Raw genomic sequence first — 230,686 nt, 5'->3', positions numbered from 1 at the left:
CCCGCTTTGCGATCGGAGCTGGTGAAGGTGGACCAGTTCAAACCGATCATCGCCACGGTGCCCAGCGCGGTCACCACGAAACCCGCGCGATACCCCTTGCCGAGCACGATCCCGGCCAGTACCACCACCGCGAAATCGAGCCAGATGGAACGGGTGTGGGTGAGGTAGACCGAGTAGGCGCACGCCACCGCGATCACCACCAGCAGCAGTTGATGCCAGCGCGGTCGCTTCTCGGTGCCGAGCAGTACCAGTGCGAGCACGTATCCCACGATCAGGATCAGCCCATTGACCTCGGGCTGATTGGGCAGCCCCACCGCCCGCTCGGCCCAGGCCGGTGCCAGCACAATGTATTTCGGCCACACCAGCGCCTTCGGACCGTGGAACTGCGCGATGCTCACCCACGCCGAGTACGCGCTACAGCTCAGCAGCGTGGTGATGAGAAAGCCGATGGCGCGGCGATTGTCGAAGATCATCCGCGACACCAGGTAGATGGCGAACGGAATTCCGGTGCCGATGATCAGATATCGCCACAGGTCCAGCATGATGCCGGTGAGCGGATACAGAATCGGCTTGTACTCGTGTGGTTGCAGAATCGAATCGATATTCCACAGCAGGTACAGCCCCATGGCGCACTCCAGCGCGCCCAGGGAGACCCGCCGCTCCGGATGCCCGCGCACCCACGCCAGGGTGGCGATGAGGACACCGCCGAACGCCAGAATGAACGGGTCGGTGGTGGGCAGGATCTTCGGAATCGCCGGGCGCAGGAAGGTCGCCACCATCAGGAATACGAAGGCCCAGCGCGGATCTCGCAATCCGATGACCACGAGTACCGCGGCGACACCGCCGGCCGCCGCGACCGTGCCGATACCGCCCGGGGCCTGCGGCGAGACCGCCAGCATGGCCCCGAGCCCGACGATCAGCGCGGCGGCCAGCACCGCGAGCTGGGTCAGCCGGTCCAGCGCCGGCGACCGGAACGTCATGGGGCGGTCCGGGATTCGGCCGCGCGGCGCAGACGCTGCCAGATCGGCGGTTGCGGCTCCACGGTGTCGACGAAGAGTGCGCCCATCACCTGCGCGCCCACCTGATTCACCGCCCGCACCGCCTCCTGCACATCGCGCACCCGGCTGTGGCCGCGCTCGATAATGAGCAGCGTCTGATCCGCCAGATCGGCGACGATCTGCGATTCGGGAGCGGTGCTGATCGGCGGCACCGCGATGATCACCAGATCGGCTGCCACACCGGCGGTTCGGATCAGCTCGCGCACCCGGTCACGATCGAAGAGCGGATACGGATCGGCGGCCGTCTCGCCCGCGGCGATCTCGGCGAAGCCCTCGGAACCGGTGTTCTTCACCAGATCGCGCACATCGCCGACCAGACCGCGCAGATACTCCGCCACACCCCACTGGCGCGGCCCGTAATCGGCGGTGCGCAGATCGGCATTGACGAAGACAGTCCGCGAGCCCTGCGCCGCCCGCTGCTCGGCGATCGCGCGGGCGATCTGATCCGCACCGCGCCCCGTCGAAACCGGTACCACCGCAATCGAGGTGGGGGAGTGTGTGGCCGCGCGCGCCACCAGATTCGACACATGCCGCACCGCCACCTCGCGGCGAGCCTCGCGTGCGGGGGAACCGCCCGGCGGAATCACATCGAAGGGGTGTACACCGGTCTTCTCCACCACGTCGTAGTCGTTGTACAGCCGGCGCGTACCCGCGCCCGCCATCAGCGCCACCACGCAGCCGAGGATGAGACCGCCCACCATGCCGGTCGCCAGCGTGCGGGTCTTACCCGGCCCGATCCCCATGGCGCCCGCACCCGATTGCAGAATGGTCAGCCGATTGGCGTCATTGGCGTTGAGCTGATCGATCTGCTGCTGCAATTGGATCTGCGCGGTATAGGCGCTGGGATCACTGGCGGAGAGTCGATCACCCCACACCCGCAGCATCGCCGCGGTCATATCGGCGGCGGTGGCGCTGCGGCTGGCATCGAGGCGACCGTTGATGTCATCGATGTACAGCTGTGCGATCTGGGGTGCGGCGGTGATCGCGGCCGCGGGCGTGGCCGCGATGACCTGAATGTAGAAAAGCGGGCTGGCCGTGACGAATTCGGCCGAGAAGGCGTCGATATCGGCCGGGAAGCCCTGCTTCTGCCGCAGGCTGGATTGATAGGTCGGGTCGTTGAGGTAGTACGTATAGCCCTGCGCCAGAATGGCGTCCTGGGTCGGCGGGCGGGTCGAGGCCGCCGAGACCAGCACCCGGCTGGTGTAGGTGGTGGCGTGCCCGTGCGCGGTCAGATACGCGCCGAAGGTGGCGACCAGCGCGATGGCCGTCACCAGCCAGCGCCGCTGCCAGATCCGATCACGCAGCACCACCAGGGTATTGGGTGTGCGAGTGTTCGGTTCGACGGTCATTTGTGATCCACCTCCACCACAATCCGGGTCGGATCGGTCAGCGCGGTCACCCGGAAGGCGCGCTGTGGGGTCGCGAGGCCGATGAACGCCTGGGTCACCCCGCGCAGCGCACTGGCGTACCGGACTTCTCCGATGGTGCGCAGGTCGGGGTCGGTGACGATGGGCGGGCCGGAGTACGGCGGCACCCCGGATTCGAAGGGGTTGGCGGCCTCCCGGATCAGCACCTCGATAATCGACTGCCCGGTCACCGGAAACTCCGATTGTGTACTGGTATTGGAGACCGCCTGTTTGACGTAGTGCACCGCCCAGCCCGGCACGGCGGCGCCGGTGAACTGGAAGGTGACTCGATCGGCCTTATCGGTCGCGGACAGCGAGATGTTAGTCAGGCCGATGCCCACCGCGGCCGGATCGGGTGTGCGAGTTTTGGGTACGAACTCGTCGACCGGCGCCGCCGTAGTGGTGGGCCGGGGTCCGGGCGGCGCGGAGGTCCCGCCGCAGGCCGTCAGCAGCAGCGGAATCGCCACCAGCAGCACTGTTTTCGCCATTCGCACGGCGACTGCCCCTCTCATCATGGCTATAGGCGTTCGGCAGGCTCGACCACCGCGGTCTTGAGCTTGCCGCTGCGCGGCCGGGGTAGTCGGTCGAAGACCCGCAAACCCACCTCCTGACCCGGACCGAACTGCTGCGCCACATTGCGCCGCGCGTGCGCGATGGTCCGCGATTCGGAGAAGCCGGTGCCGGGTACCACTCTCAGTTCGAAGACCCCCGGCCGCAACTGGGCGATCTGCGCCTCACGCAATCCGGTCAGGTCGTCGACCACGCTGGAGGGCAGCGGAAGCGGTCTGCCATCGGTGGCGGTGAAGGTGTCCTCCACCCTGCCGTCCACGACGCCCAGCAGCGGGAAGGCCCGCCCGCACGGGCACGGACCCGGATCGGCGGGGCGCACCTCATCCCCGGTGCGATACCGGAAGAGCGGAAAACCGTTGTTCTGTAACGAGGTTCCGACGATCTCACAGCGCGAGTCCGTGCCCGTCACGGGTACCAGCTCGACGATCCCGTAGTGCGGGAAGACGTGATAGCCGCCCGCCTCGCAGGTGCCCGCCATGGCGACCCGCTCGGTCTGCCCGTAGTGGTCGACGATCGGCGCGTCGAACACCTCCTGCATGAGGATGCGCTGTCCGGGGGCCATCAACTCGGAGGAGGTGATGATGGCCCGCACCGGGATCGTGCTGTCGCGATCGCGCAGCAGTGCGGCCAGCAACGCGATACTCGACGGCCAGCCCTCGATGACATCCGGACGAAACCGGCGAATATTCCGCTCTATCAGTTCGATTCGATCCGGCGTCAGGTGATAGCTGGAGACCAGCAACTGCCGCGCCCCCGGCAGTACGAGCGTCGGCCCGTGTTTCCCATCGCTGGCGAACCCGCTACCGCGCAGCACCACCCGGCGTGCATCGCCGGGCAGCCCGAACCAACTCCACTGCCGCTCCTTCGCCGCCAATTCGAAGACCGAGGAGTTGACGGTCCGATAGCACTCGATGGGCACCCCCGAGGTGCCGCTGGAGCGCACCGACCACATGAATCGGCGCGGCAGCGTACGAAAGTCGTCGGCCCGTTCGGCCAGCTCATGCCGCGAAATCAGGGGCAGTAGGGGCAGATCCGCCAGGGTGCGGATCTGCGCCGGATCCACCCCGCTGGTCCGGAAGAACTCCCGATAGAACGGTGACCGGGTCGCGGCGATCCGCACCAGCCCGCGCAACCGCCGCTCCTGAAACTCCTGTATCCGCGCGGCATCGGCCCCCTCCAGCCCCGCCAGCATGCGCCCGATCGCCCCGCGGCGCGGATGAGCGCGCCGGAGCCGATACTTCATGCCCAAGCTCACGCTCGCCAAAATCATTGACTCAGCAACCCCCCAGCCGGGCCCCCGCGAAGGTTCCGGCCTCGACTTCCTCACCCCCGACCGCGACGTACACGGGGACCGTCGCGCGTTCCACCGCACGATGATAACGCGAACGAATCACGGAATACATTGGTATAAAGCTAAATAGCGGTAGCGACGATCCCTGATGGGGTGCAGATGGACGAGCTCGACCGACTGACAGCAAACGAGCAGGATCGGCGTACGGGGCGGGCGCTGGGGGTGAGTGTTTTCGGGCTCGGATACGTCGGGTGTGTGTCCGCGGCGTGCCTTGCGGCCAGGGGGAACTCGGTGATCGGGGTGGATGTGAATCCGCAGAAGACCGAGTTCATCCGGCAGGGCCGCACCCCCGTGGTCGAGGAGCGCATCGGGGAGGTGATTGCCGAGGTGGTGGCCTCGGGGCGGCTCACCGTCACCGAGAAGGTGGCCGAAGCCGTTGCGGGGAGCGATATTTCGATCGTCTGTGTGGGTACGCCGTCCGCGCCCGGTGGCGGGCTGTCCACGGAGTACCTGGAGCGGGTGAGCGCGGAGATCGGGGCGGCACTCGCCGTCAAGGGCGCCTGGCATGTGGTGGCGTATCGCAGCACCATGGTGCCGGGCACCTGCGCGGGCAAGCTCATCCCGATTCTGGAGCGCGCCTCCGGCAAACGCGCCGGGGTCGATTTCGGGGTGTGCGTGAATCCGGAGTTCCTGCGCGAGGGCAGTAGCGTGCGCGATTTCGAGAATCCGCCCAAAACGGTTGTCGGTGAGACCGATACCCGCACCGGTGCGGAGATGATGAGCCTCTACGACGAACTGCCGGGGCCGCGATTCCGGGTACCCATCGCGGTAGCCGAGATGACCAAGTACGTCGACAACAGTTTTCACGCGTTGAAGGTGACCTTCGGCAATGAGATCGGTGCGCTCTGCGCCGAGCTCGGACTGGACTCGCACGCGGTCATGGATATCTTCCTGGCCGACACCAAGCTCAATATCAGCCCCGCCTACCTGCGGCCCGGCTTCGCCTTCGGCGGCTCCTGTCTGCCCAAGGATGTGCGGGCGCTGACCCACACCGCGCGCCAGCACGATCTGGAGCTGCCGGTACTGCAGAATGTGCTGGCCTCCAACGAATCCCAGCTGCGGCGCGCGGTCGAGATGGTGATCGGGCTCGGTCGCCGCCGGGTCGGCATCTTCGGGCTGTCGTTCAAATCCGGCACCGACGATCTGCGCGAGAGTCCGATGGTGGAGTTCGCCGAGCGGCTCATCGGTAAGGGCTATGACGTGCGCATCTACGATGCCAATGTCGCTCTGTCCAGGCTCATGGGCGCGAACCGCGCCTTCATCGAGGAGCGGCTGCCACATATCGGCGAACTGCTGACCGATGATATTGCAACGGTTCTCGCGCACGGGGAGATATTCATCGCGGGAAGCGCAGAACCCGAGGTGGTCTCCGCCATCGACGGGCTCGGCCCGGAACACACCGTCATCGATCTGGTGCGGTTACCGGGTGCCGCGACGCGGCGGCAGCGCCCCGGGTATCACGGCATCGGGTGGTAGCGGCGAAGGGGTACTGATGGCGGCGTCCGAACCGGCGTTCAGCTTTCTGACTACGGCGTACAAGACCGAGGACTATCTCCGGGACACCATCGATTCGGTGGTGGGACAGACGCTTTCGGACTGGGAGCTGATCGTCGTCGACAATGGCATGTCCGATGCCATCGCGGCGATCGTGGACGGCTACGCCGATGACAAGCGAATTCGACTGGTGCGACAGGAGAACAAGGGGTACGACGGGGGAGTGATGGCCGCCGCACAGGTGGCGACCGGTCGGTTCTTCGTGGTGCTGGACAGTGACGATCAGGTCATGCCGACCTTCTGCGAGGTCGTGGGCGAGACCCTGGACGCCGACCCGAAGATCGACGCGGTCGGTTGCGACGCTTTCCGATTCGATGATTCGGGCGCGGACCTACCCGTCGGCTACTACCGGTCGACCAATGTGAAACAGCGTCCCGATCCGTCGAAGCGGCTCAAACTCACCGACCTGCTGGGCGGATTGGTGCCGTACTACACGGCCGCCATCCGCCGGGAGGCATGGGAGGCCGTCGGCGGCTACGACCGCGGTGGTGAGGAACTGCACGAATCGGTCGTCATCTGGATTCGCATGGTCGAGACCTACGATATTCGGGTACTGCCACAGCGCCTCGCGCGCTTTCGATTGCGTTCGGACTCGCTCACCCGCGATCCGGAGAAGGCCCTGGCGTTCATGGCCGAGCTGGAGCGCACCTTCTCCTGGGCCGCACCCACCGAACCCGAAGAGAAAGCCGCCCTGGACCGTACGCTGCGGACCTTCCGATACTGGGTGGCGCTGCACACCGCGCAGAAGGCGCTGCTGAACGGCGACGATCAGGCCGCGCGGACCGCGGCGCGGGAAGCGTTCGAACACCGCCGCACGGTGCGGGCCGCGGTGATCATCGTATCGGTCAACGTCTTTCCCGGTCTGCTGCGCCGGATCCACCCGCTCAAACAACAGGTGTCCGAGCGGGTCGCGCACGCGGCGGGCCGGATTGTCACCACCGTCAAGCGGTGACCGGCGAGGCGCCGGGCGGGTTGCTCGCGGTCCTCAAACGCGGGGCCGCGCTGTCGGCGGCGGGAGTCGCCGCGGTCCAGGTCATCGCGCTGGCGCAGACGCTGGTCCTGGCACATCTGCTCGCGCCCGGTGAAGTCGGCGTCTTCACCGCCGGAACCGTGCTGACCGCGTTCGTGGTGGTCTTCTCGCATAGTTCACTGAGCCATGCGCTGATCCAGCGCCGCGATCAGTTGGCCGATGCGGCCGAGACGGTCTTCTGGGCGACCCTGATCTCCGGTGCGCTGCTGGCGGGTGTGCTGCTGGCGACCGCGCCGGTGTTGTCGGCGGTCTTCCGGAGTTCCCAGGTCGGGCTCGTGGCCGCGGTCTCCTCGGGGACGGTACTGCTCACCTCGCTCATGGCGGTGCCGGATGCCTTGATGCAGCGCGACTTCCAATTCAAACGCCGCGTCGTCGTCGATCCCGCGAACGCCGCCACCTTCGCGGTCGTATCGATCGCGGGCGCGGCGGCGGGCTGGGGGGTCTGGGCGCTGGTGACCGGCTACTACGCCGCGCTCACGGTCTCGGTGATCGCCGCCTGGTGGCTCTCGGGCTGGCGTCCCGGGCGCGGGCGCTTCCGTCTCGGATTATGGCGGGAGATGGCGGTTTTCGCGTTGCCGCTGCTGATCGAGAGTGTGCTGGAGCGGGCCATCGAGGCGGTGGAGGTCGTGCTCGTCGGCCACCGGCTCGAGACCTCCGCCCTGGGCAACTACCGCAATGGCCGGCGGCTGGCCTTCCTGCCCGTCATGGCGATCATCCAAATCTGTTCGTATGTACTGTTTCCGGCCTTCGCGCGTATCGCCGGGGAGCGGGAACGGTTCGCGCGCGGTTACCTCACCGCGCTCGGCTGGATGTGGCTCGCGGTGGTCCCGGCGTCCACGCTGCTCGCGGCCGTCGGCGAACCGGTGGTTGTGCTGCTGCTCGGCGAACAGTGGCGTGGAGCGGGCGTGCTGGTCGAGGCCATGTGCGGGGTCGGCATCGGCTATGCGCTCATGTCCGTCTCCGCCGAGGCGCTCAAGGGCGCGGGGCGGCCGCGGCTGATCAATTGGATGAGCGGCGTCGGCGCACTCACGGCTATCCCGCTGCTGTTACTACTGCTGCCGCACGGATTGTTCGGTGTCGGTGTGGCACTGTCGATTTCGGCGTTGCTCACCGGACTCACCGGTCTGATCTTGTCGCGTAGGGTGGTTGGGGTGTCCCGTGGCGAACTCGCGCGCTGCCTCGTACCCACCACTCTCGCCGGGTTCTTCGCCGCCGTGGCGATCGGTCTGCTCGAGCATCGCGTCGTCCATGCGAGTACGCATGGGCTCGCGTCGGGGCTGAGTCTGCTGCTACTGGAGGCGCTCGGCTTCGCGATCATGTTCATCCTTGTGCTGCAGGCGATCTCACCCGCCACGCTGCGGCCCGTCTGGCGGGTGGTCCGTCGAACGTGACAGGGCATACGCGCACCCGGCGCCGGATCTCTGTGGCGGCAGTGGTGATCGCCCTGATGGCCGCGATCATCGCCGCCGGATATCCGGTCTATGTCCGCCCGCAGGTCGATCCGCTCCGGCACGCCGACGCGATTCTGGTCCTCGGGGGTGAAGGCGTCGACCGCTACGCCTACGGGCTGGACCTGGCGCGGCAGGGCTACGCCTCGACGGTGTTGTTCTCCAATCCCTACGGTGAGGACACCGATATCGACGAGGTGCGCGAACCGTGCCATACCCCGCAGCAGGGGTTCACCCTGGAATGCTTCGCACCGAACCCGCCGACCACCGTCGGTGAAGGCCGCCAACTGCGCACGCTGGCGAGCCAACGCGGCTGGCACACCGTCATCGTCATCACCATGCGCCCGCATCTGTCCCGGGCCCGGTACATCCTGGCGCAGTGCTTCCGAGGCGCACTGATCATGGAGCCCGCACCGGTCGATATCGACCCCTGGTACTGGGCGTGGTCCTACGCCTATCAAAGCGCCGGATACGTCCGGGCTTTCATCGATCCGGGGTGCTGAGCAGCGCGGCGCCATCGCGACGCGGATCGATGACGAGCGAATACGGTGCGGCACCGGTACGCCACCGCGCCCGAATCGCCTCATCGGTGTGTGAGACGAGCAATCCGTGGCTCGCCGTCGCGCCCAGCACCGTGACGATCACGAAAGGCGTTGCGCCCGAACACCTCGCACCGACCAGCCAGGCGGGTTCACGCGCCTCCAGGCGCTCGGACCACCAGCCGAGGTTCGTGTTCTCGTCACCGCGCGCCTGATCGATCGCGAAGGGCACCGTCGCGCCGTACGCCAGCGCCAGCACCGGATCACCCTCGCGATGAATCAGATGACCATTCCCGGCCGGATCCGCCGTCAGCGCGGGATGCAGCGGCCAGGAGACCCGTGCGGAGTGAACTCCACTGCCGGACAACAGATCCACCACCACGATCAGCTGGTGCTCCGGCGGCGCGATGAGCCACCGCCGATGCGTCACCGGAGCCTCGAGCCGGTGGTAGCCGTCATGCTCGGCATCGACGATGCCGAGCACCGGATCGACCGCACGCACCCGGACCCCCGCGTGCGCACTCCACATGAACGGCCCGCCGACCACCGATTGATCCTGCTCGTCGACGGTGACCGTCGGATGCGCACGGGTGCTGCGATGCGCGACCCGCCAATCGGGATGCCCGTAGTAACTCGCGGTCCCCGGATCCGCGATGAGCTCCGCACCATCCTCGGCCAGGGTCACCGACAGGGCATCGGCGTGCCCGTGCGCGGCGATCGAAAGATAGCCCAGCGGGCCGACATCCATGATCACCCGGCGCCGACCCGACCGCAGCACCACCAGACCACCGTCCGGCGCGTAACCGCTCCCGGCCGGATCCGCCGCGGCGACGGCGGCCGAACCCAGCGCATCGCGCAGCCAGGCGGCGGTAATGGAGGCCGTGCCCGCTCGCGCGGCCGCCGGATCGGGCACCACCGCATCGGCGATACCCAGATGATCCCGCACCGTGCGAATCTCCTCCGGCCCCAACCGCAGTGCGAATCCACCATCGTCATCACCGAAGCGCGGCTGTGGATCCGCATCACCGACCAACAGCGCCAGGAACCGGGAACTGCGCGCGATGGCCGCGCCGAGCCGCTGCGGCGGTTCGTATTTCAGCGCCAGCAGCGTGTAGACCAGCGCCAGCAGCTCCACCGTGAACAACTGATAGGCGATCGCCTGCTCGGCCCCCGCGCCATCGGGCAGCAGTTGCCGGTCGGCATGCTCGACGAGCAGCGCCAGCGCATCACGCTGCCAGTTCGCCGCACCGGGCAGTTCGGGGAACAGCATCGCCACCACGGCCAGCCCGGTCAGTTCACCGATCAAATGATTATTGGCCGAGCTGAACAGTGATCGCTCCACCCAGCACCGGTGCGCGCTCTCCCCGAGCATGATGACGTATCGGCCGTACCGTTCGGCGGTCAATCCGGGCGCGTCCCGCAACCCCTGCAATGCGAAACCGACTGATATGGACCGTATTCCGCATTCGAACGCGCCGCGCCAGGCGATGCCCGCACCGGGCGGCTGCTGCTCGATCCAACTGTCGAGGTGATCGAAGGCCGCCTCGGCGAAGCGCGCCTCACCGGTGAACAGCCAGGCCTGCGCCAGCCACGGCAGATGCTGTAGCCGATTGAGCTCCCAGATCCACTTCGGATCGCCCGTGGTGGTGCGATGGTCGATCCGTTCGGAACTCACGCTGGGCCAGCGTATTTCGGCCAGCGGATCGCGATTCCAGTCGATCAGCGGACCGAGCTCGGCCGGGGGATAGCCGAAGTACCGGACCTGCCCGGACAGCACCCGCTCCGCGGCGGCGATGACCGCGGCCACCTCGGCCGGAGCCGTATCGGCGATTCGCGCCGCGCGCGCCCGATCCAGGATCACCGGCCGCCCCGCGCCCGCGCGGAAATCCCGCAGCAGCGCAACCCAATCGGGCCGGGTCCGCCCGAACCGCGCCGTCCCGCTGAACTCCCAGGTCACGGGCTTGGCGACCAGCCGCTGTCGCAATCGGCCCGAGCGCCACAGCATCTCCTGTCCGCTCATGGCGCGCAGCCGGTGCAGATACCAGGTCAGATGGCTCGACACCCGCAGGACCATACCGCGAGAATCGGTTGTGGAGTGCCCGACCGGTGGGGGATCATTCACCCCGTGATCGATTCCAAGGAGAGCCTGCGACGTTATCTCGCAGAGGATTTGGCGGCACACGGCCTCACGAAATGGCGTCCGTACTACTGGCTCACCTATCGGCCCCTCTACTTCCAGCGACTACTGCGCAGGTCGGAGTACTGGCAGAACGTGCGCACCGATCCGTTCGGCCGCTGTGTCTTCCTGTGGTACCTGCTGCGCACCAAACTGCTCGGCGAACGACTCGGATACTCCATACCGCGCAATGTGTTCGGGCCCGGGCTGTCCATCGCGCACGTCGGCATGCTGCTGGTCAGTCCGAACGCCAGAATCGGCGCGCGCTGCCGCATCCATCAGGGGGTGTCCCTGGCCAGCGGTGCGCCGGGAAAGTACCCCGTGATCGGCGACGATGTCTTCATCGGCCCCAATGCCGTGGTGATCGGCTGCGCGATCGGTGATCGAGTGGAGGTGCGGCCGGGGGCGGTGGTCGTCAAGGACGTTCCCGCCGATGTGCATGTCGCCGGTGTGCCCGCGCGTATCATCCACGACTTCCGGGAAGAAACCGCCGCTTCACCGGAACCGGACCGACTGGGTACGAAACCATAAACGCCGCAGGCGCTTTCGTAGGTCCCCAACCTCGCCCGCGACACGGCTAGGCTGGCGGGTGCAGACTCGTACGCGACCTCCGCGACGACTGTGGGTGAAGGGGGAGTCGATGTGTGTGGCATAGTCGGCGTGCGCCGATTCGACGGTGGTCCGGTCAGCAAGGAACTGCTCAGCGATATGAGCGCCGCGCTGCACCATCGGGGCCCGGACGATCACGGCCTCTGGTGCGACGGACCGGTCGGTTTCGCGCATACCCGGCTCTCCATTATCGATCTCGCCGCCTCCGCGCAGCCCATGACCGGCGCGCGCGGCACCACCCACCTCACCTTCAACGGCGAGATCCTGAACTATCGCGAGCTACGGTCCGGCCTGGACTATCCGTTCACCACGCGCGGCGACACCGAGGTGCTGCTGGGTGTGTACGAGCGCTACGGAGCCGCCGGGGTGAGTCGGCTGCGCGGCCAATTCGCCTATGCCATACACGATTCCGAGACCGGTGAGACGCATCTGTTCCGGGATCGGCTCGGAATTCTGCCGCTGTACTACTACGCCACCGATACCCTCTTCGCCTTCGCCTCGGAGATCAAGGCGCTCTACCCGGTGATCGAACAACCCACCGTCGACACCGCGAGCCTGCACGACTTCCTGGCGCACCGGTCGGTGCCCGCGCCGTACACCTTCATCGAGGGTGTACGGAAGGTACCGCAGGGGCATCACCTGGTGGTGCGCGCCGACGGTAGCGTTCGCACCGAGGCGTACTGGCGATTGTCGCGAGATTCGGAGTCGCTGGATATCAGCCCCGCCGCCGCCGTCGAACTGCTCGACGAGGCGCTACGCGCCTCGGTGCGCGATGCCCTGGTCGCGGATGTGCCGGTGGGCGCGTACCTTTCGGGCGGGGTCGACAGCAGCCTCATCTGCGCGCTGGTCGCCGCCGAACGCGGTAGCGCCGGACTGCACACCTTCTCGGCCGGCTTCGGCGATGAGCGGGTCGACGAAACCCATTGGGCGCGAATGGCGGCCAAGATCGTCGGTAGTACCCACCACGAGACCGTGATCACCGCCAATGACTTCCAGGACAACTGGGCGCGGTTGAGCTGGCATCGGGACTCACCGCTGTCCGAGCCCGCCGATGTGGCGGTATACGGGTTGGCCCAGCTCGCCCGCGAACATGTGAAGGTGGTGCTCTCGGGCGAGGGCAGTGATGAATTGTTCGGCGGCTACCCGAAGTACCGATTCGCCCGTGCGACCCGGCTGGGCGGAGCGGTGCCGAAGCTGCCATTGCGACTGTTGGAGGAGCGGCTCCCGGCCAGCCAGGCCAGACTGAGCGTCGCCCTGCGGGCCATGTCCGAGCCCAGTTACGCCGAGCGTATGCGCGGCTGGTTCGCACCCTTCACCAGTCTGGAACGGGACCGGCTGCTCGGCGGTCCGGCCGTCCGCACGGTGCTGGACCCCTACCTCGACGGCCGCGGAGATTCCCTGCGCCGCATGCTCTACGCGGATGCGCAGACCTGGCTCGCCGACAATCTCCTGGAACGCGGCGACCGCATGTCCATGGCCGCCTCACTCGAACTTCGCCCGCCCTTCCTGGACCATCGAGTCGCCGAGCTCGCCTTCCGGCTGCCCAGCGCGGTGAAGGTGCGTGGCGGCACCACCAAATGGATTGTGAAAGAGCTGGCGCGCCATCACCTTCCGGTGAATCTGGTGGACCGTCCCAAGGTCGGCTTCAAAGTGCCCCTCGACGAATGGTTTCGCGGACATCTGCGCGAAATGGCCTTCGACCTGCTGGACGGACCCTCATCCTTCGTCGGCTCGCACTTCGACCGAACCGCGGTCCGAAAGCTGCTGGAGGGCCACACCTCCGGGGACCGCGATGAACAGCCCCGGATCTGGACGCTGCTATCGCTCGAGGTCTGGCATCGCGAACTCCAGCGCCGCCTGACCCTCTAGTACGCGCCGTCGCTGCGCGCCACCGCGAAGATGGTGCGCTTGATAATCATGAGATCCTGCACCATGGACCAGTTCTCGACATAGGAGAGATCCAGCCGGACCGACTCCTCCCAGGACAGATCCGAGCGGCCCGATACCTGCCACAGCCCCGTCACGCCGGGCTTGACCAGCAGGCGGCGGCGCACCTTACCGTCGTAGCGTTCGACCTCGCTGCGCATGGGCGGGCGGGGGCCGACCACACTCATCTCACCCTTGAGCACATTGATGAACTGCGGGAGCTCATCGAGGCTGAATTTGCGAAGAATTCGCCCGATGGGCGTCACGCGCGGATCGGCGCGCATTTTGAACAGCAGCCCCGCACCCTCGTTCTCGGCCTGGAGGTTGGTCAACTCCTTGTCCGCGTCCTCACACATACTGCGGAACTTGATCATTCGGAATGGTTCGCCGTTCAAGCCGATGCGCTCGGACCTGTAGAAGACCGGACCGGGGCTGGTGATCTTCACCGTCAGCGCGATGGCGATCATCATCGGTGAGATCATCAGTAACGCCAGCGCGGCGAAGAAGAAATCGAAGGCCGCCTTGCCGAAGGATTTGGCGCGGTCGTACTGCGGCTTCTCGATATGCAGCAGCGGTAGGTTGGCGACCGGTCGAATCGAGAGCCGCTGATCGGCCACATCCACCACACCGGGCGTCACCACCAGATCGATACCCAGCGGCGCCAGCTTCCAGGCCAGGTCGTTTATCCCCTGTGTGCCGAGGTGTTCGGTGGCGGCGATGGCCACGGTATCGGCGGCGACGGCGCGCACGGCCTCCAGTACCGAGGACTCCTGCAGGATCGGCAGATCGGCCTCGGCGATTACGGTCACATCGTCCTCGGGGTACGGAATGTAGACCCCGGCCACCGAATAGCCCACGGCCGCATCACGTTCGAAACAGCGCATGATCTCGCGGGCCGAATCCCGCCGTCCGACAACGAGAACCGAGGTGAGGTAGTCGCCGGAGCGTCGCCGCCGCGCCGCGTACTTGCGCCAGGCCATTCGATTCAGGATCAGGCCGATCAATCCGACCGGTAGCGCGATGCCGAGATAACCGCGCGCGAAATCCATGCGCAGCAGTAGCGAGATGATCGCTATGAGGCCGAACAGTCGCATGGTCGCGGCGATGATGAGGCGGTATTCCTCTGGGCCGGTACCGATTACGGGTGGCGACCAGGTATTGCCGACCGCCAGGAACGCCAGCCAGACGAGCGCCAGCAGCACCGAGATGACCGAATAGCCGATCCGGGCATCGCCCGCCCAGTCCAGCGGTGAGTCGTAGTTGAGGCCGCCGAAGCGGATGAGCTGGGCCAGGGCGACCGAGCCGCAGACGACCAGGGTGTCGGTAATGCGCAGGCGGCGGCCGTATTCGGCCTGCCATCGGCGCTTACCGGAGGGTAGTGGTCGTGGTGGTGGGTGGTGTACGGAGCGGTCGAGCGTTTGTTCCCCGTCGAGCTGGAAGGCCATCCTGGAGCTCCATCATGTGGACACTTGAGCCTCTGGCAGTCCCCCCGAATGGACGCCCGAGCTGATACTACTGGTTTCGTTCCCGGAGCGGCCAGCATTACCGGAACCGAATTGACTGGAACCCAAGGGATTTCGACATACCGGGCAGTTCGCGGCCGGACGAAGTGATACCTATTTACTAATAGGTGTTCACAAAGTGCCCGGTGATGTGGTTCACTTCGTGGAACGTGTTCCAAAGGAGGTACCGTGTCCGCGCCGTCCATCCCCTCCGGGTTCGACTTCACCGATCCCGACCTGCTCGCCCAGCGCCTGCCCGTCGAGGAGTTCGCCGAACTCCGCCGCACCACGCCCATCGCGTGGGTTCCGCAAGCCGGCAGTGGCTTCAAAGACGACGGCTATTGGGCCGTCACCAAGATGGAAGACATCAAGGAGATCTCCAAGACTCCGGAGGTGTACTCCTCCGAGGAGAACACCGCTGTCATCCGCTTCTACGACGACATCATGCGGGAGGAGATCGAGGTCCAGCGGTACCTGCTGCTGAACCAGGATCCGCCCCGGCACACCAAGCTGCGCCGCATCGTCTCCAAGGGCTTCACCCCCCGCGCCGTCGAATCGCTGCGCAACGCGCTGCGCGATCGCGCCGAGAAGATCGTGTACGAGGCCAAGAAGAAGGGCTCCGGCGACTTCGTCACCGAGGTCGCCTGCGAGCTCCCGCTACAGGCCATCGCCGAGCTCATCGGCATTCCGCAGGAAGATCGCGGCAAGATCTTCGACTGGACCAACCAGATGATCTCCTACGACGATCCCGACTTCGACGGAGACCACAAGGTCGCCACCGCCGAGGTCATGGGCTACTCGTGGAACCTGGCCGAAGAGAAGCGCAAGTGCCCGGTCGACCTCGGCGGCGCCGAGGACATCGTGCAGACGCTGCTCAACGCCGATGTCGACGGTGAGTCGCTGGCCTCGGACGAATTCGCCTGGTTCGTGATCCTGCTGGCCGTCGCCGGTAACGAGACCACCCGCAATGCCATCACCCACGGTATGAAGGCGTTCGTCGACAATCCGGAGCAGTGGGAGCTCTACCGCGAGCAGCGCCCGCGCACCGCTCCGGACGAGATCGTCCGCTGGGCCACCCCGGTCATCGCGTTCCAGCGCACCCTGCTCCAGGACACCGTGCTGTCCGGTGTGGAGATGAAGAAGGGCCAGCGCGTCGGAATGTTCTACTCCGCCGCCAACTTCGACGAAGAGGTCTTCGACAAGCCCTTCGAGTTCAATGTCCTCCGGAACCCGAATCCGCATGTAGGCTTCGGCGGCACCGGCACCCACTTCTGCGTGGGCGCCAACCTCGCCCGCCTGGAGATCGACCTCATGTTCAATGCCATCGCCGATGTCATGCCGAACCTGAGCCAGGTCTCGGACCCGGTCCGACTCCGTTCCGGCTGGCTGAACGGCATCAAGAGCTGGCAAGTCAAGTACGAGTGAGCAATACAGCATGAGTGAACCACGCCGACGCGGACGGACACCTGCGGTAAGCGACGCAGACATCCGCCGCGTCGCGCGGTCACTGCTGGTGGAGCAGGGGCCGGACGCGATCACCCTGCGCGCCATCGCGCGCGAGTTGGGTATCACCGCGCCCGCGCTCTACCGGTACTACGAATCCCGCGACCAATTGGTCGCGGAGGTTCGCACCGATGTCTGCAACGACCTCGCGCAGGCGCTCGCCGCCGCCTGCGATGGGCTACCGGACGATGCGGGCATCCGGTTCTTCGCCATCTGCCGCGGCTTCCGCCGGTGGGGGCTGGATCACGCCCGCGAGTTCACCCTGGTCTTCGCCTCACCGAGCGCGGCCGTATTGGGCAGTGCCATGCAGCAATTCGGCGAACCGGTCGGCCGCCTGTTCCTGGAGGCGGCCGGACGACTGCTCACCGACTACGCCGTGATCACCCCGCCCATGGAAGTCATCCCCGCCGAACTCCGCGACGATCTCATCGCCTTCCAAACCGAATTGCTGCGCGTACTAGCCGATTCGGGCCAGAAGTTCCCCGCCGAGAAACTCGACCTCGGCGTGAGCTACGTGATGATCCAGTTCTGGGCGCGCCTCTACGGCCACGTCACCCTCGAGGTCTTCGGCAACTACCCGATCCCCGTCACCAACCCGGACGTGCTCTTCGACGCCACCCTCGCCGATATCGGTCGCAGCATCGGCCTGGTCGGTTAGCCGCGCAGCTCGGTGTCCGGTTTGCTGCGCTCATACGCCTGGATGATTGCTCGAAAAGGGTTGTCCGTCTGACGATTCAGGCGTTCGATCGCGTAATAGAGGCTCGCGAAGAACACCAGCAGGATCGAGATGCCCACGCTCGGCTCGGCACATCCGAGCAGGATGAGCATCGTCCAGGCCAGCCGATCGCCCCGATCGCATCGATCGGCCAGAGTCGGTCCGCCGCAACGGCTCCGGCCAGCGCGGGCACCGCGACGAGCACCCCGCCGGTGAAGCCACCCAGCAGCCCCGGCAGGCCCTGGGTGATCGAATCCTCCTCCGCCACGATCGAAATGCCAGGGGTGAATCGCGGTCAGTGCCCGACTTCGCTGAGATCCGGGACCGTTGCCGGTGGGAGATCATCCTCGAGCACCGGTTCACTCAGTCCGATGCGACGCTGGATCCGTTGCATCCAGCCCGGAGCCCACCAGACGCGATCACCGAGCAGGCGCATGGTCGCGGGGACCAGGAACATGCGCAGCACGGTCGCGTCGATGAACAGGGCGGCGATCATGCCGTACGCGATGTACTGCATGAGAACCAGATCCGAGAACGCGAACGCGCCGGTGACCACCAACAGGATCAGCGCGGCGGCGGTGATGATCCCGCCGGTCTGCGCGGTGCCGGTGCGAATCGCCTCGACGGTGGTCGCGCCCCGCGAACGCGCTTCGACCATGCGCGACACCAGGAATACCTCATAGTCGGTGGAGAGGCCGTAGACGATGGCGATGATCAGGACCAGCATGTTCGCCTGGCCGGGTTGCGGAGTGAAGTTCAACAGGCTCGCGCCATGACCGTCGACGAAGATCCAGGTCACGATGCCCAAGGTCGAGCCCAGACCCAGACCGCTCATGAGCGCGGCCTTGATCGGCAGCACCAGCGAGCCGAAGGTCAGGAACATCAGCAGCGTGGTGATCAGCAGGACCAGGGCGATCATCCATGGAATGCGTTGCAGCAGTGCGTCGATACTGTCCTTCTGAAGTGCGGGCACGCCGCCGACCAGCAGCTGCATCCCGTCGGGCAGATTCAGCTCGCGTAGGTACTCGATGGTCGCCCCGGCATCATTGATATCCGGTACGGGAGCCTTGGCGCGATAGATCTCCGGATGTGAGCTCGAGCGCGTGGGAATGTCGAACTGTCCGGCCAGGCCCGGTGCCTGATTGGCCAGATTCCAGACCGGGCCCACCGCCGCCGAATTATTCGAGATGAACACGATCTCCAGCGGATCGGACTTGCGCAGCGGGAAGTAGTGGTCGATCTGCTCCTGCGCGACGCGGGTCGGATTGTCCGGGGGCAGATACTTCTCGCTGAAGCCGCCGAAGACCAGATTCCGCATCGGCAGAATCAACAGCACCAGGGCGAGCAGCAGCGGTACCGCCACCTTGCCCGGATGCTTCATCACCCAACCGGTGCTGCGACCCCAGAAACCGTCGTTGAGCGTAGCCGCGGACTTGGTACGCCGAAAACGCTCCAGCCCCAACATATCCACCCGCGGGCCGAGGATCGCCAGCATGGCGGGCAGCACCGTGAGCGCCGTCAGCGCCGCGATCGTCACCGTCGCGATCGCGCCATAGGCAATGGATTTCAGGAACCCCTGCGGGAACAGCAGCAGCCCACCGAGACTCGCCACGATCATGGTCGCGGAGAACACCACCGTGCGCCCCGCCGTCTCCACCGTCCGCCGCACCGCGGTCCGCGTGTCGTATCCGGCCGCCAACTCCTCCCGGAACCGGCTGACGATGAACAACCCGTAATCGATCGCCAGCCCGAGCCCGATCATCGAAACCACGGGCGATACGAAGGAATTCACCTCGGTGAAGTTGGTGACGAACCGCACCACCCCGAACGCCCCGAAAATGGTGAGCAGCCCGATGATCAGCGGCAGGGCGGCGGCGACCACACCGCCGAAGATGAAGAACAGCAGCAATCCGACCAGCGGAATCGCCATCAGCTCCATCCGGTGCAGGTCGACCGCGACAGTGTCGCTGAGGGTTCCGGCCACCGGCTGTAATCCGCCGACCTGGATGTTCAACCCCGGAATCTCGAAGTCGTCCTTCACCGCCCGGTAATTCTGGATCAACTCGGTATCGTTCTCCCCGCGCAGCGCGATCGCCGCCAGCGCCCGAGTCCGATCCTTGGTCACCAAAGCCGCTGAGACCGCGCCGGTCTCGGTGGGCCAGTAGCTGCCATTGATCCTGGCGATCTGCTTCGGATGATCGCGCGGGAGGCTGTTCAGATACGAGACCACCCGCTCGGTGAAGTCCGTGTCATCCACCGTCTGCCCCTCGGGCGCGGTGAACATCACCACCACATCCACATCGTGATTGCGCCCGAACGCCGCATCCGCCACACGCCCCGCCTCGGCGGACTCCGACGAATCATCGAACATCCCACCCGAACTCAGATGGTTGTCCAATCCGAGCCCGTACCCACCCAAAGCGAGCAACCCCGCCACCATCACACCGATAACGGCGAACCGCAATCGGCAGGCCAGATCACCCCATCGCCCGAACAGGTTCATACATCACGGTAGCAAGCAAGATCGCCGCCTTCACCCCCGCCACCCGCTGTTCACCTGTGCCCCAACTCTTTTCCATACACTCGCCCTGCTCAGGCCCCTTCGAATAGGCTGGGGACATGCCGCAGCCGCAGCTTCCCCGTCTCCTCGATCACACCGCCCTGGAGGGGTCGTCGGTGGTCGCGAACAACGCGATGAATCGCAATCGAGGGCTCGCCGGGGTCAATAGCTATGCCCGCGATCTGGGCTTCGACCCGTATGCGCGGTTGGCCGAAACCGTTCGGCGCCAACCGGATACCACCGTCTCCTGGATCGATATGTGTTGTGGGTCGGGGCGTGCGCTATTGGAGGCCGAGCGGTTGTTCGCCCGCGATTTCCCCGAGGCCGAGGTCCGCCTGGTGGGAGTCGATCTGATCGATTATTTCCAGACGACCGCTCGCAGTGTGCGATTGCGACTGATCACCGCCAGTGCGCATGACTGGCAACCGGATTGCGTCGCGGACCTGGTCACCTGCGTGCACGGACTGCACTACATCGGAGACAAGTTGGGGTTGCTGTCCGCGATGGCGGGCTGGACCGCGCCGGGCGGATCGTTCGCCGCGCAGTTCGATCCGCACTCGATCCGCACTGCCGACGGATCCTCCGCGGCCCGAAAAGTGCTGGCACGTCTGCGCGGCGCGGGCCTGGAGTACGACGGCCGTCGGCACCGGGTCAGCGCGCGCGGGCCACGCACACTGGAATTCGCCGCGACCTACCTCGGGGCGGATGACACCGCGGGCCCGGGATATACCGGTCAGCCCGCCGTCACCTCGTACTACAGCTGGCTGTAGAACGCCGAGTCACTACTGATTCTCCACAAATCGTTTGACGCGATTCAGGGTTTCGAGCATGCCGTTGCGATTGGTCTTACCGCGCGTCCAACCCGCCAGCAGCCAGTACAACCGCATCGGCAGAATCCGGGACAGCTCGAAGGATTCGGTCACATCGGTACCGTCTCCGGCCGGAACCAGCTGGTAGCGCCAGGTATTGAGCCCGAGATTGCCGGGCGCGTACACGGTGAAGGCGAATTCGCGTCCCGGTTCGCATGCGATGATCCGGCATTCGGTGGAGTACTTCAGCCCCCAGCCATTGCGATTCACATGCCCGCGAAACCTGACCCCGACCGCCGGACCGGTCGCCCCGTCGAGCCATTCGGCCCCGAATGTCTCCGGACTGAACCGGCCCACATCGGTGACATCGCTGACCACCGCCCAGATCGCCTCGGGTGAAGCCGCCATATGAACCGTCACCGAATCCCGCACCCCCCGACCCTAACCCGAGACGCCCGATCTCACCGCGCGAGCTCGGCCAGTCGATCCCAATCGAGCTTGACCGCGATCGGCAACTCCACATCGGTGACCCCGCCGGTGTGCACAAACTCCAGGTGCCGCCGGTACTGACTCGAAACATGTTCCAGCACATAGGTTTCGATCGCGACCACGGCATTGTCCGCGATATGCGCAATCCAGTACCAGGGAATCCCGGCGACGGCGTACTCCGCCAGCTTGTCTGCGGTGTCGATGCGCTCGGACTACCGCCCGATCCTATCGGCCGGACCCGCGGTCGACGGAACGGCTGATCCGGGGACGCCGGATTGTGTTGAGGCGGGTGATTATTCGGGGGCGGCGCAGGTCGCGGGCGAACCATTCGCCGAGTGTCACACCCGCCGCCAGCGCGCAACCGACCGCGAAGGCGCTGAACAACTGATTGAGGCCGACCAGTTGTTCGTTGTTGAGCAGTGCGTAGAGGCCGCGATAGACGCGCAGACCGGGGAGCAGGGGAGTGATACCGGCCAGGGTGACCACCAAAGGCGGGGTCAGAGCTCGGCGAGCCAGCAGACCACCGGCCAGACCCACGACCACCGCGGCGACGCCCGAGGAGATGACCGGGCCGAAACCGGCGTGTTGGACCAGCAGGTAGGCGACCGTGGCCGCCGCACCGCTGAACGCCGCGGCGGCCAGCGCCCGACGCTCGGCGTAGCAGGCCAGGGCGAAGGCCAGCGAGGTGATCGCACCCGCGACCAACTTGACCGGGAGATTGGTGAGGTCGCGGCCCGGGGACATATCGACCGTCGGCACGGTGAAGTTCAGCAGTTCGGACACGCGCAGGGTCAGCACGATGCCCGCGATGATGCCGCCGGTCATCATCACCACCTCGAGCATGCGCGCCGAGGCCGTGATCGGCGCGCCGGTGATCGCGTCCTCGACCGCGCCGACCAGCTGTAAACCGGCCAGCAGCACCGAGATTCCCGCGGCGATGATCAGCGCGGGGTCCATATGCAGATGGCTGGCGAAGGTGGAGACCAGCACAGCGGGTGCGGCCGCGATCGCACCGCCCACCATGTGCTGGAAGAAGAACGGCAGTCCCCGACGATTCAGCCGCCGGTTGGTGCGATCGATGAGGAAGGTGGTGGCGAAGCTGACCAGGGCGATCAGCAGCCCACCGTTCAACAGCAGCGCCACACCCGCCGCCATCAACGCCCACCCGAAGGTCGCGATCCACCGGTTATAAGGATGCGGCGCGGTGGTGATCTCATCGAGCGTGGCCAGCGCCTCCTCCGGCGAGACCAGTTCGCGGCGAATCCGCCGGGTGAACCGATCCACCGCCGCCAGCCGGGTGAAGTCCAGCGAGCGGTAATGCACGATTCGCATGGTGCTGGCCGGTGGCAATGTCGGCCCGCGATCGGCCGAGATGCGAATCGAGTTGTAGGTGACATCGATATCGCAATTCGACATCCCGTACGTCGAGGCGATGAACTCGATCTGCGTGGTGGTATCCATCACCGCGGTGCCGGAAGACAACACCACCTCCCCGACGCGCTCGGCCAGATCGAGCACCTGGGTCACGGTCGCGTCATCGGTGAGGTCGATCGGCTGTAGTGGCGCGGGCGCCTCGACCACGGCGTCGGCCATGGCGTTGCGGTCGGCGACCGCGCGATCCACGACGCTGGTCAGCAGGTGTCGCCACCGCCCGCGCAGGCCCGCCACGGCCCCGCCGGTCTCGGTAGCTAGATCATTGCTCACAGGAGAAAAGTACACGGGTGCGATAGATCACCGGGTTGACCAGGTCTATAGCAGTAGTGTTTTGGAGTATGGCTAACGGTGGCGATCAGATAGCGGAACATCTACGCGCAGCCCTCGACGGTCCGTGGCGGCACGTGCGCGAGAAGGCTCGGGAACACCTCGACGACGACCGCCTGTACGGCGACCCCTCCCTGGATTACAAGGCCGCGCGAGCGCGCGTGCTGGAGCAGATGCATCTGGTGTCCTCCTTCGGATGGGCCGAACTCGGCTTCGGTCGGGTCACCGGTGGTACCAGCGATCCGGGCGGGGCGGTGACCGCGCTCGAGATGCTCGCCTACACCGATTTGTCGCTGTGGGTGAAATGCGGTGTGCAGTGGGGACTCTTCGGCGGCGCGGTCGACAATCTCGGTACCGAACGGCATCGCGACATCATCGAAAAGCTGCTGCCCCTGGACCTTTTGGGCTGCTTCGCCATGACGGAGACCGGGCACGGCAGCGATGTGGCCAACCTCGAGACCACCGCGACCTACGATCCCGCGACCGAGGAATTCGTCGTCCATAGTCCAACTCCCTCCTCGCGCAAGGACTACATCGGCGGTGCGGCCGAACATGCCCGCATGGCAGCGGTTTTCGCGCAGCTCGTCACCGGCGGTGAGACCCAGGGCGTGCATTGCTTCCTGGTGCCGATCCGCGATGAGGCGGGCAATGATCTGCCCGGCGTCACCACCTCCGACGACGGTCTCAAAGGCGGTCTGCCCGGCGTCGACAATGGCCGAATCCTGTTCGACCAGGTGCGAATTCCGCGTGAGAATCTGCTGAATCGCTACGCCGACGTCGCACCCGACGGTACCTACAGTTCCGAGATCGTCAACCCCAGTCGACGCTTCTTCACCACGCTCGGCACCCTCGTTCGAGGTCGAGTCAGCGTCGGCGGAGCGGCCGCGGCGGCGGCCCGCGTGGCCCTGAGCATCGCGGTCCGCTACGGCGAACAGCGCCGCCAATTCCAGGATCCCGACACCGGCGTCGAGACCGTTCTGATGGACTACCGCAGTCATCAGCGCCGTCTGCTGCCCCTGGTCGCCCGCGCCTACGCCCTGCAATTCGCGCAGAACGATCTGGTGCGCCGCATGCACCTGGTGCAGACCGGACAGGATCTGGCCGAGGGCGCCCAGCGCGCGCTGGAGAAGCGCGCCGCCGGATTCAAGGTCGCGCAGACCCGGCATGCCACCCGCGCCATCCAGGAGTGCCGCGAAGCCTGTGGCGGCGCAGGGTATCTCACCGAGAACCGGCTCGTCACGCTCAAGGCCGATAGCGATGTGTTCACCACCTTCGAGGGCGACAATCTCGTCCTGACCCAGTTGGTCGCCAAGGATCTGCTCACCGCCTACTCCGATGAGGTGCGCGATCTGGACGCCCTGGGCTGGGTTCGCTTCGCCGCCACCATCGCCCGCGACGAGGTTCGCGAGCGCTCGGGTGTGCGCCAGCTCATCCAGCGCCTGCGCGACCGCGCCGGTGAGAGCGTCGACGACGCCGACCTCGCGCGCCGCTCGGTGCAGCTGCAACTCTTCGCCGACCGCGAGGACTATCTGGTGCGCACCGCCGGGCATCGACTGCGCGCCCGCGCCAAGGAGACCGGGCCGTTCGAGGCGTTCAACAATGCCCAGGACCACATTCTGGCCGCGGGGACGGCGCATATCGACCGGCTCGTGCTGGAGGCGTTCATCGAGGGCATTGCCGGAATCGAGGACGACGAGGCGCGTGAACTCGCCGAAACCGTCTGCGACCTCTACGTTTACACCCTGCTGGAGGAGAATCAGGCGTGGTACATCATGCACCGGTTCATGTCGGTGGAGCGCGCCAAGAATGTGCGCCGCGGGGTGAATGAACTGGTGGATCGCCTGCGCCCCAACGCGTTGACGCTCATCGACGGCCTGGGCGTACCCGAGAAGATGCTCCGGGCCGCGATGCTCGACACACCATAGAGCGAACCGGGCACCGTCAACCGGTGGGCGCCCGCCAGGTCTCGTGCACTCCTGGAGAAGGCGGCTCCGCGGGACTGACTATCGTGTCGGCGTGACCCGATCGACCGCGCATCCCGCCGACACCCTGGCCAGGCAAGCCGCGCTACCCGCGCTCATCCTCGCGGCCGTGATCGTCACCATCGTTGTGCCGCAATTCTTTCCGGCGGACGGCGGGCCGACGGGCTTCGACAGTTCCCTCGATGGGCACATCCACTCGTCCTTCGACGGACATCAGTGGCTGTACCGGGTGCTGGTCGCGCCGAGCAACAACTACATCGCCATCCCACTGCAGCTGGGATCGGCGGTGTGGTTCGCGTACCGGCGGCAGTGGTGGGCAACCGGATTCATGATCATCGGCCCGGAAGTCGCGATCCTGGTGAATACGTTCGCGCTCAAGCCATTCTGGGATCGGCAGTTGCACCACTACCTCGCCTACCCGAGCGGGCACACCGTGCAGCTGGTCGCCGTCGTCACCGCACTGGCGCTGGTGAGCGAATCGGCCCGAGCGCGAACCATCATCGTGGTCGGCATGGCCGTGACACTGCCCGCCGTACTGGTCGGCATGGTGGGCCTGGGCTATCACCATCCCACCGATGTCATCGGCGGTACCGCGGCCGCCATCGCCATGGTGACCGCGCTGTACCTACCGTGGCGCCACCTCGAGCTCACCCGTACGCCACAACCCCCGCGATAATCATCCAGAGCACCCACAGCAGCGCCACGATCATGCCCAGGGTCAACATGACCCGCATGAACCCGCGACCGAGATCGATATCCCCGTGCTCACGCGGATACAGCTTGGTCGGCGCGAACCACGGCGTCGGCACCCGGAAGGCGCTTCCGGCCGCCGCGGCCTCGGCCTCCAACCGCGCCTGCTCCTCCGCATACGCCTCGGCCTGCGCCTGCTGCGGTCCGCCATGCCACAGCGTGATATCCACCGGCCCCAGGAAGCCCTCGTTCATCAGATCCTGCGGCGCGGGCAGATACGGCAGAATCCCCAGCCCGCGGAAGGCCCACGCCACATCATTGGCGGACCACTGCGGCCGCCCGCGCGCCGAGAGGCCGGTGAAGTACTCGTGCAGCCGGCGCGGATCATCGCCGACCAGCACCTCGAAACTGGGATCGCTCCACAGCTGCGTCACCCGTAGATTCGAGCCCGGCGGCGGCACCACCAGCACCGCACCGTGCACCACCCGCTGACCCAGCCCGCGCTCGGCGAGCCAATTCTGTAGCGCGAAGGTGTGATCGCGGGATTTGTCCAGCGGTGTGCGCTTGTCATTGCCCTCGAAATTGATCAGCTTGTCGCTGATCCGCCAGGGCCCGTTGAGCGGTACCTCCAGCTCACCCTCCATGCGCTCCACCAGGGCCTCGGCCTCGATGACCACACAGCTGCTGGGCGTCCAGATGACCGCGTCGAACGGATAGAGCCGATCACCGTGGAAGAGACTGCAATTCACGGTGGCGACACCCTTGGGATCGCCGCTGCCCTTCCATGTGCGCAGCCAGTCGATCAGAACCTTCTCCGCATGCGTGCCAGCGGGATTCTGTACTCGAACGAGCATCGGCGCTGCACCTCTCTCGTCGAAATCGGTACTGCTGAAGGAAATGGTACGGACGGTTCAGACCCACCGCCCAGATTTACACCGCGTCGTGTGTCGGTGGCGTCACGCTGTTTCCGTGTACGTGGCTTCACTCTGTTTCGGCGGGCAGTCGGCCTTCCTTGACCGCGGTCACCAATTGCGCGTGATCGACCTCGGTCCGGTCGGCGTAGCGCACCGCGAAGCGCGCCACCGCCTCGTCGAAACCCTCCGCGCCGTCGAGGTAGCCCGCCACCAGTCGAGGATCCACCGATCGCGCGTGCGCCCGCGCCAGCAGCGCGCCCGCCAGCCGTCCGTAATCGTCGAGCAGGCCCGCGTCCAGGGCGGCGGGATCGATGCCGCCCTTGAGATTGCGGAACTGCCGCACGATGAACGGCAGCTGTTCACCGTTCAGGGTCAGCGTCGTCCAGCCCAGCAGGATATCGGTCTCGGCCTGAACGTGCCTGGCGCCCTGCACAATTCGCTCACCCTCATGCCTGGTCGGCGCGGGCGGCAGGTAGGGCGTCAGCGAGGAGGGTGACGCCTGTTTGATCTGCAACACCAGCACCTCGTCGTCATTGCCGTGCAGCAGTGCCAGATAGCTGTGCAGGCCGACGCTTCCGGTGCCGACGATGCGGAAGGCGATATCGGACACCGTGAACCGCGTGATGAGATTGCGCCGCGATTCGCGCAGCGTGCTCACGTACCCGGTCAAACCATCGATCACCGCCTCGGCCACACCGGCCGGAACGGGGGTCAGCAGGGGCGGATCGGATACGAACTTGCGTGTCCCATACCCGGTTTCATGATCCTCGAGATGTTCGGTCCACTTGCGCACCACCTTGGCGCTGGTGTTCTTGCGCGCCTTCTTGGCCGCCTTGCGGAAATGCTCGAGCAGCGCCTCGGCATTGACCCGATTGATCACCGACTCGTCCGGCAGCGCCGTCCACGAGGTCAGGAACGGCTGCCCCGCCAGCGCGGCCACCGCGAGCCGATACGACCGGGCCGCATCACGCGCCGCGTCCAGGCATTCGTCCTCGGACGCCCCGCCCTCGCGCCCGGCCAGTACCAGACTCGCTGCCAGCCGCTCCAGATCCCACTCCCACGGCCCCGGCGCGGTCTCGTCGAAATCATTGATATCCATCACGATCTCGCCGCGCGGGGTCCCGTAGAGACCGAAATTCGCCGCGTGCGCGTCACCGCACAACTGTGCCGCCAACCCACTGCTCGGACCGCCCGCAAGATCAGCCGCCATGAGCCCGGCGGACCCCCGGAAAAACGAATACGGCGACGCCGCCATGCGCCCGATCCGCAGTGGAATCAGGTGTGGCAAACGTCCGGCATTACTGGCGTCGATGAAGTCGAGCACTCCCGGGCGGGACGCGGAAACCGCGGCCCGATCCCGCGATTCGACCGGGGTGCGGTCCCGCAGCGCTCGACCGCGATCCCACACCTCCTGCGCCGACACGGGGGTACGGAAGTCGATCACGTTGGAGCACACAGCGATCGAACTTACCGTCAGTTGACGGGCACCGCCGGATCGACCGGGAAGATCGGCAGCCGCAGCGCACCCGAGGCCGACTCCGGCACCGTGGGCCGCGCGGGCCGCACCGGATTGATCCGCCGATACGGCGCACCCAGCTCCGGTCGTGGATCGGCCTCATTCCGGTTGGGCCAGAACGCCATTGCCCGCTCGGCCTGCGCGGTGATGGTCAGCGACGGATTCACACCCAGATTCGCCGTCACCGCCGAACCATCCGCGATATGCAGGCCGGGATACCCGAAGACCCGCTGATACGGGTCGACCACGCCGGCCTCGGGCCCCTCGCCGATCACGCAGCCGCCGATGTAGTGCGCGGTCGCCGGGATATTGAACACATCCATGATCAGGCTGTGCACATCCCCGTCGACCTTCTTCCCGAAGCGGCGGCCCACCTCGTGCGCCAGCGGAATCCAGGTCGGATTCGGTTTACCCGTGCCCTGTTTGGTCTTGAGCTGACCCCAGCGCCGATACGAGGTCAGCGAATTGTCCAGGGACTGCATGACCAGCAGGATCACCGATTTGTCCGAGGCATTGCGGGCATTGAGACTGCGCGCGAAAACGATCGGATGCAGCAGGATCGCCAGCAGGAACCGCAGGAACCGGAACGCCCCGCCGTCCACGATCGGCACCGACATGGGGAACAGGCCGTTCTGCCCGTGCCCGTAGTGGCACACCTCGATATGGGTGTTCGGCTCGGGATGAATCGAGGAGGTGATCGCTACGCCCTGCGCGAAATCGTCGCGGCCGTGGCTCACCACATTCAGGATCGCCTCGGAATTGGAGCGGGTCAGCTCACCCAGCCGCGGTGACAGCTCCGGCAGCACCTGCTCATCGCGCATCTTGTGCAGCAGCTTCTGCGTGCCCAGCGCCGCCGCGGCGAAGACCACCTGCTCGGCGGTGAAGGTCTTGCGGTCCTTACGAACCCAGCGATCCGAACGCACCGTCTCGAGGGCGTAGCCGCCGCCGGTCATGGGCCGCACCTTGGTCACCGTGGTCAGCGCGAAGACCGTCGCACCCGCCTGTTCGGCCAGGTAGAGGTAGTTCTTCGGGGTGGTGTTCTTGGCATTGTGCGGGCAGCCGGTGAAGCAGCGCGCGCAATGGATACAGCCGCTGCGCCGCGGTCCCGCGCCACCGAAGTAGGGGTCCTCGACCTCGGTCCCCGGATCGGCCTCATTGAAGAACACACCCACATTGGTGGCGTGGAAGGTGTCCGCGACCCCGAGGTCCTCGGCGACCGAGCGAATCACCTCGTCGGCGGGGGTCATGCGCGGATTCGGCGCGACACCCAGCATGCGCTGTGCCTGGTCGTAGTACGGCGCGAGCTCGGTCTTCCAGTCGGTGATGTGCGCCCACTGCTTATCGGTATAGAAGTCCGGCAGCGGTTCGTACAGCGTGTTCCCGTAGATCAGCGATCCGCCGCCGACCCCGGAGGCGGAGAACACCGCGCACTTGCCGAGCACGCTGATGCGCTGTGTGCCGGTCAAACCCAGGCGCGGGGCCCAGATCGCCTTGCGCACATTCCAGTTGGTCTTGGGAATATCCTGTGCTTCCCAGCGGCGGCCGGATTCCAGCACGGCCACCCGGTAGCCCTTTTCGGTCAGGCGCAGCGCGCTGACGCTCCCCCCGAACCCGGAGCCGATCACAACGACGTCGTAGTCGAAGTCGGGCATGGTTTTTCCTCTCGCATGCCTGCGTAACAGATGAGAAACTTCCCAACTCATTCTGTCATTTCCCTGCTATGGCCGAGACCATACAACAGAAGACTCGCTACCCACCCGCCTGGAGACTGCCGGGCGGATGGGGTAAGACGTGGGTTGTGACAACCGAGCGGAACGCCGAACCGGTGTACAGCGACCGCATCCTCACCGTCCCGAACGTGCTGAGCGCGATCCGGCTGATCGGCGTCCCGGTCTTCCTGTGGCTGCTGCTGGTGAAAGAGGCCGACGGCTGGGCCTTCGCACTACTGGTGGCCAGCGGTTTCACCGACTTCCTCGACGGCAAACTCGCACGGCTGCTTGACCAGTCGTCCAAGCTGGGCGCGATCCTGGACCCCCTGGTCGATCGCCTCTATCTGCTGGCGACTTTGGCGGGCTTCCTGATTCGCGGCATCCTGCCCTGGTGGGTGGTGCTCATCCTGGTCGCCCGCGACGGCATCCTGACCCTCACGCTCGGCATCTACAAGCGCCGGCAGCTGCCCCCGCCCGAGGTGATCTATCTCGGCAAGGCCGCCACCTTCGCGCTCATGTCCGCTTTGCCGTGGCTTCTCGCAGGTCGAATGGATTGGCCCCTGGCAGGTTTCGGCCGGGCCTTCGGCGGGGCATTCCTGGTCTGGGGTACGGCGGTCTACGTCTGGACCGGCATTCTCTACCTGGGCAAGGCCGTTGCGGTGTACCGCGCGATTCCGGCCGCCGCCGCACCACCCATACCGGCCCCGTCGAGCGAAGATCACTAGCCCATTAGGGTGTGTGGCGAACGGATCGGTGACGATCCCGAAAGGACCGCCCGTTGAAAGGACACCGCCAGTGAGCGACCTACCCGACGACCTGCGCTACACCGAAGAGCACGAATGGGTGCGCATCGCGGGACCCACCCGAGTCCGAGTGGGAATCACCGACTATGCCCAGTCGCAGCTCGGTGATGTGGTGTTCGTGCAGCTGCCCGACACCGATAAAGATGTCGCCACCGGCGACAGCATCGCCGAAGTGGAGTCCACCAAGAGTGTTTCGGACATCTACGCCCCGCTGGCCGGGAAAGTCGTTGCGGTGAACGAGATTCTGACGGCCGAGCCGGAGACTCTCAACACCGACCCGTACGGCGACGGATGGATCTTCGAACTCGAGTTGGACTCGGCCGAGACCCTCGATGCCGCATACGGTGACCTGCTCGATGCCGCAGGTTATCAAGGAGTTATCGGAGGCTGAAGCAGCCTTCACAGTTCTACCTGCACGGGTACGGCCCGGCAGGGTACGGTCAATGCCAACAGTTCCGCTGAAGGCATCAACTGCTTGCATGGATTATTCGGTTCGAGGAGGAGAGCAAGGGTGAGCGAGAACAAGGACCCGGGTTACCAGGAGACGGCAGCAGAGACCACTTCGGTGTTCCGCGCTGATTTCCTGAACGAGGTCGACACGTCGCGCCCTGAGCAGACCGGCGAACAGCCGGTGGGAGTCGAGGGTCTGCCCGCGGGTGCGGCTCTGCTGGTCGTCAAGCGCGGCCCGAACGCCGGTTCGCGGTTTCTGTTGGATCAGCCCACCACCTCCGCGGGACGCCACCCCGACAGCGACATCTTTCTCGATGATGTCACCGTGAGCCGTCGCCACGCGGAGTTCCGCCAGGACGACGACACCTTCCAGGTTGTCGATGTGGGCAGCCTCAACGGCACCTACGTCAACCGGGAACCGGTCGACTCCTCGGAGCTGCAGAACGGCGACGAGGTTCAGATCGGCAAGTTCCGTCTCGTATTCCTTACCGGTCCGCGGCCGCAGACAAGCGACGCGGGCGCACTATAGGACCGAGCGGAATGACTGGCGCAGCGCAGTGGACGCGCGGGGGCATGTCGATCGGCTCCGTGTTGGATTTGCTGCGTCCGGATTTCCCGGACATCACCATCTCGAAGATTCGATTCCTCGAATCGGAGGGATTGATCAGTCCGGAACGCACTCCTTCGGGATACCGCAGGTTCCACGTCGCCGACGTGGAACGCCTGCGGTTCGTGCTGACGGCGCAGCGGGATCAATACCTGCCGCTCAAGGTGATCAAGGAACAGCTCGAAGCGATCGACAGTGGGGCCGCGACGCTCGGGGTACGGGAAGCCCGTGCCCGAGCGGGCGTCGTCAGCGAGGGAGAGCTACATCCTATGGGCCCCAACGGGGATGGCCGCCTCCGGCGGCTAGGGGTCGTGTCCGGTGAGGTATCGCCCGAGGAGCTCCGGTTCGATCACGAGATCCGGATCCCGCGGGCGGATCTGTTGCAGCAGGCGGGAATCGACGAGAAGTTCCTCACCGAACTGATTCGCGCGAATCTCATCACGCCCGGTGCCGCAGGCTATTTCGACGCCGACGCGGTGACGCTCGCGCGCACCGCCAAGGCATTGAGCGAATTCGGTTTGGAGGCAAGGCATCTGCGTGCCTTCAAACTCGCCGCGGATCGCGAGGCGGCAATGGTCGCGCAGATCGCCGCGCCCATCGCCAAGAGCCGGGACGCCGACGCCCGCGCCCGCGCGGAGGAGACGGTGCGAGAGTTGGCGGCACTGTCGCTGACCCTGCACACAGCCCTGGTGAAGACCTCGGTGCGTGCTTCGCTCGGAGGCTGAAATCTTCGCCTAGACTCGGTGATACGACTCGCCCCGCTGTGTCGATGGCCGGGCGATCGGCGAGTTTATGGGAGGCAGTGCCATGAGTGAGCGAAGCGAGCGAATCATCAAACACAGCGCGCCTTTGCGCATGGTCGTGGCGAGCGCTAGCGAGGCACGGCCATGAGCGAAATGCGTGTGATCGGCATCCGTGTCGAACAGCCACAGAACCAGCCCGTGCTGTTGCTCCGCGAGGCTTCCGGTGACAGGTATCTACCCATTTGGATCGGGCAGGCCGAGGCCACCGCGATCGTACTCGAGCAAGAGGGTGTCACGCCGATTCGTCCGCTGACCCACGATCTGATCAAGATCCTCATCAAGGATCTCGGGCACACCTTGAAAGAGGTGCGGATCGTGGATCTGCAGGAGGGCACCTTCTACGCCGATCTGGTCTTCGAGAACGATCTGCGGATCTCCGCGCGCCCCTCCGACTCCGTCGCCATCGCCCTGCGGGTGGGTTGTCCGATCTACGCCGAGGAACCGGTGCTCGAGGAGGCCGGTCTCGTCATGCCGGACGAGCGCGAGGACGAGGTGGAGAAGTTCAAGGAGTTCTTGGAGTCGGTCTCGCCGGATGATTTCAAGGCCACCGACAGTTAAGTGGGGGGCGGCCGAATCGTTACCTCGACCTGTACTTAAGGTCTAGAAACACGCCGCTCGTCACGCTTGGTTCGACGCCGATGCTCCCGGGACAATCAGGAGAGTAGCCTCGACAGTTAGGCCACGCTCCAAACGTCGATGCAGTGTCCGATTTCAAGACACGAGCCCGGATAGGCCAGCAGTAAGGGAGTAGTCAGTGGGAGACCAACCGCACACCCATGATGTGGTGCAGCCAGGGCTGTTCCCCGATGACACGGTGCCTGACGAACTCGTCGGCTACCGGGTCCCGAGCGCCTGCCAGGTCGCGGGGATCACCTATCGGCAGCTGGATTACTGGGCCCGTACCGGGCTGGTCGTACCGTCCATCCGCAGCGCCACCGGATCGGGCAGTCAGCGGCTGTACTCGTTCAAGGACATTCTGGTCCTCAAGATCGTCAAGCGATTGCTGGACGCGGGGATCTCGCTGCAGAACATTCGCATCGCGGTGGATCATCTGCGCAGCCGCGGGGTCGAGGATCTGGCCGGCATCACCCTCTTCTCCGATGGGGCCACGGTGTACGAGTGCTCCTCACCCGAGGAGGTCGTCGATTTACTGCAGGGCGGGCAGGGTGTCTTCGGTATCGCGGTCAGCGGCGCCATGCGCGAGTTGACCGGGGCCATCGCCAATTTCCCGGCCGAGCGGGCCGAGGCCGGTACGGCCACCGAGCGTCCGGAGGATGAGCTGTCCTTCCGCCGCAAGGCCAGAATGAACCAGAAGACGGGTTAGTACCGCGAGCGCGTCACCTTCGGGGGGCGCGCTTATTTTTTTTGCGCGCCACGAGTGTGAAATCGACCCAGGCAACATTGCTGTAACTTGCCGACCTCTAGACTTGGCACTGCGTCGCAGCCGTGCGGGAGAGTCCCGGGGATGCAGGTCTTTTCGAAGGCAGGCAGAATCCGGGCGCCGAAGGAGCAGCACCTCCCCGTCAATCTCTCAGGCACAAGGGACCGTGCGGAGTTTCGGCGCCTCTGGAAAGCGGTGGTCGCGAGCCACCCGCCCATGGTGAAAGGGGTACCGCCACAACGGCTGTGCCCCGAATCTCTCAGGCGCCAACGACAGAGGGGGAGGGCAGACGACGCGTCGGCAACCGCGCCGACCCCCGCCCACCCCTTTGGAGAGCTGCCGTGACCTGGACTCGATCCTTCGCCGACCGCCATATCGGACCTGACAGCGGCGAACTCGAGCGCATCCTCGCCACCGTCGGTGTGGAATCGCTGGACGAACTCGCCGCCAAGGCCATTCCCGCGAGCATCCTCGACGGTGCCGGGAGCAATGGCCTCGACGCCCTGCCTGCCGCCGTCGGTGAACATGAGGCGCTGGCGGCGCTGGCCGCGCTGGCCGGGTCGAATACGGTGGCCACGACCATGATCGGCCTCGGCTACTACGACACGCTGACCCCGCCGGTGCTGGTCCGCAATCTGATCGAGAATCCGGCCTGGTACACCGCGTACACGCCGTATCAGCCCGAGATCAGCCAGGGACGGCTGGAGGCGCTGCTCAACTTCCAGACGATGGTGTCCGATCTGACCGGAATGGATGTCGCCAACGCGTCCATGCTGGACGAGGCCACCGCCGCCGCCGAGGCCATGACGCTGTTGCAGCGCGCGAACCGGGGCAGCAAGTCGCAGCGACTGCTCATCGACTCCGATCTGTTCCCGCAGACCCGGACCGTGCTGTTCACGCGCGCGGAGCCGCTCGGGATCGAGATCGTCGAGGCGGATCTGAGTGGCGGTGAGCTGCCCGAGGGTGACTTCTTCGGCGTGATCGTGCAGCAGCCGGGTGCCTCGGGCAAGATCGTCGACTGGACCTCGGTCATCGAAACCGCGCACGCGCGTAAGTCTTTGGTCGCGGTCGGCGCGGATCTGCTTGCGGCGACGCTGATTACGTCGCCGGGTGAGCAGGGCGCGGATGTCTGCTTCGGCACCAGCCAGCGGTTCGGTGTGCCGCTCGGATTCGGCGGGCCGCACGCGGGATATCTGGCGGTGCGTCAGGCGCATGCGCGGCAGCTGCCGGGGCGACTGGTCGGTGTTTCGGTGGACGCCGACGGCAATACCGCCTACCGGCTCGCCCTGCAGACCCGTGAGCAGCACATTCGCCGCGAGAAGGCGACCTCGAACATTTGCACCGCACAGGTACTGCTGGCCATTGTGGCCGCCATGTACGCCTCGTATCACGGTGCGGACGGGCTCAAGTCCATCGCGCGCCGGGTGCACGGGCACGCGCAGTGGCTGGCCGCGGGGCTGGGCGACGCGGTCGTGCATCAGAGCTTCTTCGACACCGTGCTGGTGAACGTGCCGGGCGGCGCGGAATCCATCGTCGCCAAGGCGAAGGGGGCGGGCATCAACCTGCGGCTCGTCGATGCCGATCATGTCGGCATCGCCTGCGATGAGGCGACCACCGACGCGCATGTGGTGGCGGTACTGGACTGCTTCGGCGCGGAGATCCCCGTCGGCCCCGAGGGCGCGCTCTTCCACGGCAAGCTGCGGCCGCACATCGAGAACCGCACCTCGGAGATCCTGACGCATCCGGCGTTCACCCGGTACCGCACCGAGACCGCCATGATGCGGTACCTGCGTTCGCTGTCCGACAAGGATATTGCCTTGGACCGCAGCATGATTCCGCTCGGATCGTGCACGATGAAGCTCAATGCGGCGGCGGAGATGGAATCCATCACGTGGCCGGGATTCAATCGGGTGCACCCGTACGCGCCGGTCGAAGACGCTCCGGGCCTGATCCGTTTGATAGAGGACCTGGAAGGCTGGCTGTGCGCCGTCACCGGGTACGACCGGGTTTCGTTGCAGCCCAACGCCGGTAGCCAGGGCGAGTACGCGGGACTGCTCGCGATTCGGCGGTACCACCTGGAACGCGGTGATACGCACCGGGATACGTGTTTGATTCCGTCCAGCGCGCACGGCACCAACGCGGCTTCGGCGGCGATGGTGGGAATGCGCGTCGAGGTCGTGAAAACCCGCGAGAACGGCGATGTCGATCTCGATGATCTGCGCGCCAAGATCGCCGATCACGCCGATCGCCTGGCCTGCATCATGATCACCTACCCGTCCACGCACGGCGTGTACGAGCATGAGGTCGCCGAGCTGTGCGCCATGGTGCACGACGCGGGCGGTCAGGTGTACGTCGACGGCGCGAACCTGAATGCCCTTGTCGGACTTGCCCGTCCGGGGCGGTTCGGCGGCGATGTCAGCCACCTGAACCTGCACAAGACCTTCTGCATTCCGCACGGTGGCGGTGGCCCGGGTGTCGGTCCGGTCGCGGTGCGCGAGCATCTGGCCAAGTACCTGCCGGGTGATCCGCTGGAGGCGGGATCGCATGCGGTGTCGGCCGCCAAGTACGGTTCGGCGTCGATTCTGCCGATCACCTGGTCGTACATTCGGATGATGGGTGCGGACGGGCTGCGGCGCGCCACGCTGACGGCTATCGCGTCGGCGAATTACATTGCGCGGCGGCTGGATCCGCATTTCCCGGTGTTGTTCACGGGTGACAACGGGATGGTCGCGCACGAGTGCATCCTGGATCTGCGGGAGATCACCAAGCGGACCGGTGTGACCGTGGATGATGTGGCAAAGCGGTTGGCGGACTATGGGTTCCATGCGCCTACGATGAGTTTCCCGGTGGCGGGGACTCTGATGGTGGAGCCTACCGAGAGTGAGAACCTCGAGGAGATCGATGCTTTCATCGACGCGATGATCGCTATCAAGGGTGAGATCGATCAGGTCGCGGCGGGTGTTTGGCCGGTTGAGGACAATCCGCTGCGGGGTGCGCCGCATACGGCTCAGTGCTTGGTGGGGGAGTGGGAGCACCCTTACAGTCGCGAAACTGCTGTTTACCCGCGGGGGTTGGGGAGTTCGCGGGCGAAGGTGTGGCCTTCGGTGCGGCGGATTGACGGTGCTTATGGCGACCGGAATTTGGTTTGCTCTTGCCCGCCGATTGACTCCTACACCAACTGAAGCCACTCGGGGCCCACGTAGCTGGGACAGGGACTTTCGCTCTGTCCCAGCGGGGTTCGGAGGATCGCCACGATTTTTCAGAGTGGGAACCTTGGGTGCCGTACCCGGCTTGAGCTTCCGGACTTTGGTCGGGAACTTACGTTCTCGACCGGAAGACCTGCTGTGGTTGCGTTTTCGAGAAAGAACAAAATCCCAAAAGACAAAAGCCTCAAAGACAAAAGATTAAAATACCTTTTGCTGATCATTTGCTCGGTGTGTTGTAATTCGACGCACGCGTGTTGCTTTGGTGCGCAGTAAGATCGAATGTATGGGCGAAAGTGCTGTTGCGGAGCTCACCAGCTATGAGTTGGTGGAGCGGTTGCAGGCGGTGCACTCGCGGATAGCTGCGGGGCAGGCCGAGGAGGCTGAGTTGATGACTCAGTTGTATCGGCTGCGTCGGGCGCAGCAGCTCGAACTCGGCGTGCGGGCGGTGCATGCGGGGGAGGATGCAGCCACCGAGATCGCTGTCGCGCTGAAGGTTTCTCAGCGGCAGGCTGATGTGATGATCGGGTTCGGGCTGGATTTGGATGCGCGTTTGCCGCGGGTGCGGGAGGCGTTCGCGGCGGGGCGGATCGATCTGCCACGGGCTCGCGTCATTCGAGATGTGCTCCTCAATGCCTCGGATGACCTTGTGGCACTGGTGGAACCGCGTATCGCCGCATACGCGGAGACCGCGGACCCCTCCCGGATCAAGCGCACCTTGCGCCGCTGGCTCCTCGAACTCGATCCGGCGGGGCAGGCCGAGCGCCGCAAAGCCGCGGAATCCGATCGCTACGTCACTGTGAGCGCGGCGGACAACGGCACCGCCATCCTCGACGGAGTACTGCCCGCCCCGGGTGCCCAGGCGCTTTACGAACGCCTGCGTGAAATGGCCTCAACCCAATGCTGTGGCAACGATCCTCGCACCACGAACCAGCGCCGCGCCGATGCCCTCATCGCCCTCGCCGATGGCAGCAACCGCCTGTCCTGCCAATGCGCCGACGAGAACTGCCCGCGCACAGCCGCACCGGACCAGTCCGCCAATCCCCGCAAAGCCCTTGTCCAAGTAGGTGTCTCCGCCGAAACCCTCGCGGGCCTGCGCGACAACCAGGCCCTCCTGGCCGGTTTCGGCGCGATCGACCCCGACCTGGCCCGCCAGATCGCGCGCCACGCCCACTTCGACATCATTACCGACACCGTCTCCGACGTGCCGGTCACGGATTCCCGACATGCCACCGGATCGGGTGCCACGGAATCCATTCCTGCCAAGTCGGAGACGCGCTACCGTCCAGCCGTGCGACTCGCGAGCAAGGTGCGTGCGCTCGACGGTGGCTGCCGCGCGCCCGGCTGCATGGTGCCCGCCGCAGCCACCGACCTCGACCACCAGGACCGTTTCAACCACCGCACCCCCGAAGTTGGCGGCCGCACAACGGAATCCAATCTCGGCTGCCGCTGCCGTCGCCACCACCGCCTCAAGACCCTGGCAGACAACGGAGCCAACGGCTGGCAGGTGATCCACCACCCGAACCGCCGAGTCGAATGGCGTTCTCCCACCGGAGAATCCATCACCACCACCCCCGAGGGAATGAAATTCCTCTTCCCCCGAGTCCACATCCCGCCCATCACCGCCCCGGGCGTCCCCACCCCCGAACCCGTAGAGCCCCTACTCAATCCGGGCCGAGTAATGAACGCACTCACCGAACTGGTGCACGTCTACTGCACCCCCACCCAACGCCGCCGCAAACCAGAACGCCCCCAACGGGAGCTTCCCGAGTACACCGACGCGCCCCCCTTCTAGGGCAGCCAAATTAGATGTGGGGTACATCCGGCACATGCGATTAATGTGTCCGTCTTGTCTTGTTCCTGAAAGGCAACCAGATCCCCCGGCCAGGCTGGAAGGCGAGAACGCGGCACCCAATGGGGGAGCGAATGCCGGGTACGTCACCCCAGGTTCCCACTCTGAAAAATCGTGGCCTTCCGCCGAACCCCGCTGGAACTGGAGCGTCCCCTCCCAAGCCTGCGACGAAGGCCCCGTGCCCAACCCTGTTACCCCGCAAGCCGGTACGCCCGTCAGCCCCCGTACCGAATTACCCCGACCGCGCCCCTTCTGATCGCTTCAAGATCGTCTTACACCGCGCCCGGCGCGATCGTGTGGCAGCATCCCCGACGTGCAAGAACCTGAAAAACAGTGGCGTCAGCTGGATCCCGCCACGCGCAAGTCCCTCCTGAACGGTGTACCGGCCACCGATCCTGACGTCGATCTGATCGCTCGGGCTTACGCTGAGTCGGCCTTGAGGATGTTCCGGACCCGGTTCACGGTCGGCGGCACTCTCGGTGCTGTGGTCGTGGTCGTCTTTCTGGGCATATTCGCCGAATCGATGAGCCCTACGGTCGCAGGCTTGGTGTTTTTGGTGGCCTGGTTTGGGCTCGCGTACTTCGCTGGCCGCCATCGGCTCACGTTGGTTCGCGTCCTGAATGCGAGCAGGTCGGGTCAGGAACCGATTGCGGCGGGAACTGCCGCACCCCTCGAAATCAGGGTCTCCGGCGGCGGCATTGTGAAAGCGCTGGTGGGGCCGCTGGTGATCGGTGCACTGTTCATATTCTTCGGCGTTCTGTTGGCCATGCCGGTGCTGCTCGGCTTCGGGATCGGACTGACCATCCTTGTGCTCGCCTACATGGGGTATTCACTGGTGGTTTGGGCACTCCCGGGCCGCCTGGCCTACGTTCTGGACCTCGACGGCATTCATACACCGACGCGCGGAGCGCGAGTCGGGTGGGAAGATGTGCGCGAGATCAGGATTGTGCCACTGCGACCCACGACTCGGGATCGTCGCAGGGTTATCGCCTTCGTCCTGCACGATGACGATCTGTACCTCCGCCAGCTTCCGCGCTGGGTCGCCTTCCTGAGCAGGCGGAAGAAGAAGACCTATTTGTCTCCGATGGTTTTCATAGACGGCCTGGCCGACAAGTCCGTCGCTGAGATCGCGGCCGCAGCAGCCGCCCTGTCTGGTCTTCCCACCTCGGCAAGCACGTTCTGAAGGCTTCTCGCTCTCCGGGTCTTTGCCTTTGAGGCTCCTGGCCGGGGCCCGGATGCGGGTCGGGGAGGTCCGCGACTTCCAAGACCTCGGGTCCGCCGAACCGGCTGAAACGCACTGCCTTCATGAATCGCTCCCATCTCCGCACCGGGTATCGCCGACTATGCGCAGTCTGTCAGCTTGTCGAAGTCGGCTGGTCGAGGCGTGGGAGCGGTTCTTCAGCGGCGGCGCAGAGCGGGATCGAGCAGAGCCGGTGGGGCGTCGTGCTTTTCGTCGGGGGACAGGTCGAGGCCGGGTGGGACGATGGCGTCGATCGCGTCCAGGAGGTCGGGGGACAGGACCGTATCGGCGGCGGCGAGTTGGGAATTCAGGTGGTCCAGGGTGCGGGGGCCGATGATGGCGCTGGTGACGGCGGGGTGTGCGGTGACGAAGGCCAGGGCCAGTTGGATCAGGGTGAGACCGGCGTCGTCCGCGATCTTGGCCAGCCGTTCGACGGCGTCGAGTTTGGCGCGGTTGGACGGGATGGACGTGTCGTACCAGCGGGGCCTGGTTTGTGAACGGCTGGTGGTGATTTCGCGGCCCGCCCGGATCGCTCCGGAGAGCCAGCCCGAGGCCAGCGGGCTCCAGACCAGGACGCCCATTCCGTATTCCTGGGTGACCGGCAGGACGTGGGATTCGATGCCGCGCTGGAGAATCGAGTAGCCGGGCTGTTCGGTGACGTAGCGGCTCAACCGGTTTTCCCTTGCCGCCCACTGGGCTTGGACGATCCGATAGGCGGGGAAGGTGGAGGAGCCGAAGTAGCGGATCTTGCCCGCGCGTTGTAGATCGGTCAGCGCGGAGAGGGTTTCCTCATCGCTGGTGGTCGGGTCCCAGCGGTGGACCTGGTACAGATCGACGTGGTCTACGCCGAGTCGGCGCAGGCTGTTGTCCAGCTGGGTTGTCAGCCAGCGGCGTGAACTGCCGCGATGATTGCGTTCCTCGTCCATGGGCAGGGTTGCCTTGGTGGCCAGCACGATATCGTCGCGGCGGCCCGAAATTGCTTGGCCGACCTGCTCTTCGGACTCGCCGATGCCGTAGACGTCGGCGGTGTCGATGAAATTGATCCCGGCCTCGAGTGCGGCGTCGACCATGGCGGTGGTCTCGGCCTGAGTGGTTCGTCCGAGGCTGCCGAAGTTCATCGCGCCGAGCGCGAGCGTGCTGACCTGTACGCCGGTGCGGCCGAGGGGGCGGTACTGCATGGCTGTTCTCCTCCGGAGACGCGCTATTGTGAGATAAGCGGAACGTTGTTCCGATAACCAACATACGGAACGTTGTTCCGTTTGCCAAGGGTGTTTCGAACAGGAGTGACACAGTGGCCGACACCGGATCAGCCGCACCGCGCAAACGAGCCGATGCCCGGCGCAATGCGGCGACGCTGCTGGATACGGCCGCCGCGGCGTTCATTTCCTCCGGTGTGCATGTGCCCGTGCGTGAGATCGCCGCCAAGGCCGGTGTCGGCGTCGGCACGATCTACCGGCACTTCCCGACCCGCGCCGATCTCATCGTCGGGGTCTACCGGCATCAGGTCGAGGCGTGCGCCGAGGCCGCGCCGGAACTATTGGCGAGCTGCGACACCGCGCATGAGGCGCTGGCGCGCTGGATCGACCTGTTCGTCGATTTCCTGGTCACCAAACATGGTCTCGCCGAGGCATTGCAGTCCGATGATGCCGCTTCGCAGACCCTGCACGCGTACTTCATCGACCGCCTGGTGCCCGCCTGCGCGCAACTACTCGATGCCGCGGTCGCCGCAGGTGAAATCCGTTCGGACATACGCGCTTTCGAGCTGATGCGCGGTGTCGGCAATCTGTGCATCGGCGCTGGCGGCAACCCGGACTATGACGCCCGCCGCTTGGTCGACCTGCTCATAGCGGGACTGCGGCGTTGAAGCCGAGCACGTTCGAGGCGATGAGCTTTCGATTGCCGTCCGCCGCAACCAGATAGAGGTCCCGGGTGGGCGCCGGATTCGGCTCGGTCTGCGCGCCCTGAGCGAGTTCGAGTCTACGACCGGCGTCGAGGGCGATGGCATCGAGTACATAGTCGGGGGTTGACTGCGTCCAGGTCGAGTTCTCGTACTTCCAACGGCTGTCCGGCAGCGGATTGATCTTGCCCGTACCGGCGGTGTAGCGCTTGATCGTGACGCTCAGGCCCTCGGTGGCATTCCAGCGCGGGGCGGATACGAACGAACAGAGCTTGTCGCCGGTCTCCACGTCGAAAGGCGTAATCGCCTGCGCGGTTCCCCTGTCGGTATCGATAGTGGCGACCCGGCCCTCCTTGCACGCATTGTTGACATGCTCATCGGAGTACAACGCGAAGGAGTGGCCATCCGGGCTCGGGATCGCGAAGATCACCGAATTGCTGAAGCTGCCGTACTGCTTGATCGTATTGTCGCCGTCGATGGAGTAGACGTATTCGGTGAGGGCATAGCCGCCGCTGTTTCTGCCCCGGTACAACAGGATTCGATCGGGGGACGCCGCCAGTATGGTGGGGCCGGACAAGCCTCCCCAGTTCTCCGTCCACGGTCCCTCCGCGGCGGGTGGTGGCAGATCGACGGTGCGCCAGACGGCCGGTGCCCGATCCGGTGCGGCGAGGTCGGCGCGCATGATCGTATTGGGTTCCTGCCACCAGACCACCGCACTGCCGTCGGCGGGGTAGGCCCGATAGCAGCCACATCGGATCGGTGCCGCGGGTGCGCCGGTTTTCGCGTTGTACGCGAAAACCGTTGCGGTTTCATAGGTTTTGCTGCTGGCGTCCGCCGCGGGGGTGGCTACGACGAATATGAAGCCCTTATCGGCGGTGGCCGCCAGCCCGGGGTATGTCACCGGGTGAGCGATGGCGATTCGGCCTACCTCGGTGTCGCCGCGCGCGGCGATGAAGGCGGTATCGGTCAGGTAGGTATAGAGCGCTCCCCGCGCGGGCTGCGCCGGGGTTGATGTCACAGGTGCTGAGCTCGCGGCCGATGCCGGGGCGTCACCGTGCGGGCTCTCCGACCGTCCGCAGCCGGTGACGATCAGCATGACCGCGGCCATGTAGATGAGTACTCGCACAGCTTGTTTCGTCCACGCCACAGCGCACCCCCCGTTGGTTCCCCACCCCTGAACAGTCCTACGAGATATAGCACGGCGATCCGAAGGCCCAGGTCGGCCGGGTTGGTCCAGCCCGGCCGACCTGCGCGCCGGGCTAGGACGTGGCCGGGGTGAAGACGCCGAAGTGGTTGCCCGAGGTGTCCCGCAATTCTGCGAAGATCAGGCCGTTGGGGGTGGTGGTCACCGGGACCTGGATTTTCGCGCCGAGGGTTTCCGCGGTGGCTACGGTGGCGGCGACATCGGTGACCAGGACATAGAAGATGGCGTGGTTGGCCTCGCTGTCGTGCATTCGGGCGACCCCGCCCTGTGGGACGGGATTGCCGGGGTAGGTGACCAGGTCGTAGTTGCCGTTGAAGTTCGGGTCCGAGAGGAAGGACCAGCCGAACAAGCCGTTGTAGAAGGTCTTCACCTGTTCCGGCTGGTCGCTGCCGATCTGGAACCAGGCGACGGTGTTGGGGACTGGGGCGGTCATGGTTCCTCCGAGGATGTGTTGAGCGGGTTGCCTGTTCACGATCTCCCGGGTCGGCGACAACCCCCTGTCGGTGTTTACGAAGCTATCCGAACGCGAAGATGCGAAGTTTGTGTTCGGGGAGGTCGAGATCGCATCCCGTCAGAGTGCGCGGCGGCATGGGGTCATCGGTGAGGGCGATATCGACCATGCGGTCGAGGCGGAAACAGCGGGAGGCATCGCGCAGGCGGCACCAAGTCACCAGACACCAGCCGTTCTTGCCATGCAGGAGTAACAGGGGTTCGACACGGCGGTGGGTGACTGCCCCGAAACGGTCCCGGTAACCGAATTCGAGCACCCGGCGTGCCTGCACAGCCTGCTCCACGAGCGGTGGAATACCTTGTGCGACAGTCGGATCGGTGTGCTCGATGAGGCCGACCCGGCCGACCAGTTCGCGCGCGGAAGCGGCATCGGACTCTGTCATGGCCGCGAGGATCTTGCGCAGTGCGCTGCGACCGGCGTGCGCGAACGGCGTATCGAGACTGCGGTCCAGGGCGACCGCGAGGGCCACCGATTCGGCCGCGGTGAAATTCAACGGCGGCAACGACATTCGCTTGTCGAGCGCATAACCGCCGCGCCGCCCGACATCGGCGTAGATCGGCACCCCGGACTGCTGTAGCGCACCGATATCGCGCTCGATGGTGCGAATACTGACCTCGTAGCGCTCGGCGAGTTCGCGCGCGGTACGGAGACGAGGTGCGATGGCGCGCAACTCCTCGACAATCGCGTAGAGCCGATCGGTGCGGTTCACCTGTCCACCGTAGATCGGAGCACCGACAGAAAGGCGCCCCGTCGGCGAACCGATGGGGCGCTGAACTTCGCGGAGGATCTAACTGGCGTTCGCGGGCTTCCACGTAGCCACGGCCCAGATGACCACCACATCGAGCGCGATGATCAGCAGCGACCAGGCCGGGTAGTACGGCAGCCACAGGAAGTTCTCCACGATCGAGACCGCGGCGATGATGATCGCCGCCACTCGGCCCCAGGTCGCACCCGTCATCAGGCCGATGGCGGTGAGCACCACGATGGCTCCGACGATGATGTGGATCCAGCCCCAGGCCGAGGTGTTGAACTTGTAGATGTAGTCATTGGTGCCGACGATCAGCAGATCATCCGAGGCAGCCGCGGAGATGCCCTGCAGAATCGACAGCACGCCGATGACCAGCAGCAATACCGCCGCCGCGATGGATGTGCCCGCTGCTACACCCTGCCGCACCGAATGATCGGTATCCGTAGTGTGCGCCATTGGAACCCCTTCGATGGTCGATGAAGCGGATAGAACCTGTTTCGAATCTTCCACGGGGTTGCTGCAACTTGGTGGCGACATGCCGAAAAAACTATTTCAAGGCGTGGTCAGGTCTTTCGATACCGCAGTACCGAATGCCAGGTCATTGCTGGATGCCACCTTGGTATATGTCCCTCCGGTGCGCTGGGTCAGGGTTTGCAGGGTCTGGGTGCCGGGGCCGTTGATCACGATGACATCGACCCGCACCGGATGTGCCGGATCGGCCGCGGCGGCGATATCGGCGAGCAGTTGATCGCCGGTGACGGGGGAGTCGTCCTCGGGTCCGTCGGTGATCAGCAGGATCGTATTGCTGCGCGCCGAGGCGTAATTGCTCACCGCATTGCGATACGCGGCCGCCACGCTCGGGTAGGTGCGATCGGGTTTGGAGGTCCCGGGCGTGATCGTGCCGAGTGACTGGGCGATCGCGCCGCGCTGTGCGTCGGTGAGCGGCGCGGTCGGCGTCACCATCTTGTACGGTGTCGCGCCGTCGAGATTCTTCGAGTACTCCCAGATGCCCAATCCGAACTCCGGCGGCATGACGCCCATGGTGGATTGCAGGGCCGCGACGGCATTGGCGAGGCGGGTCATCGCCCCGTCGAGGGTGCCCATGGAGGACGAGGTGTCCAGCAGCACAGTCGAACTCACCCCGAGCACCGGATGCGACAGTACCTGCTGCACCTGGTTGAGTACGGTCTTGTCCGGCACGGTGGCGGTATTGGGCGGTGCGGCCCCGAAACCGTTGTCGGTGAACAACTTCGATTGTTCGGGCGCGCGCAGGAAATCCGCGAACAGTCCGGCGACCGCGGCCTGCGTCTGATCGACCCAGGCCGCGGTGATCGCGGCGGCCGGGAAGTCGTCGACCGGGCCGTTCTCCGAGGGCCGGAAGACGGTGAGCCCATTGTGGGCTCGGATCTGCTGCTCATTGGCCGGGACCGCGTGTACGGGCGCGGCGACCGGATCGGTGGCGGCGGCGAGATCGGCGAGGGCGGTCGCGGTGTCCTTGACCGGCGGTGCGCCCGCGGCGAGCAGTGAGATCGCCGAGGTGACCTGTCCGGAGCGGACGGCGTTCTCGTCCAGCGGATCGGTGCCCGAGACGCCGGAGCCGACCGCGGTCGCCACAGCCAGCGCGGAATCACCGGCGGGCATGGCGAGTTTCAATCCGCCCCACGGCGCGAGCCCGATATCGCTCAGCGAACCCTGTTGCAGCTTGGCCAGATCCGCCCAGTGCACCTGCGCGGTCTCCATGGCCTGGCGCAGTTGGTCCGGTACGGCGAGCGCGATCGGACTCACCGCGATCGGTGCGGGCGTGCCGCCGATCAAACCGGGTACGCGCATGAGCTCCACCGAGCGCGTCGAGTCCGGAATCCACAGTCCCGGCTGCGGGCCGAGGGCCGGATCCCACGGATTGGTCGAGGTGAAGGCGGCGATCATGGCCGCCGAGGACTGCGGATTCACCGCCACCTGTGCGCAGTGGTCGCGCACATGCGGTGTGGTGTTGTTATAGCTTTCGGCCGCGGCTCGCACCGGTGCGACGATTCCGGGATCGACGGTGACATTCAGGGTGACGGTGCCCTCGACACATGAGGCCGCGGCCGCGCTGTCGCGTTCCTTGGCGCGCTCCTGGAACCAGGCCCAGCCGATGACGGCCAGGGCTAGCACTATCACCGCTACCACTGCGACAACCGGTCCCCTGCTGACACCTCGTGACCCGCCCGCGGCGCGATGAGTACCCACTCGCCCAGTCTATGTAGAACGGCGGTCACCCCCGCCCACCAGGGCAGGGGGTGACCGCCGCGGGATCGGCTCAGTCGCGGATCCGGTTGCCGCGGTCGTACTCGTGGCCGCCCCACACGCCGGACTGGCCGGTGTGGGTGGCGAACTCACCGCATTCGCGGCGGATGGGGCAGCCCGCGCAGATTCCGCGCGCGTAGTCGAAGTCCTGCGAGGGGAACGGGAACCAGGCCTCATGGTTCGGGTCGCCCTTGCAGGCCGCGTGCTGCCAGTAGTTGGCGGAGTCGGAGATGGGAAGCAGATCCGCCAGCGTCTGCTGCTCCTGAACTGCGGTATTCGTCATCGGATGTGCTCCTTTCATGTCCGATCACGCTTGACTACGACGCCGCCAGGTCCTTCCAGATCTGGCGCTGTCTCTTCTGCATCTCATTGGGGGCCTTGGGCTCCCACAGCAGCGGCATTCCGGCCTCTTCGGGAGTCCGGTCCGCCTTGGTGGTATTGCACGAACCGCACGCGGCAATCAGGTTGGCCCAGGTATTCGGGCCGCCCCGGGAGCGCGGGCGGATGTGGTCGACGGTGCGTGCCCAACCGCTGCAGTAGCCGCAGCGGTAGTTGTCGCGGCGCAGGATCGCGCCGAGGGTGGCCCGGCTGTCATCGTCATGCACCAGGATCCGGTGCTCGAGGTAGATGTAGCGGTTGAGCCGGATGGTCTCCGGCAGCACCAGCTCCATATGCTTCGAGCGAATCGGGAAGTGCGGCTGCCGGTCCTGGACCGATTCGGCGGCGCCGCTGAGCAGCAGCACCACCGCGCGGTCGGCGCGGATCTCGGTCAGCGCCTCGAACGAGGCGTTGAGCAGCAGCACACCGGTGTGTATCCAGTTGCCGGCGGTTATCTCCGGGTCTTCGGAATGACTGAGCAGCATGGGGGTCACCATGTTTCGTAGATGGAGCTGAACAGGAAGGAAGATGGTGGTGCTTACGCGAGCACCGGGAGGCGGTCGATCATCCGACTGGTATGCGCGTGATCGCCCGCGAGCAGAGCTCGCTCTCCCGCCAGATTCGAATACTGTTCGGGGAACACCGGATTCATTGCCGCCTCCTCCTCTCCTGCTGCTGATGGCCTGGTCGGCCGGGTGATCATCGTCGAAACTCATGGTGGCACAACGGGCAGACCGTTGTCGGGTCATTTTTTCCCGACCCGCACAGACCAACGGACGGCATAGCGATTTTGTTCCGGCGAGACGCGTATCACAGCGGCTCGGCCCGGCGCCGGAGATTCACTGGCAGGCAACCGAGTTGGTGGCCCCTGTGCGGCCGTGATTCATCGGTGGTTACCTGGCGAAGCTACCGTGACGAGTACTCGGAAGGAGCCGGCGTCATGGAGTTCCGACATCTACTTTCGTTCATCGCCATCGCCGAGGAGTTGCACTTCGGCCGCGCAGCACAGCGCCTTCACCTCACCCAGCCCAGCCTCAGCGCCCAGCTGCAGAAACTGGAGAAGTCACTGGGAGTACAACTGGTGGCTCGCAACTCACACGAGGTGCGGCTCACCCCGGCCGGACGGGAGTTCGAGCTACAGGCTCGGCAGATCGTGGCACAGCTCGACCGGGCCGCGCGCTCGGCGCGAGCCACCGCCGAGGGGCGGGCGGGCAGTCTCAATATCGGCTACAACCTGCCCGCGAGCAGGCATGTGTTACCGGACGCGCTGGTACGCATGACCGATCGGCATCCCGACATCGTGGTATCGCTCTGGGAGAAGCGGACGGGTCCGCAGTTGGCCTCCCTCTCGGACGGTTCCTTGGATGTGGCCCTGGTCTACGGGCACCCCAGTACCGCGGACTTCCGGTATCGGCGACTGCTGCACCGGGTGCCGCTGGTCGCGGTGGTGGGGCGGCGGCATCGCTGGGCCGATCGGCCCGGTGTGTCCTTCGCCGAACTACAGGATCAGGAGTGCGTGCTCTTCGCCCGGGAGCAGTGTCCCTCCATGTACGACGCCATCTTCCGCGCGGCCGCCCAGTCGCGGATCTCGCTGTCGGTGGCGCAGTACGCCGACGATCCGGGCGCCACCGCGCATATGGTGTCGGTGCGCCCGCTGGTCGGGTTCGCCTCACTGCCCCGGGCGATCTCGATGGGTATGGGCGCGCCGGGAAGTAAATCGGTCGCGGTGAAATTATTGGATCCGGTGCCCACCCTGGATTTGTATGCGGTGTGGCGGTCGTCGGAGACGAATCCGGCGGTGACGGCTTTTCTGGATTGTGTCGAATCGGAGGAGTCGGACGAGATCGATGATGCCCGTCCGGAAACAGTCGCGGCCATTCGATAGGAAATGACTTTCGCGCGGTAGGAACAGCGTTATGGGCGGCGACGAGAATCATTGTCGCCGCCCAGAATTCGAAGTGTGAACACAGTTTCTGCGACCGGGGACGGGTTCGATCCGCCCGAGACCGCGAGTTTGTACTCGATCGTTTCCGATGCGGCCCGCGACCATCCAGAGCGGGATTCGCTGGGTGGCGCACAGGGCGCGCCGCTGACCTGTGCCGAGCTGGACATCCGCGTGCGCGCGGTGGCCTCGGCACTGCTCGATCATGGTGTCGCGCATGGCGACCGGGTGGCCATTCTGGGCCGCACCGGGATGGCCTGGGCGCTGCTGGACTGCGCCGTGCTCGCCCTCGGAGCGGTCGTGGTGCCGGTGTATCCGACCTCCTCGCCCGCGCAGATCGAGCACATTCTGCGGGACAGCGGGAGTACGTATTTCGCCGCCGAGACACCCGAGGACGCGGCCCGGCTCAAGGCAGCGGGCGCGGATACGGTGTGGGGCTTCGACGAGATCGAGGTGTGGTCCGACGGAACGGCCGCGGCGGCGCTCGATGAGCGCATCGCGCGGGTTCGGGCGAGCGATCTCGCCATGATCGTCTACACCAGCGGTACCACCGGCCTGGCCAAGGGCTGCATGATCACTCACCGCAATATGTATGTGTCCTCGGCGAATACGGTCCGCCAGACCGGGCAGATGTTCGCGGGCACCACCGCGTTGGCGCTGCCGCTGTCGCATGTCTTCGGGCAGACCATGTTGTTCGCCAATCTGGCCGGGGGTGCGCGGACGCATCTGCTGCCGGGCATTCCCGAGCTGGTGCCCGCGTTGGCCGAGCTGCGCCCGACCTTCCTGGCACTGATTCCGTACGCGCTGGAGAAGATTCGCAAGTTCTGCCGGTCGATGCTCGATGAGCAGGCCGAGCGGGAGGCCGTGACGGCCGGGCTGCGGATGCTGGGTGAACGGGCGGTGGCAGCCTCGGACCATACCGTCGCGGCCGCGCTCGGCGGGCGGCTGCGGTATGTGATCTCCGGTGGTGCGTCCCTGGACGAATCGACGGCCGGGTTCTACGCGGGCTTCGGCGTGGAGATCCTGAACTGCTACGGCCTGACCGAGGCCGCGACCGCGGTGACGGTCAGTGCGCCGCAGACCAATCGGGTCGGCACGGTGGGCAAGCCGATTCCAGGTACGGAGGTCGGGATCGCTCCCGATGGTGAAGTGCTGGTCCGCGGTCCGCATGTCTCGCCCGGTTACTGGGGTGCGGCGGCGGACAACCGTCCGGTGGATGCCGAAGGTTGGCTGCACACCGGTGATATCGGTGAGCTCGAGGACGGCTACCTGCGAATCACCGGCCGTAAGAAGGAGATTCTGGTGACCTCGGGCGGTAAGAACGTCGCGCCGACGCCGCTGGAGGATCGCGTCCGGCTGCACCCGCTGGTGAGCAACTGCATGGTGGTCGGGGAGGCGCGGGCCTTCGTGACCGCGCTGGTGACCCTGGATGAGGAGAAGGCGGCACAGTGGCGTGCCGCGCATCCGGGCGTCGATCCGGCCACCGTGATCCAGGCCGCCGTGGACGAGGCGAATTCGCTGGTTTCACGCGCGGAATCCATTCGCGAGTTTCGCATTGTGACAGGCGATTTCACCGTCGCCAATGGATTGTTGACTTCCTCACTGAAATTGAAGCGGGCCGCCATCGCGGCGGCTTTCTCCGCGGATATCGATCAGCTCTACATGTCGCGCGGTTGAACATCCGCGAAAAATGGACACCCGTTCTGCGGCGATAGCCGGGACCGATCGGCCGATGAATTGCGGTGACTCACCGCGGTTTTCGGCCGTACTGGGCGACAGACTCGAATCAGAATTCGACCACCGAAAGTGATCACATCATGTACGACGTCATCGTTGTCGGTACTCGCGTGGCCGGTGCGCCGCTGGCCATGCTGTTGGCCCGCAAGGGGTATCGAGTGCTCGCCGTGGACCGTGCCACCTTCCCGAGCGACACCCCCTCCACGCACTACATCCACCAGGCCGGTCTGAGCCTGCTCAACACCTGGGGCCTGCTGGACGAGGTCATCGCCACCGGCTGCCCGCCGGTGCGGCAGCTGAACTTCACCTACACCGATATCGTCATCAAGGGCTTCGCCGATGTGTCCTCGGACGGGATCGACGCGGTGTACTGCCCGCGCCGGACCGTGCTGGACAAGATCCTGGTCGATGCCGCCGGTAAGGCCGGGGCCGAGGTGATCGAGGGCTTCACCGTCACCGGTCTGCTGACCGACGGCGATCGCGTCGCCGGTATTCGCGGCCGTGCGGGTGAGGGTCCCGAGCGGGAGTTCCGGGCCAAGCTGGTCATCGGGGCGGACGGGTCCGGCTCGACCGTCGCCAAGGCCGTGGGCGCCGAAGTCTATGAGGGTTCCCCGGCCGCGTGCTTCGTCTACTACTCGTACTACGAGGGCGTGGACTGGGGTATGAACCACCGCACCGGCTTCGGTGAACAGCAGTTCGCGGCCTGGCCGACCAATGACGACCAGTACCTGGTCGCGGTCATGCGCAAGCGGGATCGTTTCCGCGAGTTCCGCAATGATCCGGATGCCGGTGTGCAGGAGATCGTGGATCAGATCGATCCGGAAATCGGTGCGCGCCTGCGGGATACGGGTAAGCGCGTGGAGCCGTTCCGGCCCATGCTGTACCCGGACAACTACCGCCGCCGGTCCTTCGGACCGGGTTGGGCGCTGGTCGGCGATGCCGGTTACCACAAGGATCCGTTCACCGGCTGGGGTATCACCGACTCCTTCAAGTACTCCCAGCTGCTGGCCGATCTGGTGCACGAAAGTCTCTCGGGCGTACGGCCTTTCGAGGAGACTCTGCCCGAGTACCAGCGCGAGCGCGATGCCCAGAGCGCCAGCACCTATGAGCTGACCCAGAGCATCTCCGAGCTGACCCTGACCCCGTACTACGACTCGGTATTCCGCGCGGCGAGTATGGACGAGGACTACTCCAGGAAGTTCTTCGGCCTGATCGCCGGGCTGTACCAGCCGGAGAAGTTCTTCGGTGAGCAGGAGCTGGCCGAGCTGTACGAGAAGGTCGGATTCCCCGAGGCCGCCCGGCATGTGACCAAGAACATCGGAGCCTCGCAATGACCGGCCCGGGTTTGACCGCCCTGGGCGACAGTTTCGTGGAGGGGCGCGGCGACCCGGCCGCGTCCGGCGGTTACCGCGGCTGGGTGCCGCGGCTGGGCGGTCAGCTGGGTCTGCGGCCCGCCGCCATCCGCAACTTCGGCACGCACGGGGCCACCACCACCGATGTGGTGCGCGCCCAATTGCCTCGGACACCGCGCTCGGAGGTGTACGGCGTGGTGGTCGGGGTGAACGATCTCGTGAGCGCCTTCGATCCGAAGGCGTTCGAGGACAACCTCGATGCGCTCTTCGGTGAGCTGTGCTCCGGCGGCGCAACGGTTTTCACCGCCGACTACCCGGATATCCCCGCCCGGCTGCCGGTTCCGGAGAAGTTCCGCGGCCTGCTGCGCGAGCGTTTCGACTTCGCCAATACCGTGCTGGCCCGCATTACCGCCGAACACGGTGCGCTACTGCTGGATCTGGCCACCCGCCCCGAATGGGAGCGGCCGGAGATGTGGACCGAGGACGGTCTGCACCCGAGCCCACTGGGCCATCGACTGTTCGCCGCGGCCGCGGCCGAACTGATTTCGTCGACCACCGCCACCACCGTCGCCGCCTGAGCGCGCAACGGTCTCGGTTCGAGAGGAATTTTCGTGACGGACGACAGACGCCTGGCACGCGACCCGATCGCCATCGTCGGGATGTCGGGCTTGCTGCCCAAGGCACGCGATCATCGAGAGTACTGGCAGAACATCGTCGACGGCGTGGACTGCACCGAGGAGGTGCCGTCCTCGCGCTGGAGCCTGGACGACTACTACGACGCCGACCGTTCGGTGCCGGACAAAACCTATTCGCGCCGTGGGGCTTTCCTGCCCGATGTGGATTTCGATCCGCTCGAGTTCGGGCTGCCGCCCAATCAGCTCGAGGTCACCAGCACCATGCAGACGCTGAGCCTGGGCGTCGCACGGGATCTGCTGGTGGACGCGGGCGCGAACGATTCGCAGTGGTACGACCCCGCGCGGACCGGCGTGGTGCTGGGCACCACCGGTCCGGTGCCGCTCATGCATCCGCTCGCCGCCCGGCTCTCGACGCCGGTGCTCAAGGAGGCGGCGCGCTCGGTCGGCCTCTCCGAGGGTGATGCCGACGCGATCGCCGACCGGTTCGTGGCCGCGTTCGCGCCGTGGGAGGAGAACTCCTTCCCGGGTCTGCTGGCCAATGTCGTTGCGGGACGGGTCGCCAACCGGCTCGGCCTCGGCGGGATGAACTGCACCGTCGACGCCGCGTGCGCCGCTTCACTGGCGGCCATTCGCACGGCCATCGCCGAACTGCAAGACGGCCGCGCCGACATGATGATCACCGGTGGCGTGGACACCGAGAACACCATCTTCATCTACATGTGTTTCAGCAAGGTCGGCGCGCTCTCGCCGACCGATCGCATCAGCCCCTTCGCCGATGGCGCCGACGGGACCATGCTGGGCGAGGGCATCTCCATGCTGGCGCTGCGCCGGCTGGAAGACGCACGGCGCGACGGGAATCGGATCTACGCGGTGATCCGCGGTCTGGGTTCCTCCAGTGACGGGCGTTCCAAGAGCATCTACGCACCGCGCGCGGAGGGGCAGCGCATCGCGCTCGATCGCGCGTACGCCGATGCCGAATGCTCACCCGCCGATGTCGAGCTCATCGAGGCGCATGCCACCGGTACCGCGGTCGGTGACAAGACCGAGCTGACGGCGCTCAAAGGGCTGCTCTCCGATGCGACTTCGGAGACCCGGTTCGCGGCGCTGGGCAGTGTGAAGTCGCAGATCGGGCATACCAAGGGTGCGGCGGGTACGGCCAGTGTCATGAAGCTGGCGCTCGCACTGCATCAGAAGGTGCTGCCGGGCACCATCAATGTGGACGCGCCCAATGCCGAGATCGACTCCGATGCGGCGCCGTTCTATGTGAACACCCGTACGCGGCCCTGGATTCGCGACCCGAAGCGGCCGCTGCGCCGCGCGGCCGCCTCGGCAATGGGCTTCGGCGGCACCAACTTCCATCTGGTGCTGGAGGAGGCCGACTCCGATCGTGACGGGCTGCGGGTGCTGCATCGCACCCCGCGCGCGCATATCTGGCATGCCCCCGATGCGGCGGGCCTGGTGGCGGCCGTGCGCGATACCGAAGCGGGCGACGGCGGCGGTATCCCCGAGGAGCACGCGCGCATCGGGTTCGTCTCGCTCGATGACGAGACCGCGGCGGAGCTGCGCGGGCTCGCCGTGGACGAGCTGCTGCGCAATCCCGGTGCGGCGCACTGGGATCACCCCGAGGGCGTGTACTTCCGCGCCGCGGCCCTGTCCGATCGCAAGGCCGGTGCGCTCTTCGCCGGTCAGGGCAGTCAGTACGTCGATATGGGACTCGATGCGGCACTGAACAATCCGCCCGTGGGTGCGGCGTTCGATGCCGCCAATGCCGCCTTCGTCGATGCGGAGCGGCGACTGGGCGGAGTGGTGTTCCCGCCGCCCGCGTTCGATGACGATGCTCGTGCGGAGCAGGAAATCGCTTTGCGCCGTACCGAATTCGCGCAACCCGCGATCGGTGCGCTGTCGGCGGGTCAGTTCGAGGTGCTGCGGGACTTCGGATTCCGGCCCGAGGGCTACCTCGGGCACAGCTTCGGTGAGCTGACCGCGCTGTGGGCGTCCGGGGCGGTGACCACCGAGGGCTTCTTCGGGCTGGCGCGGGCGCGTGGTGCGGCCATGACGGTGCCCGAGGGTGTCGATGCCGGGACCATGGTCGCGGTCGGGGCCGGGCGCGCGGATATCGAGAAGGCGATCGCCGGTATCGAGGACGTCTGGGTCTGCAATGACAATGCTCCCGACCAGGTGGTCGTGGGCGGCGGGGCCGAGGGTATCGCCGCGGTGACCGATGTGTGCGCCCAAAAGGGTTGGGTCACTAGGCATCTGCCGGTGTCCGGCGCGTTCCATACGCCCTACGTGGGGCATGCGGTCGAGGCGTTCGGCCAGGCGGTGGCCGCGGTCGAGGTCGGTGCACCCGACGCACGGGTGTACGCCGACACCGAGGGCGCGTCCTACGGCGCGGATATCGAGAGCAATCGCGCCACCCTCACCGCGCAGCTGAGCAATCCGGTCGACTTCCACAGCGCGCTCACACAGATGCGCGCCGACGGCTGCACGGTCTTCGTCGAATTCGGTCCCAAGCAGGTGCTGACCTCACTGGTGCGGCGGACCTTCGGCAATGACGTGATCGCCATCGCCACCGATCCCGGACCCATCGGGAACGGTGACCTCGCCCTCAAGCGGGCGGCGGTACGGCTGGCGGTGCTCGGTTTCGAACTGAGCGAACTCAACCGCTATGCCGCACCCGAACGCGTCGCCCGGGCACGCAAACCCGCTATGACGGTGACCATTTCGGCCCCGGAGTACGTCCCGGCCAGCCGTCGTGAGTCCTATGCGGCCGCGCTGTCGGACGGGTACCGGGTCGTCACCGACGCACCGGCCGCTCCGGTCATGGCTGCTCCCACCCCTATTGCGGTGCCGGTCCCCCAGCCCGCACCCGTACCTGTTCTGTCCAATGGACATTCGGAGAACTCGGAGAATCACGTGACTGCTGATCCGCAGTACCGACTACCCGCACCGGGTGCGCTGGACAGTGCCCTGGTGCAGCATCTGCACACGCACCGGCACTACCTGGACGGTCAGCTGGAGCTGGCCCGCGATCTGGCGGGCGCGCTGCGCGACGGCGGACTCGACGAGCTGACCGTGCGCGCCATCGAAGCCGTGAAGGACCACGGCGTCGCGATCAGTGAAAGCCATTCCCGTGCGGGCGATGTGGTGGCACAGCTGGCCGAGCTCGAAGGCGGCGGTGCACCGGTCAGCCGGGTGCGCACCGTGCCGTCGTATGTCGAACCCGCGGCAATCGCTCCCGCTACGGCCCCGGCCTTGACCGGAAACGGTGCAGCGGCGCACAGCCTTGCCGCTCCCGCTCCAGCCCCGGCCGTGGCCGCTCCCGCCGATGGTGCTTTGGCTCCGGCCGCGTCGGCCCCTGCCGCGCCGCGGCAGGAAAGCGTCACTCCCGCCGCGTATTCGGTGCCGGTCGCGCAGGCCGCGGTCGTGACGGAACCGCCCGTGGAGATCTCGGCCGGTCTCTCGGGTGAGGTGCTGCGCCAGGCGCTGCGCGAAGTAGTCGCGGACAAGACCGGGTACCCGGTGGAAATGGTCGATCCGACCATGGATCTGGAAGCTGATCTCGGTGTGGACTCGATCAAGCGGGTTCAGGTGATCGGTGCGCTCCAGGAGCGATTCCCGGAGCTTCCGGTGCTCGGTCCGGAGCAGCTGGGCACGCTGCGCACCTTGGATCAGATCGTGAATGAGCTCGCTGCGGGCGAGGTTTCGCCCGCGGTCGTGACCGAGGCCGCCCCCGCCGCCGAGGTGCTACCCACTGCCAACGGCGTGCTCGACGGTGAGGTGCTGCGCCAGGCGCTGCGCGAAGTAGTCGCCGACAAAACCGGGTACCCGGTCGAGATGGTCGATCCGACCATGGATCTCGAGGCTGATCTCGGTGTGGACTCGATCAAGCGGGTTCAGGTGATCGGCGCGCTCCAGGAACGATTCCCGGAGCTACCGGTCCTCGGACCCGAACAACTCGGCACCTTGCGCACGCTCGATCAGATCGTGGGCGAGCTGGCCGGGGGTGATGTCCACCCAAAAGCTGAGGCCGCGGCGCAGACCCCGCGGCACGTCGTCGAACTCGTCGAACTTCCCCCGGTGGACCTGGCCGTGGAGCCCTACCGCCCGGCGGGCACCGCACTGCTGGTATGCCTGGATGGCACCGCCGAAACCGATTGCGAGGCAATCGAAGAGCAGCTCCGGGTGCGCAGCTGGACGGTGCTCCGGGCGCAGGGACCCGCGGCCGTGGCCGAGGCCGGACCGGTGGACGCCTGCGTGGTGGTCGCCGGTGTGGCCACGGAATGGGAACAGGCGCAGCGCATTCTCTCCGACGCCATCCTGACGGCCGGGCGGGCGCTGCCCCGGCTGCGGGCGGCGGCCGAGCGGGCGGGATTCGTCACCGTCACCCGGCTCGATGGTCACCTGGGCTTTCGCGGTGACGCGGAGCCGGTGGCCGCACTGCTCGGCGGTATCGGAGGAGTGGTGAAGAGCCTTGCGGCGGAACAACCTTCGCTGTTCTGCCGGGCCCTGGACATCGATCCCGCGGTGCTGCCGCAGCGACTGGCCGAACACGTGCTCGAGGAGCTGTGTGATGCCGCCGTGGACACTCCCGAGGTCGGCATCGACGGTTCGGGCGTGCGCCGCACACCGGTGCCCGGAGCGCACGGTCCGGCGTTGACGGCCGATATCGTCACCGCCGGAACCGAATTCGGTCCGGCGCTGCTGACCGAAGCCGATGTGCTGCTGGTGACCGGCGGTGCGCGCGGCGTCACCGCGACCTGCGTGCTGGAGCTGGCGCGGGTGACCGAGGCCCGATTCCTGCTGCTGGGCCGGACCACCCTGGATCCGGAACCGGAGTGGGCGCGAGACATCGCCGATGGCGAGTTGAAGCCCGCCGCCGTGCGGGCGCTGGCCGGGACCGGTGTCACGCCGCGCGATATCGACCGGGCCTGCGCACAGGTGCGGGCGGTACGCGAAATCGGTGTCACCCTGGCCCAACTCGGTGACCGCGCGGTGTATCTCGCCGTGGACGCCACCGATGCGGCCGCGCTCACCGAGGCGCTGACCCCGTGGCGCGGTGCCATCACCGGTGTCGTACACGGTGCCGGTGTACTGGCGGACTCGCTCATCCCGGACAAGACCGCCGAATCCATCGACCGGGTACTGCGGCCCAAGCTCGCCGGGCTCGGCGCGGTACTGGCGGCGGCCGGGGACCCCACCCATCTGGTGCTGTTCACCTCGGTGGCCGGATTGTTCGGCAATGCCGGGCAGGCCGATTACGCGGCCGCCAATGAGGCGCTGGGCCGGTTCGCCATGAGCTGGGGCCACCGGCATCCGGACCGCTATGTCACGGCTCTGGACTGGGGAGCGTGGGACGGCGGCATGGTGACTCCCGCACTGCGCGAGCACTTCTCGGCCCGCGGTATTCCACTGCTGGCCCCGGCGGCCGGTGCGGCGGCGTTCACCGCGCAGTTCACCGCATCGCGCCGGACCGAGCCGGTGCTGCTGATCGGCGCGGCGACCGCGCTGTCCACAGGTGCGGCCGAGCCCGCGACGGTGCGGGCTCGCCGCGATATCACCGGGCTCATCGACGAGCCGGTGATCGCGGCACACCGGGTGGGGGAGCACATCGTGCTGCCCGCCACGTTCGGACTGGGTGCCATGGCGCAGCTGGCCGAGCGCACCCGGCCGGGTCGAATCGTGGTGGGTGCGCGGGACCTCCAGGTGCTGCGCGGGGTGGTGTTCGACCATCCGGTGAACACCCTGGAGATCGAGCTGACACCGGCCGAGCCGGTGGACGGCCGGACGGCCGTGCGAGCCACCGTCTTCGGTGATTCGGCGGCGCGGTTCCGGGCCACCCTGCTCCTGGCCGACGCACCGGAAGCCGCTGCCCGGCAGCAGGTTCCGGATGGGCCGGGGGTGAGCGCGGAGTACATCTACCGGGACGGGATCCAGTTCCACGCTCCCGCCCTGCAAGGATTGCGCTCGGTGCGCGCACTGAGCGATGCGGCTCTCGTGCTGGAGTGCGAATTGCTCCCGGTGGCAGTGGCTTCCGGCGCGTACGCGAGCCGACTGCACAATCCGGTGCTCGCCGATCTGATCCTGCAGGCGCCGCCGGTCCTCGGTCATCGCCTGCTGGGAGCGGCCTGCCTGCCCCTGGGCGTCGGCCGGATCGACTATCACGCCCCGCTGCCCGCGGGCGAACCCTTCCTGGTGGTCGTGGACAATCCGCGCGCCACCCGCATGGAGGCCGTACTCGACGCGACGGCCCTGACCCTCGATGGCACAGTCCTGCAACGATTCTCGGATGTCACCGTATTGACGACACCCGATCTGACGGAGAAGTTCCGAACCTCGGTGAGGCGGTGGACAGCATGACAGTGCTGGAGTTCGACGGTATTCCCTTCAATGCCCTGGCCGCACCCGGCCCGGCGGGGCCGGACAGCCCGGCTCCCGAGGCGGGTGGGACCCAACCCGTGATCGGCGCGAACATCGCAGCTGGGTCCGCCGCGTCCGGTTCGGGCGCGGTCCCTCGGGTTGATCCGATCGCGGAGATCCGCGCGGGTGTGGTTGCCGCGCACCGGTCCGCGCTCTCGGCTCAGCTCGCCCTACAGCGGGAGATCTGGCGGCGGTCCATTCGGCGTGCGCCGGAATCGGTTCCGGTGACGGAGACCGCGGGTTCGGCCCGTGAGGGTGCGTTCAAAGCGCTGGCCAGGACCGGGCGCGTGCGGTTGGATCGGGCCGCGCTGGAGCAGTTGGCGCGCGGTGAGGCCGCCGCGGTGTTCGGCCCGGGTCATCAGCGGGCGGGCACGGTGTGGGCCGCGCGGGTGGCGGGTACCACCGCGCTGGCGCTGACCGAGGTGACCGGAATCGAGCTGTACGGCGGTGCCGGAAATGGCCGGGTGACAGCGCGATTCGAGGGTGATGCCCGGTCGGCGGCGCTCCAGGCCGCCGAGGTGTTCGCGCTGTTCACCGGGATGCCGCTGTGCATTTCGGGGAGCGTGATCACCGGCAGCGTGGGTGAGTCCGCGCTCGGGAGCTCCAGTGGCACCGTCGATCTCGTGGTTGACGGGCTCGATCTGGTGCCGCGCCCGTATGTCGAGGGGACCGTGAGTTTCGGCCCGGGTACCCAGCCGGTCGCGGTTCGGGTGAGCGTCACCGAACCGGCCGGGGTCGATGTAGGCCCCGGCGGTGCGGCGGGCGATCTGCTGCTCAACGAGTTCCATATGGCGCACCTGGCACGTGGCGATCAGGCCATTGCCATGGGGCCGGAGTTCGCCGAGTACACCGGTGTGCGGGCGACCCGGCTCCCCACCGGCGGACTGCTGCTGGTCGACCGGGTATGCGAGTTCGACGGTGCGCGCGGCAATCTCGAAAGCGCTTCGTACACCACCGAATACGATTCACCGGCGGATTCCTGGTACTACGCCGAGACCGCGAACGACTCCATGCCGCACTTCGTCTATATGGAGACCTCGCTCCAAGCGGCGCTGCTCATGGGCTATTACGCGGGCCCGACCCGCACCCAGCCCGGTACGACGCTGAGCCTGCGCAATCTCGGCGGCACCGCGACCGTGCTGCGGCAGATCGATCTGCGGGACGCCACCATCGAACAGGATTCGCGGCTGCTGTCGACGACCATCCTGCCGGGCTCCTCGCTTCAGACCTTCGATTACACGTTGAGCGTGGACGGTGAGCCGTTCTATCGGGGCGAGACCATGTTCGGCTACTTCAGTGATGAGGCGCTGGGCAACCAAACCGGTTTGGACGCAGGACGTTTCGTGCCGACCTGGCTGGCCGGACACCCCGAGGCCCGCACCCGGATCATCGACGTGGCGGCCCGCCGGGCGGATGCGAGCGCTCCAGCCTGCTCGCGCGGCAAGCTGGCGCTGATCGACAGCGTCGAGGTCGTCGATCAAGGCGGCAACTACAGCGCCGGTTATCTGCGCTCCCTGCGCGCCATCGATCCGGACGACTGGTTCTTCGCCCGGCACTTCCACCTGGACCCGGTAATCCCGGGATCGCTGGGTGTGGAGTCGGTCATTCACGCCGTACAGGAGTGGATGCTGGACGCCGGATTCGCCGAGAGCATGGCCGATCCGGTCTTCCGGATTCCCGCCGATATCGCCTTCAGTTGGCGCTATCGGGGACAGTTCCTGCCCACCGACGGCAGTGTCGAGCTCGAGGCGCACATCAAATCGGTGCGGCGCGGACCGCATGGGGTGACCGTCGTGGTGGACGGATCACTCTGGAAGCCGGGACTGCGCATCTACGAACTCGTGGATCTGGCAGTCCAACTCGCTGATCGGAAGGCCCAGTCATGACCACGTTCGGCACGCCGGGCCTGGCCCAGACCGCCGCGGATATCACCGGTCTGCTGCTTCGGCTGGATCGCCCGTGCTGGATTCTGCGGGATGAGAACGGCCGGGTGGCAGCCACCACCGACGACTGGGCCGCCGGAGCGCGCGGTCAGGTGCTGGCTGCGGTGCCACCGCTGTCGCCGGAGCGGCTGGGCGACAAAGCTTTCCGGACGGCGCACGGGGTGCGCGCGGCCTATGCGGCGGGTGCCATGGCCAATGGCATCGCCTCGCCGGATCTGGTCGTCGCCATGGCGGAGGCCGGATATCTGGCGAGCTACGGTGCGGCAGGTGTTCCCCCGGCCGCCGTGGATGCCGCGCTGGCGCAGCTGTCGGCGAAGCTGGCGGGAAAGCCGTTCGCCTGCAACCTGATTCACAGCCCGTCCGAGCTGGCACTGGAGCGTGCCATCGTGGATGCCTGCTTGCGGCATGAGGTGCGGTGTGTGGAGGCGTCGGCCTTCATGGACCTCACCCCGGAGGTGGTGCGCTACCGCGTCTCCGGGCTGGCCGTGAACCGGCAGGGTGTACTCGAGGTCTGGAATCGGCTGATCGCCAAGGTATCTCGGGTCGAGGTGGCTGAGCTGTTCCTGCGCCCGGCCCCCGAACGACTGCTGCGGCAGCTGGTCGAGACCGGCGCGATCACCGCCGAGCAGGCCCGGCTCGCCGAACAGCTTCCGATGGCCGATGACATTACGGCCGAAGCGGATTCGGGTGGGCACACCGACCGCCGACCACTGGTGGTGCTGCTACCCGAACTGGTGGCCGCCCGGGATCGGATCGCACGGACCGTTCCAGGTGCGGCGGCGGTGCGCATCGGTGCCGCGGGCGGAATCGGCACCCCCGACGCTGCGGCCGCCGCCTTCGCCCTGGGTGCGGCCTATATCGTGACCGGTTCGGTGAATCAGTCCGCGGTGGAGGCCAATCAATCCGAGGCGACCAAGAAGCTGCTCGCCACCGCGCAATTCGCCGACTGCACCATGGCCCCATCCTCGGATATGTTCGAACTCGGTGTGCAGGTGCAGGTACTGCGCCGGGGCACCATGTTCGCCTCGCGCGCACAGCGGCTGTACGACCTCTACCGGGCGTACGACGGTATCGACGCCCTGCCCGCCGAGATCCGGAAGGATCTGGAGGACAAGCTGTTCCGCCGTCCGCTCGCCGATATCTGGCAGGACTGCGTCACCTACTTCACCGAACGTGATCCGGCCCAGCTGGTTTCGGCCGAAGGCAACCCGAAAGCCGTTATGGCGCTGGTGTTCCGCTGGTACCTGGGCCTGTCCTCCGGCTGGAGTATTCGCGGTGAGGCCGATCGCCTGGCCGACTACCAGATCTGGTGCGGCCCGGCCATGGGCGGCTTCAACAGCTGGGTGACAGGCAGCCACCTGGCCGCGCCCGGCAATCGGCGGGTGGCCGATATCGCGGACCAGTTGATGACCGGGGCGGCCTACCTCACCCGGGTCGCGCAATTGCGTACGGCGGGTGTGCGACTGCCCGCCGAATGCTCGCGGTATGTGCCCCGTCCGACGGAGGAACCTTGACCATTCTCGAAACCGGAACGGCCGCGCGGACATCGTGGATGGTGTGCCCCGGCTGCGCGGCGATGATCTACGTCAAACGCTATGGGCGTTCGGACCGGGTCTGCCCGGAATGTGATCACCATGGCTTGCTGACCGCCCAGCAGCGGATCGATCTGCTGCTGGACGCGGATTCGGCGCAGACCATCGAATACGCTGAAACCCTTGCCGACCCATTGGGTTTCACCGATTCGAAGCCCTACCCGGAGCGCCTGGAGGCGGCCCGCGACAAGACCGGCATGTCAGATGCCGTGCACTGTGTACGCGGGACCATGGGCGGAACCCCGGTGGTGCTGGCCGTCATGGACTTCCGCTTCCTGGGCGGCAGCCTGGGCAGTGCCGTCGGTGAGGCCATCACCACCGCCGCCGAAGCGGCGCTCGCCGAACGCCGTCCGCTGCTCATCGTCACCGCTTCGGGCGGGGCGCGTATGCAGGAGGGCATAGTCGCGCTCATGCAGATGGCCAAGACCAGCCGGGCCCTGCGCCGCCTCGACGACGCCGGGGTGCTCACGGTCTCGGTCATCACCGATCCCACCTACGGCGGGGTGGCGGCGTCCTTCGCCACCTCCACCGATGTGATCGTGGTGGAACCCGGTGCGCGCCTGGGCTTCGCGGGACCGCGCGTCATCGCGCAGACCATCGGGCAGACCCTGCCACCGGGCTTCCAGACCGCGGAATTCCTGCTCGACAACGGCATCGTGGATATGATCTGCCATCGCTCGGCGCTGCGCGACCGGCTGATTCGCCTGGTGGGTATGACCACCCGCTCGGCTCGGCCGTTCACCAACGACAATGCGGCGGTGATCACCGATCCGGCGGCGCTGACCGCCGTCGATCCGTGGGATCGGGTGCGCAATGCCCGCAGGTTGGGCCGCCCGACCACCCTCGACCATCTGGCCGGTGCCTTCGAGGAATTCCTCGAAGTGCATGGCGACCGCATCGGCGCGGACTGCCCGGCGATGGTCGCGGGACTGGCGCGGCTGGACGGTGTTTCGGTCGCGGTGATCGGTACGCAGAAGGGCCATACCGCCGCCGAACTGAACCAGCGCAATTATGGGATGCCGACACCGTCGGGATACCGCAAGGCGATGCGGGTGCTGCGGCTGGCGGAGAAGCTGGGCCTGCCGGTCATCACGCTCGTCGACACCGCCGGGGCCTACCCGGGCATCACCGCCGAGCGGGAAGGGCAGGCGGTGGCCATCGCCGAATCCGTGAAACTGCTTGCCGGACTGGAAGTCCCGGTCGTCGCGGTCATCACCGGTGAAGGCGGCAGCGGCGGAGCGCTGGCCCTGGCGCTCGCGGACCGGGTACTGGTCTGCGAGAACGCGGTCTACTCGGTGATCAGTGCCGAGGGCTGCGCCTCCATCCTGTGGCAGGACGCGAGTGCCGCACCGCGCGCGGCCCGGGCGCTGCGCGTGGACGCGACCGCACTCCTGGAACTCGGCATCGCCGATGCGGTGGTGCCCGAACCCGAGGGCGGAGCCGACGCCGATCCCGCCGCCGCCACCGCACTGCTGCGCCGTGCGCTGCGACAGACCGTGCACGAATTGCGCGCCTGGTCCACTTCGGACCTGCTGGCGCATCGGCACGCCCGATTCCGTGCCTTCGGCGTTGCCCGACACGATGTTCAGGAGAACCGATGACCGACCCCCGTACCACCGAATCCGCCGGGCGCGCGGTCAGCGCCGCCGAGGCCGACCACAGCCTGACCGTACTCACCCGGCACGCGCTGACCGTGCGCACCGGCGCGGCGCCGACCTCCATCACCGTGGCCAATGGGCCTGTCGTGCTGCGCGTCAGCTGGGCGGGAGAGACAACGAGCGACACGAGCGCGGGTCACTCCGGCGATACTTCTGATGTGGGGCAGTTGATTTCGAGCGTGGCGCTGACTGCCGGGCCCTCTCATGGTGCTGTCGGAGGCCCGAATGGCTACCCTGCCAATGGAAATGACGGCTCCGCTATCGGGAACGGTGGCTCGGGCACCGGGACCAGTGGCCTCGGGGGCGCGAGCAGTGTCCTTGGCGGCGGGCAGGGTGCTAGGGGTGGCGGGCATGGGGACTCGTCCTTTGGAAACGGCCCTGCCGCAGCGACTTTCACCCTCACCGCCGAGACCGTCGGCGTCTTCTACCGCTCCTCCGAGCCCGGCGCGGCTCCTTTCGTCGCCGAAGGTGATCCGGTGCGCGCCGGTCAGCAGGTCGGCATTGTCGAGGCCATGAAGCTCATGATCCCCATTCAGGCCGGCAAGGAGGGCGTGGTCGCCGAATTCCTGGTGGCCGATGGTGAGGCCGTGGAGCACGGGCAGCCGCTCATCGTGTTCGAGGTGCTGCGGTGACCCTTCCCATCCGTAAGGTGCTCATCGCCAATCGCGGTGAGATCGCCGTCCGCATCCAGCGCACCTGCGCCGAACTCGGAATCGCCACCGTCGCGGTATATTCCGCCGCCGACAAGAACTCCGCGGTGGTACGACTGGCTGACGAGGCGATCCAGATCGGCCCCGGCCCCGCCAAGCGCAGCTACCTGTACATCCCCGCGATCATCGAGGCGGCCCGCGCCACCGGTGCGGACGCCATTCACCCCGGATACGGATTCCTATCGGAGAACCCGGATTTCGCCGAGGTCTGCGAGGCGGAGGGGTTCATCTTCGTTGGGGCACCGCCTGAAGTCCTGGCGCGCCTGGGCGATAAATCCACCGCCCGCGCGCTCATGTCCGATGCGGGCCTGCCGCTGCTGCCCGGCAGCCGCGATGCGGTGGAGACCGCGGACGAGGCGCGAAACCTGGCCGGGGACATCGGGTATCCGGTCATACTCAAAGCCGTAGCGGGTGGTGGCGGCCGGGGTATGCGCGTGGTGCGCGATCCCAGCGATTTCGCCGCCGCCTGGCAGCAGACCCGCGCCAACGCCACCGCCGTCTTCGGTGACGGCCGCCTGTACCTGGAGCGCTATCTCGAGGGCGCGCGGCACGTGGAGGCCCAGATCCTGGCCGACACCCACGGCAATGTCATACATCTGGGCCTGCGTGACTGCTCCCTGCAACGCCGCCATCAGAAGCTGGTCGAGGAGTCGCCCGCCCCCGGCCTGTCCCATGAACTGGCCGAGCGCATCGGCGAGGCAGCGGTCCGCGGTGCGGCCGCCGCGGGCTACGTCGGCGCGGGCACCGCCGAATTCCTCCTCGCCCCCGACGGCGAGTTCTACTTCATGGAAGTGAATTGCCGCCTCCAGGTGGAACATCCGGTCACCGAAATGGTCACCGGCGTGGACCTGGTGGCCGAACAATTGCGCATCGCCTCGGGCCTGCCGCTCACCGTCGACGCGGGCACCCGCCCCAATGGCGTGGCCATCGAATGCCGTCTCAACGCCGAGGACCCCGAACGCGAGTTCGCCCCGGCTCCGGGCACCCTGACCGAATGTGTTCTCCCCGGCGGCCAATTCGTCCGCGTCGACACCCACATCACCACCGGCTACGCCATCCCCCCGCACTACGATTCCCTCCTCGCGAAGGTCGTGGTCTGGGCCCCGGACCGCCCCACCGCCATAGCCCGCATGCGACGAGCATTGGCCGAGACCAGAATTCACGGCGCGGGCGTAGCCACTACGACCGATTTCCTGCACGACGTCCTGGACCACCCCCGCTTCCGCTCCGCCACCCATGACACCGCTCTGATCGGCTCATTAACCGAACCTGCCGCTGTCTCAGCGTGACTGCCCACGCCCCTTGCGACGGCATGTGTTACCAGCGAATTGGACAGTCTCTCGGCGCCACCAGACCGACTGAGCCCGCAAGCAGTTGCGGACGCTCCCGATGCGGCCGCCGCGCTCTCGGTGGGCGCCGCTGCCGTTCTCGGGGCACCGCCCGCCGCCGCCGACCCGGTCACTGGGGCGCCGTTTCCCTCAGCGTGTGGGGCAACGTCTATGCGTTTTCGGTCAACCACCCGACAGAAGCCGACGCCATTCGAGCCGCCGACCGAGCATGCAAGGGTCAAGGCATCATCGACTGCCGGATGATGGTGACGTTCGCGAACGGCCGCGGTGCAGTCGTGACGAGTCCGCTCGCGATCGTCGCAGGGTTCCCGATCGTGGGCTTCGGTAAGGGGGCGACCCCGGGGGAGGCATACGCAGACGCCACCCGCAACCTCCCCACCGGCACCGGAAGCGTCGGCTCGTTCAATCGCGAACACGCCTGCACCCAGCCTTGACCTAGTTCCAGCACGGTCCTCGGCATGTGCGTGCCTTCGGCTGGTTGCGGATAGCCACCGCCAGTTGATTTTCCGCCGCACCGCGCTGGCCGGTTCGATCAGCGCGGTATGCGGCGTGTCGGTGCGTTGCCGGAGTCGGCTGCGGCCACCTCGCTCTGAGCAATCGGCGAGGTCGCGACGCCGCACCTTGTACGGCCGGTGATCACTGGGAGGGAGTGGGGACTCCGGAGTCTGGCGCAACCGTCAATCTCATGAACGTGTGCCGCCCGAGTAGCGCCGGAACCCAACGCCGACCCGGTTGCTCGAACACGAGTCGAAACTTGCGCAGGACAACTCGCGGAGGAAGTGTCCACTTCGTCATAGGGCGGAATTCGTAGCGAGCGAAGTATTCGGGCTTTGCGGTGGCAAGCCACACAAAGGTGGCCCCCGAACGTGCTGCCTCGGTCAAGCACGCCCGCATGAGCAGCGCGCCCACGCCTCGGCTGTGCGCGACCGGCTCGACCGCGACCGCCAAAATCTCCGCATTCGCGCGTGTATGGCGGTGGAGCGCCGCGCACCCCACCGGACGCCCATCCTCCGTCGCGATCACGAAGTCGTCGAGATCGCGGCGAATCCGACGGGCGGATTGCTGAAACAGCGACGTGTCGGCGGCATTCGCGGCGAGCACTCGCCGAATCGCTCCGATATCCGCCTTGTTCGCCCATCGCACCGACACGGTGTCGAATCCATTCCCCACAAACCGGATTCAACCACGACACACACCGCCCAAAGGTACGAACATCGGCATTTCAGTGCATCGCGGATACCGAAATGGTCTCGGCCCGTTGACCTTCCGCGAAGCGGCGTGGCCGTTTCGAACCGAGCGTGACGTGGCACGAGGACGCCACCGGTCGCGATGCGGGATTCATCTGTCGCGGGTCACCGCCTATACGACCAGCCCAACCTGCCTCGGAATCACCCGCAGAAGTGAACTTTTCATGCAATCCTCGGGTGGATTTGCGGGAAGTCCGGCGGGGCGGGCAATGGATTGCACGATAGGTTCACCTCCCGTGCGTGCACGGTCATCGGCATTTCAGTGCGGCAGGCAGACCTCGGATCCATAGCGCCCGTTGATCTTCCGCTGAGTCGCACTGGCCGTTTCGGTCAGTGCGCCATGCGGCATTACCGGTCGTTCTGTTCGGCCTGGTCGACGGTGGGGACGACGCGGGGCGGCTCCTGATCGAGGTGGGCCAGGAACTCGATGGTGCGCTGCCAGGTCAGCTCGTTGGCGTGGGGGTCGAAATCGGGCAGGGTGTTGTCGGTGTAGAAGTGTCCCGCACCGGGGTATGTGTGAACCGTTGCCGCGGTCCCGTGGCGCAGGGCGGCGGCGCGCCAGGCGGCCAGCCGTTCTGCCGACACGAACACGTCGGGTTCGGCGATGTGCACCTGCACGCCTGCGTGGGTTTCGAGCGGAATGTCGGCGAGGGCGTGGATCAGCAACACGCCCGCGGCGGCCGGGCGCGATGGCAGGACGTCCTCAATGATGCCGCAGCCCATGGAAAAGCCTGCCAGCACCGTGGTGTCGGGAAGCCCGGCCAGCGCTTCGAGCGCACGCGCGACGATCGTGCCCCACCCAATGCGGTCCTTCAGCGCGAACCCCGCTTCCAGCGTCGAGGCGACCTGCCCGGCGTACAAATCCGGGACATGTACCTCATGCCCGAGATCCCGCAACCGTCCCCCGGCCTCCGTTTCGACGCTGCGCAAACCGTAGACCGAATGGAACAGCGCGATCGTCACCACCGCCCTATCATTGCCGATCACACTATCCGCCCGCGAGACAACCGATCATCGGCAATATGGTGCGTTCGACCGGCGCCCGGACACACACGGCCAGTTGATCTTCCCCCAGACCGCGCTGGCCCGGTTCGATCGGCGCGGGATGCGGCAGTTCCGGACGTTCTCGCCGACGGCCACGCCACGAGGTAGAGGCGCTACTTGTCGTCGGTTCTATCGCGCTGAATGCGCTGGAAACTCTCGGCGATCCGCCGGAGGTACTCGCCGTACTCGGGTGAATCCAGTTCGAAGCCTTGCTGATTCCAGCGATGAGCGCTCCATCGGTCATCGATTTCGGCGTGATGGATTGCCCGCAGCACCTCGGGTCGATAGATCAGCGCCACACGCCAATTGCCGAGGTATCGGGCCTGGATATGGGCGGTGACGTACCGGCGGCGGTGAGCCGTGCCGACAACGGTCACCACCTCATGACCCTTCCCTGCGAAACCGCCGATCACATGAAGCTTCGCGCCAGCCGGGAAGATCTTGTGGCTGCGCAGTTCAGCGTTGGGACCTGACTCCTTGTACGGGTACGGCAACAACGACGCGACCACGCACCACTCGGGTCGAACGGCATCATCGCTCACAGCCTCAAGATATCGGCCCACCTGGTGAAACTCAGGCATTGATCCCCGGCACCCAGCCGTGGCGCTGTCCGGCGTAAATGCCCTTGTAGCGGCAATATCGTGCGTTCGCCGACGGTTGCGGCAGCATCATTGAACAGCTTGATCAGCCACGTAGTAGCGGCTCCGGAATCGGCGTGTCACACACATGGGCGCATCCAGGTGTCAAAGAATCTGGGCTATGAGCACCTACGGGACAGCGGTCATTGCCGATACCGAAACGCAAGATCAGGCGCAGGCCGTCATCGCGAACCTCAAGAATCTGGCGGCGCTAACAATCGACCAGCACTCGCTCAAGCCAGTGGCTCAAGTCGGACAATGCTGGCGTGCAAGCGGATATGTCGGAATGTCGGTTGCCGAGATGGTCGGAACTGGTCTTTTCGCGGGAGTCACGACCGGTCGTGCCGTGGTCGCCGACGATATGGACGAGTTCGGCGGGTTGTGGACGGCATGGCGGGTAGATGGTGCCGAGCCAGCGATCATCTACCGCAAGTACCTCTCGTCACCCGATGGCAGCGTGGATCCGACCCTAGCCACCACCGATCGTGCGGGGATCGACGCGGCGCTGGAAATGGCCCGGCTATGGGACGCGGACCCGGCGGCGGTTACGGCCGTCGAGTCGCAATTCGACGAGATGTCGCAGTCCCTGGGACGGGTCGGCACACCGTTCATGCCTTGGCTCAATGCGTTGGGCCTTGAATGGCCGGTCTAATTCTCTCCCACACTCACGATGCTGCTGGCATGAACGAACGCTGTCGGCGACCGTGAGGCGCTCTGCCTGTTGACTTTCCGTCGCTCTGCGCTGGCCGCTATGGTCCGCTCGGCATACGGCAATATCGTGCGTTCGCCGGCCTCGGATGTCCACCGCCGGTTGATCTTCCGCCGTAGGGTGCTGGCCGGTTCAGCCCGAGCGGTCAGCGGCAAGAGAGTGTGTTCGCCCGGTGCGAGGGGTTACGTCGTCACGATCGGTTCGAGGAGCACGATCGGGATGATGCGGGGATGCGCGAGACGCTGGAAGAATTCGTAGCCGGGATAGGCCGACAAACAGATGGGCCACAACACATCTCGTTCCGAGCCGCTCGCCATATGCGCAACGACGCGGCGCGTCTGGGAACCGATCTGGATCGTAGTCTCCGGGTGGGCCAACAGATTGTGGAACCATGCCGGGTTGGTCGGCTGGCCGGCCTTCGAGGCCACGACCGCGATCGAGTCGCCGTCCTCGTAGTACATCACCGGCGATGTCCGACGCACTCCGGACTTCGCGCCGACGTGATCGAGCAGCAGAATCCGGGCATTCGGCCACCCCGGAAGGTGACCACCAACCCGACCGCCGAACCGGCGATACAACGCGACATGCAGTCTCGTGGAACGTCGACCCAGGTAGACCCCGCGACTATTGGCGAACCGCGAACCCAACTCCACCAGCCGCCCCATCGAAGTCGGAACTGTCTGTGCGGCAACGCCCGCTTTGTCGGTGTTGGCCATCGTGCCCCCCGTCTACAGCTACTACGGCCGATAGTAGAGCGTTTCCGGCTCGCCCGGAAGGCAATCAGCCGCAAAGGCGCCCGAACTGCATTCGGCATGTCCGTGCGTCGAGAAGCCGTGTAGACCAAGAGATCTGGATGGCTGTCCAACACGCGGGTCGCGGCAAGAGCGGACACTTCAGATTCTTCGATGCCCCCTGTCCGATTAATATCCAACGATCTAGGTGCAGTGTCGATCTCGGACGGAACAGAAGGTGCTTACATATGGCTAGCGCAACTACCATCGGCGAGCTGGTAACCCTCTACAACCAATTGGACGGCGAGAGCGCCTACCCAGAGGCCACCGCGCAGGCCCTATCCGCCGCGGCCGATGGGAATCCAGAGCTCCTGGACAACCTGGCGGCTCATCTCCCGCCGGATGTCCAGGCTGCCCTTACAGCTCTCACGAACAGCTGAGCCCGCAACGCGACGTTGACCTTCGGGCGTGAGGCGTGGCCGGTTCGAACCGCGCGCAACGCGGCATTCAGTGCGTTCGACCAACCTCGGATCGTCACGGTCGGTTGATCTTCCACCGCATCGAGTGACCGGTTCGGTCAGCACGCCACGCGGCATTTCCGGGTGTCGAGCTGGCACCGTCAAGCAAAGTCATCTGCCCTGGTAGCGTCCATTTTCATGCAGCTAGTCGATCTTGTTGCGCGGGCCTCGGCAATGGGCGCGACCCTCGGACTTCCCGCGTCGACAGCCGAACTCACGGCCGCCGAGACCCGGCTGGGAATTCGCTTCGACATCCAATACCGGCAACTGATGTCGATCTGCAGCGGCATCGAAGGGCTCGAAGCGTTCCTGTACCCGGCAGACGAACTCGGCACCTCATCGCGTTGGCTGGCCTCGACCTCACAGCTCGAGATCGAATACTTCCAATACCAACCGACCTTCGAGACCCGCGGCGGCGAAACGATCGAACCAATATTCAACCCAGCACCCGCAGGCCGCGCGCATGTCCTCATCGGCGAGACCGAGCTGAGCCCGAGCTCACTGGTGTGCAATTTCTCCGTCTCCGATCCCGATGCTCCCCCCGGCGATATCGCCGATTGCCGCTATGAGCCCGACATTCTCGGAGACCTCACCGCGACACTGGCGCGTCTGCTCGACCGGTACGAATACCTCCGGCGCGACGACTCGACTGATCCCGCCCAACATGATCGCGCCGACGTGCACTTCCAGGCGGCTCGCCTGCTCCGCGGTATCGCGGAGCAGAACCGCGCCACGATTCGGCACGCATTGTCGACCCGATGGCGCGCCGAGTTCGACCGGCGCCCTGGACAATCCGGTCTCAACATGTTGCGCAAGGCAGTGCTGTGGGGTGGTGCGGCGCAACCCACCCTCGAATCCCTGGAATACGACCTCTGGGACGACGCTCCCCACACCGTGTGTGCCACCGTCAACGCACCGTCCGGCTGGGTCGAAACTCAGCGTGAAGTCGTGATCGGAGTCGTCAAGGAGAACACGGTCTGGCGGATCGATTCCTGGGCATGGAGGGATATCGCCTGATTCACCCGAGATGACGGCTGACGTCCTTCTGGCCACCGCGCCTGACAGGAAACGGGCCCTCGAGAGCGAGCGAGCTGCCCACCCTCCGACCCGCAGAAGGTGGGCGGCTTCGTTGCGCGGTCCGGAAGTTTGCACGTTATACCGCTTTTGGGCCCGAACGCCCCAGAAGACTGCCGTTGGGCCCTGTCCGCCGGAGATCGCACGGAGTTTGCTGATCGCGTACGCATAGATCAACGAAAGGCCCGCCATGACTCTGCTACTGACAGTACTGGTCATCTATGCGGCGTGCTCGGTGCCGATCGCCCTGCTCCTGGCTCGCATGTTCCGGGCGCCGCGGGCGCTCGGACGATCGGCGGCACCTCGCACCCGCGCCGGCCAGGACCCGAACCGGTAACAGTGCGTGGGGCGATCCGGCGAGTTGGTTCGTTCTGCCGAACATCCGCCACGACCGCCGCGGATTCCGCCAGAACCAGCCGCTCCTGGCAACCGAGGAGGTTCACCGGCTGCCCAGTCGGCGTGGCGGCGACGCGCCCGACCGTGCATGCGATGGTCTACAGGTTTGACGGATGCCGTTGCCACAGAACAGCTCTCAAGTGCCCGTCGGCCCCCACGAGTGTGTCGAGACACGAACTCGGAGCCGAATGGCTTCAAAACGGACAACTCATTTCCGGGTAGTCCGAGAGAGATCGTCGGGCCGATCGGATTCGTCCGCGCGGGGTGCGGCATTTCCGTACGTTCTCACCGAGAGCTATGCCACGACCTATGGGGCGCTACGCGTCGTCGGTTCTGTCGTGCTGAGTGCGCTGGAAGCCCTCCGCGATCCGCCGGAGGTGCTCGCCGTACTCGGTTGAATCGAGTTCGAAGCCTTGCTGATTCCACCGGTGAGCGCTGCACCGATCATCGATCTCGGCTTGATGGATCGCCCGCAGCACCTCGGGCCGATAGATAAGAGCCACACGCCAATTGCCGAGATATCGAGTTTGGATGTGGGCGGTGACGTACCGGCGGCGGTGAGCCGTGCCGACAACGGTCACCACCTCATGACCCTTCCCTGCGAAACCGCCGATCACATGAAGCTTCGCGCCAGCCGGGAAGATCTTGTGGCTGCGCAGTTCAACGTTGGGACCCGACTCCTTGTACGGGTACGGCAACAACGACGCGACCACGCACCACTCGGCCCGAACAGCATCATCGTTCACGGCATCAAGTCGGCTCTGCCGGTTGACGTTCGGCCGACCCGCGCCGGCCGGTCCTGACGTGAACGCTTTGGTGGTGAGGAAAACCCCGCGCGCCGCGCCCACGCGAGCACTGCGACCGCCGCGCGCCGCAGTGCTCGCTTCTCACCAACGGGGTCTACCGCCGAAAGAGATTGTCAGTAGGAGGCATTGGCCCCGTACTCGGCCTGGGCGCGCGTAAAGCCTTCGTACACCAGCTGATCGATGAGTCCGGACCGAGAGAAGGAGGTGTACTCGAGGTACTGCTTGGCACTCTTCGCCGCCTGCTCGTTCCAGTCCACATTCAGGCTGTCCACTGCGAACGTAGCGTCTGCGGTGGAGAAGTCTTCGTACTCGAGTCGGTGAATCAGACCGCTGCGGGAGAAGGCAGAGTAGTCGAGGTACTGCTGGGCGGACCGGATGGCGTTGCGCTGGCTGGAGGGGATGTCCTGCTTGGCCGGGGAGAATTCCGAACGGCCGGTTGATCTTTCGCCGTGCGGCGCTGTCCGAACTGCGCAGCGCGCCGCGAGGCCGAGGCCGAGCTATGATCACGTGGTCGCGAAAAGCGATGTTCTGTGGGTTCCTCCCTAGGACATCGTTCGTACATCGATCCGGATGGTTCTGATCGTTGAGCGTCTCCTTGCCGAGACCGGGCATCCCGTCCGCTCCCGGCACTGACCATCCGCCGGCACGCGTCGGCGCGACACAGGAGCGCATCATGCAGAAGACCATTGCCATTGTCGGAGCCCTGCGTGTCAGGGTGAGGTGAGTCCACCGGCTCGGAGCCAATCGGGTAGATGCAGGGCGAGAGACGGATCGATATTTCATGACCAGGACAAGCACCACGGTGGCCGAAGGCCACAATGGGCGGATGGGTTCTCGAGGGCCGCGTGGTGACGAGCCGAAGCGGCGGCGTGCGTTCAGCGCGGCGGACAAGTTGGCGTATCTGCAGGCCTACGAGCAGGCGATCGAACACGGCGACGGTGGCGGGTATCTGCGGCGAGAAGGGCTGTATTCCTCGCAGATCAGCGAGTGGCGCAAGCAACGCGACGCGGGAGTCCTGTCCGGGAAGAAGCCGGGCGAGAAGGTCGGCAAACTCACCGCCGAGCAAGCCGAAATCGCTCGCCTGACAGCGGAATTGGCGCGTGCGAACAAACGCCTCGTTACCACCGAGGCCGCCCTGGACATCATGGGAAAAGCACACGCTCTCTTGGAATCTCTCTCCGAGAGAGCGGATTCGCAAGAGAAGCGCAGACAGCGCTGACCACCGCGTACACGTCGTTGACCGAGGTCGGAGCCGGAACTCGGCGTGCGGCGGTGTTGACCGGGCTGGTGCGTTCCACCGCGATCCGCCGCCGCAACGCGGCCGCGGGACCGAGTTCGGTTTTTCGGCAACCGGTTTCGGATCCGGTGAACAAGCTCTCCGAGTTCGAGCGCCGCAAGATCTTGGAGGTGCTGGGCAGTCCCGGGTTCGTCGATCTGGCGCCGTTGCAGGTCTTCGCTCAGCTCCTGGACGAGGGCACCTACCTGTGTTCGGTGTCCACGATGTATCGGGTGTTGCGGGAAAACAAGCAGGTCAAGGAGCGTCGAAGGTTGGCGCGCCATCCGAGCAAGGTGTGTCCGGAGTTGGTCGCCACCGCACCGAGGCAGGTGTATTCGTGGGACATCACCAAGCTCGCGGGCCCGGTCAAGGGACAATATTTCGATGCCTACGTGATGATCGACATCTACTCCCGCTATATCGTCGGGGTCCATGTCCACAATCATGAATCCGGTGTTCTGGCAACAGAATTGATGAAGGAGATCTTCGGAGTCCACGGGATCCCGCAGGTCGTGCACGCCGATCGGGGCACCTCGATGACCAGCAAAACCGTCGCCGCTCTACTGGCCGATCTCGAGGTCACCCGCTCGCATTCACGACCGCGGGTGTCCAATGACAACCCCTACTCCGAAGCACTGTTCAAGACCCTGAAATACGGGCCGGAGTTCCCCGAACGCTTCGGATCACTCACCACCGCAAGAGGATTCATGGATTCCTTCGCCGACTGGTACAACCACGAACACCGCCACACCGGCATCGGCCTACACACCCCCGCCGACGTCCACTACGGGCTGGCCACCGACAAGGCCGCCGAACGGGCAGCCGTGCTCGCCCAGGCCCGCGCGCGGCACCCACACCGCTTCGGCACCACAACGACACCGAAGATCCTCGACCTACCCGACACCGCCTGGATCAACCGACCAACCCAAGACACCACCCAGGAGACCGACACGACAGCCGCTTAACACCCGCTGGACTCATCCACCTTGAAAAATTCCGGAGCGGGACTGGGCGGGTTGACGCTCGCTCGGGTACTTCAGGCTCACGGCGTCGCCGCGACGATCTACGAGGGTGAGGCTTCGGCGACGACCCGGACACAGGGTGGCCTGCTCGACATCCATGAAGAGACCGGACAGGTCGCGCTGCGTGCAGCCGGTCTGTACGACGAGTTCCTCACTCTGATCCGCCCGGGCGAGGACGCCAAGCGGGTGGTCGACCGCCACGGCACGATTCTGTTCGATATGCCCGCGGACCGTGGTTCGGTGCGTCCCGAGGTGGACCGTGGCGAACTCAGGCGCCTGCTCATCGACTCACTGGCGCCCGGGACGATCAGGTGGGGTCACCAACTCGCCTCGATCCGGCACCGTGTGGAGGGCGGCTACGACCTCACCTTCGCGGAAGCTCCCGCCACACACACCGACATCGTCATCGGCGCGGACGGTGCCTGGTCGAAGGTGCGTCCGCTGCTCACCCCCGCCATGCCTCTCTATAGCGGAACCTGCTTTGTCGAGATCGCTCTCGGCGCAGGCGAACAGAACTGTCGGGCGAGCGTGGCCGCGATCGGCAGCGGCACTCTGATGGCGGTCGCGCCGGGCAAAGGCATCATCGCCCATCGCAACGCCGACGGGCGTGTGTCCGGATACGTGGCGTTGAACAAGCCCGAGGAGTGGATGAGGTCGATCGACTTCGGCGACCCGTCCGCGGGCCTGCGTCGACTTGCCGACGAGTTCGATGGCTGGTCGCCGCTGCTCACCGCCTTCGTGACCGAGAGCGATGCGCAACCGTGGCTCCGACCCATCTATGCCCTGCCCGTCGGGCTCGAATGGGGCAGGGTGCCCGGTGTGACACTGGTCGGCGACGCCGCGCATCTGATGTCGCCCTTCGCCGGCGAGGGCGCGAACCTCGCGATGTACGACGGTGCTGACCTGGCGCGCAAGCTGATTGAGCAGCCCGACATCGAAGGCGCGCTCACCGCCTACGAAGAGAGGCTGTTCGTGGGTAGTAGCGACGCCGCCGGCCGCGCGGCGGACAACCTGGAGATCTTCTTCGGCCCGCAAGCACCGCACAGCGTAGTCACTCTGTTCGACCACTTCTGACCCTTGAACCGCCTGCTCGCCGACGACGGGGCTACACAGTTGTGGAAGGCTGCTGCGCCCGAATCGTGAGCTGAGTCAGTCGGTCGAGAACGTCGGCTGCGTTGAGGCTCATTGAATGAAGCTCGTCAACGGGGATGGTGTCGATATCGCGCAGAAGCGCGAGGAACACATGCTCGGTGCCGGTCGGGAATGCGCCACCGGCGGTGGCGATCTCATCGGCCGACGCGAGCAGGCGGGCCAGATTCGGTGTGCAGGCGAAGGTGATTGGCACCTCGATTATTTCAAACCCCCTGTGGGTTTCGCCGGGGTGTCCCAGCGGGCGAATATCTGCTCGGGCGAGACCGTGATCACCGCGGCGACGGCCCGCAGTTCCTCGGGTACCTCGCTCGGTTCGAAGTGCCGAAGGCTCGGTGTGATGACCGCGTCGGTGTTCTGCCGGTCGAGGGCGACCCGCAATCGCTTCATAGGCTGATCTGTGGCTCCACCGAAAACGATGATCTTGCTCAGGTCGTAGCCGAATCGGACTGCTGTACGCCGGATTTGGTTCTCGTCCCATTGCTGCCGCGCACCGGAAACATCGCTACGCAGGTAGCCGATCGCCGAAGGCAGACGAGGCATTGTCACCAGCTCCCGGCTGGGACATGAGCGCGTTTCGCCTGGGCTGCGAGGCGTGCCTGAATCTTGCTGACAGTCAGATGATTTCGGCTGAACGACGCGCGACCCATGTGGTGGATTCCGGCCGTCGCGGCAACCGTTACCAGCGCAAACGCGGCTATAAGGACGATGATTTCCATGTCGGGTGCCTCCCGCTCCCTGGACGGTTCGTGGAGTGCACCCGACACGAAGGATGCGGAGATACGACCTGATGTCGGGTGCCCCTTCACACTCCCTCTCGGTTTGCTGCGAATGAAGTAGACGACGGTCTACGCTCGGTGAGGCTGCGGCGAAGATCGACCAAGCAATAGCCCTCCGGCGTCCAGATCGATGGCGCAGCAGTGCCCTCGACAAGCTCGGGCTTGCCGAGGCCCGTCTCATCGAGGGTGAATTCGACGAGGCCTATCGTGTCGGGGACCAGGCACTCACCGACGTCGAGAAGACCGGATCAGACCGGGTTCGGATCCAACTGCGCGAGATGTACACCAGGACCGAGAAACTCTCCAACGTGCGACCAGTGGCCGCTCTGCGCGACAGAATGCGCCCGTTGCTCGCTGGCACGGTATAGAAGTAGCCATGGCACGCATAGGCGTCACTGGGCACATGAACATCACCGACGACTCGATCCCGCTGGTCTACGCGGACATCGCCCGAATTCTCGCGGACGCAGGCGATCCGGCAGACCTCGTCGGTATCAGCTGCATCGCTCGCGGTGCCGACAGTGTCTTCGCGCAAGCCGTCCTCGACGCCGGTGGCCACCTCGAGGTTGTTCTGCCGTCACGGAACTACCGCGAGCGAAAGGTGAAACCGGACCACCTGGACGAGTTCGATGCGCTTATCGCTGAGGCGACGACCGTGCGAGTGATGGACTACGACGAGGCAGGCCGAGACGCGTACGAGGCGGCGAACGAGGCAGTGGTCGGCACCGCCGATTGCCTCATCGCAGTATGGGACAGCAAGCCCAGCGAAAAGGGCGGTACTGGAACGGTGGTCGAGCTGGCCCGAGTCAAAGGTGTTCCGGTCGAGATTGTTTGGCCGGACGGCGCTGCCCGCGGTTGATCAATATCGGTCGCTCTTTCGTCCTATCCGACTACTTCCACCTACTTGAGTCCCGAGCGGACGAAGGCGTTGACGATGTGGCGTTGCAGTGCCAGGTAGAGGAGCAGGACCGGCAGGCAGGCCAGGCCCGCGACGGCCATCATCGGGCCCCACTGTTCACCCTCGGTGCCCATGAAGCTGCGCAGGCCGAGTTGGAGGACGCCGTTGGATTTACGCAGAACCACCGCGGGCCAGAAGTATTCGTTCCATTCGTTGATGAACAGCAGGATGGCCAGGGCCGCGAGGGCGGAGCGGAGGTTGGGGACGACCACCGTCCAGAGGATGGACCAGGAGGAGCGGCCGTCGATCTTGGCGGCGGCTACGAGTTCCTTGGGGAAGGCGTTCATGTGCTGGCGCAGGAGCAGGATGCCCAGGGCTGAACACAGGGTGGGCAGGACTACGCCGATCAGGGAGTCGATCAGGCCCATGCGGGTGAGCAGGATGTAGTTGGGCAGCATGGTGACCTGGAAGGGGACCAGCCAGACGCCGACGAACGCCAGGTACAGCAGGCGCTGCAAGGGGAAGGTGTACATGGCGAAGGCGTAGGAGGCCAACAGGGCGATGAGCAGCTGGCCGACGGCCGAGAGTGTCGCCACCACAAAGGTATTGGCGATCAGCCTGGTGATGTCGACCTCGTGCGCCGCCGTGCTGAAATTCTCGAACGAGAGCGGCCAGGGCAGTGGTGATTGGGAGTTCACGTCCTGCGGGCGGCGCAGTGCGGTGGCGAAGAGCCAGTAGATGGGGAAGACGCAGACGACGGCGGTGACCGCCAGCAGCACATGGCTGCCGGCGGTCCGCAGTCGCTCGCCCGGTGATGTGTCAATCATCGTGGAAGGCAACCTTTTCCGAGATCCAGACCAGGACACCCGCCACCGCGCCGAAGCCGAGGAAGAGCAGAACGCCCGCGGCGGCGCTCAATCCGGCGTCGAAGGTGTGGAAGGCGTAATCCCACAGCAGGTAGTAGATATTGGTGGTGGCCTGCGACGGCCCGCCCTGGGTCATGGTGTCGATGAGCGGGAAAGTCAGTGTGGGACTGAGCAATACGGTGGTGAGCACCAGGAACATCAGGGTGGGGGAGAGCATCGGCAGGGTGATCCAGCGCCGGATCTGACTCGGGCTGGCGCCGTCCATCTGCGCGGCCTCGTCGTAATCGCCGCTGATACCGGCCAATCCGGCCCACACCACCAGTACGGCGAAGCCGATGAGCTGCCAGCCGGTGATGCCGAGGATCACCGCGTGCGCGGTGGCCGAGTCGTACACCCAGTTCCGATGACTGCCCAACAGCCGATCGACGAATCCGCTACCGGGATGCAGCAGCCACCGCCATACTGCCGCCGCGGCCACCGGCGCGACCAGGAAGGGTGTGAAAATCAGTGCGTGATACAGGGTTCGGGCCCGGCCGCGGACCTGCCGACTGGCCAGTGCGAGCAGCAGTGGCAGTGCGACCGTGAACGGCAGCAGGCCGACGATCATCACCCCGGTCCGGCGCAGCGACGCCCAGAACGACGGCAACTCCACCAGCCGCCGGTAATTGCCCGCCCCGACCGGCACCATGGGCGAGGTCGGGAGCAGATTCCAGGAGTAGGTGGACAATTCGAACGCCTGCACCAGCGGCCGATAGGTCCACACCACCAGTAGGAACACCGCCGGCGCCAGATACAGATAGGGCGCGGCGAAACGCAGTACGCGTCGCGACAGTACGCGGCGCGGACGCGCCGCCGGGGCCACAATGGCCGCCGGCGGCGCGTCCTGTTCGGTGACGACTACGAACACCGAATCACCCGGAGTGCGCCACGTAGGGCGCGAGCCGGTCGAGCTCCCCGGCTTCGTCGCGGTCGTAGATGACGGTGGCCGCGGCCACCTCCACCGCCGTGGCGATGACCGTCGCACCGACGACATCGATTCGGCTGTAACCGGATCCGGTGACCGCGCGCTGGCGTCCGGCCGGGGCCATGGCATCGAGGCGATAGGCCATGGCGGGCCCCACCCACACCGGAATCCCGGCCAGGGCGGCCGCGGCGGTCATATGGTTGTGCCCGCACAGGATCATGCGCACATCGGTGCCCGCCACCACGGCGGCCAACCGTTCGGCCTGCTGGAGCTTGAGCACCTCGGCCGCGGCGATGGCCGAGGGCAGCGGCGGATGGTGCAGTACCAGCACCGTGCCGCGCGGAGCCGGACGGCTCAGCTGGTCGGCCAGCCAGTCGAGCTGTTCGTCCTCGAGCTTGCCGTTGTGCAGACCGGGGGTGGTGCTGTCGAGTGCGATGATCCGCAGCCCGGACACCTCGATGGCCTGGTCGATCGGCTGCGCCGGATCCACCGTGCCCGGTTCGCGGCCGAGCAGTTCGATCGCGAACGCGGTGCGCTCGTCATGATTTCCCATGGCGTACAACACCTGTGCGCCCAGCTCCGCGGCGACCGGTTCGACGGCCGCGCGCAGCATCCGATACGCCTCGGGGGAACCGTGGTCGGCCAGATCGCCGGTGAGCAGCAGTGCTTCGATGGTCCGCCCACCGGTGCGCAGCTGATCCAGTACCCGGTTCAGGGTGGCGAAGGTGTCGACCTTGTCGAGCACCTGCTCACCGCCCGGCCGGATATGGGTGTCGGTGAGCTGGACGAGAGTGAGCCCGTTCATGAGGTCGGCAGCAGTTTGGCGCCCTGGTCACGGGCGGCGTTCAGCGTGGACTGCGGATCCTTGCCCTGGAACACGATCGACTCGACCGCGTCCATCATGCCGTCGCGAATCTGCAGATAGTTGTTGCCGGGCATGGAGACCCACGGCTCCATATTGGTCAACTGCGCCACGTTCGGAGTGAGCAGCGGATTCGCCGCGGCCCAGGCGCCGAGCATATTGGTGTTCTTCAGCATGTCCGGGCGCAGCGGCAGATAGCCGATGTTCTGCGAGATCTTCACGTAGGACTCCGCACTGGTGAGGAACTTGATCAGCTCCCAGGAGGCGCGCTGCTTGGCCGGATCGTTGGCCAGGATATGCAGTCCCGCACCGGAATTGGTGGGGACGGTGGACTTGTCGCCGAAGCGCGGCATGGTGGTGGCGCGCAGATCCCACTTGTCCTTGGCGCCGGAGACGAAGGTGCCCTGAATGGCGCTGGTCTCGAGGATCATGCCGATATCGCCGCGCGCGAACGCCTCATAGCCCTGCTTCTGGGCCAGCTTGGGCATACTGCCCGCGGTGACCAGATCCTGTGCCATCTTGGTGGCTTCCACCGCGGGGGCGTCGGCGAAGGTCAGGCTGCGCCGGTCCGGCGAGATGACCCGGCCGTCGTTGGAGCGCACCATGGCTTGGAAGCACCAGTCCTTGGCGGTCTTGGTCAGGCAGTCGATGTAGATGCCGTCCTTACCGGTCTTACCGGTGATCGCCTTGGCGGCGTCGGCGACCTGCGCCCAGGTGGCGGGCGGCTTGTTCGCATCGAGCCCGGCCTGGCCGAACAGCGAGGCGTTGTAATACAGCACGGGCGTGGAGAATACGAACGGGACGCCGTAGGTGTGCCCGTCCCAGTCGTCCAGGGTGCGGGCCTTCGGGGCGTACGGGTACTGGGCGCCGTCGAAGTTCTTCTGCACCGCGTCCTTGCCGAACAGCGAGTCCAGCGGTTTGGCCTGCAACTGGTGGATGGTGAAATCCAGGTCGCTGAAGCCCAATTGCACGACATCGGGCGGATTGCCCGCGACGATCTGGTTCTGCACGCTGGAGATGGTGTCGGTGGCCGGGTTGGGGCTGTTGCCCTGCGGCTTCTGCGCGGTGACCTTGATATTGGGGAACTTCTTGCCGAAATCGGAGATCAGGGCATTGAAGGTATCGGTCCACGCGCCGGCCAGGCCGTAGTTGTAGGACTCGAAGACGATCGAAACCTGCTGATCCGCCGTGAGTTCGGGGACCTGCGCGGTGGAGGACGTCTCGCTGGAGGTGGTACCGCCGAGCCCGCAGCTGGTGAGCGCGAGCGAGGCGGCGAACACCAAGCCCAACATGGGCAGGGTGCGTTTCACTGATCTCTCCTCATCGAAAGGTATGGCTGTAGCTCAGGCGACGGACACTGCCGCCGCATCGGGTAGGGACATCTCGATCGGCTCCGGTTCCTGCCACCGCAGTCGGAGTCCGGAGTCTTTGTCGAACAGGTGGATATCGCCGGGTGCGGCGCGCAGTCCCACCGCATCGCCCGCGCGCACCCCGGCGGGGCGGACGGCGCGCACGCACAGTTCGACCGCACCGGCGGTGATGTGCACGAGCTCCTCGCTGCCGAGGTTCTCCACCATGGTCACCGTGCCGCGCGCGGCGGTCGCCGAATCGTCGAGGTACAGACGTTCGGGGCGGACTCCGGCGATGACATCGGTGGGCTCGAAATCCTCGCCGGGGGACAGGTCCAGGGCCGCGTCGATGCCCTCGGTACGCACCCGCAGCGTGTCACCGTCCCGAATAACCTGTGCCGGAAAGAGATTCATCGGCGGCGCGCCCAGGAATCCGGCCACGAAGGTGGTGCGCGGCCGGTCGTACAGCTCCTCGGGGGTGCCGACCTGTTCGACCCGCCCGCTATTGAGCAGGGCGATACGGGTGGCCATGGTCATGGCCTCGACCTGATCGTGGGTGACGTACAGGAAGGTCGCGCCCAGGCGGCGGTGCAGTGCGATCAGCTCGGCCCGGGTGGCGCTGCGCAGTTTGGCGTCCAGATTGGAGAGCGGCTCGTCCATCAGGAATGCCCCGGGATCACGAACCATGGCGCGCGCCAGGGCAACTCGCTGCCGCTGACCACCCGAGAGCGCGGCGGGCCTGCGCTCGAGCAGTTCGGAGAGCTCCAGCGTCGCGGCCACCTCCGAGACCCGCTGCGCGATGGCCGCGCGCGGACGGCGGCGAGCGCGCAGCGGGAAGCCGATATTCTTGGCCACCGTCAGATGCGGGTACAGCGCATAGCTCTGGAATACCATCGCCAGATCTCGGCGCTGCGGCGCCTCGGTGGTGATGTCGTTGCCGTCCAACAGGATTCGCCCCGACGTCGGCTCCTCCAACCCGGCGATCATGCGCAGTAGCGTGGACTTGCCGCAGCCGCTGGGTCCGAGCAGGACCAGGAATTCACCGTCGGCGATGTCGAGGCTCACCTCGCGCACCGCATAGTCGGCGCCGAATTGTTTCGACACCGTGTCGATCTGCAGCCGTGCCACGTCTCTCCTTAGACCGGCTGAGCGCCGGTCGTGATCCATGCCGCCACACCGGCCGCGATGGCGGGGGCGTCCTTGACCCACATGAAGTGGTCGCGATGGGCGATCTCCGACTTCTCGTCGATATGCCACTGGGTCACCCGGGCCGCGGGCATGCGCGAAACCAGGAAGTCCACATTGGATTTCGGGCCGAGCACATCCTCGGACAGCGAAATGGCCAGCACCGGCAGGGGCATCGCGGCCAGCAGGCTGTTGTACTTGCGGGCGGTCCCGCGCGGACGGTAGTAGCTGGTGAGCGAGTGGATCGACCAGTCGATCATCACGCCGCCGGGCATGGGCGCGGGAATCAGCACACCGCCGGGCCAGAAGCCCTTGATGCGGGAGGTCAATCCGATCCACTGGATCTGGCTCAGCGCCTCGAACCAGCGGCGCGGGCCGAAGGCGTACCAGAACACCGTGCCGGTGCCGATGACGGTGACGCTCGCGACCTTGCCGGGTTCGGCGGCGGCGAACAGCAGAGCCAGCTGACCGCCGAGGCTGTGGCCGAACAGGTGCACGGGGGCGTCCGGAAAGCGCTGTTCGACCGCGGTGAGAATGGCGGGCAGATCGGTTTCGATCATTTCGCGGTAGCCGAAGTCCTTGTGCTCACCCAGGGCCGGGCGGGCTTCGCCGTGCGCCCGCAGATCGGTGGTGACCACCGAAAGTCCCTGGGCATTCAGGGCTTTGGCGAGTGCGTAGTAGTTCTTGGCCTTCATAGCCATGGCGGTCAGGATGAGAACGACCGGGGCGTCGGCCCGCTCGGCGGGCAACCAGCGTACGGTGAAGGTGACGCCGTCGGCCGTCTGCACCTGTGTGCCGTCGAGAGTGCTGAATTCCGAACGGGATTCGGGGGTCGCGGTGGTCACGCCTGCTCCGTTCCGGCGATGGTCACATCGCAGACGTAGTCGAAGGTGAACTTGGCGACCTGCACCTCGTTGTCGTCCAGCAGCACCGCCTTACCGGACAATTCGAAGCGGGCGGAGGTGGTCGCGGCCAGGATCTCCGCCAGCTCGCGCAGGTCGACGGTGGCGATGGCGCGGATACGGCCCTGTGCCGGTTTGCGATACGAGGCCGAGCCGCCGCGCAGCACCAGGCGCTCGATGGTGTACAGCCGCTCGGCGGCGGCGCCGACGAAGGCCGCCGCGCCCGCGATATCGGCCGCGGTGAACAGTGCCCCGGCGTGCACGGTGCCCATGTGATTGCGGACGGTGTCGTCCGCCGGAATCTCCACCACCGAGCGGTCCGGGCTGATCTCGGTGATCAGGGTGCCGACGTGGCGGCCGAACGGCACCATCTCCTGCGACACCGCGCGCAGGTATTCGTAATCGATTGCGGTGTAGTCGAGTTCGGGGTACGCGGCGGCGAATCCGGCGAGTGTTCTCGTGGTCATCGTTATGTCCTTCGATGGTCTGGAGTGCTTCAGCGCGGTCCGCGCAGGACGCGCCGGGCGATGGACCAGCGCAGTACCTCGGACGGACCCTCGTAGATGCGGAATGCCCTGGCCTCCACCAGGAATCGGGCCACCAGGTGGTCCTCGCACACGCCCAGGCCGCCGTGCAGCTGCACCGCGCGGTCCAATACCCGCCAGACCGCCTCGGAGACGAAGGTCTTCGCGATGGAGGTCTCGTGCCGGGCATTGGCGGAGGTGGGGCCCTGTAGGTCGATGGTCTCGGCGACCGCGCGGATCAGGCTGCGGGCGGCGGCGATATCGATCTCGTTATCGGCGATCAGGCCCTGTGCCAGACCGTGTTCGGCGATGGGGACGCCGAAGGAGGAGCGGTGCGTGATGTGGTCGATGGTGAGCTGTTGTGCGCGCACCGCCAGGCCCAGCCAGTTCATGCAGAAGGTGAGCCGGGACGGGGCCAGCCGCACCTGGGCCAGCTCCAGGCCGCGGCCCACCTGGCCGAGGACGGCCGAATCGGGGACCTCGCAGTCGACGAAGTCGACCTCGCAATGTCCGCCGGGGGCGCTGGTGTGATCCAGGGTCGGCATGCGCCGGCCCACGCGCAGCCCGGGATTGTCCTGATCGACCAGGAACATGGTGGGGCCGTCGGTGGTCATGGCGACGCAGATGACGAAGGCCGCGCCGTTCGCGCCGGTGGTGAAGTGCTTGGCGCCGTTGATGATCCAGCCGGTATCGGTCTCCTGCGCGGTGGTCTGCAACATGCGCGGGTCCGCGCCCGCACCCGGGGCCGGTTCGGTCAGCGCGATGGCCGAGCGCACCTCACCCGAGGCCAGCGGGGCCAGATAGCGCTCCTGCTGTTCGCTATCGGCCACATGCGCCAGTAGATGGATATTGCCGTCGTCGGGGGCCCAGGCGTTCACCGCCAGCGGGCCCAGCAGGCTCGCCCCGGCCGCCTCCAAAACCCTTGCCTGACCTCGGGTGTCGAGGCCCAGGCCGCCGTAGCGCGGATCCGAGAGCGGTCCGAAGACGCCCGCGGCCTTGGCCTTCTTCTGCAGGTCCAGTCGCAGTGCGTCATCGGTGACGCGACCGTCGACCACCACCTCCCGTTCGACCGGTATGACGTGATCTACAACGAACTGTCTGGTCTGCTCGACCAGCTCCGCCACAGCGCTCATGCGGCCAGTCTCACGCCGCCGCAGCGTGTGATGGTCGGACGATAGTCAATGCCGATCGGGCGAATCGACTCCCGCTACCGGCGCGCGATCAACGGTGTCCTTCGACCAGGGTGGGTCCCGACGCTGATTCCACCGAGGGGATGCGATGACCGACCTGATGGTCCGGGTGACCGATCGACGCAGCGAGGCCGAGGGAGTCTTCTCCCTCGGTGTGGCCGCAGTCGGCGGCGGACCGCTGCCGCACTGGACGCCGGGCGCTCACATAGACGTGAGCGTCGGCACCGCCGGTGTGCGGCAGTACTCGCTCTGCGGCGATCCCGCCGACGAGCGGCGCTGGCGCATCGCCATCCTGCACGAACCCGCCGGGCGCGGCGGATCGGACCACCTGTATCGCACCGCCCGGCCCGGGGCGGCGCTGCGGGTGTCGCTGCCACGCAACAACTTCGAACTGGTGCCCAGCGACGCGTACCTGTTCGTGGCGGGCGGGATCGGTATCACTCCGATCCTGCCCATGCTGGCCGCGGCGCATCGGGCCGGCGCGGAGTGGACCCTGTACTACGGGGCACGCAGCCGGGCGCATCTGGCCTTCACCGGCGAGCTGTCCTGGTACCGCCAGGTGCGGATGGTGCCGCAGGACGAATTCGGCCTGCTGCCACTGCCCGCCATCCTGAGCGACTGCGGCAGCGCGCGGGTGTACTGCTGCGGACCCGCGCCACTGCTCGACGCCATCGAAACCGAGGGCGCGCGACAGGGACTCGAGGTGCACACCGAACGCTTCGTGGCCCGGCAGGTCGATACCGACGCCGACCGCGAGTTCGAGGTCCGGCTCGCGAGTTCCGGTCGCACCCTGCGGGTTCCGGCCGATCGGCCGCTGGTCGATGTGCTCGAGGGTGCGGGTGTCCCGATGGTCACCTCGTGTCGGGAGGGCACCTGCGGCAGCTGTGAGACCACGGTGCTGGCCGGGGAGGTCGAGCATCGGGACTCCGTGCTCACCGCGCAGGAGCGAGCCGAGGGCAAGACCATGATGCCGTGCGTCTCGCGAGCCCGCTCGGAGCTGCTGGTGCTGGACCTGTGAGCGCGAAAGCGACTGTGCCCGAGGGAATCACGCGCGACACACGTGCACGTACCACAACGTGCCGATTCCCGATCCGGGGAATGATCAGAGAGAAGAAGCAATAGGATGAGGAAGACTGCTGCGGCGTCCGCGCTGCTCGCCGCCGCGCTGGCCATCACCGCCGGAGCCACCGGTTCGGCTCAGGCGGAGACCACCGATGTCGTGAACTACACGGCCACCAACACCGAGAAGGCGATGACCATTCGCACCGACGCCGGTTCGCTGGCCGTCGAGGATGGCGTCTTCAAGATCAAGGCCGCCGATGGCACCGTGCTCGGCGGCACCGAATTGTCCTTCCGGGTGGACGATTTCGTCTTCCCGATCGCGACCCAGATCAGCGATCACACCGCCACCCTGACCCCGCAGCTGGATCTCGAGCACGCCGTTTACAAGCCGGTCGCGCTGCCGTTCGAGAACCAGGCGCCCTGGAAGACCGATTACGAACGCGAGCAGGCGGCTTGGAGCCGCATGACCTCCACCATCTCCCTGGGCGCCAGCATCGGCACCCTGGTCGGTGGTATCGGCGGCGCGGCTGTCGGCTGTCTGTTGGGCGGCGCCTCCGGCGCGGTCCTGTCCGGCGCCTTGAGTGCGATGTTCGGCGCGCTGCCCGGCGCCATCGTCGGCTGCATCGCCGGTATGGGCGCCATCGGCTTCCTCGGCACCGTGGCAGGCCAGATCCTGGTCACCGCACCCGTAGCGGTTCTCGCTGCGGCACAGTACTTCACCACCATCAACCAGCCCTCTCGGGCTGTCAAGTAGGTGTGAAGACCCGGCGAATTCGCCGGGGGGACACGGCCCCGCTCGGCTCCTCATCCGAGCGGGGCTTTTCGCGTGCCGAAGGTGACGTTGGTCAACCGAGCCGGGTCCGCAGGACTCTGCCGGGGGACGGTGCGACGGCGCAGCCTTGCATCATGCCAGCGATGATCGCCATGCGAGACCTGACCAAGTTCTACGGTCATGCGCCCGCACTGCTCGATGTCAGTCTCGAGGTGCCGCCCGGGGTGATCTTCGGATACCTGGGACCGAACGGCGCGGGCAAGACCACGACCGTCCGGATGCTGGTCGGCCTGATGCGCCCGACCCGTGGTTCGGTCACCGTCGCGGGCAAGGACGTGGTCCGTGAGCGCTCGGCGGCGCAACGGCATATCGGTTATCTCCCGGGGCAATTCGTCGCCTATCCGGATTTGACGGCCGAACGCTATCTGAACTACCTGGCCGGGTTGCGCGGTGGCGTGGACCCCGCGGTGCTGGCTCGGCTGGTCGAACGTCTGGATCTGGATATCTCGGCGCGGATCGGCGCGATGTCACACGGCAACCGGCAGAAGGTCGGCCTGGTGCAGGCGTTCATGCACGAACCGGACCTGCTCGTGCTCGATGAGCCGACCCAGGGGCTGGATCCGCTGGTGCAGCGCGAATTCCTGACCATGCTGCGCGAAGCGCGCACCGCCGGCCGCACGGTGCTGCTGTCCTCGCATGTCCTGTCCGAGGTGCAGGCGGTGGCCGATACGGTCGCGATCCTGCGGCACGGACGGTTGGTGGAGGTGCGGTCGGTGGCCGAGTTGACCGCGCGATCGTTGCGGCGGCTCGATCTCACCTTCGCCGCGACGATCCCGGATCCGGCGCTGCTGCGGGCGGTCGGCGGTGTGCGGTCGGTTCGCGGTGACGGTCACGTGATCCATGTCGAGGTCGACGGTTCCACCGACGACCTGCTGAAATTCGTCGCGCCCTATGGGGTTCGCGACATCGTCAGTCATGAACCCGACCTCGAGGACGTATTCCTCACCTACTACGGACAGGACCACTGATGTTCGGCACGGTGTACCGCAAGTGCCTGCGCGATCAACGCCGCGGGCTGATCGGCTGGAGCATCGGCATCGTCATGCTGGTACTGCTGGAATCGGCGCTGTGGCCGTCGATGTCGCGGATCTCCGGCCTGCAGCAACTGCTCGACAGCTATCCCGAGGCGCTGCGCAAACTCTTCGCCATCGACGAGTTCTCCACCGGCACAGGCTTTCTCAATACCGAGCTGTACAGCATGATGCTACCCCTGCTGTTCCTGGTCTTCGCGATATCGCGCGGGGCGCGCGCGGTCGCCGGTGAGGAGGAGAGCGGTACCCTCGAGGTACTGCTGATGACCCGGGTGACCCCGATACGGCTGTTGCTGGCCCAGGGCGCGGTGCTGCTCACCGGTCTGACCCTGCTCGGCACCGTGCTCTTCGCCGCGGTGGTCGGCTGCTCGGCGCTATTCGCCATGCACGTGGGCATCGCCGCCGCCGCGACCGGCTCGGTGGCGATGATCGCGCTGGCCGCACCCTTCGGCGGACTGGCCTTGGCCGTCGGTGCCGCCACGGGCCGCCGCCTGATCGCCCTCACCGCCGCGAGTGTCGGCGCGGTCGCCTCCTATGTACTGTTCGCGGCCTCGAAAATGGTTGACGCAGTGCGCCCCTGGGGACCGTGGTCGCCCTTCCAACAGGCGCTGGGCACCGGCCCGATGGGCGCGGGGCTGCACTCGGGATATCTCTGGCTCGCAGTCGCGGCGGTCATCTTCCTCGCGGCGGCCCTGCCGGTGTTCGATCGCCGCGATATCCGTGGGGTGTAACCCGGGGACCGCGTTCATTCGAGGGGTGACAATGGGTACCGAGTGTCGTATTCGGGAGGCGGCTGTGCGGTGGTATGACGCGTATTTACGGCGGTTGTATCGGGGCGGGCGGCCGAATTGGTGGGCGCGCGTGCAGAATCGGGCGTCGGCGAAGGTGTTCGCGGCGGGTGCGGTGCCGCGCCGGGCGGCGGCGCTGGGGGTGCGAGGCCGCCGCAGTGGGCAGGTGATCTGGTTTCCGGTGGCGCTGACCGAGGTCGGCGGTGAGCGGTACATCGTGTCGATGCTGGGCCGCGACGTCAACTGGGTGCGCAACCTTGCCGCGGCGAAGGGACGCGCGACGCTGCGGCACGGGCGGCAGGAGAATGTGCGACTGGTCGAGGTCGATCCCGCCGTGCGCGGCCCGATTCTGCGGGAATTCCTGCGCGGCGCGCCCGGTGCTCGCGCCCACGTGCCGATCCGGCTCGACGCCCCCGCCGCGGAATACCAGCGCGTCGCCGTCGATTACCCGACCTTCCGGATCGATCGGATCGACCCGGAAGGCTCGCCGACCGGCCTATAGGGTCGAGCCGCGCCACGCCAGGTACAACTCGTTCGTGCCGGTGGTTGGGCGGAACGCGGATAGAGCTGGGGCGCAGGCGGTTTCGAAGGCGGCGGGGGAGGTGGGTGGTTGCCAGGTGGTGTCGCCGTCGAAGGCGGAGTACCAGATTTCCGTGCCGCTGGCCGATTTCCAGGCCAGGTGCAGGCGGCCGTCGTGATCGGCCAGCGCGGGGGCGAGGCCGGTGAAGGCGTTGGGTGGGTTGGCGCGGGAGGTCCAGGAGACGGCGTTGGCCGAGCTCCACAGGCGGATCAGCTTATCGTCGTCGAGGGGGACCTTGGCGCCGCGGTGGGCGAGGTAGAGGGTGTCGCGCAGGACCGCGACCGCGGGGCTGGCGTGCGATCCCATACCGGGCAGACTCATCGGCGCGCTCCAACCGGTCTGGCCGCGGGCCGCCAGGTAGAGATTCTGATCGGAGGTGAGCAGATGTTCACCGCCACGCCAAATGGCATGCAGCGCACCGCGGAACGCGACCAGGCGCGGGGAGCGGGAGGTCTCCGCGCCGGCCAGCAGCTGCTGATCCTCCCATTTGCGGCCGTCGGTCGAGGTGGACCAGTAGATGTTCTGGTCGTGCCCGGCACCCTTCCATGCCAGATACAGCGTGTCGTTCAGCGCGCACAGGGCCGGCTGTTCGGAGGTGCCGACATAGGGCAGGTTCCACACCGGTGCCCAGGTGTGGCCGTCGGAGGTGCTGGAGAACCAGATGCTGTTCGTATCGTCCTGCGCGCGCCAGGCCATGAGGAGTTCGTGCTGGAAGTCGGCGAGCGCCGGAGCCTCGGGGGAGGTGGCGCCCGGAACCGGGACCTGTTCGGCCCAGGCGCCACCCTGAGCCGCGCTGGAGGTCCAGAGCCTGGTATCGGCGTTATGTCGTACGAATGAAGGTGTCACGGCGCTCACTGCGGCTTTCTGCCCGGAAGCGGGAATTGCGGAGACCGGCGACAACACTGTGCGCCTCGATTCGTACAGTGTAGTTCTCCGGATCGAAGAGCAATCGAAATCGCTTCGGGCAAAACATAATTCGCGCTTGGGCAACCTCCCGGTCGGTTTCCTGGCTACGTCGATCGAATCGGTGTCCGAAGCCGGACGGGAAGCTCGAGCAGACCGCGAATCAGGGTGCTGGACTGCCATTCGACAGTGGCAGCCGGGGACAGGCACAGCTCCGGAAAGCGTTGCAGCAGTGCGGCAAACGCGATCTGGGCTTCGAGCCGGGCCAGGGGCGCGCCGAGGCAGAAGTGGATGCCGTGACCGAAGGCCAGGTGCGGAGCGGGGGCGCGAGTGGGGTCCAGCGATGCGGGATCGGGGTAGCGGGCCGGATCGTGATTGGCGGCGGCCACTGCGATGTAGACGAGTTCACCGGCGGGGATCTCGGTGTCCGCCACCGTGATCGGCTCGGCGGTGTAGCGGACGGTGGAGAGATTGACGGGGCCGTCGTAGCGCAGGAACTCCTCCACCGCGTCCGCGATGGCGGTGGGATCGGTGCGCAGTGCGGACAGGCGGTCCGGATTGCGCAGCAGGGCGAGGGTGCCGTTGGCGATGAGGTTGACGGTGGTTTCGTAACCCGCCACCAACAGCAGGAACGACATGGCCACCAATTCGGCTTCGGTGAGGGCATCGCCGTCCCGGCCCGCAACGATCAGCCCGGAGAGCAGATCATCCCGCGGTGCGGCCTGTTTGGTACGCACCAGGCGGGTGAGGTAGCCGGCCATGGCCAGCGACGCGCGGGTGCGTTCGGCTTCGAGCCCCACCACTCCGACCAGGTCACGCGTCCACTGCTGGAATTCGTCGCGCTCGGCGAGCGGTACGCCCAGCAGCTCGCAGATGACCGTAATCGGCAGCGGCACAGCGAATTCGCGGAGCAGATCCACCTCGTCACGGCCGTCGACGGCGTCCAGTAGGCCGCTGGTGATCTCCTCGATACGCGGGCGCAGTCCGGCGACCCGCTGGGCGGTGAACGCCTTGCCGACCAGCTTGCGCAGCCGGGTGTGGTCGGGCGGGTCGATATTGAGCATATGTGTGACCAGTGCCAACTGCCGCGGATCCGTTGGGGGAGTGGATCGTTTGACGCTCACGAGCGCATCGATATGCGCGATGTCCTTGCGCAGGCGCGGATCCGCCAGTGCCGCACGGCCTTCGGCGTAGCCGAGGATGATCCAGCGAATCACCCCGTCGGGGAAGCGAACCCGCCGCACGGTGCCATGCTCGCGCCAGCGTCGATAGTGTGCGTGCGGATCGGCGAAGAACTCCGCGCCGATGGTCTCGATCCGGTCCGTCGTTTCGGAATCCACCATGGCGCGACGCTATCGATTCCGAGGCCGTGTGGCAGCCCGGCGCACCGCTCTCGATCAGCCGATCGGATATTGAAATGGAATACCGCGCGGAGAGCGGGAATTCACCGCCGACTGCTCGAATGAGGAGCATCGTTCGGCAGGGAGGAAGAATTCATGACCACCATCGATAACCATGTGCAGGACAAGTCCGCCAAGCGCGTCGGCGAACTCACCGAGGTATTCCAGCGTGGACTCGATGAGAATCTCGGCGTCGGCGCCTCGCTCGGTATTCGCCTGGAGAGCGCGGGCGAGGGCTTCACCCGCTATTACCTGGACCCGAACGCGGCCACCATCAATGCCATGTTCACCGTGCACGGCGGTGTTATCGCCACCCTCATGGATACCGCCATGGGCAGCGCCGTCTTCACCAAACTCGGTGACGGCGTGGCGTATACGACGCTCGAGCTCAAGGTGAATTTCATTCGTTCGGTGACTCTGGACGGCTCCCGCCTCACCTGCGAGGCCACCGCGGTGCATGTGGGCCGCCGCACCGCCACCGCGGAGGGCCGGATCACCGATGCCGCGGGCAAACTGATCGCGCACGGCTCCACCACCATTCTGGTGCTGGGCGGCGATCGGTAGTCCGCACGCCGGAAAGGGCCCCGCCACCGAGGAATTCGGTAGCGGGGCCCTTTCCGTATGCTCAGGTCAGGCTGCGGCACTGGGCGATGAAATCGGCCAGCTCATCCACCCGATCGGTGCGCGCGTCCACCGCGCGATCGATCACCTTGATCAAATGATCGTAGGCGGCGGTGTGGTCGTAATCGGCCACATCCGCGATGCGCAACGCCCACCGCCAGTACCCGCGCAGCGTATCCGCCAGCGGCATACGGAATCCCGCGATCACCTCGCGAATGGGCTCCACCGCCGCATCGCCCTGCGCTCGCAGATACCGGCTCACCACATCGGCCATGAAGCTGAAATGCCGTGCCTCATCGCGGGACAATCGGGTGAGCACCGCCCCGAGCACCGGATCGTCCACCACATCGCGCAGCTGGTGGTAGTACATCTGCGTCGCCTTCTCCTGCACCAGCGCGTAGGCGAAGAACTGCACCGGATGGGTGTAGGTCAGCTCGAAAGGCTTGCGCCCCTCCACCGCCAGCTCATCGCGCAGCACATCGCGATCGCTCATCCCGGAGGCTTCCTGATAGCGGGTGAGCGCCCGGGAGTGCGTGTCCTCTTCCAGTGCCCAGCGCACGGTGAAGTGGTAGAGCTCGCGGTTGTGCGTGAAGGTGGGCAGGTCCACGCTGTCGTCCACCGGGAAGCTGCGCTGGTACACATCGAAATACCCGGGCAGGTGATCCTCGATGTAGGTCACGAACTGCACCGCCGAGCGCTGCCCCTCGGACAGGCGCCCGGCATCGGCGGCGCTCCAGTCGAACGCGGTCTCCACATCCCAGGAGCGGGCGGCGGGCGAGGCCGCCAGGAAGCCGTCCACGGCGCAGACCAGCTCCGGGATGGGCAGCAGTGCGGATTCGAAGGTCGTCATCGCTACCGGGCCTTGCGGCAGGTGAGCGCGTAATGCTTTGTGGTGTAACCCCATCCGGCATTGGCGACCTCCAGATAGTGCCGCAGTTCGGCGGCCAATCCGGGCTGATGCGCGTCGATCCGCTCTGCGGCGGCGTCGACATTGCCGATCCAGTCCTCGATGGTGCGCCGGTACTGATCGGTGAGATCGTCCACGGCGATGATCGAGAACCCGGCGTCCTCGGCGGCGGTGAGAAGATCCGACAGCGGCCGCAGATCGCCCCAGCCGAAGATATTCGAGCGCACGAACTCGGTACCGGCTCGCTCATCGAAAGCCTTGTGCGCGGCGGCATTACGGAAGCAGCTCTCCGAGACGTAGAGCGTGCCGTTGCGGCGCAGCACCGCGCGCGCCCGCCGGAACACCTCGTCCAGATCCGGCATATGCACGATGGAGCCGAGCATGGTGACCGCGTCCATACTGCCCGCGGCCAAGTCCATCTCCTCGAAATGGCCCACCTGGGTCCGCACCAGGCCCGCCACGCCGCGCACCGCGGCCTGTTCGGCGATGTACTCGTGCTGGCGCGGCGCCGGGCTCACCCCGAGGGTGTGGCAGCCGTACTCCTGCGCCATGAACAGGATGAGCGAACCCCAGCCGCAGCCGATGTCGAGCAGCCGCTCACCACCGCTCAGGCCGAGTCGCCGGGCCACGAACCGCAGTTTGTTGCGTTGCGCCGATTCCAAAGTGTCACTGTCGGATTCGTACAGTCCGGAGCTGTACTTGCGCAGCGGGTCCAGGAACTGGCCGAAGATATCGGGGTCCAGATCGTAATGCTGATTGGTGTCGGCGGTGACCGCCGCGCCATCGCCCGACATCAGGCGGCCTCGCGCAGCATCTTGTCCACCACACCGGCCACCTCGGCGAGGGTGGAGGTGCCGAAGACATCCTGGTCCTCGAGCTCGATATCGTAGCGGCGCTCGATACGGGCGATCATGCGCAGCACGCGCACCGAATCCACCCCCGCCATACCGCGCAGATCGGCGTCGGGCAGCAGGACGGATTCGGGCAGACCGGTCTCGGCGACGGCGATCTCGGTGACGGTACGCAGAATCTCAGTGGTGGACATGGCGAACTCCATTCGGGGGCAGGGCGTCAGCGGTGCTGAGGGCGTGGGAGAGCAGTGCGACCTCGTCGTCGCCGAGGGAGAGCTGGTGACGTGCGTCGGCCAGCGTGAACGGTTGATAGGTCGCGGTCGAGGAGGCACAGACCGCGCCATCGGCATCGATGATGTCCGCGGCCGCGCGGATGGGCTCCTCGCCGCCGTCGCCGGTGAGCGTTGCCACACAGCGGTATTCGCGGTCGATGAGCAGCGGGGTCAGGAATCGGGTGCGCTGGGAGACGGTGAAGGCGGGTACCTGCCGGGCCAGCACGATGAGATTGCCCATCACCTCATCGCAGATGACGCCGGTCAGGCCCCCGTGCACCACGCCCGGATAGGACTCGAAGGAGCGATCGAGGCGGAACCGGGCCTGCAGGCCGTCCTCGTGCGGTGTGAAGCTCAGCCGCAATCCGGACTCGTTGTGCGGGGAGCAGCCGAAGCAGTGGTAGTCCGGTATCACCGACCACGGCACCGCGACGACCGGTGGATCCGGCTGCCGCGCAGTGTGTTCCACCATCATGCGATCGCGTCGGCCAGTGCGCGCCGCACCTTGGCATTGCTGGACAGGTCGAGCCCGGTCAGGGCGGCGAAGGTGCGGCGCACCTTGTCGTGCAGCACATCGAGCTCACCCTCGGCGGCGACCTGCTCCAGGAACAGATCGAAGCCGGTGTCGATGGTCTCGTGATCGCCCAGTTCGGCGATCCCGGCCTTGAAGGTGCTCACCGGATGCTTGATCTTGGCCTCGGAGCTGTACACGTACAGCGTCTCCAGGACCGACGGCAACTCCTCGGGCCGCCGCTTCAGGCGCTCGGTGGCGTAGTGGATGAACTCGCGCGCGTGGCCGGCCTCATCGCGACTCGCGTTGAGCAGCAACGCCTTCAGCGCCGGCTCCTGCACCCAGGCCGAGACCGCGCGGTAGATGTGATTCACCGTGAGCTCGGAGATGATATTGGTGGCCAGCGTCGCCGACGGCGTACTGCCCGGCGCGTACGGCTCGCGCATGGCGTCCACCGCCCGGTCCTGCACATCCTCGCCGATGGCGCGCAGCCAGGTGCGAAACGCGTAGTGGTGCTGCACTTCCTGATAGCCCCACACCACCGCGAAGGTGGAGAAGTCGTAATCGTCCACGAATTCGGCGAGGAATCCGTGCACGGCGGCGATCACATTGGATTCGCCCATGGCCGAGCTCTTGGCCAGGGTGATGTACTCCGGCCGCACCAGATCGCGGTCGATCGCGTCGAAGTCGAGGTCGCTCAGTTTCCAGTGCAGGCGTTCGTAGTGGCGGAAGACGTCATAGCTGTGCACGCGGGACTCCGTTCGAAGGGGATGAATGCCGTTGACTTCACTGCCGCTGGGCGATGAGATCGCGGGCGGCGAGCCGCTGGAGCTTGCCGCTGGAGGTGCGGGGGATGCTGCGCGGTGCGACGAGATGGACCTCGACGGCGGCCAGGCCGAGCTCGGCGGCCACCTGCTTGCGGATGGTCTCGGCGAGGGCGGCGGCATCGTCACCGGTCAACTCGGTCTCGGCGATGAGGGCTATGACATCGGCGCCCTCGGGATCGACGGCCGCGGTGCAGCGGCGCTTGTAGATGCCCTCGACGCCGGTGACCGCCGCCTCCACATCCTGGGCGTAGTGGTTGACCCCGCGCACGGTGATCATGTCCTTACAGCGGCCGGTGACGAAAAGCTCACCGCCACGCAGATATCCGAGGTCGCCGGTGCGCAGCCAGCCGTCGATGAACCGATCCGCGACCGCGGCGGGATCGACCGCCAGATAGCCGTCGGTGACCGATGCGCCCTGAATCAGGATCTCGCCGACCCGCCCGTCCGGCAGCGGGGCGACGGTCTCCGGATCGACGATCCGGATCCGGAGCCCCCGGACCGCTCCGCCCACCCCCGCGATGGCGCGCGCACCGGGTTCGTCGGCGGAAACCGGCTGTGCGAGAAAGTCGTCCGCCAGCCCGCCGCGATCGACCCATTCGAAGATCGGGGCGCGGCCCAGCGGTGGGAAGGCCACGGCGAGGGTGGCCTCGGCCATGCCGTACACCCCGAACATGGTGCTCGGCGCGAAACCCGCCGGGACGAAGCGCTCAGTGAACGCGGACACCACCGCGTGCGAAATCGGTTCCGCCCCATTGAAAGCGATGCGCCAGCGGCTCAGGTCGTACTCCGCGACCTTTTCCGGCGGGATCGCCGCCAGCAGCGCCTCATAGCCGAAGTTCGGCATGGCGGTGATGGTGGTGCCGCTGGCGGCGAACTCGCGCAGCCAGCGCGCCGGATCCTTGACGAACGCCAGCGGTGACCACACATGCGCCGGAATACCGCGCAGAATGGCCGAGAGCGTGCCGAACAAGCCCATATCGTGGAACAGTGGCAGCCAGAAGCCACCTTGATCGTCGAGGTCCAGGGCGATGCCCTCGCGAATCGCCGCGAGTCCGCTCAGCACCTGGCGGTGGGTCAGGCGTACGCCCTTGGGGGTGGCGGTGCTGCCGGAGGTGAACTGCACCACGGCCAGATCATCCGGTCCGGGAGCGGCATGGTCCGGGAGCGGGCCGTCGGCGGACGGGCCGGAAAGCGTCGCGGTATCCACGAATTCGACATCCACGCCGTCCAGCAGCGGCACCAGCTCGGCGAAGGCGGGTGAGACCAGCACCGTGCGCATACCGGCGGCCGCGGTGATGGCGGCGAGCTGCTGCGGATATCCCGCGGCCCGGCGAATCCCGGCGGGCAGCGGCAGCGGTGTCGCCGCCGCGCCGGCCGCGGTGATGGCGAAGAAGCTCACGATGAACTCGGGGGCATTGGGGCACAGGATGCCGACCGGTTCCCCGCGCCGCACGCCCCGCGCCAGCAGCGCCGCCGCCGCGCTCTCGGCGGCGCGGTGCAGTTCGGCGTACTCGATATTCTCCGCCGTCGACCAGAAAGTCGCCGATACCCGCGGATGTGCGGCGGCAATGTCGGCGAGTCCGGTGGGCAGGGTGCCGAACGAATCCGAGGAATTCATGACCGTCACGACAACAGCGAATTGTGTCCGAGCGCTGAACGGATTATGAAACCCGCGCGCTGATAAGCAGTCTCGATCAGCCAATTGCGTTGGACGATAAAGAGATACGGTGATCGGCCGATAGCTTCCGGCGATTGCCGGGCGGCCCCGGTGCGCCGCGGTCCAGGATGAACCCGAAATTGTTTCCGTGAAATTCGCAGCCCAATTCTTCAGGAGTTGCCGGTGAGTTCGGATCAGGCCGCGGTGGCGCAAGTGACCCCGGTACAGCTGGCGGTCGTGGAGAGCATCGCCCCGCATATGCGCCACAATCCCTATGACAGTTACGAGACGCTGCGCGACGCGGGACCTTTCGTCCCGGGACCGCACGAGACCCAACTGGTCACCCGGCACGCCGAAGCCCAGACGATCCTGCTGGATCCGCGCTGGAGCCACGCCGAGGAACCCGAACTGCTGCACGGGGACAGCGATGTCGAACTGCCCGGCTCATTCCTGTGGATGGAGCCGCCGGACCACACCCGCCTGCGCGGCCTGGTCGGCAAGGCGTTCACCGCGCGCACCATCACCGGATTGCGCGATCGCGCCGAACAATTGGTGAGCGACCTGCTCGATGGCGTGCTCGCCGCCGGGGAGGTGGATCTGCTGGAGGCGCTGGCGTATCCGGTGCCGCTCACCCTGATCTGCGAACTGCTCGGCGTACCCGCCGAGGCGCATGAACACGTACGGCAGATGTCGGCGGGTATCGCGCGCGGGCTGGATCCGGATCTGCTGCTCAGCCCGCAGGAGCTGGCCGCGCGCACCGCGGCGGTGCACGAATTCACCGAATTCTTCGGCGATCTGGTCGAACAGCGCCGCCGCGCCCCGCGCGCGGATCTGATCACCGCACTGGTGCAGGCCGAGGAGGCCGGGGTGCGGCTCACACACACCGAACTGATCGGGACACTGCTCATTCTCGTGGTCGCCGGGCACGAGACGTCGGTGAATCTCATCGGCAACGGCGCACTGGCGCTCATTCGCAATCCCGGCGAGTTCGCGCGGTTGCGCGAACATCCCGACCTGGCCGGCGCGGCGGTCGACGAGGTGCTGCGCTACGACCCGCCCGTACACCTGACCACCCGCACCGCCCGCGCCGAAATCATGGTCGCCGGAAGGACATTCACGCCCGGTGACGCCGTGATCGTGCTGCTCGGCTCGGCCAATCGCGATCCGGCGGCCTTTCCCGAACCCACCGTCTTCGATATCGGCCGCTACGGGCCGGGCCGCCGCACCGAACGGCACCTGTCCTTCGGGCTCGGCCTGCACTACTGCCTGGGAGCGCCGCTGGCCCGCCTGGAGATGCGAGAGGTGCTGCACGCCTTCGCCCTTCGCGTCGGCAACCTGACCCTGCTCGAGGAACCCCCGTACCGGCCCAATGTGGTGGTGCGCGGCATGTCCGAACTTCGCGTCCGTGTGGAGGGCAAATGAGTACCGCTGTTCCCGAGATCACCTTCGACGCCTTCGAACCGAGTGAACGCGCCGATCCGTACCCGGCCTACCGGCGCGTGCGCGATGCGGCCGCGTTGTTCCCGTACGCGTTCGGCGATGTACCGGTCACGCTGATCACCCGATACGAGGAATGCTCGGCGGTGCTCACCGGTGCGGACTGGGGACACGGATACTCCGCGGGTATCAGCCCGTTTCGGGACAGTAGTGCCGCCATCCCCGGTTCGTTCGTACGCATGGATCCGCCCGAGCACGCTCGCTATCGCAAGTTGGTGGCCAAGGCGTTCACCCCGCGCATGGTCGGCGAACTCGCGCCGGTCGCGGGAGGGGTGGTGGACGAGCTCGTCGAAAAGGCTGTCCAGCGTGGCGAACTCGACATTCTCGAGGATCTGGCGGTACCGCTGGCCGTGGCCATGATCCCGGTGCGGTTGCTCGGTGCGGACCCGGCCGATGGGGCGCGCTTCCGGGAATGGCAGTTGGCCATCGCTCGCGGCAGTGATCCGGACTCGCTGCTCGGGGAGGCCGATGTGACCGCGCGTGGTGCGGCGGCGATCGGTTGTATGGGGTACTTCGCGGAGCTGATCGCCCGCAAGAAGCGCACTCCCACACCGGATCTGCTCAGCGAATTGGTCGCCGCCAGCGTCGAGGGCGACAAGCTCACCGAGCCCGAGGTGATCGGCATGTCGTTGCTGCTGCTGGTGGCGGGGATGGAGACCTCCATCAACCTCATCGGCAACGGCATGCTCGCCCTGCTGCGCCATCCCGAACAGCTGGCGCTACTGCGCGAACGCCCCGAGCTGATCGGGCCCGCCCTCGACGAGATGCTGCGCTATGACGCGCCCACCCAGTTCACCATTCGCGTCGCGCTCGCCGATACCGTCGTCGGCGGCCGCGAATTCAAGCGCGGGGACGGGGTGGTCGTGCTCACCGCGTCGGCGAGCCGCGATGATCGGGTCTTCCCGGACGCCGACGTCTTCGATATCACCCGCTACGCCGGAAACCGCACCGCGCGAAAGCATCTCGGATTCAGCCTCGGCATCCACTACTGTGTGGGCGCACCCTTGGCGCGCATCGAGGCCGAGGCCGCTGTGCGCACGCTCCTGGACCGCGCGCCGGAACTGCGGATCGCGACCGACACCGTCGAATATCGTCCCAGCCTGATTCATCGGGGCGTGCTGGCGCTGCCGGTGACGATGTGATGGGCGGGCGGCACGCGGTCGTCCTGGGCGCGGGCATCGCGGGGCTGCTCACCGCGCGGGTGCTCTCGGAATCCTTTGCGCGCGTGACGATTCTGGATCGCGACCGGGCCGACGGCGCGCATGTGCGGCGCGGCGTACCACAGGGGCGGCATCTACACGGGCTGCTGGACACCGGCCGCGCCGTCTTCGAGGAGCTGTTCCCCGGATGCACCGAGGAGCTGGTGCGACGGGGTGCGACGGCCGCCGAGGTGTTGGTGCGGACCCGCTGGTATGTGGGCGGTGCGCGATTGGCCCCCACCCCGACGGGCCTCACCTCGGTGATCGCGAGCCGCCCGCTGCTGGAGGACGTGCTGCGCGAGCGCACCCGCATGATCCCGAATGTTTCTCTGCGCGAGGGTATTACCGTGCACGGTCTGGTCGGTGACGTCGATCGGGTGACCGGTGTGACCGTCGCCGGGGAAGGCCCCGTCGAGAGCTTCGCCGCGGATCTGGTGGTGGACGCCACCGGCCGTGGTTCCCGAATCGAGTACTGGCTCAGCGATATCGGTGCGAAGGTACCCGAATGCGAGCGGCTCGAGGTCGATCTGGGCTACGCCTCCCGGCTGTTCCGGTATCGGGAGGGGCAGCTGGGCGGGGACGCGTCGGTGATCATCTCGACCGGGCCGAACGGGCACGGCGGGGGTGCGGTGCGGATCGAGGGCGATCGCTGGCTGATCACCCTCGCGGGCATGCTCGGTGATCATCCGCCCACCGATCCGGCCGGATTCCGGGAGTACGCCGCCACCCTCGCGGCGCCCGATATCCACGGGATCATCACCGATTCCGAACCATTGGATGATCCGGTGCCCTACCGATTCCGATCCTCGGTGCGGCGGCGCTTCGATCGCCTGGCCGCGATGCCCGCCGGCTTGCTGGTGGTCGGGGACGCGCTGTGCGCGTTCAATCCGCTGTACGCCCAGGGGATGACGGTTGCCGCGTTGCAGGCCATCGCGTTGCGCGAATGCCTGTACGCGGGCGGTCTGCCGGATGAGCTGGCCGCACGGTTCCACACCGCGTCCGCCGATGCGGTGAACACCGCGTGGCGACTCGCCGCCACCTCCGATCTGAGCAATCCGGGTGTCACCGGAACCCGCGATCTGCGCACCCGGCTCACCAATGTGTATGTGGCGCAGGCGCATCGTGCCGCACATCATGATCCGGTGGTCGCTCGGACGTTCATGCGCGTCGCGCACCTGGTCGAACCTCCCACCGCACTGACACATCCGCTCACCGCCGGTCGGATCATGCTGCGCGGCAACAGTTCCGCGCGCACCTGAGCAGATCCATCCGTCCACCCGTCCCCGCGGCAGCGTTGCCGCCGAAGTCACCGCACCGCGAATAACAGGAGGAAACGTATGGCCGCGCCACACGTGAACACCGCTGTCGCAGACCAGGATCCGGCCATTCTCACGGCAATGGCACAGCTCCTGGGTCCGGACGGCCGTTCCGACCCGTACACCCCGGCGCGCGTACTGCGCGAGGCCGGGCCGATCCACCTCACCCCGATCGGACATCATCTGCTCACCCGGTACGAGGACTGCGCCGCGGTGCTCTCCACTACCGCGTGGAGCCATGCCGAAGAGGCCGGGATGATGCATCCGACCGTCTCGCCGGAGAACGCCGCCGAGGAGCTGCCCACCTCGTTCCTGTGGATGGAGCCGCCGGACCACACCCGGCTGCGCAATCTGGTCACCAAGGGCTTCACCCCGCGCATGGTCACCCGGCTGCGTCCGCGCATCGAGGAGCTCACCGAACAGCTCGTCGACACCGCCTTGGCGGCAGGGGAATTCGACCTGGTGGAGCTGATCGCGTACCCGCTGCCGCTCATCATCGCCTGCGAGCTCATCGGCGTGCCGAAGGAGGCGTACGGGCAGGTGCACCAGTGGTCGCAGGATCTGGCGCGCGGCTTCGACCACGATTACACCCTGCCCGAGGAGTCGCTGAAGGCACGCAGCGCGGCCTCGCGCGGCTTCATGGGCTACTTCCGGGAACTGCTCAACGAGCGCCGCGCCGACCCGACCGATGACCTGCTCAGCGTGCTGTCGCTGGTCGAGGATCGCGGTGATGTGCTGACCGAGCAGGAGTTGCTCGCCACCTGCATCACCACCTTCGTCGCCGGACATGAGACCACCGCGAATCTGATCGGCACCGGCATGCTGCGGCTGCTGCGCAATCCCGAGCAACTCGACCTCATGCGCGCGCGGCCCGAACTCATCGCCGCCGCGCCCGATGAACTGCTGCGACTGGAGCCGTCGGTCCAGATCACCACCCGCGCCGCGACCCGGCCGATCACCGTGGCCGGGCATGACTTCGAACCGGGCGAAGGCGTTGTGGTGCTGATCAATTCGGCCAATCACGATCCGGCCGCCTTCCCGGATCCGGACCGCACCGACGTCACCCGCTACTCCGATCCGATGAACCCGGCCAAGAAGCACCTCGGGTTCAGCCTCGGCATCCATTACTGCCTCGGCGCGCCGCTGGCACTGCTCGAGATGGAGATCCTGATCGAGGTGCTGCTGCGCAAAGTCGGTGCCATGGAACTGCTTTCGGAGAATCCGCCGTTCAAGCCGAATGTCGTCATCCGGGGCCTGGAGTCGCTCCGGGTCGGGTTCAAGCCCGCCTAACCTGCGTCATGTAAAATATTCTTTACATCAAGTCTGGTTTTCTTTACTCTGAGCGCATGCCGTTCGAAGAGAAGCGCACCCGGATCCTCGGGGTCGCGGCCGTCGTCTCGTACACGATCTACCTGATCGTCGTGCTGACACGGGCGCGGCCCCACGGTCTTTCGCAGGTGGGGTATATCTCGCCGCTGCTGTGGGCGGTCGGGGGCTCGATCCTGGTGTCGATCGTGGCGACCATCGCCGTCGCCATCGCCGCGCGCGACGATCGCAAGGATCAGCGCGATCGTGAGATCGACCGAATGGGGACGCTGGTCGGCAATGCGTTCGTGGTGCTCGGCGCGGTCGGCGCACTGGTGCTCACCATGGCCGACGCCGAACGTTTCTGGATCGCCAATGTCATCTACCTGGGCTTCACCCTCTCGGCCGCGGTCGGCGCCAGCGCCAAGATCATCGCCTACCGGCGGGGGTACTGGCCGTGGTGAAGTCGACTCGGGTGACCAATAACATTCGCGCCCTGCGCTTTTCGAACGGTGAGATGACCCAGGCCGACCTGGCCGACCGGATCGGCGTCACCCGCCAAACCGTCAATGCCATTGAACAGGGCAAATATTCGCCATCCTTGGAGATGGCATTCCAGATCGCCAGGGTGTTCGGCGCGGCCCTGGACGATGTATTCGAATACCCGGAAGAAGAAGCATGATGAAGGCCATCACCCAGCACGCATACGGCACCACCGCGATGCTCTCCTACGACGAGATCCCCACGCCCGCACCGGGTCCGACGGAGGTGATGATCCGCGTGCACGCCGCGGGCGTCGACCCCAGCGTCTGGCACACCATGACCGGACGGCCATTGATCGCCCGCGCCGCCCTCGGCCTGCGCCGGCCCAAGGAACATATTCGCGGCTGGGATGTCTCGGGTGTGGTCGAGGCCGTCGGCGCGCAGGTCACCCGATTCAAGCGCGGCGATGAGGTCTTCGGCACCACCGGTGGTTCGTTCGCCGAATTCGCCTGCGCGGCAGAGGAGAAGTTCCAGCCCAAACCCGCGACCCTGAACTTCCTCCAGGCAGCCACCCTGCCGATCTCAGGCATGACCGCACTGACCGGACTGCGCGAGGTGGGCCGAGTGCAATCGGGCTGGAAGGTCCTGATCATCGGCGCGAGCGGCGGAGTCGGCCACCTGGCTGTTCAGCTCGCCCATCACCTGGGCGCACACGTGACCGGCGTATGCAGCGGGGCTTCGGCGGAGTTCGTCACCTCGCTCGGCGCGGATCGGGTTATCGACTACAAGAGTGAAGCCCTCACCGGCACTTACGATTACATCCTCGACATGGCAGGCAACCGCCCCCTTGCCGCCCTCCGCGCCCTCCTCACCCCCACCGGCACCTTGGTCATCGGCGGCGGCGAAGGCGGCGGCCCCTGGTTCGGCGGCCTCGGCCGCACCGCCCGCGCCCAACTCACCTCCCCCTTCGTGAAACACCGCCTGGCCGGACTGCTTTCGCTGCCGAAGCCCGAACTGCTCAGGGATGTAGTCGAACTGGCATCGGTCGGTGCCTGGGCACCCCGAATCGACCGCACCTTCACCCTCCCGGACGCACCCGCCGCCATCGACTACCTGGTCACCGGCCACCCCAAAGGCAAGATCGCCCTCACCATCGGTTAAGCGGCCAGGTCCAGAAAGCTCGCATAGCTGTACCAAGGTCCGTCGATATGCCGGTAGCGATCTCCGGCGCGCGCATTCGGAAGCGGCTGCGGCGGATCACCCTTCGGCACATAAGCGAACCCGTCGATCCCGAGCCCCGATCCCACCAGACTGAACGAACACCCCTGCGGAATAGCGGTAACCCGGTCGATCCGATACACCCCGAACCGCCGACTCCCCTCGAAATCCGTACAGGTCGCCGCGGCACTCTCCAGGCTCGGCCGAGACAACGCCCAACCGACACGCTGCGGCACTCCGGTAACGAGCAGCACCGCCGAGAGCGCGAACAATACCGGCGCGAGCACCGAAACCCGCCACACCCCATAGGCATTCACTCCGGCAACGGCCACCGCGAGCCATATGCCACCGGTGATGACCAGCGCCCAACCCCCGAGCAGCAGCGCGCCCAACTGATCCCCGCGCGAGGCGTACTCCCACAGCACCCACAGACAGCACGCAGCCACCATCGCGGTAACGGTCACCATGGAGACCGTCCAGAGCGGCGGAATGCGCTGCGGCACAGCCGGGGGATAGACACTCACCAACCCATCCTGCCCGATTCCGAAGTCGGCTCCCACATCGGCGGATACGCGAAACCCCCGATCGACTGTGCCGATCGGGGGTTTCGTTCACTCAGCCGAGCGAACTCAGCAGAACTTCTGTGCCTTCGCCTCGCGGCGACGGCGGTGCAGGATGGGCTCGGTGTAGCCGTTGGGCTGTTTGGTGCCTTCGAGCACGAGTTCCTTGGCCGCCTGAAAGGCGATGGAGGCGTCGAAGTTGGGGGACATGGCGTGGTAGGTGGAGTCGCCGGCGTTCTGGCGGTCCACGATCGGGGCCATGCGCTCCAGGCTGGCGAGCACATCCTTTTCGGTGACGATGCCGTGGCGCAGCCAGTTGGTCATGAGCTGGCTCGAGATGCGCAGGGTGGCACGGTCTTCCATGAGGCCGACGTCCTTGATGTCGGGGACCTTGGAGCAGCCGACGCCCTGATCGATCCAGCGCACCACGTAGCCGAGCATGCCCTGGGAGTTGTTGTCCAACTCCTGCTGGATCTCCTCGGCGGTCCAGTTGGTGTCCTGGGCGAGGGGGATCTCGAGGATCTCGTCGACGGTGGCGCGGGGGCCGCCCTTGGCGATCTCGGCTTGGCGCTTGAACACGTCCACCAGGTGGTAGTGGGTGGCGTGCAGGGTGGCGGCGGTGGGCGAGGGGACCCAGGCGGTGTTGGCGCCGGCCTTGGGGTGGCCGATCTTCTGCTCCAGCATGTCGGCCATCAGATCGGGCATGGCCCACATGCCCTTGCCGATCTGCGCCTTGCCGGGCAGACCCGCGGCGATGCCGGTGTCGACATTCCAGTCCTCATAGGACTTGATCCACTGCTGGGCCTTCATCTCGGCCTTGCGGACCATCGGCCCGGCCTCCATGGAGGTGTGGATCTCGTCGCCGGTGCGGTCCAGGAAGCCGGTGTTGATGAAGACCACGCGGTCCTTGGCGGCATTGATGGACGCCTTGAGGTTCACCGTGGTGCGGCGCTCCTCGTCCATGATGCCGACCTTGAGGGTGTTGCGCGGGACGTCAACGACATCCTCGACGGCCGCGAACAGGTCGTTGGTGAAGGCGACCTCGTCGGGACCGTGCATCTTCGGCTTCACGATGTAGACCGAACCGGTGCGGGTGTTCTTCAATGCGGTGTCGCCATTGAGGGCGTGCTTGGCGATCAGCGAGGTGAACAGACCGTCGAGAATGCCCTCGGGGACCTCGTTGCCGTCCTTGTCCAGGATGGCGTCCGAGGTCATCAGGTGACCCACATTGCGCACGAACAGCAGCGAACGACCGTGCAGCACAAGCTCACTGCCGTCGAGCGCGGTGTAGACGCGGTCCGGGTTCATGGTGCGGGTGAAGGTCTTGCCGCCCTTGGCGACGTTCTCGGAGAGATCGCCCTTCATCAGGCCCAGCCAGTTGTGGTAGCCGAGCACCTTGTCTTCGGCGTCCACGGCCGCGACCGAGTCCTCGAAGTCCATGATGGTGGTGATCGCGGACTCCAGCACGACGTCCTTGATACCGGCGTCGTCGGTGGACCCGACCGGGGATTCGCGATCGAACTGGATCTCGATGTGCAGACCGTTGTGCTTGAACAGCAGCGAGGTGGGGTCCTCGGGGGTGCCGAGGTAGCCGACCAGCGCGTCACCGTCGGCCAGGCCGATATCGGTGCCGTCCTCGAGGGTCACCTCGAGCTCGCCGTCCACGATCGCGTACTTGCTGGTGCCCAGGTGCGATCCGGTGATCAGCGGCAGCGCGTCGTCGAGGAAGTTGCGGGCCCACTCGATGACCTTGTCACCGCGAACCTTGTTGTAGCCCTTACCCTTTTCCGCGCCATTGGCCTCGGAGATGGCATCGGTGCCGTACAGCGCGTCATACAGCGAGCCCCAACGGGCGTTCGCGGCATTGATGGCGAAGCGGGCGTTCATCACCGGAACCACGAGCTGCGGGCCCGCGGTGGTGGCGATTTCGGCGTCCACGTTCTCGGTCCCGATCTGGAAATCGGCCGGTTCGGGACGCAGGTAGCCGATCTCGGTGAGGAACTGCTTGTAGGCAGCCTTGTCGTAGCCGGCGCCGGGGTTGGCGCGGTGCCACTCGTCGATCTTGGCCTGGATGTCGTCGCGTTCTGCCAGCAGAGCACGGTTACGGGGAGCGAGGTCGTTGATCACGGCCTCGGCGCCCGACCAGAACGCGGCGGAGTCTACGCCGGTACCGGGAAGAGCCTCGTTCTCCACGAAATCGTGAAGCACGCGCGCGACCTGGAGTCCGCCGACCTGAATCCGCTCTGTCATCTACTGCCTCGTTTCGAGATAGCCGGGGGGCTGTTGATGTTTGGAAAAAAGTACGCCCGTCATGTTACTCGCGGGTATGAGTGCCCGGTTCGCGGTACCGGTGTTTCGGGGTCCCGGGGCGGGTCTTGATTGTATCGGGCGGTACATTTAATGTACTGGGCGGAACATTTACCGATTCGGCGGACGAAGGCGTCATATATGGGAAACACGTTGTCCGGCAAGGTCGTTGTGGTCACCGGCGGCAGTCGCGGGCTCGGCCGTGAGATGGTGCTGGCCTTCGCCGAAGCCGGGGCCGACGTGGTGATCGCCAGTCGCAAGCTCGAATCATGTGACGCACTCGCCACCGTGGTGCGGGAGGAATACGGGCGACTGGCGCTGGCCGTGGCCTGCAATGTGGGGGACTGGGCGCAGTGCGAAGGGCTCGTGGACGCCGCGTACGCCGAATTCGGGCGGGTCGATGTGCTCGTCAACAACGCGGGCATGTCACTGCTGTACCCGAGTCTGGATCAGGTATCCGAGGCGATGTTCGACAAGGTGATCGCCACCAATCTGAAGGGGCCGTTCCGGTTGTCGGCATTGATCGGGGCGCGGATGGCGGCCGCCGGGTCCGGGTCGATCATCAATATCTCCTCCATCGAAGCCGCCAAGCCGGAGCCCTTGGCCGTGCCGTATGCCGCCGCCAAGGCCGGGCTCGAGGCGCTGTCGGGGGGCCTCGCGCAGACCTACGGCCCGGCGGTGCGGGTCAACACCATTCGCTGCGGGGCATTCGATACCGATATCGCGAAGGCGTGGCCGGATGAGATGCGCGACTATCTGGCACAGCACAATGCGCTCGGCCGCATCGGCGTACCGGGCGATATCGTCGGCGCGGCACTGTTCTTCGCCTCGGATGCCTCCGCGTTCTGTACCGGGGCGACACTTCAGTTGGACGGTGGCTGGCGATGACCGAGACGCCCGCGCGGCGGCGCGGCAGACCGCCCGCCTCGGAGTCCAATCCGGGGGAGACCCGTGAGCGGATCGTGCGCGCGGCCCTGGAGTTGTTCGCCGAGAAGGGGTTTCACGCCACCAGCGTCGGCGAGATCGGCGATCGGGCCGGGATCCAACGCGGTGCGCTGTACTACCACATCGGATCCAAGGAGGAACTGCTCTTTCAGATCCGGCGCAACTACACCCAGCTGATGCTCGACGCGGCCGCGCGGATCGCCGAGAGTTCCGATCCGCCGATGGACAAGCTGCGCGCCCTGATTCGCAGTCATGTGCGGCTGATTCTGGAACACCGGCACGAGGTCACCATCGCCCTGCGCGATGCCGGGGCGCTGACCGGTGAACGCGCACTCGACCTACAGGAACTGCGCGACGGCATTCAGCGCGGTTGGCAGCGGGTATTCGATGAAGGCTATGCGGCATCGGTCTTGCGCACCGCCGACCATATCGTCACCAACAGCGTGGTGGCCATGCTGAATATGGTCAGCGCCTGGTACCACCCCGAGGGCGCGCGAACGCCCGACGAGATCGCGGACATTCTCACCACCACCATTCTCGGCGGTGTTGCCACACCTGCCGGAAACACACTGAAAGGCTGACCATGGCTTGGGATTTCGACACCGATCCGGAGTACCAGCAGAAACTGGACTGGGTCGCGGAGTTCGTGCGCACCGAGGTGGAACCCCTGGATCTGCTCTACCCGGAGCCGTACGACCGCGAGAACCCGGAGATCCGGGCGCTCATGAAACCCTTGCAGGAGAAGGTCAAAGAGCAGGGACTGTGGGCCTGCCACCTCGGGCCGGAGCTCGGCGGTCCCGGCTACGGTCAGGTGAAACTGGCGCTGCTCAATGAGGTTATCGGCACCTCGAAGTGGGCTCCCCTCGTATTCGGTTGTCAGGCACCCGATTCCGGCAATGCCGAGATCCTCGCGCACTTCGGTACACCCGAGCAGCAGGCGAAGTACCTGCAGCCGCTGCTCGACGGCGAGATCGGCTCCTGCTACGTCATGACCGAGCCCACCGGCGGCTCCGATCCGACCTCGTTCCAGACTCTCGCTGTGCGCGATGGCGATTCGTGGGTCATCAATGGCGAGAAGTGGTTCAACTCGGCGGCCGAATTCGCCAGCTTCCATATCGTCATGGTCGTCACCGATCCCGAGGCGGAACCGCATAAGCGCCTGTCCATGTTCATCGTGCCCGCGGATACCCCGGGGCTGGAGATCGTGCGCAACTTCACGGTTCCCGGATTCAGTGAGAACGAGGGGCACCTGCGCTTCACCGATGTGCGCGTGCCCGCCGACGCCCTGCTCGGTGCGGAGGGGCTCGGATTCATCGTCGCGCAGACCCGGCTCGGCGGCGGCCGGGTGCATCACGCCATGCGCACGGTCGCCATGGTGCGCAAGGCCTTCGACATGATGTGCGAGCGCGCGGTTTCGCGGCCCATGCGCAAGGGAGTGCTCGGCGGCCTGCAGATGACACAGGAGAAGATCGCCGAATCCTGGATCGAGATGGAGCAGTTCCGGCTGCTCGTCCTGCGCACCGCCTGGCGTATCGACAAGGAGCAGGACTATCGCAAGGTGCGGCACGATATCGCCGCCATCAAGGTGGCAATGCCGAAGGTCATGCATGACATCGCCCAGCGCGCCATGCATCTGCACGGTGCGATCGGTGTCAGCACCGATCTGCCGTTCGTCGACATGATGAATTACGCGCAGGTCATGGCCATCGCCGACGGACCCACCGAGGTGCACAAGATCACCCTGGCCAAGGAGGTCCTCAAGACCTACCTGCCCGGAGATCCGGTGTACCCCAGCGGTTTCCGGCCCGCACTGCGCGAACAGGCGCGGGAACTGGTCGCCCGGCGGCTGGAACACACGGTCGGCAATCTCTGAACCAGTCGCCAGGCGGTGCGCCAACCGCACAGCCGCGGTGCACAAGATCACTCTGGCCGAGTACTGACCAGCGAGGACGGATTGTCGGCGGGTTCGGAAGCTGTGGAAAGGACTAGGCTGGGGATGTGTTCGGATGCCTGCCACGCGCGGCTGTCGCGCCGCGTACCTGTACGACACGGAGATGCCGACCGTGAGCACCGTCGACAAGTTCGCCGTGGTCGCCATCGCATCCTCTGCCGGGGGGATCGGCGCGCTGATGCGCGTGCTCGGTCAACTCCCCGCCACCCTGCCGGTTCCCGTTCTGATCGTCCAGCACCTGGATCCACGGCACAAGACCGTGATCGCCGAATTGCTCGCGCGGCGAACGAAACTGAGAGTCAAGCTCGCCGAGGCGGGTGAGAAGATCGGGCCGGGGACCGTGTACATCGCGCCGCCGAACTACCATCTGCTGGTCGAAGCGCACGGGGTGTTGTCCCTGTCCAGCAGCGAACTCGTACACTTCGTGCGGCCGTCCGCGGATCTGCTGTTCGAATCGGTGGCGGGTGCGTACGGGCCGACAGCCATCGCGTGTGTGCTCACCGGTACCGGTCGCGACGGTGCGATGGGCGTGAGTGCGGTGAAGTCTCGTGGCGGCACGGTGATCGTGCAGGATCCGGACGATGCGGAGTTCAACGGCATGCCTGTGGCGGCGGTGGCGACCGGTGCTGCGGATCTGGTGCTGCCGTTGGACGAGATCGCGGGCGTCATCCAGAGTTTGGTGGAGGCCGAGGTGGAGGATGAGTGACGGAGTCGAACGAGGAGACGGTGACGGAATCGAGTCAGGACACAGGTGCGACGGACGCGGAGCTCGAGGATCTGCTGCTGTTCATTCGCGATTCGCGTGGGTTCGACTTCACCGGTTATAAGCGCTCATCGCTGACCAGGCGGATCCGCAAGCGCATGCACGAGGTGGGGATCGCCCACTACGTCGCGTATCGGGACCTCTTGGAGAGCAACGCCGAAGAGTTCCGGCATCTCTTCAACACCATCCTGATCAATGTGACCGGATTCTTCCGTGATCCGGAGGCCTGGCAGTACCTGGAGCGCGACGTCCTGCCCGAGCTCATCAAGGGTACCGATCCGCGCAACGAGATCCGGATCTGGAGCGCGGGCTGTTCCAGCGGTGAGGAAACGTACTCGCTGGCCATCGCGTTCGCCGAGAAGCTCGGCATCGAGCAGGCCACGCAACGTATCAAGATCTACGGCACCGACGTCGACGAGGAGGCGCTGCGCGAGGCCCGTGCGGGTGTCTACTCGGCCAAGGCGCTGGAACCGCTGTCGCGCGAGCTGCGCGACAAGTATTTCGAGCCGATCGGCGACAAATTCGCCTTCCGATCCGACCTGCGGCGGCGGGTCATCTTCGGTCGTCACGACATCACCCGGGACGCTCCGATCTCCAACCTGGATCTGATGGTGTGCCGAAACACCCTGATGTACTTCAATGTCGAAGCGCAATCGCATATCTTGGACCGCTTCTCCTTCGCGGTGCGCGAGGGCGGATTCCTGTTCCTCGGCAAGGCCGAACTGCTGGTCTCGGACAGTCAGCGGTTCGAAGTCGCCAATATGCGCCAGCGCATGTTCCGGCGCCGGACCGGACGGACCGGGCGGCCGTATCTGTCCGCGCAACCCCGGCTCGAAATCGGTCTGGGGCAGGAGTTTCAGGGGCTGGTCAAGAAGCGTCAGCTCGGTGATCTGGCGCTGGAGACGGCGCCGTTCGGGATCCTGGGCATCGACGCCGAAGGCATTGTGACCATCGTCAACAATCAGATGCGCATCGAATTCGGGATGGCGTCCCATGATGTCGGCAGGCCGCTGAGTGATCTGGAGATCTCCTACCGGCCGGTCGAGTTGCGGTCACTGATCGAGAAGACCGTCGCGGAGCACCGCAGTCTCCGGGTCAACTCGGTGGAGCGGCGGAACGGCGCCGGTGAGGTGCAGTACTTCGAGGTGCACATTCAACCGCTGTGGGCGGCGGACGGAGCGAGCGTAGGTGTCGCGGTCAACTTCGTCGATACCACTGTCGCCACGCGGTTGTCGTCGGAGGTCAAGACCAAACGTGAGGAGTTGGAGACCGCATACGAGGAGTTGCAGTCCACCAACGAGGAGCTCGAGACCACCAACGAAGAACTCCAGTCCAGCATCGAGGAGCTCGAGACCACCAACGAGGAGTTGCAGTCCACCAACGAGGAGCTCGAGACCACCAACGAAGAACTCCAGTCGGGCAACGAGGAGCTCGAGACCATGAACGAGGAGATGCGCATCCGCACCGACGAACTCGACGAGGTCAGGACGTTTCTGGAGGGCGTGCTGTCGAGCATCGCGTCCGGGGTGGTGGTGCTCGACGGGGAACTGCGCGTGCGGAGCTGGAATCGAGGGGCCGAGGAGCTGTGGGGTCTGCGCGGCGACGAGGTCCAGAACCAGGCCTTCTTCACCTTGGAGTTCGGGCTGCCGACCGAGCGTCTGCACGAAAACCTGCAACGGTGTATGAAGACGGGCCGCCGGTTCGGTCCGGTGGCCATTCCGGCGATCAATCGGATCGGGCGGTCCATCAACTGCGCGGTGACCTGCTCGCCGCTCGATGGTAGCCATGACGGCGTCGTGCTGCTGATGGAGGAATCCCCCTCGACCGTCGAAGGCGTACAGCCTGATTGACCCCGACGGTGGAGGCCGCGGCGTATTCTTTTGAGGTGCCGCAGAATCCGGACATTCGCGCCGAGGTAGAGCGTGAATGGCAGGAGTACAGCGCCGAGCGAGAACGCGCCGCGCGGTCCGCGGCGATTGCCGCGAAATATGAAGTGCAGGAGCTGCATCCACCCGTGAGTATGCAGCCGTTCCGGCAGCGTATGGCGGAACTGCACCGTCGCATCGAGGCCCGCCACCTGGCATGCGCCCGTCTGCATCGGCTGCACGCCCGGCGTCTCGAGCGGTGGTCCGCCGAGGGCAGGTCCACACACCGCCCGGTCTTCATGGCCGCGGTCGCTCAGCAGTTGGGCGTGGACAGTGCCGTGATCACCCTGTTCGGCCCCGATGGACAAGAGTTGCTGGTGGCCGCGTCGGACAGCACGGCCAGGGCCGCGCACGACCTGGAAATGACGTTGGGGGAGGGGCCCGCCCGAGATGTGCTGGACGGTAACGAATTCGTCGTCGTCACCGCTCCCGGTCTGCTCGAACGCTGGCCGAGATTCGGTCCGGCCGTCAGCGAGCTCGGTGTTCGTGCCGTCATCGCGGTTCCGCTACCGTCCGTGAGTCTGATCGGCTCGATGTGCGTCTACGCCAATCGAACCGAACTGCGTGCGGCGCTCGCTCCGGCGACCGGTCGCATTGCCGACGCACTCGCCAACGCCATGTTGCTGGCCCCGGACCGCACCGATCCCGATGGCATGTCGCTGCGCGGAGCGCTGTTCGAGGATGCCGACTACCTCTCCGCCGTGCACCAGGCCGCCGGAAGGGTGGCGGTGCAGTGCGAATGCGATACCGGTGCGGCGCTCGCATTGCTGCGCGCGCGGGCGTTCGCCGAGGGGACGACGATCCAGGACATCGCCCGCCGGGTGCTCGAGGATGGATACAACCTACGTTGACAGCCACGGTGCCGCCGCGGCATTGACGGCGGTTTCGGAGCACACTCGTGCTGGGCGTCGGGGCGCGAAATGGCCGGGCCCGGGAACAGAAAATCGGGGGTTGCTGCACCACGGACCCGGCCACTATCGGGCTCGGCAGGTTCACCGGGTGACAATGTGCTCCAGATCGGGCTGTGCACGCACCACTGCCGAGGCTGGCGGCCAATTCACCGCCGTCTCAGGCATCACCCCTTCCCGCGAGTTCGGATAACAACCGAACCGCCGGGGTCTGGGGCGGCGCATGTTTTCGGCCCCACGATCTGTTACGACCGAGCGCAAGGGCGCGAGCTATACATGAGCATATCGCCAATGGCGCCGTGGATGACGTAAAACAATTGCGGGGCAAGCGGTCTCATTGAGGCGGTCTCATTGGGTAGGGCTTCGGGGTCCTAGAGTGTCATGGCGGAGCGGAAGCGTGCTCGGTACGTGGAGGGCGTAATGCCCATGGCGGGCAGGGAATGATCGGCGGCGGGGTCGGCGTGCGGGATCGGCGAGCGCTGTGACGGCGTCCAATAGTTCGACCGGGGCGGGCACCCGCGGCCGGACTTCAAACGCCGCGTCCGGGCCGCGTTCACCGAGGGCATCGCGGACCGTCCGGCCACCACCTTCGGCGATGTCAAAGCCGATGTGCTCGAACACTTCTCACCGGGCTTCCGGCGCACCGACTTCGTGGAGGTGATCGAGAACTCGGCGTGGGCGGAGTAGCGGCTCACTCGGAGAGCGGGTCAGCTGACGCGCGGCTCGATCCAGAGCGCCTCGGCGAGCGCGCACAGCTCGCCGCCGGGGGTCGAAAGCGCCACGCCGACAGTGTGTTTACGACCCTCGCGGCTGATCGGCCAGGCGTGCGAGATGTAATCCTCGCCCGCGTACATCGGGCTCAGTTGGGTGGCGGTGAGGGCGGCGGTGAAGGCGCCCCGGGCCATATCGGAGTGGATGAAGGCCGCCAGACCGCCGGGGCAATCCAGGGCCGACCAGACGGATTCGGTTGTGAGTTCCCCATTTTCGGCGGCCAGGCCCGGATCGGGGGTCCAGGCGGCGGTCATCATGCGTTGTCCCGGGCGGGTCCAGGAGAACAGGCGGATGCCGCGGCCCGGGGCGCAGGCCGTTCCGCAGCCGTAACAGGAGGTGATCGCGCGTCCTGGGGAGGACAGTGCCGTCTCGGTGGCGGCCTGCGCCTCCGACCAGGAGGGCGCGGGTGGGGCGGCCAGGGTCAGCACCGACGGGGCGGCCTCGACCAGCAGGGTGCCGTCGGGGGCGGACAGGGCGGCGTGGCCGTTATCGCCGGACAGCACCACCGGGGTGGATACCGCGATGGGACGGCGGAAGTCGATGCGGACGGTGCTCGCGGCACTGCGGTCCGCGAGCATGCCCGCGACAAAGCCGCCGAAGGCCAGCTCCGGGTAGCCCTGAATATGGTCGGGAATGGTGAGCGTATCCAGCGGAATCGTCATGCTGTCGAAGCCCTCCCGAATGCGTTGTCGATCAACACCTCGACGATAACGCCGGTCCCCGGGCGCGAGCACCCGGGTCCCACGGTGAGAAGTTCCACAGTGGCCGGCGATTGCGGATCAGCCGAACGCCGAGCCGCCACCGTTGACATTCAGCTTCTGGCCGCTGAGATACTCCGCCTGCGCGGAGACCAGGAAGCGCACGGTATTGGCGATATCGTCCGGGCGGCAGACGCGGCCGAAGGGTGAGCTCTCATCGAGTGTGCGGATATCGTCCGTACCGGTGAGGGCCTTGACCAGGCGACGGCCCATCTCGGTGTCGACCAGACCGGGCGCGACCACATTCACTCGAATGCCGTGCTGCTGCTCCTCTTTGGCGAGCGTGAACGCCAGCGCCTCCAGCGCGGCCTTGGCCATGGTGTACGGCGCACCACCGGGCGCGTACCCGGTGGAGGCGACGCTGGAGATCATGATGATGTCCCCGCGCGGGCGAGATCGCATGGAGGGCAACACCAGTCGCGATACATGGTGTGCGCCCAGCGCGTGCGTGGACATGACGCGCAGCAGTTCGGCGGGGTCGGTGTCGGCGACATATCTTCCGCGACTGGCGATTCCGGCATTGTTGACCAGCAGGTCGATATAGCCGAATTCGTCGATGATCTGATCGACCATATGCTCGTCGTCCTCGACCGAATCCACACTGGCCCGGACGGCAATCGCACGACGGCCCAATTCCTGGACGGCGGAGACGGTTTCGGCGGCGGCCTCGGCATCGGAGCGGTAGTTGATCGCCACATCCGCGCCGTCCTGCGCCAAGGCCAGGGCGATGGCACGGCCGATACCACGCCCGCTACCGGTGACCAGCGCCACGCGTCCTTCGAGATTCGTCATGACAGTGGTTGTACCCCACGCTGGGCCAGCAGCAGGGTCATGATTCCCGCCTCCTGGGACTGCTCGGTGATCATGGCGCGCGCCGACTCCTTCACCGCGCCGGATTTCACCAGCTTGTCGGCGGCCTGTGCCATGGCCACGCCGCCGCGGTGATGGCGCAGCATGAGCTGCAGGAAGTAGGTCTCCGCATCGGCGCCCTTGTCCGCGGAGAGGGCGTCCAGCTCCTGCATGGTGGCCATACCGGGCATGGTCGTAGTGCCGGTCATGGCCGAATGATCATGTCCGGCGGGCATATCGGTGGCGGGCATCCACGCCATGGGATGCGGATTGGTCGGCGAGGCATTGGCCAGGCGCAGCCAGCCGAGCAGGGTGCCGATCTCCAGGCGCTGGGTATCGGAGATCTGCTGCGCCAGTTGCCGAATGGTCGGATCGACGCCGGTGTCCAAGCGCTGCACCATGATCAGGGCCTGCTGATGATGCGCCAGCATGTCCTGGGCGAAGCCGATCTCGGTCGGATTCAGCACCGCCGGCTCGGACTGGTTGTCCGGAACGACGATCGGGCGCAACAACATCCCCGCCACACACAGCAGGACGGCCAGTACCGCGACCGCGGCGCCGCGCACCCAGCGGTTGGCCGTCACGAACCCACCACCGAGTGCTGGTCGGCGGGCGGGGTGTAGACGTCGTCGGCGAGCTGCAACACCATGAAACCGTTGTCATTGCACGTGGCCCACAGCTGATTTCCATGCCACTCCGGCGGGGAGAAGCACCAGTCGGTGGAGAGATCGCCGAAGGCCACCATCCCGGTGCGTGCCGAAAGCGCCTGTGTCGGATCGAATTTGCCCTCCAGCATGGCGCGCGCCGCCGACGGGAACTCCATGACAGGTAGGCCGATGATCGAGGCCAGGGCGTGTGGGGAGTTCCACAGCTCCAGATTGCGGCCCTTGCGTGCGGGTGGGTTGAAGTACGCGATCTCCTTGGCGTGGAAGGGATCCCGCACATCGAAGACGCGGATGCCCGACTCCTCCCAACCGCAGGCCAGCGCCGTCGGATTGTTCGGGCGGTCGGCGGCGCAGTAGTGCACGTCATAGGAGAAGACCGAGCCGCCCATGGCCGAGGCCATGGCCGCATCCTGGTTCTCCGGGAGGTTGATCTCCAGTTTGATCTTGGCCGCGACCTTCGGATTCGTGTCATCGGAGATATCGATGAGCTTCACCCCGCCGGCACCGCCCTCATCCGCGGTGAACAGGTACGGCTGACCGTCATAGGTGACCGGAATACTGTGCTGAGTCGCCCAGCCGTCCGTCCAGAACACCCGGCCGAGGTGGTTGACCTGCGGGTTGGGGTCGCGGCGCTGCACCGCGCTGATATCGAGGGTGGTGAATCCGCCCAGTGCGGACAGGTACATGCGATTACCGTCCGGGCTGATTCCGAAGCCATGCGCCTCGATACCGGTCAGGCCCTGCCAGATGACATGCGGATTGGTCGGATCGGTGAGGTCGACCGCGCTCACGAAACCGGGTGCGATACCCGAGGCCCAGTAGGTGCGCCCGTCGGGGGAGAAGCCACCCTCATGCGTCGTGATCGGCAGCGGCATCATCAGATTCGTGCCACTGCCCGGATTCAGCAGGCGCGGATGCGCGCAATCGGAGATGTCGTAGACCGACAGGAAGCCCGCGCCGATGCCGACCGGAACACCGGTGCCCACCAGCAGTTTTCGCTCGGCATTGACCTTGAGCGACTCCCAGGTGCCCGCCAGCATGGCGGGTTCGGTCAGGCTGGCGGTCTCTACCGGATTCGCCGGATCCGACACATCCAGCACATGCACGCCCTGGGCGGGTCCGAGAATATTGCCCGGGAACATCGAGCCGGTGTACGAGCAGTGGTCGAAAGTGGTGGAGGTGATTCCGGCGCCCTTGCCGACATATCCGCCCAGGAACGACATATTGCAGCGGTAGCCCTGGGTACTGCGACCGCTGTCGCGGTCGGCGGCCGGAACATCGCCCTGCATACCGGATTCCGGCAGCGAATCGGGTCCGCAGTTCGCGCGCGGCACCGAGGTGCGCCCCACATCGAAGAACTGCTGAACCGCGTTGGTGAGATCGTCCGTCAGATCCGCGGACGCTCCGCCGACCGGCAGCATGGCCGCACAGATCAGCGTCGTCGCGAAAAGACCTGCGGGCCTTGACCGTCGCATTCCCGAGAACCGCCCCATCGCGGTGCCCCCATTCCCTCAAGAGCTGCTGGCGTGACCCGAGGCACAGCACAGCCCCGAATGTGGTCACGGTTACGTCTCGGAACCGTAACCCATAAACTGACCGCTCGGTAGGGTCCGACACGAAATGGCGAGTCCGGCTGAACGGCCCCCGAACAGCGGTTATAACCGGCTACCCACCCACCGCATAAGGATCATCCGGACCGGACTCGACATACTTCGCCCACGTCTGCACGCCATCGGTGTGCTCTGGGCAAGTGTTGTACCCGGCCCGGAAGCCCCTGGCGATGCGTCCGGGCAGCGGCAGCGGGACAACCCGCCGCGGCCGCGGCTGTACGGCCCGCCAGGTATCGATGAGCTGTCCGAGCGTCAGCACCTCGGGCCCGCCGAAGTCCGGTGCCATCCCCACCGGCGGCCCCGCCGCCAACTCGGCCGCCCGCGCGGCGACATCGGCGGCGGCGACCGGTTGAAACCGAAACTCCAACGGCAACGGCGCGATCGGGAGCCGCCCCGCGGTATGCAGTACCGAGGCGATCAACTCGTGGAACTGGGTGGCCCGCAAAATCGTATGTGGCACACCACTATCGACAATCCGCCGCTCACACTCGAGCTTGTTCCGGTAGTACCGGAACGGAATTCGATCGATTCCCACGATCGATACGTAGACGAGGTTCCCGACCCCGGCCGCCGCGGCCGCGCGAACCACCGTATCGGTCTGCGCCACATCGGTGCTGCCGACCTTGCGGGCATTCGAGGCCGCGTGCACAACCCCATCCACCCCCGCCATGGCCTGCGCCACCCCCGCTCCCGTCTCGAGATCTCCGGTATGCGTGCCGGCCCCCGCCCGCCGCGAAAGCACCCGCGTCTCATGCCCCTGCTCTCCCAGCCGCTCGACGATGATCCGCCCCAACACCCCGGTCCCGCCGGTCACAAGAAACGTCCCCATGAACAACACTTACTCCCCGCCATTCCCGTCCGGCAAATCGCGAGGCGCGTCAGACGCCGGGGGTGACGAGGCCGGATTCGTAGGCCAGGACAACCAATTGGGTGCGGTCTCGGGCGGAGAGTTTGGTGAGCAGGCGGCCTATGTGGGTTTTCACGGTCGCGACGCTGACGTGCAGGGTGAGGGCGATTTCGGCGTTGGTGTGACCGGCGGCGACCTGGATGAGGACTTCGCGTTCGCGATCGGTGAGCGGGGCGAGGGTGTCCGGGAGCGGGGTGGGGGCCGGTGGGCGGCGGGCGAATTCGGTGATCATGCGGCGGGTGACGCTGGGGGTCAGCAGGGCCTCGCCGGCGGCCACCACCCGGATGGCGTGCAGGAGTTGTTCGGGCGGTGAGTCTTTGAGGAGGAAGCCGCTGGCACCGCTGCGGAGAGCCTGGAAGACGTGTTCGTCCTGGTCGAAGGTTGTCACTATCAGGACGCGCGCCTGATCCGCCGCGTCGGCGGCGATATGCCGCATGGCCTCCAGGCCGTCCATGATGGGCATGCGGATATCCATCAGGACCACGTCGGGGCGCAGGCGGCGGGTGAGTTGGACCGCTTCGGTGCCATTGCCCGCCTCACCGACCACCGTGAGATCGGGCGCGGAATCGACCAGAACCCGGAATCCCGCGCGCACCAGGGCTTCGTCATCGGCGATCAGGACTCGGATCGGGGCGGCGGTGATTTCAGGCATGGTCGGCATTATCGAGGGGGAAGGCGGCGCTCACCGTGAAGCCGCCGTCCGGGCGTGTACCGGCCTCGAAGTGGCCGCCGAACAGGGACACCCGCTCCCGCATGCCGATCAGGCCGAGGCCGGATCCGGTGCCGACCGGCGACTCCGCGGGATGCGCGGCTGGACCGCTGTCGGTGATGACAAGCGCCAATTCACCTGGGGTGTACCGAATCTCGACGGTGGCGTGGGTGGCGCGCGCATGTTTGACGATATTGGTGAGCGCCTCCTGCGCGATGCGGTACACGGTGGACTGCAGGAGCGGCGGATAGTCGGCGGGTTCGCCCATCACCCGATAGTCGACGCTCGGGCCGTCCCGGCGTAGCGCGTCGACCAGGTCGGTGATCTCGGCGAGCCCCGGCTCATCCGCTCCGGCGTACTGTCCGGGTTCGCGCAACTGCGCCAGCACCTGTCGCAACTCGGTCAGGCCGGAGCGGCTGGCCTTCTCGATCGCGCTCAGTGCGCGGCGGGCCTCATCGGGTTGTTCGTCCAGCAGCAGGCGAGCGACCCCGGCACGGACGGCGACCATGCTCAAGGTGTGCGAGATCAGATCGTGGACATCGCGCGATACCCGCAAACGCTCCTCGGCGCGGATCCGCTGCTCCGTGTCGATGGCCCGAAGCTGTTGCTGGGCAACGATATCGCGGCGATATTCGCGGCGGGTTCGGAGCGCGTCGCCGATCAGCCAGGCGGGGGCCGCGATCAGCAGCTGGACGAAATCCTGGTCCTGCTCGGGATACTGATGAAACGCGATCGGCGCGGAAACCGCGATCGCGATCAGCGCGACTCCGGTGACCAGCAGCGATTCCCGGCGCGAGCGACGGTCTGCGAGGGTGAGCACCGCGACGCCCAGGGCCGGGCCGGTATTGCTCACCCACGGGGTGAAGCGAACGCCCGCCACCGCGGCCAGGAACAGCACCGCCGCTACCGCGAACACGACCGCGACCGGCCATTTCCGGCGGACGATCAGGGGTGCGACGGCGGCCGCGCCGAACAGTGCGATAGCGCGATCGGAACCGATGCCGGTGCCGAGCACCAGTACCGGCAGCGTGAACACCACGAAACAGGCTGCGGCGATGGCGATATCGATCCCATCGGGCGTGCCACGCTCCGGTCGCCCGGCCGGGATGAGCCGCTGATGCCACGGAGCGGACAGCACGCTCCGTTCCGCGGCCGGGGAAGTGATCGCCATGCCGTCGACGGTAACCGGCGCGCGGTGGCGGCGGCATCGTCCCCGAGACGTCATCCGCGAGTCGGAGCCGTCACCGGAATCGGCCGCAGGTCGCGTGCCGATTCCGGGCCGCGGGAGGACGACAAGGCCCGGGGCGAACGACGACCGTGCAGGTATGAACACCTATCGCACCGAGCCCGCCCGCACCGGGAAGTCCGGCCGCGCGCGGCTGTCACGGCCGTCGGTCGTCATCGCCGTGATTTCCCTTGTCGCCGGAGTCATCTCCGGTGGTGTGGCCTATCTCGGCAGATCCCCGCGGCGCCAGGAGTACGTCGAGGGGACGGCCGCGATCTGGCAGCATATGGTGGTGTTCGGGCTGGCGGCCCTGGTGGCCGTCGTCGTGGTGCGTCGCACGCATGACAATCCGATGCGCCTGCTGCTGCGGCCGCTGGGAAGCGCCGCCGCTCGACGGCTCGGGCACACCGTGCGTTCGGTGCCGCGGCATCCGACGGCACTGCTGCGCCTGGTGCTCGCGCTGGTCCCGCTGGGAATGCTGGTCTTCCTCCCCTTCCGCTGCGGAGTGCAGATCCTGGGCGGACTGGATCCCAACTTCACCGTGAACGCCTGGGGCGGGCCGACGTATCTCGGCGCCATGCTCTTTCACTACCTCGACGCCGTGCTGCTGGTCGCGGCCGCGGCCGGTCTGCTGAACCTGCTGCTACTGCGAGATGAGAATTGATCCGGCTGTCAGCCCGCGAGCAGTGAGCGACAGGCGGCGGTGAGGCGGTCGCGCAACTGCTCCGCGCGAGTTGCGATATCGGCTTGCGCTCGGACGTATTCCGCACGGCCCGAGGGTGTTTCGATGCGAATCGGTTCGTAGGCGTACTCGGAGAGATCGTACGGACTCGCGCGCATATCGAGTTCACGTGCGGCGCACGCCAATTCGAAGCTGTCGAAGAGCAAGTCGGAGTCGATGAGCGGGGTGAGTTTGAAACCCCACTTGTAGATGTCCATATTCGCGTGTAGGCAGCCCGGCTGTTCGCGATGCTCCTGATCGGCCCGCGTCAACGGCTCGATATTGAGCGGGACCGCTTCGGGTGTGAAGAAGCGGAAGGCGTCATAGTGGGTGCAGCGCAGCTGCATTGATTCGACGACCGCATCGGTGCCCGCCGACCCCAGGCGCAGCGGGACCTGCTGGTGACGGACCTCGTCCGTGCGGTAGACCATGGCCCACTCGTGGAGGCCGAAGCAGGACAGCTGTGCGGGCCGGGCGGCTGTCGCCTCCAGTAGGCGGGTGACGAATTCGATGGTGTCGTGGCGCTTTTCGAGGAAGGCCGGATCCGCGGTGACGGTCTCGGTGTTCGGGAGTTGGTGGTAGCCGCGAGCCCCCACGTACTCGGGGGCCTGCGCCAGTGCTACCCCGAACCCGGGGTGCCAGCGCTTGAGCTGGGCGGGCTTGTGGCCGTAATAGGTGAACAGGAAATCGATTACGGGGTGTTTGGTGCCCACCGCCCGCTGGGCCAGGTACGGGCCGACGAGGGCGTCGACCCTGTCTCGATGCGCGGCGGCTCGCGCCCGCCAATCGGCGGGCGCGAGCACTGAAACATCCTGTCGCACAATCACTCCGCGATGCGGTGGGTGGCGTCGCGGACGGTGCCGACGAACTCCTCCACCAGATCCTCGAGCGCGACGATGCCGACGGTATTGCCGCGACTGTCCACCACCCGGCCCAGATGGGAGTTGGTGCGGCGCAGGCGGGCCAGGGCCTCGAAGAGGGTGGCTCCCGCGCTGACCGTGGGCAGCGGGCGGATATCGGTGCGGGGGATGGGCGTCGAGGGCCCGGCCTTGTCATCGGCCACCAGGTCCAGCACATCCTTGACGTGCAGGTAGCCGACCAGCGATCCGTCCGCGGCCCGCACCGGATAGCGGGAGAATCCCGTTTCGGTGACGGCGTTCTCGATATCGCCGAGGGTGGTGCCCTCACCGCGCAATGGCACCGACCGGGTCTTGACCAGCGGCACCATCACATCGGAGACAATGCTGTCGCTGGAGCCCAGCGCCTGGGTGAGGCGGCGATGCTCCTCCTCGTCCAGCAGCCCCTCCGAATGCGATTCACCGAACATCTCCGCCAACTCCACCGACGACACGGTGGAGTCCAGCTCATCCTTGGGTTCGATCCGCAGCGCCCGCAGCGACAGATTCGCCGCCAGGTTGTAGATCGAGATGAGCGGTTTGGCCAGCCGCAACCACATCAGATGCAGCGGAACCAGCAGCAGCGCACTGCGTTCCGGCCCGGCGAGGGCGATATTCTTCGGAATCATCTCGCCGAGCAGGATGTGCAGCACCACCACGATGGCCAGCGCCACCGCGAACGAGATCGGGTGCAACAGCGAATCCGGCATGCCGATCAGGTCGAAGACGCCCGAAAGCAGATGCGCCACAGCGGGTTCACCGACCCGGCCCAGCAGGATCGAGCAGATGGTGATGCCCAGCTGTGCGGCCGCCAGCATCATCGACAGGTTCTGCGCCGCCTCGATCACGGTATTGGCACTGCGCTTGCCCTGTGCGGCAAGCGCTTCGAGCCGGTCGCGGCGGGCGGAGATCAAGGCGAACTCCGCGCCGACGAAGAACGCGTTACCCAGCAGCAGACCCAAAGCCAGCAGTACCGCTGTCCAATCACCCATGGTTCAGCTCCCACTCCGCCAGGCCCTCGGCGTCGACGGGGCGCAGTAGCACCCGGTCGATCCGGCGGCCGTCCATCCGCTCCACCTTGGCGATCCAGCCGCCACCGGTATGCGGATCCATGGTGTGGTTGTTTCCGGGTTCGGGCAGCAGCACCTCATCGCCGGTGACCGGAATCCGGCCCAGTTGGGTCAGCACCAGACCGCCGAGGGTTTCGTATTCGCCCTCGGGCGCGTCGTAACCCGTTGTGCGCGAGACCTCGTCGATGCGCAGCAGACCGGAGCAGTCCCAGCCGTTGGAGGTGCGGCGCACATCGAGCTCCTCCTCGTCATGCTCATCGCGGACATCGCCGAGGATCTCCTCGATCAGGTCCTCCATGGTGACGATGCCCGCGGTGCCGCCGTATTCGTCGACGACCAGGGCCACCTGCATGCCGTCGGCGCGCACGCGCTCCAGGACCTCGTCACCGTCCAGGCTCGCGGGCACTATGGGCACGGGCTGGCAGATGGACTTGAGCCGGATAGTGCGGCGCTGGGTCGCCGGATGGGTGAACGCCTGCTTCACATGGACGACGCCGAGCGTGTTGTCCAGATCCCCGTCGATCACCGGGAAGCGCGAATAGCCGGTGCGACTTGCCGTTTCGATGAGATCGGCGATGGTGCAGTCCTGATCCAGCGATTCGATCTTCACGCGCGGGGTCATCAACTCCTCAGCGCTGCGCTCACCGAACTGCAGTGAGCGATCCACCACCTGTGCGGTGCGCTGATCCAGCGCGCCGTGCAGGGCCGAGGTGCGCACCAGCGAACCCAACTCCTGCGGTGAACGCGCCGAACGCAACTCCTCGGCCGGTTCGACCCCGAGCCGGCGCACGGCCCAGTTGGCCGTGCCGTTCAGGAAATTGATCAACCAGCGGAACGCGGTCGAGAACCACATCATGGGTCCCGCGGTCCAGCGTGCGGTCGCCAGCGGTGCGGCGATGGCGATATTCTTCGGCACCAGCTCGCCGTAGATCATGGACAGCGAGGTGGCCAGGATCAGCGCCAGCGCCAGCGAAATGCCGTGCGAGGCGCCCGAATCCAGGCCGAGGGCGTCGAAGAGGGGCTCCAGCAGTCGCGCCAGCACCGGTTCGGCGATATAACCGGTGATCAGCGTGGTGATGGTGATGCCCAACTGGGCCCCGGAGAGTTGGAACGACAGCGTGCGATGCGCTTTGCGCACCTGCCGGGCGCGGCGATCGCCCTCGCGGGCGTGCGCCTCCACGGTGCTGCGTTCCAGGGCGGTGAGTGAGAATTCCGCGGCGACGAACAATGCCGTACCGGCGGTCAGTGCGATGAAACCGATCAGGCTGAGAACGGTGAGCAGGGCTGACACGGTCAGCACCACCCGGCCGTCTGGGTGGCTGAGAGAGCGATGGCGCCGGGTTTGTCACCCGGCTCGGTAGAGGAGCCCTCCTGAACGGCGCCCTCGGACGCGGGTGACAACTGGTTCCTTTCGCATGGGGTAGACCGTGACGGGTCGTCACGGTCCGATATCGACATGCTACCGGCTGGTCCCTCGTGCTTCAGTGTGACCTGGCCGGACATGGCGAACCCGGCGGGTTCCCGCAGGTTCCCACCGGGTCGGACGGTACGTATTCGGGGTCTACCAGCCCGCGGGCAGCGGACGACCCTCGGCGAAACCGGCCGCCGACTGCACGCCCAGCACCGCCCTGTCATGGAATTCGGCAATGCTGCGCGCACCCGCGTAGGTGCAGGAGCTGCGCACACCGGAGGTGATGTGATCGATCAGATCCTCCACCCCCGGACGCTCGGGATCCAGGCGCATGCGTGAGGAGGAGATGCCCTCCTCGAACAGCGCCTTGCGCGCCCGATCGAAGGACGAATCGGTGGCGGTACGGGCGGCGACCGCGCGCTTGGAGGCCATGCCGAAGCTCTCCTTGTAGCGGTTGCCGTCCCGGTCGATCCGCATATCGCCGGGCGATTCGTAGGTACCGGCGAACCAGGAGCCGATCATGACGTTGGCGGCACCTGCCGCCAGGGCCAGCGCCACATCGCGTGGATGGCGCACGCCACCGTCGGCCCAGATGTGCTTGCCGAATTCCTTTGCCGCGGCGGCACACTCGGCCACGGCGGAGAACTGCGGGCGGCCGACACCGGTCATCATGCGGGTGGTGCACATGGCACCGGGTCCGACACCGACCTTGATGATGTCCGCGCCCGCCTCGATCAGATCGCGGGTACCCGCGGCCGAGACCACATTGCCCGCCACCAGCGGCACACCCAGATCCAGGGCGGCCACCGAGCGCAGCGCCTCGAGCATCTTCTGCTGATGGCCGTGCGCGGTATCCATCACCAGCACATCGGCGCCCGCGTCGACCAGGGCCTTGGCCTTGGACGGAATATCACCGTTGATACCGACCGCCGCGGCGATGCGCAGCTGACCATTGGCATCGACGGCGGGCTGGTAGATGCCCGCGCGAATGGTGCCGGTGCGGGTCATCACGCCCGCGAGGGTGCCGTCGGCGTTCACCAGCACGGCGAGCTTGGAGTGACCGGCCTCGAGCAGGTCGAAGACCTCACGCGGGGAGGCGTCGGCGGGGGCGCTGACGAAATTGGAGTCGGCGATCGTGCTCAGCCGGGCGAAGCGATCCACATCGGCGCATGCGCTCTCGGTGACCACGCCGACCGGCTTACCGCCCTCGACGATCACGACCGCACCGTGCGCGCGCTTGTGAATCAGCGCCAGCGCGTCGGAGACCGAATGCTCCGGATCCAGGGTGACCGGGGTGTCCGCGGTGAGCGAACGGCTCTTCACGAAGGCGATGGTGTCCGCGGCGGCCTGGATCGGAAGATCCTGCGGCAGCACCACGATGCCACCGCGGCGCGCCACCGTCTCGGCCATCCGGCGACCGGCGACAGCGGTCATATTCGCGACCACGAGGGGAATGGTGGTGCCGGTCCCGTCACTGGTGGACAGGTCGACGTCGAAACGCGAGGCGACATCGGTCCGATTCGGGACGAGGAAGACATCGTCGTAGGTCAGGTCGTAGGGCGGAGTCTGCCCGGGAAGGAACTGCACGGTGTTTGCCGCCTCATGGTTTGACGTCGGGGTTGTCGTATTTCCATGCTTCGATGGCAGGTGCCCTTCGCGCTACCTGGTGTCACGCATGCAGCCAGCCAGTGTAGTCGGCGACGGCCCCGGCCGTGGAAACCGGGTTGTCGCCCCGCCGAGCGTGCCCTAAGTTCGCCACCGTGACCGATCTTCAGGTACTGAGCGACCGACTGGAAATCAGCGAACTCATCACCAAACTCTTCGTCTACTGCGACCAGCTGCGCTGGGCCGATATGACCGAGGAGGTCCTCACCGAACAGGTGTACTTCGACAGCGGCTTCGGCGGCACCCCCGAAACCGTGCCCACCACCGATATCACCGCCGGCTGGGCCGAGGGCCTGGGCGCCCTCGACGCCGTCCACCATCAGGCGGGCAACCACCTCATCGAGATCACCGGCGACACCGCTCGCGCGCACGCCGACGCCATCGCCGTGCACCTGAAGAACGATGCCGCCAACGGTACGACCCGCTGGTTCGTCGGCAGCTACGTGCTGGGCTTCGAACGTACCGAGAAGGGTTGGCGCATCAACCATTTCGAGTACAAGCTCAAGGTCATCGACGGTAACGCCGACCTGACCTGACCCGCGCTGTTCACTCCGGTGCGGGATGAACAGCGCCTCGAACGGCGGCGGCCCCACCGCGACGGTGGTGTGGCCGTCGCCTCGGCATCCGGCGGAAGTCGCACCGGGACCGAGGTATTCGTTCGCTTTGCCGTTGCTCCGCGGGCAGACTGTGCCCATGGGAGAGGGAGTAAGGGGCGGGGCGGGATTCGTCCCGGCCGGGAGAAACGATGGGCGCGAATCGAAATCCCGCGCACCGGAGTTCGGGGCGGTCGGGTATCTGTCAGGGGTCGGCACCGCCTTCGCGATCGAATCATTCGCGGTACTGCGGTCGCCGCTCGCCGCGTATCTGATTCTGTTCCTGCCGCTGCTGCTGATCATGCTGCCGTGGTCGCGCGCGCAGGCCGTGGCGCTCGGTGCGCTGGCCGGATGGCTCACCGTGCCGCTGGGTGCGCTGACGGCGCTCGTCGTACTGGGCATCGTGGGTGTCGGCGCGATGCGATCCCGGTCGCGTCGAACCGTCGACGGGGGACCGGAGCCAGTGGACCCCTGGGTCGTCGGGGCGGTCGGCATGCCGGTCGCCGGGCTGGCCTGCCTGCTGCTCACCTGGTGGCTGAACGGGCCACTGACCCCGGCCGTGCGGGACCACGGCGGATTCGAGTTGAACGCGAAAGCGGTGCTGGTGGCCAGCGCGGCGGTGGTCCTCGCGCTGCTGGTCGGCTCGCTGTGCCTGGCGCCACGAGTGACCGGATCGACGGGTCCGTCGCGAGTTGTCCTGTGGCAGCGGGGGATTGCGCTGGCCGTACTCGCGGGAGCCTTGCTGACTCCGCTGGCCTGGCATATCGGTGCCAACCAGTTCTACGACCGATACCGGTACCCGCACCATCACCACTGTTGCGCGGGTGGATGATCCGCTGGGGTAAATCGCGGTTTGTGGGTATTGCCCGGATATGTTCGCAATCGCTGCCGCCGTGCTGTTCGCCATCGCACTTCTACTGCAACTGGTCAATCAGGCGACCACATTCGGGGCCGAGGTGTGCCTCACCATCGGCCTGCTGGCTCTCGCCCTGCAACTCGCGGGATTCAGCGAGCGGATTCCGGCGCGCGGTGGGTGGCGGTCCCGGTCGAGTTGGGGCCGCCGCCGTTGATCAGAGTGAACCGTTCTCGATATCGCGTTTGAGCGCCGCCTGATAGGCACGGTGCGAGGCCGCGCCGTTATCGGCGGTGAATTGGATCAGCGTCGGGTCGGCGAGGAAGGTGATGTGCTCGTTGACCGTGGTGCTGCCGTCACCGTTATCGGTGAAGGTGATCAGCTGGTGCGTGGTGATATTCGGGATGTCCCAGCTGTCTGAGGTGTAGAAGTGCTCCGCCGGGTGCAGGCGCTGTTCGGCCTGGGTGTGCCCGGGGAAGGTGACCGGTCCCATCGGAATGTCCTCCAGCGCGGTGAAATCCACCACTTGGCCGTCATCGCAGGTGCGGTGCGTGATGACATCCTTCAGAAAAGGATGCCGCCCGATATCGTTGCGCAGGTTCGAGTAGATCGACCACACCTTCGGCAGCGGGGCATTGATGGTGATCGGCAGATCCACCACCACCGAGGCGCGCGACTCCGCCGGATTGTTCTGTCCGGCTTGATAAGCCGCCCAGCTGGCCTGCCACTCCGCGGTATATCCGTTATTCGACTCGATGCAACCGCCGGCGGTATCCGCCTGCGCCACAGGCAATCCCACCGTCGTGCAGGCGGTGATGGCCAGGGCGCACCCCATAATGAACTTCACGCGGCGGACTCTACCGGGGTTGCGGGTTCCCCGGCGGGTCGTCCGCGATCAACCGTTGCGGGTGGGCTTGGGTTTGCGCTTCTTGGTGTGCTGACGACCACCGGTGCGCGGGTCGATCCGGTGCCGGGGGCGTTCGGGGGCCGGATCCGGTTTGGCGGCAGCGGCTTTCGCGTTGGCCGCGACCGTGGCCGGATCGGGGACGGGTCGGCCGAAGGGGCGACGGGCTCCGGTGATCTCGGCCAGTCGGCGGTCGCCGGGGCGGACCTCCAGATCGGTGACCGCGACTCCGGCGCGCCGGGCCAGATCGGCGGCCTCCTGGCGGTCGTCGGGGGTGACGACCGTGACCACGGTGCCGGACGCGCCCGCACGCGCGGTGCGACCGGTGCGGTGCAGATAGTCCTTCGGGTCGGCCGGGGGATCGACATGCACTACGAGAGAGACATCGTCGACGTGGATGCCACGCGCGGCGATATCGGTGGCGACCAGCACCGGCCAGGTGCCGTCGGCGAAGGCGGCCAGGGTGCGGGTGCGCTGGTTCTGGCCTTGACCGCCGTGCAGGGCGGCGGCGGAGATGCCGACCTCGCGGAGTTTGCGGGCCAGTTTGTCCGCACCGTGCTGGGTGCGCACGAACAGCAGTGTGCGGCCCTTGCGCGCGGCGATTTCGGTGACCACCGGGCGCTTTTCGATACGCCGCACGTGCAGGGCGTAGTGCGCGATATCGGGGAGGCCGTCCTCGGCGGTCTCGGGCTCGGCGGAATCCTGGCCGCCCACAGCGGGATTCGCGCTCGGCGCCGCGGTCACCGCGTGCGCGGTGGGGGAGTGCAGGTAGCGCTGGACCAGATTGTCGATGGCCGCGTCGAGAGTCGCGGAGAACAGCAGCTTCTGGGCGGTGTCGGGGACTCGATTGAGCACGGCCGTCAACTGCGGCAGGAAGCCGAGATCGGCCATATGGTCGGCCTCGTCGACGGTGATGACCTGTACATCCGACAGATCGACCGCGCGACGGCCGATCAGATCGGTCAGGCGGCCGGGCGTGGCGATGAGCAGATCCACACCGCGCCCGAGCTTCTCGTCCTGCGCTTTGATGGCCAGGCCACCCACCGCCGACGCCAGCCGCAGACCGACCGAGAGCGAGGGCTCATCGAGCGCGGTCTCGACCTGCAGGGCCAATTCACGGGTGGGCACCAGGATCAACCCGCGCGGCCGCCGCGGCGCGGTCGGGGCACCCGAGAGTCGCACCAGCATCGGCAGTCCGAACGCCAGGGTCTTGCCCGAACCCGTTGCGGCCCGGCCGAGTACATCGTGACCGGCGAGAATATCCGGAATCACCGCGGCCTGAATCGGGAACGGAGTGTCGATCCCATTGCGCCGCAGGGCCTGCACCAGCATGGGCGGCAGGCCGAGATCGGCGAATCGGCGCGCACCCTCGGCCGAGGAGGCGAAGCGCGGGGCCTCTGATGTCGTGTCCACGGGCTCAGGCACGGCTGAGCAATCGGCTCAGTTCCTGCAACCACGGAATGGCGACCGCGAGGGTCGGCACCACGAGGATGGCGGCGGCCGCGAGATAGGCGGCACCGGCGATCCGCAGATCACCGATGGGCCCGGCCAGCCGCTGAATACGAATCAGGGTCGTCGGCCCGCCCACCGCCATCGCGCCCTGCGGCGCGGGCGAATTCGAGCAGGCGACCAGTGCCCGAGCCAGCGGTGTCGGCCCGGTGACCTTCACCGCCGAGTCGTCGGCCAGCAATTCGATCAGCAATTTCACCGAATCCAGTGCGGATTTCGAGCGCACCACCCGTGGAAACGCCTCGTGGGCGGCGGTGAACGCCTCCAGCACCAGGTCGTGGCGGGCGCGCAGATGCGAGCGCTCATGGCTGACGATTGCGGTCAACTCCTCTTGGGAAAGATTGGTCACCGTGCCCTGGCTGAGCACGACGCGGCGGCGCAGCCCGGGCAGGCAGTAGGCGATGGGTTCGGTGGCGGCGAGCACCCGGATATCGGCGGAATTGCGGGCCACCCCGCTCTGATCGAGCAGATCGACCAGCATGCGGTGTTTGGCGCGCCGCCGACGTGTGTGCACGCCGACGCGGATGACCGAGAAGATCAGCCGCGCGCCGATGAGCAGGGTGAGCGCGAAGACCGTCACCAGGGCCAGCCAGAGAGGCAGGCCCAGGGCGTCGATCTCCTTGCTCGGGGTGGTGGTGGGCCGTCCGTCGCCGCCGGGCACCAGCAGTCTGCTGGCGATGGCGAGCCCGGAACCGAAGGCGGACAGGACGGCGGCGAGAGCGATGGCCTGCCAGAGCACCAGTGCCGCTCGGGGACTCCGGTACGGCCAGGTGGCTCGGCTGAGCAACGCCGGGACCGGTCCCGCCAGCACCAAGGCGAGACCGGCGAATACCGGCGCTGTTACGTCCATTCCTCAGCTCACTGCGTTGTGGGGGCCTGGGCCGAGGCTGGGGCTACTTGAAGTCTTTCGGCTCCTTGCGTGCCGCCTCGGTGGCTTCGAGCTTAGCGAGTGCATCCCGCAAAGCGGCAGCCTCGTCGGCTCCGACCTGTTCCACGAAGTGCACGAGTGCTGCTCGGCGCGAGCCTACTTCGTCCGCCTGCTGAAGTGCGTCCACCATGAGACTGGCGACGAGCTCGTCGCGAGTGTGTACGGGCGCGTACCGATGCGCGCGGTCATCACGCTGCTGGAGTACTAGGTTCTTCTTCGCGAGACGCTGCAGAACGGTCATTACCGTGGTGTAGGCGAGCTCGCGGCGTTCGGCGAGGGCCTCATGGACCTGCCGTACCGTTTGGGGTTCATCGGCCGACCACAACTGGTCCATGACCGCTTTCTCGAGTTCACCAAGACCTGCCATCCCACAAGTTTACGGAGACAACGACAGGAATGCGTACTACAAGTTGTCGTAACCGGTCGGTAGCTGTGTGGGATTGGTCATAGCGGCTGTCTTCCGAGCGTCCGCGGCGTGCACGTGCCGGGTGCCGATCGGCACGATCATGGGCCGCCCGGAGACCGGATCCTCGAGCACCTCGGCGCGCAGCCCGAAGACCTCCAGGAGCAGATCGGCTGTGACGATATCGCCCGGTGTGCCCTGCGTCACGATCCGGCCCGCGCACATGACGACGAGTTGATCGCTGTAGCGGATGGCCAGATTCAGATCGTGCAGCACCATGACGACGGTGCGGCCGAAATCGTCGTGCAGGCGGTCCACCAGATCGAGCACCTCGAGCGAATGCGCGAGATCCAGATAGGTCGTCGGTTCATCCAGGAGCAGAATGTCGGTGCCCTGGGCGAGGGCCATGGAGATCCAGGCGCGCTGGCGCTGGCCGCCGGAGAGTTCGTCCAGGGTGCGCTCGGCGAGATCGGCGATACCGGTCTGCGTGAGCGCGGTGGTCACCTCGGCTTCGTCATCGGCGGACCACTGGCGCAACCAGGATTGATGCGGATGCCGCCCGCGCGCGACGAGATCGGCGACGGTCAGGCCCTCGGGGGCGATCGGGGTTTGTGGGAGCATGCCGATCATGCGGGCGATATCGCGCGTCTTCATGGACGAAATGGCCTTGCCGTCCAAGACGATTCGGCCGTCGCGCGGCTTCAGCAGACGGCCCAGTGATCGCAGCAGTGTCGACTTGCCGCAGCCGTTCGGCCCGATGACCGTGGTAATCACACCCGGCTGGATATCGAGCGACAAACCGTCGACGATGATCCGGTCGCCGTATCCGAGCGTAATGTTCTCCGCGGCGAGAACTGTTGTGTCGCTTGCGTTGCCGACCGTTGTCACGGTATCGCTCCGAGTCGTCACAGGGTGGCCTTCCGATTGGCGCGAACCAGCAGATACAGCATGAACGGTCCGCCCACCGCGGCGGTCACCACGCCGACGGGCAGATCGACGGGAAGTACGGTGCGGGCGATCAGATCCGCGCCGACCACGGCGATCGCGCCGACCAGCGCCGAGGCGACGATCGGCTCACCGGGGGTGCGCAGCAGGCGGCGCGCGATCTGCGGTGCGGCCAGGCCGACGAAACCGATCGGCCCCGCGGCGGCGGTCGCGAGTGCGGCCGCGGTGACCGCCGCGCCGAGCAGTACCGCTTGCTCGGTTTGCATGCGCACACCGAGCACCCGCGTGGTGTCGGCGCCGAAGCGCAGCGCGGCCAGGGTGCGGCTGGAAGCCGCGGCGACGAGCAGTGTCAGGCCCAATCCGAACGCTGCGGGGACCAGAGTGGTCCAATCCGCGCGATCGAGCGAGCCGGTGAGCCACAGCTGTGCGTGCGCGGCGTCGGTGAGCGTTGCGCGGGTGAGCAGCCAGCTGACCACCGACAGCAGCGCGGCGTTCACGCCGATTCCTATGAGTACCAGGCGAAATCCCATAACGCCGCGATCGCCGGAGCTCGTGCGCCCCCATGCGAGCAGGTAGATGGTCACGGCCGTCAGCAGTCCGCCGCTCAGGGCGGCGAGCGGAACACCCAGTGTGGCAGCGATTCCGGTGGTCGCGCCGCCGGTCCCGGCCAGAATCAGGACGGCGCCGCAGCTCGCGCCCGAGGTGATTCCGAGAATGTCCGGACTGGCCAGCGGATTGTGCAGGATGGATTGGGCGATCGCGCCCGCCAGCCCCAGCGCCGCGCCGACGACGATCGCGGTGAACGCCCGGGGCAAACGCGAGTCGAATATCACGAACCGCTGTGCGCGAGTTCCGCCGCCGCCCAGCACATCCAGGACCCGTCCGAGTGGAATCCGGAAGTCGCCGGTGGCGATATCGAGTGCGAAGAGCGCGAGTAGGACCGCGAGGAGCACGGCGACGGTGAGTAGGGCACTCATCCGCAGCACCGTCGAGCACCTGCCGACGCGTAGTGCGGGCCGCACTCGCCGCACGGTACGGGGATGTGTGGCACCGCTCTTCGTCGCGATGCCGGAATCGGCTGCCGATTCGTGCTGCCCGGAAACGATATTCGCGGTACCGGCGGGATCAACCGTCGTTTCCGCTTGTCCGGGAGCGGGTTCGGCTGGTGTGCTGCGAAGATGGCTGGGAATGCTCACAGGCTCACCAGCTTTCGGCGACGGACCAACAGGATGAAGAACGGTGCGCCGAACGCGGCGAGCGTGATTCCGACCTGGATTTCGCCGGGCCGGGCGACGATTCGGCCCACGGTATCGGCGAGCAGCAGGGTGATCGCCCCGAGCAGCCCCGAATAGGGCAGCAGCCAGCGGTAATCCGGGCCGGTAATGGAGCGGGCGAGATGCGGCACGATCAGCCCGAGGAAGGCGATCGGGCCCACGGCGGCGGTGGCCGCGCCCGCGAGCAGTACGACCGCTGCCAGCCCCAGTGCCCGGCTGCGGCTGAGATTCACCCCGAGTCCGCGGGCCACATCATCGCCGAGTCCGAGCAGGTTGAGGCCGGGTGCGGCGGCCAATGCCAAGGCCGCGCCCAGCGCCAGGAAGGGCAGTATCTGCCAGCAGACCGTCGCATCGTGTCCGGCGACATCGCCGACCACCCAGTAGCGCACCGTGTTCAGCGCGTTCTGGTCCAGCAATACCACGACATTGGTCATGGCCTGCAGGAACGCGGTTACGGCGGCCCCGGCAAGCACGAGGCTCAGCGGGCTGGCCTTACCGCCGCCGATCGAGGAGACCCCGAAGACGACGATGCCCGCGATGAGCGCGCCCGCGAAGGCGAACCAGATGTACTGCGTCGTCGCGGTGAGCGCGAAGAGGTGGATGCTCAGTGCCGCCAGGAACGCGGCCCCGGCATTGATTCCGACCAAGCCCGCGTCAGCGAGTGGATTTCGGGTATAGCCCTGGATGAGTGCGCCTGCCATCCCGAGCGCCAGACCCGTGATCAGGGCGAGTCCGGTTCGGGGCAGGCGTAATTCGCGCACGATCCGCGCGGTCGATCCGTCGGCCGGGCAGGACAGTGGAAACCCGCCCGGACAGGTCAGTGCGTCGAATACCGCGGGGAGCGGTATCGCTCGTGAGCCGAACGCAATGCTCGCGAGCACGGCACAACCCAGGAGCGTGGTGAGTAGGAGGAGTCCGGACAGACGTCGCCGCCTGGTGGTGACTACGGCGGGCACGGTGACGAACTACTCCTGTGGTGTTGATTGCTCTCGTTAGCTTGGTAAGCCTAACCTATCTTCGTTCTCGTTGCGTTCACAGTGGCCGGAATACCGATGATTGAGGAGGTTCGATGCTCGAACCCGTAACAGTGTGCCCGCCTCGCGATTCCAGGATCGCCTTCGGCAGGGCCAGCGCCCGGCTGCGCGCGCTGCAACCCGAGCATCCGCGCGTATACGCCGTCGCCGCCATGCATGAACAGGGCAAACGACGCTGGTGGCGGCTGGCCGACGGTATTCGTGAGGGCCGCATCGAGATGATGTACCGCCGGCACGCCGCCGAGATGAGCAATCCGCAGATCGCCGCCGAGGTGGTGGCCACCGCGTTGATCCACGCGGTCGTGGGTCGCGTCATGGCCATGGTGGTCGCCGAGGGCCGCGCCTGGGATCCGGGCCTGGAGAACCTCTGGGTGCATACCGACAATGACGGCGGTATCGACTGGGCGGGCTTGGCGGACACCACGATTCGCGTGGTCGACGGCGACCGCCTGACCGGTGAACCCGGAATCGTCGCGCTGCCCTGCGAACCCGCGCTGTACGTCTGGCTGGCGCATCGCTGCGAACCGGCCCTGCTGCTGGTGCAGGAGGCCATGCTGCGCTGCGCCGGATTGGATGTGCGCCGCTTCTGGTCCCTGGTCGCCGAATCGATAGTCGGTGCGGCGACCTATGTTCCGGCCTTGGCGGGTACCTCGTCGACGGTCGGCGCACAGCGGGGGCAGGCCATGCTCGCCGCACTGGCCGACCGTGGTCTCCCGGTGCGCCGGGGGTGCGTTGTCCGATAGGTCCTGACGGCGCGGCGAATTCGGTGGCGGCCGGACGACCAAGCTGTCGAAAGGGTTGTCCGGCGGCCGCAGGGGCGTTACCGCTGTTCCGTCGCCGCGGTGGATTGCCGGAAGGCGCCGAGGTTTTCGGTCAGGAACGACTCCAGCGTGCGCGGGGGTCGGCCGAGGATGCGGGCGACGGTGTCGGTGGGCCGCTCCGGATGTTCGACGGCCAGCCGCTGGATCTCGGTGAGGTGATCGGCCAGCCAGTGCGGCAGGTGTGATCGCTCGATCAGGTATTCGCGGAAGGCGGTGGGCGGCAGGTCGATGTACTCGATCGGAGTATTCAACAGCTCGCTCAGCAGGACGGCCAGCTCCGGATAGCCGAATGTCCTGGACCCGGTGAGAGTGTATGTGCCCCCGGCGATGTCGGGCCGGGTGAGCGCCGCCGCCGCGACATCGGCGATATCGCGGCAGTCGATGTAGTTGCAGGCGGCCGACCCCATGGTGCCCACGATCGCGCCGCGCGTGGCCACCTCGCGACCGAGAAGCGCCAGCTTCTGCATGAACGCGTACGGGCGCAGTACGGTATGCGCGATCCCGGAGGCTCGCAGTACCTGTTCGATCTCGCAATGCCAGCGTGCGATCGCCACCGGTGAATCCGGCGCGGCCGTCGGCGCGGAGAGTTTGACGATGTGCTCGATACCGCGATCCGCGGCGGCTTCGATCACCCGGGTTTCGAGCGCGACCTGATCCGGACTGTTGGGCATGGTGAGGAAGAGCTGGGTCGCCCCGTCGAAGACCGCCCGCAGCGAATCGGAATCCGCGGCGTCGGCATAGTGGATCTCGACATCGGGAGTCCGGGATATGTCGGTGCGCAACCGGTCCGGATGACGGCTCAATGCCCGGCACGGCACTCCGAGGTCGATCAGGCGGGTCAGCAGCGCACCACCGGTCGCGCCGGTGGCTCCCATGATGACGATCATGCGAGGGCCTTTCGCTGGGTTGTGCGCCACCGCCAGGTGAGGATGGTCGCGGCCAGTGCGGCCGCGATCGGCAGGTCGAGGCGCAGACGGTCGGGCAATGTCGTTGTGGCGGTGAGAAGTTGGGCGGTCACCGCGGCGAGGGTGCCCGCGGTGAGGCCGAAGCCCGCCGCGAGCGTGACCGGTCCGAAGCGAAGCAGTCGATCGTGGTGGGATCCGTTGTGCCGCAGCCACGCTCCGAGCAGGAGGGCGACCAGGGCGGAGGTCCCGGCGATCGAGGTCGCCGCCGCGAGCAGCAGGCTCGGCTGGGCCGTGACCAGGCCGCCCGCGCCCGCGCAGACCGCCGGGGCGAGGTAGGCGAACAGGACCTCTCGCCACAGTACGAATCGGTTCGGAGTGGTTGGCGCGCTCATCTGATCTGATTAGGTGCCTAACTATATGGGCAAAATGAATCGCGGGATGCGATCTGTCGGTCAGTCCGCGGTGAGTGCGCGCATACCTTGGCGGATGCGTTCGAGTAGATCGAGGAAGGTGGTGCGCTCCGCGGGGGTCAGCGGGGCGACCATGGACTGCAGGCGGCCGAAGTGTTCGGGCGCCATATCGCGCAGTTGCCGGGCGCCGCGCGCGGTGAGTACCACCACCACGGCGCGACCGTCCTGCGCCGATGCGCGCCGGCAGACCAGCCCCTGTTGTTCCAGACCGTCGATCAGCCCGGTTACCGTTGCGCGCGTTACCCCGAGGCCCGCCGCGAGTTGGGACGGTGACTTCTCGCCCCCGGCATCCTCCAGATCCGCCAGCAGTCGATAGCGTCCGGTGGAGAGCCCGAACCGGGCGAAGTGTGCCTCGGTCGCCTGGCCGAGTTCGGTCCCGGCGGCCAGCAGCCGCACCGCGACCAGCACCGCCCGGGGGTCGATCTCCGACTCCAGTCCGTAGCGGCGCAGCTGCGTCCGCGCCTGTGTCGGCGTGGGGGCCGCCTGCGGGTCCGGATCCGGTGCCATGAAGGTAATATGGCACCTAACTACATTGGCCGTCAAGCTAGGTCGAGATGTGCTTGACGTCGCTGATGAGCCAGCGGCCATCGGGCTGCTCCTCGGCGGTGACCACCGAGGCGAAGAGGGAGACCGCCGGGTCGGGGGTGAGGTCGTTGGCGGTGGATTTCTTGACGTAGCCGACGCCGAGCGCGGTGGTGCCGGTTATCGCCCGCAGTCCGCAATTGAATTCGATGACCTGGCTGCTGCTATTGGTGGCGAGCAGGTATTCGCGGGTCGCGTTATGGGTGTCGAGGAGTTGTTGCCGGCACGCGCCCGTGGTCGATTCGGCCGCCCCGGCGAAATAGCTGTCGAGTGATTGTGGATCGTAGGTCGATATGTGATTCAAATAGTTGTGAATGGCGTGCAATGCGGCGATATGGCGGGAGCCGATCCGGGATATCTCGGGTGCGAGTCCGGCCGGGGGTTCGGTCATGGTCGGTATGGTGCTCGCGGTCGGCGCGGCGCCGACTTTGGTGCCGGTGGTGCTGGTCTGAGCGGCGGCGGGGTGGGGATCGTCGTCGTTTCGAGTCAGGAGTGTGGAGCCGACGGCGACCGCGCTCAGGGGCAGGATGCCGGCGATGGCGGCTAATTTGCGTCGGGAGAGCCGCTGCTTCGGTGGCTGCTCGTCGGGAAATGGTGGCGGCTCGGCTGGCGGAAAGGAAAGCGGCATTTCGTCGGATTGAGTCAAGGCGTCCCTCGTATTTTGCGACATTTGTCGGAATCAGGAGAAATGCGGTACTTGCTCCGACCGGCCAGATATCGGCGCCGGACGATTTCGTGGAGCGATATTACACAAACGATGCGCATTCGATTCAATATTGCCGATAAGCGGATCGGACGCCACGCCCGGGCGGACCCGAAGTCGCCGCGGGGCGGAGTGCGTTAGCGCGCGGTGTGCCAGGCAGAATGGGCAAATGACCGCGCGCTCCGAATCCACCGCCGACACCGGGCAGGGCTATCCGGTGCGTGTCGTGGCCGAACGCCTCGGCATTCCGGCGGCCACCCTCCGGAGTTGGAATCAGCGCTATGGAATCGGTCCGGCGGCGCATCAGCCGGGCCGGCATCGCCTCTACTCCGAGGCCGATATCGCACTGCTCGAGCGTATGCACGCGTTGATCAAGGCGGGTGCGACCCCGGCGGGCGCGGCCGGACTCATTCGGGCGGGCAGTGTGATTCGCGGCGAGTACCGGCCCTTGCTGGAGGCCGCCTTCGCGCTCGATACGGCGGCGACCTCACGCCTGCTGATCGCGCATCTGCGCGACTTCGGCGTCATCGGCACCTGGGATGAGTTGTGCCGCCCGGCTTTCGCGGAGATTGTGGCGCGCCAGGGCGCGGGTGAGGGCTGTATCGATGTCGAGCACTTTCTGTCCTGGTGTGTGATGTCGGCGCTGCATCGCACGAATCCGCCGCCGCCGAGCGAGGTTTCACCGCGCGTGGTGCTGGCCTGCACCCGCGGTGAAGCGCATTCGCTGCCATTGGAGGCCTTGCGGGCGGCCCTGGCCGAGCGCGGCGTCGGCGCGCACACCCTGGGACCGGATGTGCCGACCGACGCGCTGGCGGACACCCTGCGGCGATTCGAGGAACCGGTGGCGGTGGTGCTGTGGTCACAGCAGGAGTCCACGGCGCTGACCTCGGTGGTGCGGGTCGGGCTGGCGGGCGGTGCCCGGGTCCATGTCGGCGGCCCGGGCTGGGCCGAGGTGATCCTGCCCGAGGCGGCGATTCGGGTGACCAGTCTGCTGGACGCCGTTCGGCGGTTGACCTAGATCCCGGCGCGGGAGTCCGTGCGGCCCAGCACATGTCGCAGCGCCGATGCCAAATCGGGAGTCCGGAATTCATGACCGGCCGCGTGCAGGCGGGCCGGAACGACCCGCTGGCTGGCCAGGGCGAGTTCGCGTGCGCCCTGCCTGCCCAGCAGGAGCGCGGGTCCGATGCCCGGCACGGGCAGCACGGCGGGGCGATGCAGTATCGCTGCGAGCATCCGGGTGTATTCGCTGTTGCGCACCGGTGCGGGCGCCACGGCGTTGAGCGCCCCGGAGAGCGAATCGTCCCAGAGCGCACGGTGATACACGTCGATGAGATCATCGATTCCGATCCAGGACAGCCACTGCCTGCCATTGCCGATCCGCCCGCCCAGCCCCAGGGCGAACAGCGGTCGCAGCAGGCGCAGCGTGCCGCCGGCGGGGGACTGCACGATCCCGGTCCGCACCCGGACCACCCGGCCTCCGGCGAGATCCGCGGCCTGTTCCCAATCCGCGACGACATCGGCGAGGAATCCGTCGCCGCGGTCGCTCTCCTCGGTCAGCGTCTCATCGCCGCGGTCATCGCCGTAGTAGCCGATGGCCGAGGCGCTGACGAAGGTGGAAATGCCTGTGCGCGCGGCGAGTTGGGCCAGCGCCCGGGTGGGTTCGATCCGGGAGTCGGCGATCTGGCGTTTATGCCGCTCGGTGAACCGGCCCGCGATCGAGGCGCCCGCGAGATGAACGACGGCATCGACGCCGGTGAGCAGGTCCGGTGCCGGGTCGGCCGGATTCCATTGGCGTTCACCGGGATCGCGGGGTGGGTGCCGCACCAGGCGGATCACGGTGTGCCCGCCGGTACTCAGGAACGCGGTCAGCGCGGTGCCCACCAAACCGGTGGCGCCGGTCACCGCGATGGTCGAGCGCGGAAAACCATGGCGCGCCGCGGTCCGATGCGCGGCCAGGTCCGCGGCGAGTTGGCGATAGCGGTAGTCGAAGGTGGAGCGCAGAACTCGCGCGGGCACCGGCGTCTCCACCCGGTCGCGGACCCGGGTGTGCGTATCGTCGACCGCCTCGAATTCGTGGGTGTGCCGCCAGCGGATCGCGAGTGCGGCCGGTAGTGAGGCGGGACCGTCGGCATCGATCCGGTCGACGAATCGATGCGGGGGATCGAAGGCGTCCGGATCGTGCCGGGCGACCCAGCGCAGTCCGGCGGGCAGCCCCAGCACGGCGCGGCCATCGGCGAGTGAATCGGATTCGCGGACCAGGGTCATGGGTTGCCACGGCGGGGAGAGGCGGGTGAAGGCGCCCGGCCGGGTGAACCAGTCGAAGACCTCGGTCAGCGGTGCGGAGACGACGCTCGAACACTCGATGCCCATGTCCCGACTGTAGTCGACTTCGGCATGAACGCATTGTTGATGCATCGATCAGCGGTCGTGTATGTGCCGCTTGACTGTTCATTCCCGAGATTCTGCATTGAATATGCATCGATAAGGCTACGATGGCTTTCGCTCGTCGCTGTGAGTGTGGCCCGGTGGCGCCGGAGGCTGCGTCGATCGTGGTGTGGCAGAGCCGCCCTTCCCCACATCGATGCAGCCCCCCGCACCACTGGCGGACGCGTCCGGCGGCGAATCGAGCGGTGGTGATCACCCCGCGACGGGCCGCATTCTCGACATCACGGTTTCATAACAGGCGCAGGTGGGTAGTCGAAGGTTATGACCTTGATGCGGGAGATCTCCGTCAACAGCTCGACCGAGCGAGTCGGTGTGAATCGGCGGCCCTACGTCGGCACGCAGTTCTTCCTAGGGGTACTCGCGAGTGGCTGCGGCGCTGCGGCGGTCGCGCTGCTGACGCTGGTCATGCAGTACCGCTAGCCGATATCGACCGCACCGCAGGGGCTTTCGACGGGAGTGTGACATGCAATCCGATGAGATAGTGCTACCGGTTTCCGGGCTGCGGGTGGAGTGGCGGCCCGATGACGAACGTTTCCGGATCCGCCCGTCCAGGCACACCGGTTCGGGTACCCGCGGCCAGCCGTGGCGGGAATGGCAGGGGCACAGCGATATGGCGGTCGGGGCGTGTGGTCCCATCCCGCAGGATCCGGAGGCCACCTGGTGGGCGGTGTGGGGTGAGTACGTCGGCGATGATGTCCAGGTCACCCTGGATGATCAGAGTCGGCCGGAGGTGCTGGTCTTCGGCAAACTCTGGATCTGCGAGGGGCGGGGCCGCGAACGCGAGGCCACCGTGGTCACCGCCGGACGGCAGGCGGAGGTCCGGTTCGCGCCACCGGCGGCGGTGCGGTCGGGGCAGGCGAGCCGGGACGGTTCCCGGGGTGTGAGTCATATCGAGACACCGACGGGGTTCCACGAAATGTCCGCCGGGGCATAGCGATTCGATCAGGTCGCCGGGAGTGTCCGCTGGAACCAGGTGAGGATCTGCGGCAGCGCCGCGCGGACGGACCCGTTGTGATCGATATCGCCGAGGTTCGTAGCTGACCACCCGAAGACGCCGAGAATCGGTGCGCGGCAGCACGACCAGACCACTGGCCGTGGTCCTCGAGCCGTCGGGTGCGATGGTCCGGTACACGAGGCGATAACCGTCCACGCCATTTCGCACCGGTGTGTCGATGTTTCCCCCGGTGAGATAGTCGGTGACCTCCTGCGCCGACATCCGCGCGATCGGGGTCGTGGAGACGATCTCGCCTCGGCTCTCGGGTGGAGTGCCGTCGTCATGTGCCGAACAGGCGCTCGAGCCGAGCAGCGCCACCAGCACCGCCACAGCGAAACGTTTTGCGCTACGCATGAATTCGCCGATCCTCTCGGAGTGAAAACGATAGCCGCGGCCGGACCCGGGCCGCCGGTGCCGTCGATATCGGCCACGGCGTGCGAAGCCGCGGCGGGCTGGACGCTCCCGGTCGACACTCGAAGATATCCGGCGAAGACGCTGGCCGCGGTCAAGTCGTCGGGCCTGCGTAGCGGAGCCGTGTGAAGAGGGTGGTGGGTTCCATCGACACGCAATGGAACCCACCACCGGCAGCGGATCGGGGGCCGCCGCAGCCCTCGGGGCCTCGCTCGATCCTGACGCCGAGTTCAGCATAGGGCAGCCTTACCTAATGTGCAAGCCTGTGCCCTGCGCGGTGCCCGCGATGTCCGCAAAGGAATTGCCCGCGCCCGCCCGTGGCGCTACTGTCCCGGCGGCGTGTCCTCGGGCACGCGTTTCGATTCGGGGTTCGCACAGGGGGATTCGACTTTGTCGATGCCGCAGCGACAATCAGCACAATGGGGGACCGCCAACGGGGTCTACTGCCGCTACTGCGGTTCGACACCCGCGGCGGAGGTCGACATCCGTGGACACCGCGGCTTCATCTTCTTCATGCAGTTCCTGAAATATCCGGCCCCTTCTGCCGGGACTGCGGGATGGCGACCTACCGCAAGATGACCCAGGAAAGCCTATGGATCGGCTGGTGGGGCTTCCTCTCCGCCGTCATCAACCCGATCACCATGCTGATCAACCTCGGCCCCCGCTCGGTCCTGGTCGCCCTGCCCCCGCCGATTCCGGGCGGCCCACGACCACCCATGGATCCCGGTCGCCCGCTCTATGAGCGCCCCGCGGTCATAGTCGCCTTCGCCCTACCGCCGATCCTGGCCCTGGTGCTGTTCGTGGTCTCCCTCACGTCCTGACAGATCGCGGGGATCTCGGTTTTCCCGCGCTTCAAGAGCCTTGACGATAAGGGCGCGGGCAGCGTCCCCGGTGACGGCGAGTCCTGACAGCTCGGCGAACAGTCGGCTGTACAAGGCAACCTCTCTGGGCTGGGTAACGCTCAGCTCAGCTGTCACCGCCTCCACGAGCACCATCCGCTGATCGAACATCACGAAATTGGTGACCTGCATCGGCAGTTCCGCCTTGGCTGGCACCACACCCAAAAGCACACGCGGTAGGCCGATCACCGCTAACAACCGGTCGAGCTGGCCGGTCATCACGGCGTCGCCACCGACGCCGGTGTGCAGAGCTTGCTCCGTCACCAGGATATGGAACCTTCGGGTGCCCCTGTATAGGAGTTGTTGCCGTTCAATCCGTTTCGCTACACCTTCGTCCAAATCGTCCGGCACTCGGTAAAAGTCGATATACCGCCGCAACACCTCGGCCGCGTACTCCGCCGTCTGGAGAATCCCCGGAATGATGGTGGGCTGGAATATCCGCATCAGCTGCGATTCTTCGGCAAGCTTCGCCACCTGGTGTTGCCGGCGCTTCGTGCCGGTGCCCAGTACTCGCCGCCACTCCAGATACGCCGCCTGGACGTTGCGGAGGGTGGCTATGAGGTCCGGCAATTGAGCTTGGTTGCCGGTGTGAACGCAGTAGGCCCGTAGGTGCGCCTCGGTCGGGCTCCGATCTCCTGTTTCGATCTTCGAGACCACCGACTCATGCCAACCGGCCAGAATTGCCAGCTGACGGCCGGAAAGCCCGGCATCGCGACGAAGCCCCCGTAGCGTTGCTCCGAGGGCTCGCCGCGCATCTTGAGCCGACCCCGTCACCGTTGGGAGTACTCCCCGAAGGGGATCGCGAACTTCCAGAGCCGTTCGCGTACCTCGTGGCAGTACGCCACGATTCCGGGGTCTGTGGTGACTGCAAGACCAGCCGGGGCACCGGTCGAGTCGGTGAGGTTGTAGACAACCCGCGCCCCGTCCATCAGCCACCAGTCATCCGATGGCACCTCACCGGCGAGATGTCTTGGGATATAACGAATGTCCTCACCGGCATCTTCGTTGTAGCCGGTGACCGACAGCAGCCACCGCTGGTAACCCGAGTGCGGTTCGGTGACGACCCGGACCCGGGAGACGGAGACTCCTCGGCCGGTGGTTTCCCGCATCAGGTCTTGCCACGGCGTGAAGGTGTACGGGGCTGGTTCGCCGGCGAGGAACGCGCGTACCCGGGTGTCCTCATCGGCTACGTGGTATTCGTCCCTGACTTCCAGGTGGAAAGCATCCTGGTTCAGCTCCCGGAACAGCTGCTGCCACAGGTCCGGTTCATCGCTGGGCCGCAGCAGCATTGCCGTAGAACGTCCTCTCCAGCTTCGGTACCTCGATAGCCGTCTCATTGTCGGCCAAGGTCAACAACTCGAGCACATCCGGATCTATGACCGGCCGACCGGACACGCTGAACGTACCCCGACCGGTGTCGGTCAGGGTGGAACCGAGAAACGTTCCCGGCTCCGCGAATCCGGTGAGCAGGTGCGGAATCTCCACTGTCCCAGGCCGGTCGGTCTCCCAGCCTTGGACGAGGTAGGTGTCGTGGTCGGTCGCGTACAGGCTGGGACAACCTCCCGAGTCCGATCCGCCTCTGCCCAGGAACCTCAGGTTCATCGCGGTCACTCCCGTCCAGCGACTTGGCATACTTTGACGTGTGCGTGTCCAATCATCCCGCAGCACGGCCACTTTCACTGCCGGTAATGGCTATTTTCGTCAAGTTCCGCCAAGTCGATAGACCGCGCTCACGCACGATTCGTAGCGTCGGATGTACGGCGTCCGGTGCCGGTGCGGTCATCTCAGTCCCGGACCGCCGCACCATCGAGGGACAGGGGCCGATCTGAGCAACAACCAACGGCGAGACAGGGCAGTCATCTACATCAACCGTGGCGTGCTGACGAGCAAGGCTGATCTTGACTGGGCGACGTTCTACGCACGTCAGCGCGCCCAGGAACTGAATCTGAGAGTTGCCGAGATTCTGGTACTGGACAGCGCGGACGCGGCGCATATGTGGGCGCTCTACACCGCGGTCCGGCGGGTCGATTCGGCGTGTGTGATCACTCCCGATCTCGGGCACGTCGGCGGGCGTTCGGATCGGGTCACCGCGTTCGCGGAGCTTTACACCGTCGCCCCGGTGAGGCGGTACCGCTGGCGGCTCGGGCTGTCGTCGGCGGAGCTCGCCGACGCGTTGCACCCCTCGTGGCCCGATTCTGAGGCTGGCTAAGCTCCAGGGCATGACCTCTGATGACCAAGCGACCACGGGGACGGACGAGTTCGCCTCGATCAAGTCCATGGCGGATTTGACACCGGAGCTGATGAACAAGTTCAGCGCGGGCACATTCGTCGATACCTTCGGGCTGAAGATGACCGAGATGGGCCCGGATCGGGTTGCGGCCGAATGGGTGGTGACGCCGACTCAGCATCAGCCCGCCGGAATCGTGAACGGCGGGGTGTACTGCACCGTCATCGAGACCCTCGCCAGTGTCGCGGGCAGTGTGTGGCTGGGGGAGCGCGGCTCGGTGGTCGGGGTCAATAACAACACCGACTTCTTGCGGGCGGTGCGCGAGGGCGTGCTGCGCGGGGTGGCGACGCCGGTGCACCGCGGGCGGTCGCAGCAGCTGTGGGTTGTCGAGATCACCGATGAGCAGGATCGGACGGTCGCGCGCGGGCAGGTGCGGTTGCAGAACCTGAGTCCGCGGGGCTGAGAATTCGGCGCGACGGGGCTGATCTCGGACGAAACATCCGGGTAACGCGGGGCGTGTCAGAATGGCCGACGACCCGCCCCGTCCCTCGCCGAGGAGCCCGAATGCGACTGTCGCCGCACGAGCAGGAACGCCTGCTGCTGAGTTATGCGGCCGAGCTGGCCCGGCGACGGCAGGCTCGCGGACTGAGGCTGAACCATCCGGAGGCGGTGGCGCTCATCGTCGATCACGTCCTGGAGGGGGCGCGGGACGGTCGCAGCGTCGCCGAGCTCATGAGCACCGGGCGCGGTGTGTTGACGCGCGCGGATGTCATGGACGGGGTACCGGAGATGATTCACGACGTGCAGGTCGAGGCGACCTTTCCGGACGGCACCAAGCTCGTCACCGTCCACAACCCGATCGGCTGACGCCCATGTCTGATCCAATGCGAGCTCCGCGGGCTCCGCTCGTGCCCGGTGAATACCTCTGTGCCGAAGGCACTATCGAGCTCAATGCCGGAGCCGACCGCATCGAGGTCGATGTGGTCAACACCGGTGACCGGCCGGTTCAGGTCGGCAGCCATGTGCACTTCCCGCAGGCCAATTCGGCCCTGGAATTCGATCGCGAGGCCGCGCACGGCCGCCGCCTCGATATTCCCGCCGGTACCGCGGTGCGCTTCGAACCCGGTCTGGGGCAGCGGGTCTCGCTGGTCCCACTGGGCGGCAATCGCGAAGTGCACGGAATCAGCCTGACCCCTCCCGGAAAGCTGGACGCCTGATGGCCGAACTCTCCCGCGCCCGCTACGCCCAGCTGTTCGGGCCCACCACCGGCGATCGAATTCGCCTGGCGGACACCGATCTACTGATCGAGATCACCGAAGACCGCAGCGGCGGACCGGGACTCGCCGGTGACGAGGCCGTCTTCGGCGGCGGCAAGGTACTGCGCGAATCCATGGGCCAGGCCCGGGCGACCCGAGCCGAGGGCACCCCCGATACCGTCATCACCGGTGTGGTGATCGTCGATCACTGGGGAATCATCAAGGCCGACATCGGTATTCGTGACGGCCGCATCAGCGCCATCGGTAAGGCCGGTAATCCTGACACCATGACCGGGGTGCATCCGGATCTGGTGGTCGGCCCCTCGACGGAGATCATCGCGGGCAACGGCCGCATCGTCACCGCCGGGGCCATCGACTGCCACGTGCACTTCATCTGCCCGCAGATCCTCGATGAGGCCATCGGCAGCGGAATCACCACCCTCGTCGGCGGCGGCACCGGACCGGCCGAGGGCTCCAAGGCCACCACGGTCACCCCGGGCGCGTGGCATCTGGGCCGCATGCTCGAGGCCACCGACGGCTGGCCGGTCAATATCGTGCTGCTCGGCAAGGGCAATACGGTCCGGCCCGAGGCCATGTGGGAGCAATTGCGCGGCGGCGCGGCCGGTTTCAAACTGCACGAGGATTGGGGCACCACCCCGGCCGCCATCGACGCGTGCCTGACCGTGGCCGATGCGTCGGGCGTCCAGGTGGCATTGCATTCGGACACGTTGAACGAGGCGGGATTCGTCGAGGACACCCTCGCCGCGATCCGCGGCCGGGCCATCCACTCGTACCACACCGAGGGTGCGGGCGGAGGTCACGCGCCCGACATCATCACCGTCGCCGCGTATTCGAATGTGCTGCCGAGCTCGACCAATCCGACCCGGCCGCACACAGTCAACACGCTCGACGAGCATCTCGACATGCTCATGGTCTGCCATCATCTGAGCCCCTCGATTCCCGAGGATCTGGCCTTCGCGGAGAGCCGGATCCGGCCCTCCACCATTGCCGCCGAGGATCTGCTGCACGATATGGGCGCGATCTCCATGATCGGCAGCGACGCCCAGGCCATGGGCCGCATCGGCGAGGTCGTCATGCGCACCTGGCAGACCGCGCACGTGATGAAGAAGCGGCGCGGCTCGCTCGCGGGAGATGGTGCGGCGGATAACAATCGGGTGCGGCGCTATGTCGCCAAGTACACGATCTGCCCGGCCGTGGCACACGGTCTCGACCATGAGATCGGCTCGGTGGAGGTCGGCAAACTCGCCGATCTGGTGCTGTGGGAACCGGCCTTCTTCGGCGTCCGCCCGCACGCGGTGCTCAAGGGCGGCACCATCGCCTGGGCCGCCATGGGTGATGCCAATGCCTCCATTCCGACACCGCAGCCGGTGCTGCCGCGACCCATGTTCGGTGCGGCTCCGGCCGTGGCGGCGGGCAATTCACTGCATTTCGTCTCCGAGGCGGCTATCGAGGACGGGCTCGCCGATCGCCTGCGGGTGAATCGGAAGCTGGTGCCGGTGGCCAACGTGCGCAGGCGTACCAAGGCCGATATGCCGCGCAATGACGCCATGCCCCGCATCGAGGTGGATCCCGATACCTTCACCGTCCGTATCGACGGTGAGGTGTGGGCGGAGCAGCCCGCCACCGAATTGCCGATGGCACAGCGGTACTTCCTGTTCTGATCACCGTTTACCGACAGCTGGCAGACTGGCCGGTATGACGACATCCGACTGGGCCGAAGTTGATCGTTATCTCGTGGATACCCTGGTGGGAGACGGGGATTCGCCGACCTTGGCGGCCAATGCCGCGGCGGGCCTGACCGCCATCGACGTATCCCCGCCGCAGGGCAAGTTCCTCTACCTGATCGCGAAATCCGCGCGGGCGCGGCGGGTGCTGGAGATCGGCACGCTCGGCGGTTACAGCACCACCTGGCTGGCCCGGGCGGTCGGTAAGAGCGGTCAGGTGATAACCCTCGAATACGAGCCCAAGCATGCCGAGGTGGCGCGCGCGAACCTCGACCGCGCGCAAGTCGGTGACCGCGTGGAGATTCGGGTCGGCGCGGCCCTGGACAGCCTGCCGGTCCTGGCGGGGGAGAACCCGGAACCGTTCGACCTCGTCTTCATCGATGCCGACAAGGTCAACAACGCCAACTATGTGCGGTGGGCGTTGCGGCTGACCCAGCCGGGCTCGGTGATCATCGTCGACAATGTGGTGCGCAATGGCGGTATCGCGCACGCCGATTCGAGTGATGCCGCGGTGCGCGCCAGCCGCGAGGTCATCGAATTGATCGCCGCCGAACCGAGACTCGACGGCACCGTGCTGCAGACCGTCGGCGGTAAGGGCTGGGACGGTTTCATCTACGCCATCGTGAGCGATCAGGACTGACTACTTCCGCGCACCGTCCGGATGCGCGGCCAGATCCTCCCAGAATTCGACATACGCCCGCTCGTGCTTGATGCCGAGCTGCAGAATGCGCTCCCGCGACACCGCCCGCCGACTGTCCGCCGGATCTATCTCCGCCTGGAGTTTGCGGTAGAGGTCCAGCCAGCGGCGGTGTTCGGCGGCCTGTGCGCGCGCCAGGCCCACCACATCCTCCGGCTGTCCGAGATCGGCGAAGAAGAGTTTCACCTGCGCGGGGTCCCGCGTCTCCGGCGGGGGCGCGATGGGATCGCCCAGCCACCTGGTCAATTCGGCCTGACCCGCCGCGGTGAGATGGAAGACCCGCCGACGGCGTCCGCCGCTCTCGGCCTCCTCGCGTAGTAGCCCCTGTTCCGCGAGGCGCGGCGGAATCCGATACAGCTGCGCGTGCGGGATGGGCCAGAAGTAGTCGATGCTCTCTTCGACCCTGGCCTTGAGCTCATAGGGCGTGAGTGGTCCGTGCCTGGCGATCAATCCCAGCACGATGTGGTCCTGCTGGCCTGGTTCGGCCATGCCGCAACTCCTTTCGATCTCGGGTTGACACCGTATCAATGAGACTATAGTTTAGTTCCAGCGAGACCGTATCAGAGATACTATTGAGGAGCTTGACCATGCGTGACTTCGCCATCGAACTGTTCAACCGCTGGACCGCCATGTGGAACGGTGACCTGGAGCTGGCCGAGGAGATCATGGCCCCGGAATTCACCCTGCGCTACGCCCAGCCCGGCGCTGTGGAGTACGACCACATCCATGACCCGAAGACGTTCGCCGCCCAGATCGAGGTCTTCCGCGCCGCCGCCCCGGGGCTGCTGTCATTCGAGGTGCAGGGCCTGCCGATCGTCGAAATGGACGCCAGCCGAACGGGATTGATCGCGCGCCCGTATGGGGCTCGGATCGACCTGCCGGACGGCACCTCCGTCGCGGTGAGCGGCAATGACATTCTGCGCGCGGAGAACGGGTTGATCGTGGAGGTGTGGTCGGCCTCCGGTGGTCTCGGGGGCCGCAGCTTCTACTGACAGAATGGCCGCATGTCGAAGCGTCGCAAAGTCCGCCCGGTCCCGGTGGAGTGTCCGTGCGGGCTGCCCGCGAATTACGCGGACTGCTGCGGGCGACTGCATCGGGGTGAGGCGGCGGCGACCACCGCCGAGCAATTGATGCGCTCGCGCTTCAGCGCCTTCGCGGTCGAGGATGAGGCATATCTCCTGCGCAGCTGGGATCCCGCGACCCGGCCCGCCGAGATCGACTTCGATCGCGGAATGCGGTGGGAGCGGCTCGAAATCCTCTCCGCGACCGGAGGCGGGCCATTCCACTCCGAGGCCACCGTGGAGTTCCGCGCGCACTATCGGGTCGGCGGCGCGGCGGGGGATATGCATGAGAACAGCCGCTTCCGCCGCGACAGCGGCAACTGGGTCTACCTCGACGGGATAATCGAGAACTGACCTGCCGAATCACGACCGGCGGTTGATGTGCGGTCGCATGCGATGTGCACTGGCATTGCGTGCAAATACGCACGCCGAGAACTACTTTCGGGCTCTGGCTTCGAATCCGTCGCAGAGTGCGGTGAGTCCCGAGTCGAGCAGATGCTCCGGATCGAGCAGATCCGACTCGCCCGAACCGATCAGATCGGTGAGGGCGGGCGGGGTGCTCCAGCGCGGCGCGCCCTCGAGCAACGCGGTGAGTCCGGAGCGCTCCTCGCTATCGCTGTCCCGATCGATGAGCAGCCGTGCGCTCACGTGTTGCAGGGCCACGCCCGCGATATAGCTCCACACCGCGAGTGACATGCGGGTCGCCTCGCGGGTGCTCACGCCGAGCTCGGTGAATCCCTCGACCAGCCAGCTCAAGACGACCAGGCTGTTCTCGCCGAAGTTGTAGCGCGGGACCGCGAAGGTGAACAGCACCCACGGATGTTCCTGGTAGAGCCGCCAATCCACCTCGGCGGCGATGCGCACGCGATCGCGCCAGGTCCAGCCCTGGCCCTCGGGTGAGGGATAGGGATTGCGGCGCGAGACCTCATCGGTCATGGCGGCGAGCAGGGTGTCCTTGTTCGGTACGTGCCGGTACAGCGACATCGCGCCGGCGCCCATTCGTTCGGCAATGCGGCGCATGGAGAGGGCGTCGATTCCGGACTCGTCGGCCAGGGCGATGGCGGCGTCGACAATGGCGGCGCGAGTGAGCTTGGCCTCGGTCATCGGACGAATTGTTTCCTTCTTGTCGCGGGTGTGCGTACACTGTACTCCGGCCGCGCGTACGACGTACGCGCGCTGCTGTGTAACCCGTATGCGTCAACCCCTTGATCAGCTCGGAGGATAGGTGATGACCAGCATTCTCGCGCGTCCCGTCGCGCGGACTCCGCGCCGCGCCTGGGCCGGCCTGGCGGTCCTGCTGCTGCCGGTATTGCTGGTGTCGATGGACATGTCGGTGCTGTACCTGGCCATGCCCACCCTGACCGAGCATCTGGACCCGTCGGCCACCCAGCAGCTCTGGATTCTCGATATCTACGGCTTCATGATCGCCGGCCTGCTCATCACCATGGGCAATCTCGGTGACCGTATCGGACGCCGCAATATTCTGCTCGCCGGCGCCACCATCTTCGGATTGGCCTCGGTACTGGCCGCTTTCGCGCCGAGCGCCTCGGTGCTGATCGCCGCGCGAGCGCTCATGGGCGTCGGCGGTGCGACGCTGCTGCCGTCGAGCCTGGCCTTGATCTCGACCATGTTCCCCGAGGCGCGGGCGCGCGCCACCGCCATCGGCGTCTGGACCGCGTTCTTCGCGGGCGGATCGGCGGTCGGGCCGATTATCGGCGGCGTACTGCTGCACCACTTCTGGTGGGGTTCGGTCTTCCTGATCAATACGCCGGTGCTGGTGGTGCTGCTCGTCTTCGGGCCGCTACTGCTGCCCGAGCATCGTTCGGCGGGGCTCGCACCCCTGGATCTGCCGAGTGTGGCGCTGTCCATCGGCGGCATTCTGCCGATCGTGTACGCGGTCAAGCATTTCGCGGCCGAGGGCTTCGACCTGCCGGTCATCGGTATCGGAGTCATCGGCGTACTCCTGCTCGTCGCGTTCGTGCGACGGCAGCGGCATCTGACCGAACCGCTGCTGGATCTGAGCCTGTTCCGCAATGGATTGTTCTCGGTGGCAATCGGTTCCAGCACCGTCGGCATGTTGGCCCTGGCCGGTATGAGCTACCTGACCAGCGTGTACCTGCAATCGGTGACCGGTCGCGACGCGCTCGGCGCGGCACTGCTCGGCATTCCGATGGCCGTGGTCGTCTTCGTCTGCTCGGTGAGCGGTGCGCGGATCGGCCGCAAGCTCGGCACCCGGACCGCCTTCGTGGTCGCGTTGAGCATGGCCGCGGCGGGCAACCTCATGCTGCTCGGTATCGGTGTCGACGGCGGGATCGGCTGGTACATCGCCGGAACCGTGGTGGCCGGCGCCGGATTCGGTATGGCCTTCACCCTCGTCTCGGAGGTGGCGGTGGCCTCGGTACCGCCCGAGCGGGCCGGTTCCGCGGTCGGCATCTCCGAGACCAGCTTCGAGCTCGGCAATGGTCTGGGCCTGGCGCTGCTGGGCTCGCTGGCCGCACTGGTCTTCCGCTCCGGCGGCGACTTCGGATCGACGCTGGGGGAGACCCTCACCCGTGCCGGGGGCGATACCGCGCTGATCGACTCCGCGCGCGAGTCATTCGTACACGGTATGCACGTGGCCACCACCGCGGGCGCGATCCTGCTCGCCGTCATGGCGGTCATCGCCGTGCTCAGCGGCCGAAAAGCGCGGTCATGACCTCGGCCGCGGCCCTGTTCATGGGCGTGACCACGCGTAGGTAGACGAATCGGACCGGGCGGACCACGGTGGCCCGCCATACGGTCGCGATCACCGCGAAGAGTGGTTGCAGCGCAATGCGATACAGCCAGCGGCAGGGCGTCACCACCAGCACTCGAACAATGGTGGTGGCGACCCGCCAGCCGAAGAGCAGGGTAGCGCCGATCGCCGTGCGGATCGGCCGCAGCACCCAGCGCCATAGCTGATCCAGCGGCCACAGGATCAGCCATCGGATGAGGAAGTGCAGCGCGTACAGGACCGCCTTGGCGATCGGTTCGATGATCGCCTCGCCGAACCAGATCAGGCCCGGCCGCAAGATCCGCCGCCACAGCCACTCCTCGACCGCGCGTTTGATCGGACGCAGCAGAAAGTCGAGCAGGAATGCTCCGATCGGGGTCAGGATCATGCCCCAGAGCAATTGCTGGATCAGCAGCCCCCAGAGGAAATCTTTGCAGAATGCCCAGGCGGGGCGAATGATCCAGTACCAGAACAGCTTCGCGATCGGTTCGATCAGTGTGTCGAAGAGATATCCGAGCGCCGCGGCGATTCCGCGCCCGAGCAGCTTGCACCCCTCCCACAGCAGCCGCAGCGGTATGAAGATCACCACCGCGATGGCGCGTGCGATCCAGCCCGCGATCGATACTCGTTCCGGTGGTCCCTGTTCGGTCATCTTCCCCGCCCTCTCCCCGTTATTCCCTTCATCCTGGTACGGCAATGTGTCTCGCGCACTGGGTATTTCCACTCATCGCCCATGACGGACCGGTCAGGCGGTTAGAGTCGAGGAGTGGGTGAGAACTCGACTCCGGACCCCGAAAACCAGGTCATATCCAATGGCCGTCCCCTTGCGGAACGCGTCGCGACCCGGCTGTTCTATCCGACGAGCCGACCCCGGGAGAAATCGCTGCGCGAGGCCGTCGATGGTCAGGTCGTCCTGGTCACCGGTGCCTCGCATGGAATCGGCAAGGCCGCCGCCAAGAAGCTCGCGGCCGCGGGCGCGATCGTACTGCTGGTCGCCCGCACCCTGGACGATCTGGAGAAGGTGGCCGCCGAGATTCGCGCGGACGGCGGTACCGCCCACGTCTATCAGGCCGATCTCACCGAAATGGACGCCACCGCCGAACTCGGCGCGACCCTGCTCGCCGAACACGGGCATGTGGATGTGGTGATCAACAACGCGGGCAAGTCGATTCGCCGCCCCATCGACGAATCCTATGATCGCTTCCGCGATTTCACCCGCACCATCGATATCAACTACCTCGGTCCGGTACGCCTGCTGCTGGCGCTGCTACCCAGCATGCGCGAGCGTCGCCACGGCCATATCGTGAATATCTCCACCTGGGGTCTGCGCGTGCCTCCCGCACCGCGCTGGGCGGCCTACGGTGCGTCGAAAGCGGCCTTCGATGTCTGGTTGCGCACGGTCGCCACCGAAATCGCCGCCGACAATGTCACCACCACCTCCATCTATATGCCGCTCGTGCATACCAGGATGAGCGCACCCACCGACTTCACCGGCATTCCGGGTCTCACCGCCGAGGAAGCGGCGGATCTGATCTGCCACGCCGTGGTCTCGCGGCCGCGCGAAATATCGCCCTGGTGGACCGGGCCGGTCCAGGCCTGGACCGATCTGCGGCGCGGCGCCACCCAACGTTTGATGGAGCGCGGTTTCCTGCGCTGACGATCAGGGCCTGTTCACCGCAGTTCGGCGGACAGCGCGCGGCTCACCTCGGTGAGCAGCGGTACCGCGCGGTCCACGAGATCCTGCGACATGCGGCCGACCGGGCCGGAGATGGAGATCGCCAGCGGGGCCGGTGCATTCGGCACGCTGACCGCGACACAGCGCACCCCGAGTTCCTGTTCGCCGTCGTCCATGGCGAAACCGGTGCGGGCCGCGGCCTCGAGTTGGCGGGTGAACTCGGCCGGACCGAAGGCGCGTTCGATGGATTGGACGCCACCCGTACGTCCCTTGGCTGCCTCCGCTGCGGTCACCGCTGGTCTCCTCCATGTTTCCGGATGGCGGAAGTCTACCGGCGGGTCGAGTCGGCGGATGCGATGTCGTGCCGCTCCGGCGGAACGGCGCGTAAGATCGTTGCCCTGCTCGATGCGTGAGTCGATCCGTTGACCTCCTCGGTCAGGGGATCAGCACGACTTTGCCTGTGGTGGCGCGGTTTTCGAGGGCGCGATGGGCGGCGGCGGCCTGGGCGAGGGGGAAGCGGTGCAGGTCCGGGCGCAGGTGACCGGTCGCCGCCTGCGCCAGGGCGCTGTCCTCGAGCGCGCGCATACCGCCCGGGAGTGCGAACATGCGCGGGCCGAGCACCGATTCGGAGGTGATCTTGCGTTCGGCGAGGTCGGCCTCGTTGATTCGCGCGGGTCCGGCGGCGAACCCGTAGGTCAGGTGCTGTGCGCCCGCCGCGAGCAGATCCACTGCGGCGGGGGTGATTTCGCCGCCCACACCGTCGAAGAGCAGCGTGGCCGGGCGGTCGCCGTATACGGCGCGAATGCGATCCGCCCAATCCGGGAGCCGGTAGTCCACCGCCAGATCCGCGCCGTTGCGCGCCACCAGATCCACCTTCTCCGGACCGCCCGCCAGGCCGATAACGGCGGCTCCGGCATTCTTCAGATACTGCACGAGCAGGGTGCCTATGCCGCCCGCCGCCGCCAGCACGATGGCGACGGTGTCGGTGGAGATATCGGCGAATCGCAGTATGCCCAGGGCGGTTCGGCCGGTGCCGATCATGGCGACCGCCTGCGCCGGGTCCAGGGTCTCCGGAATCCGCTGTAGCCGTTCGGCTTCGGTGACCACGAGTTCGGCATAGCCGCCGGGCACCTGGCCGATATGCGCGACAACCTTTTTCCCGAGCCAGCTTTCGTCGACGCCCTCGCCTACTCGGTCGATGACGCCCGCGATCTCCCGGCCCGGAATGGTGGGCAGCTCCGGCAGCGGGATGGGACCCATCACCCGGCCGGAGCGGATGGTGGCGTCGATGAAATGCACCCCCGAGGCCGCGACGACGATGCGCACCTGACCCGGACCGGGCTCGGGATCGGGCACCACCTCGTACTCGAGATTCTCGGCCGGGCCGAAGGCGTGCAGGCGGACGGCGTGCATACAGACTCCTGGAGCTCGAAACTGACCGTACGGTCCAGCTTGCAACCTTGACAGCGGTTCAGGTCAAGCGCTCGATCGAGCTCCGCTTAGGATCGAGCGATGCGATACCAGCAGGTGCGGCGATGAGTCTGGCCACGCTCTTGACCCTGGCCGACTCCCGGCTGCCCATCGGCGGGCATGTGCACTCCGGTGGGGTGGAGGAGGCGGTGTCCTCCGGATTGCTGCGCGATGTGGCCTCGGTGGAGCTGTATCTGCGCCGCCGGATCCGGACCTCCGGTGCGGTGGCGTCCGCGCTGGCGGCGGCGGTCTGCGCGGGAGCGATCGAGCCCGCGCGCGCCGAGCTCGAGGCCGATGCCCGCACACCCTCGCCGTCGGCGCGTACGGCGTCGCGCGCACAGGGGCGTGGACTCTTACGGCTGGCGAAACAGGTGTGGCCGCAGGCGAATTGGCAGGCCCTGGGCGCACGCCCGCATCTCTCGACCGTCTTCGGTGTCGTCGGTGCGGCCTCGGGTGCGTCCCCGGAGGAGATCGCGGGGGTGGTGGTCTATACGACCATGACCGGTGCGGCCACGGCTGCCCAGCGATTGCTGGCCCTGGATCCCGCCGCCGTGGCGGCCTGCACCATCCGGCTGGCCGAGGTCTGTGATCGCACCGCGCGCGAGGCGGCCGAGGGCCTCGTAGCACTCTCGGATCCGCTGCAGGATGTGCTCGCCGAGCGTCATCTGGTCCGGGATATGCCACTCTTCGCGTCCTGACCTGCGTGGACGGACCGGGTAACAAGCGCTTTACGTGCGTCGGCCAGGATAGGCGAGGAAAGGAGCACACTCATATGCCACCTCATTTCATCGACGGGGAACCGCACGATCACCACGACCGGCCCAAGCGCGAGCGCACGCCCGGCGAACCGGTGCGCATCGGTGTCGGCGGACCGGTCGGTTCGGGTAAGACCGCGCTCGTGGCGGCACTCTGCCGAGAGCTGCGCGATGAGCTGTCCCTGGCCGTGCTGACCAATGACATCTACACCACCGAGGACGCCGACTTCCTGCGTCGCAATGCGGTGCTGGCCGATGAGCGGATCACCGCGGTACAGACCGGCGGCTGCCCGCACACCGCGATTCGCGATGACATCACCGCGAATCTGGACGCCATCGACGACCTGATCGAGGCGAACCCGCCCCTGGACCTGATCCTGGTGGAGTCCGGCGGCGACAATCTCACCGCCACCTTCTCCTCGGGTCTGATCGACGCGCAGATCTTCGTGGTCGACGTCGCCGGCGGCGACAAGGTGCCGCGCAAGGGCGGACCGGGTGTGACCTGGTCCGATCTACTGGTCATCAACAAGACCGATCTGGCCCCGATGGTGGGCGCGGATCTCGGTGTGATGGACCGGGATTCGACCAAGGTGCGTGAGGGCCGTCCCTTCGTCTTCACCTCGCTGACGCAGGATCCGGCCGCGACACCGGTCCTGAACTGGGTGCGCGAACAGCTGCGCCTGGCCGCGGAGCAGGATGCGACGGCCGGTGCGGCACACGCGCATTGATGGGCTGGGCGGCGTGAATCCGCCCCGTCATCCTGGCGCGCTTTACAGGTTGCGATGGATCCCGGCCGCGGGCCGACATCGCTCACCGCGGTTCACCGAGGTTCGCGGTGCGTACTGAGCTGCGCATCGATGCGACGGCCGGGGCGCTGCCACGAATCCACGCGGTGGGTGGCCTGGCCGCGCGTCGTACCGGGCTCGATACCGTGCACCTGATCGGTACGGCCGCAACGCCTTTGGGCGGTGATGAGCTGGATATTCGGGTCACGGTGGGCGCGGGCGCGCGATTGCTGGTGCGCTCGGTGGCCGCCACCATCGCGCTGCCCGGTCGGCAGACGTCGAAGTCGTTCGCGCACTGGCATTTCGAGGTGGCCGCCGGTGGCGAGCTGGATTTCGATCCGGAGCCGACCGTGGTGGCCGGTGGCGCCGAACATGAGACGCTCACCACGGTGCGGCTGGAAGCCGGTGCGCTGCTGCGGCTTCGGGAGCGCGTGCAGGTCGGGCGCATCGGCGAGGATCACGGCTACTGGTCGGGCGAGCTGACCGCCGATATCGGCGAGCTGCCACTGCTGCGACACCGCCTGGATCTGGGCGCGGACACACCCACCGATGATGCGCTCTCGGGACCCCGTGCGCTGGAAAGCATTCTGACGTATCCGGATGCGAGGGCGGTCGAGACCATCGGTCTCGACGCGGCGCTGCTACCCCTCGCAGCGGGCGGGACGCTCTTCACCCGCACCGCGAATCTCTTGCGCGTCTAGCGATTTCCGCGTGGAACTGCGCGGCGGGAACCGGACCTCACCCCCGGTTCCCGCCGCGTTACGCGCTGTACCAGCCGCGTGAACGCTTATCGCCGAATCGAACTCAGTTGGCGACGACGCGCGGTGGAGCATTGAACGCGTTGACCGCGCCGACCATCGCGCCCACCGCGGCACCGGCCGCGGCCGCGGGCAGGGCGATCACCGCGGCACCGGCCGCGGCGCCCGCGGCGGGACCGGCGACCAAACCGACCGGGAACAGCGGCAGTCCGACCACGAGGCCCAGGGCCGCGCCGACGGTTGCCGAGGTGAGTGCGATCGGCATGGCGGCGCTTGCGCCCGCCACCGCTCCCATGGCCGCGGTGCCGACGGTCTGTCCGGCAATGCGGTCGGAACGGCTGCGCTCCAACCCGATCGAGTCGAGGAACGTCGCGAGATTCGCCTCGGTCTGAGCGGATTGGTCATTGATCTGGATCGCCTGTTCGTTATCGATCCAGTTCGGCGCGTCGACCACCACATCGCCGAACCGGAACTTCCCGGCGGGCGGGGCGATCGGCGGTACCGCGGGCACCGGAATCGGCGCGTGCAGTGCGCCGACGGGGGCCAGATAGCTCTTGTCCGGGGCCTGACGCGACCACTGGATGGAGCTCTTGGTGTCACCGGGGATTTGCAGGCCCTCGTACGGCATGACATTGGGCGCATCGGCGGCGGGCCACTGAGGTGCCGCGCCATCGTGCTGCGCGACCGGATCAGATTGCACCGGTGCGGCATTGGCCGCTCCGGTTCCGACGATCGCCATGACTAGCGGAACCGCACCCGCCGCCACTACATTGCCGACCTTGTTTCGATGTGGGTTGAGGGCTCTGTGCTTGCCTGCGGCCATCACGACCTTTCGTCCGGGGAACATCGACGCCCGACATTCGGACCCGTCGGTCAACCGGATTGGTCGAAAACCGTAGTCGCGTGGTTCGTCCGCATTGCCGAAAGTTAGCCACTGGCTTGGGTATTCACGAGAACGGGGCCGGAATCCCAGTTGCTGGATTCCGGCCCCGACAAATCGACTATCACTCGGCGATAGCTGCTCCGGCGTCGCTCGTGCCGACGGCAGGCTCGTCGATCGAGGCGGCCGGACCGGTCGCCGGTGCGAGCACACCGTTCACCGCGCCCACCGCCGCGCCGATGCCCGCGCCGATGGTGGCCGCGGGCACCGCGATGATGGTGGCGGCGGCGGTCGCGCCGATGGTCGGGCCGACGACCCAGCCCGCGGGTGCGAACGGCGTGCCCGCCATCGCCCCGACGAACCCGCCCAGCACCGCTCCGGCGACCTCGACGGGCGCGGCCACACCGACACCCACCGCGGCGCCGACGGCGGCGGTGCCGACGGTTGAGGCGGCGATGCGATCCGAGCGGCTCGGCTCGAATCCGGCCGAGTCGAGGGTGCGCGCGAGGTTGGCCTCGACACCCGCGGACACCTCATTGACCTGAGCGGCCTGCTCGGGAGTGAGGAAGGTCGGGATTCCGATCTGGGTGTCACCGAAGCGCAGCATGCCCTCGGGTGCCGCGATGGGCGCGACATCGGCGGCCTGCGACGGATCCGGCATATGCAGACCCTGCACATCCACCGCGGCGACGGGGCCGCGGGGGATATCGCGTACCCCGGTGGCGGAGTTGCGCCCGACCCGGACCACCGGGGCGGGTGCGGCGACCACCGGCTCCACACTGTCGGAGGTGGTATCGGCGGTGTCGATGACCGGTGCGGCCTCGGCGGCGGGGTCCGATTCGGCTGCGATGGGCGCGGTTTCGCCGCGCAGCCCATCGGCGGCCATCGGCGGCACCGGCACCGAGAGCTGCCCGAAGGGGGAGTCGAGGACCAGGCCGGGCTGTGTGTCCGGCCCGGGCTGGTTCTCCACCACCGTGGACTGGTTGTCCTCGGTGGTCACCGGTGCCGCCGCGGCGGTTCCGGTGTTTGCCAGGGCGGCTACCAGTGGCAGCGCTCCGGCGATGGCGAGAGAGCCGATGCGGAGGCGGCGTGGCGAAATCTGATCAGCCGGTTGGCGTTTGCCCATGGATGACCTTTCTCAACGAATGTCGACAGATGTCGAACATTCGGATCCGGTTGGTGCGCCGGATTGGTCCCACTGCCGCCCGGTCAGGGCATTCCCGCGTGGCGTGCCGCCATCGCGGCACGCCTGCGTGTCGTTACGAGGCTTCTGCGGCCTTGGTGTTCGCTACGGATTTGCCGTTCTCCGAAGCGGATTCGCCGCCGATCTGTTTGGCGAGTTCGCGTGCGCCGTCGGGCTTGTCGAGCGCCTCGAGTGCGAGTCGCGCGAACACCCACTGTTCGGTGGCGGCCATCTGACCGCGGTGGCGGCCCAGGAACGAGGTGAACCACTCCAATACGGTGACGAACCGGCTGCGGAAACCGACCAGGTAGTACAGGTGCAGGGCGAGCCAGGCCAGCCAGGCGAAGAAGCCGCTGAACTCCAGCTTGCCGATCTGGCACACCGCGTAGAACCGCGACACGGTGGCCATCGACCCCTTGTCGAAGTACTTGAAGGGCTTGCGCTCCTGCGGCTGCTGTTTACCCTCGACCTCGGCCTTGATGGCCTTGGCCGCATAGGTGCCGCCCTGGATGGCGCCCTGCGCCTGTCCGGGTACACCCGGCACCGACATGAGGTCGCCGACCACGAAGACGTTCGGGTAGCCCTTGATGGTCAGATCGGGTTCGACGATGACGCGTCCGGCCCGGTCCACCTCGGTGCCCTTGGAGTGCTCGGCCAGGATCTTGCCGAGCCCGCTGGCCTGCACACCGGCCGACCACACCTTGCAGGCGGATTCGATGCGCCGGGTGCCGTCGCCGTCCTTGATGGTGACCCCGCGCGCGTCCACATCGGTGACGATGGCGTTGAGCTGGATCTCCACGCCCATCTTCTCCAGCCGCTGATACGCCTTGCCGCCGAGCTTGGGGCCCATCGGCGCGAGCACCGCGCCCGCGCCCTCGACCAGGATGACGCGCGCGTCGCGGGTGTCGATATTGCGGAAGGTGCCATCGAGGGTGCGATCGGCGAGTTCGGCGATCTGCCCGGCCAATTCGACGCCGGTCGGACCCGCGCCCACGACCACGAAGGTCATGAACCGCTCGCGGGTCTCCTGATCGGTGGCGAGTTCGGCCTCCTCGAAGGAGCCCAGAATGCGCGCGCGCAGCTCGAGGGCGTCGTCGATGGTCTTCATACCGGGCGCGTAGGTGGCGAAGTGATCGTTGCCGAAGTAGGACTGCTGCGCACCGGCGGCGACGATGAGGCTGTCGAACGGGGTGATGGTGTCCTGGTTCAGCAGGCGCGAGGTGACGGTGCCGCCCTCGACGTCGATATCGTCGACCTCACCCATGATCACCCGCACGTTCCGCTGTTTGCGCAGCACGATGCGGGTGGCCGGGGCGATCTCACCGACCGAGAGGATGCCGGTCGCCACCTGGTACAGCAGCGGCTGGAACAGGTGGGTGGAGGTTTTGGAGATGAGCGTGATGTCTACGTCGGCCTTCCGCAGGTGCTTGCAAGCGAAGAGGCCGCCGAACCCGGAACCGATCACCACCACGCGGTGGCGCTGTGCGACGGAATTATCGGCGTTCATCTAGTCCCTGCTCCTAGCCAGACGGTGAAACTACGACACTTCTCACGTCAAGGGTAGTGGGATGGTCGCCGGTTCAGCTCATCGACCCGCGAAGAGCATCTGTGCCACGCGCGTGGTGGTCTCCGAGCCGTCGGTGTAGCTGCCGTTCGGTCCCTGTTCGGTCATGATCGACAGGGTGTAGCGCTCACCGGGTCCGGCGAAGCCGACCGAATTGACCACCCAGCCGCCCTGCTCATCGGACCAGCCGTTCTTCAGGCCGGGCTGCATGGCCGCGCCCGCGCCCCAGACGCCCCAGTGCTGATTGGTGTCGACCCGGCGCATGCGGTCCACCAGATAGGCGCGGTCGTCCGGATGCATGTGGGTGAGCACGTTGTCCATCAGCCGGTCCAGGTCATTGGGGGTGCACTGCTGGAAGCCCCAGTCCGGGAAGAGCTTGATCTGCTCGAGCGAGGTGGTGGGCTGCAGCGGGATCAGGCCGTCCATACCGTTGGCGCGGAAGGCGTTGTTGAACGCCATGCGGTCCACGCCCGCGAACTTGTTCCACAGAATGTCGGCGGCATTGTCGTTCGAGGTTGCCAGCATGGACTCCATCAGGGCGCGGTCGCCCGGGTCCAGCACGATGGCCCCGACCCGCGCGCGGTTCAGCAGATCCTCCGCGATCGCCAGTTTGATGGTGGAGGCGGTCCAGAACATGTTGTCCGAGTTGGCATTCCGGTAGATGCCACCGGAGACGCGGTCGCGCACCACATATCCGGTGATACCGGGGCGGCCGGCCAGATAGTTGTCGACCGCGGCGATTCTGTTGCTCAGATCGCAGTCGAATCCCGGCAGGCAGCCCTGCGCGAGCACCGGCCGGGCACCGGCGGTGGGGATGAATACCGTCGCGGCGGGAATCACGGCAGCGGCGACGAGAACGCAAGCGGAGGCGGCCACGCGGGAGCGCCGGGCCATGGGAGAACGCACGATGAGACACAATAGACAGGACAATGCCCGATGTGCACGTCTTGAGGGTATTTGCGGCGTGTGCTATGTAAACGCCGCTGTCACAGCGTTTTTCGCGTTTCGCACCGGCGCGGCGGATTGTCCGTTCAGCCGATAGCAGTGTGCGAAGGCCTCGGAGTGCCGATCGCGGGGCCAGGACGCCAGCACGACGGTGCGGCCGTAGCAGCGGGAATTCACCAGCTCCCAGCGCTCGCCGACCCGCCGGACCGTGAATCCACGCCTGGGGATCAGGGGAATCACCGACGCAGCCATCGACGCAACCAGCCTTTCCATCACCGAACGAACGACCTCCCCGAAATGCACTGTCGCATACCACACTCGAATTTCGCCGGGACGCGCCCTAGCTAATATCGGGCGTGTGGCGGGTGTCACCCGGCGAGCCGAGGTGCCCGGTGATTGCATGTCGTTCGCTGACTGTATAAACACAGGTCGTGCACATTCATCGTGCCGAGCGTGCGGACACGCTCGCCGACGCGCTCGCCGAGTTGCTCACCGATCCACTCGGCGATCCGTTCACCCCGGAAGTGGTCGCGGTCCCGGCCAAGGGCATCGAGCGCTGGCTGCAACAGCGGCTGGGCACGGTGCTCGGCAGTGCCGCGCACCGTGACGGTGTGGCGGCCAATATCGACTTCGCCGATCCGGCGGGGCTGGTCGCGCGGGTGCTGGCGGAGGCGACGGGCTGGGTGCCCGAGGAGGATCCGTGGGCGGGTGAGCGCGTGGTGTGGACGCTGCTGCCGGTGCTCGACGCGGCCCTGCACGAGCCCTGGAGCGCGGTGCTGGCACGGCATCTGGGCAATGGTGAGGCGAGCGGGCACAAGGTCGGGCGGCGGTACGCGACCGCGGCGCGGATCGCGGAGCTGTTCGCCGGATACGCCATGCAGCGACCCGGCATGATCACGGACTGGGCGGCCGGTTCGGACACCGACGGCGCTGGGCGCCCGCTGCCCGAGGATCTGCTCTGGCAGCCGCGACTGTGGCGGCTGCTGCGCGCGGCGATCGGGGAACCCTCTCCGGCCGAGCGACTTTCGAATGCCTGTGCGCGGCTGCGGGCCGAACCGGGCGCGGTGTCACTGCCGGAACGGATTTCGCTGTTCGGGGTGACGCGACTGACCACCGATCAGCTCGAGGTGCTCTCGGCGCTGTCCGTCGGACGGCAGGCGCACCTGTGGCTGGTGCATCCGAGCCCCGCGCTGTGGACCAAACTCGCCGATGCCGAGGTGATTCCGAATTCCGGTGTGCGCGTGCGGCATCCGCTGCTCGCGGCGCTCGGGCGGGATGTGCGGGAGTTGCAGGAGCGGCTCGCCGGTTACGACCATATCGACACCTACCATCCGCGCCCCGAGACGGCCGGCGCGCGCACCCTGCTCACCGAATTGCAGGCCGCGATCCGGCAGGACCGCTGGTCGCTCATGCCCGAACCGGCCCTCGCGGACGGCAGCGTCACGGTGCACTCCTGCCACGGCCCGGCCCGGCAGGTCGAGGTGCTGCGCGACGCACTGCTCGGATTGTTCAGCGCGGACCCGACTTTGGAACCCCGTGAAGTCATCGTCATGTGCCCGGACGTGGAGAGCTACGCGCCGCTGGTGCGCGCCGCGTTCGGACAGTGGTCCCTGGACGGGGCCGCGCCCGGACATCCGGCGCACGGGCTGCGGGTGCGATTGGCCGATCGCGCGCAGCGGGCGGTGAACCCGCTGCTGGATGTGATCGCCACCCTGCTCGAGCTCGCCGACGGCCGGGTGACCGTGACCGAGGTGCTGGATCTGGCTGCTGCGGAACCGGTTCGGCTGCGCTGCGGCTTCGACGAGGACGATATCGAGCGGCTGCGGGATTGGGCCGCCGAGACCGGGGCGCGCTGGGGGATCGGGCAGCGGCAGCGGCAGGCGTTCGGGCTGGGCGACTTCGCGCAGAACACGCTGAACGCCGCGGTGGATCGCATTCTGCTGGGCGTGGCCGCCGGTGAATCCAGTGAGGACTGGCTGGATCTGGTGCTGCCCCTGGATGATGTCGACAGCAATGACATCGATCTGGCCGGGCGGTTCGCCGAATTCGTGGACCGGCTCGCGGTCTGCCTGCGCGATCTGCGCGGACCGACCCTGGCGGAACCGGCCGGATCGGCGCGACCCGCCTCGGAGTGGGCCGCGGTACTGGGGCGTGCGCTGGATCTGCTCACCGACGTCCCGCGCACCCAGGGCTGGCAGGGTGTGCAGGCGCGACGCGAACTCGCCGCCGCCACCGAGCATGCCGGGCAGATTCCCTTGCGGCTCACCGATATCGCCGCGCTGCTGGCGGCGCGACTGGCGGGGCGGCCCTCGCGGGCCAACTTCCGCACCGGTGAGTTGACCGTCTGCACCATGGTGCCCATGCGGTCGGTACCGCATCGGGTGGTGGTGCTGCTCGGACTCGATGACGAGGTGTTCCCGCGCGCCGGTGGGGTGGACGGTGACGATGTGCTGGCCCGGCACCGCTGCCCGGGTGATCGCGATCCGCGCAGTGAGGACCGGCAACTGCTGCTGGACGCGATCATGGCGGCGGGGGAGCGACTTGTGCTGCTGCACACCGGATCCGATCCGGTGACGGGGGCGCATCGCCCGCCCGCCATACCCGTGGCCGAGTTGCTCGATACCGTGCGCGCGCATATCGGGCCCGCGGCCATCGACGATGTGGTCATGCGACATCCGTTGCAGCCCTTCGATCGCCGCAACTTCACTGCCGAAAAGCCGTTCAGCTTCGACCGCGTCGCGCTCGCGGGCGCCCTCGCCGCCCAGCGTGCGCCCGCACCGCGCCCGCCGTTCCTGGCCGCGGCCTTGCCCGGCACCGAGCGCGGGGATGTGGAGCTGGCCGATCTGGTGTCCTTCGTGGAGCATCCGATTCGCGCGTTCCTGTGGCAGCGCTTGGGGATTCGCGTGCCCGAGAGCGAGGAGGAGATAGCCGACCGGCTGCCCATCGAGCTGGACGGGCTCACCAAATGGGGGATGGGCGAGCGCATGTTGAACGCGCGGCTCACCGGCGTCGATCCCGGTGCGCTGCGCGCGGCCGAGTGGCGGCGCGGGTCGCTGCCGCCGTTCGCGCTCGGCGCGGCGGTCCTCGACGATGTGGAGAACACCGTCGACCGGCTGGTCCGGGTGGCGCAACCGCTGCATGAGATCCCCTCCCGCACCGTCGATATCGCGGTGGATCTGGGTGACGGGCGACGGCTCACCGGCACCGTCCCGGATGTGCACGATGACGCGTTGCTGCGCACCACCTTCTCCCGGCTGGCGCCCAAGCATCGGATGGCCGCGTGGGTGCGGCTGCTCGCTCTGGCCGCCACCGGCAATCATCAGAGCTGGCGGGCCATCACCATCGGACGCGGCAAAATGTCGCGGCCCGCTTGGCAATCCACGCTCACCGCACCCAACGCGCACGCCGCCCGGCTGCTGCTGCGCGATCTGGTGGCCCTGCGTGACGAGGGGCTCGCCGAGGCACTCCCCATCGCTCCCGCCGCGTCGGCCGCCTACGCCGAACGCCGCTGCCAGGGCTCCTCGCCCGAGGACGCGCTGCTGGCGGCGGAGCACGAATTCGACGGCGGCAAGGACGGTCCCGGCCGCTACGGCGAACACACCGACCGCTACCTGCGGTATGTGCTCGGACCCACCCCGCGCTTCCATCAGCTCACCGAAGCCCGCACCACCACCCCGACGGTGCTGGAGGCCGAGCCGACCCGCTTCGGTGAACTGGCGCGTCGGCTGTGGAATCCCTTGCTCAGCAACGAGAATCAGGGCCAGCCATGATCAACCCGCCCCCGACCGGCCCCGAAAGTGAAAGGCGCGGATGACCGACGACCTGTTCTCGCTCACCGACGCGGACCTCACCGTCCGCCCGGCCGCCACCCGCTCCCGTCGCAGCGGCGACTCGGCGGGCGGCGAATCGCACCGCGATGCGGTAGGTGACGACGGCGGGGAACTGTTCGGGCTGGACGGGGATATCGCCCCGGAGCGCGGAACCGAGCGCGACGATACCGAGTCCGGCACGGGCGACCGGGCAGCCACGGCCGAGAGCGGCGGTAGTTCCGGCGAAATGACCGGACCCACCCCGGCGGCGACCGAGCCGGTCCCGGACCTGTTCAGCGTCGATGGCGATGCGACCCCTGAGCGCGATGCCATACGGAAGGCCGAGAAGAACCGCCACGCCGGCGACATGACCGGGTCCGTATCGGCGGCCGCGGAGGACATCGCGGACCCGTACGGGACGCCGCTGGGTGTGGCGGCGGACAATGGCGAGTCCACGGGATTGGACGCGGTCCGCCCGCAGGGCGAAGGTCTTTGGGCTGAGGACGGGCGGCCCGCCGGTGTCTCGGGCGCGGCTGAGACTGTTCAGAATACTGCTGGTGGGCAGGGTGATTCGGGGAGTGGATTTCAACTGACCGGGCCCTTGCCGGTCGGGACCACCGTGCTGGAGGCCAGTGCGGGTACCGGCAAGACATATGCCATCGTCGGTTTGGCGGTGCGTTTCGTCGCCGAGGCCGGGGTGGATATCTCGGAACTGCTGCTGGTGACCTTCAGCCGGGCGGCCACCCAGGAATTGCGGGAGCGCACCCGGGATCGATTCGTCTCGGTGGCGGCTGCGCTGGCCGATCCGGAGCGCGCACAGGCCACCGGGGATGAGCTGATTCGGCATCTGGCGCAGGCGAATCCGGGGGAGGTGGCGGCGCGGCGGGAGCGGCTGCTGGCCGCGCTGTCGGATTTCGACGCCGGGACCATCGCCACCACGCACAGCTTCTGCCAGCGCATGCTCGATGAGCTGGGGCTGGCGGGAGAGCAGGATCCGGGCGTGCGGCTGGTCGAGAGTATCGACGATGTGGTCTCGACCGTCGCCGATGATCTGTACCTGAGCCGGTACGCGCGTGAGATTCCGCCGTTCGGTCCGGCCGACGCGCGGCGTCTGGCCGCGGCGGCCGTGGGCGACGGCGCCGCCATACTGGTGCCCGAGGTCGAATCCGAGGATGACCCGGCGGGGGAGCGGGTCGCCTTCGCGGCGGCGGCGCGGGCGGAAACCGCACGGCGCAAACAGCTTTCGGGGCTGCGCGACTTCGACGATCTGCTGGTGCTGCTGCACGATGTGCTGGCCGATGACGAGCACGGCCCGCGCGCCTGCCAGCGGATTCGGGACCGGTTCCGGGTGGCGCTGGTGGATGAGTTCCAGGACACCGATCCGCTGCAGTGGGACATTCTGCGCCGGGCCTTCCACGGGCACACCACCCTGGTGCTGGTCGGCGACCCCAAACAGGCCATCTACGCCTTCCGCGGCGCGGAGGTGCTCAGCTATCTGGACGCGGTGGCGCACGCGGACTCCCGGCGCGAACTCACCACCAACCGGCGCAGTGATGCCGGACTGCTGGCCGCGCTGGAGCATATCCACGGCGGAGCGGCCTTGGGGCACAAGGAGATCACCGTGCATACGGTGGCCGCCACCCGGCCGTTCTCCCGGCTCACCGGCGCGCCCGAGATGGTGATCCCGTTCCGGCTCAGGTGTTTACCGCGCACCGGTGCGGGACCGTTGAATCGCTCCGGCTATCCGACCGTCGGGCGCCAGCGCGAACGCGTCGCCACCGATGTGGCCGCCGATATCGTGCGACTGCTCGAATCCGGTACGACCATCGACGCGGGCGGTGAAAGGCCGCTGGGCCCCGGTGATATCGCGGTGCTGGTGCGCAATCGCAATCAGCTCGACATGGTGCGTAAAGAGCTCGAGCTCGCCGGGGTGGCCTCGGTGCTCGCCGGTGGCGCCAGCGTCTTCGGTACGCCCTCGGCGACCCAATGGCTGTGGGTACTGCACGCTTTGGAGCAGCCGCATCGCGCCGACCGGGTGCGCCTGGCCGCCGGGACGGCACTGCTGGGTCTGGCGGCCGAGGAGATCGATTCCGGCGGTGCGGATCTGGTGGGACGGCTCAGTGCCGAACTGCGTGATTCCGCTCGGCTGTTCGCGCGCGCCGGTTTCGCCGCCGTCTTCGAGAAGATGAGCGCCGAAACCGAACTTGCGCCGCGCCTGCTCGCCCTGGAGCGCGGCGAACGTCAGCTCACCGACCTGCGTCAGATCGCACAGCTGCTCGATGATGCCGCGCTGCGTGAGGGTTTGGGTTTGAGCGCCCTGACCCGCTGGCTCGCCGATCGCGTCCGTGATCCGGCCTCGGGCAGTGTGGCCGGTCGTAGTCGCCGTCTGGACCGGGATGCGGCGGCCGTGCAGATCGCCACCGTGCACGCCAGTAAGGGGCTCGAATTCCCGGTCGTGTACCTGCCTTTCGCATGGGATGCCGCCAAGATTCGCAATCCGCAGACCCTGCTCTTCCATGATGAGCAGGGCCGTCGCGTACTGGATGTGGGTGGTCCGGAGGCGTCGGAGTACAGCACCCGCAAGCCCCGCGCCGAATCCGAGGAGGCGGCCGAGGAGCTGCGGCTGTTGTACGTGGCGCTGACCCGCGCGGGCGCACAGGTGGTGGCCTGGTGGGCACCGGCCTTCGATACCCAGACCGCGCCGCTGCATCGGATGATCCTGGGTCGCGAGCCGGGCAGTCCGGCCGTGGCCGACAAGGTCGCCGTACCCGCCGATTCGGTTGTGCTCAACCGTATCTCGGAGTGGGCGTCGACGGCCGAGCCCGGCGTTATCGCGATCGAGCCGGTGCATGAGATCCGCCGCGCGCGGCTGCCCCGCGATCACACCGCCGCGGCCGCCGAATCGCTCGCCGTGGCGCGTTTCGACCGCCGTCTGGATCAGGATTGGCGGCGCACGTCCTACTCGGCGCTCACCGCCGGGGCGCACGACGCCATGCCCGGCGGTGACCAGCCCGATGGCGGCGGTGTGGCCGATGAACCCACCGAGCCCAGTGTGCTCGGTGACGAACTCGACGTATTCGCCACGGCCGCACCGTCACTCATGAATACGCTGCCCTACGGCGCGGAGTTCGGCACCCTGGTGCACGAGATCCTGGAGTACGTCGATACCGACGCCCCGGATCTGGCCGCCGAAATGCGCGCCCGCTGTACGCACGCGGTCGCCGAGCAGATGTTCGACGCCGATCCCGAGGTGCTCGCGCACGCACTCATGGCGGTCATGCGCACCCCGATCGGATTCGGTTCCCTCGCCGATATCTCGGCGCGTGACCGGCTCAGCGAACTCGACTTCGATATGCCGCTGGCCGGTGGCGACACCCCGACCGATACCCGGGTGAGCGTGCCACAGATCGCCGGACTGCTACGCCGCCACCTCCCCGCCGACGATGTGTTCCTGCCCTATGCCGATCAGATCGCGCACCTGGACGACACGCCGCTACGCGGTTTCCTCACCGGCAGCATCGACGCCGTACTGCGCACCGCCGGACCACGATTCGTGGTGGTCGACTACAAGACCAACCGGCTCGGCACCGGTGATCTGACCGTCGCGCACTACACGCACGAGCGTATGGCCGCGGAGATGATGCGCTCGCACTATCCACTTCAAGCCATCCTGTATTCGGTTGCCCTGCACCGGTATCTGCGCTGGCGGTTGCCCGGCTACGACCCGGCCCGGCACCTCGGCGGTATCCGCTACCTGTTCGTGCGCGGCATGATCGGACCCGACACCCCGGACGGCTGCGGCGTCTTCGACTGGATGCCACCGCCCGCGCTGGTGACGGACCTGTCGTTACTGCTGGCGGGCGAACTCACCGATACGGAGGCACCCGCATGAGGCACCGCACCGATCACATGTGGGCGGGCGATGGGCTCGCCCCGCCAGCCGTGGGCACGGCGCAGGCGGAGTGCGCGTGGGCGGTGGCCGCATGACCTCCATTCAGTTGGCGCAGCGTGGGACCGGGGCGTTGCAGATCTTCAACGAGGCGGGCGTGCTGTCCGCGGCGGATGTGCATGTGGCGGTGCGGCTCGGGCGGCTCGGCCAGGAGAGCTCACCCCTGGTGCTCTTCGCGACCGCGCTCGCCGTGCGCGCGGTCCGGTCCGGCTCGGTCTGCCTGGAAGTGCGGCGCATGCACGAGATCGGCGTGGATGCCGAAGGGACGGAAGAGTCTTCGATCGATCCGTCCACCCTGCCCTGGCCCGATGTGGACGAGGTGATCGCCGCCCTGCGCAAGAGTCCGCTGGTGTGCGGTAGCCCAGCCGGGCCGCTGCGCCCGTTGCGGCTGATCGATCCACCCGGATCCGAGGCCGGACCACTGCTCTACCTGGACCGGTACTACCGGCAGGAGGAGACCATCCGGGCCGCGCTCACCGAACGCTCGACCACCCAGCCCATGGTGGACGCCGAACTCGTTCGGCGAGAACTGGATCGGCTGTTCCCGGGTGAGGGCGGACCGGGCGAACCACCGGATCGGCAGCGGCTGGCGGTGGCATTGGCGGCCACCCAGTGGACCACCGTGGTCGCGGGTGGACCGGGTACGGGTAAGACGCACACCATCGCGCGCGTGCTGGCGCTGCTGGTCGCACATCAGCAAGCCATTCCCGGCGCGCCCGCCCTGCGCATCGCGCTCGCCGCACCCACCGGCAAAGCCGCCGCGCGACTGCAGGAATCGGTGCGCGAGCAGGCCGGGGACATCGGACTGCCCGAACTCACCGCCGCCACCCTGCACCGGCTGCTGGGCTGGCAGCGCGGTGGCGCGAGCCGGTTCAAGCATCACGAATTCAATCGGCTGCCCTATGACGTGATCGTGGTGGACGAGACCTCCATGGTGTCGCTGACCATGATGAGCCGCCTGCTCCCGGCGGTTCGCCCGGACGCGCGACTGGTGCTGGTCGGCGACCCGGACCAGCTGGCCTCCGTGGACGCGGGCGCGGTCCTGGCCGACCTGGTGGCGGGACCGATTGCCGGACAGGCGAATCCGGCCCTGGACCTGATCCTCGGCGCCGAATTGCGGGATAGCGCGGCACATCCGGACGCGCTCTCCGCCCGTGAGCGAGAACGCATGCGCGGCGGTATTGTTCGCCTCACCCGGGGCCGCCGCTTCGGTGGCCGCATTGCCGAACTCGCGGTGGCGGTGCGCGCGGGTGATGCCGATACCGCCCTGGACCTCTTGCGCGCGGGCGGTACGGAGCTGTCCCTGCACACCCCGGAGGACATCGGTGCGGTGCGCGCGGATGTCCTGCGCGCGGCGCAATCCGCCACCGACGCGGCCCTGGCCGGTGATGCCACCGCCGCGCTCACCGCACTCGAATCGCATCGCCTGCTCTGCGCGCATCGGCAGGGGCCGTACGGCGTCGAACGCTGGGATCGGATGGCCGCGGGCTGGGTCGCGGCCGCGGGGATCAGCACCGAACCCGGTCCGGGACACTGGTATCCGGGTCAGCCGCTGCTGGTCACCGCCAATGATCACGAGGCGCGCATCTACAACGGCGATACCGGTGTCATAGTGCGCATGCCGGACGGCACCCTGCGCGCGGCCCTGCAGCGCGGCACCGAGCCGTATCTGGTGCACCCCACCCAATTCCCGGGTGTCACCACGGTGTACGCCATGACGATTCATCGCAGTCAGGGCAGTCAGTACGACACCGTGACGACGGTGCTGCCCGGTCCGGAATCCACCCTGCTCACCCGGGAGTTGCTGTACACGGCCATTACTCGCGCGCGTAAGCATGTCCGGGTACTCGGCACCGAGGATTCGATCCGCGCGGCGATCGGCCGTCGGGTCCTGCGCGCGAGCGGTCTGCGCGTGTAACTTGGTGGCCCGGAGGGGTTTTCATGGCTACAGCCGATGCCGAGTTCGAACAGTCCACCGATACCGTCCGGTCAGCGGATGGCACAACTATCGCGTACCTGACGGTCGGCGCGGGTCCGGCGGTGATCGTAGTGCCCGGTGCGCTGTCGGTGGCGCGTGGTTACGCCCGCTTCGCCGCGGCCCTGAGCGGTCGCGGATTCACCCTGCACACCATCGAACGGCGTGGACGCGGCGAGAGTGGTCCGCAGGGGCCGGAGTATCGGATCACCGAGGACTGCGCGGACATTCGCGCCGTGCGGGACAAAACCGGCGCGGGATTGATTGTCGGGCACAGTTACGGCGGACTGGTCGCACTGGAGGCGGCCCGTGACAATCCGGATATCCGCAAACTCGCCCTCTACGAACCCGGAGTGTCCATCGCGGGGTCGGTGCCATCGGAGTGGATGCCCGCCTACGCGAAGTACCTGGAACAGGGCAAACCCTTCGACGCCTTCGTCGAATTCGTGCGCGCCATGGGGCCGGAGAATGTTCGCAGAATCCCGCGCTGGATGTTCCGCCGCATGATGCCCATGTTCATGAAGGCCCCGGAACGCGATCTGGTCGTCGGCCAACTCGCCGAGAATCTGCGCGAACACCGGGAAGTCGTCCGACTGAACGACACCTACCCGAATTACGCCGCCGTCACCGCCGAGGTCCTGCTCATGGACGGCGATAAGGACCGCCGACCGCACACCGACGCGGACCACGACCAATTGGCGAAGACACTGCCGCACTGTGAACGCCGCACCCTCACCGGCCTCGATCATTTCGGCATCGACAAGCAGGCCCCCGAACTCGTCGCCCGATTCATCGGCGAATTCTTCTCGCGTTCGTAGTCCGCTTCGGCCCTGCGCGTGTTCCTCGATGGATACGCTGGGCCTACATCTTGCGAATCGAAGGAGTGTCGATGAGCAGCACGCCCGAGCACGTCGATGTGCTCATTATCGGCGCGGGTCTGTCCGGTATCGGGGCCGCCCACCATCTACAGACCGCGTTTCCGTGGCGCACGTACGCGATCCTGGAGATGCGCGAGGGGATCGGCGGGACCTGGGATCTGTTCCGGTACCCGGGTATTCGCTCCGACTCCGACATGTTCACCCTCGGCTACCGGTTCCGGCCGTGGCTGGGGGACAAGGCGATCGCCGACGGGGATTCGATCCTGAACTATGTACGCGACACCGCCGCGGACGCCGGAATCGACAAGCACATTCGCTATCGGCATCGGGTGCTGCGGGCGGAATGGTCGACCGCCGACGAACAGTGGACGGTGACCGCCGAACATGACGGCGCTACGGTGACCATCACCGCCGGATTCCTGTTCAGCTGTTCGGGGTATTACCGCTACGACGAGGGTTACACGCCGGAATTCGCTGGGATGGAACGCTTCTCGGGCCCGGTCGTGCACCCGCAACACTGGCCCGAACAGCTCGAGGTCGAAGGTAAGCGGGTCGTGATCATCGGCTCCGGCGCGACCGCGGTGACTCTCGGCCCGGCGCTCGCCGATCAGGGCGCGCACGTGGTCATGCTGCAGCGCTCACCCTCGTACATCATCTCCATGCCCGCCCGCGATGCCTTCGCGGACCGGGTGCGGCGCGTACTGCCCGCCAAAGCCGCGTACGCGCTGGCCCGCGCCAAGAACGTCGGGTTGAGCACCGCCATGTACCAGATCTCGCAGCGCTACCCCAAGCGCATGCGGTCCTGGATCTTCGGGCTCCAGAAACGCTGGCTTCCAGCGGGTTACGATATCCAGACGCATTTCAATCCCAGCTACAAGCCCTGGGATCAGCGGCTGTGCCTGGTGCCGAATGGTGATCTGTTCCGCGCCATCCGCCAGGACAAACTGGAGATGGTCACCGACCGCATCGAAACCTTCACCGAAACCGGTCTGAAACTCGAGTCCGGTCGTGAGCTCGACGCCGATATCATCATCACCGCAACGGGTTTGAACCTCATCGCCTTCGGCGGCTTGGAGCTGACCGTGGACGGTGCGAAGGTCGAACTCCCGAATGCCATGGCGTACAAGGCCATGATGCTCTCGGAGGTCCCCAACTTCGCCTTCATCATCGGCTACACCAACGCCTCCTGGACCTTGAAGGCGGATCTGGTGTGCGAGTACGTGGTTCGCCTGCTGAAGCATATGGATTCGCACGGCTACGCCAAGGCCACGCCGGTCCGTGATCCCTCGGTCGGCACCGCACCGTTCCTGGACTTCCAGCCCGGCTATGTGCTGCGGGCCCTGGATCGCCTCCCCAAACAGGGCGATCGCGCACCGTGGCGGCTGCGCCAGAACTATCTGCGGGATCTGCCGATGCTGCGCTACGGCAAGGTCGTCGATCCGGCCATGCGGTTCGAGAAGGCCGGTGAATCAGCGCCGATCGCCAGCGGGCAGTAGGGTTTTCAGCGCCCGAAGACACCTTCGAGGCGATTGCGTGAGCCCGGATGCACCAGCCGGGCCACGCTCACCAGTCCGTGCTCGGACCAGGTGCGGCGGCGAATGAGCAGGCACGGTTCGGTGCGCTCGATACCGAGCAGCCGGCACTCCTCGGCACTGCCGAGCACCGCCTCCACCACATGCTCGCCGCGCACCAGTGGTGCGACCCGGCTCAAATAGTCGTTGGGCGTGGTGGTGGCGAAGTTCTGTTCCAGATATCCGGGCGCTTCAGCGGGATTCACATACCGGTCCTCGACCTGGATCGGGGTGTCGTCTTCGAAGTGCACCAGCACCGAGTGAAAAGCCTTGGTGCCGATGGAATCCCGCAGGAACGGCTGGGTCCCGTCGATCTTCTCGTCGCGCACCAGAATCACCTCGGTGCGATGTCGATGTCCGCGCTGCTGGATCTCATCGGCGATATTGCGCACCTCGAACAGCGGTGAGGAGCCCTTGGTGGCGGCCACGAAGGTGCCCACACCCATCATGCGCACGATCAAACCCTCGGCGGTGAGCTCACGCAGCGCCCGATTGATGGTCATACGGGAGAGCCCCAGCGCCGCCACGAACTGATGCTCGGACGGTAGTTGATCGCCCTCCGTCCAGCGCCCTGAACGCACCTGGGTGATCACCAACTGTTTGACCCGTTCGTAGGCGGGTACCGAATCGCCCCCCGCCTCGGCGAACAGTGCGGCCAGGGAGGTCTCGCCCGAGCTGTTCGATCCCGCGACCGTTGCCATCCCCGCCGTACTCCTCGTCAGTCCATCGTTCCGAGCCGCCAGCCTACCGGCCCGGATGCCGTCATTTTGACAGTTGTATAGACAGGACTATACAACTGTTGCAGAATGCGATCCAGCACACATTCACCGCTGAGCGCGAACGGAGTCACGGAGGTACCCATGGACATCACTTCACCCGGGCACGAGGCCCGACCGGTGCGCGCGCCGCGCGGTCCCGAGCTCACCACGCTCGGCTGGCAGCAGGAGGGTGCGCTGCGCATGCTCATGAACAATCTCGATCCCGAGGTGGCCGAGCATCCCGACGCCCTGGTCGTCTACGGCGGCACCGGCCGCGCCGCGCGCTCCTGGGCCGCCTTCGACGCCATGGTCGCGACCCTGAAGACCTTGAAGAACGACGAGACCATGCTGGTGCAGTCCGGTAAGCCGGTCGGCGTCTTCCGCACCAACGAATGGGCTCCGCGCGTTCTGATCGCCAACTCCAATCTCGTTGGCGACTGGGCGAATTGGGAGGAGTTCCGCCGCCTGGAGGAGCTCGGGCTCACCATGTACGGGCAGATGACCGCCGGATCGTGGATCTATATCGGCACCCAGGGCATTCTGCAGGGCACCTATGAGACCTTCGGCGCGGTGGCGCGCAAGCGATTCGGCGGTACCCTCGCCGGAACCATCACCCTCACAGCGGGTCTCGGCGGTATGGGTGGTGCGCAGCCGCTGGCCGTCACCATGAACGAGGGCGTGGCCATCTGCGTCGACTGCGATGTCACGCGTATCGATCGGCGCATCAAGCACCGGTACCTGGATGTGAAGGCCGACAACCTCGAGCACGCCCTGGAATTGGCGATCGAGGCCCGCGATGCGCGGCGGCCGCTGTCCATCGGCGTGGAAGGCAATGCGGCCGAGGTGTTTCCGGCGCTGCTCGAGCGCGAAGCGCCCATCGATATCGTCACCGATCAGACCTCCGCGCACGATCCCCTCGCGTACCTGCCCATCGGGGTCGACTTCGGCGATATGAAGACCATGTCCGAGAAGGATCCGGGGTGGTTCACCGAGCAGGCCCAGCTCTCCATGGCCGCGCATGTGAAGGCCATGGTCGGCTTCCTCGATCGTGGCGTCGAGGTCTTCGACTACGGCAACTCCATTCGCGATGAGGCCCGCAAGGGCGGTTACGACCGCGCCTTCGACTTCCCCGGCTTCGTGCCCGCCTACATTCGCCCGCTCTTCGAGGAGGGCCTGGGCCCGTTCCGCTGGGCCGCGCTCTCGGGTGATCCGGCCGATATCGCCGCCACCGATAAGGCGATCCTCGAATTGTTCCCGGACAACGAGCATTTGAAGCGCTGGATCACGATGGCGGGGGAGAAGGTCGCCTTCGAGGGCCTGCCCGCGCGCATCTGCTGGCTCGGCTACGGCGAACGCCATCTGGCCGGACTCAAGTTCAATGAGATGGTCGCCAGCGGTGAACTCTCCGCGCCGGTCGCCATCGGCCGTGACCACCTGGACTCCGGTTCGGTGGCCTCGCCCTACCGCGAGACCGAGGCCATGCGCGACGGCTCCGATGCCATCGCCGACTGGCCGCTGCTGAACGCCCTGGTCAATACCGCCTCCGGCGCGTCCTGGGTATCGCTGCACCACGGTGGCGGCGTCGGTATGGGCCGCTCCATCCACGCCGGTCAGGTCGTCATCGCCGATGGCACCGAACTCGCCGCTCGCAAGATCGAGGCCGTGCTCACCAACGATCCGGGCATGGGTGTCATCCGGCACGCCGACGCCGGATACGAACACGCCATCGAGACGGCTCGCACCCGCGGCGTCCGCGTTCCCATGTCCGAGAATCAGTAATCGATCCACCGCGGTCTACAAGCAGGAAGGCAGCGACCATGACGCACGACGGTCCCGCCGAGGTAGTACTCACCCCCGAACGCCACACCATCGATGTCATTCCCGACTCGGAACGGCACGGCAGCCCGCGTAGCCAGTTCACGCTGTGGTTCGGCGCGAATATGCAGATCACCGCGATTGTGGACGGTGCGCTGGCGGTCATTTTCGGAGCCGATGCGCTGTGGGCCATTATCGGCCTGCTCATCGGCAATGTGGCCGGTGGCGCGGTAATGGCGCTGCATTCGGCGCAGGGCCCGAAACTGGGTCTGCCGCAGATGATCTCCAGCCGCGCGCAATTCGGTGTGCGTGGTGCGGTACTGCCGCTACTGCTCGCGATTCTCATGTATCTGGGATTCGCCGCCACCGGAACAGTTCTGGCCGGGCAGGCCGTGGCCAAGGTGCTGCATATCGACAGCCCGAAACTCGGCATGGTCATTTTCGGGGTGCTGACCGCGTTCATCGCGATCACCGGATACAAACTCATTCATATCGTGGGCCGGATCGCGACCGTGGTCGGCATTATCGGATTCAGCTATCTGGCAATCCGGTTGTTCGCCGAATACGACGTGACCGCGCAACTCGGGGTGAAGGGTTTCGAGACCGCGACCTTCCTGCTGGCGATCGGCCTCGGCGCGGGCTGGCAGTTGACCTTCGGACCGTATGTGGCCGACTACTCGCGGTATCTGCCGCGCTCGACCAGCGATCGGGCGACCTTCTGGTCCACCTTCGCCGGCACGGTGATCGGCTCGCAGTGGTCGATGACCTTCGGCGCGCTCATCGCGGCCGTGGCGAGCAAATCATTCATGAAGGATCAGGTCGGATTCATCGGTGATCTCGCCGGACCGGCCGCGGTCGCGGTACTGATCTACCTGGTGATCGTGACCGGCAAGCTGACCGTCAATGTGCTCAACGCCTACGGCGGCTTCATGTCGATTCTGACCACGGTGACGGCTTTCGAAGGGCGGTCGCGCATTTCGACGATGGCACGCGGTGTCTACATCGTGGGCTTCACCACCGTCGCGACCCTGATCGCCATCGCGGCCAGCGCCGACTTCCTGGCGAATTTCAAGAATTTCGTCCTGGCGTTGCTGATGGTGTTCACGCCGTGGAGCGCGATCAACCTGATCGACTACTACCTGATCTCCAAGGAGCGCATCGACATTCCCGCGCTCTACGACCCCGCCGGACGCTACGGGGCGTGGAATGTGCCAGCCCTGGCCTGCTACTTCGTCGGTGTGGCGGTGCAGATTCCGTTCCTGGCGACCAAGCTCTACACCGGTCCCATCACGGACATGCTCGGCGGAGCGGATATTTCGTGGATCGTCGGAATCGTGGTGACCGCATCGCTGTACTACCCGGTGGGCAGGCGCACCGCCAATCCGCCCGCGACCATGATCTATCCGCCGGACGCCGAAATGGCCCGAGTCTGAAAGGAATTCGATCGTGACCAGCCTGGTCGTCACGAATATCGGAACGCTCGTCACCAATGATCCGGGGCTCGGCGAAGGGCGGCTGGGGGTGCGTCGAGACGCCGCCATCGCCTTCACCGATGGGCAGGTGGCATGGGTCGGCGACAGCGCGACCGCACCCGCCGCCGACCACGGCATCGACCTCGGCGGCCGGGCGCTGCTGCCCGGATTCGTGGAGAGCCACTCACACCTGGTGTTCGCGGGGGAACGGGCCGAGGAGTTCGCGGCCCGCATGACCGGAACCCCCTACACCGCGGGCGGAATCCGCACGACGATCGAGGCCACCCGAGCCGCCGATGAGGGGCAGCTCGAAGGCAATGTGCGGCGGCTGCTGAACGAGGCGCTGCGATCGGGCAGCACCACGGTGGAGTGCAAGACCGGGTACGGGCAGACCACCCGCGACGAGTTGCGCAGTGCGCAGGTCGCGGGCCGGTTCACCGATGAGGTGACGCTGCTGGCGGCGCATGTGCCGCCGCCCGAGTACGCCGGACGCGCGGACGACTATGTGGCCATGGTCTGCGACGAGATGATCGAAGCCTGTGCGCCGCATGCCAAATGGATCGACGTGTTCTGTGAACGCGGGGCGTTCGATGAGGAGCAGTCCCGCGCGGTACTGAAAGCCGGTGTGGCGCACGGGCTCATCCCGCGCGTACACGGCAATCAGCTCGGGCAGGGGCCGGGCGTGCGACTGGCCGTGGAGATGGGCGCGGCCTCGGTGGATCACGTCACGTACGTGAACTCCGGCGATATCGACGCCCTCGCAGGCAGTTCCACGGTGGCGACGCTGCTGCCCGGTGCGGATTTCTGTACCCGGAACGCGTACCCCGATGCCCGGGCACTGCTGGATGCCGGAGTCACCGTGGCTTTGGGAGCCGACTGCAATCCCGGTACCTGCTACACCACCAGCCTGCCGTTCTGTATCGCGCTCGCCGTTCGCGAAATGCGCATGACACCCGCGGAAGCCGTGTGGTCGGCGACCCTGGGCGGAGCGAAGGCATTGCGGCGCGATGACATCGGCTGGCTGGGCATCGGTGCGCGCGCCGATGCCATTGCCCTGGACGCACCCTCTTACCTGCATCTGGCCTACCGGCCCGGCGTGGCTCTGGTGCGCGAGGTGTGGAAGGACGGCGTACTCGTCACCCCCGGAGTCGCGGCATGAGCGCGGAGATCCGGGTCGATATCCCGCCCGCGGCGTGGACCGGCCGCAATGACGGCGACGCACCCGAACACCTGAGATGGCATCAGGCCATCCGGCCGTACGACCCCGAGGCATCGGAGAGTCGTTGTGTGCTCATAGGTTTCGCCAGTGACGAGGGCGTGCGACGCAATAGGGGCCGCCAGGGCGCGGCGGCCGGTCCGGCGGCACTGCGGGCCGCGCTGTCCTCCATGGCGCTGTCGGATCCGGTGCTGCTGGAGGATGCGGGAACCATCGCGGTCACCGATACGAATCTGGAGGGCGGCCAGCAGCGGCTCGGGAATGCCGTTGCGGCGGCGATCGATTCGGGACGACTGCCCGTGGTGCTCGGCGGCGGCCACGAAGTGGCGTACGGAACTTACCTGGGAGTGGCGGCCGCGCAGGGGCGTGCGGCGCGTCCGCGACTCGGAATCCTCAATCTGGACGCACATTTCGACCTGCGCGATGAGGTGGTGCCGAGCTCCGGTACCCCCTTCCGGCAGATTCTGGCGGCCGAGCGGGTGGCGGGCACCTCGGTGCGATACGACGTGCTCGGAATCAGTCAGCCGAGCAATACGCGGGCGCTGTTCGACACCGCGGATCGTCTGGACGTGCACTATCTACTCGACGATCGTTGCGGGCCAACCGATTACGCGATGGTGGACGCGTTCGTCGCGGACCTCCTGGATGCGGTCGACATGCTGTACCTGACCATCGATCTCGATGTGCTCCCGGCCGCGGTCGCGCCGGGTGTCAGTGCGCCCGCCGCGTATGGCGTTCCGCTGGAAACCATTCAGCGCGTATGCGATCGTGTGGCGGCCAGCGGGAAGCTGGTCGCGGTCGATGTCGCCGAGCTGAATCCCGGCCTGGACGTCGACAATCGGACGGCGCGCACGGCTGCTCGGCTCATACACCGACTCGTTTGCGCTCGCGGGGTGCCAGGACGCACAGCAGAGCGACGATGAGGCCGCCGCCTACCAGGTAGAGACCCCAGCTGCCGCTGAGGAGGTCGCTGTAGTCGTGGCGGAGTTGGTCGTCGAAGTTCTGGTCGAGTCGCCAGGTGAGTACGCCCAGTCCGGCGAGGCCGACCAGGACGCCGAGCGCGGCCAGGGTACGAGCGCCGACCAGGGCGGCGATCAGAATGACGGCGGCTACGGCCAGTAGGCCGATGGCCAGGGAGGTCCAGAGGCTGACGGACTGGTGGCCCAGCTGTTCCATGGATTGGCCGTCCGGGAAGCCGTTTCTGAGGTTGTCGAAGCTGATGTGCTGGGGTTTGAGGGAGTCCAGGAGGGGGCCGAAGGTGCCTACCGCTATCGCTATCGCGCTGGCGAAGAGTAGTAGGTGTACCGAGGTTCTCATATGTCCACGGTAGGTGGTTTCGGGCGTTTGTGGGGGTAAAGATCAAGAGAAGAAATGAACGAAAAGATAAAGACGCCCGGACGAGAAGAAAAGAAAACGATAAAAGTTAAAATATGAAAAGAAGGAGAGTCTGAATAGCCTTGTATCACAACGTAATTCGGCTCGTGAATGGATGTTTATCACGGTAGAATAAAGGCATGGAATCCAGGGAAGACTCCGCTCTCGCAGTCGCTGTTTCGGCGCTGCGTGCCGCGGTGGATGCCCTGCTCGAAGCGTCGCCGATTCCGTTGTCCGATGACGAGTTCACCGCCCTCATGCGCGAGACCGAAAAGGTCGGCAGGCAATTGGAGGCGGTCAAAATCGGGTTCGTGGACGAAACCCGCCGTCGTGATCTGCATGGCAGGGCGGGAGTGAAGTCCCCCGCCCTGTATTTGGAGCAGTCGCTGCGTCTTTCGCGTGCGGACGCGGGGCGGCGGGTGCGGTTCGCGGACAAGCTCGCGGTGCGTCGCCTGCCCGGTCAAGTCCTCGAGGCGGAGTTGCCCGCAGTCGCCGAGGCGCAGCGAGCAGGGGATATTTCCGCCGATCACGTGACCCGGATCCTGCAAGCGATGGACCGTCTGCCCGGCAGCCTCGATATCGAGAAGCGCGAGGCCGCTGAGGTGTGTCTGGCTGAGTATGCGAGCACCGGTTGGCCCGATGACGTGCGCAAACTGGGCGATGACATCCTGCGCCGGGTTGATCCCGACGGCAAGCTCTGTGGTGACAGCGACCGCCAGCGCATGCGCGGCCTCACCCTCGGCACCCAACGGGTGGATGGGATGTCGGCGTTGGTCGGGGAGATCACCCCGGAGTTGCGTGCGGTGTTCGAGCCGGTGCTGGCCAAGCTGGCGCGTCCGGGCATGTGCAATCCGGAGGATCCTGAAAGCCCTCGTACCACAGTCGAATCCGTCGATCGTGAACGTCTCGAGGCCGCCGCCAAGCGTGATACCCGCACCGCTGCCCAGCGCGCGCATGATGCGCTGCTGGGGTTCCTGCGCTTCGAGGCCGATCCGGCCGTGCTGGGCACCCATCGTGGTCTGCCGGTGGGGACCGTGGTGACCATGAGCTTGACCGATTTGGAGAACCGTTCCGGGGTGGCCACCACCGCCACCGGCGGCACCTTGTCCATCGGCGAGGCCGTGCGACTGGCCGCTGAGGCCGGGGACTCCACCCGGTACCTGGCCGTATTCGATGATGCCGGGATGCCGCTGCATTTGGGGCGTGGCAACAACCGGTTGGCCAACAAGGCACAGCGGTTGGCGTTGATCGCCGCCGAAAAGGGTTGCACCCGCCCCAACTGCACCGCTCCCGCCAGTCTGGCCGCGGTGCATCACGCCACCGATTGGTCCAAGGGCGGGCGCACCGATATCGAGAACCTCACCCTGGCGTGCGACAGCTGCCACGCTCTCGTGCATGACGGTCCGGGTGGGTGGAGGACGGTGAAACTCGGTGCGGACAGCCCGTTTCCGGGTCGTACCGGCTGGATCGCTCCACCTCATATCAATCCCTCGGGAGTACCGGAGGTGAATCACCGTCACCATCCGGGGGAGGTGATGGCTGCCACCGTGTCGCGGATTCAATCCCGCAATGAGCCCGAGCGACAACGCCTGAAGGAGTGGTTGAACCGCCGCCGCTCCACCCCACCCCCCTCAACCGAATAGGCCAAGCCCCGCCGTCGCCCGTGACACCGCAGGTTCTGCCCTGCCGGTGTCACGGGTGTTTGTCGTTGAGGCCCTTGCCTTTTCGGGCTCTGTCCTTTGGGTTTTGTTCTTTTGGGTTTGTCCCGAAACGGGACCACGGCCAGTCTCCCCGCCGCTACTGCCACCTATGCACCTGATGGGGGAGCGACAGCCGGGTACGGCAGGCGAGGTGACCACACCTCTTCTTTTCCGCATGCACTTCCTCTACCGACCAGCAGCCCGCAAAGCACCCGCGCCACAAACCCCACCCGGCGAGGGAAACCGGCTATCAACCAGGGAAGAGCCCCGGAATAGTCAACGCGTATTCAACGTCCTCACGAGTACCCAACGTCACGAGACAACTGCGAATCATCGTGAGCCGAGCCGCCGCAATCGTCTCATCGCTGGGCTCCCCACCCGCAGAGATCCGATACACCACGAACTCACACGTTTGCAGACAGGTATCCAGGTCGAGATCCGCCGGAACCGTCCGCCCGAGCTTCGCGAACTTGGCACGAATCAGTTCCCGGATATCGTCCATGGCGCGCTCGCGATACGGCGACACCGGCGAGCCCGGATCGTGCAGCTCCGCGAACAACGGCGAGAGCATCGGCCCGTGCCCGCTGGCCCAGTACAGATAAGCCTCGATCATGTTGATGCCCAGCTGAACCGGCTCCTCGGTGCGCTCGAGCGCGGAGCGGATCCCGCCGACCAGATCGTCATTCGACACCGTCAGCACCGCGTGCAGCGGTTCGGTGGCATTGGCGAAGTACCGGTAGAAGGTGGGCCGTGCCAGCCCCGCCGTCTCGATGATGCGGGCGACGCTGAGCCCGCGCGAACCGTGTTCGGCGAAGACCTCCGCGGTGGCCAGGATGATGCGGGCGCGCACCTGATCGGCCTGTTTGGCCGTCTGTGGTGGGCGACCCCGGCGCGCGGTCGGGGTACCCGCGGTCATCGACCGCTCCGGGTGCTTGACATGGGGTGTGGCACGCCTATTAATCTAACACTAGTGTTCACCTAACAACGGTGTTCAGATAATTAGCGGGATCGGCCCGCGCAGACCTATCGAGAGGGCGACCAATGTCGACTGCCCCGCAGCTCGCTGCCGCTGATGCACTGCCGTTCGACCTGGTGCAGCGGCTGCTCGCGCACGCTGTCGCCGGTGGCGCGCCCTCGGTCGAGGTGTTCGCACCCGCCACCGGACGCAAGATCGCCGATCTGCCGCAGTCCTCCACCGCCGATGTCGAGACCGCCTTCGCCACCGCCCGCGCCGCGCAGGCCGAATGGGCCAAGGTGCCGGTCGGCGAGCGTGCCGCACTGCTGCGCCGCATTCACGATCTGGTCCTGAACGAGCAGGACACCATCCTCGATATCGTGCAGACCGAGACCGGCAAGTCCCGCGTGCACGCCTTCGACGAGGTCTCCGATGTCGCGGTGAACACCCGCTACTACGCCGCCGAGGGCAAACGCCTTCTCACACACCGCAAGCCGCGCGGTGTGATGCCGGTGCTCACCCAGGTGGAGGTGCGCAATCGCCCCAAGGGCGTGGTCGCGGTCATCTCACCGTGGAACTACCCCCTGGCTTTGGGTGCTTCCGATGCGCTGCCCGCCCTGCTCGCGGGCAACGCCGTCATCGGCCGCCCCGACAATCAGACCGCGCTGACCCTGCTGTGGGCCATCGATATCGCCGAGCGCGCGGGCCTGCCCAAGGGCCTGTGGCAGGCCGTCCTGGGCCGTGGCGCCAAGCTCGGCCCCGAGGTGATCGCCCGCGCCGACTACGTCGACTACACCGGCTCCAGCGCCACCGGCCGCACCATCGCCCAGCAGGCGGGCGAGCGGCTCATCGGCTACTCGCTCGAATTGGGCGGTAAGAACCCGCTGCTGGTGCTCGCGGACGCCGATGTCTCCAAGGCCGCCAAGATCGCGGTGCGCGCCTGCTTCGCCTCGGCCGGGCAGCTGTGCGAATCGATCGAGCGAATCTACGTGCACGACAAGGTGTATGACCAGTTCGTCACCGAATTCGTCGCCAACACCAAGGAATTGAGCCTGGGCAAGACCCTGGACTTCGATTACGAGATCGGCTCGCTCACCTTCCCGCGCCAGATCGACACCGTCAGCAAGCATGTCGACGATGCGGTGAGCAAGGGCGCGAAGGTCCTCGCCGGCGGTAAGGCCCGGCCGGATCTGGGCCCGTACTTCTACGAGCCCACCATCCTCGCCGACGTCCGCGAGGGCATGACCGTGTTCCGTGAGGAGACCTTCGGCCCGGTCGTCTCGGTCTACCGCGTCACCAGCGACGATGAAGCCGTGACCCAGGCCAATGACACCGCCTACGGGCTCAATGCCAGTGTGTGGAGCAAGGATACGACCCGGGGCCGCGAGGTCGCCGCCCGCGTCAATGCCGGATCGGTGAATGTCAACGAGGGCTTCATCGCCGCCTGGGGTTCGGTCGCCGCACCGTCGGGCGGGCTCGGCATCTCCGGCACCGGCCGCCGTCACGGTCCGGAGGGGCTGCTCAAGTACGTCGACACCCAGACCATCGCGGTCCAGCGTGGTCTGCCCATCGCCCCGCTGCCCGGGATGTCCGAGCAGGTGTGGGCCAAGACCATGACGCTGTTCCTGGGCGTGATGAAGACGTTGCGGCAGAAGTGATCTGCCGAAATCGAGACAGGGGTATACCGGGCTGATGAAGAACGTCGCGGATAAGAAGGTCCTGGTCACCGGAGCTGCCATGGGTCTGGGCAAATCGTTCGCCGAGCGCGCGGTGCGTGAGCGCGCGGCCGATGTGGTGCTCTGGGATATCAATGAAGAGGCGCTGAAGGAGACCGCGGCGGAGCTCGCGGCCCTGGGCAGCAGCCGAATTCACCACTATGTAGTCGATGTCTCGGACCGCGACGCCATTGCCGAGGCGGGCGCGGCGGTGCGCGCCGAGGTCGGCGATATCGATGTCCTGATCAACAACGCGGGCATCGTGCGCGGCAACGGGTACTTCTGGGAGACCGCGAACCGGTCCGATATCGAGAAGACCATGGCGATCAATTCCCTTGCGCCCATGTACATCACGCTTGAATTCCTGCCCGCCATGGTGGCGGGCACGGGCGAGGCGCGGGTCATGACCATCGCCTCCTCGGCGGGCCTGGTCGCCAATCCGCGCATGAGCGTGTACGCGGGCTCCAAGTGGGCGGCGCTGGGCTGGTCGGATTCGGTGCGGCTGGAGCTGGAGCAGTCCGGTAACTCGCACGTCAAAGTGACCACGGTCTGCCCCACCTACATCAATACCGGCATGTTCGACGGGGCCAAGGGCTTCCTGTTCACCCCGATCCTGGAGCAGGACGATGTGGTGAACACCTCCTGGGAGGAGATGAAGAAGGGCTCCGCGCTGGTCGTCCTGCCCTGGACCTCCCGCCTGAACCGCGCCATCTCCGGGCTACTACCGCTCAAGGTGCGCGACTTCTACCTCAATACCGTCGGCGTCTATCACTCCATGGACGAATTCACCGGCCGGAAGAAGTAGCGGCCCACCGAATCGCGATGAACCGCAAGGACTTTCACCCGGCTCAGGCCAGGTCGAAATTGCCGAAGGTGGTGGCGCTGAGCTCGGCGAGTGAGGGAATCACGGTGATGCCGTCGCGATGCGCGACACCGCGTGCCGTGCGATCGAGCCAGTAGGCCCGCAATCCGGCATCGCGCGCGCCGATCCCATCGGTATCGAAGCGATCGCCGACGTACGCGACCTGATCCGGAGGCAACCCGATCATGGCGCAGCCCGCCAGGAAGATGCTCGGATCCGGCTTGGCCGCCCCGAATTCGTCCGAGCACAAGACTGTTTCGCTGAAATGCTCGAGCAGCCCCACCGCCGCCAGCTTGCCCCGCTGATGCGCCAGCGAGGAGTTCGAGACCACACCCAGTGCCACCTGGCCGGTGAGCCCGCGCAGCGTCGGCGGCACATCCGGGAACGCGGCCCAGACGGTATCGCGGCGCGCGGCATAGCGGGCGAACCACGCCTCGGGATCCTTGACCTTCACCCCGATATGGGAGAGGAACCTCCGGGTGCGCGCCTGCTGCTGACCGGTGAAGGTGAGCTCACCGGTCAGGAAGCGCGGATACTCCTGCTCTTCCAGCGCCCGCCAGAGGTCGACCGCCTCCTCGGGGGACAGGAAGTAGTCCAGCAGGTTCTCCGCGGTCAGATGCCGCAGCAGCCCGACCCGCGCCGTCGCGGAGTAGTCGATGAGCGTGTCATCGATATCGAACAGAATCCCGTGAATCGTCATACGCCCACATCCCGGGTGCCGATAACCACCGTCGCACCCAACTCGTCATCCTCGGCGATCCGCGCGCTCAACCCGTGATCTCGCATCACCTGAGCGGCCGATGCCGCCTGCTCCGCACTCTCCTCGACCAGTAGATGCCCGCCCGGCGCGAGCCAGTCCCCGGCCACCGCCGCGATCCGGCGCAGCACATCCAATCCGTCCGCGCCCCCGTCGAGCGCGACCCGCGGCTCATGGTCGCGTGCCTCCGGCGGCATGGAAGCGATTGCGGCAGAAGGCACGTAGGGCGTATTCGCCAGCAGAATCCGCACCCGCCCCGCCAACTCGGCGGGCACCGGAGCGAACAGATCCCCCTGAAACACCCGAGCCTCGAGGCCCGCGAGGTTCCGCCGAGCACAGGCCACGGCCGCCGGTTCGATATCCGCCGCGGTCAATTCCACCGCAATCCCCTCCGCACCGGCCTCGATGGCGAACGCCATCCCCAAAGCCCCACTCCCACAGCACATATCGAGCACGATGAACGGCCGCGAGTGGGCCATCGCCGCTGTCGATTCCGATGCGCGAAGCGTGGCCGCCTCCGCCTGGATCGCGATGGCGGCGTCGGCCGGAGTCGTGGTCGGTGTGCCGAGGGAAGCCGCTGCGGCGCTATGCAGCTCGGAGCGAATCATCTGCCGCGCCAACGCGATTGCCTGCTCGACCAGAAATCCGGTGCGCTGCCGGGGAACGAACACATCCGGCGCGACCGCCACCCGCAACCCTCGAAACTCCGCCCACCCCAGCAGATGCTCCAGCGGAAATCCGGCGATCCGCCGAACCGCCAGCGATTCCAGCTGCTCAGCGCTGTCCGCGGCCTCGATCAGCAGGGCCGCCTCATCCTCCGCGAACACACACCCGGCCGTCCGGAGACGAGCGATGAGGGTATCGGTTACGGAAGTACTCACTGCGCCATTGTGCCCGCCCCGACCTGCGTACTTACCACGCGGGTCGAGACGGGCATCGTTTATCGGCGGACTACCGCTCCACCGGCAACAGCATCGTGCGTGTCGCGTCCAGGTAGATCCCGCGCTGGTTATTGCGCGCGGGCGGTGGCAGCTGCGAAACCAGCTGCTCCAACGAGGTCGTCGCCCCGACCACCGGAATGCCCGCGACGATGAAATCGGCCACCGCGCGCCGCACATGGTTCGGCGAGGTCACCACGATCGCGCTGGTCGCGCCCGCCCGCTTCAACATATCCGCGCCGAAGAGCGCGTTCTGTACGGTCGAGCCCGCCCGATGATCGGCCACAATGCGATTCGCCGGAATGCCGTGCCCGATCAACCAGCCCTGCATGGCCGCGGCCTCGGTGATCCCGTTCTGCGGGTTGCCGCCGGTCACCAGAATCGGCGACATCGGCGAGGCGATGGCCTGCAACCAGGCCGCCTGCAACCGGTTCACCAGCTCGGGGCGCATACTGCCGTCGGGCAGCAGACCGTATCCGAGCACCGCGATACCGGTGGACGGTCCCGCGATCGCCGGAATCGGGTTGGGCAGTGTGCCCACGGCCGCGCCGATGGCGCGGAAGGTGGTGCGCGTGCTGTCCGCCAGCTCCCGGTCGATACCGTTGAGCCGCATCAGCGCCGCCTCACGGGTGATCAGATCACCGGTGTAATCCGACCAAATCGCTTGCAGTGCAAGCGCTTGCGCGTCATCGGGGGATTCGGCGAGCAGTTGCCGCAGGTCGGCGAGTCCGGCGGCGGCATCACCGTCGGTGAAGTTGTCCTGCGCGGAGTTGTAGAGCGGGCCGGGGTCGGCGTGGGCGATGCCCGGGCCGAACAGGGTCAAGGCGGCTGCCGCCGCCGCGAGGACCGTGGGGAAACGCCTGGCGATCTGCACTGCTGTCGACCTTTCCGAGAGAGGGTCACGCATGCTTGCTTGGGTTCCGACTGGCTTTGCTGGCTGATGGCTCGGGAACAACTGGAGACACGATACGACTGACCACAGCCTTTGTCGGGTATTTGCCGAAGTGATTTCGGAGGTTTGACAGCAGTGGTGGCCGGGGACACCCGCGCGTCGCGATAGGGTGTGTTCCCGTGGATACGACTTCGCTGATCGGCAAGGAACTCGCCGCCGCCATCAATGCCGACACCAAGGCCCGCGCCGCCGCGCTCGCCGAATCCGGTGCCGCCCCGCGCCTGGCACTGGTGATCGCCAATGACGATCCGGCCAGCGCCTGGTACGTGAAGTCGCTGAACCGCGCCGCCGAGCGCAATGGAATAACTTGTGAGAACGTCGATCTCGGGGTCGACGCGACCGCGGATCAGATTCGCGCCAAGCTCACCGAACTGTCCGCCGATCCGGCCGTGGACGCGATCATGCTGCAGACCCCGCTGCCCAAGGGTGTCGGCCTCGATGATGTGAGCCTGGCGATCGCCTCGGCCAAGGATGTGGACGGTGTCAGCCCGCTGTCCCTGGGCCTGCTCGCCTCGGGTCTTCCCGGATTCCCACCCGCCACCTCGGAGGCGGTGGTGGAGCTGGCCAAGTTCCACGGCATTGCGCTGGAGGGCCGCCTGGTCGCGGTGGTCGGGCGCTCGAATGTGGTCGGCAAGCCGCTGGCTCAGCTGCTACTGGCCGAGAATGCCACCGTTACCGTCGCGCACTCCCGAACCCGCGATCTTCCCGCCGTGACCTCGGCCGCCGATGTGGTCGTCGCCGCCGTCGGGCGCGCCGGGCTGATCACGGGTGATCATGTCCGCGAGGGTGCCGTGGTCATCGATGTCGGCACCAATGAGGACGAGAACGGAAACATTACCGGCGATGTGAATGCCGAATCCGTCACCGGTAAGGCCGGTGCCCTGAGCCCGGTACCCGGCGGGGTAGGACCGGTCACCACCGCACTGCTCATGCGCCACGTAGTTCAGGCCGCCGAGACTTCTCGCTGACGAAAGAACCGGGGGTGTGGGGGTTCGTCCCCACACCCGAATCCCTCTACCAGTGAACGGTAACCGGATCGCCCAGCGAGACATTGTCGTAGTACCACTCGGCGTCGCCCGGTGCGAGATTGATGCATCCGTGGCTGACATTGGCATTGCCCTGTGAATCCACCGACCACGGTGCGGAGTGCACGTAAACGCCTCCCCACGTGAGCCTTTCGGCGAACTCACCCTGGATCAGATACCCCTGCGGGTCACTGAGCGGAATCCCGATCGTCCGCGAATCGAAGGTCACCGAGCGGTCGCGCGACAGCACCGGGAACGTGCCCGTCGGTGTCTCCCACCCGGGCTTACCCATCGAGGCGGGCATGGTCCGCACCGGCACCCCACCGATGAATACGGTGAAGGTGTGCGCCGACATATCGGCGTCCGCGGTTGTCCCGCCATTGGTTTCGAATTGGGTGTGCAGGCGACCCACCGACACCGTGATAGGTGCAGAGGTGGGCAGGTAAGCGGCCGGAGTCCATGTCAACTGACGGTCGTCTACCCAGGAGAAGTGCCCGGCAAGGGTGGCGTCGGCGCGCACGCTCATGGCCTGTTCGGCGAGAGCGCGGTTCGCGACGGGTTCGGTGAAGCGCACCCTGACCGGTGCCGCTATTCCGACCGTTTCACCGGGCCCCGGCGTAATCGCCTGCACCGCCGGGAGATCGGGTGCCGTGCGCACCGCCCCCGCCGCTCCGGAGCCGAATGCGGCTGCCGCCGCGAGTGTTGATGCGACGAACAGAAGGCGTATCGCGTTCCGCATGGGTCCATCCCTTCGAAAGGGTGTGGTCTGGAGGCTCAGCCTATGACCAGATCATCCCATTCTTCCGGAAATGTTCCCGCTTCGTGACCTAGGTTCCGGCGTGGAGAATTGGAATCGCCGCAGTCACCGGGTAATAGCCGAGCTATTTCGTGATCGCGACGACCACATCGTTGTGCAGCGCCTCGGCGCGCGCGATGACCTCGTCGATCTGAGTGAGCACCGGAGCGAACTCCGCACCCGCGCCGGGACCGAGCGAGGCCACATTGATGGCGATATTGAGCTGTGAGCTGGCCGCGGCGGCCCGGGCGGCATCGGCGGCGGCACCGATATCGGTGACCACGTTCGGATTGCCGATGGGCAGCAATTCGCTTGCGAGCGAGACGACTTCGTCGGCGGCGGCGACCACCGCGGCGGGCACCCGGGCCGCACCGAGCAGTGCGCCGGTGATCGCCGCGGTGCGCGCGGTCTGCTGCTCCTCGGTCTCCTTGGCCATCTTGTAGGCATTGCCGACGGCGGTGAAGGCGGCGGCATCGGCATCGGCCAGGGCCAGCGCGCGATCACGTGCGGTATCGGCGGCCAGGATGATGCGGTCCACGACCGGACGGTTCTCGGCGTCCTTGGCCCGGGTGGTGTACCGCGCGACCATGGCGACCAATGCCGCACCCTGCGCGGCGTGCAGCGCGGCAACGGCCCCGCCACCCGGCGCGGGCACCTTGGCGGCCAGCTCATCCAGGTAGCCCTGCAGTGTCGAGTCACCGAAGCTGGTGCTTGCCTGCGCGGCGTCCTGAGTCATGAGGAATGGCCTCCTTGAGAGTGCGTGGGATCGAGCGAGATTCGCCGATAACCGTACCGGGGAGCCGAGCCGCTGGTAGTGCGCGGGTGCGGTGTCGGTAAGGTCCGGGTCATGCGTATCGGATTGTCGATCAATTACACCGACGGCTTCAAAGAGGTAGCCGCCGAGGTCGCCGACCTCGAACGGGCGGGCCTGGATATCGTCTTCGTGCCGGAGGCGTACTCGTTCGACGCCGTGAGCGCGCTCGGCTACATCGCCGCCAAGACCGAACGGGTACAGCTGGCCTCGGGCATCATGCAGCTCTACACCCGCACGCCCACGCTGACGGCCATGACCGCCGCCGGTCTGGACTACGTCTCGGACGGCCGGTTCATCCTGGGTCTGGGCGCGTCCGGCCCGCAGGTGATCGAGGGCTTCCACGGTGTGCCCTATGACGCGCCGATCGGCCGCACCCGCGAGGTCCTGGAGATCTGCCGCAAGGTGTGGAAGCGCGAGCGGCTCGAGTACAACGGCAAGTACTACACGATCCCGCTGCCCGAGGGGCGGGGCACCGGCCTGGGCAAGCCGCTCAAGCTCATCAATCATCCTGTGCGCGAGAACATTCCGGTGCTGCTCGCCGCGCTCGGCCCGAAGAATGTGGAGCTCGCCGCCGAGCTCGCCGAGGGCTGGCAGCCGATCTTCTTCCTGCCGGAGAAGGCCGACGACATCTGGGGCGATGCGATCGAAGCCGGTCTGGCCAAGCGTGATCCGGCGCTGGGCGACCTGGATGTGTTCGCCGGTCCGGCCCTGGCCATCGGTGACAATGTGGAGCCGCTGCGCGAATTCGTGAAGCCGCATCTGGCGCTGTACATCGGCGGTATGGGCGCCAAGGGCAAGAACTTCTATCACACCCTGGCCACCAAGTACGGCTACGGCGCCGAGGCCGACCGCATCCAGGAGCTGTACCTCGAGGGTAAGAAGGACGAGGCCGCCAAGGTGGTCCCGGACGATCTGGTGCGCGATATCTGCCTGATCGGTTCGGCCGGGTTCGTCAAGGAGCGCGTGGCCGCGTTCCGTGAGGCCGGGGTGACCGCGCTCAATGTGGTGCCGCTGGCCGCCACGCCCGCCGACCGGGTGAAGCTGGTCGAGCAGCTGCGCGCGATCTGCGACTGAATCTTCCCGCGTAAAGCAACGAGCCCCGCCGCGATTACTCGCGTGCGGGGCTCGTGTTCGTATGCGGGTCGGGATCAGTTCTCGTTCAGCGCCGTGAGCGCCTGTGCCAGCGTGGCGTGCAGCGCGAACACCTGATCGAGATTGGTCATTTTCAATTGGCGGCTGGTGGCGGGTCCGTCGGCGACGACGGCAATGCGGGTGGACCCTGCGCGTTGATGGGCGGCGACCAGCGCCGCCATCCCCGCAGAGGCCAGAAAGCTCACCTCGGACAGATCGATCACGAGTGCGCCCGGCTTACCGGACAGCGTGGAATCGATCGCGTTCTCGAGTGCGGGCGCAGTCGCCAGGTCGACCTCACCGACCACCGCGAGTACCGTCGCGCCGTCGTGCACGCTGACCGTCGTGGTCATCGTCTCGCCGAGGGGATACGCGTCTCCGGAAGTATTGGTCACGTTGGAACAATCTGCCATGATCCGTCCGTTCGTGCTGCATCGTCTGCGACATCGGTTTCGTTACGGGTTGCCGGGAAATCGCGAAAAGCCCAGTTACCGCACCGTTTTCTGCTAGTTCAGGAAGGCAATGGCGCATATGTGCCTTCCATGTTCACACGCGACTGGCCGCCGAGAAAGAGACTGCGGGCAATCTTGTGGTCATCTTGACCCGAGTGCCCGGTCCCACATGATCGATCTCCAGTTCGTCGGTGAGGGCCCGCATCATCGCGATACCGCGGCCTCGATGTCCAGGATCCTCGGGTAGTGGCCGCCAGATGCCGGAATCGGTCACGACGAGAGTGACTGTGTCCAGCCCGCATTCGGCGGTGAGCTCGACGCGGCCGGATTCGCCGTTCAGATACGCGTGTTCGATGCTGTTGCTGAGCGCCTCATTCGCGGCCGCGGTGAGATCGGCCGAGAGGTCGTGCGGTATGGCGGCGGCGGCCAGCCAGGATTTGAGTTCATAGCGCATACGGGACAATTCGCTCGGGGTTGCCGGGATGTCCAGATGCAGCGGTTCGGGCGGCTGCCGATAGACCACGAGGGCGACATCATCGTCGTAACCCGCCGCGGGCCGCAAGCGCGACAACACCGCATCGGCCACCTCGCGCGGCAATTGCCCGGCCGCACCGGTCAATTCGTCGGCGAGTTCGACGAAGCGGTCGTCGATATCGATACCGCGCTGTTCGACCAGCCCGTCGGTGAACAGCACCAAGGTCGAGCCCGGAGCCATGGCGGTGGTGGCCTCGGGGCGGCGCGGGAGTTCGAAGGTGGCCAGCGGGACCGCCCGGCCGCCCTCCAAAAGCCTGCCGCGCGTACCGGGTTCGGCGAGGACCGGCGGCATATGCCCGGCGCTGGAGTAGCGCACCAGATTCCGCACCGGATCCAGGATGGCGGCGCAGACGGTGGTGCACATGGCCCCGGGAATGCGCGCGGCCACGGCATCGAGTTCGGCCAGCAGCTGTGCCGGACCCGCACCGCGCAGCAGCAATGCCCGTGCGGCGGTGCGCAATTGGCCCATGACCACGGCGGCGGAGAGGCCACGGCCCACGCAGTCGCCGACCACGACACCGATGGTGTCGTCCTCCAGGCGCACCACGTCGTACCAGTCGCCGCCGATCTCCAGCGGCGGCAAGGCGGGCTCGTAGTGCACCGAGAAGCGCGGCGGCAGTTCGATCGGCCCGAGCATGGCACGCTGCAGGGTGAGCGAGGTGGAGCGCGCCTGATCGAAGTTGCGGGCGCGCTGTACCGCCAGGCTCAAATGCCCGACCAGCAGTGAGAACAGCGCCCAGTCATCGGGTGTGATGGCCCGGGGCGCGGCGAAGCGCAGCCACAGTGCGGAATCACCGGCCTCGCCGAGCGGGGCCACAATGCCCTCGGAGCTGGACGCGCCCTCGGGTATCGCGAACATGGTGCGACCCGGGCGCAGTCGCGCGCGATCCAGGAGCGCGCGGGCCCGTGCGTCCAGGACCTGGCGAGATTCCCTGCCGTCCTGGACTGTTCCGGTCTGCGGCGCCGTCGAACGCAGCGCGATGCCGCCGGCCGCGACGGTCTGCAATTGCGGATTGTCCTCGGAGACATAGAGTTCGGGCCCGGTATGTCGATTGGGCCAGACCGAGACCACCGCGGACTCCGCGCCGACGGCGCGGCGCAGCTCCTCCAAACCGACGGCGAGCACCTCGACCACGCTGGTGGCCGCGCCGACCGCCGTCGCCAATCGCGAGACCGCCTGATCGCGCGCCTGGGCATCATGTTCGGCGGTCACATCGCGAATCGTGCCGACGAAAATCCGTTCACCGTTCTCGGGTTTCACCAGGGAACTGGTGGAGACGGCCAGCCACAGCCGTCGCCCGTCCCGATGCAGGATGGGCGTGACGAAGCGCGCGGCATCGGTCCCGAGATCGGGATAGCGGGGTGCCTCGGCTACCGACCAGGGGTGGGGGAGCGGATAGGGCACGCCGTCCGGGCCGTACCCGGTGAGCGCGCCGAACGCCGAATTGACCTCCACGAGTGTGCCTTCGGCGTCCACGACGAAGAAGCCGTCCTGCAGCGACTCCACCAGTGCGGTGCGGAAGGCGTCGCGCCCGGCGAGATCGTCGGCGCGGGAACGCTGTTGCTCATACCGCCGGGTGCCGTCCAGGAAGCCGCGGGTGGCCACGTCCAGGGCCGCCATGGTCTGCAACAGGAATTCCAGTGCGGCCTCGGCATGTTCGTCATCGGCGACCGGCAGCCCCTCCTGTTCGAGGATCCGGAAGTGATGTTCGGTGAGGTCGAGAATGCTCACGCCCTCCACCAGCGCGCGCCGCCCCAGTTCATAGCCCTCGGCGAGGGTGTTCTGATTCGGAGCGCGCAGATGCAGCCGTAGCGCGCTGGTATACGCGTCACGGAAGGCCGCCAGCACCGAACTCATGCGGGGGGCTCCGGGTGCAGCCCCAGCGGCCGCACGGTGTGTCCGCGATGCCGGGCCGCGAGCACCAGCGCGTCGTCGGTGTCCTTGGCGTGCTTGGTCAGAATCTCGGCGGTGATCTCGGAGGTCGGCTTGGCCAGGTCGATTCCGTCGGAGTAGTCGCTGGTGATGCCGTCGGTGGACATCAGCAGCAGATCGCCCGGCCGAATGGGTACGGTCTGCGATTGCAGGTTCGGCGGCAGCAGATAACCGACGATTCCGGCCGACAGCAGCGCCGCCGAGCGAATGGCCGGTTTGCCGGGCGCCGCGGCGACAATGCGGGATTCGACATTTCCGACACCGAGCCAGTGCAGTCGATCCCCGGCATCGAAGAGCGCCAGTGAGACCGCCGCGCCGCGCGTATCGGACATGGCGCGATGGCACAGCAGGATCAGCACATCCAAAGGCTCGGCGCGGTTCTCGGACAACACCTGTGCGGCGCGATCCGAGGCGTCGGCGGCCGCGGCGCCGTGGCCGAGTCCGTCCAGCACCGCGAAGAGCACCGAGCCACCACCGGCGTCCAGGACGACCGACCGGTCTCCTGAAACCCGTTGCCCGGGTAGCGCGCGACCGGCCACGGCCCATTCGACCGTGCCGATGAACCCGTCCTCACGCATCGCGGGGTACCCACTTCCACATCTCCACCAGCGTGCCCTGGCCGGGCTGGGAGGTGATGCTCAAACCGTCCATGAGGCGGCGTGCGCCCGGAAGGCCAAGTCCCAGACCGCGTCCGGTGGAGTACCCGTCCTCCAGCGCGCGATCGATATCGATGATTCCGGGGCCCTGATCCTGGGCCTGCACCACCATGGCGCGCCGGCCCTCCCGCTCGCCGACCGAGAGCCGGATCTCGCCGGTCCCCGCGTAACTGGTGATATTGCGCGCGACCTCCGAGATCGCCGTCGCAATCATGGTGCGATCGGATAGCGAGAAGCCGAGAGTGCTTGCCAACTCCAGCCCCGCCTGCCGGGCGGTCACGATGTCGTTGGACACCTTCACCGCGATCACCATGACTTCAGCGGCCACGATCACGACCGTCTCGTTGACCCCGGGCATTGATCTTGCGGTTGAGCCAGGACAGCCCTTCCTCCAGATCCAGTGCGGTGTGCATATCTTCGAAGGTGAGTCCGAGTTGCACCATCGCGAAAGCGACCTCGGGTTGCAGACCGACAATGACCGTCTCCGCACCGCGCAGCTTGGTCATGTGGGCGATGGTACGCAGGGATCTCGCCGCGAAGGAGTCCATTACGTCGATCGCGGTGACGTCGACGATGATGCCCTGGGCGCGATACTTGCTGACGTACTTCATCAGATCGTCTTGCAAGCGCTCGGTATCGGCATCGGTCAGCGCGGATTGCACGGACGCGATGAGATAGGTGCCCTGCTTCAGAATGGGTACCGGCATTGGCCCTGTCCCGGATTACCGTCCGTCGCGATCGGCGGGGACACGCGACACCTCGTAACCGAGGAGCCGCTCCGCCTCTTCGATACCGCCCTGGAGATCGCCGACCGCGTTCATCTTCGACAAGTCCAAGCCGATGGTTACCAGTGTGAGCGCAATCTCCGACGACAGGCCGGTAATGATCACATTCGCACCCATCAAACCCGACGCGTCGACGGTTTGGACCAGGTGGTTCGCGACCGTGGAGTCGATCGCCGGCACACCGGTGATATCGATGACGACGACCTTGGCGCGATTCGCACGGATCGCGCGCAGCAGCTGTTCGGTGAGCTGACGCGCGCGCTGCGAATCCAGCACGCCGATGATGGGCAGGATGAGCAACTGCTCACGCACCTGCAGCACGGGCGTCGACAGCTCGCGAATCGCCTCCTGCTGCTGGCGGATAACGCGCTCGCGCTCCTGCACGAAGGAGACCGCCACGGTATTGGCGATGCGGTTGGCGGCCGGTTCGTAGGCGTCCAGCACCAGCTTCAGTAACTCGAAGTCGGTCTGGTACTTCTCGAAGAGGCTGCGGGCCAGCACATCTCGCAGCAACAGCACGATGCCGACGACCTCGTCGGTCTCGACGCCTCGCGGAATGATGCGTTCGGATAGGTCGCGGGCGTACGCCTGCAGCGCCTCGACGCTACCGGTCTCGAGTACCTCGACGTAATTGTCGTAGACCGAGGTCGCTTCGGAGAAGATCTCCTCCGGGGTCATGGCGGTCAGCAGCTGGGCATCGGTAATACGACGCGCCCACTCCTCGCGCAGTTCGGTGCGGTTCTGCCGCAGGTGTTCGACGAGCTGCGGGAGCAGGTTGTCGACTGAACCCGCGGGCAGCGAATCCGCCGAGAGGCCGATGGACACGTCGGACATGGAAACTCCTGCCCCTTTCGCTAAGGCCAGGTTGGGATACTCGATCGGTTCGGCCGGCTGGTTTGCCGCCCGTGCGCTCGGTGCCGACCGCCGTCGGTAGCCGGTGCCGAGCCTAGTCTTACCCAGTACCCCCCGTGTGCCAAACCAAACGCCGGTCGGTAGGTATTTTGCCCGGCATTCGACGATCTTGCCGAGCGGGGTGGGGGAATCTTGTCCGGCTGCCATCAGGCGGGGTTGCGGGTATCGGGTCTTCGATGATGCGCCAATAAGGTGTCGTAGATATCGGCGAGCGCGGTGAGCTGGCCGCTGTCCAGTACGTCGATCATGTGCCTGCGCACGCTCTCCACATGCGCCGGGGCGGCTCCGGCCAGCACCTGCTCGCCCTTGGCGGTCAGCACCGCGGCCGTGCGGCGGGCGTCGTCCGGAATGGATTCGCGAGCGACCAAGCCGCGCTTCTCCATTCGCGTGATCTGATGCGAGAGTCGGCTCTGGCTCCACTCCAGGACGGCGGCGAGTTCGGCGAAACTGCGCCGGTGATCGGGCGCGTCGGCGAGCCGGGCGAGCACCGTGTACTCGACATAGGTGAGGTTGGATTCACGCAGCGAATCACGTCCGACCGCGGCGGCGATGAGGTCGCGGGTGAACACGAATCCGAGCCACGCGCGCGTCTCGACATCGTCGAGCCAACGGGTTTCGGTCACGGTTCCACTCCCGGGTTCTGCTGCCATGCTAATTCCCCTCCGCCGCCGACAAGCGCATCATCACAGGTAACACCCCCCGACTTGAAGGTGCAACCTGTGCCGATTCGCAGAATCCGCACAGGAATTCATACCGATCCGCAAAGCCCCGGTTCGGTCAGCCGCGCCGCATTCGCGACCATCCGCGCATACCGCCCGCGATGAGACCGCCTGCCGCGGTGAGGACGGCGGTGCCCGCGTTGCCGACGACGACCAGCGTCACCACCGTGGTCACGATGATCGCCAGTGCGGCGAGGTCGAGCCACGGATTGTGTTGCTGCGTCATGGAATCGCTCTCCTGTCATAGATTCGGGGGATTTGTCCGCAAGACGTGAGGTGTATTGCGTCAAGTCCTTCGTGCGGTGTGCCCGATCACGGGCGGACTGCTGTGAGGAACTGGGCCGTCTGGTTCGAGCGCGCCGCTTTCGATGCCAAGAACTCGTGGAACAGCCGGTAGCGCTCGGTGTCGTGCGGTAGGTGGAGATACTTGGTTCCGGCCAAATCCGGCAGGCAGATCAGGTCTGCCACGGCCTTCTCCTCGAATCGAAGGCAGGTGAAGGGGTGCCGTACGAAAGCCGGCCCGCATTCGTGATCGGCGATTACCTGCAGCGTGACGTTGGGATGTTCGCGGATCTCCAGCAGATGGTCGACTTGCTTCCGCCAGATGGCGCTACCACCGAGCGGCCGGTACAGGATTACGTTCTCGATCAACGTCCATAGGTGCGGTGGGTCGGCGGTGTCGAGAATGCGTTGCGCGCAGAGCCGTTCGTCCAGCATCTGGTCGATCTCGTCCTCCGTGTAGTCGATATGCCCGGAACTGAGTGCGGCACGGGCATATTCGGGGATTTGCAACACGTCAGGGATGAGCGACTGCTCGTATTGAAGGATCTGGGTCAGCGGCTCCAAACCCGTCAGTATGTCGAGCCGCAGGGTGTGATCGGGTCCATTCTGATTTGGGTAACCCCAGGTCAGATACTTTTCGTGTTCGATTTCCGACACCCCGTACAGCCGGAGTAGTGCGCGAACCGTCTCCTCCTGTCGGTTGGTGCGGTACCACCCCGTTTCGAGTCTGCTGATCGTCGATTGTTCGGTGTGGACGGCGTCGGCCACCTCATGCTGGGTCTTCCCGTGCTCGTCCCGCATGCGCCGCAACCAAAGGCCGAGCAATGTCGGCAAAGCCTCTGCGGGAGTGGCGTTTTGGGGTGTATGTCGGGTCTGGTTGTGGCTGGGCACCGCCAGAGTCTGGCATGTGCGCTGTATCACCTCCAGTGGTTTCGTTCATGCATCTGCAATTGCAGACGCACTTGCGGAATGTGTTCGGTGTCTCTTTGGAGTGTCCGTTACGGCGCACTCCGGGTATCGGGATTGCTTCCGATTCCGGTGCGAGGCTTGAGGAGTCGTGGCCGTCGTCGGGTGCGGGCAGCTGGAGTTTCGCCGGTGGAACCGCTGGGTGTGCGCGGGGACTGCCTGCCGGGCGCGGGAGAGCGAGTGAGTGTGGGCGGGAGTTCCCGGGCGCCAGACAATATGCCTCCGACCGGCCGAGTCCGTCGGGTCCGGCGGTACCCCGGGGCGATTAGGTTCGCCTGCTTGCCGGGGTTGTCCGGGTGCTGGATAGAGTCACTCTGCTTGAACCGTCGGCTGCACAGCCCCCAGCCCTGCTCGAGGAGTACGAACCGTGACCGCGCCTGATTTCCTGTACTCGGATCTGCTGCCCACCGGTGCCGATGACACGCCGTACCGGCTGCTCACCACCGAGGGTGTCAGCACGTTCGAGGCGAACGGGCGCAGCTTCCTGCAGGTGGAGCCCGAGGTGCTGCGGATGCTCACCGCGGAGGCGATGCACGACATCAGCCATTACCTGCGGCCCGCGCACCTCGCACAGCTTCGCAAGATCATCGATGATCCGGAGTCGAGCGGGAACGACCGGTTCGTCGCGCTGGATCTGCTCAAGAACGTCAATATCTCCGCGGGTGGCATTCTGCCCATGTGCCAGGACACCGGCACCGCCATCGTGATGGGTAAGAAGTCCGAGGGTGTGCTCACCGGGGTCGATGACGGGGAGTGGATCTCGCGCGGTGTGTTCGACGCCTACACCAAGCTGAATCTGCGCTACTCCCAGCTCGCGCCCATCAATATGTGGGATGAGAAGAACACCGGGTCGAATCTGCCCGCGCAGGTCGAGTTGTACTCGGACGCGGGCGATCCCACGCATCCGGCGTACAAGTTCCTGTTCATGGCCAAAGGTGGCGGTTCGGCCAACAAGTCCTTCCTGTTCCAGGAGACCAAGGCGATCCTGAATCCCGATCGCATGCTGGAGTTCCTGGACGAGAAGATCCGCTCGCTCGGCACCGCGGCCTGCCCGCCGTACCACCTGGCGGTCGTCATCGGTGGTACCAGCGCCGAATTCGCTTTGAAGACAGCGAAATACGCCTCCGCGCATTATCTGGACAATATGCCGACCGAGGGTTCGATGTCGGCGCACGGCTTCCGTGATCTGGAGTTGGAGGAGCAGGTCTTCAAGCTCACCCAGTCGTTCGGGATCGGCGCGCAGTTCGGTGGCAAGTACTTCTGCCATGACGTGCGCGTGATCCGCCTGCCGCGCCACGGTGCGTCGCTGCCGGTCGCCATCGCGGTCTCCTGCTCGGCGGATCGCCAGGCGCGGGCCAAGATCACCGCCGAGGGCGTCTTCCTGGAGCAGCTCGAACGGGAACCGGCGCAGTACCTGCCGGAGCAGACCGATGCCATTCTCGGCGGTGACGTGGTCAAGATCGACCTGAACCGGCCGATGTCCGAGATCCGCGACGAGCTCTCGAAATACCCTGTGAAGACCCGTCTTTCGCTGACCGGGCCGCTGGTGGTGGCGCGCGATATCGCGCACGCCAAGATCAAGGAGCGCCTCGACGCGGGCGAGCCCATGCCGCAGTACATGCGCGATATGGCCGTGTACTACGCCGGTCCGGCCAAGACCCCCGACGGTTACGCCTCGGGTTCGTTCGGCCCCACCACCGCGGGCCGCATGGACTCCTATGTCGATCAGTTCCAGGCCGCCGGTGGCTCGCATGTCATGCTGGCCAAGGGCAATCGCTCGGCGCAGGTCACCAAGGCGTGCAAGGAGCACGGCGGCTTCTACCTCGGCTCGATCGGCGGACCCGCCGCGCGACTCGCCCTGGACTGCATCAAATCCGTCGAAGTTCTCGAATACCCTGAGCTCGGCATGGAAGCGGTCTGGAAGATCGAGGTCGAGGACTTCCCCGCCTTCATTGTCGTGGACGACAAGGGCAATGACTTCTTCGCCGAAACATCCAAGCCGATCGCCCTGCGCGTCCGCGAACGGTCCAGGGAACGAGTCTGAGCAAGGGAGAGCACCGCATGCGCGCCGAGCGCCGAGTTGAACTGCCGAGCAAGTCGAGAATGCTTGCCGCACAGGGGAACCCGATGGTCGACGCAGCAGTGGTGAGATTCGATGTCCCCGCCGCGGAGCAGGAGCGCGGTGCGGGGCTGCTCGCCGATGTGCCGGTTGCTCGGCGCGGTCGAGCGGTCCATGGTGCGTCCCGGGCGGCCGCTGTCGCGGTGATCGCGGGCGCCGGGCTGTTCGCCACCGGTCTCCCGGCGGCGTCGCCGCTCGCCCATGCGGACAGTGCCGTCGCGGTGCCCGGATCCGCTTTATCGGAGTCGGCGGTCGGCGGTGCGGCCGGCAAACTCCCGTCCGCGTCGGCGATCGCGGGGGAGACCGACGGGCTCGATCCGCTGCTGGCCGCCGCGTATTCGCACGCCGCGGACGCCGCGCGCGAGGAGGGCGTGACCATCCGGATCACCTCCGGCTATCGCTCGCCCGCCGAGCAGCAGGCCATGTGGGAGGACGGGATTCGCCAGTACGGCAGTCCCGAGGCCGCGCGGCAATGGGTGCTGCCGCCGGAGGAGTCCACCCATGTCTCGGGTCAGGCCATCGACGTGGGTCCGCGCGCGGGCGCACAGTGGTTGGAGGACAACGGAAATCGCTGGGGCCTGTGCCGCACCTTCGACAATGAATGGTGGCACTTCGAGCTGGTGACCGTCCCCGGAGCGTCGTGCCCCGCACGACTACCCGATGCGAGCGTGCGCTGAAAAATGGACCGGACACCCTGTTGTCCGCTCGTTAACCGCTGTGCGCACGCCGCATCTTCGGCATCCTGGGTTTCGGCACATTTCTAGCTACGGAGGCAATGGGTGGTCCGGCAACAACAGCATTCGAGGCATAACAGCATCGGCAGGCAGCGCCCGCCCATCCGCGCACACCGCCTCACCCACCCCGCCCGCACCCCCCGCACCGCCCGTGAATCCGTCCTGACCCCCGGCTGGCTCGCCGTGGAACTCCCCACCGCCGTCCTACTGGCCATCTTCGTAGGCACCGGCTGGCTCGGCTACGCACAACCCTCCGGCACCCCCGCCCAACCCCGCCCCGCGGTCGTCGTCCCCGCCGACCACCCCATCCCCGGCCGCTGAACGCCCGCCGGGACGCGCGATCTCACCCGCACAGCCGGGGAAGTGCCTGTGCGGGAAAGTGATCGGCGAGATCGGCGTTGATCCGCGTGCCGAGCAGCCCGCACAGCCGGGTGACGGCGTGCCGCGGGTCCAGATCCCAGACCCGCAGCGCGCCATTGTCGCCGCCGCCGAACAGGTAGTTCGCTTTCGGATGGAAGACGACCTGCCACGGCGTGGCGGTGGGCGGGGTCAGCGATTGGCCGTAGGGCACCGGATGCGCCGGATCGGCGAAATTCCAGAGGCGGACAGTGGAATCGGTCCCGCCGGTCGCGAGCAGACGTCCGTCCGCGCTGAGATCCAGGGCGGTGACCGTGACCTCGCTGGCCCGGAAGGGCTCGCCGAGTGGTTCGATCCGGGTCGGATCACTGATGTCCCAGCGCCGCACCAACCCGAAATCGCTTGCCGCTATGGCGGTTCGATGATCGGGGGTGACGGCGATTCCCAGACCGCCGCCGGACCAGTCGGCCGCGACCGAGCCCCCGGGCGGTCCCAGCTTCCGGATATCGGCGTCCCAGACCATGAGTTTGTCGGTCAGGACCGCGATCAGTTCGCCGTCCCGGGTGGTCGTGACCTGCACCCCGGTTGCCGCGACCTTCGGCGAGATCTGGACTTGGACAGGTAGTCCCAGCGGTACCGGGTGCGCGGCGTCGGCGTAGTTCCACGCCTGGAAACTCGGCGGTGACGCGGAGATGGTGATCAGCAGCGGTCGGCCGATGGCGAATCCCAGCCCGATCGCGTTGGGAAAGCGGTATCCCGCAACCGGTTTCGCGGGATCGGAGATATCGATGAGCGTCATCGCGCCGTCCAGGACCAGACCTGCGAATGCGCCGTCGGAGCTGATCGAGGGCAGGGTGGTCACCGCCAGACCGGGCAGCCGGTCCTGGGGCGCGGGGACGGTTCCGGCCAAGCGCACGGCCGCCGGATCGTGGGTGTCCCAGATATGCGCGTCCGCGCCGGGCGCGAAGGTGAGCATGCGGGAGCCGTCGGCGCTGATCACCGGCCGCACCTGCCCGGCTTGGCCGCCGAGTACGGCGGGCGGCACCAGCCACTGCTGGACCGTGCCGTCCTCGAATCCGACGGCCAGGGTCTGTCCGCCACGACTGAATCGCAGGCTCAGCGGTATCGCGGTGCAGCGATGCTCGGCCGGTGCCCGCGGACAGGCGGCCGCGTTGCCGGTGAGCAGTGGGCCGAGCGCGACCGGGCGGGACGGATCGGTGAGATTCCACAGGCTGGTGCCGAAGGCGGTCAACGTGGCCAGGGTGCGGCCGTCCGGGCCGAAGGCCATGCCGAGCAGGAAGTACGCCGACGAGGCGGCGAAGGACGAGCCGATCGGCACCGTGTGGTCGGCGCCGTCGACGCGGACGAGCCGCACCTCACTGTCGACCGCGGCGGTCGAGCTGCCGGGCCGATCGTCGGCGATGGCGACGAGATTGCCAGCCGGACTCGTCACCATCCGGATATCGGCGGACTGTCCGAGTACGGTGCCGTGCGGATCGTCCTGTGTCGGAACGGTATTCCACGCCCGCAGGGTGCGCGTCTGTGCGGCGGCGTTGGGCGTCACCCGGTCGATGGTCAGCAGGGTGCGGTCATCGCTGGTGAATCCGAGTGTGACCAGCTGACCGTCGACGGGGAATCGGGTCGGCCGGTGCACGGGGTGAGCGGGATCGGTGAGGTCGTACAGCTCGACCCCGTGCGGATCGGCGACCGCGAGCGTTCGGCCGTCGTGTGCCAGCGCGAGGGCCGCGAGCGGACTGCCGGTATCGATCACGGCCGATTCCCGTGGGCGCGCCGGATCGGAGATATCGCGGATACGCACGGTGCGGTCGTCACCGCCCGAGATCAGCAGTGTCCCGAAGGCGGTCAGCGCGGTCACGGTTCCGGTGTGGTCGGTGATTGCCGGTCCGGCCGGGACCACCGCGCCCGGATTCGAGGTATTCCAGAGCCGGATGGACCGGTCCGCCCCCGCGGTCGCGAGTATGTCCCCGTCGGCGTACGCCAGCATCGACACCATGCCGGTGTCGGCGGCGAACGCGGCCACCGCGGGCAGGCTCTGGGTACCGATCAGCCTGGAAGCGACATCGAGGTCGTCCGGTCGCAGTGTGGCGGCGAGGATATCCAACTCGGCCGAGAGCGTGGGGTCGCTGCTCTGCACCCGGCTCGCCTCGCTGAGCACGTTCGCGAAGAATCCGGCGTCCTTCTCTCGGTTGGCGATTCGCGTGTTCACATAGCCGGTCAACGCGGCGACCAGCAGCAGTACCAGCGTGCCCGCGAGACCCGCCTGCATCCAGGTGCGCTGCCGCCGGGCCCGCAGCGCCGCGGTGAGGAACTCGCGGGTCTGCCCGGCCACGGCCCGGCCGTGCGTGCGCGCCTGGGCCAGCCGATCGCCGTGATAGAGCAGCGCGCGGCTGCGCCCGGACGAAACCCATTCCGCCGCATCGGTTTCGGCGCGCTGCCGGATGAGATGCCCGGCCCGGTCGGCGTCGATCCAACCGCGTAGTTCCGGCCAGGCATCGATGACGATCTCATGGGTGAGCGCGGTGGTGTCGGTGTCCAAGGTGATCAGCCGGGCGCTGGCCAACTGTTCGAGCGCGTCGGCCGCGGCATCGGGATTGTCGGTGCGGGTGAGCAGTTCGGTGATCGGGAGATGCCGACGGGTGTCGCGGGTGTCGCTCCCGACGGTGACCAGACTGAGCAGGATGGATCTGGCGGCGTCCTGTCCGGTCGAATCGAGCCGGGCCCAGGCCTGCTGCGCGGTTCGGGCGACCGATCCGGTGACGCCGCCCGCAGCCCGGTAAGCGTCCAGGGTGAGCCGATTGCCGTCACCACGTTCCCAGGTGACGGCCATGACGTGGGACAGCAGCGGCAGAGTGCCCGAGCCGTCGGTGCGGCCGCCGAGTCCGAGCAATTCGGCGCTGATCAGTTCGACCAGACCGCTTTCCAGCTTGAGGCCGTGCGCGCGGGCGGGCCGGGTGATCGCTTCGGTGAGTTCGGCCGCCAGCATCGGGGTCAGCACATAGGCGCGTCGGCCGACGGCCTCGGCCAGCGCCGGGTGATCCAGACAGCGGGCGAAGAAGTCCGCGCGCAGGCCGAGCACCACGGTCGCGCCGGAATCCGCGTGGCGGGTGAGGGTTTCGATGAAGTCGAGCTGATCGGCCGCGGCGGCGGAGTTGGTGAAGAGTTCCTCGAACTGATCGATGACCAGCGCACTGTTGTCCGCCGGGATATCTTCCATGCTTGGCGGGGTGCTCGGGGTTCCGGCGCGGACCGTCCATTCGGGTCCGAGTCCGGGGATGAGCCCGGCGGCGAGCAACGATGACTTACCCGTGCCGGACGCGCCGACCAGGACGACGATCCCACCGCCCGCCCCACCCGTTTTCCGAACCAGCGCGACCAGTTCGGCGGTGGCCCGTTCCCGGCCGAAGAACAGCGCGGCGTTCTCGGTGCGGTAGGACTCGAGACCGCGGTAGGGGCAGTCCGAAGTGGGCGTCCAGGACACCGCGCTCACCCACAATTGCCGCCAGTGGGTCGGGTCCAGCAGCGCGGGCGGCACCTGCTCCGATTTCCTGGCCAGCTCGAACAGCACGAACAGCACCGGCCGCACCGATTCGAAGTTCGCGGGCAGATTCCGGCCCTTGCGCCAATCGCTGATGCGCTGCACCGTGAGGCGTTTGGCGTGCTCGCCCCGGCTGGATCGGATGACCCGGTTCGCGGCGTCGGCGACGGCCTGCAATGTCGGACCGCCCGCGAGCCGCCAGAGACTGGTCAATTGCTGGGCGAATACCTCGCGCGGTAGTTCGTCGCCGAATACCGATTCGGTGTCATCGGTCATTCGCCGCGTACTCCCTGTTGTGCTGTGCCATGGGCGTTTTCCCACCGCGAGGAGTATGGCCTGCGCCATGGTGGGGTGCGCGGCACGGTGCCCTTACAAGATCGAATCCACCTCCAGCGGCAGCAATCCGGAGCCGGTGGGAACGGTGAGCACCGCAGCGTCGCCGTCACCGGACGCACATGTCAGGGCGATGCTCGCGGCGATGGCGTCCAGGATGTTCCCGGTGGCGACGACCGGATCACGGTCCCGCGCGAAGAAGGCGAAGCCGGTGGAGACCGCGCTGATGGCCTGCCGGTCGGCCGCGCCCATGCCGAAGCTCACCACCTCGGCGCCGTGCGGGTCCGCCGGATCGGTCAATCGCTCCCAGACGGGCAGCCAATCGGGGCCGGTATCGCCGCCGTCACTGAGGAAGTACACCACCGGCCGATGCGCGCGAATCCCGGTGTCCCGGGCGCGAACACCCGCGGCGATGGTCGTGCGCGCCTGACCGAACGCGGCCCGGAAATTGGTCGCGCCGCCCGCCTGGAGCACTGGGATTCGCGCCCGCGGCAGTTCGGTCAGCGGCAGCACGGTATGCGCCTCGGAGGCGAAGGCGACCACGGACAGCCGGACCCGCGCGCCCGCCACGGGATCGGCGAGCAGGATGCCGCGCAATTGGGGCAACATGCGATTCACCGCGTCGACGGGCGGGCCGTACATCGATCCCGAGACGTCGATCACGAGGCAGACCGGCAGCACCGGATCGCGTTCGACCGCCGCGTCGGGAGTGGACTCGCGCACCATGGGGCATCAACCTTCGGCCGTGTGAAACCGCGGGTGCGGCAACGCATCTCGATTGCCGTCGACGGTAGGTGCGCCGACGTGGCGCCGACCAGGTGCGTGACCGGGCGAAGAGGTGTCGGTGCAGGTCAGGGCTGTGTGGCGAATTTCCGGACCGGAAGGATCAGCGGTCCGTGCACCGCCGGAGCGACTGCGAGAGAAATGTCCCGATACCGAAGCTGAGCTGTCATGTTCGCGGACACCGGCGTTCAATCCGTGAACGTACCGTTGGGTAATAGCAGTTGGCGGCGGACGGAGATTGTCATGCTGGATCCGCGACTTCGGACATTATGGCTGGCCAATGCGGCTACGGGGGCCGCCGCGGTGGCCGTGCGGGCGCAGCGGCCGGTGTTCGCGAGCTATGGGGCTCGGGTGCAACGGCATTCGCTGACGGTCTCGGATTTGGAGGTTGTCACCGTCACCGATACCTCGGTGATTCTGACCTGGACCTCGCGGAGTCGGAATCGGGCGGGGCGGTCGCAGCCGGCGGTGGCCGATACCGAGGTGCGGATCGGGCCCGCGGACAGCCTTGGGCCGCTGCCGGTGCGGTTCCTCGAAACTCTGCCCACCGCTTTCCATTACGCGGAGATCACCGGTCTGGAGCCGGGACGGGCCTATCGGTTCGAGGCGTATTCGCAGGGGTGCCGGGCCATGCCCGCGCGGACGCTAGTGACGCGGCGGTCGGGGGCGCCGGAGTCCACCGGGATCGTCACCACGCTGGTGCCGCCGCCGGGGCGGTTGCTGCGAACCATCGCGCTGGCGAACGATCTGCATCATGGCGAGGAGTACAGCGGACTGCTGCCGGGGGGATTCGTCGAGGGGCTGCGGGACGATACCGAGCGGTATCCGGAGTTCATGCTGGGCGCGCTGCTGGAGGATCTGCGCGAATCCGGCAGGGGCGCGGACCATCTCATCGCCGCGGGGGATTTGACCGACTCGGGAACGCTGGCGCAGTCGCGGGGTGTGCGGGCGCAATTGGACACCTGGGGCGAGCTCGGGCGCGATTACTTCGTCTGCCGGGGCAATCACGATATGTCGCCGCGCGATGAGGCCGACCACTGGGGCGAGGTGTTCTACCCGTATCAGCGGCTCGGCGAATTCGCCGTGGGTGGGATGCGTCTGGTGGGACTGGACACCACTCGACTGCGCGGGGGCGGCGGGACGCTGAATTTCCCGCAGCTGGCGCACTTCCGGGATCTGCTGCACGCGGATCCGGAGCGCCCGACCCTCGTATTCGGTCACCACCCGGTCACGACGCACGCGGCGATCAGCAACCCGGGCGGACCGGGTTTCGTGCTCGACAGGGCGAATGCGGCCGCATTACACGCCCTCTACCGATCGGCCCCGGGCGTATTCCTGCATCACAGCGGTCATACGCACCGAAATCGCGTCACCCGAGCCGATTCCGGCATTCCGGTCGAATTCCTGGAAGTGGCGGCGGTCAAGGAGTATCCGGGCGGGTACATGCTGCTGCGCCTCTACGAGGGCGGGTACATGGCGAACTTCTACAAGACGCGATCCGAGCGGGCGCGGCGGTGGAGCACCCGCACCCGTCGGCAGTATCTGGGAATGCATCCGGATCATTCGCTGGGCAGCTGCGCCCATCGCAATCATGTTGTGCTGCGCGACTTCTCAGGATTGACCGGCGTGATCTGACCCCGGCAAAACCGCCGAAACCGCCCGTAGCCGAGGCTGCGGGCGGTGGTGGGTGCCGGGAGTGGGATCAGTCGACGTCGGTTCCCCCATTGCGGGCACGGGCCGCGGCGCGAGCGCGGCGACGGGCGGCCTGGAGTTCGGCGAGTTCCTGTTCCAGGGTCTCGGCGATGCGGAACTGACCGGTGTCGTACACATTCAGCGGCGGCGTACCGTCATTGGGCTCCGAATGATTCTCCGGCTCGGCGGTTTTGGCCGATTTGGTGGCCGAAGTCCGCTCTTCCTTCTTCGGCGCGGGCTTGGGCGACGGTTTGACCGGCACCGGATCCGGGGTGCTCTCCACCACCTGCGCGGCCTCGGCCTCGGGTGCGGCGGTGAGCGCCGGGGTGGGCGCGGCCATGGTCGGCGCGGGTCCGGTCGGTCGGGTCGGCCAGGTGACCATGCTCGGCAGCGTGCGGCGGATCGTCTCGGCCGGATCCGGCAGATCGCGGATCTGATCGGTGGCGCGGACGATGGCCAGGCCGTACCGCGCGCTCGCGGCATTGTGGATCAACAGCGCCACACCGATCATCACCGGAGCGATGGCGTGCACCGAGACGTCGTACCAGCTACCGATTTTCAGGTACGGGTAGGTGTTCAGCGTGACCGTCAGGCCCAGCAGCGCCATCTCGGCCGCGACGACCTGCTTGGTGCTGTCGATGACACCCCACTCGGCGACCTTGTTGGTGCCGATCATGATGATCACGAGGCAGACGCTGATCATGCCTTCGAGCAGATAGCTGAACCAGAACAGCGGATCCGAGGCGCCACCGGGGGCGATATTGTGCTGGACATTGACCGCGGACCAGAGCATGCCGGCCGCGACGACACCCGCCAGCGCGCGCAGCGACCACGCGCGATGCTTGTAGAGCGAAGCCAGCTTGGCGTGCGGGCTGGATTCGCGCCGCTGCGCGGCAATCGCCTTGCGGGCCATCAGCAAGTCCCGAATGTCGGCCTTCTCGATTTCTTCGGTGGTCTGCCGGGCGCGGTCAGCCGTGGCGGCCGCGGCCTCGACTTGCTTCAGGCGCTGAGCGCGATCCTCATCGCGAATACGCTCGGCTAGCTCGCGCTCGGCCTGGAGTTCGTTCTCCGAGAGCGCTTCGGTGAGGGCGGGGTCGAACTGATAGGCCAGGCGTCCGCGGGCCTTCTCGACCCGCCGGGCGAGGACGGAGACCTCGTCCTCGAGCGGATGTTCGATCGTCATCGGGTCCCCCGTCCGGGGAGTTGCGATGGCTGACAGGTGAACTCGATAGGGATCGGCACGGAAAACATTTCTAGTCGATACACCGCCATTGGCGAAACTGTTGATTTGCCGATGTACCAATCCTTACGGCGTGGCGCGCCGCGACACGCGTAATCCGGTCGAGCGCGCGGTGTTTACCAGGGCTGTTTCGGACCGACTGTCAAGCAGGCATGCCGTAGCCGCGTTCAGGTGGCTGGACGCCGCGAGAACGTGATTCAGGTGATGATCAAGACAAGTCGCATGAAACCGGCCATCACGGACCAACTTCGCGTCACGTGATGACCGGTTCGCTTCTACAGCAGGGCAACCGCGCCTTCCACACCGTGCGGGAGGCGACGGCGATTGGGCGAGCCGAGGGCGGCGGCGAGGTCGGTGCCGTCGTGTTCGGCGAGCAGATCGTCGGCGTCCCAGACCAGCAGGGTGGCGCTGACGGTGTTCTCGGCGGCGGAGTGCGCGAGATCGTAATGGGCGCAGCCGGGGACGTGGGTGTAGGTGATCCAGAGGTCGTAGCCGGTCATGAAGAGGTCGAGATCGAATTGCACGGACAGGCCCAGCAGTTCGCTCTTACCGTTGTCGTCGACGCCAGCGAACGCCTCGTCCAGGGCGAGTAGCCGCGGGGCCTGCGGGTCCGCCGAGTCCAGCATGACGTGCGCGGCCGCGAAGAGCGGCAGATGCAGTGAGACCGACTGCTCACCACCCGACAGCGCGCTGTGCCGGGCCACGGTGAGCCGGTCCTCGGTGCCATCGGAGGTGATGATGGTGAACGAGAATGCCCGCCAGGTGCGGTAATCCAGGGTGGCGGCCAGGATCTCCGGGAACGAGCGCTCGGGATGCGAGGCACGCGCGGAGCGGATCTCGGACGCGAAATGCGAACGGATGGTGGCCAGATCGTCCGGGGTGAGCTCGGAGGAGTCCCGGTCCAGGAGTTTGCAGACCGCGCGGGCGGGCTCCGACAGCGCATCGGCCAGTACCCAGTGCACGCCGATGGTATTGCCCGAGGACATCCGCCGCTGCTTCATCTCCATACCCATGCGATTGATCAGATCGCGTGCGTCACTGGTGCGTTCGTGAATCTGCTGGGCCAGGCCGGTGAGCAGGGCGTCCTCCAGGATGCGCCGCTCGGAGTCGGTGAGCAGCAGCTCCTGATCGCGGCGTGCGCCGCCGATGCGCTCGGCGAAATCGGCGAGCGAGGAGAGGCCGTGATCATCGTGCACCTGCACCACGGTGAGACCGTCCGCGGCGTCCCAGTGCAGGCGGTAATCCTGCCGGGCGGCGGTGAGCGCGGCATCGAACTCCTGTAGCGCGGTGGTGACCGCACTGCGGGTGGTCTTGCGGGTGGCCTCTCCGGCGCGGACGGAAGCCGTTGCGGCGGCCAGGTTCTCGAAGAGTTCGGCCACCTCGTCCGGCAGGACCTTGGGCTCCTGTTCGGGATCACCGTTCTCGATCCGGTACAGCAGCTGTTCGGGAGTGGACCAGGCGGCATCGCTACTGGGCCAGCGGCTTTCGACCGGCGCACCGAGCAGGCTCAGCAGGTCCGGTCGCGCGTACGGGGCCAGCTGCCGCACATCGGCGAGCAATTCGGTGAGGGCGGTCCCGAGCGCGGCATGCGCCGCCCGATGCGCACCCTCGGCGGTGCCGACGGCCTCGATGGCGTCGTGCGCGGCCTTGCGCGCCGCCTTCTGCTCCGCCCGTGCGGCATCGATGCGTTCGCGGGCGAGCTCCAGCTCGCGGTCGATATCGGCGGCGCCGGCGCCCAGCGCCTCCCGGAGCGTCTCGAGCTTGCGCTGCTGCTCCTCGTATCCGCTGCGTGCGGCCTCGGCCTCTTCGGCGAACGCCTCCGCGAGATCGGTGGCCTCGTCGAGGCGGTCCCCGGATTCGCGAGACCGTTCATGCTCGCGCTGATGATCACCGCGCAACCGCAGTAGCGCGGTTCCGGCATTCTCGAAGTGCCGCACCGCCGCCGCGAGGGCATCGAGTTCGGCGGGATCGCGCGGAGCCTTGTGCTCGGTGGCGATGGCCCGGACCTTCTTATCGGCGGTCGAATACTCGCCGACCGCCTGATCGAGGTCCCGCTCCGCCTGCGCTGCCGCCTCCGACCGCGACCGCAACATACCCGCGGCCTCCGAAACAGCCCGCAGCGCGGCGGTTACCGCCGTGGTCCGCGGCAAAGCCTTGGCGGCGGCCGAAACCCGCGCCAACTCCTCGGTGGCGGACCGCTCCTCGGTCAGCGCGTCCTCGACAGCGGTCTCGGCCGCTTCGATGGCCGCCGCCAGCTCCGCGAGCCGCAGTTCCCGGCGGCGTGCCCGAGCGGTGCTGCCGATGAATTCGGCATCGCCCTTGAAATGCCGCCCGACCTGCACACCCTGCCGATAGCATCCATCGGTGGCGATGGTGAACAGCTCCGCCACGCCCGCAACCGAATTCGGGACCATAGGCGCGGCGACTGCGGACTTCGAACGCCCATCGGCCGACGTGCCGTCGGCCTTGGCGATGCCGCTTCCTCCCGAGGCGGCTTCATGCAGGGCGATCGAGGCGAGCACATCGGCGACGGTCTGGCGGGGCACGGTGAGCGCGTCGGAATCGTCCTCCACCACAAGCACATCGGCGAGGGTGCGGCCGCTGGGACGCTGAGCCGCGGGCAGCGGCACCAGGAACTGGTCCGAAGCGTGGTCGGGCAGTGCGGATTCGGCGCACACCCAGCCGTCGAGGAGGTTCGCGGCCTGGAGTGCGGCCTCGATGCCAGCCGCCGCCTCCGGGCGCACATGATCCGCGAAGCGGACAAGTCGCCACAGGGGTGCCCCTGGTCGTTCGCCGCGCACATCGGTACGCGCGGGAAATGCCTTCGGCGCGTCATCGCGTTCGGCCGCGACCTGTTCCCGCTCGGCGCGCAGTTCGGCGGCCCGGGCCTTGGCCTGGGTGGCTCGCGCGCGGGCCTCCTGGCGGCGGCCGCGGATCTCCTCGGTCAGCGGTTCGGTGCGATCGGCCAGCACCTCGGCCGGACTGGCGAGGATCGCGCCGTCGTCGCCGAATGGGCTGGCGGACAAGCCGTCCGGACCGCTCGCAGCGGCATCCGAGACCGCCGCGGTCGCGGGGGAGCCGTCGCGGCCGGAACCGTTCGAGGACGTGCCGCCGTCGGCACGGGGATCTTCCCCGGCCGCACCCGCGTTCGCGGTCTTGCCGATGGCGGTCGGATCGGTCGCGGCACCGCCCGCCGCCGCGCTCGCCGCGGCCGTGCCCTTGCGGCCCCGTGCCTTACCGGAACCGCCTGGCGCGCCGAGCATTCCGGCGGCGGAGTTGTGGCGTTGCGGGGCGGGGTTCTCGGTGCCCGCGGCGGCGAGAGCGTCGTTGAGGGCTTCGAAGAGGCCGTCGCGGATGGGGGAGTAGACCTCGCGGTGCTCGTCCCACCAGTTGCGCAGGGAGACGGCGGTATCGGAGCGGGCCAGGGTTACCGAGGCTTCGGCCTGGGCCAGTTCGGCGGCGGCGGATTCGCGGAGTTCGGTGGCGCGCTGGGCGGCGCGCTCGGCGCGGGTGCGTTCGGTGACGGCGGCGTCGACCATGGTGAGGGCGCGGCGGACGGCGCGGACGTCGGCGTCACGCTCCTCCGCGTGACTGCGCACGGTGGTGGTGAGGTGGTCGGCGCGGGCCTGCTCCGGCAGTGCGGTCCAGGGGATACCGGCTTCCTCCGCGGCGGAACGCAATTCGTCCTCGCCACGGGCCAGGGCCGAGGCGGCGTGCTGGACGGCGGATTGCGCGCGCTCTGACTCCTGGGCCCGCTGATCCACGGTCTGGCGGGCCTTGAGCGCCTTGTCCCGGTGGACGGCCGAGGAGGTCTCCAGGCGGCGCACGGCATCGGCGAGGTCGTCGAGCTGCTGTTTGCCCTCGTACGCGCTGGAGCGCTGCAGGGTTTCGCGATCCGAGAGCGCCTGCTCGTAGGCGCGGTCGGCATCCTCGGCGCGGGTCTCGACGGCGGCGCGATCGGCCTCACGACGCTGGCGCAGCGCCGCGGCGGCATGCAGGGCGGTGCTGGCATGCGTCACCGTGTCGAGGCGGGAGCGCACCTGGTCGATATCCGTCTTCGCCTGTACCGCAAGGTATTTGCGATACACGCCGACGAACGCGCGGGTGGCGGTATCGGCCTGGACGAGCCCTTCGAGGGTGCGCCCGACCTCCTCCATATCGCTGAACGAGCGCGCCGCGTCCAGGATCAACTGCTCGTCCAGGGGCCGCAGACCATCGGTGAGCGCCTGCGACAGTCCGCGCGGGTCCAGGTTCTTGGCCAGCTGCGGACGGCGCAGCGTGAGAATCAGATTGATGAGCTGGTCGTACCGCTGCTGCCCGAGCCCGAACATGCGGGCGTCGATGGCGGCGCGATACTCCACCGGCCGATCGACGATGGCGTCGCCGCCGATCTGCTCGGCCAACTGCTTACGGGTGAGCGGCCGATCGTCCGGCCCGAGCAGTGAGAAGTCCACGCCCACACGACCATCGGCGACGAAGTACCAGCGCGTCACCTTGTCCGAGGACCGGGTGGCGCGCATACCGATGCCGACCGTCACCGTCTCCGGCTCGTCCCAGGTGCCGCGCGCGAACTCCATCCACACATACGAGTAGGCCGATTCCTGCTTGCGGTACAGCAGATTCGACTTCATGGTGCGCTCTTCACCCGCGAACGGATTCAACCGCCGCGGTTCGATGCGCCCGTCCAGTACGAACGGGAACAGCACCTCTAGGGCCTTGGTCTTACCGGAACCGTTGGGCCCGCGCAGCACCAGTCGCCCGTCGGCGAAGCAGAACTCCTGGTCCCGGTAGTCCCACAGGTTGACAATGCCCGCGCGGGTGGGGACGAAGCGGACTCCACCGTGAATGAGGTCGGCCATCAGTTCCCGGATCCCTTCTCGATAGCGACAAGCTCGGTGTGATCCACTGCCGGATCGGGTTCAGCGTCGGCGGGCGATGTGTCCGCTCCACCCATATCGCTCGGCGAGATGAACAATTCGGTCTCCGCGCGGGTGCGGATGGTGACGATCGCGCCGCGATAGCGGGCCAGCGCGGGGAGGATCAGCAGGCCCGAGCCGAGGTCGTGCGGCGGTGCGGGAGTTCCGGATTCGCCGGTGTCGACGCGTTCGATGAGTTGGAGCCGCTCCAGGAGACCGACCGCCTCTGCGGTCAGGCCGGGTACATCGGCCTGCCACTGTGCCGCGAAGGTGGCCCCATAGCGCGCTGCCAGCATTCTGACGGTTTCGCGGATCCACTCGGCGTCGATAAAGGGGTACACCGGAATCTCCGGCTCTTCCCGCTCGTCGAAGTCCGAATCCTCTTCGGTGGCGAAGATATCCACGGCGTCGGCGAGCGGCGCGAAGACCGTCGTCGTGGGAATCGCGGTATCGAGTTGTTCGGCCAGGTCCGCGAGCGGGCGCTCCGGCCGGGGGATACGCGCGACGGGATTGTCGAGATCCAGTACCAGATCGGCGATCTCACCGGCGAGCAGCAGCGCGACCTGGGCGAGCGTGCCCGTGCCGGGGAACCGCACGTCGGAGAGCCGACCCGAACTGTCGATCAGCGCAACGCCTTCCGCGCGCCGCTCGGCCTTGAGTCCGGTGACCTGCTCGACCTCGCGCACCAGCTTCTCCTGGGCGAGCAGCGACCGGTGTGGTTCGTGGAGATCGTCGGCGTATACGACAGGCTGCTCGACCAGCGCCCGGCGTACCGCGCGCGATGCCAAAGCCATTGCGGGGGAGCGGGTGTCGCCGCCGCCCGCCTCTTCGCCCAGCAGTCCGGTGACACTCTGCAGGTGTTGTAGCGCGCGGGGCGGCCGGAACAGCGCGAACACCACGGAGCGGTCGATATCGTAAAGCGCCTCTCCCGCTTCGGGATCGCTCGCCCAGCCACCGGCGTCACCATCGGCGAGACTGACCGCACCGCGTGCCGCCAGCCAGCCGACCGCGTCCACGAAGGCGTCCCGATCCCCGGCCCGATCGGCGGCCAGATCCAGCCCGTCCACCCGCTCGGTGTACGCCGCGACCTGATCCGCCAACTCGGACAGCGTGATCTGATCCCCGGCCCGGCCCAGCGCGGCCAAGGCCAGCGCCAGATAGGCGTACCGCCGCCGATCGAACAGGCGATCCGCGGCCGTGCGCGCGGGCCGCCCGGCATCGAGCTTGTCCAGCACCGGGAACAGTCGAGCCGTGGTCTCGGTGACTTCGAGCCGATACCCGAACAGCTCCGCCAGATCCTCGCGCAATTCGGTCGCCCACCGCCGAATCAACGGCAGTGCAATACGATCCGGATAACTCCGGGTGATCAGGTGATTGGCCAGCACCACCCGCGCGGCCCGCTGATAACTGTCCAGCGCGAGTGAGTCGATGGTGCGCGCATGCATCAGCCGACCTCCTTACCGACGCCGAGTTCGGTCGATTCGCCGTGCGCCGTGCCGTCGGTGCGGTCCGCTGTGCCGCCGCCGGATTTCGCGTGTTCGGTCAGATCGCGCTCTGCCGGGTCGCCGGGACCGTCCCCGCGGCCGCGGGTGGATTCGCCCGCCGCCCTGGTCGCCCGACCGGTCGCGGGCTTGCTCTTGCGCGCGGAGACCGTTTCGCGCACCTGCAGCCTGCGGTTGTTGAGGTGGAGCAGCCCGCGCGAGGTGCGCACCACGGTCGAGCCCTCGCATTCGGAGACCGTCAGCGTCACCCCGCTGTCGGAACCCGTTGTGCCCGCGACCCTTCCGCTCACCGGCACCCATGCGGTGGAGGCGGCGTCGATCAGGCGCAGCAGCACCTCGGTCTCGCGTTCGTCGAGTTCGCGCTCGTGCACATCGGCCGAGGCGAGCGAGCGCGCGGCCTCCGAGCGGGCGCGCTGCGCGTCCAGTTGGGCTTCGCGCAGGCGGCGGATTCCGGCGTCATTGCGTTGCAGGCGGGCGGGTGCGCCGGGCGTGGGCGGTCGTCCCGTCTCGGCGAGGGTGCGGGCGATCTCCAATGGCGGTGCGTCCCACCAGGATCGGATCGCCGGAATGACATCGGCGTCGGGATGGTGCATGGCCAGATGGCGGGGCCGCCCCAATCCGAATACGGCATCGAACAGCGCGTGCGCGGCATCGGCCGTCGGCGCGGCGGTGAACCATCCCGCGAGATGGCGCAGCGCCGATTCCCGGCTGACTCCGCCCTTGCGCGTCTCGGTCACCCGACGCAGCAGGGACAGCACCGCCGCGATGGCGCTCATGGTCGCCTCACGCAGCCGCTCACATTCGGTGAGTCCGCCCTCGCTGCCATCGCCCACGAACCAGGACCGCAGACCCTGCCAGCGCGCCCGCCAATCCGATTGGCGCTCAGCGTTATTCAGCAGAACGCGTTCATCGCACCGCGCCGCTCGCTCGATGAGCTCCTCGACCCCGGTCTCCTCCACCTCCCGAATCGCGGCGGCCAGGCGCGGCGCGAACCGCGCCAGATCCATGGAGAATTCCCGCATATGCGCGAGCAGCGCGTCCTTGTGCGCCAGGAACGCCTCGGGCGTGGCCTCGGTGGTGCGCACCAGATCGCCGAGTGTCAGATAGAAGTGCGCCGCCCGATCCGCGAGATCCGACAGTGCGCGATCGAGTCGATTCAGCACCCGATACACGCGCGGTGCGTCCCCGCCCCGGTTGGCTTCGGCGAGGGTGTGCAGATCGGCCAGCAACTCCGGCAGCACCAGCCGCGACAGCGCCGCCTCGTCGAGTCGCGCCTCCAAAACCTCCGACACCGCCCGATACGCCTGAAACCCGGCCTGTGAGAACTGATACACGAAATGCCGATTCCGATACTCGGCCAGCGTGGCGGCCCGAGTCCCGTCATAGCTGCGCTCCAGTACCCCCCACTGATGCAGCTGTTCCAGCAGCGGCCCCACCTCCGTCGGCGTCAACTGCGGCCCCCCGGGGCAACGATTGAGCGTCTCGACAACATCGGAGGCGTGCAACAGCACCACATACGCCCCGCGCGCCATATCGAAAGCACGCAAAACCCACAGGTAGTCCCCGCGCTTCTCGGCCGTGGCGAAGGAGAACAGCCGCAGCCGATCGGCATGCGGAAACTCCTCGACCCCGGCCCCTCCGGGGTTCTGTAGCAATCCGTCAGCGGACTCGGTCACCGGAGAAGAGTAGTACTCTCCGCCGACCGGTTCGGAATCGCGGCGAGTGTCGGCGCGCCAACCCCAGGTCGGCCGCGCGGATCCGGATGCCGGACGCGTCGGACGGCCTGGACGTCCGAGGAAGTGATCCCCTACAGCGCGATGTCGGAGTGATCATGCCGTGCGAGGAAATCCAGTACGCGAGGGACCACCTGCTCGGGTGCCTGATCGATGACACCGTGGCCCATGCACCGCGTGCGGTGGTTGATCGTTGATGCGCTGTGGCGACCGTGGGGGCCTACTCCGGGAGTGGGCGGCGTAGTTCGGTGACGGCTATGCGGGCGGCCTCGGCGATGGCGGCGTCGACGGCGGGTAGGACCGGGTCGGCACGGGCGGCTCGGGTGAAAACCGCTACGGCTACGGGGTATTCGTCCGGGAATTCGACGACGGCGACCTCGTTGCGGATGATGCCGACGGTGCCGGTCTTGCCCGCTACGGAGACGCCGCGGTAGGGGAAGCCCGCCGCGATGCGGTGGGGCCAGACCTGGTTGCGCATGACCGCGCGGACGAAATCCGTTTGGCCGGGGGAGATCAGGGCGCCGGTCCAGAGGGCGGAGAGGAAGCGGGTCATCTCCTCGGGGGTGGTGGCGCTGGCGTAGGTGGGGTCGTAGGCGGCGATGGACCAGGCTTCGTCATTGTCGGCGAGGGTGGCGAAAGCGGCTGCGGTGCTGGGGGTGTCGGTATCGCGGACCAGGCTTTCGTATTGATCGGCGGTGCCGCCGACAATGCGGGTTTCGTGCAGGCCGAGGTCGCGGACCAGATCTTCGACCGGGCCCAAGCCGATTTCGCCGAGCAGGACATCGGCGGCGGCATTGTCGGAGACCGTCATCATCGAGGTGGCCAGGTCACGCCAGCTCATGGTGACCGGATCATGCAGTGCGGCAATGCCGGTCGGGCCGGGTGTGCACTCCGACGGGGTGACCGTGAGGCGCGCGGTGGGGTCGATGCGCCCGGCATCGACGCTGCGGCAGAAGGCGACGAAGAGGGGGAGCTTGTAGACCGAGGCGGTCACCACGCGTTCGTGCGCGTCCACCGCGACCTCGGTGGCGGGGTCGGCGCAGCGGCGGGCGTGCAGCCAGCCACTGCATCCGGCATCGGCGAAGACGGCGCGGATGCGGTCCGCGGCGCTGCTCATCGCAGGCGCTCGCGATACAGCACCCGATCCACCGCATCCGCCTGCGCGTTCCCGCCCGGACGGTGAATCACCCTGAGCCGCAATGCGATCGCCTGCGGTGCCAGACGCAGCCAGGTGACGCCCGGAGTCTCCGTCGGCGGTGTCGCCGTGAGACCGAAGCTGGTTCCGGCGGCGACCGCCGCGAGCACGGCACGATCGTCCCGCGCGGTGACGGTGTCGGCATCGAGGCCGCGCTCACGCAACAGGTCCACGACGGTATCGAAGGCGGGCGGATTCGCCGCGCGCGGCGAATGGGCGAAGCTCAGCCCGGTGAGCATCGGCAGCGTGGGCCGCTCGGCCTCGGCGCTGCGGTGATCGGCCGGAACCACGAGCCAGCGCGGCACTTTGATGACCGGACCGACATCCACACCGTCCACCAGTGCCGGATGCTCGATCACCGCCACCTCGCACACCCCGGCCCGCACATCGGCCACCAGGTCGACGGTGTTCGCGATCGTCGTGGCCACCGCCGTACCCGGCCCGCTCATCGCCCGCAGCGCGGTGACACATCCGGTCACCATCCGATCGGGCAGCGCGCTGATCGCACCCCAGGCCACGGTCCCGCGCGCATGCGCGATGCGCTGCGCCTCGGCCAGCAGCCGCTCGGCATCGTCGACGAGCAGCCGGGCGCGCGGCAGCAGCTGTGTTCCCGCCGCGGTGAGCATCGCACCCTGCCGGGTGCGATGAATCAGCTCGACTCCCAGATGCTCTTCGAGCCTGCGCAAACCCTGGGACAGCGGCGGCTGGGTCATATCCAAGGCGGCCGCCGCCCGGCCGAAATGCCCCTCGTCCGCGACGGAGACGAAGAAGCGAAGGTGGCGGACCAGATCCATGCCGCCATTGAACCAGCAGCGCCTGCCCGCACCGGGCGCACCGATGCGCACCGCCCGGTAATCGGCCGCGAGCGCCCGGGGTGAACTGCGGCGATATCGACTCCGACTCGCGGGCCCGAGGGTGCGCTATTGGCCCCGTCGCCGTTCGGGGTGATGAGCTGCGCTGGTGAATCCCACCGTGCTCAGCCCCCTGCTCCCGCACCGCCGATTCCTCGCGGCGGTGCTCGCCGTCGGCGCGTTGACCGTCACCACCGCCTGCGGTGGCCAATCCGAGGACACCGCCACCGCGACCACCAGCGCCGCGCCCGCAACCCCCGTCGATACCAAGCCCTTCGCCGACCTGGAGGCGAAAGCCGGTGGGCGACTCGGCGTGTACGCGATCGACACCGGCAGCGGGGAGTCCGTCGCCTATCGCGACGGTGAACGATTCCCGATCGCCTCGACCTTCAAGGGTGTCGCCTGCGGCACGCTCCTGCGCGCCCACCCCCTGGCCTCCGGTTTCTTCGATCAGGTAATCCACTACCCCGCAAGCGATCTCGTCAGCTATTCACCCGAGACCGAGAAGCATGTCGACTCCGGTATGACCGTCGGCGAGCTGTGCAAGGCGGCAATCACGCTGTCGGACAACACCGCCGGCAACCAGATCCTGAAACTGCTCGGCGGCCCCGAGGGGCTCACCGCGGCCATCCGCACCCTCGGCGACCCCACCACCCGGCTGGATCGCTGGGAGACCGAACTCAATACCGCCATCCCCGGCGATGAACGCGACACCACCACCCCGGCGGCCCTCGCCGCCGATTACCGCACCCTGGTCCTGGGCGATGCGCTGGCCGAACCTGAACGCGCACAACTGAAGTCGTGGCTGCTGGCCAATACCACCGGCGGTAAACGCGTCCGCGCGGGCGTGCCCGCCGACTGGACCGTCGCGGACAAGACCGGGACCGGGGACTACGGCGCCGCGCTGGACGCGGCCATCGTCTGGCCCCCGAACCACGCACCCCTTGTCATTGTCGTGCAGACCACCAAGCCCGACCAGCACGCCGAGGGTGACAACGCCATGATCGCCGATGCCACCAGGCTGGCTGTCCAAGCCCTCGGCGTGACAGGTCAGGGCTGATACTCAGGCGCCGGTCTGCGCCGCTACCGCCGAACGCTCCACGGTCAGCAGGCTTTCCGTGTGGTGTTCGGCGTAGTACGCCCGGGCGCCGCCATTGAGTCCGAAGAGCCGCTTGCTCCACAGCAGCCAGATGACCGCGGCGAGGTTGATCAGCAGTGCGCCCGCGCGCAATACCGTCACCTTCTCGGTGAGCTCGTAGATCTCCACGGGCAGGAAGATGCTGGTGGCGATGACCGCGAAGTACTCGCCCCAGCGCTTGACCAGCCACAGGCCCACCGCCTCGACGAGTTGGATTGTGGCATAGGCGAATATGCCGACCGCCACCCAGATCAGCACGGTGGGGGAGAGCGTGAAGGCGGTGTCGATCCAGTGCACCACCTTGGAGTGATCCGGATCCCAGCCGATCTGATCGGCGAGCTGGCGGATCAGCGGTAGCTCCTCACCCCATTTGTCCCGCCAATGCTCCTGCGAGCCGCGGAGTTTGAGAACACCCGCACCCACCAGGATCAGCACCAGCGCGCGAATCACACGCTCGGCCGCGAGCAGTCGCATAATGATGCGGTCGCGCAGCAGATGTCCGCGCGGCACCTCGGGCGCGTCATCGGCCGGGCCGCGCCCGCGCGGTTCACCCGGTACGAAGTCACCGCACCGCAGGCAACGCCACGACTCCCCGGCGGGCGTTGTCACATGCAGCCGGTCGGCCAGCTCGGGTTCATCGGGCGCATAGGTCTCGTGCCCGCGGGTAGCGCAGGTCCACAGACTGAAATCCATGGCGCGAGCGTAATCGGAAGGTCCGTCACCCGCCGTGAACGTCGGCCGCACCCGCCAGCCGTGCGCGGCGAACCATACGCCACATGTATTCAGCCGTGCGGAGAAGCCCCGGGCGTCTGGGCCAGGTGCGTTTGGGAACCGCGTGCCCGTGCGCCGGCCGTGCGGCGAACTCCCTACCGATTGAGCGTGCTCCCATGCCGATTGAGCGTGCCGCGCGGAGACGAGTTACGTCAGCCCGCGTTCTCAGCCCGCCGCGAGCGCGCGCAGTTGATCGAGATAGGTGCGGGTGCGCGGATCGCTCGGGAAACGCTGGATCATTTCCCGCGCGGTCTCACCGGCGATCCACATGAGCGAGGGGAGTGAGCGCCGTTTACCGGTGAACGCGCGCATCCCCTCGTCCAGTGCGAGCTCCAGATTGCGATCGCGCACCGCCACGACCGCGAGGGTCAGATGCGCCTCGGAGACCCGCATGGGTTTGCGAATGGTTCCGTCCGGTCGGGTAGAGGACAGGATCACCTGCCGCGCATAGCTTTCCGCGAGCCGATCGTCCCCGGCCACGCGACAGCAATCCATGGCGTAGAAGTCGAACTTCTGCGGATCGACCACGAAGTGATTGTCCAAATTAGCTGGATGGTCCAATCTGTCCAGTATCGAACGCCCCTGGGCGAGTGCGGCTTCCACCTCACTCCGATCGCCCAGCCGGGCCCAGGCCTTGGCGCGCTGCGCGCACAGCTGCACCCCGACACCGAGATGTCCGGTATCGGCATACGCCGCCTCGGCCGTCTCGATGGCCCCCCGATAGTTCGCCTGGGTGAGAGCGAACCAGCTCGCCATTTCCGCGCCCCAGCCGATGATTTCGGCGTGTTCGGCCTCCTGTCCGAGCGAGAGCGCGGCCCGCCGGGTGGCCTCGGCGGCAGTGCGCCACCCCAGGTCGTAATCAACGCAACCGACCAGTAGCGCAACCCATCCCGCGAGTACGAGCACCTCGCGATGCTGCGCCAGCGTAAGTCGACCGTCCAGTAGCGAGGTGATTCGCCGCAGCCAGGCCGTGCCCTCGGTATGCAGCTCATGGGGATCCGCACAGGGATACTCCGAGCACAGCCGATCCGCGGTGATACGAATGGCATCCAGGGTCGCCGAGGAGACATCGGACATGCGAAGCCGCCCGATGAACTCCAGGGTGTCCATCCCCGTCGCGGAGAGTAGCTCGTCATCCCGATTGGGCCGAGCCTTGGGAAAGAATGCGGCAGTGACGGTGTCGAATGCCGCGGCGATTATGGGGGCGTAGAAATCATCGGGCCGGGACTCCCCGGATTCCCACCGCCGCCAGTTGCGCAGAAGTGTGCTGTCGGTTGGCAGATTGTGGCTCGACTTACCCCGCATGGCGCGCACGGCGTCGGCTTGTGACCACCCCCGAGCATCGCGTTCGGCGCGCATTCGGACAGCCCAGACAGGTCGATCGTCACCAGCGGACACCTCTGTAGTATCCCACTGGTTAACGTTTGGTGGACCCGGATAGGGCATGTGAATGTCAGTGGGTTGACATCTGCAATTGCATCCGCGAGAACGCCATGCTGGTTTCGGGCACACTTCAGGACAGCGATCCCCAATCCAACGGAGGTTCGGGTGGAAGCGTTGATCTATGGGTACGTGCGTGACGATTTGGCAGACGGCCGTAGCGATGAGCTCGAGGACGCTATGACCAGCCTGGCGCAGTCGGCCGGGTTCTGTTTCGCCGCAACGTTCCATGAATCGACTCCCGGCGACGGCACCGCATTCGCGGAGTTGACCGCCGAACTCAAGCGTGCCGATGCACACCATGTGGTGGTGCCGTCACTCGATCATCTTGCGGGCCAGACAATTCCACGCGATCTGTTGATCGCGAAACTGGCTCATGAGGCGGCCGCTCAGATCTGGGCCGTAGAGCACTGATCCTTTCCGACGAACCGGTCGGCTTCCAATGATATTGACGGACGGGTACCGCGGGCCACCATCCCGCGGGCCAGGGTGAGCATTCGCGCGGCCGCGATTCCAGCCGCGACCGAGGCCGCCAGCGCCACCAGGTGATGGGTGCCGAAGAGCGGATATACCTGCCAGTGCAGGAGATACGCGAAGAGTGACGCGTCCGCCAACAGCGCGGTCGCGCCCGCGATGAGCGCGGGCACGCGCACCGACGGCACCCAGATCAGCAGCAGTAGTCCGGCCAGCACCAGTTGCTCGCGGTTGGTCTCGCCGAAATAGCCTGGCACGGTGAGCAATGCGATCGCGGTGAGCAGCGCGCGCTGTCGTACCGCCGTGGCCTTGGCCGCCGCCCAGCCCAGGACGAAGAACCATACGGCCAGGGGTGAGAACGGAATATCGTGCGAGGCATAGAGATCGAATGACCGGTAGCGGAGGATGAGCGCTCCCGCGAGGACGGCCATGGCGAACCAGAAGGGCGCACGGCGCTCGAGCGCATCGGCCAGGGGCAGACGCAGCAGCAGCGCACCCGCGAGCATGAAGTAGACCGCCACCTCGACGAACCACAGGTGACCGGCGGTCGGACTGTCCTGCGGGCCGAGGATCTTATTGAGCAGCAATACGTTCTGCCAGGTGTAGTAGTTGGAGAACGGCAACGTGAGCGTTACCCACAGGGCGGTCGGTATGGCGATCAGCGCGACGGTCCGCAGCGTTTTCCGCAACCGTTGTGCCGCGGGTGCCGGTGTCACCCCGAAGCGGGCGAAGTTGAATCCGGCGACCGCCAGCATGACGTGCGCCCCACCCCACAGTACGAAAAGTCCGATATGCGAACCCAATACGGTGATCATGCCGATGGCGCGCAGCAGACTGGTGGTATCGAGAGATCTGCCGAATCGGCGCTTTCGGCGCGGCAGCGACTCCAATTCGGCCACCGTCATGGTCTGCCAATTCGTCGGCAGTTGCCCCAGTGCCCGATCCAGCTTCACCGACAGCGCCACATAGGTAAGCGAATCGCCGCCCAGATCGGCGAAGGTGCGCTCGGGAGTGATTGCGGCCGTGGCGAGTCCGAGCGCCTCGGCGAAGAGGGTCCGGATATCGGCCGCCGGTCCGGTCGGTGCGACCGGTAAGTGTCGGATGGCTGGATAGTCCGGTTTTCCGGAGGGCAGGCGCGGAATCTCCGCGACCGTGCACACGCGCACCGCCGAGACCGGCAGACCGGACAATTGCGCCGCGAGCTGTGCCGCGGCGGTCGAATCCTCGCTCGCGGTCGAATCCGCTCCCGCGACCGCCACGACCAGGGTTTCGGCGTCATCGGTGCAGCAGACCGTATAACCCGCCGCCGCCAGCCCGGATTCGATGCGCTGCAGATCGATTCGGAGACCGAAGATCTTGGCGAACCGGGACCGGCGGCCGATCACCCGGTACAGACCATCCTCGGTGCGGCAGGCCAGATCCCCGGTGCGCAACTCGGTGAGCTGGTGTCCCAGTGCGAGATCGGCCGGCGCCTGCGCATAGCCCATCATCACATTCGGGCCGTGATAGACGAGTTCGTCACCGCCCTCCTCGACCGGCTCCAGGCGGAAAGATCCACCGGGAACCGGGATTCCGATGCAGTCCGGATGCTCTGCCGCCAGCCGCGGTGGCAGATAGGCCATGCGCGCGGTGGCCTCGGTCTGGCCGTACATCACATAGAAGCGCCAGCCCGCTCGCTCCCCGGCGCGGGCATGATGCCGGACTCGATCGGCGGCCAGCTTGCCCCCGGCCTGGGTGACATAGCGCAGGTGCGGCAGGGACATTCGCTCGAAGCCGACGCGTTCGAGTAGATCGAAGGTGTAGGGCACCGCCGCGAAAGATGTCGCGCGCCGCGATCGGAAGTCGTCCCAGAACTCCGGTTCGAGCACCGACCGGTTCGTCATGAGCAGGCTCGCGCCGCGCAGCAGATAGCTGTGCACGACCGAGAGTCCGTAACAGTAGAAGAACGGGAGTGTGGTGGCCGCGCGGTCGGTGTCCTGGATATCCAGGTACTCCGCAATGGATTCCGCGTTCGCGAGCAGGTTCCGATAGGAGAGCCGAACCAGCTTCGGTGAGCCCGTGGAGCCGGAGGTGCTCAGCAGCAGCGCCAGCTCCGGATGCAGCTCATGTGCGGAACCGGTTCGCCGCCAGCGTGGTTCGGGGATCGGCTCGGCACCGGCCGCGATGACGATATCCGGATCGTAGACGCGCAGTATTTCGTCGGTGACCGAACCGGTGAGCAGTACCGCGCATCCCGCTTCGAGCGCGCCGAGGTACGCCACCAGCGAGCCGATGTCATTGCGCGCGGCCAGCGCGACGAGTCGCCGCACCGGTGCGGGTTCGGTTGCCAGGCATTCGCCGGACGGGCGCTCCGAAACCTGTTCCGCCCCGAGTCTGTTCGCGAACTCACAGACCAGGGCGGCCAGTTCGGCATAGCTGACTTCGTGATCCGCGCCACCGACGACCGCGGATCGGTCACCGAATGCGTTCAGATGCGCGGCAATCCGTGGCGAAGTCATTCGGGAGATTCTAGGCAGGTTAGGCTTGCCTCCCTGCAGCCACTCCCGAATGAACCGAAAGTTAACGCCTAGAGGCCGAATCCGCCCCGGCCACGCCTGCGCAGGTACTTCTCGAACTCGGCGGCGATGGCATCACCGTCGATCTTGGCCATGGCCTCGTTGAGATCCACCTCGGCATCGCCGCGCTCCTCGAGTGAGCGGACGTACTCGGCGATCTCCTCATCACCGGTGGTCATCTCATTGACCGCGCCCTCCCACTCCTCGGCCTGTTCTGGCAGGCCACCGAGTGGAACCTCGACATCGAGGACATCCTCGACGCGATGCAGCAGGGCGATGACCGCCTTGGGGTTCGGCGGCTGGGAGACATAGTGCGGGACCGCGGCCCAGAAGGAGATGGCCGGGACACCCGCGCGCACGCACGCGTCCTGCAGGACCCCGGTAATTCCGGTCGGTCCCTCGTAGCGGGTCTGCTCCAGGTTGAAGCGCTCGGCGGCTTCCTTGTTATAGGCCGTGCCGGTGACCGGAACCGGCCGGGTATGCGGGGTATCGGCCAGTAAAGCGCCGAGGATCACCACGGTCGAAACATCCAACTGCTCGATGAATTCGAGCAGGTCGTTGCAGAACGAGCGCCAGCGCATATTCGGTTCGACCCCGCGCAGCAGCACCACATCGCGGTCGCTACCGGGCGGCGAGCAGACCGAGAG

The 230,686-nt window shown here is 66.8% G+C and carries 212 protein-coding genes, 2 pseudogenes and 1 riboswitch (2 of these 215 cut by a window edge); of the genes and pseudogenes, 101 read left to right on the top strand and 113 right to left on the bottom strand.

Translation table 11 applies throughout. The features are described from left to right. The 4 genes in view from OHB26_RS33845 to OHB26_RS33830 are tightly spaced (at most 29 nt apart) and all read right to left on the bottom strand, a layout consistent with a single transcriptional unit that may run on beyond the window. Window positions 1-980: the 5' portion of an O-antigen ligase family protein gene (locus OHB26_RS33845; protein ID WP_330181315.1), read on the bottom strand. It extends 535 nt beyond the left edge of the window; 980 of the gene's 1,515 nt are visible here — the first part of the coding sequence; the start codon lies at window positions 978-980; the stop codon falls past the left edge of the window. Then, window positions 977-2,407, bottom strand: coding sequence for a hypothetical protein (locus OHB26_RS33840; RefSeq protein WP_330181314.1), 1,431 nt, complete (start codon window positions 2,405-2,407; stop codon window positions 977-979). The genes OHB26_RS33845 and OHB26_RS33840 overlap by 4 nt, the downstream gene beginning before the upstream one ends. After that, the gene (locus tag OHB26_RS33835) at window positions 2,404-2,952 is read right to left on the bottom strand and encodes an AMIN-like domain-containing (lipo)protein (RefSeq protein WP_330181313.1); all 549 of its coding nucleotides are present in this window, start codon (window positions 2,950-2,952) and stop codon (window positions 2,404-2,406) included. Before OHB26_RS33835 ends, OHB26_RS33840 begins: the two co-directional genes overlap by 4 nt. Window positions 2,953-2,981: 29 nt before the next feature. After that, complete coding sequence (locus OHB26_RS33830) at window positions 2,982-4,277, bottom strand: phenylacetate--CoA ligase family protein (protein ID WP_330181312.1); 1,296 nt, start codon at window positions 4,275-4,277, stop codon at window positions 2,982-2,984. Between the two features lie 207 nt (window positions 4,278-4,484). Here OHB26_RS33830 and OHB26_RS33825 point away from each other — a divergent pair, with 207 nt between their 5' ends. Genes OHB26_RS33825 through OHB26_RS33810 form a run of 4 tightly spaced genes read left to right on the top strand, consistent with a single transcriptional unit; the run spans window position 4,485 to window position 8,920 of the window. Continuing rightward, window positions 4,485-5,861 (top strand): nucleotide sugar dehydrogenase, encoded by a 1,377-nt coding sequence (locus tag OHB26_RS33825; RefSeq protein ID WP_330181311.1) that lies wholly within the window; start codon window positions 4,485-4,487, stop codon window positions 5,859-5,861. Between the two features lie 16 nt (window positions 5,862-5,877). Then, on the top strand, window positions 5,878-6,891 hold the full coding sequence (locus tag OHB26_RS33820) for a glycosyltransferase family 2 protein (protein WP_330181310.1): 1,014 nt from the start codon (window positions 5,878-5,880) through the stop codon (window positions 6,889-6,891). Continuing rightward, window positions 6,888-8,360 carry a lipopolysaccharide biosynthesis protein gene (locus tag OHB26_RS33815; RefSeq protein ID WP_330181309.1) on the top strand — a complete coding sequence of 491 codons (1,473 nt, stop codon included), beginning with the start codon at window positions 6,888-6,890 and terminating at the stop codon, window positions 8,358-8,360. The genes OHB26_RS33820 and OHB26_RS33815 overlap by 4 nt, the downstream gene beginning before the upstream one ends. A 32-nt stretch (window positions 8,361-8,392) precedes the next feature. Then, entirely contained in the window at window positions 8,393-8,920 is a 528-nt protein-coding gene (locus tag OHB26_RS33810) for a YdcF family protein (protein ID WP_330181308.1), read from the top strand. Here OHB26_RS33810 and OHB26_RS33805 read toward each other — a convergent pair. Then, window positions 8,901-11,018, bottom strand: a complete 2,118-nt coding sequence (locus tag OHB26_RS33805; protein ID WP_330181307.1) for a heparinase II/III family protein — start codon at window positions 11,016-11,018, stop codon at window positions 8,901-8,903. The two genes, OHB26_RS33810 and OHB26_RS33805, sit on opposite strands and share 20 nt — an antisense overlap. Window positions 11,019-11,081: 63 nt before the next feature. On the opposite strand from OHB26_RS33805, the gene OHB26_RS33800 reads away from it, so the two are divergent. Beyond that, entirely contained in the window at window positions 11,082-11,663 is a 582-nt protein-coding gene (locus tag OHB26_RS33800; protein ID WP_330181306.1) for a serine acetyltransferase, read from the top strand. A 111-nt stretch (window positions 11,664-11,774) separates the two neighbouring features. Continuing rightward, window positions 11,775-13,610, top strand: a complete 1,836-nt coding sequence (gene asnB / locus OHB26_RS33795; RefSeq protein WP_330181305.1) for an asparagine synthase (glutamine-hydrolyzing) — start codon at window positions 11,775-11,777, stop codon at window positions 13,608-13,610. Here asnB and OHB26_RS33790 read toward each other — a convergent pair. Then, entirely contained in the window at window positions 13,607-15,112 is a 1,506-nt protein-coding gene (locus OHB26_RS33790) for a sugar transferase (RefSeq protein ID WP_330181304.1), read from the bottom strand. The genes asnB and OHB26_RS33790 overlap by 4 nt on opposite strands. 246 nt (window positions 15,113-15,358) lie before the next feature. Here OHB26_RS33790 and OHB26_RS33785 point away from each other — a divergent pair, with 246 nt between their 5' ends. Together OHB26_RS33785 and OHB26_RS33780 are read left to right on the top strand one after the other, a co-directional pair. Next, window positions 15,359-16,594, top strand: coding sequence for a cytochrome P450 (locus OHB26_RS33785; RefSeq protein WP_330181303.1), 1,236 nt, complete (start codon window positions 15,359-15,361; stop codon window positions 16,592-16,594). 10 nt (window positions 16,595-16,604) lie between these two features. Then, complete coding sequence (locus OHB26_RS33780) at window positions 16,605-17,330, top strand: TetR/AcrR family transcriptional regulator (protein ID WP_330181302.1); 726 nt, start codon at window positions 16,605-16,607, stop codon at window positions 17,328-17,330. On the opposite strand, the gene OHB26_RS33775 is transcribed toward OHB26_RS33780, so the two are convergent. Both OHB26_RS33775 and OHB26_RS33770 read right to left on the bottom strand, forming a co-directional pair. Then, complete coding sequence (locus OHB26_RS33775) at window positions 17,327-17,500, bottom strand: hypothetical protein (RefSeq protein ID WP_330181301.1); 174 nt, start codon at window positions 17,498-17,500, stop codon at window positions 17,327-17,329. The genes OHB26_RS33780 and OHB26_RS33775 overlap by 4 nt on opposite strands. Before the next feature lie 182 nt (window positions 17,501-17,682). Continuing rightward, complete coding sequence (locus OHB26_RS33770; RefSeq protein WP_330185864.1) at window positions 17,683-19,884, bottom strand: MMPL family transporter; 2,202 nt, start codon at window positions 19,882-19,884, stop codon at window positions 17,683-17,685. A 122-nt stretch (window positions 19,885-20,006) separates the two neighbouring features. Between OHB26_RS33770 and OHB26_RS33765 the strand changes: the two genes are divergently transcribed. Then, complete coding sequence (locus tag OHB26_RS33765; RefSeq protein WP_330181300.1) at window positions 20,007-20,717, top strand: class I SAM-dependent methyltransferase; 711 nt, start codon at window positions 20,007-20,009, stop codon at window positions 20,715-20,717. Between the two features lie 12 nt (window positions 20,718-20,729). Here OHB26_RS33765 and OHB26_RS33760 read toward each other — a convergent pair whose 3' ends face one another. The 3 genes from OHB26_RS33760 to OHB26_RS33750 all read right to left on the bottom strand — a co-directional run bounded on the left by OHB26_RS33760 (window position 20,730) and on the right by OHB26_RS33750 (window position 22,838). Continuing rightward, on the bottom strand, window positions 20,730-21,188 hold the full coding sequence (locus OHB26_RS33760; protein ID WP_330181299.1) for an SRPBCC family protein: 459 nt from the start codon (window positions 21,186-21,188) through the stop codon (window positions 20,730-20,732). Window positions 21,189-21,217: 29 nt separating this feature from the next. After that, window positions 21,218-21,367, bottom strand: coding sequence for a hypothetical protein (locus OHB26_RS33755; RefSeq protein WP_330181298.1), 150 nt, complete (start codon window positions 21,365-21,367; stop codon window positions 21,218-21,220). 103 nt (window positions 21,368-21,470) lie between these two features. Next, on the bottom strand, window positions 21,471-22,838 hold the full coding sequence (locus OHB26_RS33750) for a threonine/serine ThrE exporter family protein (protein ID WP_330185863.1): 1,368 nt from the start codon (window positions 22,836-22,838) through the stop codon (window positions 21,471-21,473). 179 nt (window positions 22,839-23,017) lie between these two features. Here OHB26_RS33750 and OHB26_RS33745 point away from each other — a divergent pair, with 179 nt between their 5' ends. Together OHB26_RS33745 and OHB26_RS33740 are read left to right on the top strand one after the other, a co-directional pair. Then, window positions 23,018-24,931, top strand: coding sequence for an acyl-CoA dehydrogenase family protein (locus OHB26_RS33745; protein WP_330181297.1), 1,914 nt, complete (start codon window positions 23,018-23,020; stop codon window positions 24,929-24,931). A 91-nt stretch (window positions 24,932-25,022) separates the two neighbouring features. Further along, on the top strand, window positions 25,023-25,664 hold the full coding sequence (locus OHB26_RS33740) for a phosphatase PAP2 family protein (protein WP_330181296.1): 642 nt from the start codon (window positions 25,023-25,025) through the stop codon (window positions 25,662-25,664). On the opposite strand, the gene OHB26_RS33735 is transcribed toward OHB26_RS33740, so the two are convergent. From OHB26_RS33735 to OHB26_RS33725, 3 genes are all read right to left on the bottom strand, one after another. Continuing rightward, on the bottom strand, window positions 25,636-26,532 hold the full coding sequence (locus tag OHB26_RS33735; RefSeq protein WP_330181295.1) for a nuclease-related domain-containing protein: 897 nt from the start codon (window positions 26,530-26,532) through the stop codon (window positions 25,636-25,638). The genes OHB26_RS33740 and OHB26_RS33735 overlap by 29 nt on opposite strands. Before the next feature lie 127 nt (window positions 26,533-26,659). Further along, window positions 26,660-28,048, bottom strand: coding sequence for a DUF2252 domain-containing protein (locus OHB26_RS33730; RefSeq protein ID WP_330181294.1), 1,389 nt, complete (start codon window positions 28,046-28,048; stop codon window positions 26,660-26,662). Window positions 28,049-28,065: 17 nt separating this feature from the next. After that, a complete protein-coding gene (locus OHB26_RS33725; protein ID WP_330181293.1) occupies window positions 28,066-29,760 on the bottom strand; it encodes a GMC family oxidoreductase in 1,695 nt (564 codons plus the stop codon). Window positions 29,761-29,906: 146 nt separating this feature from the next. Here OHB26_RS33725 and OHB26_RS33720 point away from each other — a divergent pair, with 146 nt between their 5' ends. The 9 genes from OHB26_RS33720 to OHB26_RS33680 all read left to right on the top strand — a co-directional run bounded on the left by OHB26_RS33720 (window position 29,907) and on the right by OHB26_RS33680 (window position 40,099). Continuing rightward, entirely contained in the window at window positions 29,907-30,542 is a 636-nt protein-coding gene (locus OHB26_RS33720) for a CDP-alcohol phosphatidyltransferase family protein (RefSeq protein WP_330181292.1), read from the top strand. Between the two features lie 70 nt (window positions 30,543-30,612). Continuing rightward, on the top strand, window positions 30,613-31,011 hold the full coding sequence (gene gcvH, locus OHB26_RS33715; RefSeq protein ID WP_330181291.1) for a glycine cleavage system protein GcvH: 399 nt from the start codon (window positions 30,613-30,615) through the stop codon (window positions 31,009-31,011). A gap of 120 nt (window positions 31,012-31,131) precedes the next feature. Further along, window positions 31,132-31,599, top strand: a complete 468-nt coding sequence (gene garA / locus OHB26_RS33710) for a glycogen accumulation regulator GarA (RefSeq protein ID WP_067570835.1) — start codon at window positions 31,132-31,134, stop codon at window positions 31,597-31,599. A gap of 44 nt (window positions 31,600-31,643) precedes the next feature. After that, window positions 31,644-32,402, top strand: a complete 759-nt coding sequence (gene ftsR, locus OHB26_RS33705; protein ID WP_330185862.1) for a transcriptional regulator FtsR — start codon at window positions 31,644-31,646, stop codon at window positions 32,400-32,402. Between the two features lie 162 nt (window positions 32,403-32,564). Then, window positions 32,565-33,038 carry a bifunctional nuclease family protein gene (locus tag OHB26_RS33700; RefSeq protein WP_067570905.1) on the top strand — a complete coding sequence of 158 codons (474 nt, stop codon included), beginning with the start codon at window positions 32,565-32,567 and terminating at the stop codon, window positions 33,036-33,038. Between the two features lie 196 nt (window positions 33,039-33,234). Beyond that, window positions 33,235-33,804, top strand: a complete 570-nt coding sequence (locus OHB26_RS33695) for a MerR family transcriptional regulator (protein ID WP_330181290.1) — start codon at window positions 33,235-33,237, stop codon at window positions 33,802-33,804. Between the two features lie 115 nt (window positions 33,805-33,919). After that, window positions 33,920-34,038: riboswitch (glycine riboswitch) on the top strand. A gap of 164 nt (window positions 34,039-34,202) precedes the next feature. Beyond that, window positions 34,203-37,043 carry an aminomethyl-transferring glycine dehydrogenase gene (gcvP, locus tag OHB26_RS33690; RefSeq protein ID WP_330181289.1) on the top strand — a complete coding sequence of 947 codons (2,841 nt, stop codon included), beginning with the start codon at window positions 34,203-34,205 and terminating at the stop codon, window positions 37,041-37,043. A gap of 307 nt (window positions 37,044-37,350) precedes the next feature. Further along, on the top strand, window positions 37,351-38,859 hold the full coding sequence (locus OHB26_RS33685) for an HNH endonuclease signature motif containing protein (RefSeq protein ID WP_330181288.1): 1,509 nt from the start codon (window positions 37,351-37,353) through the stop codon (window positions 38,857-38,859). 370 nt (window positions 38,860-39,229) lie between these two features. Continuing rightward, window positions 39,230-40,099, top strand: coding sequence for a hypothetical protein (locus tag OHB26_RS33680; protein WP_330181287.1), 870 nt, complete (start codon window positions 39,230-39,232; stop codon window positions 40,097-40,099). Between the two features lie 215 nt (window positions 40,100-40,314). On the opposite strand, the gene OHB26_RS33675 is transcribed toward OHB26_RS33680, so the two are convergent. Next, window positions 40,315-41,334, bottom strand: coding sequence for an aldo/keto reductase (locus OHB26_RS33675; RefSeq protein ID WP_330181286.1), 1,020 nt, complete (start codon window positions 41,332-41,334; stop codon window positions 40,315-40,317). 113 nt (window positions 41,335-41,447) lie between these two features. Here OHB26_RS33675 and OHB26_RS33670 point away from each other — a divergent pair, with 113 nt between their 5' ends. Continuing rightward, window positions 41,448-42,020: a TetR/AcrR family transcriptional regulator gene (locus tag OHB26_RS33670; RefSeq protein WP_330181285.1), complete on the top strand. Its 573-nt coding sequence runs from the start codon at window positions 41,448-41,450 to the stop codon at window positions 42,018-42,020. Here OHB26_RS33670 and OHB26_RS33665 read toward each other — a convergent pair. From OHB26_RS33665 to OHB26_RS33635, 7 genes are all read right to left on the bottom strand, one after another. Further along, window positions 41,998-43,200 (bottom strand): hypothetical protein, encoded by a 1,203-nt coding sequence (locus tag OHB26_RS33665; RefSeq protein WP_330181284.1) that lies wholly within the window; start codon window positions 43,198-43,200, stop codon window positions 41,998-42,000. The two genes, OHB26_RS33670 and OHB26_RS33665, sit on opposite strands and share 23 nt — an antisense overlap. 112 nt (window positions 43,201-43,312) lie before the next feature. Then, window positions 43,313-43,690 carry a VOC family protein gene (locus OHB26_RS33660; RefSeq protein WP_330181283.1) on the bottom strand — a complete coding sequence of 126 codons (378 nt, stop codon included), beginning with the start codon at window positions 43,688-43,690 and terminating at the stop codon, window positions 43,313-43,315. A gap of 82 nt (window positions 43,691-43,772) precedes the next feature. Then, on the bottom strand, window positions 43,773-44,477 hold the full coding sequence (locus tag OHB26_RS33655; protein ID WP_330181282.1) for a helix-turn-helix transcriptional regulator: 705 nt from the start codon (window positions 44,475-44,477) through the stop codon (window positions 43,773-43,775). 78 nt (window positions 44,478-44,555) lie between these two features. Continuing rightward, window positions 44,556-44,972, bottom strand: coding sequence for a DUF7144 family membrane protein (locus OHB26_RS33650; RefSeq protein WP_330181281.1), 417 nt, complete (start codon window positions 44,970-44,972; stop codon window positions 44,556-44,558). 96 nt (window positions 44,973-45,068) lie between these two features. After that, on the bottom strand, window positions 45,069-46,676 hold the full coding sequence (locus OHB26_RS33645; protein WP_330181280.1) for a substrate-binding domain-containing protein: 1,608 nt from the start codon (window positions 46,674-46,676) through the stop codon (window positions 45,069-45,071). A 139-nt stretch (window positions 46,677-46,815) separates the two neighbouring features. Continuing rightward, the gene (locus tag OHB26_RS33640; protein ID WP_330181279.1) at window positions 46,816-47,085 is read right to left on the bottom strand and encodes a WhiB family transcriptional regulator; all 270 of its coding nucleotides are present in this window, start codon (window positions 47,083-47,085) and stop codon (window positions 46,816-46,818) included. Window positions 47,086-47,119: 34 nt separating this feature from the next. After that, window positions 47,120-47,665, bottom strand: coding sequence for an HNH endonuclease (locus OHB26_RS33635; protein ID WP_330181278.1), 546 nt, complete (start codon window positions 47,663-47,665; stop codon window positions 47,120-47,122). A gap of 455 nt (window positions 47,666-48,120) precedes the next feature. Here OHB26_RS33635 and OHB26_RS33630 point away from each other — a divergent pair, with 455 nt between their 5' ends. The 11 genes from OHB26_RS33630 to OHB26_RS33580 all read left to right on the top strand — a co-directional run bounded on the left by OHB26_RS33630 (window position 48,121) and on the right by OHB26_RS33580 (window position 66,952). Beyond that, a complete protein-coding gene (locus tag OHB26_RS33630) occupies window positions 48,121-49,065 on the top strand; it encodes a LysR family transcriptional regulator (protein ID WP_330181277.1) in 945 nt (314 codons plus the stop codon). A gap of 75 nt (window positions 49,066-49,140) precedes the next feature. Continuing rightward, window positions 49,141-50,799, top strand: coding sequence for an AMP-dependent synthetase/ligase (locus tag OHB26_RS33625; RefSeq protein ID WP_330181276.1), 1,659 nt, complete (start codon window positions 49,141-49,143; stop codon window positions 50,797-50,799). A gap of 140 nt (window positions 50,800-50,939) precedes the next feature. Next, window positions 50,940-52,193: an NAD(P)/FAD-dependent oxidoreductase gene (locus tag OHB26_RS33620; protein WP_330181275.1), complete on the top strand. Its 1,254-nt coding sequence runs from the start codon at window positions 50,940-50,942 to the stop codon at window positions 52,191-52,193. Then, window positions 52,190-52,789: an SGNH/GDSL hydrolase family protein gene (locus OHB26_RS33615; protein ID WP_330181274.1), complete on the top strand. Its 600-nt coding sequence runs from the start codon at window positions 52,190-52,192 to the stop codon at window positions 52,787-52,789. Before OHB26_RS33620 ends, OHB26_RS33615 begins: the two co-directional genes overlap by 4 nt. Window positions 52,790-52,822: 33 nt before the next feature. After that, entirely contained in the window at window positions 52,823-59,206 is a 6,384-nt protein-coding gene (locus OHB26_RS33610) for a beta-ketoacyl synthase N-terminal-like domain-containing protein (RefSeq protein ID WP_330181273.1), read from the top strand. Further along, window positions 59,203-61,152, top strand: a complete 1,950-nt coding sequence (locus tag OHB26_RS33605) for a beta-ketoacyl synthase (RefSeq protein WP_330181272.1) — start codon at window positions 59,203-59,205, stop codon at window positions 61,150-61,152. The genes OHB26_RS33610 and OHB26_RS33605 overlap by 4 nt, the downstream gene beginning before the upstream one ends. Beyond that, window positions 61,149-62,723, top strand: coding sequence for a PfaD family polyunsaturated fatty acid/polyketide biosynthesis protein (locus OHB26_RS33600; RefSeq protein WP_330181271.1), 1,575 nt, complete (start codon window positions 61,149-61,151; stop codon window positions 62,721-62,723). Before OHB26_RS33605 ends, OHB26_RS33600 begins: the two co-directional genes overlap by 4 nt. Then, window positions 62,720-64,402, top strand: a complete 1,683-nt coding sequence (gene accD / locus OHB26_RS33595) for an acetyl-CoA carboxylase, carboxyltransferase subunit beta (protein ID WP_330181270.1) — start codon at window positions 62,720-62,722, stop codon at window positions 64,400-64,402. Before OHB26_RS33600 ends, accD begins: the two co-directional genes overlap by 4 nt. After that, on the top strand, window positions 64,399-65,091 hold the full coding sequence (locus OHB26_RS33590) for an acetyl-CoA carboxylase biotin carboxyl carrier protein (RefSeq protein WP_330181269.1): 693 nt from the start codon (window positions 64,399-64,401) through the stop codon (window positions 65,089-65,091). The genes accD and OHB26_RS33590 overlap by 4 nt, the downstream gene beginning before the upstream one ends. Next, a complete protein-coding gene (locus OHB26_RS33585; protein WP_330181268.1) occupies window positions 65,088-66,458 on the top strand; it encodes an acetyl-CoA carboxylase biotin carboxylase subunit in 1,371 nt (456 codons plus the stop codon). The genes OHB26_RS33590 and OHB26_RS33585 overlap by 4 nt, the downstream gene beginning before the upstream one ends. Window positions 66,459-66,481: 23 nt before the next feature. Further along, a complete protein-coding gene (locus OHB26_RS33580; RefSeq protein ID WP_330185861.1) occupies window positions 66,482-66,952 on the top strand; it encodes a DUF4189 domain-containing protein in 471 nt (156 codons plus the stop codon). Between the two features lie 202 nt (window positions 66,953-67,154). Here OHB26_RS33580 and OHB26_RS39795 read toward each other — a convergent pair whose 3' ends face one another. The 3 genes from OHB26_RS39795 to OHB26_RS33570 form a co-directional block, all read right to left on the bottom strand. Then, complete coding sequence (locus OHB26_RS39795) at window positions 67,155-67,661, bottom strand: GNAT family N-acetyltransferase (protein WP_442943057.1); 507 nt, start codon at window positions 67,659-67,661, stop codon at window positions 67,155-67,157. Window positions 67,662-68,113: 452 nt separating this feature from the next. Continuing rightward, on the bottom strand, window positions 68,114-68,731 hold the full coding sequence (locus OHB26_RS33575) for a dienelactone hydrolase family protein (protein WP_330181267.1): 618 nt from the start codon (window positions 68,729-68,731) through the stop codon (window positions 68,114-68,116). A 191-nt stretch (window positions 68,732-68,922) separates the two neighbouring features. Continuing rightward, entirely contained in the window at window positions 68,923-69,351 is a 429-nt protein-coding gene (locus OHB26_RS33570; RefSeq protein WP_330181266.1) for a hypothetical protein, read from the bottom strand. A gap of 217 nt (window positions 69,352-69,568) precedes the next feature. Between OHB26_RS33570 and OHB26_RS33565 the strand changes: the two genes are divergently transcribed. Then, window positions 69,569-70,099 carry a hypothetical protein gene (locus OHB26_RS33565; protein ID WP_330181265.1) on the top strand — a complete coding sequence of 177 codons (531 nt, stop codon included), beginning with the start codon at window positions 69,569-69,571 and terminating at the stop codon, window positions 70,097-70,099. Between the two features lie 239 nt (window positions 70,100-70,338). Here the strand turns inward: OHB26_RS33565 and OHB26_RS33560 are convergent, their stop codons facing one another. Further along, window positions 70,339-70,872: a nitroreductase family deazaflavin-dependent oxidoreductase gene (locus tag OHB26_RS33560; protein ID WP_330181264.1), complete on the bottom strand. Its 534-nt coding sequence runs from the start codon at window positions 70,870-70,872 to the stop codon at window positions 70,339-70,341. A 263-nt stretch (window positions 70,873-71,135) separates the two neighbouring features. Here OHB26_RS33560 and OHB26_RS33555 point away from each other — a divergent pair, with 263 nt between their 5' ends. Further along, window positions 71,136-71,327 (top strand): hypothetical protein, encoded by a 192-nt coding sequence (locus OHB26_RS33555; RefSeq protein WP_330181263.1) that lies wholly within the window; start codon window positions 71,136-71,138, stop codon window positions 71,325-71,327. Between the two features lie 216 nt (window positions 71,328-71,543). Further along, the gene (locus OHB26_RS33550) at window positions 71,544-72,422 is read left to right on the top strand and encodes an SMI1/KNR4 family protein (protein ID WP_330181262.1); all 879 of its coding nucleotides are present in this window, start codon (window positions 71,544-71,546) and stop codon (window positions 72,420-72,422) included. A gap of 770 nt (window positions 72,423-73,192) precedes the next feature. On the opposite strand, the gene OHB26_RS33545 is transcribed toward OHB26_RS33550, so the two are convergent. Beyond that, window positions 73,193-73,723, bottom strand: coding sequence for a hypothetical protein (locus OHB26_RS33545; protein ID WP_330181261.1), 531 nt, complete (start codon window positions 73,721-73,723; stop codon window positions 73,193-73,195). Window positions 73,724-73,794: 71 nt separating this feature from the next. Next, window positions 73,795-74,100: pseudogene (locus OHB26_RS39790) on the bottom strand (Ltp family lipoprotein); the annotation flags it as partial. A gap of 407 nt (window positions 74,101-74,507) precedes the next feature. Here OHB26_RS39790 and OHB26_RS33530 point away from each other — a divergent pair. After that, a protein-coding gene (locus OHB26_RS33530; protein WP_330185432.1) for an IS3 family transposase occupies window positions 74,508-75,922 on the top strand; the annotation gives its coding sequence in 2 pieces (ribosomal slippage) (window positions 74,508-74,880 and window positions 74,880-75,922; 1,416 coding nt in all). Window positions 75,923-75,943: 21 nt separating this feature from the next. Continuing rightward, window positions 75,944-77,053 (top strand): FAD-dependent oxidoreductase, encoded by a 1,110-nt coding sequence (locus OHB26_RS33525; protein WP_330181259.1) that lies wholly within the window; start codon window positions 75,944-75,946, stop codon window positions 77,051-77,053. A gap of 31 nt (window positions 77,054-77,084) precedes the next feature. Here the strand turns inward: OHB26_RS33525 and OHB26_RS33520 are convergent, their stop codons facing one another. Together OHB26_RS33520 and OHB26_RS33515 are read right to left on the bottom strand one after the other, a co-directional pair. Next, window positions 77,085-77,324 carry a hypothetical protein gene (locus OHB26_RS33520; RefSeq protein ID WP_330181258.1) on the bottom strand — a complete coding sequence of 80 codons (240 nt, stop codon included), beginning with the start codon at window positions 77,322-77,324 and terminating at the stop codon, window positions 77,085-77,087. 5 nt (window positions 77,325-77,329) lie between these two features. Further along, on the bottom strand, window positions 77,330-77,671 hold the full coding sequence (locus tag OHB26_RS33515) for a hypothetical protein (protein WP_330181257.1): 342 nt from the start codon (window positions 77,669-77,671) through the stop codon (window positions 77,330-77,332). Window positions 77,672-78,310: 639 nt separating this feature from the next. Here OHB26_RS33515 and OHB26_RS33510 point away from each other — a divergent pair. After that, the gene (locus tag OHB26_RS33510) at window positions 78,311-78,766 is read left to right on the top strand and encodes a hypothetical protein (protein ID WP_330181256.1); all 456 of its coding nucleotides are present in this window, start codon (window positions 78,311-78,313) and stop codon (window positions 78,764-78,766) included. Between the two features lie 41 nt (window positions 78,767-78,807). Here OHB26_RS33510 and OHB26_RS33505 read toward each other — a convergent pair whose 3' ends face one another. The 8 genes from OHB26_RS33505 to OHB26_RS33470 are packed head-to-tail and all read right to left on the bottom strand — an operon-like array spanning window position 78,808 to window position 86,590. Further along, entirely contained in the window at window positions 78,808-79,632 is an 825-nt protein-coding gene (locus tag OHB26_RS33505) for a carbohydrate ABC transporter permease (protein ID WP_330181255.1), read from the bottom strand. Beyond that, window positions 79,625-80,578: a carbohydrate ABC transporter permease gene (locus OHB26_RS33500; RefSeq protein ID WP_330181254.1), complete on the bottom strand. Its 954-nt coding sequence runs from the start codon at window positions 80,576-80,578 to the stop codon at window positions 79,625-79,627. The genes OHB26_RS33505 and OHB26_RS33500 overlap by 8 nt, the downstream gene beginning before the upstream one ends. A gap of 4 nt (window positions 80,579-80,582) precedes the next feature. Next, on the bottom strand, window positions 80,583-81,440 hold the full coding sequence (locus OHB26_RS33495; protein ID WP_330181253.1) for a metallophosphoesterase: 858 nt from the start codon (window positions 81,438-81,440) through the stop codon (window positions 80,583-80,585). Beyond that, window positions 81,437-82,807 (bottom strand): ABC transporter substrate-binding protein, encoded by a 1,371-nt coding sequence (locus OHB26_RS33490; protein WP_330181252.1) that lies wholly within the window; start codon window positions 82,805-82,807, stop codon window positions 81,437-81,439. The genes OHB26_RS33495 and OHB26_RS33490 overlap by 4 nt, the downstream gene beginning before the upstream one ends. 33 nt (window positions 82,808-82,840) lie before the next feature. Continuing rightward, entirely contained in the window at window positions 82,841-83,974 is a 1,134-nt protein-coding gene (locus OHB26_RS33485) for an ABC transporter ATP-binding protein (protein WP_330181251.1), read from the bottom strand. A gap of 8 nt (window positions 83,975-83,982) precedes the next feature. Then, entirely contained in the window at window positions 83,983-84,876 is an 894-nt protein-coding gene (locus OHB26_RS33480) for an alpha/beta hydrolase family protein (RefSeq protein ID WP_330181250.1), read from the bottom strand. Next, the gene (locus OHB26_RS33475) at window positions 84,873-85,400 is read right to left on the bottom strand and encodes a YiiD C-terminal domain-containing protein (RefSeq protein WP_330181249.1); all 528 of its coding nucleotides are present in this window, start codon (window positions 85,398-85,400) and stop codon (window positions 84,873-84,875) included. The genes OHB26_RS33480 and OHB26_RS33475 overlap by 4 nt, the downstream gene beginning before the upstream one ends. Before the next feature lie 29 nt (window positions 85,401-85,429). Next, complete coding sequence (locus OHB26_RS33470) at window positions 85,430-86,590, bottom strand: acyl-CoA dehydrogenase family protein (RefSeq protein WP_330181248.1); 1,161 nt, start codon at window positions 86,588-86,590, stop codon at window positions 85,430-85,432. Window positions 86,591-86,735: 145 nt separating this feature from the next. On the opposite strand from OHB26_RS33470, the gene OHB26_RS33465 reads away from it, so the two are divergent. The 5 genes from OHB26_RS33465 (at window position 86,736) to OHB26_RS33445 (ending at window position 90,862) form a co-directional block, all read left to right on the top strand. Then, window positions 86,736-87,665: a PDR/VanB family oxidoreductase gene (locus OHB26_RS33465; protein ID WP_330181247.1), complete on the top strand. Its 930-nt coding sequence runs from the start codon at window positions 86,736-86,738 to the stop codon at window positions 87,663-87,665. A 105-nt stretch (window positions 87,666-87,770) separates the two neighbouring features. Next, window positions 87,771-88,463: a hypothetical protein gene (locus tag OHB26_RS33460; protein WP_330181246.1), complete on the top strand. Its 693-nt coding sequence runs from the start codon at window positions 87,771-87,773 to the stop codon at window positions 88,461-88,463. A gap of 152 nt (window positions 88,464-88,615) precedes the next feature. Beyond that, the gene (locus OHB26_RS33455; protein ID WP_330181245.1) at window positions 88,616-89,509 is read left to right on the top strand and encodes an ABC transporter ATP-binding protein; all 894 of its coding nucleotides are present in this window, start codon (window positions 88,616-88,618) and stop codon (window positions 89,507-89,509) included. After that, entirely contained in the window at window positions 89,509-90,303 is a 795-nt protein-coding gene (locus OHB26_RS33450) for an ABC transporter permease subunit (protein ID WP_330181244.1), read from the top strand. Before OHB26_RS33455 ends, OHB26_RS33450 begins: the two co-directional genes overlap by 1 nt. Before the next feature lie 130 nt (window positions 90,304-90,433). Beyond that, window positions 90,434-90,862, top strand: coding sequence for a nitroreductase family deazaflavin-dependent oxidoreductase (locus OHB26_RS33445; RefSeq protein ID WP_330181243.1), 429 nt, complete (start codon window positions 90,434-90,436; stop codon window positions 90,860-90,862). Here the strand turns inward: OHB26_RS33445 and OHB26_RS33440 are convergent. Both OHB26_RS33440 and OHB26_RS33435 read right to left on the bottom strand, forming a co-directional pair. Further along, on the bottom strand, window positions 90,857-91,786 hold the full coding sequence (locus OHB26_RS33440; RefSeq protein WP_330181242.1) for a hypothetical protein: 930 nt from the start codon (window positions 91,784-91,786) through the stop codon (window positions 90,857-90,859). The genes OHB26_RS33445 and OHB26_RS33440 overlap by 6 nt on opposite strands. Window positions 91,787-91,950: 164 nt before the next feature. Continuing rightward, complete coding sequence (locus tag OHB26_RS33435) at window positions 91,951-93,186, bottom strand: cytochrome P450 family protein (RefSeq protein WP_330181241.1); 1,236 nt, start codon at window positions 93,184-93,186, stop codon at window positions 91,951-91,953. A gap of 153 nt (window positions 93,187-93,339) precedes the next feature. Between OHB26_RS33435 and OHB26_RS33430 the strand changes: the two genes are divergently transcribed. Beyond that, a complete protein-coding gene (locus OHB26_RS33430; protein ID WP_330181240.1) occupies window positions 93,340-93,807 on the top strand; it encodes a PaaI family thioesterase in 468 nt (155 codons plus the stop codon). A gap of 61 nt (window positions 93,808-93,868) precedes the next feature. On the opposite strand, the gene OHB26_RS33425 is transcribed toward OHB26_RS33430, so the two are convergent. From OHB26_RS33425 to OHB26_RS33400, 6 genes are read right to left on the bottom strand one after another with little or no spacing between them, the layout of a single operon-like run. Continuing rightward, window positions 93,869-94,714 carry an acyl-ACP desaturase gene (locus OHB26_RS33425; RefSeq protein ID WP_330181239.1) on the bottom strand — a complete coding sequence of 282 codons (846 nt, stop codon included), beginning with the start codon at window positions 94,712-94,714 and terminating at the stop codon, window positions 93,869-93,871. A gap of 2 nt (window positions 94,715-94,716) precedes the next feature. After that, entirely contained in the window at window positions 94,717-95,565 is an 849-nt protein-coding gene (locus tag OHB26_RS33420; RefSeq protein WP_330181238.1) for an SAM-dependent methyltransferase, read from the bottom strand. Next, window positions 95,565-95,816 (bottom strand): acyl carrier protein, encoded by a 252-nt coding sequence (locus tag OHB26_RS33415; RefSeq protein ID WP_330181237.1) that lies wholly within the window; start codon window positions 95,814-95,816, stop codon window positions 95,565-95,567. Before OHB26_RS33415 ends, OHB26_RS33420 begins: the two co-directional genes overlap by 1 nt. Beyond that, window positions 95,803-96,369, bottom strand: coding sequence for a PaaI family thioesterase (locus OHB26_RS33410; RefSeq protein ID WP_330181236.1), 567 nt, complete (start codon window positions 96,367-96,369; stop codon window positions 95,803-95,805). The genes OHB26_RS33415 and OHB26_RS33410 overlap by 14 nt, the downstream gene beginning before the upstream one ends. Next, complete coding sequence (locus OHB26_RS33405) at window positions 96,366-97,154, bottom strand: ferritin-like domain-containing protein (RefSeq protein ID WP_330181235.1); 789 nt, start codon at window positions 97,152-97,154, stop codon at window positions 96,366-96,368. The genes OHB26_RS33410 and OHB26_RS33405 overlap by 4 nt, the downstream gene beginning before the upstream one ends. A 37-nt stretch (window positions 97,155-97,191) precedes the next feature. Next, on the bottom strand, window positions 97,192-98,850 hold the full coding sequence (locus OHB26_RS33400; RefSeq protein ID WP_330185860.1) for an AMP-binding protein: 1,659 nt from the start codon (window positions 98,848-98,850) through the stop codon (window positions 97,192-97,194). A 222-nt stretch (window positions 98,851-99,072) separates the two neighbouring features. Here OHB26_RS33400 and OHB26_RS33395 point away from each other — a divergent pair, with 222 nt between their 5' ends. From OHB26_RS33395 to OHB26_RS33365, 7 genes are all read left to right on the top strand, one after another. Then, the gene (locus OHB26_RS33395) at window positions 99,073-100,311 is read left to right on the top strand and encodes a cytochrome P450 (protein ID WP_330181234.1); all 1,239 of its coding nucleotides are present in this window, start codon (window positions 99,073-99,075) and stop codon (window positions 100,309-100,311) included. Then, on the top strand, window positions 100,308-101,528 hold the full coding sequence (locus OHB26_RS33390) for a cytochrome P450 (RefSeq protein ID WP_330181233.1): 1,221 nt from the start codon (window positions 100,308-100,310) through the stop codon (window positions 101,526-101,528). The genes OHB26_RS33395 and OHB26_RS33390 overlap by 4 nt, the downstream gene beginning before the upstream one ends. After that, window positions 101,528-102,844: an NAD(P)/FAD-dependent oxidoreductase gene (locus OHB26_RS33385; RefSeq protein WP_330181232.1), complete on the top strand. Its 1,317-nt coding sequence runs from the start codon at window positions 101,528-101,530 to the stop codon at window positions 102,842-102,844. Before OHB26_RS33390 ends, OHB26_RS33385 begins: the two co-directional genes overlap by 1 nt. A gap of 78 nt (window positions 102,845-102,922) precedes the next feature. Further along, window positions 102,923-104,191 (top strand): cytochrome P450, encoded by a 1,269-nt coding sequence (locus tag OHB26_RS33380; protein ID WP_330181231.1) that lies wholly within the window; start codon window positions 102,923-102,925, stop codon window positions 104,189-104,191. A 56-nt stretch (window positions 104,192-104,247) separates the two neighbouring features. Further along, window positions 104,248-104,670 (top strand): hypothetical protein, encoded by a 423-nt coding sequence (locus OHB26_RS33375; protein ID WP_330181230.1) that lies wholly within the window; start codon window positions 104,248-104,250, stop codon window positions 104,668-104,670. A gap of 11 nt (window positions 104,671-104,681) precedes the next feature. Further along, the gene (locus OHB26_RS33370; protein ID WP_330181229.1) at window positions 104,682-104,888 is read left to right on the top strand and encodes a helix-turn-helix transcriptional regulator; all 207 of its coding nucleotides are present in this window, start codon (window positions 104,682-104,684) and stop codon (window positions 104,886-104,888) included. Beyond that, window positions 104,885-105,850 (top strand): NAD(P)-dependent alcohol dehydrogenase, encoded by a 966-nt coding sequence (locus OHB26_RS33365; protein ID WP_330181228.1) that lies wholly within the window; start codon window positions 104,885-104,887, stop codon window positions 105,848-105,850. Before OHB26_RS33370 ends, OHB26_RS33365 begins: the two co-directional genes overlap by 4 nt. Here the strand turns inward: OHB26_RS33365 and OHB26_RS33360 are convergent. After that, a complete protein-coding gene (locus tag OHB26_RS33360) occupies window positions 105,847-106,431 on the bottom strand; it encodes a hypothetical protein (RefSeq protein WP_330181227.1) in 585 nt (194 codons plus the stop codon). The two genes, OHB26_RS33365 and OHB26_RS33360, sit on opposite strands and share 4 nt — an antisense overlap. Before the next feature lie 105 nt (window positions 106,432-106,536). Beyond that, window positions 106,537-108,717, bottom strand: coding sequence for a malate synthase G (locus tag OHB26_RS33355; RefSeq protein ID WP_330181226.1), 2,181 nt, complete (start codon window positions 108,715-108,717; stop codon window positions 106,537-106,539). A 198-nt stretch (window positions 108,718-108,915) separates the two neighbouring features. Here OHB26_RS33355 and OHB26_RS33350 point away from each other — a divergent pair, with 198 nt between their 5' ends. From OHB26_RS33350 to OHB26_RS33320, 7 genes and pseudogenes are all read left to right on the top strand, one after another. Continuing rightward, window positions 108,916-109,662 (top strand): SDR family NAD(P)-dependent oxidoreductase, encoded by a 747-nt coding sequence (locus tag OHB26_RS33350; RefSeq protein ID WP_330181225.1) that lies wholly within the window; start codon window positions 108,916-108,918, stop codon window positions 109,660-109,662. Next, on the top strand, window positions 109,659-110,300 hold the full coding sequence (locus OHB26_RS33345; protein WP_330181224.1) for a TetR/AcrR family transcriptional regulator: 642 nt from the start codon (window positions 109,659-109,661) through the stop codon (window positions 110,298-110,300). Before OHB26_RS33350 ends, OHB26_RS33345 begins: the two co-directional genes overlap by 4 nt. 2 nt (window positions 110,301-110,302) lie before the next feature. Beyond that, complete coding sequence (locus tag OHB26_RS33340) at window positions 110,303-111,592, top strand: acyl-CoA dehydrogenase family protein (protein ID WP_330181223.1); 1,290 nt, start codon at window positions 110,303-110,305, stop codon at window positions 111,590-111,592. 133 nt (window positions 111,593-111,725) lie between these two features. Beyond that, complete coding sequence (locus tag OHB26_RS33335; RefSeq protein ID WP_330181222.1) at window positions 111,726-112,376, top strand: chemotaxis protein CheB; 651 nt, start codon at window positions 111,726-111,728, stop codon at window positions 112,374-112,376. Then, on the top strand, window positions 112,373-114,283 hold the full coding sequence (locus tag OHB26_RS33330) for a CheR family methyltransferase (RefSeq protein WP_330181221.1): 1,911 nt from the start codon (window positions 112,373-112,375) through the stop codon (window positions 114,281-114,283). The genes OHB26_RS33335 and OHB26_RS33330 overlap by 4 nt, the downstream gene beginning before the upstream one ends. A 35-nt stretch (window positions 114,284-114,318) precedes the next feature. Continuing rightward, window positions 114,319-115,209, top strand: coding sequence for a GAF domain-containing protein (locus OHB26_RS33325; protein ID WP_330181220.1), 891 nt, complete (start codon window positions 114,319-114,321; stop codon window positions 115,207-115,209). Window positions 115,210-115,779: 570 nt separating this feature from the next. Then, a pseudogene (locus OHB26_RS33320) lies at window positions 115,780-115,953 on the top strand (diguanylate cyclase); the annotation flags it as partial. A gap of 20 nt (window positions 115,954-115,973) precedes the next feature. Here OHB26_RS33320 and OHB26_RS33315 read toward each other — a convergent pair. The 7 genes from OHB26_RS33315 to OHB26_RS33285 form a co-directional block, all read right to left on the bottom strand. Beyond that, window positions 115,974-116,699 (bottom strand): PaaI family thioesterase, encoded by a 726-nt coding sequence (locus OHB26_RS33315; protein WP_330181219.1) that lies wholly within the window; start codon window positions 116,697-116,699, stop codon window positions 115,974-115,976. A gap of 117 nt (window positions 116,700-116,816) precedes the next feature. After that, a complete protein-coding gene (locus OHB26_RS33310; protein WP_330181218.1) occupies window positions 116,817-117,587 on the bottom strand; it encodes an SDR family NAD(P)-dependent oxidoreductase in 771 nt (256 codons plus the stop codon). Then, complete coding sequence (locus OHB26_RS33305) at window positions 117,584-118,228, bottom strand: DUF305 domain-containing protein (protein WP_330181217.1); 645 nt, start codon at window positions 118,226-118,228, stop codon at window positions 117,584-117,586. Before OHB26_RS33305 ends, OHB26_RS33310 begins: the two co-directional genes overlap by 4 nt. Beyond that, on the bottom strand, window positions 118,225-119,784 hold the full coding sequence (locus OHB26_RS33300) for an LVIVD repeat-containing protein (RefSeq protein WP_330181216.1): 1,560 nt from the start codon (window positions 119,782-119,784) through the stop codon (window positions 118,225-118,227). The genes OHB26_RS33305 and OHB26_RS33300 overlap by 4 nt, the downstream gene beginning before the upstream one ends. 190 nt (window positions 119,785-119,974) lie before the next feature. Beyond that, complete coding sequence (locus OHB26_RS33295; RefSeq protein ID WP_330181215.1) at window positions 119,975-120,748, bottom strand: SDR family oxidoreductase; 774 nt, start codon at window positions 120,746-120,748, stop codon at window positions 119,975-119,977. A 49-nt stretch (window positions 120,749-120,797) separates the two neighbouring features. Continuing rightward, complete coding sequence (locus tag OHB26_RS33290; RefSeq protein ID WP_330181214.1) at window positions 120,798-121,478, bottom strand: response regulator transcription factor; 681 nt, start codon at window positions 121,476-121,478, stop codon at window positions 120,798-120,800. Next, a complete protein-coding gene (locus tag OHB26_RS33285) occupies window positions 121,471-122,706 on the bottom strand; it encodes a sensor histidine kinase (protein WP_330181213.1) in 1,236 nt (411 codons plus the stop codon). Before OHB26_RS33285 ends, OHB26_RS33290 begins: the two co-directional genes overlap by 8 nt. Window positions 122,707-122,860: 154 nt before the next feature. Between OHB26_RS33285 and OHB26_RS33280 the strand changes: the two genes are divergently transcribed. Further along, the gene (locus OHB26_RS33280) at window positions 122,861-123,424 is read left to right on the top strand and encodes a hypothetical protein (RefSeq protein ID WP_330181212.1); all 564 of its coding nucleotides are present in this window, start codon (window positions 122,861-122,863) and stop codon (window positions 123,422-123,424) included. Between the two features lie 8 nt (window positions 123,425-123,432). Here OHB26_RS33280 and OHB26_RS33275 read toward each other — a convergent pair whose 3' ends face one another. From OHB26_RS33275 to OHB26_RS33260, 4 genes are all read right to left on the bottom strand, one after another. Then, complete coding sequence (locus tag OHB26_RS33275) at window positions 123,433-124,284, bottom strand: 3-methyladenine DNA glycosylase (RefSeq protein WP_330181211.1); 852 nt, start codon at window positions 124,282-124,284, stop codon at window positions 123,433-123,435. A gap of 20 nt (window positions 124,285-124,304) precedes the next feature. Further along, complete coding sequence (locus OHB26_RS33270; RefSeq protein ID WP_330181210.1) at window positions 124,305-125,369, bottom strand: hemolysin family protein; 1,065 nt, start codon at window positions 125,367-125,369, stop codon at window positions 124,305-124,307. Then, on the bottom strand, window positions 125,362-126,738 hold the full coding sequence (locus tag OHB26_RS33265) for a hemolysin family protein (RefSeq protein WP_330181209.1): 1,377 nt from the start codon (window positions 126,736-126,738) through the stop codon (window positions 125,362-125,364). Before OHB26_RS33265 ends, OHB26_RS33270 begins: the two co-directional genes overlap by 8 nt. 270 nt (window positions 126,739-127,008) lie before the next feature. Next, a complete protein-coding gene (locus OHB26_RS33260) occupies window positions 127,009-128,445 on the bottom strand; it encodes a GuaB1 family IMP dehydrogenase-related protein (protein WP_330181208.1) in 1,437 nt (478 codons plus the stop codon). A gap of 173 nt (window positions 128,446-128,618) precedes the next feature. On the opposite strand from OHB26_RS33260, the gene OHB26_RS33255 reads away from it, so the two are divergent. The 3 genes from OHB26_RS33255 (at window position 128,619) to OHB26_RS33245 (ending at window position 130,186) form a co-directional block, all read left to right on the top strand. Beyond that, complete coding sequence (locus OHB26_RS33255) at window positions 128,619-129,059, top strand: nuclear transport factor 2 family protein (RefSeq protein ID WP_330181207.1); 441 nt, start codon at window positions 128,619-128,621, stop codon at window positions 129,057-129,059. A 157-nt stretch (window positions 129,060-129,216) separates the two neighbouring features. Continuing rightward, window positions 129,217-129,948 (top strand): hypothetical protein, encoded by a 732-nt coding sequence (locus OHB26_RS33250; protein WP_330181206.1) that lies wholly within the window; start codon window positions 129,217-129,219, stop codon window positions 129,946-129,948. A 40-nt stretch (window positions 129,949-129,988) separates the two neighbouring features. Next, complete coding sequence (locus tag OHB26_RS33245; RefSeq protein WP_330181205.1) at window positions 129,989-130,186, top strand: hypothetical protein; 198 nt, start codon at window positions 129,989-129,991, stop codon at window positions 130,184-130,186. Here the strand turns inward: OHB26_RS33245 and OHB26_RS33240 are convergent, their stop codons facing one another. The 7 genes from OHB26_RS33240 to OHB26_RS33210 all read right to left on the bottom strand — a co-directional run bounded on the left by OHB26_RS33240 (window position 130,187) and on the right by OHB26_RS33210 (window position 136,888). Continuing rightward, a complete protein-coding gene (locus tag OHB26_RS33240) occupies window positions 130,187-130,816 on the bottom strand; it encodes a hypothetical protein (protein ID WP_330181204.1) in 630 nt (209 codons plus the stop codon). It abuts the gene before it with no gap. A gap of 48 nt (window positions 130,817-130,864) precedes the next feature. Continuing rightward, window positions 130,865-132,205, bottom strand: coding sequence for a DEAD/DEAH box helicase (locus OHB26_RS33235; RefSeq protein WP_330185859.1), 1,341 nt, complete (start codon window positions 132,203-132,205; stop codon window positions 130,865-130,867). 85 nt (window positions 132,206-132,290) lie between these two features. Further along, window positions 132,291-133,232 (bottom strand): M56 family metallopeptidase, encoded by a 942-nt coding sequence (locus OHB26_RS33230; RefSeq protein WP_330181203.1) that lies wholly within the window; start codon window positions 133,230-133,232, stop codon window positions 132,291-132,293. Between the two features lie 43 nt (window positions 133,233-133,275). Then, entirely contained in the window at window positions 133,276-133,677 is a 402-nt protein-coding gene (locus OHB26_RS33225; RefSeq protein WP_330181202.1) for a BlaI/MecI/CopY family transcriptional regulator, read from the bottom strand. A 36-nt stretch (window positions 133,678-133,713) separates the two neighbouring features. Beyond that, entirely contained in the window at window positions 133,714-134,622 is a 909-nt protein-coding gene (locus tag OHB26_RS33220) for an ABC transporter ATP-binding protein (protein WP_442942775.1), read from the bottom strand. Further along, window positions 134,619-135,635, bottom strand: a complete 1,017-nt coding sequence (locus OHB26_RS33215) for a FecCD family ABC transporter permease (protein WP_330181201.1) — start codon at window positions 135,633-135,635, stop codon at window positions 134,619-134,621. Before OHB26_RS33215 ends, OHB26_RS33220 begins: the two co-directional genes overlap by 4 nt. A 215-nt stretch (window positions 135,636-135,850) precedes the next feature. Continuing rightward, a complete protein-coding gene (locus OHB26_RS33210) occupies window positions 135,851-136,888 on the bottom strand; it encodes a FecCD family ABC transporter permease (RefSeq protein WP_330181200.1) in 1,038 nt (345 codons plus the stop codon). A 113-nt stretch (window positions 136,889-137,001) separates the two neighbouring features. On the opposite strand from OHB26_RS33210, the gene OHB26_RS33205 reads away from it, so the two are divergent. After that, entirely contained in the window at window positions 137,002-137,709 is a 708-nt protein-coding gene (locus tag OHB26_RS33205) for a hypothetical protein (RefSeq protein WP_330181199.1), read from the top strand. Between the two features lie 77 nt (window positions 137,710-137,786). On the opposite strand, the gene OHB26_RS33200 is transcribed toward OHB26_RS33205, so the two are convergent. The 4 genes from OHB26_RS33200 to OHB26_RS33185 are packed head-to-tail and all read right to left on the bottom strand — an operon-like array spanning window position 137,787 to window position 140,135. Further along, window positions 137,787-138,662 (bottom strand): NmrA family NAD(P)-binding protein, encoded by an 876-nt coding sequence (locus tag OHB26_RS33200; RefSeq protein ID WP_330181198.1) that lies wholly within the window; start codon window positions 138,660-138,662, stop codon window positions 137,787-137,789. A gap of 8 nt (window positions 138,663-138,670) precedes the next feature. After that, a complete protein-coding gene (locus tag OHB26_RS33195) occupies window positions 138,671-139,084 on the bottom strand; it encodes a hypothetical protein (RefSeq protein ID WP_330181197.1) in 414 nt (137 codons plus the stop codon). A gap of 60 nt (window positions 139,085-139,144) precedes the next feature. Next, a complete protein-coding gene (locus OHB26_RS33190) occupies window positions 139,145-139,669 on the bottom strand; it encodes a MarR family winged helix-turn-helix transcriptional regulator (RefSeq protein WP_330181196.1) in 525 nt (174 codons plus the stop codon). 37 nt (window positions 139,670-139,706) lie between these two features. Further along, window positions 139,707-140,135, bottom strand: coding sequence for a hypothetical protein (locus OHB26_RS33185; protein ID WP_330181195.1), 429 nt, complete (start codon window positions 140,133-140,135; stop codon window positions 139,707-139,709). 481 nt (window positions 140,136-140,616) lie between these two features. Here OHB26_RS33185 and OHB26_RS33180 point away from each other — a divergent pair, with 481 nt between their 5' ends. Further along, complete coding sequence (locus OHB26_RS33180) at window positions 140,617-141,465, top strand: MerR family transcriptional regulator (RefSeq protein WP_330181194.1); 849 nt, start codon at window positions 140,617-140,619, stop codon at window positions 141,463-141,465. Here the strand turns inward: OHB26_RS33180 and OHB26_RS33175 are convergent. Further along, window positions 141,462-142,817 carry a TIGR01777 family oxidoreductase gene (locus OHB26_RS33175; RefSeq protein WP_330181193.1) on the bottom strand — a complete coding sequence of 452 codons (1,356 nt, stop codon included), beginning with the start codon at window positions 142,815-142,817 and terminating at the stop codon, window positions 141,462-141,464. The two genes, OHB26_RS33180 and OHB26_RS33175, sit on opposite strands and share 4 nt — an antisense overlap. A 336-nt stretch (window positions 142,818-143,153) precedes the next feature. Between OHB26_RS33175 and OHB26_RS33170 the strand changes: the two genes are divergently transcribed. From OHB26_RS33170 to OHB26_RS33155, 4 genes are all read left to right on the top strand, one after another. After that, on the top strand, window positions 143,154-143,312 hold the full coding sequence (locus OHB26_RS33170; protein WP_330181192.1) for a hypothetical protein: 159 nt from the start codon (window positions 143,154-143,156) through the stop codon (window positions 143,310-143,312). Window positions 143,313-143,355: 43 nt separating this feature from the next. Then, window positions 143,356-143,826 (top strand): hypothetical protein, encoded by a 471-nt coding sequence (locus OHB26_RS33165; RefSeq protein ID WP_330181191.1) that lies wholly within the window; start codon window positions 143,356-143,358, stop codon window positions 143,824-143,826. A 435-nt stretch (window positions 143,827-144,261) separates the two neighbouring features. Beyond that, the gene (locus OHB26_RS33160; RefSeq protein WP_330181190.1) at window positions 144,262-144,426 is read left to right on the top strand and encodes a hypothetical protein; all 165 of its coding nucleotides are present in this window, start codon (window positions 144,262-144,264) and stop codon (window positions 144,424-144,426) included. Window positions 144,427-144,854: 428 nt separating this feature from the next. Then, window positions 144,855-145,118 (top strand): hypothetical protein, encoded by a 264-nt coding sequence (locus OHB26_RS33155; RefSeq protein WP_330181189.1) that lies wholly within the window; start codon window positions 144,855-144,857, stop codon window positions 145,116-145,118. Here the strand turns inward: OHB26_RS33155 and OHB26_RS33150 are convergent. The 3 genes from OHB26_RS33150 to OHB26_RS33140 are packed head-to-tail and all read right to left on the bottom strand — an operon-like array spanning window position 145,068 to window position 146,798. Next, window positions 145,068-145,970: a helix-turn-helix domain-containing protein gene (locus tag OHB26_RS33150; protein WP_330181188.1), complete on the bottom strand. Its 903-nt coding sequence runs from the start codon at window positions 145,968-145,970 to the stop codon at window positions 145,068-145,070. The two genes, OHB26_RS33155 and OHB26_RS33150, sit on opposite strands and share 51 nt — an antisense overlap. Next, on the bottom strand, window positions 145,967-146,485 hold the full coding sequence (locus tag OHB26_RS33145; RefSeq protein ID WP_330181187.1) for a DUF6879 family protein: 519 nt from the start codon (window positions 146,483-146,485) through the stop codon (window positions 145,967-145,969). The genes OHB26_RS33150 and OHB26_RS33145 overlap by 4 nt, the downstream gene beginning before the upstream one ends. Continuing rightward, on the bottom strand, window positions 146,463-146,798 hold the full coding sequence (locus OHB26_RS33140; protein WP_330181186.1) for a hypothetical protein: 336 nt from the start codon (window positions 146,796-146,798) through the stop codon (window positions 146,463-146,465). Before OHB26_RS33140 ends, OHB26_RS33145 begins: the two co-directional genes overlap by 23 nt. 274 nt (window positions 146,799-147,072) lie before the next feature. On the opposite strand from OHB26_RS33140, the gene OHB26_RS33135 reads away from it, so the two are divergent. From OHB26_RS33135 to OHB26_RS33110, 6 genes are all read left to right on the top strand, one after another. Next, window positions 147,073-147,405: a hypothetical protein gene (locus tag OHB26_RS33135; protein ID WP_330181185.1), complete on the top strand. Its 333-nt coding sequence runs from the start codon at window positions 147,073-147,075 to the stop codon at window positions 147,403-147,405. Between the two features lie 91 nt (window positions 147,406-147,496). Then, complete coding sequence (locus OHB26_RS33130) at window positions 147,497-147,886, top strand: PaaI family thioesterase (protein WP_330185857.1); 390 nt, start codon at window positions 147,497-147,499, stop codon at window positions 147,884-147,886. 101 nt (window positions 147,887-147,987) lie between these two features. Then, complete coding sequence (locus OHB26_RS33125) at window positions 147,988-148,290, top strand: urease subunit gamma (RefSeq protein WP_330181184.1); 303 nt, start codon at window positions 147,988-147,990, stop codon at window positions 148,288-148,290. A 5-nt stretch (window positions 148,291-148,295) separates the two neighbouring features. Continuing rightward, the gene (locus OHB26_RS33120; protein WP_330181183.1) at window positions 148,296-148,640 is read left to right on the top strand and encodes an urease subunit beta; all 345 of its coding nucleotides are present in this window, start codon (window positions 148,296-148,298) and stop codon (window positions 148,638-148,640) included. Continuing rightward, on the top strand, window positions 148,640-150,361 hold the full coding sequence (locus OHB26_RS33115; RefSeq protein WP_330181182.1) for an urease subunit alpha: 1,722 nt from the start codon (window positions 148,640-148,642) through the stop codon (window positions 150,359-150,361). The genes OHB26_RS33120 and OHB26_RS33115 overlap by 1 nt, the downstream gene beginning before the upstream one ends. 34 nt (window positions 150,362-150,395) lie before the next feature. Continuing rightward, the gene (locus OHB26_RS33110; protein WP_330181181.1) at window positions 150,396-151,064 is read left to right on the top strand and encodes an O-methyltransferase; all 669 of its coding nucleotides are present in this window, start codon (window positions 150,396-150,398) and stop codon (window positions 151,062-151,064) included. Here the strand turns inward: OHB26_RS33110 and OHB26_RS33105 are convergent, their stop codons facing one another. Continuing rightward, window positions 151,065-151,610, bottom strand: coding sequence for a PadR family transcriptional regulator (locus tag OHB26_RS33105; RefSeq protein ID WP_330181180.1), 546 nt, complete (start codon window positions 151,608-151,610; stop codon window positions 151,065-151,067). It abuts the gene before it with no gap. 98 nt (window positions 151,611-151,708) lie between these two features. On the opposite strand from OHB26_RS33105, the gene OHB26_RS33100 reads away from it, so the two are divergent. Together OHB26_RS33100 and OHB26_RS33095 are read left to right on the top strand one after the other, a co-directional pair. After that, the gene (locus OHB26_RS33100; protein ID WP_330181179.1) at window positions 151,709-152,113 is read left to right on the top strand and encodes a nuclear transport factor 2 family protein; all 405 of its coding nucleotides are present in this window, start codon (window positions 151,709-151,711) and stop codon (window positions 152,111-152,113) included. A gap of 12 nt (window positions 152,114-152,125) precedes the next feature. Further along, on the top strand, window positions 152,126-152,536 hold the full coding sequence (locus OHB26_RS33095; protein WP_330181178.1) for a YchJ family protein: 411 nt from the start codon (window positions 152,126-152,128) through the stop codon (window positions 152,534-152,536). Window positions 152,537-152,617: 81 nt separating this feature from the next. Here the strand turns inward: OHB26_RS33095 and OHB26_RS33090 are convergent, their stop codons facing one another. Then, window positions 152,618-153,286: a TetR/AcrR family transcriptional regulator gene (locus OHB26_RS33090; protein WP_330181177.1), complete on the bottom strand. Its 669-nt coding sequence runs from the start codon at window positions 153,284-153,286 to the stop codon at window positions 152,618-152,620. A 124-nt stretch (window positions 153,287-153,410) separates the two neighbouring features. Between OHB26_RS33090 and OHB26_RS33085 the strand changes: the two genes are divergently transcribed. Then, window positions 153,411-154,877 (top strand): MFS transporter, encoded by a 1,467-nt coding sequence (locus tag OHB26_RS33085; protein ID WP_330181176.1) that lies wholly within the window; start codon window positions 153,411-153,413, stop codon window positions 154,875-154,877. Here the strand turns inward: OHB26_RS33085 and OHB26_RS33080 are convergent. Continuing rightward, window positions 154,852-155,586 carry a hypothetical protein gene (locus OHB26_RS33080; RefSeq protein ID WP_330181175.1) on the bottom strand — a complete coding sequence of 245 codons (735 nt, stop codon included), beginning with the start codon at window positions 155,584-155,586 and terminating at the stop codon, window positions 154,852-154,854. The two genes, OHB26_RS33085 and OHB26_RS33080, sit on opposite strands and share 26 nt — an antisense overlap. Before the next feature lie 114 nt (window positions 155,587-155,700). On the opposite strand from OHB26_RS33080, the gene OHB26_RS33075 reads away from it, so the two are divergent. Continuing rightward, a complete protein-coding gene (locus tag OHB26_RS33075; RefSeq protein WP_330181174.1) occupies window positions 155,701-156,591 on the top strand; it encodes an SDR family NAD(P)-dependent oxidoreductase in 891 nt (296 codons plus the stop codon). Between the two features lie 14 nt (window positions 156,592-156,605). On the opposite strand, the gene OHB26_RS33070 is transcribed toward OHB26_RS33075, so the two are convergent. Both OHB26_RS33070 and OHB26_RS33065 read right to left on the bottom strand, forming a co-directional pair. Beyond that, window positions 156,606-156,902, bottom strand: coding sequence for an IclR family transcriptional regulator domain-containing protein (locus tag OHB26_RS33070; protein ID WP_330181173.1), 297 nt, complete (start codon window positions 156,900-156,902; stop codon window positions 156,606-156,608). 142 nt (window positions 156,903-157,044) lie between these two features. After that, window positions 157,045-158,022, bottom strand: a complete 978-nt coding sequence (locus OHB26_RS33065; RefSeq protein WP_330181172.1) for a zinc-binding dehydrogenase — start codon at window positions 158,020-158,022, stop codon at window positions 157,045-157,047. Window positions 158,023-158,144: 122 nt separating this feature from the next. On the opposite strand from OHB26_RS33065, the gene OHB26_RS33060 reads away from it, so the two are divergent. From OHB26_RS33060 to OHB26_RS33050, 3 genes are all read left to right on the top strand, one after another. After that, complete coding sequence (locus tag OHB26_RS33060) at window positions 158,145-158,777, top strand: urease accessory protein UreF (RefSeq protein ID WP_330181171.1); 633 nt, start codon at window positions 158,145-158,147, stop codon at window positions 158,775-158,777. A gap of 74 nt (window positions 158,778-158,851) precedes the next feature. Continuing rightward, a complete protein-coding gene (gene ureG / locus OHB26_RS33055; RefSeq protein ID WP_330181170.1) occupies window positions 158,852-159,562 on the top strand; it encodes an urease accessory protein UreG in 711 nt (236 codons plus the stop codon). A 107-nt stretch (window positions 159,563-159,669) separates the two neighbouring features. Continuing rightward, window positions 159,670-160,320, top strand: a complete 651-nt coding sequence (locus tag OHB26_RS33050; RefSeq protein ID WP_330181169.1) for an urease accessory protein UreD — start codon at window positions 159,670-159,672, stop codon at window positions 160,318-160,320. Between the two features lie 103 nt (window positions 160,321-160,423). On the opposite strand, the gene OHB26_RS33045 is transcribed toward OHB26_RS33050, so the two are convergent. From OHB26_RS33045 to OHB26_RS33025, 5 genes are all read right to left on the bottom strand, one after another. Continuing rightward, entirely contained in the window at window positions 160,424-161,116 is a 693-nt protein-coding gene (locus tag OHB26_RS33045) for a hypothetical protein (RefSeq protein ID WP_330181168.1), read from the bottom strand. Between the two features lie 265 nt (window positions 161,117-161,381). Beyond that, a complete protein-coding gene (locus tag OHB26_RS33040; RefSeq protein WP_330181167.1) occupies window positions 161,382-162,383 on the bottom strand; it encodes a hypothetical protein in 1,002 nt (333 codons plus the stop codon). A gap of 133 nt (window positions 162,384-162,516) precedes the next feature. Then, a complete protein-coding gene (locus tag OHB26_RS33035; RefSeq protein ID WP_330181166.1) occupies window positions 162,517-163,947 on the bottom strand; it encodes an NAD(P)/FAD-dependent oxidoreductase in 1,431 nt (476 codons plus the stop codon). A gap of 78 nt (window positions 163,948-164,025) precedes the next feature. Then, window positions 164,026-164,898: a tat pathway signal sequence gene (locus OHB26_RS33030; RefSeq protein ID WP_330185856.1), complete on the bottom strand. Its 873-nt coding sequence runs from the start codon at window positions 164,896-164,898 to the stop codon at window positions 164,026-164,028. Window positions 164,899-164,973: 75 nt separating this feature from the next. Next, on the bottom strand, window positions 164,974-165,201 hold the full coding sequence (locus OHB26_RS33025; protein WP_330181165.1) for a hypothetical protein: 228 nt from the start codon (window positions 165,199-165,201) through the stop codon (window positions 164,974-164,976). 179 nt (window positions 165,202-165,380) lie between these two features. Here OHB26_RS33025 and recC point away from each other — a divergent pair, with 179 nt between their 5' ends. The 5 genes from recC to OHB26_RS33000 all read left to right on the top strand — a co-directional run bounded on the left by recC (window position 165,381) and on the right by OHB26_RS33000 (window position 177,056). Next, window positions 165,381-168,719 carry an exodeoxyribonuclease V subunit gamma gene (recC, locus tag OHB26_RS33020; protein WP_330181164.1) on the top strand — a complete coding sequence of 1,113 codons (3,339 nt, stop codon included), beginning with the start codon at window positions 165,381-165,383 and terminating at the stop codon, window positions 168,717-168,719. Window positions 168,720-168,759: 40 nt separating this feature from the next. After that, window positions 168,760-172,650: a UvrD-helicase domain-containing protein gene (locus OHB26_RS33015; protein ID WP_330181163.1), complete on the top strand. Its 3,891-nt coding sequence runs from the start codon at window positions 168,760-168,762 to the stop codon at window positions 172,648-172,650. Between the two features lie 91 nt (window positions 172,651-172,741). After that, on the top strand, window positions 172,742-174,625 hold the full coding sequence (recD, locus tag OHB26_RS33010; protein WP_330181162.1) for an exodeoxyribonuclease V subunit alpha: 1,884 nt from the start codon (window positions 172,742-172,744) through the stop codon (window positions 174,623-174,625). 23 nt (window positions 174,626-174,648) lie between these two features. After that, window positions 174,649-175,500 (top strand): alpha/beta fold hydrolase, encoded by an 852-nt coding sequence (locus tag OHB26_RS33005; RefSeq protein ID WP_330181161.1) that lies wholly within the window; start codon window positions 174,649-174,651, stop codon window positions 175,498-175,500. A gap of 71 nt (window positions 175,501-175,571) precedes the next feature. Then, complete coding sequence (locus OHB26_RS33000; RefSeq protein WP_330181160.1) at window positions 175,572-177,056, top strand: flavin-containing monooxygenase; 1,485 nt, start codon at window positions 175,572-175,574, stop codon at window positions 177,054-177,056. A gap of 5 nt (window positions 177,057-177,061) precedes the next feature. On the opposite strand, the gene hutC is transcribed toward OHB26_RS33000, so the two are convergent. Further along, entirely contained in the window at window positions 177,062-177,832 is a 771-nt protein-coding gene (gene hutC / locus OHB26_RS32995; RefSeq protein WP_330181159.1) for a histidine utilization repressor, read from the bottom strand. Window positions 177,833-177,991: 159 nt separating this feature from the next. On the opposite strand from hutC, the gene hutU reads away from it, so the two are divergent. The 4 genes from hutU to hutG are packed head-to-tail and all read left to right on the top strand — an operon-like array spanning window position 177,992 to window position 183,315. After that, window positions 177,992-179,668, top strand: coding sequence for a urocanate hydratase (gene hutU, locus OHB26_RS32990; protein WP_330181158.1), 1,677 nt, complete (start codon window positions 177,992-177,994; stop codon window positions 179,666-179,668). 38 nt (window positions 179,669-179,706) lie between these two features. Continuing rightward, window positions 179,707-181,137 carry a purine-cytosine permease family protein gene (locus OHB26_RS32985; RefSeq protein ID WP_330181157.1) on the top strand — a complete coding sequence of 477 codons (1,431 nt, stop codon included), beginning with the start codon at window positions 179,707-179,709 and terminating at the stop codon, window positions 181,135-181,137. Window positions 181,138-181,150: 13 nt separating this feature from the next. Further along, window positions 181,151-182,335 carry an imidazolonepropionase gene (gene hutI, locus OHB26_RS32980; protein ID WP_330181156.1) on the top strand — a complete coding sequence of 395 codons (1,185 nt, stop codon included), beginning with the start codon at window positions 181,151-181,153 and terminating at the stop codon, window positions 182,333-182,335. Further along, window positions 182,332-183,315: a formimidoylglutamase gene (gene hutG / locus OHB26_RS32975; RefSeq protein ID WP_330181155.1), complete on the top strand. Its 984-nt coding sequence runs from the start codon at window positions 182,332-182,334 to the stop codon at window positions 183,313-183,315. Before hutI ends, hutG begins: the two co-directional genes overlap by 4 nt. Here hutG and OHB26_RS32970 read toward each other — a convergent pair. After that, on the bottom strand, window positions 183,257-183,709 hold the full coding sequence (locus tag OHB26_RS32970) for a hypothetical protein (protein WP_330181154.1): 453 nt from the start codon (window positions 183,707-183,709) through the stop codon (window positions 183,257-183,259). The genes hutG and OHB26_RS32970 overlap by 59 nt on opposite strands. 197 nt (window positions 183,710-183,906) lie before the next feature. Between OHB26_RS32970 and OHB26_RS32965 the strand changes: the two genes are divergently transcribed. Continuing rightward, entirely contained in the window at window positions 183,907-185,409 is a 1,503-nt protein-coding gene (locus OHB26_RS32965) for an HNH endonuclease signature motif containing protein (RefSeq protein ID WP_330181153.1), read from the top strand. 307 nt (window positions 185,410-185,716) lie between these two features. Here OHB26_RS32965 and OHB26_RS32960 read toward each other — a convergent pair whose 3' ends face one another. Further along, window positions 185,717-186,382 (bottom strand): TetR/AcrR family transcriptional regulator, encoded by a 666-nt coding sequence (locus tag OHB26_RS32960; RefSeq protein WP_330181152.1) that lies wholly within the window; start codon window positions 186,380-186,382, stop codon window positions 185,717-185,719. Window positions 186,383-186,507: 125 nt separating this feature from the next. Here OHB26_RS32960 and OHB26_RS32955 point away from each other — a divergent pair, with 125 nt between their 5' ends. Both OHB26_RS32955 and OHB26_RS32950 read left to right on the top strand, forming a co-directional pair. Continuing rightward, a complete protein-coding gene (locus tag OHB26_RS32955; protein ID WP_330181151.1) occupies window positions 186,508-188,079 on the top strand; it encodes a succinic semialdehyde dehydrogenase in 1,572 nt (523 codons plus the stop codon). Between the two features lie 34 nt (window positions 188,080-188,113). Beyond that, on the top strand, window positions 188,114-188,941 hold the full coding sequence (locus tag OHB26_RS32950; protein WP_330181150.1) for an SDR family NAD(P)-dependent oxidoreductase: 828 nt from the start codon (window positions 188,114-188,116) through the stop codon (window positions 188,939-188,941). Between the two features lie 43 nt (window positions 188,942-188,984). On the opposite strand, the gene OHB26_RS32945 is transcribed toward OHB26_RS32950, so the two are convergent. From OHB26_RS32945 to OHB26_RS32935, 3 genes are all read right to left on the bottom strand, one after another. After that, window positions 188,985-189,698 carry an HAD family hydrolase gene (locus OHB26_RS32945; RefSeq protein ID WP_330181149.1) on the bottom strand — a complete coding sequence of 238 codons (714 nt, stop codon included), beginning with the start codon at window positions 189,696-189,698 and terminating at the stop codon, window positions 188,985-188,987. Continuing rightward, entirely contained in the window at window positions 189,695-190,636 is a 942-nt protein-coding gene (locus tag OHB26_RS32940) for a methyltransferase (protein WP_330181148.1), read from the bottom strand. Before OHB26_RS32940 ends, OHB26_RS32945 begins: the two co-directional genes overlap by 4 nt. Before the next feature lie 70 nt (window positions 190,637-190,706). After that, the gene (locus OHB26_RS32935) at window positions 190,707-191,567 is read right to left on the bottom strand and encodes a YdcF family protein (protein ID WP_330181147.1); all 861 of its coding nucleotides are present in this window, start codon (window positions 191,565-191,567) and stop codon (window positions 190,707-190,709) included. A 197-nt stretch (window positions 191,568-191,764) separates the two neighbouring features. Between OHB26_RS32935 and OHB26_RS32930 the strand changes: the two genes are divergently transcribed. Beyond that, the gene (locus OHB26_RS32930) at window positions 191,765-192,613 is read left to right on the top strand and encodes a bifunctional 5,10-methylenetetrahydrofolate dehydrogenase/5,10-methenyltetrahydrofolate cyclohydrolase (protein ID WP_330181146.1); all 849 of its coding nucleotides are present in this window, start codon (window positions 191,765-191,767) and stop codon (window positions 192,611-192,613) included. A 46-nt stretch (window positions 192,614-192,659) separates the two neighbouring features. On the opposite strand, the gene OHB26_RS32925 is transcribed toward OHB26_RS32930, so the two are convergent. Together OHB26_RS32925 and OHB26_RS32920 are read right to left on the bottom strand one after the other, a co-directional pair. Beyond that, window positions 192,660-193,409 carry a L,D-transpeptidase gene (locus tag OHB26_RS32925; RefSeq protein ID WP_330181145.1) on the bottom strand — a complete coding sequence of 250 codons (750 nt, stop codon included), beginning with the start codon at window positions 193,407-193,409 and terminating at the stop codon, window positions 192,660-192,662. 142 nt (window positions 193,410-193,551) lie between these two features. Continuing rightward, a complete protein-coding gene (locus OHB26_RS32920) occupies window positions 193,552-194,202 on the bottom strand; it encodes a cyclodeaminase/cyclohydrolase family protein (RefSeq protein ID WP_330181144.1) in 651 nt (216 codons plus the stop codon). A gap of 111 nt (window positions 194,203-194,313) precedes the next feature. Here OHB26_RS32920 and OHB26_RS32915 point away from each other — a divergent pair, with 111 nt between their 5' ends. Further along, window positions 194,314-195,354 carry an LLM class F420-dependent oxidoreductase gene (locus OHB26_RS32915; RefSeq protein WP_330181143.1) on the top strand — a complete coding sequence of 347 codons (1,041 nt, stop codon included), beginning with the start codon at window positions 194,314-194,316 and terminating at the stop codon, window positions 195,352-195,354. Window positions 195,355-195,428: 74 nt separating this feature from the next. Here the strand turns inward: OHB26_RS32915 and OHB26_RS32910 are convergent, their stop codons facing one another. The 9 genes from OHB26_RS32910 to OHB26_RS32870 all read right to left on the bottom strand — a co-directional run bounded on the left by OHB26_RS32910 (window position 195,429) and on the right by OHB26_RS32870 (window position 202,575). Beyond that, window positions 195,429-195,764, bottom strand: a complete 336-nt coding sequence (locus tag OHB26_RS32910; RefSeq protein WP_330185855.1) for an STAS domain-containing protein — start codon at window positions 195,762-195,764, stop codon at window positions 195,429-195,431. A 193-nt stretch (window positions 195,765-195,957) separates the two neighbouring features. After that, on the bottom strand, window positions 195,958-198,255 hold the full coding sequence (locus tag OHB26_RS32905; protein ID WP_330181142.1) for a SpoIIE family protein phosphatase: 2,298 nt from the start codon (window positions 198,253-198,255) through the stop codon (window positions 195,958-195,960). Then, the gene (locus OHB26_RS32900) at window positions 198,252-198,908 is read right to left on the bottom strand and encodes a SpoIIE family protein phosphatase (protein WP_330181141.1); all 657 of its coding nucleotides are present in this window, start codon (window positions 198,906-198,908) and stop codon (window positions 198,252-198,254) included. Before OHB26_RS32900 ends, OHB26_RS32905 begins: the two co-directional genes overlap by 4 nt. Then, window positions 198,901-199,314 carry an ATP-binding protein gene (locus OHB26_RS32895; protein WP_067562742.1) on the bottom strand — a complete coding sequence of 138 codons (414 nt, stop codon included), beginning with the start codon at window positions 199,312-199,314 and terminating at the stop codon, window positions 198,901-198,903. Before OHB26_RS32895 ends, OHB26_RS32900 begins: the two co-directional genes overlap by 8 nt. Continuing rightward, on the bottom strand, window positions 199,304-199,693 hold the full coding sequence (locus tag OHB26_RS32890) for an STAS domain-containing protein (RefSeq protein ID WP_067562687.1): 390 nt from the start codon (window positions 199,691-199,693) through the stop codon (window positions 199,304-199,306). Before OHB26_RS32890 ends, OHB26_RS32895 begins: the two co-directional genes overlap by 11 nt. A gap of 15 nt (window positions 199,694-199,708) precedes the next feature. Continuing rightward, window positions 199,709-200,605 carry an STAS domain-containing protein gene (locus OHB26_RS32885; protein ID WP_330181140.1) on the bottom strand — a complete coding sequence of 299 codons (897 nt, stop codon included), beginning with the start codon at window positions 200,603-200,605 and terminating at the stop codon, window positions 199,709-199,711. 224 nt (window positions 200,606-200,829) lie between these two features. Continuing rightward, window positions 200,830-201,306, bottom strand: coding sequence for a MarR family winged helix-turn-helix transcriptional regulator (locus OHB26_RS32880; protein ID WP_330181139.1), 477 nt, complete (start codon window positions 201,304-201,306; stop codon window positions 200,830-200,832). Window positions 201,307-201,460: 154 nt separating this feature from the next. Continuing rightward, window positions 201,461-201,628 (bottom strand): hypothetical protein, encoded by a 168-nt coding sequence (locus tag OHB26_RS32875; protein WP_330181138.1) that lies wholly within the window; start codon window positions 201,626-201,628, stop codon window positions 201,461-201,463. A gap of 86 nt (window positions 201,629-201,714) precedes the next feature. Continuing rightward, window positions 201,715-202,575: a helix-turn-helix domain-containing protein gene (locus OHB26_RS32870; protein ID WP_330181137.1), complete on the bottom strand. Its 861-nt coding sequence runs from the start codon at window positions 202,573-202,575 to the stop codon at window positions 201,715-201,717. Window positions 202,576-203,017: 442 nt separating this feature from the next. On the opposite strand from OHB26_RS32870, the gene OHB26_RS32865 reads away from it, so the two are divergent. The 3 genes from OHB26_RS32865 (at window position 203,018) to OHB26_RS32855 (ending at window position 205,824) form a co-directional block, all read left to right on the top strand. Next, on the top strand, window positions 203,018-204,694 hold the full coding sequence (locus OHB26_RS32865; RefSeq protein WP_330181136.1) for a fumarate hydratase: 1,677 nt from the start codon (window positions 203,018-203,020) through the stop codon (window positions 204,692-204,694). A gap of 83 nt (window positions 204,695-204,777) precedes the next feature. Further along, window positions 204,778-205,446 (top strand): M15 family metallopeptidase, encoded by a 669-nt coding sequence (locus tag OHB26_RS32860; RefSeq protein WP_442942774.1) that lies wholly within the window; start codon window positions 204,778-204,780, stop codon window positions 205,444-205,446. Window positions 205,447-205,548: 102 nt separating this feature from the next. Then, complete coding sequence (locus OHB26_RS32855) at window positions 205,549-205,824, top strand: hypothetical protein (protein WP_330181135.1); 276 nt, start codon at window positions 205,549-205,551, stop codon at window positions 205,822-205,824. Window positions 205,825-205,846: 22 nt separating this feature from the next. Here the strand turns inward: OHB26_RS32855 and OHB26_RS32850 are convergent, their stop codons facing one another. Both OHB26_RS32850 and OHB26_RS32845 read right to left on the bottom strand, forming a co-directional pair. Then, a complete protein-coding gene (locus tag OHB26_RS32850) occupies window positions 205,847-209,692 on the bottom strand; it encodes an NACHT and WD repeat domain-containing protein (protein ID WP_330181134.1) in 3,846 nt (1,281 codons plus the stop codon). Window positions 209,693-209,785: 93 nt separating this feature from the next. Then, a complete protein-coding gene (locus OHB26_RS32845) occupies window positions 209,786-210,475 on the bottom strand; it encodes a vWA domain-containing protein (RefSeq protein ID WP_330181133.1) in 690 nt (229 codons plus the stop codon). A gap of 300 nt (window positions 210,476-210,775) precedes the next feature. Between OHB26_RS32845 and OHB26_RS32840 the strand changes: the two genes are divergently transcribed. Then, a complete protein-coding gene (locus tag OHB26_RS32840) occupies window positions 210,776-212,167 on the top strand; it encodes a metallophosphoesterase (protein WP_330181132.1) in 1,392 nt (463 codons plus the stop codon). A gap of 67 nt (window positions 212,168-212,234) precedes the next feature. Here the strand turns inward: OHB26_RS32840 and OHB26_RS32835 are convergent, their stop codons facing one another. From OHB26_RS32835 to OHB26_RS32810, 6 genes are all read right to left on the bottom strand, one after another. Further along, on the bottom strand, window positions 212,235-213,407 hold the full coding sequence (locus tag OHB26_RS32835; RefSeq protein ID WP_330181131.1) for a hypothetical protein: 1,173 nt from the start codon (window positions 213,405-213,407) through the stop codon (window positions 212,235-212,237). A 332-nt stretch (window positions 213,408-213,739) separates the two neighbouring features. Then, window positions 213,740-218,323: an SbcC/MukB-like Walker B domain-containing protein gene (locus tag OHB26_RS32830; RefSeq protein ID WP_330181130.1), complete on the bottom strand. Its 4,584-nt coding sequence runs from the start codon at window positions 218,321-218,323 to the stop codon at window positions 213,740-213,742. After that, window positions 218,323-219,825, bottom strand: a complete 1,503-nt coding sequence (locus OHB26_RS32825; RefSeq protein ID WP_330181129.1) for a TIGR02678 family protein — start codon at window positions 219,823-219,825, stop codon at window positions 218,323-218,325. The genes OHB26_RS32830 and OHB26_RS32825 overlap by 1 nt, the downstream gene beginning before the upstream one ends. After that, entirely contained in the window at window positions 219,825-221,483 is a 1,659-nt protein-coding gene (locus OHB26_RS32820; RefSeq protein WP_330185853.1) for a TIGR02677 family protein, read from the bottom strand. The genes OHB26_RS32825 and OHB26_RS32820 overlap by 1 nt, the downstream gene beginning before the upstream one ends. 352 nt (window positions 221,484-221,835) lie before the next feature. Beyond that, complete coding sequence (locus OHB26_RS32815; protein WP_330181128.1) at window positions 221,836-222,732, bottom strand: serine hydrolase; 897 nt, start codon at window positions 222,730-222,732, stop codon at window positions 221,836-221,838. Further along, on the bottom strand, window positions 222,729-223,604 hold the full coding sequence (locus OHB26_RS32810; protein WP_330185852.1) for a LysR family transcriptional regulator: 876 nt from the start codon (window positions 223,602-223,604) through the stop codon (window positions 222,729-222,731). Before OHB26_RS32810 ends, OHB26_RS32815 begins: the two co-directional genes overlap by 4 nt. Before the next feature lie 238 nt (window positions 223,605-223,842). Between OHB26_RS32810 and bla the strand changes: the two genes are divergently transcribed. Further along, complete coding sequence (gene bla / locus OHB26_RS32805; protein ID WP_442943056.1) at window positions 223,843-224,721, top strand: class A beta-lactamase; 879 nt, start codon at window positions 223,843-223,845, stop codon at window positions 224,719-224,721. A 3-nt stretch (window positions 224,722-224,724) separates the two neighbouring features. On the opposite strand, the gene OHB26_RS32800 is transcribed toward bla, so the two are convergent. Next, on the bottom strand, window positions 224,725-225,492 hold the full coding sequence (locus OHB26_RS32800) for a DUF2127 domain-containing protein (RefSeq protein WP_330181126.1): 768 nt from the start codon (window positions 225,490-225,492) through the stop codon (window positions 224,725-224,727). Window positions 225,493-225,735: 243 nt separating this feature from the next. Further along, on the bottom strand, window positions 225,736-226,968 hold the full coding sequence (locus OHB26_RS32795; protein WP_330181125.1) for a helix-turn-helix transcriptional regulator: 1,233 nt from the start codon (window positions 226,966-226,968) through the stop codon (window positions 225,736-225,738). A gap of 150 nt (window positions 226,969-227,118) precedes the next feature. On the opposite strand from OHB26_RS32795, the gene OHB26_RS32790 reads away from it, so the two are divergent. Then, entirely contained in the window at window positions 227,119-227,424 is a 306-nt protein-coding gene (locus OHB26_RS32790; protein ID WP_067562883.1) for a hypothetical protein, read from the top strand. Here the strand turns inward: OHB26_RS32790 and OHB26_RS32785 are convergent. Next, window positions 227,400-229,982 carry an AMP-binding protein gene (locus tag OHB26_RS32785; RefSeq protein WP_330181124.1) on the bottom strand — a complete coding sequence of 861 codons (2,583 nt, stop codon included), beginning with the start codon at window positions 229,980-229,982 and terminating at the stop codon, window positions 227,400-227,402. The genes OHB26_RS32790 and OHB26_RS32785 overlap by 25 nt on opposite strands. Before the next feature lie 68 nt (window positions 229,983-230,050). After that, window positions 230,051-230,686: the 3' portion of a PAC2 family protein gene (locus OHB26_RS32780; protein ID WP_330181123.1), read on the bottom strand. The gene runs 258 nt beyond the window's last position; 636 of the gene's 894 nt are visible here — the last part of the coding sequence; its start codon lies beyond the right edge, outside the window; the stop codon is at window positions 230,051-230,053.

The organism is Nocardia sp. NBC_01503, from assembly GCF_036327755.1.
Lineage (GTDB): Bacteria > Actinomycetota > Actinomycetes > Mycobacteriales > Mycobacteriaceae > Nocardia.
This window is presented reverse-complemented; position numbering and strand designations above follow the sequence as displayed.

Excerpts from the sequence above, each read along its gene's own strand:
- OHB26_RS33820 (WP_330181310.1), top strand. The coding sequence starts at position 5,878 with ATGGCGGCGTCCGAACCGGCGTTCAGCTTTCTGACTACGGCGTACAAG.
- OHB26_RS33615 (WP_330181274.1), top strand. The coding sequence starts at position 52,190 with ATGACCGGCCCGGGTTTGACCGCCCTGGGCGACAGTTTCGTGGAGGGG.
- OHB26_RS33775 (WP_330181301.1), bottom strand. The coding sequence starts at position 17,500 with ATGCTCATCCTGCTCGGATGTGCCGAGCCGAGCGTGGGCATCTCGATC.
- OHB26_RS33400 (WP_330185860.1), bottom strand. The coding sequence starts at position 98,850 with ATGAATTCCTCGGATTCGTTCGGCACCCTGCCCACCGGACTCGCCGAC.
- OHB26_RS33250 (WP_330181206.1), top strand. The coding sequence starts at position 129,217 with ATGGGAGAGGGAGTAAGGGGCGGGGCGGGATTCGTCCCGGCCGGGAGA.
- OHB26_RS33195 (WP_330181197.1), bottom strand. The coding sequence starts at position 139,084 with ATGAGCGCGCCAACCACTCCGAACCGATTCGTACTGTGGCGAGAGGTC.
- OHB26_RS33120 (WP_330181183.1), top strand. The coding sequence starts at position 148,296 with ATGTCTGATCCAATGCGAGCTCCGCGGGCTCCGCTCGTGCCCGGTGAA.
- OHB26_RS33630 (WP_330181277.1), top strand. The coding sequence starts at position 48,121 with ATGGAGTTCCGACATCTACTTTCGTTCATCGCCATCGCCGAGGAGTTG.
- OHB26_RS33410 (WP_330181236.1), bottom strand. The coding sequence starts at position 96,369 with ATGATGGTGGAACACACTGCGCGGCAGCCGGATCCACCGGTCGTCGCG.
- OHB26_RS33170 (WP_330181192.1), top strand. The coding sequence starts at position 143,154 with ATGACCTTGATGCGGGAGATCTCCGTCAACAGCTCGACCGAGCGAGTC.
- OHB26_RS33300 (WP_330181216.1), bottom strand. The coding sequence starts at position 119,784 with ATGCGACGGTCAAGGCCCGCAGGTCTTTTCGCGACGACGCTGATCTGT.
- OHB26_RS33290 (WP_330181214.1), bottom strand. The coding sequence starts at position 121,478 with ATGCCTGAAATCACCGCCGCCCCGATCCGAGTCCTGATCGCCGATGAC.
- OHB26_RS33175 (WP_330181193.1), bottom strand. The coding sequence starts at position 142,817 with ATGGGCATCGAGTGTTCGAGCGTCGTCTCCGCACCGCTGACCGAGGTC.
- OHB26_RS32910 (WP_330185855.1), bottom strand. The coding sequence starts at position 195,764 with ATGACCACGACGGTCAGCGTGCACGACGGCGCGACGGTACTCGCGGTG.
- OHB26_RS33675 (WP_330181286.1), bottom strand. The coding sequence starts at position 41,334 with ATGCAGTACCGCCCCCTCGGCCGCACCGGCGTACAGGTCAGCACGCTC.
- OHB26_RS33495 (WP_330181253.1), bottom strand. The coding sequence starts at position 81,440 with ATGAACGGGCTCACTCTCGTCCAGCTCACCGACACCCATATCCGGCCG.
- OHB26_RS33030 (WP_330185856.1), bottom strand. The coding sequence starts at position 164,898 with ATGGCCCGGCGCTCCCGCGTGGCCGCCTCCGCTTGCGTTCTCGTCGCC.
- OHB26_RS33600 (WP_330181271.1), top strand. The coding sequence starts at position 61,149 with ATGACCACGTTCGGCACGCCGGGCCTGGCCCAGACCGCCGCGGATATC.
- OHB26_RS33065 (WP_330181172.1), bottom strand. The coding sequence starts at position 158,022 with ATGCACGCCGTCCGCCTGCACGCCTTCGGCCCGGCCGAGAATCTCGAG.
- OHB26_RS32900 (WP_330181141.1), bottom strand. The coding sequence starts at position 198,908 with ATGCGTGAGGACGGGTTCATCGGCACGGTCGAATGGGCCGTGGCCGGT.
- OHB26_RS33335 (WP_330181222.1), top strand. The coding sequence starts at position 111,726 with ATGCCTGCCACGCGCGGCTGTCGCGCCGCGTACCTGTACGACACGGAG.
- OHB26_RS32850 (WP_330181134.1), bottom strand. The coding sequence starts at position 209,692 with ATGACCGATGACACCGAATCGGTATTCGGCGACGAACTACCGCGCGAG.
- OHB26_RS33505 (WP_330181255.1), bottom strand. The coding sequence starts at position 79,632 with ATGATTGACACATCACCGGGCGAGCGACTGCGGACCGCCGGCAGCCAT.
- OHB26_RS33355 (WP_330181226.1), bottom strand. The coding sequence starts at position 108,717 with ATGACAGAGCGGATTCAGGTCGGCGGACTCCAGGTCGCGCGCGTGCTT.
- OHB26_RS33085 (WP_330181176.1), top strand. The coding sequence starts at position 153,411 with ATGACCAGCATTCTCGCGCGTCCCGTCGCGCGGACTCCGCGCCGCGCC.
- OHB26_RS33115 (WP_330181182.1), top strand. The coding sequence starts at position 148,640 with ATGGCCGAACTCTCCCGCGCCCGCTACGCCCAGCTGTTCGGGCCCACC.
- OHB26_RS33580 (WP_330185861.1), top strand. The coding sequence starts at position 66,482 with ATGTGTTACCAGCGAATTGGACAGTCTCTCGGCGCCACCAGACCGACT.
- OHB26_RS33245 (WP_330181205.1), top strand. The coding sequence starts at position 129,989 with ATGTTCGCAATCGCTGCCGCCGTGCTGTTCGCCATCGCACTTCTACTG.
- OHB26_RS33155 (WP_330181189.1), top strand. The coding sequence starts at position 144,855 with ATGGCGACCTACCGCAAGATGACCCAGGAAAGCCTATGGATCGGCTGG.
- OHB26_RS33510 (WP_330181256.1), top strand. The coding sequence starts at position 78,311 with ATGAACATCACCGACGACTCGATCCCGCTGGTCTACGCGGACATCGCC.
- OHB26_RS33415 (WP_330181237.1), bottom strand. The coding sequence starts at position 95,816 with ATGTCCACCACTGAGATTCTGCGTACCGTCACCGAGATCGCCGTCGCC.
- OHB26_RS33165 (WP_330181191.1), top strand. The coding sequence starts at position 143,356 with ATGCAATCCGATGAGATAGTGCTACCGGTTTCCGGGCTGCGGGTGGAG.
- OHB26_RS33095 (WP_330181178.1), top strand. The coding sequence starts at position 152,126 with ATGTCGAAGCGTCGCAAAGTCCGCCCGGTCCCGGTGGAGTGTCCGTGC.
- OHB26_RS33825 (WP_330181311.1), top strand. The coding sequence starts at position 4,485 with ATGGACGAGCTCGACCGACTGACAGCAAACGAGCAGGATCGGCGTACG.
- OHB26_RS32890 (WP_067562687.1), bottom strand. The coding sequence starts at position 199,693 with ATGCCGGTACCCATTCTGAAGCAGGGCACCTATCTCATCGCGTCCGTG.
- OHB26_RS32950 (WP_330181150.1), top strand. The coding sequence starts at position 188,114 with ATGAAGAACGTCGCGGATAAGAAGGTCCTGGTCACCGGAGCTGCCATG.
- OHB26_RS33725 (WP_330181293.1), bottom strand. The coding sequence starts at position 29,760 with ATGCCCGACTTCGACTACGACGTCGTTGTGATCGGCTCCGGGTTCGGG.
- OHB26_RS33790 (WP_330181304.1), bottom strand. The coding sequence starts at position 15,112 with ATGGCCTTCCAGCTCGACGGGGAACAAACGCTCGACCGCTCCGTACAC.
- OHB26_RS33375 (WP_330181230.1), top strand. The coding sequence starts at position 104,248 with ATGCCGTTCGAAGAGAAGCGCACCCGGATCCTCGGGGTCGCGGCCGTC.
- OHB26_RS32960 (WP_330181152.1), bottom strand. The coding sequence starts at position 186,382 with ATGACCGCGGGTACCCCGACCGCGCGCCGGGGTCGCCCACCACAGACG.
- OHB26_RS33385 (WP_330181232.1), top strand. The coding sequence starts at position 101,528 with ATGGGCGGGCGGCACGCGGTCGTCCTGGGCGCGGGCATCGCGGGGCTG.
- OHB26_RS33285 (WP_330181213.1), bottom strand. The coding sequence starts at position 122,706 with ATGGCGATCACTTCCCCGGCCGCGGAACGGAGCGTGCTGTCCGCTCCG.
- OHB26_RS33380 (WP_330181231.1), top strand. The coding sequence starts at position 102,923 with ATGGCCGCGCCACACGTGAACACCGCTGTCGCAGACCAGGATCCGGCC.
- OHB26_RS33140 (WP_330181186.1), bottom strand. The coding sequence starts at position 146,798 with ATGAACCTGAGGTTCCTGGGCAGAGGCGGATCGGACTCGGGAGGTTGT.
- OHB26_RS32945 (WP_330181149.1), bottom strand. The coding sequence starts at position 189,698 with ATGACGATTCACGGGATTCTGTTCGATATCGATGACACGCTCATCGAC.
- OHB26_RS33470 (WP_330181248.1), bottom strand. The coding sequence starts at position 86,590 with ATGAGCGCTGTGGCGGAGCTGGTCGAGCAGACCAGACAGTTCGTTGTA.
- OHB26_RS32970 (WP_330181154.1), bottom strand. The coding sequence starts at position 183,709 with ATGAGAACCTCGGTACACCTACTACTCTTCGCCAGCGCGATAGCGATA.
- OHB26_RS32905 (WP_330181142.1), bottom strand. The coding sequence starts at position 198,255 with ATGAGTTCGGTGCTGGCGGCCTTCCGTGACGCGTATACCAGCGCGCTA.
- OHB26_RS33685 (WP_330181288.1), top strand. The coding sequence starts at position 37,351 with ATGGGCGAAAGTGCTGTTGCGGAGCTCACCAGCTATGAGTTGGTGGAG.
- OHB26_RS33460 (WP_330181246.1), top strand. The coding sequence starts at position 87,771 with ATGAGGAAGACTGCTGCGGCGTCCGCGCTGCTCGCCGCCGCGCTGGCC.
- OHB26_RS33640 (WP_330181279.1), bottom strand. The coding sequence starts at position 47,085 with ATGACGAATACCGCAGTTCAGGAGCAGCAGACGCTGGCGGATCTGCTT.
- OHB26_RS33435 (WP_330181241.1), bottom strand. The coding sequence starts at position 93,186 with ATGGTGGATTCCGAAACGACGGACCGGATCGAGACCATCGGCGCGGAG.
- OHB26_RS33130 (WP_330185857.1), top strand. The coding sequence starts at position 147,497 with ATGAACAAGTTCAGCGCGGGCACATTCGTCGATACCTTCGGGCTGAAG.
- OHB26_RS32785 (WP_330181124.1), bottom strand. The coding sequence starts at position 229,982 with ATGACTTCGCCACGGATTGCCGCGCATCTGAACGCATTCGGTGACCGA.
- OHB26_RS33455 (WP_330181245.1), top strand. The coding sequence starts at position 88,616 with ATGCCAGCGATGATCGCCATGCGAGACCTGACCAAGTTCTACGGTCAT.
- OHB26_RS33005 (WP_330181161.1), top strand. The coding sequence starts at position 174,649 with ATGGCTACAGCCGATGCCGAGTTCGAACAGTCCACCGATACCGTCCGG.
- OHB26_RS32815 (WP_330181128.1), bottom strand. The coding sequence starts at position 222,732 with ATGAGCAGCGCCGCGGACCGCATCCGCGCCGTCTTCGCCGATGCCGGA.
- OHB26_RS33145 (WP_330181187.1), bottom strand. The coding sequence starts at position 146,485 with ATGCTGCTGCGGCCCAGCGATGAACCGGACCTGTGGCAGCAGCTGTTC.
- OHB26_RS33660 (WP_330181283.1), bottom strand. The coding sequence starts at position 43,690 with ATGACCGCCCCAGTCCCCAACACCGTCGCCTGGTTCCAGATCGGCAGC.
- OHB26_RS32965 (WP_330181153.1), top strand. The coding sequence starts at position 183,907 with ATGGAATCCAGGGAAGACTCCGCTCTCGCAGTCGCTGTTTCGGCGCTG.
- OHB26_RS33045 (WP_330181168.1), bottom strand. The coding sequence starts at position 161,116 with ATGGCGATCGTCGGAACCGGAGCGGCCAATGCCGCACCGGTGCAATCT.
- OHB26_RS33340 (WP_330181223.1), top strand. The coding sequence starts at position 110,303 with ATGGCTTGGGATTTCGACACCGATCCGGAGTACCAGCAGAAACTGGAC.
- OHB26_RS33765 (WP_330181300.1), top strand. The coding sequence starts at position 20,007 with ATGCCGCAGCCGCAGCTTCCCCGTCTCCTCGATCACACCGCCCTGGAG.
- OHB26_RS33280 (WP_330181212.1), top strand. The coding sequence starts at position 122,861 with ATGAACACCTATCGCACCGAGCCCGCCCGCACCGGGAAGTCCGGCCGC.
- OHB26_RS32840 (WP_330181132.1), top strand. The coding sequence starts at position 210,776 with ATGCTGGATCCGCGACTTCGGACATTATGGCTGGCCAATGCGGCTACG.
- OHB26_RS33270 (WP_330181210.1), bottom strand. The coding sequence starts at position 125,369 with ATGGGTGATTGGACAGCGGTACTGCTGGCTTTGGGTCTGCTGCTGGGT.
- OHB26_RS33555 (WP_330181263.1), top strand. The coding sequence starts at position 71,136 with ATGGCTAGCGCAACTACCATCGGCGAGCTGGTAACCCTCTACAACCAA.
- hutG (WP_330181155.1), top strand. The coding sequence starts at position 182,332 with ATGAGCGCGGAGATCCGGGTCGATATCCCGCCCGCGGCGTGGACCGGC.
- OHB26_RS33090 (WP_330181177.1), bottom strand. The coding sequence starts at position 153,286 with ATGACCGAGGCCAAGCTCACTCGCGCCGCCATTGTCGACGCCGCCATC.
- OHB26_RS32920 (WP_330181144.1), bottom strand. The coding sequence starts at position 194,202 with ATGACTCAGGACGCCGCGCAGGCAAGCACCAGCTTCGGTGACTCGACA.
- OHB26_RS33315 (WP_330181219.1), bottom strand. The coding sequence starts at position 116,699 with ATGACGATTCCGCTGGATACGCTCACCATTCCCGACCATATTCAGGGC.
- OHB26_RS33475 (WP_330181249.1), bottom strand. The coding sequence starts at position 85,400 with ATGACCACGAGAACACTCGCCGGATTCGCCGCCGCGTACCCCGAACTC.
- ftsR (WP_330185862.1), top strand. The coding sequence starts at position 31,644 with ATGTCGATCGGCTCCGTGTTGGATTTGCTGCGTCCGGATTTCCCGGAC.
- OHB26_RS33465 (WP_330181247.1), top strand. The coding sequence starts at position 86,736 with ATGACCGACCTGATGGTCCGGGTGACCGATCGACGCAGCGAGGCCGAG.
- OHB26_RS33035 (WP_330181166.1), bottom strand. The coding sequence starts at position 163,947 with ATGAACGCCGATAATTCCGTCGCACAGCGCCACCGCGTGGTGGTGATC.
- OHB26_RS33200 (WP_330181198.1), bottom strand. The coding sequence starts at position 138,662 with ATGGGAGCCACCGGCGCGACCGGTGGTGCGCTGCTGACCCGCCTGATC.
- OHB26_RS33190 (WP_330181196.1), bottom strand. The coding sequence starts at position 139,669 with ATGGCACCGGATCCGGACCCGCAGGCGGCCCCCACGCCGACACAGGCG.
- OHB26_RS33060 (WP_330181171.1), top strand. The coding sequence starts at position 158,145 with ATGAGTCTGGCCACGCTCTTGACCCTGGCCGACTCCCGGCTGCCCATC.
- OHB26_RS33840 (WP_330181314.1), bottom strand. The coding sequence starts at position 2,407 with ATGACCGTCGAACCGAACACTCGCACACCCAATACCCTGGTGGTGCTG.
- hutU (WP_330181158.1), top strand. The coding sequence starts at position 177,992 with ATGGACATCACTTCACCCGGGCACGAGGCCCGACCGGTGCGCGCGCCG.
- OHB26_RS33425 (WP_330181239.1), bottom strand. The coding sequence starts at position 94,714 with ATGACGACCTTCGAATCCGCACTGCTGCCCATCCCGGAGCTGGTCTGC.
- OHB26_RS33185 (WP_330181195.1), bottom strand. The coding sequence starts at position 140,135 with ATGACCGAACCCCCGGCCGGACTCGCACCCGAGATATCCCGGATCGGC.
- OHB26_RS33745 (WP_330181297.1), top strand. The coding sequence starts at position 23,018 with ATGGCTAACGGTGGCGATCAGATAGCGGAACATCTACGCGCAGCCCTC.
- recD (WP_330181162.1), top strand. The coding sequence starts at position 172,742 with ATGACCTCCATTCAGTTGGCGCAGCGTGGGACCGGGGCGTTGCAGATC.
- OHB26_RS33180 (WP_330181194.1), top strand. The coding sequence starts at position 140,617 with ATGACCGCGCGCTCCGAATCCACCGCCGACACCGGGCAGGGCTATCCG.
- OHB26_RS33565 (WP_330181265.1), top strand. The coding sequence starts at position 69,569 with ATGAGCACCTACGGGACAGCGGTCATTGCCGATACCGAAACGCAAGAT.
- OHB26_RS32955 (WP_330181151.1), top strand. The coding sequence starts at position 186,508 with ATGTCGACTGCCCCGCAGCTCGCTGCCGCTGATGCACTGCCGTTCGAC.
- OHB26_RS32800 (WP_330181126.1), bottom strand. The coding sequence starts at position 225,492 with ATGGATTTCAGTCTGTGGACCTGCGCTACCCGCGGGCACGAGACCTAT.
- OHB26_RS33560 (WP_330181264.1), bottom strand. The coding sequence starts at position 70,872 with ATGGCCAACACCGACAAAGCGGGCGTTGCCGCACAGACAGTTCCGACT.
- OHB26_RS32925 (WP_330181145.1), bottom strand. The coding sequence starts at position 193,409 with ATGCGGAACGCGATACGCCTTCTGTTCGTCGCATCAACACTCGCGGCG.
- OHB26_RS33350 (WP_330181225.1), top strand. The coding sequence starts at position 108,916 with ATGGGAAACACGTTGTCCGGCAAGGTCGTTGTGGTCACCGGCGGCAGT.
- OHB26_RS33620 (WP_330181275.1), top strand. The coding sequence starts at position 50,940 with ATGTACGACGTCATCGTTGTCGGTACTCGCGTGGCCGGTGCGCCGCTG.
- OHB26_RS33365 (WP_330181228.1), top strand. The coding sequence starts at position 104,885 with ATGATGAAGGCCATCACCCAGCACGCATACGGCACCACCGCGATGCTC.
- OHB26_RS33025 (WP_330181165.1), bottom strand. The coding sequence starts at position 165,201 with ATGGCTGCGTCGGTGATTCCCCTGATCCCCAGGCGTGGATTCACGGTC.
- OHB26_RS32860 (WP_442942774.1), top strand. The coding sequence starts at position 204,778 with ATGGTCGACGCAGCAGTGGTGAGATTCGATGTCCCCGCCGCGGAGCAG.
- OHB26_RS33515 (WP_330181257.1), bottom strand. The coding sequence starts at position 77,671 with ATGCCTCGTCTGCCTTCGGCGATCGGCTACCTGCGTAGCGATGTTTCC.
- OHB26_RS33700 (WP_067570905.1), top strand. The coding sequence starts at position 32,565 with ATGAGCGAAATGCGTGTGATCGGCATCCGTGTCGAACAGCCACAGAAC.
- OHB26_RS33420 (WP_330181238.1), bottom strand. The coding sequence starts at position 95,565 with ATGTCGGGCGATGGCGCGGCGGTCACCGCCGACACCAATCAGCATTAC.
- OHB26_RS32875 (WP_330181138.1), bottom strand. The coding sequence starts at position 201,628 with ATGACGCAGCAACACAATCCGTGGCTCGACCTCGCCGCACTGGCGATC.
- OHB26_RS32825 (WP_330181129.1), bottom strand. The coding sequence starts at position 219,825 with ATGCATGCGCGCACCATCGACTCACTCGCGCTGGACAGTTATCAGCGG.
- OHB26_RS33015 (WP_330181163.1), top strand. The coding sequence starts at position 168,760 with ATGACCGACGACCTGTTCTCGCTCACCGACGCGGACCTCACCGTCCGC.
- ureG (WP_330181170.1), top strand. The coding sequence starts at position 158,852 with ATGCCACCTCATTTCATCGACGGGGAACCGCACGATCACCACGACCGG.
- OHB26_RS33550 (WP_330181262.1), top strand. The coding sequence starts at position 71,544 with ATGCAGCTAGTCGATCTTGTTGCGCGGGCCTCGGCAATGGGCGCGACC.
- OHB26_RS33205 (WP_330181199.1), top strand. The coding sequence starts at position 137,002 with ATGCTCGAACCCGTAACAGTGTGCCCGCCTCGCGATTCCAGGATCGCC.
- OHB26_RS33780 (WP_330181302.1), top strand. The coding sequence starts at position 16,605 with ATGAGTGAACCACGCCGACGCGGACGGACACCTGCGGTAAGCGACGCA.
- OHB26_RS33830 (WP_330181312.1), bottom strand. The coding sequence starts at position 4,277 with ATGAAGTATCGGCTCCGGCGCGCTCATCCGCGCCGCGGGGCGATCGGG.
- OHB26_RS33345 (WP_330181224.1), top strand. The coding sequence starts at position 109,659 with ATGACCGAGACGCCCGCGCGGCGGCGCGGCAGACCGCCCGCCTCGGAG.
- OHB26_RS33105 (WP_330181180.1), bottom strand. The coding sequence starts at position 151,610 with ATGGCCGAACCAGGCCAGCAGGACCACATCGTGCTGGGATTGATCGCC.
- OHB26_RS32915 (WP_330181143.1), top strand. The coding sequence starts at position 194,314 with ATGCGTATCGGATTGTCGATCAATTACACCGACGGCTTCAAAGAGGTA.
- OHB26_RS33430 (WP_330181240.1), top strand. The coding sequence starts at position 93,340 with ATGACCACCATCGATAACCATGTGCAGGACAAGTCCGCCAAGCGCGTC.
- OHB26_RS33040 (WP_330181167.1), bottom strand. The coding sequence starts at position 162,383 with ATGGGCAAACGCCAACCGGCTGATCAGATTTCGCCACGCCGCCTCCGC.
- OHB26_RS33230 (WP_330181203.1), bottom strand. The coding sequence starts at position 133,232 with ATGGACGTAACAGCGCCGGTATTCGCCGGTCTCGCCTTGGTGCTGGCG.
- OHB26_RS33080 (WP_330181175.1), bottom strand. The coding sequence starts at position 155,586 with ATGACCGAACAGGGACCACCGGAACGAGTATCGATCGCGGGCTGGATC.
- OHB26_RS33310 (WP_330181218.1), bottom strand. The coding sequence starts at position 117,587 with ATGACGAATCTCGAAGGACGCGTGGCGCTGGTCACCGGTAGCGGGCGT.
- OHB26_RS33450 (WP_330181244.1), top strand. The coding sequence starts at position 89,509 with ATGTTCGGCACGGTGTACCGCAAGTGCCTGCGCGATCAACGCCGCGGG.
- OHB26_RS32845 (WP_330181133.1), bottom strand. The coding sequence starts at position 210,475 with ATGGTGCGCGAGTCCACTCCCGACGCGGCGGTCGAACGCGATCCGGTG.
- OHB26_RS33735 (WP_330181295.1), bottom strand. The coding sequence starts at position 26,532 with ATGCTCGTTCGAGTACAGAATCCCGCTGGCACGCATGCGGAGAAGGTT.
- OHB26_RS33835 (WP_330181313.1), bottom strand. The coding sequence starts at position 2,952 with ATGGCGAAAACAGTGCTGCTGGTGGCGATTCCGCTGCTGCTGACGGCC.
- OHB26_RS33100 (WP_330181179.1), top strand. The coding sequence starts at position 151,709 with ATGCGTGACTTCGCCATCGAACTGTTCAACCGCTGGACCGCCATGTGG.
- OHB26_RS33605 (WP_330181272.1), top strand. The coding sequence starts at position 59,203 with ATGACAGTGCTGGAGTTCGACGGTATTCCCTTCAATGCCCTGGCCGCA.
- OHB26_RS32830 (WP_330181130.1), bottom strand. The coding sequence starts at position 218,323 with ATGGCCGACCTCATTCACGGTGGAGTCCGCTTCGTCCCCACCCGCGCG.
- OHB26_RS32985 (WP_330181157.1), top strand. The coding sequence starts at position 179,707 with ATGACGCACGACGGTCCCGCCGAGGTAGTACTCACCCCCGAACGCCAC.
- OHB26_RS33215 (WP_330181201.1), bottom strand. The coding sequence starts at position 135,635 with ATGAGTGCCCTACTCACCGTCGCCGTGCTCCTCGCGGTCCTACTCGCG.
- OHB26_RS32810 (WP_330185852.1), bottom strand. The coding sequence starts at position 223,604 with ATGGATCTGGTCCGCCACCTTCGCTTCTTCGTCTCCGTCGCGGACGAG.
- OHB26_RS33000 (WP_330181160.1), top strand. The coding sequence starts at position 175,572 with ATGAGCAGCACGCCCGAGCACGTCGATGTGCTCATTATCGGCGCGGGT.
- OHB26_RS33650 (WP_330181281.1), bottom strand. The coding sequence starts at position 44,972 with ATGGCGCACACTACGGATACCGATCATTCGGTGCGGCAGGGTGTAGCA.
- OHB26_RS32835 (WP_330181131.1), bottom strand. The coding sequence starts at position 213,407 with ATGACGATCGAACATCCGCTCGAGGACGAGGTCTCCGTCCTCGCCCGG.
- OHB26_RS33125 (WP_330181184.1), top strand. The coding sequence starts at position 147,988 with ATGCGACTGTCGCCGCACGAGCAGGAACGCCTGCTGCTGAGTTATGCG.
- OHB26_RS33750 (WP_330185863.1), bottom strand. The coding sequence starts at position 22,838 with ATGGCCGACGCCGTGGTCGAGGCGCCCGCGCCACTACAGCCGATCGAC.
- OHB26_RS33590 (WP_330181269.1), top strand. The coding sequence starts at position 64,399 with ATGACCGACCCCCGTACCACCGAATCCGCCGGGCGCGCGGTCAGCGCC.
- hutC (WP_330181159.1), bottom strand. The coding sequence starts at position 177,832 with ATGGCAACGGTCGCGGGATCGAACAGCTCGGGCGAGACCTCCCTGGCC.
- OHB26_RS33235 (WP_330185859.1), bottom strand. The coding sequence starts at position 132,205 with ATGCTGGTGCAGGCCCTGCGGCGCAATGGGATCGACACTCCGTTCCCG.
- OHB26_RS33635 (WP_330181278.1), bottom strand. The coding sequence starts at position 47,665 with ATGCTGCTCAGTCATTCCGAAGACCCGGAGATAACCGCCGGCAACTGG.
- OHB26_RS33390 (WP_330181233.1), top strand. The coding sequence starts at position 100,308 with ATGAGTACCGCTGTTCCCGAGATCACCTTCGACGCCTTCGAACCGAGT.
- OHB26_RS33225 (WP_330181202.1), bottom strand. The coding sequence starts at position 133,677 with ATGGCAGGTCTTGGTGAACTCGAGAAAGCGGTCATGGACCAGTTGTGG.
- OHB26_RS33295 (WP_330181215.1), bottom strand. The coding sequence starts at position 120,748 with ATGGGGACGTTTCTTGTGACCGGCGGGACCGGGGTGTTGGGGCGGATC.
- OHB26_RS32885 (WP_330181140.1), bottom strand. The coding sequence starts at position 200,605 with ATGTCCGACGTGTCCATCGGCCTCTCGGCGGATTCGCTGCCCGCGGGT.
- OHB26_RS33110 (WP_330181181.1), top strand. The coding sequence starts at position 150,396 with ATGACGACATCCGACTGGGCCGAAGTTGATCGTTATCTCGTGGATACC.